General features: G+C 72.8%; 203 protein-coding genes, 2 tRNA genes and 6 pseudogenes (2 of these 211 only partly in view). 60 read left to right on the top strand and 151 right to left on the bottom strand.

What is annotated here, in order from left to right:
* The 7 genes and pseudogenes from AC1VM9_RS14985 to AC1VM9_RS14955 all read right to left on the bottom strand — a co-directional run.
* Positions 1–181 carry the start of a S24/S26 family peptidase gene (locus AC1VM9_RS14985; RefSeq protein ID WP_483123183.1) on the bottom strand. Its footprint begins 506 nt before the window's first position, so only the first 181 of its 687 coding nucleotides appear in the window; it begins with the start codon at positions 179–181; the stop codon falls past the left edge of the window.
* 325 nt (positions 182–506) lie between these two features.
* Entirely contained in the window at positions 507–1280 is a 774-nt protein-coding gene (locus AC1VM9_RS14980; RefSeq protein ID WP_483123181.1) for an FAD:protein FMN transferase, read from the bottom strand.
* A 40-nt stretch (positions 1281–1320) separates the two neighbouring features.
* Complete coding sequence (locus AC1VM9_RS14975; protein WP_483123180.1) at positions 1321–1803, bottom strand: FMN-binding protein; 483 nt, start codon at positions 1801–1803, stop codon at positions 1321–1323.
* Positions 1800–3344, bottom strand: coding sequence for a ferredoxin reductase family protein (locus tag AC1VM9_RS14970; RefSeq protein WP_483123178.1), 1545 nt, complete (start codon positions 3342–3344; stop codon positions 1800–1802). The genes AC1VM9_RS14975 and AC1VM9_RS14970 overlap by 4 nt, the downstream gene beginning before the upstream one ends.
* 143 nt (positions 3345–3487) lie before the next feature.
* Positions 3488–4270, bottom strand: a complete 783-nt coding sequence (locus AC1VM9_RS14965; RefSeq protein ID WP_481341317.1) for a TSUP family transporter — start codon at positions 4268–4270, stop codon at positions 3488–3490.
* The gene (locus tag AC1VM9_RS14960) at positions 4267–5052 is read right to left on the bottom strand and encodes an HAD family hydrolase (protein ID WP_481341316.1); all 786 of its coding nucleotides are present in this window, start codon (positions 5050–5052) and stop codon (positions 4267–4269) included. Before AC1VM9_RS14960 ends, AC1VM9_RS14965 begins: the two co-directional genes overlap by 4 nt.
* Positions 5049–6828: pseudogene (locus tag AC1VM9_RS14955) on the bottom strand (proline--tRNA ligase). The gene AC1VM9_RS14960 and the pseudogene AC1VM9_RS14955 overlap by 4 nt, the downstream one beginning before the upstream one ends.
* A 156-nt stretch (positions 6829–6984) precedes the next feature.
* Between AC1VM9_RS14955 and AC1VM9_RS14950 the strand changes: the two are divergent.
* A complete protein-coding gene (locus AC1VM9_RS14950; protein ID WP_483123177.1) occupies positions 6985–7788 on the top strand; it encodes a methyltransferase domain-containing protein in 804 nt (267 codons plus the stop codon).
* Between the two features lie 62 nt (positions 7789–7850).
* Complete coding sequence (locus AC1VM9_RS14945; RefSeq protein ID WP_483123176.1) at positions 7851–8693, top strand: GNAT family N-acetyltransferase; 843 nt, start codon at positions 7851–7853, stop codon at positions 8691–8693.
* Positions 8694–8708: 15 nt separating this feature from the next.
* Here the strand turns inward: AC1VM9_RS14945 and AC1VM9_RS14940 are convergent, their stop codons facing one another.
* From AC1VM9_RS14940 to AC1VM9_RS14870, 15 genes are all read right to left on the bottom strand, one after another.
* Entirely contained in the window at positions 8709–9554 is an 846-nt protein-coding gene (locus AC1VM9_RS14940; RefSeq protein WP_483123175.1) for a GNAT family N-acetyltransferase, read from the bottom strand.
* Positions 9555–9668: 114 nt separating this feature from the next.
* Positions 9669–10337: a nucleoside/nucleotide kinase family protein gene (locus AC1VM9_RS14935; RefSeq protein ID WP_481341311.1), complete on the bottom strand. Its 669-nt coding sequence runs from the start codon at positions 10335–10337 to the stop codon at positions 9669–9671.
* Positions 10338–10339: 2 nt separating this feature from the next.
* On the bottom strand, positions 10340–11500 hold the full coding sequence (gene ispG, locus AC1VM9_RS14930; RefSeq protein WP_483123174.1) for a flavodoxin-dependent (E)-4-hydroxy-3-methylbut-2-enyl-diphosphate synthase: 1161 nt from the start codon (positions 11498–11500) through the stop codon (positions 10340–10342).
* A 56-nt stretch (positions 11501–11556) separates the two neighbouring features.
* Positions 11557–12903: a M50 family metallopeptidase gene (locus tag AC1VM9_RS14925; RefSeq protein ID WP_483123172.1), complete on the bottom strand. Its 1347-nt coding sequence runs from the start codon at positions 12901–12903 to the stop codon at positions 11557–11559.
* A 55-nt stretch (positions 12904–12958) separates the two neighbouring features.
* Positions 12959–14164, bottom strand: a complete 1206-nt coding sequence (gene dxr / locus AC1VM9_RS14920) for a 1-deoxy-D-xylulose-5-phosphate reductoisomerase (RefSeq protein WP_481346500.1) — start codon at positions 14162–14164, stop codon at positions 12959–12961.
* Positions 14165–14228: 64 nt separating this feature from the next.
* Positions 14229–14750: a pyridoxamine 5'-phosphate oxidase family protein gene (locus AC1VM9_RS14915; protein WP_481346501.1), complete on the bottom strand. Its 522-nt coding sequence runs from the start codon at positions 14748–14750 to the stop codon at positions 14229–14231.
* 50 nt (positions 14751–14800) lie between these two features.
* Positions 14801–16144 carry a hypothetical protein gene (locus tag AC1VM9_RS14910; RefSeq protein WP_483123171.1) on the bottom strand — a complete coding sequence of 448 codons (1344 nt, stop codon included), beginning with the start codon at positions 16142–16144 and terminating at the stop codon, positions 14801–14803.
* Between the two features lie 9 nt (positions 16145–16153).
* A complete protein-coding gene (locus AC1VM9_RS14905; RefSeq protein WP_483123169.1) occupies positions 16154–17179 on the bottom strand; it encodes a DnaB-like helicase C-terminal domain-containing protein in 1026 nt (341 codons plus the stop codon).
* 118 nt (positions 17180–17297) lie between these two features.
* Positions 17298–18830: an NAD-dependent succinate-semialdehyde dehydrogenase gene (locus AC1VM9_RS14900; protein WP_483123168.1), complete on the bottom strand. Its 1533-nt coding sequence runs from the start codon at positions 18828–18830 to the stop codon at positions 17298–17300.
* Between the two features lie 66 nt (positions 18831–18896).
* Positions 18897–20144 (bottom strand): saccharopine dehydrogenase family protein, encoded by a 1248-nt coding sequence (locus AC1VM9_RS14895; protein ID WP_483123167.1) that lies wholly within the window; start codon positions 20142–20144, stop codon positions 18897–18899.
* Positions 20145–20150: 6 nt separating this feature from the next.
* A complete protein-coding gene (locus tag AC1VM9_RS14890; RefSeq protein ID WP_481341302.1) occupies positions 20151–20945 on the bottom strand; it encodes an ABC transporter permease in 795 nt (264 codons plus the stop codon).
* The gene (locus tag AC1VM9_RS14885) at positions 20945–21883 is read right to left on the bottom strand and encodes an ABC transporter permease (RefSeq protein WP_481341301.1); all 939 of its coding nucleotides are present in this window, start codon (positions 21881–21883) and stop codon (positions 20945–20947) included. Before AC1VM9_RS14885 ends, AC1VM9_RS14890 begins: the two co-directional genes overlap by 1 nt.
* A complete protein-coding gene (locus tag AC1VM9_RS14880; RefSeq protein WP_481341300.1) occupies positions 21876–22997 on the bottom strand; it encodes an ABC transporter ATP-binding protein in 1122 nt (373 codons plus the stop codon). Before AC1VM9_RS14880 ends, AC1VM9_RS14885 begins: the two co-directional genes overlap by 8 nt.
* On the bottom strand, positions 22997–24238 hold the full coding sequence (locus tag AC1VM9_RS14875; RefSeq protein ID WP_481341299.1) for a polyamine ABC transporter substrate-binding protein: 1242 nt from the start codon (positions 24236–24238) through the stop codon (positions 22997–22999). The genes AC1VM9_RS14880 and AC1VM9_RS14875 overlap by 1 nt, the downstream gene beginning before the upstream one ends.
* Before the next feature lie 82 nt (positions 24239–24320).
* Entirely contained in the window at positions 24321–25769 is a 1449-nt protein-coding gene (locus AC1VM9_RS14870; protein WP_481347345.1) for a gamma-aminobutyraldehyde dehydrogenase, read from the bottom strand.
* Between the two features lie 114 nt (positions 25770–25883).
* On the opposite strand from AC1VM9_RS14870, the gene AC1VM9_RS14865 reads away from it, so the two are divergent.
* The 3 genes from AC1VM9_RS14865 to AC1VM9_RS14855 all read left to right on the top strand — a co-directional run bounded on the left by AC1VM9_RS14865 (position 25884) and on the right by AC1VM9_RS14855 (position 28818).
* The gene (locus tag AC1VM9_RS14865) at positions 25884–26387 is read left to right on the top strand and encodes an Lrp/AsnC family transcriptional regulator (RefSeq protein ID WP_481341297.1); all 504 of its coding nucleotides are present in this window, start codon (positions 25884–25886) and stop codon (positions 26385–26387) included.
* Positions 26384–27823, top strand: a complete 1440-nt coding sequence (locus tag AC1VM9_RS14860; RefSeq protein ID WP_483123166.1) for an aspartate aminotransferase family protein — start codon at positions 26384–26386, stop codon at positions 27821–27823. The genes AC1VM9_RS14865 and AC1VM9_RS14860 overlap by 4 nt, the downstream gene beginning before the upstream one ends.
* A 236-nt stretch (positions 27824–28059) precedes the next feature.
* Positions 28060–28818, top strand: a complete 759-nt coding sequence (locus tag AC1VM9_RS14855) for a hypothetical protein (protein ID WP_483123164.1) — start codon at positions 28060–28062, stop codon at positions 28816–28818.
* A gap of 247 nt (positions 28819–29065) precedes the next feature.
* Here AC1VM9_RS14855 and AC1VM9_RS14850 read toward each other — a convergent pair whose 3' ends face one another.
* Positions 29066–30004, bottom strand: a complete 939-nt coding sequence (locus AC1VM9_RS14850; RefSeq protein WP_483123163.1) for an AEC family transporter — start codon at positions 30002–30004, stop codon at positions 29066–29068.
* A 78-nt stretch (positions 30005–30082) separates the two neighbouring features.
* Here AC1VM9_RS14850 and AC1VM9_RS14845 point away from each other — a divergent pair, with 78 nt between their 5' ends.
* A complete protein-coding gene (locus AC1VM9_RS14845) occupies positions 30083–31207 on the top strand; it encodes an LOG family protein (RefSeq protein WP_481347514.1) in 1125 nt (374 codons plus the stop codon).
* A gap of 139 nt (positions 31208–31346) precedes the next feature.
* Here the strand turns inward: AC1VM9_RS14845 and AC1VM9_RS14840 are convergent, their stop codons facing one another.
* Both AC1VM9_RS14840 and AC1VM9_RS14835 read right to left on the bottom strand, forming a co-directional pair.
* Positions 31347–33293, bottom strand: a complete 1947-nt coding sequence (locus AC1VM9_RS14840) for a propionyl-CoA synthetase (protein ID WP_483123162.1) — start codon at positions 33291–33293, stop codon at positions 31347–31349.
* Between the two features lie 117 nt (positions 33294–33410).
* Positions 33411–33881: a hypothetical protein gene (locus tag AC1VM9_RS14835; protein ID WP_481339261.1), complete on the bottom strand. Its 471-nt coding sequence runs from the start codon at positions 33879–33881 to the stop codon at positions 33411–33413.
* A gap of 208 nt (positions 33882–34089) precedes the next feature.
* Here AC1VM9_RS14835 and AC1VM9_RS14830 point away from each other — a divergent pair, with 208 nt between their 5' ends.
* From AC1VM9_RS14830 to AC1VM9_RS14820, 3 genes are read left to right on the top strand one after another with little or no spacing between them, the layout of a single operon-like run.
* Positions 34090–34323: a hypothetical protein gene (locus tag AC1VM9_RS14830; protein ID WP_483123160.1), complete on the top strand. Its 234-nt coding sequence runs from the start codon at positions 34090–34092 to the stop codon at positions 34321–34323.
* The gene (locus AC1VM9_RS14825) at positions 34320–35015 is read left to right on the top strand and encodes a sigma-70 family RNA polymerase sigma factor (RefSeq protein ID WP_483123159.1); all 696 of its coding nucleotides are present in this window, start codon (positions 34320–34322) and stop codon (positions 35013–35015) included. Before AC1VM9_RS14830 ends, AC1VM9_RS14825 begins: the two co-directional genes overlap by 4 nt.
* Positions 35012–35284 (top strand): hypothetical protein, encoded by a 273-nt coding sequence (locus AC1VM9_RS14820; RefSeq protein ID WP_481345594.1) that lies wholly within the window; start codon positions 35012–35014, stop codon positions 35282–35284. Before AC1VM9_RS14825 ends, AC1VM9_RS14820 begins: the two co-directional genes overlap by 4 nt.
* A gap of 16 nt (positions 35285–35300) precedes the next feature.
* On the opposite strand, the gene rlmN is transcribed toward AC1VM9_RS14820, so the two are convergent.
* The 9 genes from rlmN to rpsB all read right to left on the bottom strand — a co-directional run bounded on the left by rlmN (position 35301) and on the right by rpsB (position 45502).
* On the bottom strand, positions 35301–36476 hold the full coding sequence (rlmN, locus tag AC1VM9_RS14815) for a dual-specificity RNA methyltransferase RlmN (RefSeq protein WP_483123157.1): 1176 nt from the start codon (positions 36474–36476) through the stop codon (positions 35301–35303).
* Positions 36477–36520: 44 nt separating this feature from the next.
* Entirely contained in the window at positions 36521–37489 is a 969-nt protein-coding gene (locus tag AC1VM9_RS14810; RefSeq protein WP_481339248.1) for a phosphatidate cytidylyltransferase, read from the bottom strand.
* A 16-nt stretch (positions 37490–37505) separates the two neighbouring features.
* Positions 37506–38063: a ribosome recycling factor gene (gene frr / locus AC1VM9_RS14805; RefSeq protein WP_481339246.1), complete on the bottom strand. Its 558-nt coding sequence runs from the start codon at positions 38061–38063 to the stop codon at positions 37506–37508.
* A 97-nt stretch (positions 38064–38160) separates the two neighbouring features.
* The gene (gene pyrH / locus AC1VM9_RS14800; RefSeq protein ID WP_481339244.1) at positions 38161–38889 is read right to left on the bottom strand and encodes a UMP kinase; all 729 of its coding nucleotides are present in this window, start codon (positions 38887–38889) and stop codon (positions 38161–38163) included.
* A 118-nt stretch (positions 38890–39007) separates the two neighbouring features.
* Positions 39008–40135 carry an aminotransferase class V-fold PLP-dependent enzyme gene (locus tag AC1VM9_RS14795; protein ID WP_481345592.1) on the bottom strand — a complete coding sequence of 376 codons (1128 nt, stop codon included), beginning with the start codon at positions 40133–40135 and terminating at the stop codon, positions 39008–39010.
* A gap of 14 nt (positions 40136–40149) precedes the next feature.
* A complete protein-coding gene (locus tag AC1VM9_RS14790) occupies positions 40150–42846 on the bottom strand; it encodes a DUF4153 domain-containing protein (protein WP_483123156.1) in 2697 nt (898 codons plus the stop codon).
* Complete coding sequence (locus AC1VM9_RS14785; protein ID WP_483123155.1) at positions 42843–43565, bottom strand: response regulator; 723 nt, start codon at positions 43563–43565, stop codon at positions 42843–42845. The genes AC1VM9_RS14790 and AC1VM9_RS14785 overlap by 4 nt, the downstream gene beginning before the upstream one ends.
* 194 nt (positions 43566–43759) lie before the next feature.
* The gene (tsf, locus tag AC1VM9_RS14780; RefSeq protein WP_481339237.1) at positions 43760–44590 is read right to left on the bottom strand and encodes a translation elongation factor Ts; all 831 of its coding nucleotides are present in this window, start codon (positions 44588–44590) and stop codon (positions 43760–43762) included.
* A gap of 57 nt (positions 44591–44647) precedes the next feature.
* Entirely contained in the window at positions 44648–45502 is an 855-nt protein-coding gene (gene rpsB / locus AC1VM9_RS14775) for a 30S ribosomal protein S2 (RefSeq protein ID WP_483123154.1), read from the bottom strand.
* 264 nt (positions 45503–45766) lie between these two features.
* Here rpsB and AC1VM9_RS14770 point away from each other — a divergent pair, with 264 nt between their 5' ends.
* The 3 genes from AC1VM9_RS14770 to AC1VM9_RS14760 all read left to right on the top strand — a co-directional run bounded on the left by AC1VM9_RS14770 (position 45767) and on the right by AC1VM9_RS14760 (position 49575).
* Positions 45767–47713 (top strand): DUF6541 family protein, encoded by a 1947-nt coding sequence (locus AC1VM9_RS14770; RefSeq protein ID WP_483123152.1) that lies wholly within the window; start codon positions 45767–45769, stop codon positions 47711–47713.
* Positions 47714–47742: 29 nt separating this feature from the next.
* Positions 47743–48903 (top strand): pyridoxal phosphate-dependent aminotransferase, encoded by a 1161-nt coding sequence (locus AC1VM9_RS14765; RefSeq protein WP_481345589.1) that lies wholly within the window; start codon positions 47743–47745, stop codon positions 48901–48903.
* A 111-nt stretch (positions 48904–49014) separates the two neighbouring features.
* Entirely contained in the window at positions 49015–49575 is a 561-nt protein-coding gene (locus AC1VM9_RS14760) for a murein hydrolase activator EnvC family protein (protein WP_483123151.1), read from the top strand.
* Between the two features lie 19 nt (positions 49576–49594).
* Here AC1VM9_RS14760 and AC1VM9_RS14755 read toward each other — a convergent pair whose 3' ends face one another.
* From AC1VM9_RS14755 to rplS, 9 genes are all read right to left on the bottom strand, one after another.
* A complete protein-coding gene (locus AC1VM9_RS14755; protein ID WP_481339227.1) occupies positions 49595–50599 on the bottom strand; it encodes a tyrosine recombinase XerC in 1005 nt (334 codons plus the stop codon).
* Positions 50600–50653: 54 nt separating this feature from the next.
* A complete protein-coding gene (dprA, locus tag AC1VM9_RS14750) occupies positions 50654–51847 on the bottom strand; it encodes a DNA-processing protein DprA (RefSeq protein ID WP_483123150.1) in 1194 nt (397 codons plus the stop codon).
* Positions 51844–53403 carry a YifB family Mg chelatase-like AAA ATPase gene (locus tag AC1VM9_RS14745; RefSeq protein WP_483123148.1) on the bottom strand — a complete coding sequence of 520 codons (1560 nt, stop codon included), beginning with the start codon at positions 53401–53403 and terminating at the stop codon, positions 51844–51846. Before AC1VM9_RS14745 ends, dprA begins: the two co-directional genes overlap by 4 nt.
* A complete protein-coding gene (locus tag AC1VM9_RS14740; RefSeq protein ID WP_481339221.1) occupies positions 53403–53768 on the bottom strand; it encodes a YraN family protein in 366 nt (121 codons plus the stop codon). Before AC1VM9_RS14740 ends, AC1VM9_RS14745 begins: the two co-directional genes overlap by 1 nt.
* Positions 53769–53913: 145 nt before the next feature.
* The gene (locus tag AC1VM9_RS14735) at positions 53914–54234 is read right to left on the bottom strand and encodes a DUF2469 domain-containing protein (RefSeq protein WP_076259797.1); all 321 of its coding nucleotides are present in this window, start codon (positions 54232–54234) and stop codon (positions 53914–53916) included.
* Positions 54231–55046 (bottom strand): ribonuclease HII, encoded by an 816-nt coding sequence (locus AC1VM9_RS14730; protein ID WP_481339219.1) that lies wholly within the window; start codon positions 55044–55046, stop codon positions 54231–54233. Before AC1VM9_RS14730 ends, AC1VM9_RS14735 begins: the two co-directional genes overlap by 4 nt.
* A gap of 49 nt (positions 55047–55095) precedes the next feature.
* Positions 55096–55968: a signal peptidase I gene (gene lepB / locus AC1VM9_RS14725; RefSeq protein WP_483123147.1), complete on the bottom strand. Its 873-nt coding sequence runs from the start codon at positions 55966–55968 to the stop codon at positions 55096–55098.
* Positions 55968–56684, bottom strand: a complete 717-nt coding sequence (lepB, locus tag AC1VM9_RS14720) for a signal peptidase I (RefSeq protein WP_483123145.1) — start codon at positions 56682–56684, stop codon at positions 55968–55970. Before lepB (AC1VM9_RS14720) ends, lepB (AC1VM9_RS14725) begins: the two co-directional genes overlap by 1 nt.
* 58 nt (positions 56685–56742) lie before the next feature.
* Entirely contained in the window at positions 56743–57117 is a 375-nt protein-coding gene (gene rplS, locus AC1VM9_RS14715; protein ID WP_481339213.1) for a 50S ribosomal protein L19, read from the bottom strand.
* A gap of 321 nt (positions 57118–57438) precedes the next feature.
* Between rplS and AC1VM9_RS14710 the strand changes: the two genes are divergently transcribed.
* A complete protein-coding gene (locus AC1VM9_RS14710) occupies positions 57439–58197 on the top strand; it encodes an ABC transporter permease (RefSeq protein WP_481345582.1) in 759 nt (252 codons plus the stop codon).
* 11 nt (positions 58198–58208) lie between these two features.
* Here AC1VM9_RS14710 and trmD read toward each other — a convergent pair whose 3' ends face one another.
* From trmD to smc, 15 genes and pseudogenes are all read right to left on the bottom strand, one after another.
* Entirely contained in the window at positions 58209–59387 is a 1179-nt protein-coding gene (gene trmD, locus AC1VM9_RS14705) for a tRNA (guanosine(37)-N1)-methyltransferase TrmD (RefSeq protein ID WP_483124027.1), read from the bottom strand.
* A gap of 44 nt (positions 59388–59431) precedes the next feature.
* A complete protein-coding gene (gene rimM, locus AC1VM9_RS14700) occupies positions 59432–59959 on the bottom strand; it encodes a ribosome maturation factor RimM (RefSeq protein ID WP_481339207.1) in 528 nt (175 codons plus the stop codon).
* A 112-nt stretch (positions 59960–60071) separates the two neighbouring features.
* On the bottom strand, positions 60072–60314 hold the full coding sequence (locus AC1VM9_RS14695; RefSeq protein ID WP_481339269.1) for an RNA-binding protein: 243 nt from the start codon (positions 60312–60314) through the stop codon (positions 60072–60074).
* A gap of 2 nt (positions 60315–60316) precedes the next feature.
* A complete protein-coding gene (gene rpsP / locus AC1VM9_RS14690; RefSeq protein ID WP_481339205.1) occupies positions 60317–60763 on the bottom strand; it encodes a 30S ribosomal protein S16 in 447 nt (148 codons plus the stop codon).
* Positions 60764–60935: 172 nt separating this feature from the next.
* Positions 60936–61919 carry a GNAT family N-acetyltransferase gene (locus AC1VM9_RS14685; protein WP_481345581.1) on the bottom strand — a complete coding sequence of 328 codons (984 nt, stop codon included), beginning with the start codon at positions 61917–61919 and terminating at the stop codon, positions 60936–60938.
* Positions 61909–62997 (bottom strand): amidohydrolase family protein, encoded by a 1089-nt coding sequence (locus AC1VM9_RS14680; RefSeq protein WP_481345580.1) that lies wholly within the window; start codon positions 62995–62997, stop codon positions 61909–61911. Before AC1VM9_RS14680 ends, AC1VM9_RS14685 begins: the two co-directional genes overlap by 11 nt.
* 36 nt (positions 62998–63033) lie before the next feature.
* Entirely contained in the window at positions 63034–63858 is an 825-nt protein-coding gene (locus AC1VM9_RS14675) for an alpha/beta fold hydrolase (RefSeq protein WP_481339196.1), read from the bottom strand.
* A gap of 41 nt (positions 63859–63899) precedes the next feature.
* Positions 63900–64874, bottom strand: a complete 975-nt coding sequence (locus tag AC1VM9_RS14670; protein WP_481339193.1) for a S1C family serine protease — start codon at positions 64872–64874, stop codon at positions 63900–63902.
* A 204-nt stretch (positions 64875–65078) separates the two neighbouring features.
* Complete coding sequence (gene ffh / locus AC1VM9_RS14665; RefSeq protein WP_483123143.1) at positions 65079–66686, bottom strand: signal recognition particle protein; 1608 nt, start codon at positions 66684–66686, stop codon at positions 65079–65081.
* Between the two features lie 58 nt (positions 66687–66744).
* Positions 66745–69108 carry a [protein-PII] uridylyltransferase gene (locus tag AC1VM9_RS14660; protein WP_483123142.1) on the bottom strand — a complete coding sequence of 788 codons (2364 nt, stop codon included), beginning with the start codon at positions 69106–69108 and terminating at the stop codon, positions 66745–66747.
* A gap of 91 nt (positions 69109–69199) precedes the next feature.
* Complete coding sequence (locus tag AC1VM9_RS14655) at positions 69200–69538, bottom strand: P-II family nitrogen regulator (protein WP_481339184.1); 339 nt, start codon at positions 69536–69538, stop codon at positions 69200–69202.
* Complete coding sequence (locus tag AC1VM9_RS14650) at positions 69535–70953, bottom strand: ammonium transporter (RefSeq protein ID WP_481346490.1); 1419 nt, start codon at positions 70951–70953, stop codon at positions 69535–69537. Before AC1VM9_RS14650 ends, AC1VM9_RS14655 begins: the two co-directional genes overlap by 4 nt.
* Positions 70954–71097: 144 nt before the next feature.
* Positions 71098–72323, bottom strand: a pseudogene (gene ftsY / locus AC1VM9_RS14645) (signal recognition particle-docking protein FtsY).
* A 75-nt stretch (positions 72324–72398) separates the two neighbouring features.
* Positions 72399–72590 carry a hypothetical protein gene (locus AC1VM9_RS14640; RefSeq protein ID WP_481339178.1) on the bottom strand — a complete coding sequence of 64 codons (192 nt, stop codon included), beginning with the start codon at positions 72588–72590 and terminating at the stop codon, positions 72399–72401.
* A 72-nt stretch (positions 72591–72662) separates the two neighbouring features.
* Entirely contained in the window at positions 72663–76241 is a 3579-nt protein-coding gene (gene smc / locus AC1VM9_RS14635; RefSeq protein WP_483123140.1) for a chromosome segregation protein SMC, read from the bottom strand.
* Between the two features lie 139 nt (positions 76242–76380).
* Between smc and AC1VM9_RS14630 the strand changes: the two genes are divergently transcribed.
* Positions 76381–77028, top strand: a complete 648-nt coding sequence (locus AC1VM9_RS14630; RefSeq protein WP_483123139.1) for an MSMEG_1061 family FMN-dependent PPOX-type flavoprotein — start codon at positions 76381–76383, stop codon at positions 77026–77028.
* 84 nt (positions 77029–77112) lie between these two features.
* On the opposite strand, the gene AC1VM9_RS14625 is transcribed toward AC1VM9_RS14630, so the two are convergent.
* Together AC1VM9_RS14625 and AC1VM9_RS14620 are read right to left on the bottom strand one after the other, a co-directional pair.
* The gene (locus tag AC1VM9_RS14625; RefSeq protein WP_481339172.1) at positions 77113–77433 is read right to left on the bottom strand and encodes a chorismate mutase; all 321 of its coding nucleotides are present in this window, start codon (positions 77431–77433) and stop codon (positions 77113–77115) included.
* An 18-nt stretch (positions 77434–77451) separates the two neighbouring features.
* Positions 77452–77742: an acylphosphatase gene (locus tag AC1VM9_RS14620; protein ID WP_483123137.1), complete on the bottom strand. Its 291-nt coding sequence runs from the start codon at positions 77740–77742 to the stop codon at positions 77452–77454.
* A 150-nt stretch (positions 77743–77892) separates the two neighbouring features.
* Here AC1VM9_RS14620 and AC1VM9_RS14615 point away from each other — a divergent pair, with 150 nt between their 5' ends.
* On the top strand, positions 77893–79947 hold the full coding sequence (locus AC1VM9_RS14615; RefSeq protein ID WP_483123136.1) for an acyltransferase family protein: 2055 nt from the start codon (positions 77893–77895) through the stop codon (positions 79945–79947).
* 12 nt (positions 79948–79959) lie between these two features.
* On the opposite strand, the gene AC1VM9_RS14610 is transcribed toward AC1VM9_RS14615, so the two are convergent.
* The 3 genes from AC1VM9_RS14610 to AC1VM9_RS14600 all read right to left on the bottom strand — a co-directional run bounded on the left by AC1VM9_RS14610 (position 79960) and on the right by AC1VM9_RS14600 (position 84191).
* A complete protein-coding gene (locus AC1VM9_RS14610) occupies positions 79960–80793 on the bottom strand; it encodes an MOSC domain-containing protein (protein WP_483123135.1) in 834 nt (277 codons plus the stop codon).
* Between the two features lie 14 nt (positions 80794–80807).
* Entirely contained in the window at positions 80808–82766 is a 1959-nt protein-coding gene (locus AC1VM9_RS14605; RefSeq protein ID WP_481339164.1) for a M3 family metallopeptidase, read from the bottom strand.
* Positions 82767–82892: 126 nt separating this feature from the next.
* On the bottom strand, positions 82893–84191 hold the full coding sequence (locus AC1VM9_RS14600) for a hydroxyacid-oxoacid transhydrogenase (RefSeq protein ID WP_483123133.1): 1299 nt from the start codon (positions 84189–84191) through the stop codon (positions 82893–82895).
* Between the two features lie 24 nt (positions 84192–84215).
* On the opposite strand from AC1VM9_RS14600, the gene AC1VM9_RS14595 reads away from it, so the two are divergent.
* The 3 genes from AC1VM9_RS14595 to AC1VM9_RS14585 all read left to right on the top strand — a co-directional run bounded on the left by AC1VM9_RS14595 (position 84216) and on the right by AC1VM9_RS14585 (position 87701).
* Entirely contained in the window at positions 84216–85499 is a 1284-nt protein-coding gene (locus AC1VM9_RS14595; protein WP_483123131.1) for an NAD(P)/FAD-dependent oxidoreductase, read from the top strand.
* A gap of 62 nt (positions 85500–85561) precedes the next feature.
* Complete coding sequence (locus AC1VM9_RS14590; RefSeq protein ID WP_483123130.1) at positions 85562–87319, top strand: sodium:solute symporter family protein; 1758 nt, start codon at positions 85562–85564, stop codon at positions 87317–87319.
* Between the two features lie 13 nt (positions 87320–87332).
* Positions 87333–87701, top strand: a complete 369-nt coding sequence (locus AC1VM9_RS14585) for a hypothetical protein (protein ID WP_483123128.1) — start codon at positions 87333–87335, stop codon at positions 87699–87701.
* Between the two features lie 48 nt (positions 87702–87749).
* On the opposite strand, the gene mutM is transcribed toward AC1VM9_RS14585, so the two are convergent.
* From mutM to AC1VM9_RS14545, 8 genes are all read right to left on the bottom strand, one after another.
* Positions 87750–88610, bottom strand: a complete 861-nt coding sequence (gene mutM / locus AC1VM9_RS14580; RefSeq protein WP_481339155.1) for a bifunctional DNA-formamidopyrimidine glycosylase/DNA-(apurinic or apyrimidinic site) lyase — start codon at positions 88608–88610, stop codon at positions 87750–87752.
* A gap of 19 nt (positions 88611–88629) precedes the next feature.
* The gene (rnc, locus tag AC1VM9_RS14575) at positions 88630–89469 is read right to left on the bottom strand and encodes a ribonuclease III (RefSeq protein WP_483123127.1); all 840 of its coding nucleotides are present in this window, start codon (positions 89467–89469) and stop codon (positions 88630–88632) included.
* A 19-nt stretch (positions 89470–89488) separates the two neighbouring features.
* Positions 89489–89683, bottom strand: a complete 195-nt coding sequence (rpmF, locus tag AC1VM9_RS14570; protein WP_020142793.1) for a 50S ribosomal protein L32 — start codon at positions 89681–89683, stop codon at positions 89489–89491.
* Position 89684: 1 nt separating this feature from the next.
* Positions 89685–90260, bottom strand: coding sequence for a YceD family protein (locus AC1VM9_RS14565; RefSeq protein WP_483123126.1), 576 nt, complete (start codon positions 90258–90260; stop codon positions 89685–89687).
* An 89-nt stretch (positions 90261–90349) separates the two neighbouring features.
* The gene (coaD, locus tag AC1VM9_RS14560) at positions 90350–90838 is read right to left on the bottom strand and encodes a pantetheine-phosphate adenylyltransferase (RefSeq protein ID WP_483123125.1); all 489 of its coding nucleotides are present in this window, start codon (positions 90836–90838) and stop codon (positions 90350–90352) included.
* A gap of 60 nt (positions 90839–90898) precedes the next feature.
* Positions 90899–91477: a 16S rRNA (guanine(966)-N(2))-methyltransferase RsmD gene (gene rsmD / locus AC1VM9_RS14555; protein WP_481339146.1), complete on the bottom strand. Its 579-nt coding sequence runs from the start codon at positions 91475–91477 to the stop codon at positions 90899–90901.
* 1 nt (position 91478) lies between these two features.
* Positions 91479–93716 (bottom strand): ATP-dependent DNA helicase RecG, encoded by a 2238-nt coding sequence (locus AC1VM9_RS14550; RefSeq protein ID WP_483123124.1) that lies wholly within the window; start codon positions 93714–93716, stop codon positions 91479–91481.
* Positions 93717–93720: 4 nt separating this feature from the next.
* Complete coding sequence (locus tag AC1VM9_RS14545; protein ID WP_481339140.1) at positions 93721–95520, bottom strand: DAK2 domain-containing protein; 1800 nt, start codon at positions 95518–95520, stop codon at positions 93721–93723.
* Between the two features lie 98 nt (positions 95521–95618).
* Between AC1VM9_RS14545 and AC1VM9_RS14540 the strand changes: the two genes are divergently transcribed.
* Together AC1VM9_RS14540 and rpmB are read left to right on the top strand one after the other, a co-directional pair.
* A complete protein-coding gene (locus tag AC1VM9_RS14540) occupies positions 95619–96431 on the top strand; it encodes a fructosamine kinase family protein (protein ID WP_483123122.1) in 813 nt (270 codons plus the stop codon).
* A 165-nt stretch (positions 96432–96596) separates the two neighbouring features.
* Positions 96597–96785, top strand: a complete 189-nt coding sequence (rpmB, locus tag AC1VM9_RS14535) for a 50S ribosomal protein L28 (protein WP_076259851.1) — start codon at positions 96597–96599, stop codon at positions 96783–96785.
* A gap of 338 nt (positions 96786–97123) precedes the next feature.
* On the opposite strand, the gene thiL is transcribed toward rpmB, so the two are convergent.
* Positions 97124–98098 (bottom strand): thiamine-phosphate kinase, encoded by a 975-nt coding sequence (gene thiL, locus AC1VM9_RS14530; RefSeq protein WP_483124026.1) that lies wholly within the window; start codon positions 98096–98098, stop codon positions 97124–97126.
* 293 nt (positions 98099–98391) lie between these two features.
* On the opposite strand from thiL, the gene AC1VM9_RS14525 reads away from it, so the two are divergent.
* Together AC1VM9_RS14525 and AC1VM9_RS14520 are read left to right on the top strand one after the other, a co-directional pair.
* Positions 98392–98625 carry an Lrp/AsnC family transcriptional regulator gene (locus AC1VM9_RS14525; RefSeq protein WP_323096899.1) on the top strand — a complete coding sequence of 78 codons (234 nt, stop codon included), beginning with the start codon at positions 98392–98394 and terminating at the stop codon, positions 98623–98625.
* Between the two features lie 156 nt (positions 98626–98781).
* Positions 98782–99183 (top strand): DUF3515 family protein, encoded by a 402-nt coding sequence (locus AC1VM9_RS14520; RefSeq protein WP_483123121.1) that lies wholly within the window; start codon positions 98782–98784, stop codon positions 99181–99183.
* 6 nt (positions 99184–99189) lie between these two features.
* On the opposite strand, the gene AC1VM9_RS14515 is transcribed toward AC1VM9_RS14520, so the two are convergent.
* Positions 99190–100329 carry a D-alanine--D-alanine ligase family protein gene (locus AC1VM9_RS14515; protein ID WP_483123119.1) on the bottom strand — a complete coding sequence of 380 codons (1140 nt, stop codon included), beginning with the start codon at positions 100327–100329 and terminating at the stop codon, positions 99190–99192.
* 48 nt (positions 100330–100377) lie between these two features.
* On the opposite strand from AC1VM9_RS14515, the gene AC1VM9_RS14510 reads away from it, so the two are divergent.
* Positions 100378–101460 carry a trans-sulfuration enzyme family protein gene (locus tag AC1VM9_RS14510; protein ID WP_483123118.1) on the top strand — a complete coding sequence of 361 codons (1083 nt, stop codon included), beginning with the start codon at positions 100378–100380 and terminating at the stop codon, positions 101458–101460.
* A 37-nt stretch (positions 101461–101497) separates the two neighbouring features.
* Here AC1VM9_RS14510 and AC1VM9_RS14505 read toward each other — a convergent pair.
* Both AC1VM9_RS14505 and AC1VM9_RS14500 read right to left on the bottom strand, forming a co-directional pair.
* Positions 101498–102492: pseudogene (locus AC1VM9_RS14505) on the bottom strand (NAD(P)H-dependent glycerol-3-phosphate dehydrogenase).
* Positions 102489–103346, bottom strand: coding sequence for a lysophospholipid acyltransferase family protein (locus tag AC1VM9_RS14500; protein ID WP_483123116.1), 858 nt, complete (start codon positions 103344–103346; stop codon positions 102489–102491). The pseudogene AC1VM9_RS14505 and the gene AC1VM9_RS14500 overlap by 4 nt, the downstream one beginning before the upstream one ends.
* Positions 103347–103408: 62 nt before the next feature.
* On the opposite strand from AC1VM9_RS14500, the gene cofC reads away from it, so the two are divergent.
* Entirely contained in the window at positions 103409–104317 is a 909-nt protein-coding gene (gene cofC, locus AC1VM9_RS14495; RefSeq protein WP_483123115.1) for a 2-phospho-L-lactate guanylyltransferase, read from the top strand.
* Positions 104318–104438: 121 nt separating this feature from the next.
* On the opposite strand, the gene AC1VM9_RS14490 is transcribed toward cofC, so the two are convergent.
* The 3 genes from AC1VM9_RS14490 to leuC form a co-directional block, all read right to left on the bottom strand.
* Positions 104439–105194, bottom strand: a complete 756-nt coding sequence (locus AC1VM9_RS14490) for an HU family DNA-binding protein (protein WP_481342654.1) — start codon at positions 105192–105194, stop codon at positions 104439–104441.
* A gap of 285 nt (positions 105195–105479) precedes the next feature.
* Complete coding sequence (gene leuD / locus AC1VM9_RS14485; protein WP_481342653.1) at positions 105480–106073, bottom strand: 3-isopropylmalate dehydratase small subunit; 594 nt, start codon at positions 106071–106073, stop codon at positions 105480–105482.
* Between the two features lie 3 nt (positions 106074–106076).
* The gene (leuC, locus tag AC1VM9_RS14480; protein ID WP_483123113.1) at positions 106077–107528 is read right to left on the bottom strand and encodes a 3-isopropylmalate dehydratase large subunit; all 1452 of its coding nucleotides are present in this window, start codon (positions 107526–107528) and stop codon (positions 106077–106079) included.
* Between the two features lie 140 nt (positions 107529–107668).
* Between leuC and AC1VM9_RS14475 the strand changes: the two genes are divergently transcribed.
* The 4 genes from AC1VM9_RS14475 to AC1VM9_RS14460 all read left to right on the top strand — a co-directional run bounded on the left by AC1VM9_RS14475 (position 107669) and on the right by AC1VM9_RS14460 (position 112947).
* Positions 107669–108421 carry an IclR family transcriptional regulator gene (locus AC1VM9_RS14475; RefSeq protein ID WP_481345646.1) on the top strand — a complete coding sequence of 251 codons (753 nt, stop codon included), beginning with the start codon at positions 107669–107671 and terminating at the stop codon, positions 108419–108421.
* Positions 108422–108551: 130 nt separating this feature from the next.
* The gene (locus AC1VM9_RS14470) at positions 108552–109535 is read left to right on the top strand and encodes a L,D-transpeptidase family protein (protein ID WP_483123112.1); all 984 of its coding nucleotides are present in this window, start codon (positions 108552–108554) and stop codon (positions 109533–109535) included.
* Between the two features lie 81 nt (positions 109536–109616).
* Positions 109617–110624: a glucose-6-phosphate dehydrogenase (coenzyme-F420) gene (gene fgd, locus AC1VM9_RS14465; RefSeq protein ID WP_483123111.1), complete on the top strand. Its 1008-nt coding sequence runs from the start codon at positions 109617–109619 to the stop codon at positions 110622–110624.
* Between the two features lie 94 nt (positions 110625–110718).
* Positions 110719–112947: a bifunctional lysylphosphatidylglycerol flippase/synthetase MprF gene (locus AC1VM9_RS14460; RefSeq protein ID WP_483123109.1), complete on the top strand. Its 2229-nt coding sequence runs from the start codon at positions 110719–110721 to the stop codon at positions 112945–112947.
* A gap of 96 nt (positions 112948–113043) precedes the next feature.
* On the opposite strand, the gene AC1VM9_RS14455 is transcribed toward AC1VM9_RS14460, so the two are convergent.
* The 8 genes from AC1VM9_RS14455 to AC1VM9_RS14420 all read right to left on the bottom strand — a co-directional run bounded on the left by AC1VM9_RS14455 (position 113044) and on the right by AC1VM9_RS14420 (position 120428).
* A tRNA-Glu gene (locus tag AC1VM9_RS14455) sits at positions 113044–113116 on the bottom strand.
* A gap of 86 nt (positions 113117–113202) precedes the next feature.
* Positions 113203–113274 (bottom strand) — tRNA-Gln (locus AC1VM9_RS14450).
* A gap of 60 nt (positions 113275–113334) precedes the next feature.
* Complete coding sequence (locus tag AC1VM9_RS14445) at positions 113335–114129, bottom strand: HAD family hydrolase (RefSeq protein ID WP_483123108.1); 795 nt, start codon at positions 114127–114129, stop codon at positions 113335–113337.
* Positions 114126–114779, bottom strand: a complete 654-nt coding sequence (locus tag AC1VM9_RS14440; protein ID WP_483123107.1) for a GNAT family N-acetyltransferase — start codon at positions 114777–114779, stop codon at positions 114126–114128. Before AC1VM9_RS14440 ends, AC1VM9_RS14445 begins: the two co-directional genes overlap by 4 nt.
* A gap of 7 nt (positions 114780–114786) precedes the next feature.
* The gene (gltX, locus tag AC1VM9_RS14435) at positions 114787–116436 is read right to left on the bottom strand and encodes a glutamate--tRNA ligase (protein ID WP_483123106.1); all 1650 of its coding nucleotides are present in this window, start codon (positions 116434–116436) and stop codon (positions 114787–114789) included.
* An 88-nt stretch (positions 116437–116524) separates the two neighbouring features.
* Positions 116525–117304, bottom strand: a complete 780-nt coding sequence (locus tag AC1VM9_RS14430) for a fumarylacetoacetate hydrolase family protein (protein ID WP_481342644.1) — start codon at positions 117302–117304, stop codon at positions 116525–116527.
* An 82-nt stretch (positions 117305–117386) separates the two neighbouring features.
* Positions 117387–118922, bottom strand: a complete 1536-nt coding sequence (locus tag AC1VM9_RS14425) for a phospholipase D family protein (RefSeq protein ID WP_481342643.1) — start codon at positions 118920–118922, stop codon at positions 117387–117389.
* A 39-nt stretch (positions 118923–118961) separates the two neighbouring features.
* On the bottom strand, positions 118962–120428 hold the full coding sequence (locus AC1VM9_RS14420; RefSeq protein ID WP_483123105.1) for a hypothetical protein: 1467 nt from the start codon (positions 120426–120428) through the stop codon (positions 118962–118964).
* A 123-nt stretch (positions 120429–120551) separates the two neighbouring features.
* Here AC1VM9_RS14420 and AC1VM9_RS14415 point away from each other — a divergent pair, with 123 nt between their 5' ends.
* A complete protein-coding gene (locus AC1VM9_RS14415; RefSeq protein ID WP_483123104.1) occupies positions 120552–121508 on the top strand; it encodes a 3-methyladenine DNA glycosylase in 957 nt (318 codons plus the stop codon).
* Here the strand turns inward: AC1VM9_RS14415 and AC1VM9_RS14410 are convergent.
* Both AC1VM9_RS14410 and AC1VM9_RS14405 read right to left on the bottom strand, forming a co-directional pair.
* Positions 121394–121876, bottom strand: a complete 483-nt coding sequence (locus tag AC1VM9_RS14410) for a VOC family protein (protein WP_483123103.1) — start codon at positions 121874–121876, stop codon at positions 121394–121396. The two genes, AC1VM9_RS14415 and AC1VM9_RS14410, sit on opposite strands and share 115 nt — an antisense overlap.
* A gap of 160 nt (positions 121877–122036) precedes the next feature.
* The gene (locus AC1VM9_RS14405) at positions 122037–122591 is read right to left on the bottom strand and encodes a TetR/AcrR family transcriptional regulator C-terminal domain-containing protein (RefSeq protein WP_481343890.1); all 555 of its coding nucleotides are present in this window, start codon (positions 122589–122591) and stop codon (positions 122037–122039) included.
* 147 nt (positions 122592–122738) lie between these two features.
* Between AC1VM9_RS14405 and bioB the strand changes: the two genes are divergently transcribed.
* The 4 genes from bioB to bioD are packed head-to-tail and all read left to right on the top strand — an operon-like array spanning position 122739 to position 127039.
* A complete protein-coding gene (gene bioB / locus AC1VM9_RS14400) occupies positions 122739–123821 on the top strand; it encodes a biotin synthase BioB (RefSeq protein ID WP_483123102.1) in 1083 nt (360 codons plus the stop codon).
* Positions 123814–125175, top strand: a complete 1362-nt coding sequence (bioA, locus tag AC1VM9_RS14395) for an adenosylmethionine--8-amino-7-oxononanoate transaminase (RefSeq protein WP_483123101.1) — start codon at positions 123814–123816, stop codon at positions 125173–125175. Before bioB ends, bioA begins: the two co-directional genes overlap by 8 nt.
* Complete coding sequence (locus AC1VM9_RS14390) at positions 125172–126344, top strand: 8-amino-7-oxononanoate synthase (protein ID WP_483123100.1); 1173 nt, start codon at positions 125172–125174, stop codon at positions 126342–126344. Before bioA ends, AC1VM9_RS14390 begins: the two co-directional genes overlap by 4 nt.
* Positions 126341–127039 (top strand): dethiobiotin synthase, encoded by a 699-nt coding sequence (bioD, locus tag AC1VM9_RS14385; RefSeq protein WP_481347029.1) that lies wholly within the window; start codon positions 126341–126343, stop codon positions 127037–127039. Before AC1VM9_RS14390 ends, bioD begins: the two co-directional genes overlap by 4 nt.
* 61 nt (positions 127040–127100) lie before the next feature.
* On the opposite strand, the gene cimA is transcribed toward bioD, so the two are convergent.
* The 10 genes from cimA to AC1VM9_RS14335 all read right to left on the bottom strand — a co-directional run bounded on the left by cimA (position 127101) and on the right by AC1VM9_RS14335 (position 138488).
* On the bottom strand, positions 127101–128681 hold the full coding sequence (gene cimA, locus AC1VM9_RS14380; protein ID WP_483123099.1) for a citramalate synthase: 1581 nt from the start codon (positions 128679–128681) through the stop codon (positions 127101–127103).
* Between the two features lie 331 nt (positions 128682–129012).
* A complete protein-coding gene (locus AC1VM9_RS14375) occupies positions 129013–129759 on the bottom strand; it encodes a gamma-glutamyl-gamma-aminobutyrate hydrolase family protein (protein WP_483123098.1) in 747 nt (248 codons plus the stop codon).
* 27 nt (positions 129760–129786) lie between these two features.
* Positions 129787–130554 (bottom strand): 3-oxoacyl-ACP reductase, encoded by a 768-nt coding sequence (locus tag AC1VM9_RS14370; protein WP_481347031.1) that lies wholly within the window; start codon positions 130552–130554, stop codon positions 129787–129789.
* A gap of 41 nt (positions 130555–130595) precedes the next feature.
* Positions 130596–131969: an aldehyde dehydrogenase family protein gene (locus tag AC1VM9_RS14365; protein WP_483123097.1), complete on the bottom strand. Its 1374-nt coding sequence runs from the start codon at positions 131967–131969 to the stop codon at positions 130596–130598.
* 99 nt (positions 131970–132068) lie between these two features.
* Positions 132069–133436, bottom strand: coding sequence for a glutamine synthetase family protein (locus AC1VM9_RS14360; protein ID WP_483123096.1), 1368 nt, complete (start codon positions 133434–133436; stop codon positions 132069–132071).
* A gap of 9 nt (positions 133437–133445) precedes the next feature.
* Positions 133446–134207, bottom strand: coding sequence for a FadR/GntR family transcriptional regulator (locus AC1VM9_RS14355; protein ID WP_481342878.1), 762 nt, complete (start codon positions 134205–134207; stop codon positions 133446–133448).
* 1 nt (position 134208) lies between these two features.
* Positions 134209–135798 carry an amino acid permease gene (locus AC1VM9_RS14350; protein ID WP_483123095.1) on the bottom strand — a complete coding sequence of 530 codons (1590 nt, stop codon included), beginning with the start codon at positions 135796–135798 and terminating at the stop codon, positions 134209–134211.
* A gap of 177 nt (positions 135799–135975) precedes the next feature.
* Positions 135976–137073 carry a branched-chain amino acid aminotransferase gene (locus AC1VM9_RS14345; RefSeq protein ID WP_481342880.1) on the bottom strand — a complete coding sequence of 366 codons (1098 nt, stop codon included), beginning with the start codon at positions 137071–137073 and terminating at the stop codon, positions 135976–135978.
* Between the two features lie 155 nt (positions 137074–137228).
* Complete coding sequence (locus AC1VM9_RS14340) at positions 137229–138293, bottom strand: 3-isopropylmalate dehydrogenase (RefSeq protein ID WP_481342881.1); 1065 nt, start codon at positions 138291–138293, stop codon at positions 137229–137231.
* 42 nt (positions 138294–138335) lie between these two features.
* Positions 138336–138488, bottom strand: coding sequence for a hypothetical protein (locus AC1VM9_RS14335; protein ID WP_483123093.1), 153 nt, complete (start codon positions 138486–138488; stop codon positions 138336–138338).
* A gap of 329 nt (positions 138489–138817) precedes the next feature.
* Between AC1VM9_RS14335 and AC1VM9_RS14330 the strand changes: the two genes are divergently transcribed.
* A complete protein-coding gene (locus AC1VM9_RS14330; RefSeq protein ID WP_483123092.1) occupies positions 138818–140158 on the top strand; it encodes an AI-2E family transporter in 1341 nt (446 codons plus the stop codon).
* Positions 140159–140182: 24 nt separating this feature from the next.
* Here AC1VM9_RS14330 and serA read toward each other — a convergent pair.
* The 4 genes and pseudogenes from serA to AC1VM9_RS14310 all read right to left on the bottom strand — a co-directional run bounded on the left by serA (position 140183) and on the right by AC1VM9_RS14310 (position 145461).
* Positions 140183–141765, bottom strand: a pseudogene (gene serA / locus AC1VM9_RS14325) (phosphoglycerate dehydrogenase).
* 167 nt (positions 141766–141932) lie between these two features.
* Positions 141933–142961, bottom strand: coding sequence for a ketol-acid reductoisomerase (gene ilvC / locus AC1VM9_RS14320; protein WP_481342885.1), 1029 nt, complete (start codon positions 142959–142961; stop codon positions 141933–141935).
* Positions 142962–143050: 89 nt separating this feature from the next.
* A complete protein-coding gene (gene ilvN / locus AC1VM9_RS14315) occupies positions 143051–143563 on the bottom strand; it encodes an acetolactate synthase small subunit (RefSeq protein WP_076259910.1) in 513 nt (170 codons plus the stop codon).
* 8 nt (positions 143564–143571) lie between these two features.
* The gene (locus AC1VM9_RS14310) at positions 143572–145461 is read right to left on the bottom strand and encodes an acetolactate synthase large subunit (RefSeq protein WP_483123090.1); all 1890 of its coding nucleotides are present in this window, start codon (positions 145459–145461) and stop codon (positions 143572–143574) included.
* A gap of 423 nt (positions 145462–145884) precedes the next feature.
* Here AC1VM9_RS14310 and AC1VM9_RS14305 point away from each other — a divergent pair, with 423 nt between their 5' ends.
* Positions 145885–146841: a GNAT family N-acetyltransferase gene (locus AC1VM9_RS14305; RefSeq protein ID WP_483123089.1), complete on the top strand. Its 957-nt coding sequence runs from the start codon at positions 145885–145887 to the stop codon at positions 146839–146841.
* 35 nt (positions 146842–146876) lie between these two features.
* Here the strand turns inward: AC1VM9_RS14305 and ilvD are convergent, their stop codons facing one another.
* The 4 genes from ilvD to AC1VM9_RS14285 all read right to left on the bottom strand — a co-directional run bounded on the left by ilvD (position 146877) and on the right by AC1VM9_RS14285 (position 151975).
* On the bottom strand, positions 146877–148577 hold the full coding sequence (gene ilvD, locus AC1VM9_RS14300; protein WP_481342888.1) for a dihydroxy-acid dehydratase: 1701 nt from the start codon (positions 148575–148577) through the stop codon (positions 146877–146879).
* A 104-nt stretch (positions 148578–148681) separates the two neighbouring features.
* Positions 148682–149206: a SixA phosphatase family protein gene (locus tag AC1VM9_RS14295; RefSeq protein WP_481343424.1), complete on the bottom strand. Its 525-nt coding sequence runs from the start codon at positions 149204–149206 to the stop codon at positions 148682–148684.
* Positions 149207–149264: 58 nt separating this feature from the next.
* Positions 149265–151328, bottom strand: coding sequence for a YhgE/Pip family protein (locus tag AC1VM9_RS14290; protein WP_483123087.1), 2064 nt, complete (start codon positions 151326–151328; stop codon positions 149265–149267).
* Complete coding sequence (locus AC1VM9_RS14285; protein WP_483123086.1) at positions 151325–151975, bottom strand: hypothetical protein; 651 nt, start codon at positions 151973–151975, stop codon at positions 151325–151327. The genes AC1VM9_RS14290 and AC1VM9_RS14285 overlap by 4 nt, the downstream gene beginning before the upstream one ends.
* Before the next feature lie 58 nt (positions 151976–152033).
* Between AC1VM9_RS14285 and AC1VM9_RS14280 the strand changes: the two genes are divergently transcribed.
* Entirely contained in the window at positions 152034–152648 is a 615-nt protein-coding gene (locus AC1VM9_RS14280; protein WP_481343427.1) for a TetR/AcrR family transcriptional regulator, read from the top strand.
* 11 nt (positions 152649–152659) lie between these two features.
* On the opposite strand, the gene AC1VM9_RS14275 is transcribed toward AC1VM9_RS14280, so the two are convergent.
* The 3 genes from AC1VM9_RS14275 to AC1VM9_RS14265 form a co-directional block, all read right to left on the bottom strand.
* Positions 152660–152956 (bottom strand): MoaD/ThiS family protein, encoded by a 297-nt coding sequence (locus AC1VM9_RS14275; RefSeq protein ID WP_481343428.1) that lies wholly within the window; start codon positions 152954–152956, stop codon positions 152660–152662.
* Positions 152957–152973: 17 nt separating this feature from the next.
* A complete protein-coding gene (locus AC1VM9_RS14270; protein ID WP_481343429.1) occupies positions 152974–154056 on the bottom strand; it encodes a WD40/YVTN/BNR-like repeat-containing protein in 1083 nt (360 codons plus the stop codon).
* A 67-nt stretch (positions 154057–154123) separates the two neighbouring features.
* Positions 154124–155089, bottom strand: a complete 966-nt coding sequence (locus tag AC1VM9_RS14265) for a 2-hydroxyacid dehydrogenase (protein WP_483123085.1) — start codon at positions 155087–155089, stop codon at positions 154124–154126.
* A 51-nt stretch (positions 155090–155140) separates the two neighbouring features.
* Between AC1VM9_RS14265 and AC1VM9_RS14260 the strand changes: the two genes are divergently transcribed.
* Together AC1VM9_RS14260 and AC1VM9_RS14255 are read left to right on the top strand one after the other, a co-directional pair.
* Positions 155141–155842 carry an MOSC domain-containing protein gene (locus tag AC1VM9_RS14260; protein WP_483123084.1) on the top strand — a complete coding sequence of 234 codons (702 nt, stop codon included), beginning with the start codon at positions 155141–155143 and terminating at the stop codon, positions 155840–155842.
* 257 nt (positions 155843–156099) lie between these two features.
* Complete coding sequence (locus tag AC1VM9_RS14255) at positions 156100–157074, top strand: PQQ-dependent sugar dehydrogenase (RefSeq protein WP_483123083.1); 975 nt, start codon at positions 156100–156102, stop codon at positions 157072–157074.
* Between the two features lie 18 nt (positions 157075–157092).
* On the opposite strand, the gene gatB is transcribed toward AC1VM9_RS14255, so the two are convergent.
* From gatB to gatC, 3 genes are all read right to left on the bottom strand, one after another.
* Positions 157093–158643 (bottom strand): Asp-tRNA(Asn)/Glu-tRNA(Gln) amidotransferase subunit GatB, encoded by a 1551-nt coding sequence (gene gatB / locus AC1VM9_RS14250; protein ID WP_481343433.1) that lies wholly within the window; start codon positions 158641–158643, stop codon positions 157093–157095.
* A 2-nt stretch (positions 158644–158645) separates the two neighbouring features.
* Positions 158646–160175, bottom strand: coding sequence for an Asp-tRNA(Asn)/Glu-tRNA(Gln) amidotransferase subunit GatA (gatA, locus tag AC1VM9_RS14245; protein WP_483124025.1), 1530 nt, complete (start codon positions 160173–160175; stop codon positions 158646–158648).
* A gap of 111 nt (positions 160176–160286) precedes the next feature.
* A complete protein-coding gene (gene gatC / locus AC1VM9_RS14240; protein ID WP_481342929.1) occupies positions 160287–160583 on the bottom strand; it encodes an Asp-tRNA(Asn)/Glu-tRNA(Gln) amidotransferase subunit GatC in 297 nt (98 codons plus the stop codon).
* Between the two features lie 189 nt (positions 160584–160772).
* Between gatC and AC1VM9_RS14235 the strand changes: the two genes are divergently transcribed.
* On the top strand, positions 160773–161291 hold the full coding sequence (locus tag AC1VM9_RS14235; protein ID WP_483123082.1) for a hypothetical protein: 519 nt from the start codon (positions 160773–160775) through the stop codon (positions 161289–161291).
* 27 nt (positions 161292–161318) lie between these two features.
* Here AC1VM9_RS14235 and AC1VM9_RS14230 read toward each other — a convergent pair whose 3' ends face one another.
* From AC1VM9_RS14230 to ligA, 9 genes and pseudogenes are all read right to left on the bottom strand, one after another.
* Positions 161319–161771 carry a branched-chain amino acid ABC transporter permease gene (locus AC1VM9_RS14230; protein WP_483124024.1) on the bottom strand — a complete coding sequence of 151 codons (453 nt, stop codon included), beginning with the start codon at positions 161769–161771 and terminating at the stop codon, positions 161319–161321.
* Positions 161729–162337: a branched-chain amino acid ABC transporter permease gene (locus AC1VM9_RS14225; RefSeq protein WP_483123081.1), complete on the bottom strand. Its 609-nt coding sequence runs from the start codon at positions 162335–162337 to the stop codon at positions 161729–161731. The genes AC1VM9_RS14230 and AC1VM9_RS14225 overlap by 43 nt, the downstream gene beginning before the upstream one ends.
* Positions 162334–163203 (bottom strand): branched-chain amino acid ABC transporter permease, encoded by an 870-nt coding sequence (locus AC1VM9_RS14220; RefSeq protein WP_483123080.1) that lies wholly within the window; start codon positions 163201–163203, stop codon positions 162334–162336. The genes AC1VM9_RS14225 and AC1VM9_RS14220 overlap by 4 nt, the downstream gene beginning before the upstream one ends.
* 13 nt (positions 163204–163216) lie before the next feature.
* On the bottom strand, positions 163217–164458 hold the full coding sequence (locus AC1VM9_RS14215) for an ABC transporter substrate-binding protein (RefSeq protein WP_483123078.1): 1242 nt from the start codon (positions 164456–164458) through the stop codon (positions 163217–163219).
* A 97-nt stretch (positions 164459–164555) separates the two neighbouring features.
* Positions 164556–165326 carry an ABC transporter ATP-binding protein gene (locus AC1VM9_RS14210; protein ID WP_483123077.1) on the bottom strand — a complete coding sequence of 257 codons (771 nt, stop codon included), beginning with the start codon at positions 165324–165326 and terminating at the stop codon, positions 164556–164558.
* Complete coding sequence (locus AC1VM9_RS14205; RefSeq protein ID WP_483123076.1) at positions 165319–165741, bottom strand: ABC transporter ATP-binding protein C-terminal domain-containing protein; 423 nt, start codon at positions 165739–165741, stop codon at positions 165319–165321. The genes AC1VM9_RS14210 and AC1VM9_RS14205 overlap by 8 nt, the downstream gene beginning before the upstream one ends.
* Before the next feature lie 52 nt (positions 165742–165793).
* Positions 165794–166003 (bottom strand): annotated as a pseudogene (locus tag AC1VM9_RS14200) (ATP-binding cassette domain-containing protein); the annotation flags it as partial.
* 333 nt (positions 166004–166336) lie between these two features.
* A complete protein-coding gene (locus AC1VM9_RS14195; protein WP_483123075.1) occupies positions 166337–167530 on the bottom strand; it encodes an HNH endonuclease in 1194 nt (397 codons plus the stop codon).
* Positions 167531–167857: 327 nt separating this feature from the next.
* Positions 167858–170065, bottom strand: coding sequence for an NAD-dependent DNA ligase LigA (gene ligA / locus AC1VM9_RS14190; protein ID WP_483123074.1), 2208 nt, complete (start codon positions 170063–170065; stop codon positions 167858–167860).
* A gap of 153 nt (positions 170066–170218) precedes the next feature.
* Between ligA and AC1VM9_RS14185 the strand changes: the two genes are divergently transcribed.
* Complete coding sequence (locus AC1VM9_RS14185) at positions 170219–171718, top strand: long-chain-fatty-acid--CoA ligase (protein ID WP_483123073.1); 1500 nt, start codon at positions 170219–170221, stop codon at positions 171716–171718.
* A 190-nt stretch (positions 171719–171908) separates the two neighbouring features.
* Positions 171909–173141, top strand: a complete 1233-nt coding sequence (locus AC1VM9_RS14180) for a L,D-transpeptidase (protein WP_481342939.1) — start codon at positions 171909–171911, stop codon at positions 173139–173141.
* A gap of 17 nt (positions 173142–173158) precedes the next feature.
* On the opposite strand, the gene AC1VM9_RS14175 is transcribed toward AC1VM9_RS14180, so the two are convergent.
* Positions 173159–174151 carry a uroporphyrinogen decarboxylase/cobalamine-independent methonine synthase family protein gene (locus AC1VM9_RS14175; RefSeq protein WP_483123071.1) on the bottom strand — a complete coding sequence of 331 codons (993 nt, stop codon included), beginning with the start codon at positions 174149–174151 and terminating at the stop codon, positions 173159–173161.
* Positions 174152–174309: 158 nt separating this feature from the next.
* On the opposite strand from AC1VM9_RS14175, the gene AC1VM9_RS14170 reads away from it, so the two are divergent.
* Complete coding sequence (locus tag AC1VM9_RS14170) at positions 174310–175197, top strand: GNAT family N-acetyltransferase (protein WP_483124023.1); 888 nt, start codon at positions 174310–174312, stop codon at positions 175195–175197.
* Positions 175198–175210: 13 nt separating this feature from the next.
* Here the strand turns inward: AC1VM9_RS14170 and mnmA are convergent, their stop codons facing one another.
* Together mnmA and AC1VM9_RS14160 are read right to left on the bottom strand one after the other, a co-directional pair.
* A complete protein-coding gene (gene mnmA, locus AC1VM9_RS14165) occupies positions 175211–176317 on the bottom strand; it encodes a tRNA 2-thiouridine(34) synthase MnmA (protein WP_483123070.1) in 1107 nt (368 codons plus the stop codon).
* Positions 176314–177501 (bottom strand): cysteine desulfurase family protein, encoded by a 1188-nt coding sequence (locus tag AC1VM9_RS14160; protein ID WP_481344698.1) that lies wholly within the window; start codon positions 177499–177501, stop codon positions 176314–176316. The genes mnmA and AC1VM9_RS14160 overlap by 4 nt, the downstream gene beginning before the upstream one ends.
* 161 nt (positions 177502–177662) lie before the next feature.
* Here AC1VM9_RS14160 and AC1VM9_RS14155 point away from each other — a divergent pair, with 161 nt between their 5' ends.
* Both AC1VM9_RS14155 and AC1VM9_RS14150 read left to right on the top strand, forming a co-directional pair.
* Positions 177663–179186 carry a S8 family serine peptidase gene (locus AC1VM9_RS14155; RefSeq protein ID WP_483123069.1) on the top strand — a complete coding sequence of 508 codons (1524 nt, stop codon included), beginning with the start codon at positions 177663–177665 and terminating at the stop codon, positions 179184–179186.
* A gap of 176 nt (positions 179187–179362) precedes the next feature.
* Positions 179363–179851, top strand: coding sequence for a hypothetical protein (locus AC1VM9_RS14150; RefSeq protein WP_483123068.1), 489 nt, complete (start codon positions 179363–179365; stop codon positions 179849–179851).
* 91 nt (positions 179852–179942) lie between these two features.
* On the opposite strand, the gene AC1VM9_RS14145 is transcribed toward AC1VM9_RS14150, so the two are convergent.
* From AC1VM9_RS14145 to AC1VM9_RS14125, 5 genes are all read right to left on the bottom strand, one after another.
* Positions 179943–180902 carry an electron transfer flavoprotein subunit alpha/FixB family protein gene (locus AC1VM9_RS14145; protein ID WP_483123067.1) on the bottom strand — a complete coding sequence of 320 codons (960 nt, stop codon included), beginning with the start codon at positions 180900–180902 and terminating at the stop codon, positions 179943–179945.
* A 34-nt stretch (positions 180903–180936) separates the two neighbouring features.
* Positions 180937–181740 carry an electron transfer flavoprotein subunit beta/FixA family protein gene (locus AC1VM9_RS14140; protein WP_483123065.1) on the bottom strand — a complete coding sequence of 268 codons (804 nt, stop codon included), beginning with the start codon at positions 181738–181740 and terminating at the stop codon, positions 180937–180939.
* Positions 181741–181909: 169 nt separating this feature from the next.
* Complete coding sequence (locus AC1VM9_RS14135) at positions 181910–182233, bottom strand: hypothetical protein (protein WP_483123064.1); 324 nt, start codon at positions 182231–182233, stop codon at positions 181910–181912.
* Positions 182234–182240: 7 nt separating this feature from the next.
* On the bottom strand, positions 182241–183020 hold the full coding sequence (locus tag AC1VM9_RS14130) for an enoyl-CoA hydratase/isomerase family protein (RefSeq protein ID WP_483123063.1): 780 nt from the start codon (positions 183018–183020) through the stop codon (positions 182241–182243).
* Complete coding sequence (locus AC1VM9_RS14125) at positions 183020–183208, bottom strand: hypothetical protein (protein WP_483123062.1); 189 nt, start codon at positions 183206–183208, stop codon at positions 183020–183022. The genes AC1VM9_RS14130 and AC1VM9_RS14125 overlap by 1 nt, the downstream gene beginning before the upstream one ends.
* A 408-nt stretch (positions 183209–183616) precedes the next feature.
* On the opposite strand from AC1VM9_RS14125, the gene AC1VM9_RS14120 reads away from it, so the two are divergent.
* Both AC1VM9_RS14120 and glgX read left to right on the top strand, forming a co-directional pair.
* Positions 183617–184108 carry a hypothetical protein gene (locus AC1VM9_RS14120; protein ID WP_483123060.1) on the top strand — a complete coding sequence of 164 codons (492 nt, stop codon included), beginning with the start codon at positions 183617–183619 and terminating at the stop codon, positions 184106–184108.
* Positions 184105–185757, top strand: a complete 1653-nt coding sequence (gene glgX, locus AC1VM9_RS14115) for a glycogen debranching protein GlgX (protein WP_483123059.1) — start codon at positions 184105–184107, stop codon at positions 185755–185757. Before AC1VM9_RS14120 ends, glgX begins: the two co-directional genes overlap by 4 nt.
* 121 nt (positions 185758–185878) lie before the next feature.
* On the opposite strand, the gene glgP is transcribed toward glgX, so the two are convergent.
* The gene (glgP, locus tag AC1VM9_RS14110) at positions 185879–188467 is read right to left on the bottom strand and encodes an alpha-glucan family phosphorylase (RefSeq protein WP_481339395.1); all 2589 of its coding nucleotides are present in this window, start codon (positions 188465–188467) and stop codon (positions 185879–185881) included.
* A 143-nt stretch (positions 188468–188610) separates the two neighbouring features.
* Here glgP and AC1VM9_RS14105 point away from each other — a divergent pair, with 143 nt between their 5' ends.
* The 6 genes from AC1VM9_RS14105 to AC1VM9_RS14080 are packed head-to-tail and all read left to right on the top strand — an operon-like array spanning position 188611 to position 198531.
* Positions 188611–190896: an alpha-1,4-glucan--maltose-1-phosphate maltosyltransferase gene (locus AC1VM9_RS14105; RefSeq protein WP_483123058.1), complete on the top strand. Its 2286-nt coding sequence runs from the start codon at positions 188611–188613 to the stop codon at positions 190894–190896.
* Positions 190897–190900: 4 nt separating this feature from the next.
* On the top strand, positions 190901–192607 hold the full coding sequence (gene treS / locus AC1VM9_RS14100) for a maltose alpha-D-glucosyltransferase (protein WP_481339390.1): 1707 nt from the start codon (positions 190901–190903) through the stop codon (positions 192605–192607).
* Positions 192607–194034, top strand: a complete 1428-nt coding sequence (locus AC1VM9_RS14095) for a maltokinase N-terminal cap-like domain-containing protein (protein WP_483123057.1) — start codon at positions 192607–192609, stop codon at positions 194032–194034. The genes treS and AC1VM9_RS14095 overlap by 1 nt, the downstream gene beginning before the upstream one ends.
* On the top strand, positions 194031–196349 hold the full coding sequence (gene glgB, locus AC1VM9_RS14090) for a 1,4-alpha-glucan branching protein GlgB (RefSeq protein WP_483123055.1): 2319 nt from the start codon (positions 194031–194033) through the stop codon (positions 196347–196349). Before AC1VM9_RS14095 ends, glgB begins: the two co-directional genes overlap by 4 nt.
* Positions 196346–197992 carry a phosphoglucomutase (alpha-D-glucose-1,6-bisphosphate-dependent) gene (pgm, locus tag AC1VM9_RS14085; RefSeq protein WP_483123054.1) on the top strand — a complete coding sequence of 549 codons (1647 nt, stop codon included), beginning with the start codon at positions 196346–196348 and terminating at the stop codon, positions 197990–197992. Before glgB ends, pgm begins: the two co-directional genes overlap by 4 nt.
* Positions 197989–198531, top strand: a complete 543-nt coding sequence (locus tag AC1VM9_RS14080) for a hypothetical protein (RefSeq protein ID WP_481339376.1) — start codon at positions 197989–197991, stop codon at positions 198529–198531. The genes pgm and AC1VM9_RS14080 overlap by 4 nt, the downstream gene beginning before the upstream one ends.
* A 9-nt stretch (positions 198532–198540) precedes the next feature.
* On the opposite strand, the gene AC1VM9_RS14075 is transcribed toward AC1VM9_RS14080, so the two are convergent.
* The 6 genes from AC1VM9_RS14075 to AC1VM9_RS14050 form a co-directional block, all read right to left on the bottom strand.
* A complete protein-coding gene (locus AC1VM9_RS14075) occupies positions 198541–199485 on the bottom strand; it encodes a co-chaperone YbbN (RefSeq protein ID WP_481339373.1) in 945 nt (314 codons plus the stop codon).
* Between the two features lie 14 nt (positions 199486–199499).
* Positions 199500–200492: a DUF8094 domain-containing protein gene (locus AC1VM9_RS14070; RefSeq protein ID WP_483123053.1), complete on the bottom strand. Its 993-nt coding sequence runs from the start codon at positions 200490–200492 to the stop codon at positions 199500–199502.
* 231 nt (positions 200493–200723) lie between these two features.
* On the bottom strand, positions 200724–201035 hold the full coding sequence (locus AC1VM9_RS14065; RefSeq protein ID WP_481339367.1) for a thiamine-binding protein: 312 nt from the start codon (positions 201033–201035) through the stop codon (positions 200724–200726).
* 35 nt (positions 201036–201070) lie between these two features.
* Complete coding sequence (locus tag AC1VM9_RS14060) at positions 201071–202075, bottom strand: GNAT family N-acetyltransferase (protein ID WP_483123052.1); 1005 nt, start codon at positions 202073–202075, stop codon at positions 201071–201073.
* 73 nt (positions 202076–202148) lie between these two features.
* Positions 202149–203117, bottom strand: coding sequence for a methylmalonyl Co-A mutase-associated GTPase MeaB (gene meaB / locus AC1VM9_RS14055; RefSeq protein ID WP_483123051.1), 969 nt, complete (start codon positions 203115–203117; stop codon positions 202149–202151).
* 36 nt (positions 203118–203153) lie between these two features.
* The gene (locus tag AC1VM9_RS14050) at positions 203154–204359 is read right to left on the bottom strand and encodes an acetyl-CoA C-acetyltransferase (protein ID WP_483123050.1); all 1206 of its coding nucleotides are present in this window, start codon (positions 204357–204359) and stop codon (positions 203154–203156) included.
* A gap of 137 nt (positions 204360–204496) precedes the next feature.
* Between AC1VM9_RS14050 and mce the strand changes: the two genes are divergently transcribed.
* On the top strand, positions 204497–204934 hold the full coding sequence (gene mce, locus AC1VM9_RS14045; protein ID WP_481339355.1) for a methylmalonyl-CoA epimerase: 438 nt from the start codon (positions 204497–204499) through the stop codon (positions 204932–204934).
* Positions 204935–204937: 3 nt separating this feature from the next.
* Here mce and AC1VM9_RS14040 read toward each other — a convergent pair whose 3' ends face one another.
* Positions 204938–206182 (bottom strand): glycoside hydrolase family 15 protein, encoded by a 1245-nt coding sequence (locus AC1VM9_RS14040; RefSeq protein WP_481339351.1) that lies wholly within the window; start codon positions 206180–206182, stop codon positions 204938–204940.
* Between the two features lie 87 nt (positions 206183–206269).
* Here AC1VM9_RS14040 and AC1VM9_RS14035 point away from each other — a divergent pair, with 87 nt between their 5' ends.
* The 3 genes and pseudogenes from AC1VM9_RS14035 to AC1VM9_RS14025 all read left to right on the top strand — a co-directional run bounded on the left by AC1VM9_RS14035 (position 206270) and on the right by AC1VM9_RS14025 (position 209156).
* Complete coding sequence (locus tag AC1VM9_RS14035) at positions 206270–207061, top strand: polysaccharide deacetylase family protein (RefSeq protein WP_483123048.1); 792 nt, start codon at positions 206270–206272, stop codon at positions 207059–207061.
* 160 nt (positions 207062–207221) lie between these two features.
* Positions 207222–208563 (top strand): annotated as a pseudogene (gene ccrA / locus AC1VM9_RS14030) (crotonyl-CoA carboxylase/reductase).
* Between the two features lie 86 nt (positions 208564–208649).
* Positions 208650–209156 carry a DinB family protein gene (locus AC1VM9_RS14025; protein ID WP_481339343.1) on the top strand — a complete coding sequence of 169 codons (507 nt, stop codon included), beginning with the start codon at positions 208650–208652 and terminating at the stop codon, positions 209154–209156.
* A gap of 13 nt (positions 209157–209169) precedes the next feature.
* On the opposite strand, the gene AC1VM9_RS14020 is transcribed toward AC1VM9_RS14025, so the two are convergent.
* Complete coding sequence (locus tag AC1VM9_RS14020) at positions 209170–210102, bottom strand: NAD(P)-dependent oxidoreductase (protein ID WP_481344711.1); 933 nt, start codon at positions 210100–210102, stop codon at positions 209170–209172.
* An 81-nt stretch (positions 210103–210183) separates the two neighbouring features.
* On the opposite strand from AC1VM9_RS14020, the gene AC1VM9_RS14015 reads away from it, so the two are divergent.
* Positions 210184–210756, top strand: a complete 573-nt coding sequence (locus tag AC1VM9_RS14015; RefSeq protein WP_483123047.1) for a TetR/AcrR family transcriptional regulator — start codon at positions 210184–210186, stop codon at positions 210754–210756.
* A gap of 57 nt (positions 210757–210813) precedes the next feature.
* On the opposite strand, the gene AC1VM9_RS14010 is transcribed toward AC1VM9_RS14015, so the two are convergent.
* Both AC1VM9_RS14010 and AC1VM9_RS14005 read right to left on the bottom strand, forming a co-directional pair.
* Positions 210814–211122 carry a hypothetical protein gene (locus tag AC1VM9_RS14010; RefSeq protein WP_481339337.1) on the bottom strand — a complete coding sequence of 103 codons (309 nt, stop codon included), beginning with the start codon at positions 211120–211122 and terminating at the stop codon, positions 210814–210816.
* A 16-nt stretch (positions 211123–211138) separates the two neighbouring features.
* Entirely contained in the window at positions 211139–212917 is a 1779-nt protein-coding gene (locus AC1VM9_RS14005) for a 3-hydroxyacyl-CoA dehydrogenase family protein (protein WP_481344713.1), read from the bottom strand.
* A gap of 90 nt (positions 212918–213007) precedes the next feature.
* On the opposite strand from AC1VM9_RS14005, the gene nucS reads away from it, so the two are divergent.
* Positions 213008–213703, top strand: coding sequence for an endonuclease NucS (gene nucS / locus AC1VM9_RS14000; RefSeq protein ID WP_481344714.1), 696 nt, complete (start codon positions 213008–213010; stop codon positions 213701–213703).
* A gap of 59 nt (positions 213704–213762) precedes the next feature.
* Here nucS and AC1VM9_RS13995 read toward each other — a convergent pair whose 3' ends face one another.
* From AC1VM9_RS13995 to murA, 4 genes are all read right to left on the bottom strand, one after another.
* Positions 213763–214110 carry a hypothetical protein gene (locus tag AC1VM9_RS13995; RefSeq protein ID WP_481339331.1) on the bottom strand — a complete coding sequence of 116 codons (348 nt, stop codon included), beginning with the start codon at positions 214108–214110 and terminating at the stop codon, positions 213763–213765.
* 39 nt (positions 214111–214149) lie between these two features.
* Entirely contained in the window at positions 214150–216168 is a 2019-nt protein-coding gene (locus AC1VM9_RS13990; protein WP_481344721.1) for a protein meaA, read from the bottom strand.
* Between the two features lie 103 nt (positions 216169–216271).
* Positions 216272–216631, bottom strand: coding sequence for an STAS domain-containing protein (locus AC1VM9_RS13985; protein WP_481339329.1), 360 nt, complete (start codon positions 216629–216631; stop codon positions 216272–216274).
* A gap of 175 nt (positions 216632–216806) precedes the next feature.
* Positions 216807–218090: a UDP-N-acetylglucosamine 1-carboxyvinyltransferase gene (gene murA, locus AC1VM9_RS13980; RefSeq protein ID WP_481344715.1), complete on the bottom strand. Its 1284-nt coding sequence runs from the start codon at positions 218088–218090 to the stop codon at positions 216807–216809.
* Positions 218091–218141: 51 nt separating this feature from the next.
* On the opposite strand from murA, the gene AC1VM9_RS13975 reads away from it, so the two are divergent.
* Complete coding sequence (locus tag AC1VM9_RS13975; RefSeq protein ID WP_481344716.1) at positions 218142–218783, top strand: cob(I)yrinic acid a,c-diamide adenosyltransferase; 642 nt, start codon at positions 218142–218144, stop codon at positions 218781–218783.
* An 8-nt stretch (positions 218784–218791) separates the two neighbouring features.
* On the opposite strand, the gene AC1VM9_RS13970 is transcribed toward AC1VM9_RS13975, so the two are convergent.
* On the bottom strand, positions 218792–219229 hold the full coding sequence (locus tag AC1VM9_RS13970; protein ID WP_481339322.1) for a DUF2550 domain-containing protein: 438 nt from the start codon (positions 219227–219229) through the stop codon (positions 218792–218794).
* A gap of 9 nt (positions 219230–219238) precedes the next feature.
* Positions 219239–219520: a F0F1 ATP synthase subunit epsilon gene (locus tag AC1VM9_RS13965; protein WP_481339320.1), complete on the bottom strand. Its 282-nt coding sequence runs from the start codon at positions 219518–219520 to the stop codon at positions 219239–219241.
* Between the two features lie 158 nt (positions 219521–219678).
* On the opposite strand from AC1VM9_RS13965, the gene AC1VM9_RS13960 reads away from it, so the two are divergent.
* Complete coding sequence (locus tag AC1VM9_RS13960) at positions 219679–220116, top strand: DUF6918 family protein (protein ID WP_481344717.1); 438 nt, start codon at positions 219679–219681, stop codon at positions 220114–220116.
* Between the two features lie 139 nt (positions 220117–220255).
* Here AC1VM9_RS13960 and AC1VM9_RS13955 read toward each other — a convergent pair whose 3' ends face one another.
* The 5 genes from AC1VM9_RS13955 to atpA form a co-directional block, all read right to left on the bottom strand.
* Positions 220256–221665 carry an NAD(P)/FAD-dependent oxidoreductase gene (locus AC1VM9_RS13955; RefSeq protein ID WP_481339316.1) on the bottom strand — a complete coding sequence of 470 codons (1410 nt, stop codon included), beginning with the start codon at positions 221663–221665 and terminating at the stop codon, positions 220256–220258.
* Between the two features lie 101 nt (positions 221666–221766).
* Positions 221767–223416 (bottom strand): hypothetical protein, encoded by a 1650-nt coding sequence (locus tag AC1VM9_RS13950; protein ID WP_483123045.1) that lies wholly within the window; start codon positions 223414–223416, stop codon positions 221767–221769.
* A gap of 90 nt (positions 223417–223506) precedes the next feature.
* Positions 223507–224967: a F0F1 ATP synthase subunit beta gene (gene atpD, locus AC1VM9_RS13945; protein ID WP_481339310.1), complete on the bottom strand. Its 1461-nt coding sequence runs from the start codon at positions 224965–224967 to the stop codon at positions 223507–223509.
* A 25-nt stretch (positions 224968–224992) separates the two neighbouring features.
* Positions 224993–225934 carry a F0F1 ATP synthase subunit gamma gene (locus AC1VM9_RS13940; protein ID WP_483123044.1) on the bottom strand — a complete coding sequence of 314 codons (942 nt, stop codon included), beginning with the start codon at positions 225932–225934 and terminating at the stop codon, positions 224993–224995.
* A 138-nt stretch (positions 225935–226072) separates the two neighbouring features.
* Positions 226073–226626: the 3' end of a F0F1 ATP synthase subunit alpha gene (atpA, locus tag AC1VM9_RS13935; protein ID WP_481339304.1), read on the bottom strand. Its footprint extends 1078 nt past the window's final position; 554 of the gene's 1632 nt are visible here — the last part of the coding sequence; the start codon falls outside the window, past its right edge; its stop codon occupies positions 226073–226075.

Here is a 226626-nt window from a genome sequence, read left to right as displayed (position 1 = left end):
ACCGTCGAACCGCCCGACGCAGGGTCGTCCACCCGGCGCGGGCCCGGGGGGACCTCACGCGGACGGCCGTCCGTCCCACGGGGGAGGTCTGCAGCAGCGACCCGGTGGCTGCGAACGCCCGGCGCGTGCCGTGCGGCCGCAGCGGCCGCGGTGCGCGGGCCAGGCTGGTGGTGCTGCTCACGGCGCTCTCCTGTCTGTTCGGCGAAAGTCGGACCTGCTGGTCGTCCCGGTCGTGCTGGTCGTGCTTCGCGCGGTTCGGGGGCGGGTGGCGCTGCCACGTCACTGCTCCGGTCGTCGCCTTGCGTTCTGGCTGGGACCACTGTGTCGGGGCAACCACAAGACGGCGGGCTGTTGGCCGCAGGCTTTGCGCAAGAAAGCCGCAAGACCACCGGTCCGACCCGTCGGACGAGTGGCCTTGCGGCACAAGCAGATTCATCGTGACAAGCCGGGCGAATGCCGCGAATCGGACAAGAGACGGCGGCCCTCGCCAGGGGGCCGGCGGCGGCTCAGAGCACGGTCGACAGGTAGTCGCGGGCGTCGAGCGCGAACCGTTCACGGGCGGTCTGTCCCCCGACGAACAGCGCCGTCGCCCAGATGTCGGCCCACACGAGACGCGGCCCGACGACGGTCACGGAACCCGGGCGCGCGACGTGCTCGCCGCGCACCGGGTCGTAGAGGTGGGCCCCGCGAGCGGCCGTCCCCGACGTCGCGACGGCCCCGTGCGTCAGCGTCACGGTGCCCGCGACCCGGCTGCGGTCCATGGGGTCCTCGATGCCGACCCGCCACGGGATGGCGCCCGGCCCCTCGAGCGGCACGTCGGCGTGGGCCCCGATGAGGAGGTCCCCGCCGGCGTTGACGCAGAAGGAGGTGCCCGGCAGAGAGCCGAGACGCTCGGCCGCGAGGTCGACGGCCCAGCCCTTGACGAGGCCGGTCGGGTCGAAGGCGAGGTCGCCCTCCGGCGTCGGCAGCAGTGTCGTGAACACACCGCCGGTGACGCGTTCGGCCTCCTCCCCGAGCGCGAGGGCCTCGGCGACGCGTGGGCTCGCCTCGGACAGCTCGATCTCCTCACGACGCAGCCTCAGGAGGTCCGAGTCCTCGCGGTAGGTGGAGAAGATCGCGTCCATCTCGCGCAGCACGGCGTAGGCCGTCGCGACCGCGGACTCGGCCGCCGGCCCCTCCACGTCGCCACCACGCAGGTGGATGCTCACCGGCATCCCCATGACGTGCTCGACCCAGGCCCGGCGGGCCGGGGCCGTCCGTCGCACCGCGTCCACGGTCACATCGTCCTCCTCGTCTCGGCGCCTCGGCCGCCCGCGACGGTCACAGGTTGGCCTTGTCGATCGCCGACTGGAGCGACTGCGTGTAGCCCTCCCACGTGACCGTGGCACCGGAGACCACGTCGATCTGCGCCGACTGGGCCTGCACCGCCTCGCTGTCGTAGACCGGCACGGCCTGGGAGTTGATCATCTGGTCGTGCCGGTCGGTGGAGGGCACCTGCAGGACGTCGACGGCGGTGATCCGGCCGTCCTCGACGGTGATCCGGACCTGGACGTCGCCGTACCGGGTGCCGACCGCATCACCGTCGTACGTCGTCGACGCCGAGGTCGACGAGCCGCTCGAGGAGGTCGAGGACCCGCTCGAGCTCGTCGTCTGCTGATCGGCGGTCGGGGCGGTCGGGGCGGTCGAGGCAGCCTGACGGGTCTCGGCCGTGGCGACCGGCGTGGAGGACCGCGAGGTGCCGTGGCTGAAGAGCAGCACGAGCACGGTCAGCGTGCTCATGGCCCAGATGACGATGCGTCTCATGGCTGGTCTCGTTTCGTGGGGTTGCCTGCCCCCGCCCGGTGCCGTCGGCGTCGGGAGGGTCTCGGGAGCGGGGTTTCGGGAGGGCGTCGGCGGGTCAGTAGCCGAAGCGCTCGTGGTGGATGGCGTCGGCAGCGACGCCCGCGGCGCGGGCCGCGTCGACGACGAGGTCCATCCAGTGCGGGTTGCCGCAGACGTACACGTCGCGGTCCGCGACATCGGGCACGATGCTGAGCAGGGCCTCGGCGTCGGTGAGGTGGGCGGCATCCGCCGGCAGCCAGCTCGGGCGGCCCGGTGCCCGCGGGCCGATGACGGCGACGACGCGCGCTCCCCTGTCCCGGGCGAGGGCGAGCAGCTCGTCGGCCAGGACGATGTCGGACTCCCGCGACACGCGGTAGACCACCACCGTGGCATCCGGGCCGGCCGGGAAGCTCCTCGAGGAGGGCCCGCAACGGCGTGATGCCGATGCCGGCGCCGACGAGGAGCGCCTTGTCGCGGGTGCGGACGCCGGCATGGAGGCGTCCGTACGGTCCTTCGACGAGGACGCGGGTGCCCGGGCGCAGCGCGGCAAGGCGGCTGCTGCCGTCGCCGACGGCGGCCGCCGTGATGCGCAGCGAGCGCCCGTCGGGGGCGGCCGAGAGGCTGTAGGGGTTGGCGCGCGTCCAACCGGGGCCGTCGAGGAAGCGCCACTGGAAGAACTGGCCGGCGCGGACCGGCAGCCGGTGCAGGTCGCGCCCGGCGACGGTGACCGAGGTGACGGTCGGCGACTCGGCGACGACGCCGGTGACGACGAGCCGGTGGCGGCACGAGCGGAGCAGGGGCAGCCCCACGCGGAAGACGACGACGGCGACGAGCGAGGCGGCGTACAGACCCCACCAGAAGACGGTGGCCACCGGACTGGCCCGGAAGTCCTGGCCGGTCCAGAGCTGGTGCGGCAGGGCCAGGCCCGCGCCGAGGTAGGCGTAGAGGTGCAGCAGGTGCCACGACTCGTAGCGGAGGCGTCGGCGCGCCGCCCGGACGGAGGTGGCGACGACCATGACGAGCGCGACGGCCCCCGCGAGGGCGAGGAGCATCCCCGGCGAGTTGAGGACCTCGTCGAGGAACGTGCCGACGACACCGAGGCCGGTGCCCTGGTCGTAGCCGAGGATCGTCAGGCCGATGTGGGCGAGCATGAGGTTGAACGAGGTGAACCCGACGAGGCGGTGCACCCGCGCGAGCTCGTCCTGGCCCCACGCCTGCTCGACGGTCGGGATGCGTGCCATGAGGAGCACCTGGAGCAGGATGAGCACGGATGCCAGCAGCCCGCACAGCCGTCCGGCGTTCGTCAGGGCGTCCCCGAGCGTCCCGAAGGCCGTGAGCCCGCCGCCGGCGACCCAGAGGGCCACGACGAACAGCACCAGTGCCCACGCGACGGCGCCGGACGCATCGCGCCACCACCGCGGCGTCCGTCCCGTCCACGGCCGCACGGACCGGGGGCCGGCGGGCGGACCGTCCGCGGTGACGGTCCTCCGGCGCGGGGTCTCGGGGATCGTGGCTGCGCTCATGGTCGAACCTTCACGATGCGCGCTGTGCGTCGCCTGTGGCACACACAGCACCCGAGTGTGAGGTCGGCGCGCTCCCCCGGCGTCGACCGCGACGGGGCCCAGAGGTGGCCGGGAAGGCCGCCGGAGGACGGGAACGGACGCGCTCAGGCCCAGAGGCCGAGCAGGCTGCCGCCGATCCGGACGATGAACGCGACGACGATGACGACGAACACGACCCGGACGAACCCGCTTCCCCGCGCCACCGCGGTCCGGGCGCCGACATAGCCCCCGAGCAGGTTGGCCGCCGCGATGACCGCACCGACCTGGTAGAGCACCAGACCCATGGGGGCGAAGACCGTGAGCGCACCGAGGTTGGTCGCGAAGTTGGCGATCTTGGCCTTGGCGCTCGCCTCGAGGAAGTTGTACCCGAGCAGCCCGACGAGCGCGAAGACGAGGAAGCTGCCGGTGCCCGGGCCCAGGGCGCCGTCGTAGGCACCGATGACGAAGCCGGTCAGCATCGCGAGGACGGTGTGCCGCGCGCCGTGGAAGCGGCGGATGGACTCCTTGCCGAGGTCGGGCCGCAGCAGGGTGTACGCGCCGACGAGGACGAGCAGCACGAGGATGATCGGGTTGAAGGCCGACTTCGGGATGTGCAGCCCGATGAGGGCACCGCCGATGGACCCGAGGTAGGCCACCGCCGCCATGGGAAGGGCCGTGCGCAGGTCGGGCCGCACGCGTCGGTAGTAGGTCACCGAGCTCGTGGCGGTGCCGAAGATCGAGCCGAACTTGTTCGTCGCGAGCAGCTGGGCCGGGCTCGCCCCGGGAAGCCCGACGAGGAGCGCCGGCAGCTGCACGAGCCCGCCACCCCCGACGACGGCGTCGATCCAGCCCGCGGCGAAGGCCGCGAGGCCGAGGAAGACGAGGGTGGTGAGCGTCGGGTCGCTCACGCCTCGTCGCCGTCCGCGACCTGGTGGTTCCAGAGCGCGACGATGCCGGCGACGTCGAGCAGCTCGTGGGCGACGGCGTCGGGCCTGGCGTCGACCGGCATGCGCTGTCCCGCAGGGATGTCCGAGTGGGGCACGAGGATCGCCCGCATGCCGACCTGGTGGGGTCCGTGGACGTCCTCGAAGAGCCGGTCACCGACGTAGACGGCGTTCTCGGGCTCCACGTCGAGCGCCGCGCACACGGTGCGGAACGCGTCCGGGTGCGGTTTGACGACGTGGATCTCCGAGGAGTAGACGTCTGCGTCGAGCAGGTCGAGCACGCCGTCGCGGGCGAAGACCTCCCGGTGGTACTCGCGGCTCCAGATCGTGTTGGAGAGCACGCCGACGCGGATTCCCTTGCGACGCAACGACTCCCACAACGGGCGCACCTGCGCGTCGGTGTGCGTGTGCGGCTCCCAGAAGCGCTGGTACGCCGCCAGCGCGAGGTGGTGCCGGTCGTGCGCGGGGTCGACGCCCGCCTCCTCGAGGATCGCCGCGATCGACGCGCTCTCGTGGCTCTGCCGGCCGCGACGCCAGGCCCGCTCCTCGGCCTCGTGGATGCGCCGGGCGAGGGAGTCGGCCTCGGCGAGGTCCTCGACGGGCATGTCGGGGTCGTCGACGGGCAGGCCGTGCACGGTGCGGGCGAACACCCGCCACTGCTGCGGCAGGTCGACCTCGTGCCAGGGCGTCAGCGTGCCACCCCAGTCGAAGACGACAGCCTCGACCGGACGTCGGGACGGGGTCACGAGCGCTCGACCTCCGCGGTCACCTCGGCGGTCAGGGCGGCGACGACGTCTTCGACGGCCACCTCGCGGCGCTCGCCCGAGCGGCGGTCCTTGATCTCGACGACGCCGGCGGCGAGGCCCCGGCCGATGACGAGGATCGTGGGTATCCCGATGAGCTCGGAGTCCTTGAACTTCACGCCGGGGCTGACACCCCTGCGGTCGTCGACGAGCACCGACAGGCCCTGGACCTCGAGCTCGCGAGCGACCTCCTCGGCCTTGACGAACATCGCCTCGTCCTTGCCGGCGACGACGACGTGCACGTCGGCCGGGGCGAAGCTCGCGCGGCCAGATGATCCCCGCCTCGTCGTGGTTGCCCTCGACGACGCAGGCCACGGCGCGGCTCACGCCCACACCGTAGGAACCCATGACGACCGTGACGAGCTTGCCGTTCTGGTCGAGCACCTTGAGGTCCAGCGCCTCGGCGTACTTCGTCCCGAGCTGGAAGACGTGGCCCATCTCGATGCCGCGGGCCCCCTCCAGTACGTGGTCGCAGTTGGGGCAGGGGTCGCCGAAGCGCACCTCGGCCGCCTCGATCGTGCCGTCGCCGGTGAAGTCGCGGCCGACGACGAGGTCGAGGACGTGGCGGCCCGGCTCGTTGGCGCCGGTGACCCAGCGGGTGCCCTCCGACACCCGCGGGTCGAGCAGCATGCGGATGCCGGTCGTGCCCTCGAGACCGAGCGCGCCCGGACCGATGTAGCCCTTGACGAGACCGGGGTGCTCGGCGAAGTCGGCCTCGGTGAACGCGTCGAGCTCGGCCGGCTCGACCTGCGCGCCGAGGCGCTTCTCGTCGACCTCGCGGTCCCCCGGAACACCGATGGCGAGCGGCTCGCGCGTGCCGTCGGGGTGCTTGAGCATGACGACGACGTTCTTCAGCGTGTCGCCGGCCGTCCAAGGGCGGTCCTCGCGCGGGAACCGCTCGTTGAGGTGGTCGACGAGCGTCGCGATCGTCGGCGTGTCGGGGGTGTCCTCGACGTGCGCGGCCGGAACGCCCTCCCACCCGACGGGCGCGGGCGCCGGGACCTTGACGGCCTCGACGTTGGCGGCGTACCCGCAGCTCGTGCAGTGGACGTAGGTGTCCTCGCCGACCTCGGCGGTCGCGAGGAACTCCTCGCTCCTGCTGCCGCCCATCGCACCGGCCATCGCCTCGACGATGACGTAGTGGAAGCCGAGGCGGTCGAAGATGCGGACGTACGCCTCGCGGTGCGCCTGGTAGCTCTTGTCGAGCCCGGCGGTGTCGATGTCGAAGGAGTAGGAGTCCTTCATGACGAACTCGCGACCCCGGAGCACGCCGGCACGCGGGCGGGCCTCGTCGCGGTACTTCGTCTGGATCTGGTAGATCGACAGGGGCAGGTCCTTGTAGGAGCTGAAGAGGTCCTTGACCGCGAGGGTGAACATCTCCTCGTGCGTCGGGCCGAGCAGGTGGTCGGCACCCTTGCGGTCCTGCAGGCGGAAGATGTTGTCGCCGTACTCGGTCCAGCGGCCGCTCGCCTCGAAGGGCTCCTTGGGCAGCAGCGCCGGGAAGAGCAGCTCCTGCGAGCCGATCGCGTCCATCTCCTCGCGGACGATCCGCTCGACGTTGCGCAGTACGCGCAGGCCGAGCGGCAGCCACGTGTAGACACCGGGGCTGACGCGGCGCACGTAGCCGGCACGCACGAGCAGCCGGTGGCTCGGGACCTCTGCGTCCGCCGGGTCCTCGCGAAGGGTTCGCAGGAACAGGGACGACATGTGCAGGGCCACCGGGACTCCTTCGGGTGCGTCGCTCGGGGTGAGCGCGGGTGAACCCCGGAAGGATATCGGTCGCCCGGCGGACGCTTCGCCCCCGTTTCGCCACGCCCCGGCCCGGGACCGTGAGACGTGGGCGCCACCACGACCGGGCGCGGGTAGCGTCCGGTCATGGCCGACGTCTACCTGCACGGGCACCACCCGAGCGTCCTCGCATCCCACGGGGCGCGGACCGCCGCCGACTCCGCGGCCTACCTCCTCCCGCACCTGCGCGCCGGCCTGTCCCTCCTCGACGTCGGCTGCGGTCCGGGGACCATCACCCTCGACCTCGCTGCGGCCGTCGCCCCGGGCGTCGTCGTCGGCGTCGAGAACGTCGAGGGCCCGCTCGTCGAGGCCCGCCGCCAGGCCGCCGCCCGGGGCGACGTGCGGACCCGGTTCGAGCTGGCCGACGTCACCGCCCTCCCCCACCCTGACGCGGCCTTCGACGTCACGCACGCGCACCAGGTGCTCCAGCACCTGACCGACCCGGTCGGTGCCCTGCGGGAGATGGCGCGCGTCACGCGTCCGGGAGGCGTCGTCGCGGTGCGCGACGTCGACTACGCGTCCATGGTCTGGCACCCGGCCTCCCAGGGCATGACGCACTGGCTCGAGGTCTACCGGCAGCTCGCGCGGCTCAACCACGCCGAGCCCGACGCGGGCCGGCACCTCGTCGCGTGGGCGCACGCCGCCGGGCTGACCGACCTGACGCCGTCGGCCTCGTTGTGGACGTATGCCGTGCCGGAGCAGTGCGCCTGGTGGGGCGGGGTGTGGGCCCGACGCGTCGTCGACTCGACCTTCGCCACCCAGGCGCTCGAGCGCGGCCTCGCCACGCGCGCCGATCTCGAGGCCATGCGCGACGCGTGGCTGACGTGGTCGCGCCACCCCGATGCGTGGTTCGCGATGACCCATGCCGAGGTCGTGGCCCACGTCGTGTGACCCGGGCCGCCACGCCGCGAAAAGGCGGGCGGCCCCGGACCGCCGTCTGCCAGATTGGGCCCATGCCAGCGCCCATGACCGTCCACGTGACCTCCGACCCTGTTGAGGCCGGGTCGTGGTTCGCCGACCTGGTCGACCGCGAGCCGCAAGCGCTCAGCGTCGTCGCGAGCGTCATCGCGCGGGTCCTGCACGACCCGACGCTGCACCCGGGAGCGCGCTGGTGGGCAGGTCACGAGGGCACCGACGTCGTCGCCGCCTACATGCACACTCCGCCGCACCCGCTGCACGTCGCGTTCGCCACGCCGGACGGCGCGCGGGCCCTGGCGGCCGGTCTGGCCGGGCAGGGCGACCACCTGCCGGGCGTCGGCGGACTGCGCGCACCCGCCGAGGCCTTCGCCGACGAGTGGTCACGGCTGACCGGCAGCACGACCCGCACGACGATGGAGGTCGGCCGCTTCCTGCTGCCTGACCGCGCCGTCGTGCCCTTCGAGGTGCCGGGCGCCTTCCGTCGGGCCACCGCGGCCGACCTGCCGCTCGTCGACGCGTGGCACCAGGACTTCCTCGACGCCATCGAGGGTGGTGGCCGGGCCGCCCTGCCCCTCGTCGACACCGTCGCGGCGGGCCGGGTCGGACTCTGGGTGGACGGCGGCGAGCCCGTCTCGATGGCGTACGCCTCGCCGGCGAGCGGCGGGCTGACACGCATCTCCGGGGTGTGGACCCCACCCGGGCTGCGGGGCCGCGGGTACGCCAGCGGGGTCGTCGCCGCCCTGTCGAACGAGCGCCACGATGCCGGTGAGGCGTGCATGCTCTTCACCGACCTCGCCAACCTGACCTCCAACGCCATCTACCAGGCGATGGGGTACCGACGCGTCGGTGACGCCGTGAGCATCACCTTCACAGCCTGACCGTCCCGCGCGGCGTCAGAGCAGGACGGTCGTGAACGCGCCGACCTCGTGGAACCCGCACCGGTCGTAGGTGGCCCGGGCCGCGACGTTGAAGTCGTTGACGTAGAGAGAGACCTCCTCGGCGCGATGGGTGAGCACCTGCTCGACGACCGCCGCCATCGCCGGGACCGCGAGGCCGCGGCCGCGCAGCCGCGGGTGCAGCCAGACGCCCTGCACCTGCGCACAGCCGAGCGCGAGCGAGCCGACGTCGGCCTTGAAGACCACCTCGCCGTCCTCGACCTTGACGAACGTGTGACCCTGACGGACGAGCGCTGCGATGCTCGCCCGGTAGCCCCGGTCGGAACCGTGGTAGGGCGGGTAGCCGATCTCCTCGGTGAACATGTGCGCGGCCGCCGGCACGACGAGGTCGACCTCGTCGAGGGAGGCCGGACGCACCTGCTCGTCCAGGTCGAGGCCGAGGGCGGACGGGCGGGTCGAGGTGGCGAGCAGCGGCTGGTGGGTCCGGATGGCCCGCACCGGCCCCCACGTCGGACCGAGCCGGTCCCACAGGCCGACGACCTGCTCGCTCGGACCGAAGATCGAGGCGCACTGGCGACGCATCCGCATGATCCGCGCGGCGATGGCCGTGACGCCCGCCTCGTCGAGCTCGACGGGCACGACGTTGGCGCTGACCCACGCCAGCCCGGCGAGGTCGCCGGCCTCGACGTGCCCGATGAGCGAGCCCGGCGCCGCCGCGATGCTGCCCTCGAGGATGCGGGCGGCGACGAACACGTTGGCCACCCGGTCGCGCGCGCACAGCGCGAGGGCCGCGTCGCGGTCCGCGGTCGACAGCGACCGCACGGGGAGGCGTTGGCGGAGCACCTCCCAAGAGTGACGGCACGTGAGCCCGTTGTCACCTACGGCACGCGACCGGCAACGCCCTCGTGACCTGCGCCGGCGAGCACGCCCGGCAGGCGACGCCGTCAGGGGTTGTCGTCAGGGGTTGCGGTGCAGGACCGGCGCGTCGAGGTCGGTGTTGTCGAGTACCCACGTCGCACACTCGCGCGGCCGCGCCTGCGCGAGGTAGAGCCGCTGCCCTCCGACGTACCGGTGGTTCGACGGGGCCTCGGGATCCGCGTCGTGCTCGGTGCCGAGGCGGGCGTTGCCGCGCGGCACCGACACCGCGAAGGGCACGTCGACGAAGACGACGGCGTCCCACGACCCGGCGAGCTGCGGACGCTGGAGGAAGATGCCGTCGACGAGCAGCAGGGTGTCCGGGCCCACCGGCACCGGCGGGGGCGCGACGGGTTCGTCGCGGGCGACGTCGTGGACCGCCGGCGTCACCGGCTGCCCGCCCCGGAACGGCTCGAGGACGACGCGTCGGAACGCGGCGTAGTCGTAGGAGTCCTCGTAGAAGGTCTCCGGGCCGCGCCCGCGCGCGACGCGGTCGGCACGCGGACGGTGGAAGCCGTCGACCGACACCCGCAGCACGTCACGCCGAGCCCCGACGACGTCCGCGAGCTGGTCGGCGAGGACGGTCTTGCCGGCGCCGTCGACGCCGTCGACGGCCACCGCGACGCGTCGCCCGGGCCGCAGGGCGACCAGCTCATCGGCGAGCGCGCGCACGACGGCGAGGCGTCCCGACGCCGCGACGGGTGGGCGCACGGTCAGCCGACGGTGACGCTGGGGCTGCCGGCGGCATCGTCGTCGACCGGCTCCCCCATCTCCTCGGCGATGCGCATGGCCTCCTCGATGAGCGTCTCGACGATCTGGCTCTCGGGGACGGTCTTGATGACCTCGCCCTTGACGAAGATCTGGCCCTTGCCGTTGCCGCTCGCCACCCCGAGGTCGGCCTCGCGAGCCTCCCCGGGGCCGTTGACGACGCAGCCCATGACGGCCACACGCAGCGGGACCGTCATGCCCTCGAGGCCGGCGGTGACCTGGTCGGCGAGCGTGTAGACGTCGACCTGTGCCCGGCCGCACGACGGGCACGAGACGATCTCGAGCTTGCGCGGCTTGAGGTTGAGGCTCTGCAGGATCTGGTTGCCGACCTTGACCTCCTCGACCGGCGGCGCGGAGAGCGAGACCCGGATGGTGTCGCCGATTCCCTTGGACAACAGCGCCCCGAACGCCGTGGCGGACTTGATCGTGCCCTGGAACGCGGGACCCGCCTCGGTGACACCCAGGTGCAGCGGCCAGTCCCCGCGCTCGGCGAGCAGCTCGTAGGCGCGGACCATGACGACGGGGTCGTTGTGCTTGACCGAGATCTTGAAGTCGTGGAAGTCGTGCTCCTCGAAAAGGCTGGCCTCCCAGACCGCGGACTCCACGAGGGCCTCCGGTGTCGGCTTGCCGTACTTCTCGAGCAGACGCCGGTCGAGCGAGCCGGCGTTGACGCCGATGCGCAGGGAGACACCGGCGGCCTTGGCGGCGTCGGCGATCTCCTTGACCTTGTCGTCGAACTGGCGGATGTTGCCGGGGTTGACGCGCACGGCCGCGCAACCGGCGTCGATCGCGGCGAAGACGTACTTCGGCTGGAAGTGGATGTCGGCGATGACGGGGATCTGGCTCTTGCGCGCGATGGCCGGCAGCGCGTCGGCGTCGTCCTGGCTCGGGCACGCCACCCGCACGATGTCGCAGCCCGCGGCCGTGAGCTCGGCGATCTGCTGGAGCGTCGCGTTGATGTCGGTCGTCGGGGTCGTCGTCATCGACTGCACCGAGATCGGGAAGTCGGACCCGACGCCCACCTTGCCGACCTGGATCTGGCGGGTCCGGCGCCGGGGCGCGAGGACCGGCGAGGGCGCGGAGGGCATGCCGAGGGAGACGCTCATGCCGCCCATTATGTCTCGACGGGACGGCTCGCCCGCCGGCGCTCCTGCGCCCCGGTTCAGCCGAAGAGGCTGATCGGCTTGACGATGTCGGCATAGATGAGCAGGACCGACATCGTGATGAGCACGAGGCTCATGCCGTAGGCGATGGGCAGCCCCTTGGCGACGTCGACGTAGCCCGGGTCCGGCCGGTGGCGCAGCCGCGCCCAGCCCATCCTGACCGCCTCCCACAGGGCACCCGCGACGTGCCCGCCGTCGAGCGGGAGCAGCGGGATGAGGTTGAAGACGAACAGGGCCAGGTTGAGCGATGCGATGAGCAGGACGAGCTGGGCCAGCTTGACCCAGTTGCCGCCCTGGGAGTCAGGGATGTCGACGGCGGCGACCTCCCCACCGAGGCGGCTGACACCGACGACCGAGATGGGACCGTTCGGGTCGCGCTCGCCCGACCCGAACGCCGCCTGGACCACGCCGGCCATCTTCTGCGGGATCTGCACGACGATGCCAGCGGTGTCGAGGACGCGCTGCCACACGTAGCCCGGCGCCTCGACCAGCGGCGTCCGCACGAGGTCCTGGCCGGGCACGATTCCCGCGTACCCCATCGGGGCGAGGACGAGCTTGCCGTCGCGCACGACCGGCTTGTACTCGGCGTCGTAGGTGGCGCGCTCGAGCCGGGCCGGGGTGATCGTGACCTCGACGGTCCGGCCGCCTCGTTGGACGACCCACGTCATCGGCGTCCCCGCGTGGTCCCGGATCGCGGCCGACACCTGGTCCCACGACGTGACCGTCGCGCCGTCGATGGACAGCACCCGGTCGTCCGGCTGGAGGCCGGCCGTCGCCGACGGTGCCTTCGGGTCGCCGGCCGCGCACGCCGGCTGCGGGTCCTGCACCGTCGGGACCGTGGTCGGCACGCACTGCGCGACCCGCCCGACCTTCGGGGCGACCTGCGGCAGTCCGTAGAGGGTGATGACGCCCGTGATGAGGACGAACGCGATGAGCAGGTTCATGACCGGCCCGCCGAGCATGATGACGATCTTCCTGCCGGGGCTCAACCGGTAGAAGACACGGTCCTCGTCACCGGGCTGCACCTCCTCGAGCGAGTCCGCACGGGCCTGGTCGACCAGCTGGCTGAACCGGCCGGTGGAGACGCTGCGCAGCTGACCGGGCGCGTCTCCTGGACGCGGGGGCAGCATCCCGATCATCCGGACGTAGCCCCCGAGCGGGATCGCCTTGATGCCGTACTCGGTCTCACCTCGGCGCCGCGACCACACCGTGGGGCCGAACCCGACCATGTACTGGGTCACCTTGACGCCGAACCTCTTGGCCGGCACGAGGTGGCCGATCTCGTGCAGGGCGATGGACAGGGCGACGCCCACCACGACGACGAGGACCCCCAGCACGAAGAGCATGACCCATTCTCACACCCCGCGATCGATGCACACCCGCCGGCGTGGCCAGCGTGGGTCAGGGGGCGATCGACGCCTCGGCGGCCTGGCGGGCCCAGGCGTCGGCGGCGAGGACGTCGGCGAGCGTGAGATCCCAGGCGCGGGAGGCGGGCTCGTCGGCGTACGCGTCGACGACCCGGGCGACGGTGTCGACGATGTCGACGAACCCGATGCGGCCGTCGTGGAAGGCGTCCACGGCGACCTCGTTCGCGGCGTTGTAGACCGCCGGCCACGTGCCGCCGGAGGCACCGACGCGGCGCGCGAGCGCCACGGCCGGGAACGCGTCGTCGTCGAGCGGCTCGAACTCCCACGACTGGGCGCTCGACCAGTCGCACGGCACGTCGACGTCGGGGACGCGCTCGGGCCAGCTCAGGCCGAGCGCGATGGGGACGAGCATCCTCGGCGGGCCGGCCTGGGCGATCGTCGAGCCGTCGACGAACTCCACCATGGAGTGGATCATCTGCTGCGGGTGCACGACGACCTCGATCGCCTCGAACGGGACGTCGAAGAGCAGGTGCGCCTCGATGACCTCCAGTCCCTTGTTGACGAGCGTCGCCGAGTTCGTCGTGATGACCCGGCCCATGGCGAAGTTCGGGTGGGCGAGGGCCTGCTCGGGCGTCACGTCGGCCAGCTCGGCGCGGGAGCGGCCCCGGAACGGACCGCCGCTCGCGGTGACGACGAGACGTCGTACCTCGTCGGCGCGTCCCCCGCGCAGGGCCTGGGCGATGGCCGAGTGCTCGCTGTCGACGGGGACGATCTGTCCCGGGGCGGCGAGCGCCTTGACCAGAGGTCCGCCGATGATGAGCGACTCCTTGTTGGCCAGCGCGAGCGTCGTGCCCGCGCGCAGCGCGGCCAGCGTCGGCTCGAGCCCGATGGCGCCGGTGATGCCGTTGACGACGACGTCGGCCTCGCGCCCGGCGAGGACGGTGCTCGCGTCGGCGCCGACGAGCAGCTCGGGCTCGTACGCGGTGACGCCCGACCGGTCGGCCGCCGCCCTGACCGCCGCCTCGAGGTCCGCGACGCTGCCGGATGCTGCCGCGACGGCGGGCACGCGCAGCGCCACGGCCTGCTCGGCGACGAGGGCGAGGTTGGAACCCGCGGACAGACCGACGACCTCGAACCGGTCCGGGTTGCGGCGGACGATGTCGATGGCCTGGGTGCCGATCGAGCCGGTCGATCCGAGCAGGACGATCCGGCGGGGGCGGGCGGCGGCGGCGTCGGTCACCCGGGCATTGTTCCTCACCGGCCCCCGCGCCCGTGCAACCGCGGCCGGCAGCGCGCGGGGGTGGTCAGGCCGAGACGCCGCGCGAGCGCAGCAGCTCGTCGCGGTCGGACGCGTAGGCGACGGCCCACGTCATGCGCAGGCGGTACAACCGGATGTCCTCGCCCCAGGAGAAGGGACTGCTCCCGTAGTGCGCCGTCCAGTGGGCGTCGACGGCATCGAGCTCGGGCCCCGGGGCGATGAGCTCGGCGTACCCGTGGCTGAAGAGGGCGAGCTCCTCGCCGTCGACGTGGGCGACGCTGACGGCAGGACGCCGCTCGAGGTGGCGCGCCTTGGCCGACGAGCCGCTCGTGCCGAAGGTCCAGGTGCCGTGCAGGAAGTGCCCGTCGAGCGCACTGATGCGCGGCTCGCCGCGGGCGGTGACCGTGGCGACGCTGAGCACCCTCATGCCGGTGAGCAGCTGGGCGAGCTGACGGGCCGTGAGGGTGCGCTCGTCGGTGATGATGCCGCGCAGGTGGCCCGTGGCCCGCGCGTGGGAGCGGTCGAGAAGGTCCTGCAGCGCGTCGAGGTCGGCGCCGGTGTCGTCCATCCTCCGACGGTACGGGCGGGCGCCGACAGCACCCGAGCCTCCCGGCGTGCTCACCACCAGCCGAGGTCGAGGGTGTGCAGGCCCAGGTCGCCCCACCACCACGTGGGGGTCGGGACGTACGCGCGGGCCGGGGCGACGACGTGCGGCGGAGGCAGCAGGACGCTCGACGGCACGCTCGGGCGTCCGCTCGGGACGGCGTCGGGTGCGGCGCCGGGTGCCGCATGGGGTGCGACGTCGGATGCCGGGCCGGCGTCCGGCGAGGAGGGTGGCAGGAAACCGGTGCGGGGGTCCCGGGGCGCAGCCACGCCCGCCTCGACGAGCGTGCGGACCGTCTCGAGCCGGGCCTGCAGGAAGGCGGTGAGGGCCGCCGTGTCCGGCGCGCTGCCCGGGGACGTCGGCAGCCACGTCGTCAGGGTCTCGGTCAGGCGGCAACCGACGCCGGCGTCCTCGACGACGGTCTCGACGTCGCTCTCGCGGGGGGAGCCGAGGTCGCGTTCGACGACCCGGCGTCGATCCGGCGTGACGGCCAGGACCGACAGGCTCGCGGCACGGCGTCCGTCCCCGGCACGGTGCACGGCGAGGACGTGCTCGGTCCCGGGCGCATCGGCGAGCTCGAGCCGGACGACGCGTTCCACGTCGGGCCGCAGCAGCGGCTCCGAGCCCGGGTCCAGCAGGAACGACCAGACCTGGTCGGCCCCCAGCGCGAGGTCGACGGCGGCGGACGCCGTCACCGGTACCCACGCCGGCACCGCCGACGTCCGGGCGAGAGTGCCTGCGGGGGCGGCGGTTCCGCCTCCGGGCCCGAGCGCGCCGGGGACGCCCGGCACGCCGAGACCGTCGGGACCCGGACCGGCGGGGTGGTGGGCCGCCCAGGGGTCGGATGCGGTCGCTGCGGTCGCCTCCGGCACGTCGCGCGGCCGACCCTCGACGTCGGCCTTGACGCCGAGGAGGCCTCGCGCGAGCCAGCTGCGGGCGAACCCGGAGAGCGGGTCGTCCGGCGACAGCCCGGCCAGCACCTGCGACACGACGGTGCCGTGGTCGAGCGGCTCCACGGTCGTCGTCAGCTCGAACGCCACGGCCCCGTCGGCCGACCGCGCGACGACGCGACGCCCGGGCTCGAGGTCGACGACGGTCGACAGGCCCGCCCACAGGCGGCCGTCCGCTCGCCGCCAGACCCCGGCGAACTCCGGCAGACCGGTCGGCTCCGGGCGCGGGAGCGCGACGAGGCCCACGCAGTCGACGCCCCGCGCGGCGGCGGGCGCGGGGGCGACGAGCGCCTGCCACACGGCGTCGGGCGCGGCCTCGACGAACACGCGGTGGCTGACGTCGTGCAGCACGACGGTGACCGGCTCCTCCGCGTCGCCGCCGCCCAGCAGTCCGCGCAGGAAGCCCACCGCAGTGCCTCAGGAGACGAAGACGCGCTCGTCGATGAGGCGCTCGGTGACGGCCTTGCCGGCCGGGTCGAAGCGCCCGTGCTCGAAGTCCTTGGCGAACTCCAGCTCGACGCCCGAGCGACCGTGGCGGTTCTTCTCGATGCTGACGACGGTCCAGCCGCGGAACCGCTGGATGTTGCCGAGGTCGTAGACGAGGTGCTCGCGCGAGACGACGTCGACCTTGTCGTTGACGATGAGCACGACGTCGGCCTCGTAGGCCAGCGCCGAGGAGCCGCGCAGGTCGTGGGTGCGCATCCGGTGGCCGCTGCCGAGGGCCTCCTTGTCGGCGGCCGAGATGGTGACGATGGGGACGCGGGCCGCGAGGGCGAGATCCTTGAGCCCCTCGGCCGCGGCGGTGACGCGGGCGTTCTCGTCCTCGCCGTCGACGGGGACCTTCTGGATGTAGTCGAGCAGGACGAACGGCGCCTGGCCGGTGGCCTGGGTGACGCGTCCGATGACGGCGGCGACCTCCTCGAGGGAGGTCGTCGCGCCGGAGGACTCGTGGATGTGGAGCCGGTCGCCGTAGCCGGCGAGGGCCTCGTGGGCGGCCGTGCCACCGGGCAGGTCGGCCAGGACCGACGCGAGCGATGCGCCACCGGAGCCCACCTCGAGCGCACGCCGCACCTCGACGACGCCGGCGACCTCACCGGCGTAGGAGCCGACGGCCTCCACCGCCTCCATGGAGATGAGCCGCTCGAGGAGCGTGTACGACTCGTGCTCGTAGGAGAAGACGACGGCCGAACCGCCCGCGGCCACGGCGTTGCGGGCCAGCTGGAGCCCGAGCGTCGTCTTGCCGTGGCCGGCGGGACCGCCGAGGAGGACGAGCTCGCCGGCGCGGAAGCCCCCGGTCAGCGTCGCGTCGAGCACCGGGAACGCGGTGGGCCACACCTGTGCACCGGCGACGCCGCCACGGCGCAGCACCTCGTCGGTCTCGGTGAGCAGCGCGTCGAGCGAGCGCAACGAACCGGCATCACGGTGTCCAGCAGGGGTGACCATGCGCACGATTGCACCACGGGAACTCCGCCGGTGAGCGCGTTTTGGGGCAGGACGCCGGGGCACCCGCGGGTGCCCCGGCGTCGTCGCGCGCGTGGGTCGCGTGCCCCTCGTGGGCGCGTCAGAGCGCGATGCCGACGTACTTGGTCTCGAGGTACTCCTCGATGCCCTCGAAGCCGCCCTCGCGGCCGACGCCCGACTGCTTGACGCCACCGAAGGGCGCGGCCGGGTTCGACACGATGCCCTGGTTGACGCCGACCATGCCGTACTCGAGCTCCTCGCTGACCCGGATGGCCCGGGACAGGTCGCGCGTGAACAGGTAGGCGACGAGGCCGTACTCGGTGTCGTTGGCCAGGCGCACCGCCTCGTCGTCGTCGGCGAACGACGTGACCGGTGCGACCGGACCGAAGATCTCCTCGCGGGAGAGGTCGGCGTCGGTCGGCACGTCGGCGAGCACCGTCGGCTCGTAGAACCAGCCGGCACCCTCGCGCGCCGAGCCGCCGGTGAGGACGCGGGCGCCCTTGTCGACGGCGTCCTGGACGAGGGCGCCCACCTTGGTCCGAGCCTTCTCGTCGACGAGCGGGCCGACGTCGACCCCGTCGTCGGTGCCGTGACCGAGGGTCAGGGCGCCCATCCGCTCGGCGAGCCGCGTCGAGAACTCGTCGGCGAGCGACTCGTGGACGTAGAACCGGTTGGCCGCCGTGCACGCCTCGCCGATGTTGCGCATCTTGGCCAGCATCGCGCCGTCGACGGCCTTGTCGAGGTCGGCGTCGGCGAAGACGAGGAACGGTGCGTTGCCGCCGAGCTCCATCGACACGCGCAGGACGCCCTGGGCGGCCTGCTCGATGAGGGTGCGACCCACCGGCGTCGAGCCGGTGAAGGTCAGCTTGCGCAGCCGCGGGTCGCGGATGAGCGGCTCCATGACCTCGCCGGTGTGGCTCGTCGTGACGACGTTGAGGACGCCGTCGGGCACGCCGCACTGCTGCAGCAGGTCGGCCAGCGCGAGCATCGTCAGCGGCGTCTGGCTCGCGGGCTTGACGACCATGGTGCAGCCGGCCGCGATCGCCGGGCCGATCTTGCGGGTGCCCATCGCCAGCGGGAAGTTCCACGGCGTGATCATGAGCGTCGGGCCCACCGGCTGCTTCATCGTCATGAGACGAGACGCGCCGTTGGGCGCGGTCGACCAGCGACCCGAGACCCGGACCGCCTCCTCCGAGAACCAGCGGAAGAACTCGGCACCGTAGGCGACCTCGCCCCGGGACTCCGCGAGGGTCTTGCCCATCTCGAGGGTCATGAGCGCCGCGAACTCGTCGGTGCGGGCGACGATCCGCTCGTACGCGTCGCGGAGGATCTCGCCGCGGTCGCGGGGGGCGGTGCGGGCCCACTCCGCCTGCGCCGCGACGGCGGCGTCGAGCGCGGCCCGGCCGTCCTCGACCGTCGCGTCGGCCACCCGGGCGATGACCTGCCCGGTGGCCGGGTCGTCGACGGCGATGGTGGCGCCGCTGCTGCTGTCGCGCCACGACCCGCCGATGAACAGCCCCTTGGGCACCGCCTCGACCACCGACTCGAACGGAGACTCGGACGCAGACTCGGACGCCGGCGCCACCGCCGGCTCGGACGTCGTGGTCCCTGACTGCTCTGTCACGCGTGCCATGCTCCTCAGCCTAGGTCCCCGCGGGACAGGTTCTCGGTCGTGGGTTGGTCGGGGTGCGGTGGTCCCTCAGCGGTCCTCGAGACCCCAGGGGGACCCGTAGCCGACCGGCTTCGGGGCGGCCAGCAGGTCGAGGAAGGGCACGGCGTCGAACGCCTCGGGTCCGAGGACCCCGACGCCCTTCCACGTGCCTCGGGCGAGCAGCTCGAGGGCGACGACGGGGTTGACGGCCGTCTGCCACACGACGCACTGGGCGCCGTACTCGCGCATCGTCTGCTCGTTGTCGACGACGTGGTAGAGGTAGGTGCGGCGCGGCTGCCCGTCGGTGCCCGTGCCGGTGACGAGGAGGCCGGCGCACGTCCTGCCGGTCATCCGCGGCCCGATCGTCGCCGGGTCGGGCAGGACCGCGGCGACGACGTCGCGCGGCGACACCTCGACGCCCTTGACGCGGACCGGGTCGGTGCGGTCCAGCCCCAGGGTGTTCAGCACCTTGAGGATGCCGATGAGCTCGTCACCGAGGCCGTACTTGAAGGTCACCCGTCGGGCCTCGACCCACCGGGGCATGAGGAGGACCTCCTCGTGCTCGACGTTGACGCACTCGACCGGTCCGATGCCCTCGGGGAAGTCGAAGACCTCCGGCTCGCTGAACGGCTCGGTGGTGAACCAGCCGCGGTCCCGCTCCCAGACCACGGGCGGGTTGAGGCACTCCTCGATCGTCGTCCACATCGAGAAGCTCGGCGCGAAGATCTCGCGGCCCTCGTCGTCGCGGACGACGAGGTCGGCGCCGTCGCGGGTGCCGAGCTCGTCGATCTCGGAGAAGAGGTGGTCGGCGGCGTAGCGGGCGAACACGTCGGACAGGCCGGGCTCGACACCGATGCCGACGAGGGCCAGGCGCCCGTCGGCCTCCCACTCCCCCGCCTCGGCGAACTGCTCGTCGCCGAGCTTGACCCCGGTGTCCGAGAACGGCCGCTCCGGATGGCGCTGCGACAGGCTCATCGCCATGTCGAGGTAGTCGGCTCCGGCAGCCTTGGCCGCGCGGAAGATCGGCATGTCGAACTTCGGGTCGACGGCGTTGAACACGTGGGTCACCTTGTGCTCGTGGGCGAGCGCCGTGACGGCATCGGAGTCCGACGCGTCGACGCGGGCCGCGACGAAACGTGCCTCGCCCGGGTGGCGCTCGACGACGGCCGCGACGGTGCGTTCGGCACGCGTCAGGTCGTGGTCGGCGACGACCCAGCGCTCGAAGAAGCCGCGCTCGGCGGCGATGCGCGCCGCGGCGTCACCGACCCCGCCAGAGCCGATCATGAGCACTCGCATTCGGCCTCAGGCCACCTGACGGTTGCGGCGCTTGGACACGGCCTGACCGGCCACGACGACGGCGAGCGCGAGCAGGAACATCAGCGTGCCGACGACGTAGACCTGCACGGGAACCCCACGGGCCGAGGCCCCCCAGACGTACATCGGGAAGGTGATCGAGCTCGGGCTGGCGTTGAAGTTGGTGATGATGTAGTCGTCGAAGCTGAGCGAGAACGACAGCAGCGCACCGGCCGCGATGCCGGGGGCCGCGAGCGGCAGCGTCACCCGCAGGAAGGTCTGCACCGGGTTGGCCCCGAGGTCGGCGGCCGCCTCCTCCAGCCGTGGGTCGAGGGTGGCGACCCGGGCCTTGACGGCGACGACGACGAACGAGACGCAGAACATGATGTGCGCGATGAGGATGGCGCCGCGGCCCGACGGCACCCCGAGCATGAGGAAGAGCGTCAGGAGGCTCGACCCCATGACGACCTCGGGGGTGGCCATCGGCATGAAGATGAGCAGGTTCGTCGCCGAGCGGCCGCGGAAGCGGTACCGACCCAGGGCGAAGGCGATCATCGTGCCGAGGACCGTGGCGGCGAGCGAGGCGATGACCCCGATCTGCAGGCTGAGGCCGAGGGACTCGCAGATCCCCTGTGCCCCACAGGGATTCGTCCAGGCGTCGGTCGAGAACTCGTTGAACGTGTAGTTGAAGCGGCCCTTGGGCTCGTTGAACGAGAAGATCGCGACCACGAGGTTCGGCACGAGCATGTAGACGAGCACCAGCAGACCGGCGACGGCGATGAGGTGCTTCCTGATCCAGGCCATCAGAGGAGCTCCTCCGTGCCGGCGCGGCGGACGTACACCATGACCATCGTCACGATCGTGATGAGCATGATGAACGACAGGGCCGCGGCGAGCGGGTAGTCGAGGACGCGCAGGAACTGGGCGTCGATGACCGAGCCGAGCATCGTCGTCTGCGTGTTGCCGAGCAGCTTGGCGTTGACGAAGTCGCCTGCGGCGGGGATGAACGTCAGCAGCGTGCCGGCCACGACCCCGGGCAGCGACAGCGGCCAGGTGACGCGTCGGAACGTCTGCCACGGCGAGGCGTACAGGTCGCCCGCCGCCTCGAGCAGCCGTGGGTCGAGCCGCTCGAGCGAGGTGTAGAGCGGCAGGATCATGAAGGGCAGGAAGTTGTACGTCAGGCCCATGATGACGCCGAACTGCGAGTAGAGCAGGGAGTCGTTGTTCGTCAGCCCGACGGCCTTGAGCAGGTCGGTGACGTGCAGCGCGCGGGCCAGCGGCGTCACCCAACCGTCGTCGGACAGGATGGTGCGCCAGGCGAGCGTCCGGATGAGGAAGCTGGTGAAGAACGGCGCGACCACGAGGACGAGCACGAGGTTCTTCCAGCGGCCGGCCTTCTGCGCGATGAAGTAGGCGAGCGGGTAGCCCATGAGCAGCGCCAGCAGCGTGGCCGCGCCCGCGTAGAGCAGCGAGCGCAGCATCTGCGGCCAGTACTGGCCGAAGGCGTCGGCGTAGATGCCGATGTTCCCGGTGAACACGTAGCCGTCGTCGACGTTCCCCTCCTGGAGCGACTGCGACGCCAGCGTGGCCATCGGTGCGACGAAGAAGACGACGAGCCACAGCAGCCCGGGCAGCAGCAGCGCGTACGGCACCCAGTTGCGTCGGCGACGCGGCGCCTCGAGGGCTGCGGCCGGTCCGGGTGGGTGCGCCGTCGCGGACGGCAGGACGGCCTGCTCAGCCACGCTCGTCCACCAGCTCCGCGCCGGCCTCGGCATCCTGCGAGGCGTCCAGGGCGAACCCGTGCTCGGCGGCCCAGGAGATCGTGACGTTCTCCCCGAGCGTGGCCCGGGACGTGCCGTCGTTCTGCTGCACGACGGTCAGCTCCTGGCCCCAGGGCATCTGCACCGAGTACTGCGTGGCGACACCCGTGAACGACACGTCGCGCACGACGCCCCGCAGACGGTTGGGGCCGCCGGACTCACCGAGGCGCAGCTTCTCCGGACGGACGCCCAGCCACACGTCGCCCTGGCCGTCGGGCAGGTGGGCACGGGCGACCTCGAGCTCGGCCTCGTGGCTGCGGACCCGAACGGTCCCGGCGGTGGCGCCGCCCCCGACGACGGAGGCGCGCAGCAGGTTGGACTGCCCGAGGAAGTTCGCCACGAACGTCGACCGCGGCTTCTCGTACAGGGTCGCGGGGTCACCGAGCTGCTCCATGCGCCCGGCGTTCATGACGGCGATCCGGTCGGCCATCGTCATGGCCTCCTCCTGGTCGTGCGTGACGTGGATGAACGTCAGCCCGACCTCCTGCTGGATCCGCTTGAGCTCGATCTGCATCTGGCGACGCAGCTTGAGGTCGAGGGCGCCGAGCGGCTCGTCGAGGAGGAGGACGTCCGGACGGTTGACGAGGGCCCGCGCGAGTGCGACGCGCTGCTGCATGCCGCCGGAGAGCTGGGTCGGTCGCCTGCCGCCCACATGGGCCAGCTCGACGAGCTCGAGCGCCTCCTGGGCCTTGCGCCGAGCCTCCTTGTCGCCGCGTCGCTTCAGCCCGAACATGACGTTGTCGAGCACCGACATGTGCGGGAACAGTGCGTAGGACTGGAAGACCGTGTTGACGTTGCGCTGGTAGGCCTTGGTGTCGGTGATGTCGTCCGAGCCGATCCGGATGCGTCCGCCCGTCGGCGCCTCGAGGCCGGCGATCATCCGCAGGGTGGTCGTCTTGCCACAGCCCGAGGGACCCAGCAGCGCGAAGAACGAACCGGCCTCGATGGTGAGGTCGAGGGGGTGGACCGCGGTGAAGGTCCCGAACTCCTTCGTCAGCGCGACCAGCTGCAGGTCGCCCTTGCCCGTGCCCGCCATCAGCCGGCCGTGATCGAGGCGAACATGCGGGAGTACTTCGTCTCCTCGGCCTCGGACAGGCCGCGGAACACCTGGGCGCGCGACAGCACGTCGGCCGGCGGCACGATGAGCGGGTTGTCACCGAGGCTCTTGTCGATCTTGAGCAGCGCGTCCTTGGTGCCCTTGACCGGCGCGATGTAGTTGACGTAGGCCTCGACCTGGGCCATGACCTTCGGGTCGTAGTAGTAGTCGATGAGCCTCTCGGCGTTCTTCTTGTGCTTGGCCAGGGCCGGGATGACGAAGTTGTCGGACCAGAGCGTGAAGCCCTTCTGCGGAAGGGTGTACTGGATGTTGGGGTCGTCGAACTGCAGCTGGACGACGTCGCCGGTCCACGCGGCGCACGCGGCGATGTCGCCCTTGGCCAGGCCGTCGGTGTACTCGTTGCCGGTGAAGCCCTTGATCTGCCCGGCGTCCTTGGCCTGCTGGATCATGTCGATCGCGGCCTTGAAGTCCGCGTCGGTGAACTTCGAGATGTCCTTGCCCTGCTCCATCATCACGAGCCCCACGGTGTCGCGCATCTCGGTCAGCAGCGTCACCTTGCCCTTGAGCGCGGGATCGGTGAGCAGCTGGGTCATCGTCGTGATCTTCTTGCCGCCGGTGGCCTTGAGGTTGTAGCCGATGCCGGCGAAGCCGCTCTGCCACGGCAGCGAGTAGACGCGTCCGGGGTCGAACTCGACGTTGCGCAGGGAGTCCTCGAGGTTCTTGGCGTTCGGGATGTTCGCCAGGTCGAGCTTCTGGAGGTAGCCCTGGCGGATGAGCCGGGCGACCATCCAGTCCGTGCTGCACCACACGTCGCGGCCGGTGTCCTTGCCCTGCTGCAGGAGCGGGCGGACCTTCGCGTAGAACTCGTCGTTGTCGAGGTAGTCCTCGGTGTAGTTGACCTTGATGCCGGTCGCCTTCGTGAAGGCGTCGAGCGTCGGGCGGGCCTTGGTCTTCTCGTCGACGTCGATGTACTCGGTCCAGTTGGACCAGTTGACGATCTTCTCGGAGTCGGACAGGTCCTCGGCCGCTGCGGCCGTCTTGGACGCGGTCCCGGCGGGGCCGCCCCCGCCGCTCGCGGGGTTGCGCCCGGCGGAGCCGCACGCGGCCAGGAAGGCTGCTGCGCCGACGCCGGCCGCGCCCATCATGGCGCTGCGGCGCGACACCAGGCCGCGCATGAGCGCCGCGCGCAGCACCGGGTTGTCCAGGGGCTTCTCGTTCATGGCCTTCTTCTCCAGGGGTTCTCGGTGGGTGACGGGAGAGGATCGACGTCGACCCGGGTCGTGCGGGCTGCCCTGCGGGGCATCAGGACTCGATGTTGGCCATGACGTGCTTGATGCGCGTGTAGTCCTCGAGCCCGTACATGGACAGGTCCTTTCCGTAGCCGGAGTGCTTGAAGCCGCCGTGCGGCATCTCGGCGACGATCGGGATGTGGGTGTTGATCCAGACGCACCCGAAGTCGAGCTTGCGGCTCATCCGCATGGCCCGACCGAAGTCCTTGGTCCACACGCTCGAGGCCAGGCCGTACTGCACGCCGTTGGCCCAGGCGAGGGCCTCGGCCTCGTCGGTGAACTGCTGGACGGTGATGACCGGGCCGAAGATCTCGGTCTGGATCTGCTCGTCGTCCTGCCTGAGGCCGGCGAGGACGGTCGGCTCGAAGAAGAAGCCGTCGCCGAGGCCGTCCGCGCGGTGGCCACCGGCGGCGACCCGGGCGTGGTCGGGCAGACGGTCGATCATGCCGCCCACGTGGGCCACCTGGTTCGGGTTGTTGACCGGGCCGAGGAGGGCGTCCGGGTCCTCGGGAAGCCCGACCTTCGCCTCGTTCTTCGCGTACTCCGCGAGGGCCGCGACGAAGTCGTCGTGGATGCGGGGACCGGCGAGGACGCGGGTGGCCGCGGTGCAGTCCTGGCCGGCGTTGAAGTAGCCGCCGACGGCGATGCCCTCGACGGCCGCCTCGATGTCGGCGTCGTCGAAGACGACGACGGGCGCCTTGCCGCCGAGCTCGAGGTGCACGCGCTTGAGGTCGCGCGAGGCGCTCTCGGCGACCTGCATCCCGGCCCGCACCGACCCGGTGATGGCCACGAGCGCCGGCGTCGGGTGCTCGACGACCATGCGGCCGGTCTCGCGGTCGCCGGTCACGACGTTGAAGGTGCCCTCGGGGAGGAACTCCGAGGCGAGCTCGGCCAGCAGCAGCGTCGTCTCGGGCGTCGTGTCGGAGGGCTTGAGGACGATCGTGTTGCCGGCGGCGAGCGCCGGGGCGATCTTCCACATCGCCATCATCATCGGGTAGTTCCACGGCGTGACCTGCCCGACGACGCCGATCGGCTCGCGGCGGACGAAGGACGTGTGGCCCCGCATGTACTCCCCGGCCGACTTGCCCTCGAGGACTCGCGCGGCGCCGGCGAAGAAGCGCAGCTGGTCGAGCATCGGCGGGATCTCCTCGCTCGCCGTGAGGGCGTGCGGCTTGCCGGTGTTCTCACCCTCGAGCCGGACGAAGTCGTCGGCGCGGGCCTCGATGGCGTCGGCGAACTTCAGCAGCGCCGCCTGCCGCTCGCTCGGCGTCGTCTCGCCCCACGTCTCGAAGGCTTTGGACGCGGCGGCGTACGCGCGGTCGACGTCCGCCTGCGTGCTGACGGGGGCAGTGGCGACGACGGCGGCGGTGGCCGGGTTGACGATGTCGGTGGTCGCGTCGGTCTCGGGGTCCAGGTACTGACCGCCGATGAAGTTGCGGAGCTGGCGCGGCTGCGAAGTCATGGCGGCACTCTAGACAGTGACCTGCGCAATGGTGAAGAGATGGTCCGGAAAATCTTCGGAATCAGTTGCGCGGGGACTTGCCAACGTCGTGTTCCACAGGTCAGTATCGGGCCCATGACGACCATCCGTGGCGTGGCCCACAGCGGGTCGAAGCCGCCCCGCCGGGGCGGCGTCAACCTCGACGAGGTCTCCAAGACCATCATCGAGCTGCTCCAGCAGGACGGACGAAAGTCCTACGCCTCCATCGCTGCCGAGGTGGGCCTGTCCGAGGCGGCCGTGCGCCAACGCGTCCAGCGCCTGCTCGACGCCGACGTCATGCAGATCGTCGCGGTGACCGACCCCCTCCAGGTCGGTTTCCAGCGTCAGGCGATGATCGGCCTGCGGGTCTCCGGCGACATGTCGACCGTGGCCGAGGCCCTGTCGGACATGGACGAGGTGTCCTACGTCGTCACCACGGCGGGCAGCTTCGACGTGCTCGCCGAGGTCGTCTGCGAGGACGACGACCACCTCCTGGAGCTGCTGACCGAGCGGATCCGCACCCTCGAGGGCGTCATCACCACCGAGACGTTCGTCTACCTCAAACTCAACAAACAGCTCTACAACTGGGGAACACGATGAGCATCAACCCGAACGAGGTCTGGGAACCGGCCTCGGACCAGCGCACCCCTGCGGGGACCCTGCTGTCCGATGCCGCGCGCGATCACCTGTGGATGCACTTCACGCGCCACTCGGTGTTCGAGGACCCCGGAGACGGCGGGCTGGGCCACTCCGTGCCGATCATCACCCGCGGGCAGGGCTGGAAGATCTGGGACGACCGCGGCAACGAGTACATCGACGGGCTCGCGGGTCTGTTCGTCGTCCAGGTCGGCCACGGGCGTGAGGAGCTCGCCGAGGCGGCAGCCAAGCAGGCCAAGGAGCTCGCCTTCTTCCCGCTGTGGAGCTACGCGCACCCGAAGGCCATCGAGCTGGCCGAGCGGCTCGCCACGCACGCGCCCGGCGACCTCAACCGCGTCTTTTTCACGACGGGTGGGGGCGAGGCCGTCGAGACGGCGTGGAAGCTGGCCAAGCAGTACTTCAAGCTGACCGGCAAGCCGACCAAGCACAAGGTCATCTCGCGCGCGGTCGCCTACCACGGCACGCCGCAGGGGGCCCTGTCGATCACCGGCATCCCGGCCGCCAAGCAGATGTTCGAGCCGCTCGTGCCCGGCACGTTCAGGGTCCCCAACACCAACCAGTACCGGGCTCCCGAGCACCTGCGCGACGACGAGAAGGCCTTCGGCCGCTGGGCCGCCGACCGCATCGCCGAGGCCATCGAGTTCGAGGGGCCCGACACCGTGGCGGCGGTCTTCCTCGAGCCGGTGCAGAACTCGGGTGGCTGCTTCCCGCCGCCGGCCGGGTACTTCGAGCGGGTCCGCGAGATCTGCGACGAGTACGACGTGCTCCTGGTCTCCGACGAGGTCATCTGCGCCTTCGGCCGCATCGGCTCGATGTTCGCCTGCGACGACTTCGGCTACGTGCCCGACATCATCACCTGCGCCAAGGGCATGACGAGCGGCTACTCACCGATCGGCGCGATGATCGCCAGCGAGCGCCTGTTCGAGCCGTTCCGGAAGGGCACGGACTACTTCCCGCACGGTTACACCTTCGGCGGGCACCCGGTGTCGGCCGCCGTGGCGCTGGCCAACCTCGACATCTTCGAGCGCGAGGGTCTCAACGACCACGTCAAGCAGAACGCCACCGCCTTCAAGGCGACGCTCGACAAGCTGCTCGACCTGCCGCTCGTCGGCGACGTCCGCGGTGCCGGGTACTTCTACGGCATCGAGCTGGTCAAGGACAAGCAGACGCGTGAGACCTTCGACGACGCCGAGTCCGAGCGGCTGCTGCGCGGGTTCCTGTCCAAGGCGCTCTTCGACGCCGGCATCTACTGTCGAGCCGACGACCGTGGGGACCCCGTCGTCCAGCTGGCGCCGCCGCTGATCATGGGCCCGGAGCAGTTCGACGACATCGAGTCGAGACTGCGTTCCGTCCTCACGGAGGCGGAGAACCACCTCTGACGCGTCGCGCCCACCGTGCACCACGGTGCACCGCCCTGCACCGTGGTGCACCGCCCGACGCGGGCGGTCAGGACGTCCCGGGGAGGGGGCGTGGCCGGTCACCGTTCCTCGGTGACCGGCCCGGGAGCCGGTCACCGAGGAACGGTGACCGGCTTCCGGTCGTTGGCGTGGGTACGTGACCGGCGAGCGATGCCGGCACCCCGTCGCCACATGTGACGCCGACGCAAGGAGACGACATGGGATTCCTCGACCGACTGCTGGGCCGCGAGCCCGGTCGACCACAGGGCTGGGGCATGGGCCACGGCGCCCCGCCTACCGGTCCGCGGTCCGCGCCGCCCGGCGCCGACCCGTACGCGGTCCCCACGCCGCGTGGCGGAGCCTCCACCGAGGACGAGCGGGCCATCGCCCGCTACCGCTACCTGCTGCGCACGGCGCCTCCCGAGGACCTCGAGCGCGTGCACGCCGAGGCCTTCGCACAGCTCTCGCCCGAGCAGCGCCAGATGGTGCTCCAGCGCCTCACCGAGGACCTCCCCGAGTCCGAGCGACCGCGCAGCGACGAGCCGGCCGACCTCGCCCGCAGCGCCACACGCGCCGAGCTGCGTCGGCCCGGCTACCTCCAGGGCGCCTTTGCCGGTGGTACGGGCGGCCGGGCCATGGGGACCGGGATGGGGATGGGCATGGGCGGCATGATCGCCGGCTCGATGCTCGGCACCATCGCCGGTGTCGTCGTGGGCTCGGCGGTGGCCGACGCGCTGTTCGACGGGTACGACCAGTCCCCCGAGGCAGCCCAGGCCGGCGAGGGCGACGGCAGCGGCGGTGCGTCCGATGCCTCCGAGACCTCCGACACCTCCGACGGTGGTGGCGACGCGGCTGGCGACCCGGGCGGTGACGTCAACGCGGCCGGTGAGGGCTTCGGTGCCGGGGACCTCGGCGGCGACTGGGGTGGCGGCGGCGACTTCGGCGGTGACTTCGGCGGCGGCTTCGGCGACTTCTGACCGCGCACCGCGCCCGCACGGCCTGCCCTGCTCCCGCCCCCGCCCGCTCCGGCCCGCACGTCACGGCAACACACCGAGCAGTCGCCAACACCGCACGGGTATTCCCGGGGTCCCTGGCAGCTGTTCGGTGTGTTGCACCGCCGGGGCCATCCGCGAGCCGGCCGGGGCCATCCGCGAGCCGGCCGGGGTCGGCCGGGGTCGGCGGCCGGGCGGTCGGGGCGCCGGGCGGTCCCGGCACGCCTGCTGGTCAGACGCCGGCGAGGCCGTGGAAGAGGGCCGCGATCGCGAGGATGACCGGGATCGAGGCGAACGTGCTGACGAAGATGACGTCGCGGGCGAGGTTGACCTCTCGGCGGTAGCGCACCGCGTACGTGAAGATGTTCTGGGCCGTCGGCAACGCGGCCGTGACGACGACGGCGAAGAGCGCGTCGCCACGCAGGCCCAGGGCCAGGCCGACGGTGAGTGCGACCGCCGGCATCAGCAGCACCTTGATGCCGACGATGGCCCACACGTGCTCTGCCGCCCCGCCCGTCGCCGGCCGCGGACCACGCCGCAGCGAGATGCCGAACGCGACGAGCATGGACGGCACGGCCATCCGTCCGAGCAGGTCGACGGGGTCGGCGACGACCCGCGGCAGGTGCACGTCGAACACCGCGATGAGCAGCCCGGCGACGGCGCCGAGCGTGATCGGGTTGCTGAACATCCGTCGCAGGGACCGCAGCAGCCTCGGCCGCTCGCCGCGGGCGTCGCTGTCGAACAGGGCCATGTAGACCGGGGTGATCACGAGCAGCTGCATGAGCAGCGTCGGGGCGACCCACGCGACGTCGCCGAGGACGTAGAGGGCGATGGGGATGCCGAGGTTGCCGGCGTTGACGTACGCGGCGGACAGGCTGCCGACGAGCCGGGACCCGAGCGTCCCTCCGGCCCAACGGAACCGGGCGATCGTCAGGTAGAGGACGACGACGACCGCGAAGCTGATGAGCGACGTGACGAGGTTGGCCGACAGGACGGCGTCGAGCGATGTGCGCTGCATGACGGTGAGCAGCAGCGCGGGCGAGGCGACGTGGAAGGCCAGCCGCGAGAGGGTGACCTGGGCGCCTTCGTCGAGGATGCGGCGGTCGGCGAGGAGCCAGCCGACCGCGACGATGACGGCGATCGTGGCGAAACCCTCGAGGACGGCGAGCACCTCGCGATCCTCGCAAACCCGGCGCCGGTGTCGGTGCCGCGTCCACGCCCGGAGCGACGGGCACGGCAGGATGACGCCATGGAGATCGAGAGCCTCGAGGCCCTGGACGACCACCTCGACGCCGGGTCGCCGCTCGGGGGGCTGCGCCTGCAGGGGCTCGACCTCACCGGCTACGCGCAGCGGTTCGCCGAGCACGCCGACCTGACCGGCCTGGTCGTGCTCGGAGGGACGGTGCCGATCGAGGTCACCGAGGTGCTGCTGCGCCGCGGCGCCATCGTGTTCCCCGGCATCGCCGACGCGCCCGTCGACCCGTGGCGCGGCCTGTACCGGCCCGAAGACCTCTACGCGGGGCTCGAGAGCGGCTACGACGCGACGCCCGACGCGCGGGCCTACCGCTGGTTCCGTGACGCCCGCCTGCGCACCGACGCCTACTGCACGCTCGTGCGGGCGATCCACGACGACACCGTGACCGACGAGCTCGACGAGCTGGTCGCGGGACGCTCGGTCGTCGGCGTCATGGGTGGCCACCGCGTCGAGCGCGGGACCGAGGCGTACGCGGCCGCGGCCCGGCTCGGGCACCGTCTGGCCGCCGACGGGCACGTCGTGGCCACCGGGGGCGGTCCGGGAGCGATGGAGGCGGTCAACCTCGGCGCGCTGTGCCGCGACGCCGCCGACCTCGACGATGCCCTGGGCCGGCTCGCCGCCGTGCCGACGTTCCGGCCGTCGGTCACCGACTGGGCGCGCCTCGCCCTCGCGGTGCGCAGCGACCTGCTGGGCGACGAGCCGGCCCTGCCGACGGAGTCGCTCGGGCCGACGGCCCGTTCGCTCGGGATCCCGACGTGGTTCTACGGGCACGAGCCGCCGAACGTCTTCTGCGACGCCGTGGCCAAGTACTTCTCCAACGCGATCCGCGAGGAGGGGCTGCTCGCCCGCAGCACGGCCGGCGTCGTCGTGCTCGGCGGTGCCGCCGGCACGGTGCAGGAGATCTTCCAGGCCGTGACGCCGCTGTACTACGCCCTCGACGACGCGCACCTGCCGCCGCTCGTGCTCGTCGGGCGCCGGCAGTGGTCGGTCGAGGTGCCGGTCTGGCCGACGCTGCACGCGCTCGCCGCCGACCGCCGGATGGCCGGCGCCGTGCACCTCGTCGACGACATCGAGGAGGTGCCGGGGATCCTCGCCGCCGGTCCCGCCGCGGACACCTGACCGGAACCGCGCCACGGCGCGATTCTCGACCGCTCACGGCGCGATCGGCCCGCCACAACCGCGCCACGGCGCGATTCTGGACCACTCAGGGCACGATCGGCCCGCCGCAACTGCGCCATGGCGCGGTTGTGGCGGGAGGTCACTCAGGCCGTTGGGCGGGGCCCGTGAGCACCGGGGCGAGGGCGTCGAGGACCGCGGCGTCCTCGATCGTCGCCGGTACCACGGCGTCCTTGCCATCGGCCATCTCGCGCATCGTCTTGCGGAGGATCTTGCCCGAGCGGGTCTTGGGCAGCGCGGGCACGATGTCGACGCGGCGCAGCGCCGCCACCGGTCCGACCTCGGCCCGGACGCGGTCCACGAGCTCGCGCCGGATCCGCTCCCCCTCGACGTCGCCGTCGATGCCCGACTTGAGCACGACGAGGGCGCGCGGCACCTGCCCCTTGAGATCGTCGTGGACGCCGATGACGGCGCACTCCGCGACGGCCTCGTGCCCGGCGAGCGCCGCCTCGAGCGAGCCGGTGGAAAGGCGGTGCCCGGCGACGTTGAGGACGTCGTCGGTACGGCCCATGACGAACAGGTAGCCGTCCTCGTCGAGATAGCCACCGTCGCCGGTGAGGTAGTACCCGGGGTAGGCCGACAGGTAGGACGACACGTACCGGTCGTCGTCGCGCCACAGCGTGGGCAGGGTTCCGGGCGGCATGGGCAGCCTGATGCAGATGGCGCCCTCCGTCCCGGCCGGCACCTCGTGCCCCTCGCCGTCGAGGACGCGGACGTCGTAGCCGGGCACCGCGACGGTCGGCGAGCCCGGCTTGATGGGCAGCAGCGCGATCCCCGTGGGGTTGGCGGCGATGGGCCAGCCGGTCTCGGTCTGCCACCAGTTGTCGACGACCGGGACACCGAGCGCCACCGAGGCCCACTCGTACGTGTCGGGGTCGAGCCGCTCGCCGGCGAGGAAGAGGGTGCGGAACCGGCGCAGGTCGTGCTCGGAGACCTTGGCCGCCGCGGAGTCCTCCTTCTTGATCGCCCGGAAGGCCGTCGGGGCGGTGAAGAGGCACACGGCGCCGTACTCGGCGATGACGCGCCAGAAGGCGCCGGCGTCGGGCGTCCCGACGGGCTTGCCCTCGTAGAGGACGGTCGTGGCGCCGGTGAGCAGCGGACCGTAGACGATGTAGGAGTGGCCGACGACCCAGCCGACGTCGCTGGCCGTGAACATCGTCTCGCCGGGACGGACGTCGTAGACGTGCTCCATCGACCAGCGCAGCGCGACCGCGTACCCGCCGCAGTCTCGGTAGATGCCCTTGGGCCGGCCCGTCGTGCCGGACGTGTAGAGGATGTAGAGCGGGTCGGTGGCCGCGACGGTGACGCAGTCGGCCGGCTCCGCGTCGGCGACGACCTCGTCCCAGGTCATCTCCTCCCACTCGGTGTCGCGCTCCCCCACCGCCGCCGGCCGCTGCTCGCGCTGCAGGACGACGACCGACTCCGGCTTGTGGCTGCTTCGGTCGAGGGCGGCGTCGAGCATCGGCTTGTACTCGACGACGCGGGAGGGCTCGATGCCGCAGCTGGCCGAGACGACGACCTTCGGCTCGGCGTCCTCGATGCGTGCCGCGAGCTCCTGCGGGGCGAAGCCGCCGAAGACGACCGAGTGCACGGCGCCGAGGCGGGCGCAGGCGAGCATCGCGACGACCGCCTCGGGCACCATCGGCATGTAGATGACGACGCGGTCGCCCTTCTCGACCCCGAGCCCGGCCAGCGCCCCGGCGAAGCGGGCGACCCGGTCGAGGAGGTCGGCGTACGTCAGGGTCGCCTTCGTCCCGGTGACGGGTGAGTCGTAGTGCAGCGCCGGCTGGTCGGCGCGTCCTGCGGCGACGTGCCGGTCGAGGGCGTTGTGGCACACGTTGAGCTCGGCGTCCGGGTACCAGCGGTAGAAGGGCGGCCGGGAGTCGTCGAGCACGCGCGTCGGCGGCGTGACCCAGTCGACGGCCCGGGCGGCCCGGGCCCAGAACCCCTCCGGGTCGCGCAGGCTCGACGCGTGCAGCTCGCGGTAGGCCTCGAAGGCGGACGTGGCATCGATGCCGTCGGTGGTCATGGCCTCACTGTGCCGTCGGGGTCGCCTCCGCGCCAGAGCCGGTGCGCCGAGGTGACCCTTGGGACGGACGAGCGGTCGTGACGCCGGGCACATCGCCGGCGCGCGACCGCAGCGGCGTCAGGACCGGGCGTGTCCCCGCGCCCACGGCAGGGGCCGCCGGTCGTAGGCGACGGCGAGGCGGCTCAGCGCGACCGCGGCCAGGAACAGCCCGAAGTCGCGCAGCGCGACGTCGTAGTAGCCCGGGATCAGCAGCAGGTTGACGATGATGCCCGCCAGCCACGCCGCGACGACGAGCGACCCGATCCGAGGCCACACCGCCACGACGACCCCGGCGACGATCTCGACGACACCGACCACGTACATGGTCTGGTGGACGCTGAACGGCGACAGGTGCGCGATCGGTGGGGCCAGGTACCGGTCCCAGTCGACGAGCAGGTGGGCGAACTTGTCGGCGCCGAAGATGATCGGCGCGACGGTGAACGCGGTCCGGAGGACGAGGAACGCCTGGCGGGCCGGATCCCGGCGTGCGGCGGCCGCTGTGGCGTCCCCGCTGCCGGGACGCGTCGGGATGGCGTGGGTGCTGGACATGGGCACTCCTTGGTTCTCGTATGAGGTGATGCACGGGCCCACGGCGTCGATGCCGTCCCGCCCCGTACGTGGGGCTCGGGGCACCGTTCGCCGCGACACCCTGTTCGTGTCGGGCCGGGGTGCGGGCCTTACCGCCGGCCCTCCGCGACCCCGTGGTGGAGCCCGGCCGGTCCGGTAAGACGGCCGCGTCGAACGACACCAACCCGGTATGACCATCCATCCGACCCGTCGCCAGCCGGGCTGCGGACCGGTGGGCCCGCCGGTCGACGTGACGACGTGGCGCCGGTGCCGCCTGCTCGAGGCCGGTTTCGATGCCGACCTCGCCGGCCGGCTGGCCGCGGACCGACGCGTCGACGTGCACGCCGTCCTGCAGCTCGTCGACCGAGGCTGCCCGCCGGTCCTTGCCGCACGCATCCTCTCCCCGGAAGGATGGTCGTCGTGACGATCGCCGACCCGAACGGCGCCCTGCACCCGGCCGTCGACGCCGGGCGGTCACCCGGCGCGGTCCCGCGTCCGGTCCCGCGCCCGGTGTCCCGCGACTGGGTCGCCGACCTCACCGCTACCGGTCCTCGGCGTGACGAGGCCCTGCGCGAGCTGCACTCGTTCGTGCTCAAGGCCGCCCGCCACCAGGTGTGGCACCTGCGCGGCCAGCTGCCCCATGCCGGCGCGGCAACTCTCGAGGGAGTGGCGGAGTGTGCGGCAGACGACGCGCTCGTGGACGTGCTCGCCAAGCTCGACACCTTCGAGGGCCGCAGCCGTTTCACGACCTGGGCCTACAAGTTCGGCATCCTGCACGCCGCCAACGAGGTTCGCCGGCAGGCCTGGGCCACGCGCGAGGTCTGCCTGCCCGACGACGCGACGTGGGTCGATGCCGCCCCCGGTCCGGAGCACCACGCCGAGGCCGCCGACCTCGCCGCCGCCGTGGCATCGGCGCTCGCGGTCGCGCTCACGCCCTACCAGCGCCGGATCGCCGTGGCGCTGCTCGTCGAGCAGGTACCGATCGACGTCCTCGCCGAGCGGCTGGGCACGACGCGAGGCGCGCTCTACAAGACGCTGCACGTGGCCCGGTCGCGGATCCGGGACCACCTGACCGCCACCGGACACCTGACACCCGCCACCGGGGAGACACGATGACCTCCACACCACGGCGCCTCACGCCCGACGACGCCCGGGCGCTGAGCCTGGACACGGAGCCCTGGCTGTCGTGCGAGGACTGCTTCGACCTCGCCGACCGGTACGCCGAGGCTCTCGTCGAGCACCCGCAGACCCGGCAGCTGCCCGAGATGCTCGTGCACCTGCGCGGGTGCGCCGCCTGCGCCGAGGAGACCGAGTCGCTGGTCCGGCTCGTCGCGTCCGACCTCGGGGTCGACCCCGCCGCGGCGCTGGCGCGGCTGCAGGAGTGACCCGGGGCCGCCCGACTCAGGCGGTGGCGGCGGCGAGCTGCCCGCAGGCGCCGTCGATGTCCTGACCGCGGGTGTCGCGGATCGTCGTCGGGACCCCGTGGGCCCGGAGACGCTCGACGAAGTTCTGCTCGACCCCGGGGCGCGAGGCGGTCCACTTCGAGCCCGGCGTCGGGTTCAGGGGGATCGGGTTGACGTGCACCCAGCCGCGTCCCCGCGCGGCGAGCTTCTCGCCGAGCAGGTCGGCCCGCCACCCCTGGTCGTTGATGTCGCGGATCAGGGCGTACTCGATGGAGACGCGTCGGCCGGTGGTCCGGAAGTAGCGGTACGCCGCGTCGATGGCCTCGTCGACCTTCCACCGGGTGTTGATCGGCACGAGCTCGTCGCGCAGCTCGTCGTCGGGGGCGTGGAGCGAGAGCGCGAGCGTCACCGGGATGCCCTCGGCGGCGAGCTTGTCGATGCCCGGCACGAGCCCCACGGTCGACATCGTGATGCCGCGCGCCGACATGCCCAGGCCGTCCGGCGCCGGGTCGGTGAGGCGTCGGATGGCCCCGATGGCCGCCTTGTAGTTGGCGAGCGCCTCACCCATGCCCATGAAGACGACGTTGCTGACGCGCAGCGGGTGCTCGCGGTCCGCGTCGCCGCCGCCGGCCAGCTCGCCGCGGCGCAGCGCGCGGGCCGCCCACACGACCTGCTCGACGATCTCGGCCGCGGACATGTTGCGGGTCAGTCCCGCCTGGCCGGTGGCGCAGAACGGGCAGTTCATCCCGCACCCGGCCTGGCTCGAGATGCAGATGGTGACGCGCTTCGGGTAGCGCATGAGGACCGACTCGACGATGGCGCCGTCGTGCAGGCGCCAGGCGTACTTCAGGGTCTGCCCGTCGTCGGCGACGCGCTGCACGACCGGCGTCAGCAGGGTGGGCAGCAGGTCGGCGACGAGCTCGGACCGGACGCCCTTGGGCAGGTCGGTCATCTGCTCGGGGTCGTCGACGAGCCGCTCGAAGTAGTGCGTCGACAGCTGCCGGGCCCGGAACCCCTGGTGGCCGAGCGCGGCCACCGCATCCTTGCGCTCGGCCGGCGAGAGGTCGGCGAGGTGGCGCGGCGGCTTGCCGCGACGCGGGGCCCGGAAGGTCAGCTGGCCCGGCTCGGGGCGTGCGGTGGTGGGCTCGGGCAGGGGCACGGAGGTCTCGGTCATGACGACAGCCATTCTCGCAGGCCGAGTCAAAACGACCCAGCCGGTCAGGACGGCTGGGCGGCGAGCAGCGTCAGCACGGTCCACACCACGGGCGCGACGACGACGAGCGAGTCGAGGCGGTCCATGATGCCGCCGTGCCCCGGCAGGATGTTGGACATGTCCTTGATGCCGAGGTCACGCTTGATGAGCGACTCCATGAGGTCACCGACGGTCGCCGCCACGGCCACCCCCACCCCGAGCAGCACGCCGATGACCCACGCGTGGCCGAGGAAGAAGTGGACGGTCAGCGAGCCGCCGACGACGCACAGCACGACCGAGCCGGCGAAGCCCTCCCACGACTTCTTCGGGCTGATCGTCGGTGCCATGGGGTGCCGGCCGAAGAGCACCCCCGCGGCGTAGCCGCCGACGTCGCTGCACACCGTCGTGATGAGGAAGACGAACATGCGTCCGACACCGTCCTCGGGCGCGAGGAGGAGGATGGCGAAGCCGACGAGGAACGTCGGGTAGGTGGCGACGAACACGCCTCCGAGCACGTCCCGCCCGGCGCCGTCGAGACGCCCGGTGCCGCGCCACAGCACCACGGCCAGACAGGTCAGCGCCCACGCGACGGTGAGCGCCCCCGGGCCGTGGACGTACGCCGCCCACGCCATGCCCACCGCCCCGGCGAGCGCCGGCACGATCGGCGCCCGGACGCCGGCGTGCCGCAGGGCGCCGCGCATCTCCCAGATGCCGACGCCCACCGCCAGCACGACGACGACGAGGAAGGACGGCTTCCACAGCGTCAGGGACGCGACGATGACGACACCGAGGCCGAGGCCGACGCCGATCGCCGCGGGCAGGTCACGGCCCGCGCGGCTCGGGCGCTTCTCGATGACGTCGCCGGCGGGCAGGCCGGCGACGTCGTCGAGGGCGGGGTCGTAGGGCACGGGTTCGAGGAGCCCGTCGCCGCCGTCGGCCGGGTGCGCCGCGGACTGGCGGTCCGCGGGCTCCGACGGCGAGTCGGTCGTCATCATGGGTGGAGCCGCGAGGTCAGACCTCGAGCAGCTCGGCCTCCTTGGCCTTGACGAGACCGTCGACGAGGTCGGTGTGCTTCTTGGTCAGGCCGTCGAGCTCCTTCTCGGCGCGGGTGCCGTCGTCCTCGCCGACCTCGCCGTCCTTGACGAGCTTGTCGATGTCGGTCTTGGCCTTGCGGCGGATGTTGCGCACCGAGACGCGCGCGTCCTCGGCCTTGCCGTGGGCGAGCTTGATGTACTCGCGCCGGCGCTCCTCGGTCAGCTCCGGCATGACGCACCGGATCTGGTTGCCGTCGCTGCTCGGGTTGACACCCAGGTCCGAGTCGCGGATGGCCTTCTCGATCGCGTGCATGGCCGACTTGTCGAACGGGATGACGAGGATGGTGCGGGGCTCGGGGTTCTGGAACGAGGCGAGCTGCTGCAGCGGGGTCGGCGCGCCGTAGTACTCGACGGTGAGCTTGTTGAACAGGCCCGGGTTGGCCCGGCCGGTGCGGATGCCCGCGAAGTCCTCCTTGAGGACCTCGACGGCCTTGTCCATCTTCTCCTCGGCCTCGAACATCGTCTCTTCGATCATGGCGGTGTGGCTTCCTCGTCCCTCGTGAGCGGGTGGCTGGCGTGTCTGGGGATGGTCCGTGGCGTGGGCCGGCGCCGGCGGGGCGCAGCCCAGCCGGTCAGGCGTTGGTGACCAGCGTGCCGATCCTCTCACCGAGCAGGGCACGGGTGATGTTTCCGGCGCCTTCCATGCCGAAGACGACCATCGGCAGCTTGTTCTCCATGCAGAGGCTGAACGCAGCGGCGTCGACGATGCGCAGACCGTTCGCGAGGCCCTCCTCGAAGGTCAGCGTGTCGTACTTCGTCGCGGTGGGGTCGGTCTTCGGGTCGGCGGTGTAGACGCCGTCGACGCCGCTCTTGGCGATGAGGAGGGCGTCGCACTTGGTCTCGAGGGCACGCTGGGCGCTGACCGTGTCGGTGGAGAAGTACGGCATGCCGGCACCCGCGCCGAAGATGACGACACGGTTCTTCTCGAGGTGGCGGATGGCGCGCCGCGGGATGTACGGCTCGGCGACCTGCTGCATCGCGATCGCGGACTGGACGCGCGTCTCGATGCCCTCCTTCTCGAGGAAGTCCTGCAGGGCCAGGCAGTTCATGACGGTGCCGAGCATCCCCATGTAGTCGGCCCGGGTGCGGTCCATGCCGCGCTGCTGCAGCTCGGCACCGCGGAAGAAGTTCCCGCCGCCGATGACGACCGAGACCTGGACGCCGCCGCGCACGGCCTCGGCGATCTGCCTGGCGATCCCGGCGACGACGGCCGGGTCCAGACCGATGCGGCCACCCCCGAAGACCTCTCCGGAGAGCTTGAGGAGGACCCGGTGGAACGGGGTGGGGTGGGCGTCGGTCATGGGCGCGGGGCCTCCTCGGGGGATGCGTTCGCAGGGTCGGTCGATCTTTCCACATCCGATCCGCATCGACCGCATCGAGCCCTGACCCGGCCCGTCCGGACCCCTCGAAGGGGCGTCGTCAGGGCCGCACGAGGGCCGGCAGCGCCTCGGCGAGCCGCGCGTAGTCGTCCTCGTCGTTGTACGGGGCCGCGGCCAGGCGCAGGTAGCCGCGTCCGCCGAAGGCGACGGGCGGCACGACGAAACCCGCCGCGTGCAGCGCCTGCCAGAGGCTCTCGGCGTGCTCGGTGGTCGTGGCCACCCCCTCCGGGAGGGCCACGAGGCGCAGGCACGGAGCCGACGGCAGGCCGCCGTGTGGAATCGCGGTGCCGAGGGCCACGCGAACGCGCTCGGCACCACGGACGAGCAGCTGCGCGTTGCGCTCCACCTGGTCCCAGCCGCCGAAGGCGTGCCAGGCGGCGAGGCCGTCGGGCACGGCCAACCATGCCGAGTGGTCGACGGTGCCCTGCAGGTCGAACCGCTCGGGGAAGGGCAGGCCGTGGCTCCACGACGTCACGAGCGGACGCATCCGGTCGCGGTGCTCCGGCGCCACCCAGAGCGTCGCCGCGGCGCGAGGCGTGTAGGACCACTTGTGCAGGTTGCCGGCCCAGAACGCCACGCCGAGGGACTCGACGTCCGTGCCCGGGAGCGCCCCCGGGACGTGCGCGGCGTCGACGAGGACGGGGACCGGGGCGACCGCGGCCGCGACCTCGCGGACGGGCAGCACGAGCGCCGTCGGCGAGGTGATGTGGTCGATCATGACGAGCCGGGTCCGGCCGGTGACCGCGGCGGCGAAGGCCGCGACGACGTCGTCCGGCGCGGCGTCCACCGGGAAGGAGGCGGTGCGCAGACTCGCCCCCCGCGCCTGGGCGGACCATCCGGCCGTGAGGTACCCGTGGTCGCTGACGACGACCTCGTCGCCGGGGCCGACGTCGAGCCCCTGCAGGACGACGCCGACGGCCTCGGTGACGTTGCGGACGAGGGCCGTGGAGTCCGGGGTCACCCCGACGAACGCGGCCGCCTCCCGCCGCGCGGCTGCCAGGGCGTCGGGCAGCTCGTCGCGGAAGGCCCGCATCGGGGCGCCCTCGATCCTGGCCCTGGCCCGGTCCTGGGCCTCGCGGACGGCCCGCGGAACCGCACCGAACGCGCCGTGGTTGAGGTGGGTCAGGGCCGGGTCGAGCTCGAAGCGCTCGGCGATGTCGCGACGCACCCGGCCATCCTGCCTCAGTGGTGCAGGCCCCTGGCCAGCAGGGTGGCGCACCTGGCTGACTCCGCGCCCGAGGGCGCCTGGACCGCCAGGGCCGCGGCCCGGGACCGTCCGAGGTTCCATGCGAGGGCGTCGTCACGAGCCGTCGGGTCGGGCTGCACGATGCACGACGCCACGGCCCTCGGCAGGCCCGCGACGATCGTCGGTGCCGCGTCGGGCCCCAGGGTCGACAGGTAGGCGGCGTCGAGCGCGCCGGTCACCGCGTAGCGGTCGACGTTGCGCTGGGCGACCCACGCCTCCGGGTTGGCGAGGCCGCCGACGAGGACGAACGCCGCCATCGACATGAGCGCGGCGCGCGGCAGCCACCAGCCCTCGAGCCGGACACCGGCCACGACGACGAGCACGACGAGCAGCCCCAGCCACAGCTCGAACGCCACGACGAGCAGGCGCAGCACGGTGAAGCCGTAGGCCTGCTGGTAGAGGTCCAGGCGGTGCAGCGCCGACGCGACCACGACGAGCGTCAGGGCGCAGAGGGCACCGAGCACGACGCGCAGCAGGAGCCGGTCGCGAGCGCTCGCGCGGGGCGCCTTGCGCACGGCGATGGCGACGGTGACCAGCATGAGCAGCGTTGCGGCAGTGAGCTGCCCGAACCCCTGGTGGACGTAGTCGGCGTACGTCAGGCCGGTCGTGCGCTGGACGTAGTCGTGCCCGCCGAAGAGGGCCGCGGCCTGCGCCACGACGAAGGCCACGAACAGGAGGACGACGAGAGCGACCGGCACGACCCACTCCCAGACCCGCGCCACGGGACGACCGGCGGGCAGGACGACCCGCCCGACCTGCGGCGGGTTGAGGGCGACGTAGGTCGCTGCCAGCAGGGCCCCGCCCACGACGAACCCGACGAAGAACCGGACGACGAGGCCGTCCCAGGCGATCTGGGGCACCAGGTGGCCGGCCCACGACCCGAAGACGGCGTCACCGGAGGCGAACAGGCCGCCGAACACGACGAGCGCGACGAGCGAGAGGGCGGCGGTGCGCACGACGGGCCACAGGACCGTCACCCGGCTCGTGGCGGCGACGGTCCGTCCGAGGAGCGGCAGCCCTCGCAGGGCCGAGAGCGGCCACGACGCGACGCCGGCGACGATCGCCGGCAGCCCCCTGGCGGCGGTGAGTGCGGTGGCGGTCAGCACGACGCCGACGAGGACGGCCAGGACCGTGAGCCACTCGGCGGCCCGGAGGACGGCGAGCGTGGCCAGCCCGGCGCCGACGACCGTCGTCGCGATGCCCCAGGGCGTGCGGCGCCGTTCGCTCGTGTGCCACAGGAGGGCGCCGCCGAGGAGCAGGACCACGCAGAACGCGACCCCGAGGTTGCGGTACGGCAGGAGGACCGCGGCGAGGACGCCGACCCCGAGGGAGGCGAGCAGCAGCCGGGTCTGTGGCCCCAGCCCGGTCTCGGGCCACAGGTCACCGAAGAGGGTGTCGACGAGCGGCCCGGGCGGCGACGCCGGCCGCGTCGCCACCGGAGCACCCGGTGCCCCGGCCGTGGACGGGACGGGCACGGACGACGACATGACGGTCTCCTTCGGACGTGGGTCTGGTTCGGGCGCAACGACGTTCGGGTGACGAGGCAGGACGGCACGGACGCGGGCCCCGGGCCGCCCGGGGTCGGAGGGAAGCGCCGCGATCGACCCGCCGTGCAGCTCGCACACCCAGCTGGCGATGGCCAGGCCGATGCCGGTCCCGCCGCCTGCGTCCTCGCCGGAACCGAACCGGTCGAAGACGCGCTCCGCGCGCTCCGGCGGGATCCCCGGCCCATCGTCGGCCACCTCGAGCCACCAACGGTCGGCGCCCTCCTCGCCGGCGCGGACCGTGACGGTCCCGCCCTCGGGGCTGTGCCGCGCCGCGTTGTCGAGCAGGTTGGCCAGCACCTGAGCGAGCCGCGCCGGGTCAGCGGTCACCGTCAGGTCGGCCGGCTCGAGCCACACCTCGTGCCGCACGCGTCGCCCCTGCCCGAGCCCGCCCGGCGCGCCGACGCCGACCTCCCCCACCGCCCGTCGGACGAGGTCGGCGACGCGGACCGTCCCCAGGGTGAGACGGTCGGCTCCGCCGTCGAGGCGGCTGAGGTCGAGCAGGTCGCCGACGAGCGCCCCGAGCCGCTCGGCCTGGGCGAGCGCCGCGCGCAGGACGTCGTCGTCCGGTCGCACGACGCCGTCGACGAGGTTCTCCAGCAGCGCCTGCTGGGCCGCGAGCGGCGTGCGCAGCTCGTGCGACACGGTGGCGACGAGCTGCCGCCGCTGCTGGTCCGCGGACGCGAGGTCGCCGGCCATGGTGTTGAAGGCCTTGGCGAGCGTGCCGACCTCGTCGGAGGAGGACGCCGTGACGCGTCGGGAGTAGTCGCCGGTGGCCATCCGGGCGGCCGCGTCGGTCATCTCCCGCAGCGGCGAGGTCATCCCCCGCGCGAGCCACTGGGTGACGCCCAGGGCCGCGGCGACCGTGACCGGGAGCGTGAGCCAGCCGGGCACCCCCGACCGGTCACCGACCTCGGCCACGACGATGGCGGCCACGATGCTGGCCCCGACGAGCAGGCCCAGCTTGGCCTTGACCGAGCGGATGCCGTCGAGCGGCCGCTCGGGGTTCACCGGCGGGTGCCGGTGGACGTGAGGGTCGGCGGGCGGGGCGGCGGCCGGGCCGGTGGCCGGATCGGCGGGCGGCGTCACGGCTCGTCCACCCCGAGCGCGTACCCCACCCCGTGGACGGTGCGGACACGGTCCCCGCCGATCTTGGCCCGCAGGGCTTTGACGTGGCTGTCGAGCGTGCGGGTGCGGCCGGCGTCGGCCCACCCCCACACCTCCCGCATGAGCTCGTCGCGGGTGCGCACGACCCCGGGTTCGGCCCACAGCGCGAGGAGCAGGTCGAACTCGAGCGGAGTCAGGTGCACGTCGGCGCCGTCGACGGTCACGCGCCGGCTGCCGCGGTCGACCGAGAGCGCCCCGAGGAGGAGCGGCCCCGGCAGCGCCGACGCCAGCTCGCGGGCGCGCTCGACGCGCCGCAGCAGCGCCCGGACCCGGGCGACGACCTCGCGCATCCGGAACGGCTTGGTCACGTAGTCGTCGGCGCCGACGCCGAGGCCGACGAGCAGGTCCGTCTCGTCGGCACGGGCCGTCAGCATGAGGACGGGCACGGGCCGCTGGGCCTGGATGCGGCGGCACACCTCGAGCCCGTCGAAGCCCGGGAGCATGAGGTCGAGGAGCACGAGGTCGGGCCGGTGCTCCTCGTGGTGCGCGACGGCGCCGGGCCCGTCGTGGGCCTGCACGACCCGGAAGCCCTCCGCCACGAGCCGGTCGGTCAGGGCCTGGTTGATCGTCGGGTCGTCCTCGACGACGAGCAGCGTCGCCCGCGCGGTCGCGACCGGCGGCGCATCGTTCCCCTGGCTCATGCCCCTGACTCTAGGAGCGGGCCCGCGGGTGGCGTCGGTGCGACGTGTGGAGATCCTGTGAAGGTCACCGTCGCCCGTGGGCCGTGGGCCGTGGACGGAGCCACCGGACAGACCGATGCCGGCCGCCCCTCGTGGGGCGACCGGCATCGGTCGGTGCGCCGGCGCCGGGCGCCGGGCGGGTCGTCAGGCGGACGTCACTGACCCACGCGGAAGCGGGCGAAGGACGTCGCGGACGCGCCGGCCTCCTCGAGGACCTTGCCGACGGACTTCTTGGCGTCCTTGGCGAACGGCTGCTCGAGCAGGACGTTCTCCTTGAAGAAGCCGTTGACGCGACCCTCGACGATCTTCGGGAGGGCGCCCTCGGGCTTGCCCTCCTCGCGGGCCGTGGCCTCGGCGACACGGCGCTCGTTCTCGACCGTCTCGGCCGCGACCTCGTCCCGCGTGAGGACGGTCGGGCTGAAGGCCGCGACGTGCATCGCGACGTCCCGCCCGACCTGGTCGTCGCCACCCTCGATCGCGACGAGGACGCCGATCTGCGCGGGCAGGTCGGGGCTCGTCTTGTGGAGGTAGGCCGCGACGTTGGCACCCTCGATGCGGGCGACGCGCTTGATCTCGATCTTCTCGCCGATCGTCGCGTTCGCGTCGTCGAGCAGCTGCTGGACGGTGCGACCGTCGGGCGTCGTGCTCGCGAGGAGCTCCTCGGCGCTCGAGGCCTTGGCCGCGACGGCCTGCTCGAGCACCTCGTCGGCGAGGGCGATGAACTTCTCGCCCTTGGCGACGAAGTCGGTCTCGCAGAGGACCTCGACGAGGGTGCCGACGCCGTCCTCGGCCTTGGCGGTCACGAGGCCGTTGGAGGTCGTGCGACCCTCGCGCTTCGTGACGCCCTTGAGGCCCTTGACGCGCAGGATCTCGACGGCCTTGGCGCGGTCGCCCTCGGCCTCGTCGAGCGCCTTCTTGACGTCCATCATGCCGGCGCCGGTCTGCTCGCGCAGGGCCTTGATGTCAGCGGCGGTGTAGTTCGCCATGCTCTGTATCGCTCTTTTCGTCAGTGGGATTCGACTGGGTGGCGGTCCCGAGCAGGCTCAGGCCTGCTCGGCGACGGCCTCGGCCGGGACCTCGGCGGGCGCCTCGGTGGCTGCCTCGGCCGGGGCCTCGGCGGCGTCGGCCGCAGCGGCGTCCGCGTAGAGCTCGCGCTCCCACTCGGCCAGGGGCTCCTCGGCCTGGGCGTCGCCACCGGACTTGCCGGACGAGCGCTGGACCAGGCCGTCGGCGACCGCGTCGGCCACGACGCGCGTCAGCAGCGTGACGGAGCGGATCGCGTCGTCGTTGCCGGGGATCTTGTAGTCGACCTCGTCGGGGTCGCAGTTCGTGTCGAGGATCGCGATGACCGGCAGGCCGAGCTTGCGCGCCTCGTCGACGGCGAGGTGCTCCTTCTTCGTGTCGACGATCCACACGGCCGAGGGGACCTTGGACATCGAGCGGATGCCGCCGAGCGTCTTCTCGAGCTTGTCCTTCTCGCGCTTGAGGATGAGCAGCTCCTTCTTCGTGTAGCCCGAGCCGGCCACGTCGTCGAAGTTCAGCTCCTCGAGTTCCTTGAGGCGCGTGAGGCGCTTGGAGATCGTCTGGAAGTTGGTGAGCATGCCACCGAGCCAGCGGTGGTTGACGTACGGCATGCCGACGCGCGTCGCCTGCTCGGCGATCGGCTCCTGGGCCTGCTTCTTCGTGCCGACGAAGAGGATCGTGCCGCCGTGGGCCACGGTCTCCTTGACGAAGTCGTACGCGTTGTTGATGTACGTCAGCGACTGCTGCAGGTCGATGATGTAGATGCCGTTGCGCTCCGTCATGATGAAGCGCTTCATCTTGGGGTTCCAGCGACGGGTCTGGTGCCCGAAGTGGACGCCGCTCTCGAGGAGCTGGCGCATGGTGACGACGGCCATGCCGTGTCCTCCTTGTGTGGGTGTTGTCAGTTGTCAGGCGGCGACGCGTCCGACCGGGGTCTCCCCGGCCCTCCACAAACCGCACTCCTGGCGCCTTGACCCGTCCCGCCCGACGTGGTCGGGACTGCCGTGACGTGCCCCGGGCGTGAGCCCGGACGAAGACGCGCGAATTCGGTCGCGTGTGCGGGCACACGTGACCGCCGACAATCGTACGGCCTGACCCGGGTTGCGGGGAAATCGCGCGGACGGGCGAGAATGACCGCCATGGCGAACTCGACGGGTTGGGACAGCTGGTTCCAGACGATCCCGGTCCTCGTCGTCCTGACCGCCGTCCTCGTCGTGCCGGGCTGGCTCGTCGTGCGGGCCCTCGGCACCCGCGGCATGGAGGCCTTCGCGGTGGCCCCGGCCGTGTCGGTCACCGTCGTCGCCGTCGCCACCACGGTGGTCCAGCGCGTCGGCATCCGGTGGGGGCTGCTCCCCCTCCTCGCCGTCGCCGTCGTCGCGGCAGGGGCGGCGTGGGTCGTCGCAGGCGTCGCGCGCCGCGTCCTGCGCCGGGCGGGGCGACCGGAGCCCGACGTGGGGGCGGCCCGGCGCGTTCTCGGGCGGCCACACCCCGATGCCGTCGTGGCCCTCGTCATCGGTGTCGTCATCGCGCTCGTGACGATCCTGCCGGCCATCGGACGCCCGGACGAGCTCGTCGACAGCCCCGATGCCGTCTACCACCTCGACCGCATCCGGCTGTTCCTCGAGACCGGCAACTTCTCGGTCGCCAACCCGACGTTCTACCCCAACGGTTTCCACTCCTGGATCGCGACCGCGCTGCTGCCGTGGGGCGGAGCCCACGTCCTGGCCGGCACCAACGCGGCGACCGTCGTGCTGGCCGCGTTCGTGTGGCCGCTCGGCTGCGTCGCCCTCGTGCGGCATGCGCTCGGAACCTCGCGGCTCGTCACGTACGCGGCCGGCTTCGCGTCCGCCGCGTTCGTCTCCTTCCCCACGATCCTGCTCGGCTGGGGCGTGCTGTGGCCCAACCTCATGGCCAACGCCCTCACGCCCGGTGCGCTCGCCCTCATGCTCCAGGCGGCCCGGTCCCGGCGCGTCGGCCAGTGGCTCGGGTTCGCCGTGGCCCTGCCCGGGCTGGCGCTCGTGCAGCCCAACGCGCTCGTGGCGCTCGTCGTCTTCGCGCTCGTGTGGTTCGTCACGGCGCGGCTTCGCGCCGGATGGCTCGGCCATGCGTCGTGGTGGACCGTGACGCGTGACCTCGTCGTCGTCGCCGCGGTCGGCGTGGGCGGGCTCGTCGTGGCACCGACGGTGTCGGCGCGGCTGGCGTCGACGCAGTCCTACGAGTGGACGGGGCGCGTGTCGGTCTGGACGGCCCTCGTCGAGGTCGTCGGCGGACGGCTGCAGATCTCCGTGGTGCTCTGGGGGCTCCTGCTGCTCATCGTGCTCGGCATCGGGTGGATCCTGCTGCGCGCGCGTGCGGCGATCCCCGTCGTCGCCATGTGGATGGCCGCCGTCGCGCTCTACGTCATGGCGGCCTCGTCGACCGCGACGTGGACCGCGCTCATCACCGGATACTGGTACAACGACAAGGTCCGGCTCGCGTCGCTCGCGGCCGTGCCCGGCGTCGTCCTCGTCGCGGCGGCGGCACCGGCCTTGCGGGTGCTCCTGCTGCGGCTGCCGGTGGTGCGCACGCGACCGGCCCTCGCCGCCCTGGTGGCGATCGCGCTCCTGCCCCTGCTCACGGTCGTCTGGAGCGCGCACACCCGTGGGCAGATGCTCGCCGGGTTCTTCCGACCGGGCGAGGCGAGGAAGGTCATCCTGTCCTTCGAGGCTCAGGACGCGCTGCGCAGCCTCGCGGCCGACATCCCCGCAGGGCAGGGCGTCGTCGGCCGGCCGGAGAACGGCTCGCCGCTCATGTACGCCCTCTTCGGCACGAACACGCTCTACCGTTCCCTGCCCATCCCGACCACCGGCGACGAGATCGTCATCGGGACCGGCTTCGACGACCTCGAGCACCGCCCGGACGTGTGCGCCGCCCTCGCCCGGCACGACATCCGCTGGGCCATCGGCTCGCCGCACGTGTACTGGCTCGACCTGCCCGAGCGCACCTCGGGCCTCACCGACCTCGATGCCAACCCCGGCGTCGAGAAGGTGCGCACCGTCGGCGACTACACGCTGTACCGCGTCACCGCCTGCGGCCTCGGCTCCTGACCACCACGGCGCTGGGTAGGGTCGGGCGCATGGGCTCACCGCTGATCTCCCGCATGACGCCGTTCGGTACGACGATCTTCGCGGAGATGTCGGCGCTGGCCGTTCGCACCGGCGCCATCAACCTCGGGCAGGGCTTTCCCGACACCGACGGTCCCCGCGAGATGCTCGACGCGGCGAAGGCCGCGATCGACGGCGGGCGCAACCAGTACCCGCCCGGCCCGGGCGTGCCCGAGCTGCTCGATGCCGTCGCTGCCCACCAGGCGCGCTTCTACGGGCTCCGCGTCGATCCGGCCTCCGAGGTCCTCGTCACGGCCGGTGCCACCGAGGCGATCGCGGCGGTCGTGCTCGCCCTCTGCGAGCCCGGGGACGAGGTCGTCACCTTCGAGCCGTACTACGACTCGTACGCCGCCACGATCGCCCTTGCCGGCGCGACGCGTCGGACCTCGGTGCTGCGCTTCCCCGACTTCGCGGTCGACGAGGCGTCGCTGCGATCCGCGTTCTCGGCCCGCACCCGGCTCGTGCTGCTCAACACGCCGCACAACCCGACGGGAAAGGTGTTCACGCGCGCCGAGCTCGAGCTCATCGCCTCGCTCGCGCGCGAGCACGACGCCTGGGTCGTCACCGACGAGGTGTACGAGCACCTCGTCTTCGACGGCGCCGAGCACGTGCCGATGGCGACGCTGCCCGGCATGGCCGAGCGGACCATCACCATCAGCTCCGGGGGCAAGACGTTCTCGGCGACCGGCTGGAAGGTCGGCTGGCTCACCGGACCGGCCGAGGCCGTGGCGGCCGCACGCACCGTCAAGCAGTTCCTCACGTTCGTCGCGTCCGGTCCCTTCCAGCCCGCCGTCGCGGTGGCCCTCGGCCTCGGTGACGACGTCTACGCCTCGCTGCGGGAGTCGCTGCAGACCAAGCGCGACCTGCTCTGCTCTGCCCTGGCCGAGTCGGGCCTCGCAGTGGCCCGACCTGGCGGCACGTACTTCGTCATCGCGGACGCCGCTCCGCTGGGGGCTGTCGACGGACTGGAGTTCGCCCGACGCCTCCCCGACCTCGCCGGCGTCGTCGGCGTGCCGGTCTCGGTGTTTCACGACGACGCGGACGCAGCCCGGACGCTGATCCGGTTCGCCTTCTGCAAGAAGGACGAGGTGCTCCGCGAGGCCAGCCGCCGCCTCGCCGCCGCCGGTCGCTGACCGCACCACCAGCCCCGCCGGCCGTCCACACCTGCCTGCCGGGCGGGACGTCGTCCACAGCCCGGCTCTCGGCGCCTGGGCGCCGGCCGGTGCGCTGCCGAGGATGGAGGCATGGCCCTCGGTTCTGCACTGTCCGCGCTCGTGGCCGGCGTCGCCGTCGGCGCGGCCTCCCTGGGTGCGGCACCCTGGGCGGCCCCACCGCCGACCCGCTCGGCCGCCACGTCGGCCCCCGCACCGGCGGCAACCGCGCCCGTTCGCCAGGGCCCGTGGTCCTGGCCGCTGCACCCTTATCCCGTCGTCGAGGGCCGCTTCGACCCGCCCGAGGAGCCATGGGGCGCCGGTCATCGCGGCGTCGACCTCGCAGCGACGGTCGGGCAGCCCGTGCGGTCCCCCGAGGCCGGAACCGTGACGTGGGCCGGCGTGCTGGCCGGGCGGGGCGTCGTCGTCGTGTCCCACTCCGGTGGTCTGCGCAGCACCTTCGAGCCGGTCGCGGCCACGGTCGGGGTCGGAGGGGCCGTCGCTCGCGGCGAGCGGGTCGGCACGGTGACCGCCGCGCCCGGGCACTGCTCGCCACGGACGTGCCTGCACTGGGGCGTGCTGCGCGGTCGGCAGTACCTCGACCCGCTGGCCTTCGTCCGCCGGGCGCCCATCGTCCTGCTTCCCCTCGGCTGAGGGGGCGGTCGGACGCCGGTCACGCTCGGGGATGGGCCTGTTCGTAGCTGCGCCGGAGCCGGTCCACCGACACGTGCGTGTAGATCTGCGTGGTGGCCAGGCTGGCGTGGCCCAGGATCTCCTGCACCATGCGCAGATCGGCGCCACCCTCGAGCAGGTGCGTGGCAGCGCTGTGCCGCAGGCCGTGCGGGCCGAGGTCCGGGGCCTCGGGAAGGTGCGAGAGCAGCTCGTGGACGACGCTGCGCACCTGCCGAGCATCGACGCGCCGCCCGCGGCGGCCGAGGAACAGGGCCGGCCCCGAGCGCTCGCCGGCGAGCCTCGGGCGGACGGTCAGCCATGCCTCGAGGGCGCTCGCTGCGGGCGCCCCGAACGGGACGATGCGTTCCTTCGCGCCCTTGCCCAGGACCCGGACCGTTCCCTGACCGAGGTCGAGGTCGTCCACGTCCAGGGCGGCGAGCTCACCGACCCGGATCCCGCTGGCGTACAGCAGCTCCAGCACGGCACGGTCGCGGACGTGGATCGGGTCCTCGTCGTCGGCGCGGGTCGCGGCCAGGCTCAGCAGCTGGCTCGCCTCGCCCTGCTTGAGGACACCGGGCAGCGAGGACGTGCGTTTGGGAGCGACCAGCCGGACCGACGGGTCCGACGGGATCCGACCGGTGTGCTCGGCCCACCGGAGGAACGTGCGGGCGGCGGCGGCCCTGCGGGCGATCGTGGCGCGCGCGGCGCCACCGTCCGCCTGCTCGCCGAGCCAGCCACGCAGGTCACCGATCCGCAGCTCGGCGACGTCGGTGACGCCCCGAGCTGCCGCGAAGCCCAGCAGGTGGCGGACGTCGCCCAGATAGGCCCGACGGGTGTGGACCGAGCGGCCCCTCTCGGCTCCGAGGTGGCGGGAGAAGGCGTGGAGCACCTCACCGTGCAGCTCCTCGACCGAGGCCACCGACGGCGGACCCTCGTCGCCACGCGGCGCCGAAGGCGTGACGGTGCCGTCGTCGCCTGCCGCGGTCCCGGCGGTCACACCCGTCACTCCGGCACCATGACGCATCAGCGGCCGCTCCGCAAGCGACGCGTCGGGGCGCGCTCACTCGGCGGCCCGGACCCGGCGGGGCGGTGTGGGGGTCTTGCGCCACGTGCCGGCCTCACCGATGACGAGCCCGGCGTCCTCGAGCCGGGCCAGCGCAGCCCGGACCGACAGCGGTGCCCGCGCGGCCTCGCGCGAGATGACGTCGAGCGGGACCGGACGGCGGTACGGCACGGCCTCGAGCACCGCCTTGTCCTCCGGTGCGAGCCGGTCGACCTCGGTGTCGCCGGCGCGCGGCTCGTCGCACGCGTCCGCCCCGATCGTGCCGACGAGGTCGATGACCTCGTCGACGGAGGTGACGAGGACCGCTCGCCCCTTCCGGATCTCCTGGTGGCACCCGGCCGACGTCATGGAGGTGACCGGGCCCGGTACGGCACCGACGGGACGTGCGAGTCCTTCGGCGTGCGTGACGGTGTTGCGCGAGCCGGACCTCAGGTCCGCCTCGACGACGATGGTCCCCCGGGTCAACGCCGCGATCAGGCGGTTGCGGGACAGGAACCGCGACTTCATCGGTGCGGCGCCCGGCGCGGCTTCCGACACGACCAGTCCCTCGGCTGCGACCCGCCGCAGCAGCGCCGCGTTGGCCACCGGGTAGAGACGGTCCACGCCGCCGGCGACGACGGCCGCGGTGGAGCCGCCGACGGCGAGCGCTCCTCGGTGGGCGGCCGCATCGATGCCGAGGGCAGCACCCGACACGACCGTCCACCGACGACGGGCGAGCCCCGAGGCGAGGTCGGTGGTGACGTGCTCTCCGTACGCGGTGTTGGCCCGCGCCCCGACGACCGCGACGGAACGCTCGCACACGTCCACCAGGTCGAGGGGGCCGACGACCCAGAGGCACCACGGCGGGATCGGCAGCTCGTCGAGCCGCTCGGACCACTCCGGGTCACCCGGCACGACCAGGCGCGCGCCGACCTTCGAGGCCACCTCGAGGTCGCGAGAGACGTCGAGCCCGCGGACCCGGCCGGCGAACCGGGCCAGGGTGCCGGAACCCGAGCGCACCCGCTGCATCGCCTCCACGGGCCCGAGTGCGTGCACCAGCACCGCGACCTCTGCGTCACACGGTTCCACGACCCGGGACAGGGCCGCGCGTGCCCGACGTTCCTCCTCGGAGGCCGGGACACTGCCGGGCCGGACGTCGTCCGGTTCGGGGTCCGGGCCGTCCACGGGCAGCTGCGGCTGCATGGCGCTCATGCCGCGGCCACCGACTGCCGCCGCAGCGACAGTGCCAGCTCCACCTCGTCGCCACCGGGGCGTTGCAGGCCGGAGAGGTCGCCCACCGTCCACGCGCACCGCAACGTGCGGTCGTAGCCGCGGAGGCTGATGCCACCGGACTCGAGGGCGCGATCGAGGCGGGCGGTGACCGACGGGGGCAGCCGCCAGGGCCCCTCGCGCAGCACCGAGCCGGGCACGTCGGCGTTGAGCGAGCGTCCGGGCACGCGGTCGGACCAGCGGGCCCGTTGCACGTCCCTGGCCTGGGCGACGCGGGCGGCAACGGCCGTGCTTCGCTCGCCCGGCGGCTGCCCCACCATCGACAACGCCGGCGGCTGGACATGCACCTGGAGGTCGACGCGATCGAGCAGTGGCCCGCTGATCTTGCCGAAGTAGGCGCGACGGGCCATCGGGGTGCACGTGCAGTCGAGGCCCTTGCCCCAGCCGTGGCCGCACGGACACGGGTTGGCGGCCAGGACGAGCTGGAACCGGGACGGGAACACCACGTGGTCGTGGGCCCGTGCGATCGCGACGACACCGCGTTCCAGCGGTGTGCGCAGCGCCTGCAGGACGTGCTTGTCGAACTCGGGCGTCTCGTCGAGGAACAGCACGCCGTGGTGGGCCCGCGTGATGGCGCCCGGCTGGATGCGACCGCTGCCGCCGCCGATGACCGCCGCCTGCGACGCACCGTGGTGCGGCGCCACGAACGGTGGGCGCGTGATGAGCCGCGCCGCCACGGCGTCCTCGTCGTGGAAGCTACCGACGACGGAGTGGATGGCCGTGACCTCCATGGACTCTGCTGCGCCGAGGGGCGGCAGGATGCCGGGGAGCCGTTCGGCGAGCATCGTCTTGCCGGCGCCCGGAGGACCGGCGAAGAGCAGGTGGTGTCCGCCGGCAGCGGCGATCTCGAGGGCGAGCTTGGCCTCGGCCTGCCCGACGACGTCGCAGAGGTCCTTGACCTCCTCCTCGAGGGCGGGCGGCGGGTCGGGCACGGTGACCTCCTCGACCGGGCGGCCGCGCTGGAGCGCCGTGTAGCGCCGCACGAGCTCGGTGACCTCGGCGGCGGGGTGCACCCGGATGCCCGGCACGAGCCTCGCCTCGGCGGCGTTGGCGACCGGGACGACGACGTGCCGGGCCCCGGACTGCGCGGCAGCGTGCACGAGCGGGAGCACGCCCGGCACCGGGCGGACCGTACCGTCCAGACCGACCTCGCCGACGTGGACGACGGAGCGCACGACCTCGGGCGGGATCTTGCCGAGAGCCGCCGCGACCGCGACGAAGATCGCCAGGTCGAACCCGGTGCCGACCTTGCGCTCGCCCGCCGGCGAGAGGTTGACGATGACGCGTCGCTGGGTGACGGGCATGTCCTGGACGAGGGAGGCGGCGGCCTTGATGCGGTCGGCCGACTGCCCGACCGCGGAGTCGCCCAGACCGCTGATGGAGAACCCGGGCAGCCCGGGAGCGACGTGCGCCTCGACCCGGACGAGGAAGCCGCGCACGCCGCGCAGCCCGACGGCACGGGTGCGTCCCAGGCCCATCAGCACACCCCCTGCAGGTGCTGGAGCCGGGGACGGGTGTCGGAGGCCCAGAGGATCGACACGACGTCGATGCGCAGCGGCCCGGCGACCGGGTGGTCGGGGTGCGCGTCGCGCCAGAGGCCTGCCAGCTGACGGAGTCTGCGCTGCTTGCGCCAGGTCACGGCCTCGAACGGCGCCCCGAACACCTCGCTGGTGCGGGTCTTGACCTCGCACACGACGAGGCAGCCGCGGTCGGCGGCGACGATGTCGATCTCGCCGCGCACGCAGCGCCAGTTGCGGTCGAGGATGGTCAGGCCGTGCTCGGCGAGGTAGCGCGCGGCGAGCCGCTCGCCGTAGTCACCGAGGACGCGGGTCGGGAGGTCCATGCCGACCACTGTCGGGGTCGGCGCGGCAGCGGACCAGGGACCGGGACCGGCCTGTGGACGACGGGCGCCGGAGACCGGGGGATGTGGACGGCGTCCGCCCTGCGCCGGCGGGACACGGGCCCGAGCGACGTCGGGACGGGCGGCGTCAGGAGAAGTCGCCGGACTCCGGGAGCTTGATGTCGGGCTTGGGCAGCTCCTCGATGTTGACGTCCTTGAACGTCACGACGCGCACGTTCTTGACGAAGCGCGCAGGCCGGTAGATGTCCCACACCCACGCGTCGGACATCGTCACGTCGAAGAACACCTCACCGCCGTCGGTGCGCACCTTCACGTCGACGGAGTTGGCCAGGTAGAAGCGGCGCTCGGTCTCGACGACGTGGGTGAAGAGGCCGACGACGTCGCGGTACTCCTTGTAGAGCTGCAGCTCCATCTCGGTCTCGTACTTCTCGAGGTCTTCCGAGCTCACGTGATCGCCGCTCCTGTCTGCTCGTGCTGCTCGTGCAGCTGGCGCTGTCCCTGCTGGCCCTGGCCGTCGGCCACCAGCGGCGGCAGCGACGCGTCGGTCATCTCATTCAACACCTCAAGTGCGGGGTCGTCTCCCACCCCGGGCAGACGCCACGAGCGCCGGTGCAGGTCACACGGCCCCACCCTGGTCAAGGCCTCGAGGTGCTCGGGTGCCGCGTAGCCCTTGTTGAGGTTCCAGCCGTACTCGGGGTGCACGTCGGCCAGGCCGACCATCATCGTGTCGCGCTCGACCTTGGCGAGCACGCTCGCGGCCGCGACGGACGAGCACTTGAGGTCGGCCTTGACCATCGTCGTCACCGGAGGCGTCGAGGGTCCCGTGGCGTCGCCGGCGAAGGCGAGCAGGCCGACCTCGCCCGGAGCCGTGAGCCAGTCGTGGTTGCCGTCGAGGATGACGAGGTCGGGCACGACGTCGATGGCGGCGAGGGCGCGGGTGCCCGCAAGGCGCAGCGCCGCCATGATGCCGATGGCGTCGATCTCGTCGGCCGACGCGTGACCGACGGCGTAGGCGACGGCCCACCGCTGGATCCGCGGCACCAGGCCGACGCGGGCCTTCTCGGTGAGCAGCTTGGAGTCCTTGACCCCGGTGGGGGCGGTGCGGACGGTCTCGTCGATGACGACGACGCCGACGGTGACGGGCCCGGCGAGCGCGCCGCGCCCGACCTCGTCCATCCCGGCGAGGAGGCGGTGGCCGGATCGCTGCAGCGCACGCTCCACGCGGAGGGAGGGCTTCTTGGAGGGGGCGGGTCGGGGCATCTTCAGTCTGTCCGGGGGCGGAGCGCGGTGGCGGGATGACGTCTGCGCGTCAGCGGGACGCCGTCGTCGCCGTCGTCGCCTTGCTGGTGGGGGTCGGGTTCGTCGTCGCCTTGGGGGTGGCGCCGGAGGGCGCGGGTACCGACCCGAAGGTCCGCTCGGGCACGCCGAGCCACGTCACGTGGTCGATGGGCCACACGATGAACAGTGCGCGCCCGACGATCCTGTCCATGGGCACCGAGCCGGTGGCGCCCGTCCCGTCGTCGTGCCAGCGGCTGTCGGAGGAGTCCGAGCGGTGGTCGCCCATGACCCAGATCTTGCCCGGCGGCACGACGATGTCGAACGCCTTGCCCTGGCTCGGGGCGTCGCCCGGCTTGACGTAGGACTCGGTGATCTCGACGCCGTTGACCTTGATCTTGCCGGTGCCGCCGTCGGCCTGGACGTGGTCGCCGGGTAGGCCGATGACCCGCTTGATGAGGTGGTTCTCGGCGTCCTCGGGCAGCAGGCCGACGAAGACCAGCGCGTCGTGGAACGGCCCGCCGACGGTGCTGTGCGCATTCTCGACCCCGGAGAGCCAGGGCGATGGCGTGCCCGGGTCCTCGAAGACGACGACGTCGCCGCGCTTGAGGTCGAAGGGGCCGGGCGTCAGCTTGCTGACGATGACGCGGTCGTCCTTGACGAGCGTGTTCTCCATCGAGCCGGACGGGATGTAGAAGGCCTGGAACAGCCAGGTCTTGACGATGAACGACAGGGCCATCGCGAGGACGACGACGATGACGATCTCCTTGATCCCCGCGAGCAGCGTCGCCCCGAAGCCGCGACGCGGCTCCTCGTCGTAGTCACCGTCGAGATAGTCCTCGTCGTCGCTGTCGTCAGCCGAACGCCCGCGCGTCGGGTCCTCGGAGCGTCCGGTGTACTGCGACATCACTCACCATTTCGTGGGACGGAGGCAATCTGGCCCTGCTCGACCGGGCCGAGCCGACCGAGCGGCCAGTATCGCACCCAGACCTTGCCGATGACGTCCTCCCCCGGCACCATGCCGCCGCCCGGATCGCCGAGGTGTGCCCGCGAGTCCGAGGACGACCCGCGGTTGTCGCCCATCACCCAGAACCGGTCGCGCGGGACCTGCACGTCGAAGGGCACGAGGCTCGGTTTCTGGCCCGGCGCGAGGTAGGGCTCGTCGATCGCGACGCCGTTGACCTCGAGGCGTCCGTCCGCGGCGCAACAGCGGACGCGGTCACCGGGCAGCCCGATGATCCGCTTGACGTAGTCCGTCGGCTGGCCTTTGCCGACGATGCTCTCGGCGGCCTCGACGAGCGTCTGCAGGAACCCCCGGTCGGGGACCCGCAGGCCGAAGGCCTGGGAGGCGTCGAAGACGATGATGTCGCCGCGCTCGAGGTGCTCGGGGGCGGTGGTGCGCGAGACGAGGAGGCGGTCGCCGACGAGGAGGGTGTCCTCCATCGACTCGCTCGGGATGCCGAACGGCGTCACGAGGAAGGCCCGCACGACGACGACGGCGAGCAGCAGGACGGCCGGGCCGATCATCCAGCGGTGCCGGCGCAGGGCGCTGCGCGACCGCGCCACTCCCGGGGACGACGAAGGCGCGGCGGGCCCCTGCTCCGGTGGGATGCCGGCTGTCATGCCGGCACGCCCGCGTGGGGACCCACCGCGCCTCGGGTGGTCAACCTGACGCCGTGCGTCAGTTCTTCGCGTCGGCCTTGGCCGGGACCGTTTCGCGCTTCTCGCGGATCTTGGCGGCCTTGCCGCGCAGACCGCGCAGGTAGTACAGCTTCGCGCGACGGACGTCACCGCGGGTGACCAGCTCGATCTTGTCGATGATCGGCGTGTGCAGCGGGAAGGTGCGCTCGACCCCGACACCGAAGGAGATCTTGCGGACGGTGAAGGTCTCGCCGACGCCGCCGCCGTGACGACGGATGACGACACCCTGGAAGACCTGGATGCGCGAGCGGGTGCCCTCGACGACCTTGACGTGGACCTTCACGGTGTCGCCGGCGCGGAACTCCGGGACGTCGGTGCGCATCGAGGCGGCGTTGAGCTCGTCGAACGTGTGCATGGTTGGATCGCTTTCCTGGGTGCCACAGGCCACCCCTCGCAGGTCATGGTGCGCGTCGGCCGGGCCACGTGGGCCACCCGGCGGGACGGACCCGCGTGGTGGTGACCCGACTCCCCCTGTGGCAGGGGCCGTCATGTGCCGGACGCAAGGACCAAGTCTGCCAGAGCCACGCGCAGACCCGAAATCGGCGAGCGCCCCACCGGGCGGCGCGACCACGGCGGCGCCACCGGCCGCGTCACCGGCGGCGTCACCGGCCGTGTGTCCGGCGTCGTCGACGGTCACGTCCACGGTCACGTCCACGGTGCCGTCTACGGTGGCGCCGTGGACGTCTCCCCCGGCTGGTCCGTCGCCCTCGCCCTCGTCGTGCTGCTCACCGTGACCGTCGTGGCACAGCGAGCCGGCCGCATCCCCCTCGACCGCCAGGCGGTCGTCGCCGCCCTCCGCGCGGTCGTGCAGCTGTCGCTGGTCGCGCTCGTCATCACCGTCGTCGTCGGGTCGGTCTGGCTGTCGCTGCTCGCCGTCGGGGTCATGTTCGCGACCGCCGTGCTCACGACCGCCAGGCGCGTCGGCGCGTCGGCGTCCTGGCCCTGGGCCGCCGTGGCGATGGCCAGCGGGGTGCTGCCCGTCGTGTCGGTCATCGTCCTCAGCGGCACCGTGCCCTTCACGGGGATCGCGCTCATCCCGGTGGCCGGCATCGTCATCGGCAACACCATGACCGTGCACACGCTCGTGGGTCGGCGCGCCTTCGCGGCCCTGCGCGAGGAGCACGGGCAGTACGAGGCGGCGTTGTCGCTCGGCCTCACGTCCGCCCAGGCCATCGACGAGATCATCGCCCGGCGGGTGCCCGAGGGGATCGTCCCGAGCCTGGACCAGGTGCGCACGTCGGGCCTCGTCACGCTGCCGGGCGCCTTCATCGGCGTCATGCTCGGTGGCGGCAGCGCCATCCAGGCGGCCACCGCCCAGGTCCTCGTCCTCTTCGCGATCATGGCCACCCAGGCCATCACCGCGGGTGTCGAGGCCCGCTTCATCCGCGAGCGGCGCATCCTGCCCGACGACCTCCGGGGCGCCCTCGTCTCCTGAGGACGGACGCGTCAGCGACGCCGCTTGCGCAACCGCACGGCACCGGGCACGGCCGGCTGCGCCGACGTGTCGATGCGGTAGCCGGCCTTGCGATAGAGGCGCAGGTTGTCGGTGCTGCGCTCGCCCGTGTCGAGGGCGAACGTGCGGACGTCGGCCGGGGCCGTCGCCTCTGCGTGCTCGAGCAGCCGCCGGCCGAGCCCGTGGCCCTGGAGGTCCGGCGCCACGCACAGGCGGCCGACGAACCACTCGTCGCCGTGCCGCGACGTGCGCACCGAGCCGACGATGCGGCCGCCCTTGACGGCGACCCACGTGTCGTGGGCCTCGAGCGCGGCCCGGGCCTGCTCGAGGGTCTCGGTGAGCGCGGGGATCGCGAGGGTGTCGTTGGCGAGGGCCTCCTGCACCCAGCAGGCCCGGGTCAGGACGTGCAGCTCGGGGACGTCGGCCGGCGTCGCGAGCCGGATCTCGACCTCGCCCGCACCGTGCGAGGCGTGGAGCAGGTCCGGACGGCGTGCCGCAGTGCGCTCGAGCCGCTGCCGGTGGCGCCAGGCGGCGATGGCGGCGTGGTCGCCCGAGAGCAGGACGTCCGGCACGTCGCGGCCCTTCCACGTCCGGGGGCGGGTGTAGATCGGGTACTCGAGCAGGCCGTCCTCGTGGGACTCCTCGACGAGCGACTCGGCGTTGCCGATGACCCCGGGCAGGAGCCGCCCGACCGCCTCGACCATGGCGAGCACGGCGACCTCGCCGCCGTTGAGGACGTAGTCGCCGAGGCTGACGACCGAGACCTCGAGCCCGAGGTCCTCGCGAGCGTACTCGTAGACCCGTTCGTCGATGCCCTCGTAGCGCCCGCAGGCGAACGCCAGCCACGGCTCCTTCGCCAGCTCACGGGCGAGAGACTGCGAGAACGGGGTGCCGCCCGGGCCGGGGACGACGAGCCGGGGCCGTCCCGCGCTGCCGGCAGGCGCGGACGCGACGACGGCGTCGAGCGCCTCGGACCACGGCTGCGGCTTCATCACCATGCCGGCGCCGCCGCCGTACGGGGTGTCGTCGACGGTGCGGTGCCGGTCGTGCGCGTGGTCCCGCAGGTCGTGGACGCGCACGTCGAGCAGGCCGTCGGCGCGGGCCTTGCCGATGAGCGACAGGTCGAGCGCGGCGAGGTACTCGGGGAAGATCGAGACGACGTCGACGCGCAGGGTGGGGCCGGCACCGGGCGCGACGTCGGTCGGGGGCGCAGGGCTCACTCGCCCGCCTCGCGGTAGAGGTCGAAGAGGCCGGGCGGCGGGTCGACGACGACGTGGTCGGATTCGACCGTCGGCACGATGCGCCGCACGAACGGAACCCAGGCCGTGAACCCCTCGTCGAGGGCGAGGACGAGCCGGTCCTGGGCCGCGCCGATCTCCAGGCCGCTCACGGTGCCGAGGCGGGCACCGGCGGTGTCGCGCACCTCGAGCCCGACGAGATCCTCCTCGTAGAAGGCGTCCTCCTCGGCGGCCGCCTGCGGCTCGGGCAGCACGAGGCGCGTGCCGCGCAGGCCCTCGGCACCGACGCGGTCGGGCACCTCCTCGAAACGCAGCAACCAGATGCCGCGATGCACGCGGGTGCTCGCCACGGTCAGCCGGTGGGGGACGCCGGTTCCCGGCTCGGCCTCCGTCTCGATGACGGTGCCGACGGCGAACCGCGTCTCGGGGTCGTCGGTGTGCAGCTGGACGGTGACCTCTCCCCGCAGGCCGTGCGGTTTGCCGATGCGCGCGAGCACGACGTTCATGGCGCCGATCCTCTCAGGTTTGGCGGTGGCCCGGACGCCGCGAGGGGCGCCCCGGGAGGTCCCGGGACGCCCCTCGGCGTCGGTGGTGCGGCTGCGGCCGTCCTCGGACGGCTCAGCGGACGCGGTCGGTGTCGACGATGTCGACCCGGACGTTCCCGCCGCCCGCGAGCGCGCTGACGACGGTGCGCAGGGCGCTGGCGGTGCGTCCGGAGCGGCCGATGACGCGGCCGAGGTCGTCGGGGTGGACCCGGACCTCGAGCAGCTCGCCACGACGCAGCTCCTTGCGACGCACGACGACGTCCTCGTCGTGGTCGACGATGCCCTTGACGAGGTGCTCGAGCGCCTCCTCGAGCACGGTCACTCGCTCTTCTCGGCCTCGGCGGCCTCGGGAGCGGCCTCGGTGGCCTCGGTCGCCTCGGCCACCGGAGCGTCGGCCTTCTTGGCCGCCTTCTTCTTCGGGGTCGTGGCGCCGGAGGCACCCGCGTCGGAGCCCTTGCCGGCGGCGGCCACGGCGGCCTCGTAGAGGTCCTTCTTCGAGGGCTTCGGCTCGGCGGTCCGGACCTTGCCCTCCTCGACGACCTTGAGCAGGGCGGCGACGGCCTCGGTCGGCTGGGCGCCCTGGCTGAGCCAGTACTTCGCGCGCTCGGCGTCGATCTCGATGAGCGAGGGCTCCTCGGTGGGGTGGTACTTGCCGATCTCCTCGATCGCACGGCCGTCGCGCTTGGTGCGCGAGTCCATGACGACGACGCGGTAGAACGGTGCACGGATCTTGCCCATGCGCTTCAGTCGGATCTTGACTGCCACGGTCTGGTGGTCTCCTTCATCGTGAGCACGGCAAGACCGCCGCGGGATCGGCGGGGAGCCATGGCTCGGGTGTAGGCGTCCGGTCCAGCCGAGCTGCGGCCGGACGGGTACAGCCGTCCATTGTGCCAGACGCGGGACGGTGCTCCGAACCGTGTCTGCGCCCCGACCGCGCTCAGGCGAACGCGGCCCGCACGGCAAGGGCCTGCCGCACGACCTCACGACGCGGCACGTCGAAGGCCGCGTCGAGGACCGGGACGACCGACGGCGCGAAACCGCTGCGCGCCAGGCCCATCCGCACCTCCGGCCGCGTCGCGCGGCACTCGACGACACCACCGACCGGTGACGTACGCAGCAGCTCGAAGAGGATGGCGGTGGTTCGCGCGTCCTGCGTGACCGTCGCCCCCGTGGAGTCGGGCCCAGTGAGCGTCGACGCCGACAGCAGGGGCACCTCGAGCTCGGCCGCGAGGGCCGAGGCGAGGCCCTGGCCACCCTGCCCGGCGAACCCCGCGCCGCCGAGGACGACGCAGGCGAGGCGCCGCAGCCCGTGGGCCCGGTACGGCGGGGCGGGCCACTCCGAGGACAGCACGGTGTAGCGGTCGTGGTCGCGCCAGGCGCGTCGGCCGTCGACGCCGGGCAGGTGCAGGAAGTCGCGGGAGAACCCCTCGTGGACGAACCCGAGGGAGCGCACGAGCCCGGCCGAGCGGGTGTTGGCCGGCTGGATGTTGGCCTCGAGCCGGTGCAGGCCCAGGCCGTGCGGCTCGTCGGCGAAGGCGAGGCCGACGACGAGCTCGAGCCCTTCGGCGAACAGGCCCCGCCCGACGTAGGGGTCGTACGCGTCGTAGCCGACCGTGGCGCTGCGGAACGCGCCCCCGACGACGTTGGCGACGTTGACGCGTCCGACGAGCCCGTGGTCACCCCCGGGGTCGCGGGCCAGGACGAGGAACGTGCGGTAGGTCGGCGACTGGTTGTGCAGGACGATCGGGAAGTTCGTCGGGTCCGGCATCGCGAAGTCCGACAGCCGTCGCAGCGAGCGCGTCACGGCCTCGGCGTAGGCCGCCGTGTCGGACGGCCGGGGCGGGCGCACCTCGACGCGCTCGCCCGTGGCGCTCAGCGGCGGGTCGGCGGGCTCGGGCTCACGGGGCCCCTCAGCGGACAACGCGCCCCCGCAGGACGATGCCCGTCGGGTCCGCGAGCGCGCAGAGGTCCTCGCGCGGGTCACCGGCGACGACGAGCAGGTCGGCGTCGGCACCCTCCTCGAGGCCGGGCCGGCCCAGCCACCGTCGGGCCGACCACGTCCCCGCGGACAACGCCTCGACCCGGGTCAGGCCGGCCGTGGTCAGCTCGACCATCTCCTGGACCGCGAGGCCGTGGGGCAGGCTGCCACCGGCGTCGGTGCCGACGTAGATCGGCACCCCGGCCTCGTGGGCGGCGCCGACCGTGGCGTGCCGCCGCGCGTGCAGGTCGAGCATGTGCCGGTGGTAGCCGGGGAACTTCTCCCGCGCCGGCTCGGCGATCGCCGGGAAGGTCGCGATGTTGACGAGCGTCGGCACGATGGCGATGCCCTGGGCCGCGAAGGTGTCGATGGTGTCGTCCTGCAGGCCGGTGGCGTGCTCGACGCAGTCGATGCCGGCATCCGCGAGGTCGCGCAGCGACTGCTCGCCGAAGCAGTGCGCCGTGACGCGGACCCCTTCCTCGTGCGCGGTGGCGACGGCGGCGGCGGCCGCCTCCCGGGACCAGCTCGGCGCGAGGTCGCCGACGTCGCGGTCGATCCAGTCCCCGACGAGCTTGACCCAGCCGTCGCCGCGGTGGGCCTCGAGCCGGACGTAGCGCGTCAGCTCGTCCTCCTCGATCTCGTGCCCGAAGTTGCGCAGGTAGCGGCGCGTCCGCGCGATGTGTCGCCCGGCACGGATGATCTTGGGCAGGTCCGCACGGTCGTCCACCCACCGCGTGTCACCCGGCTGGCCGGCGTCGCGGATGAGGAGCGTGCCGGCGTCACGGTCGGTGATCGCCTGCTGCTCGGCGACCTCGCGGGGCACCTCGCCGTGCGGCCCGAGGCCCACGTGGCAGTGCGCGTCGACGATGCCCGGCACCACCCAGCCCTCGAGCGTCTGCACGTCCACGGTCGAGGCGGGGGCGGTGAAGGTGATGCGCCCGTCGACGACCCACAGCTGGTCGACCCTCTCCTCCGGTCCGACGAGCACGCGACCACGCACATGGAGCACCGGTGCTGTCATGGCACCGACCCTAACCGGGAAGGCCTCCGGCCGGGCTCAGCGGTGGGCGCCTCGGAGCGTCGCGAGGACGTCGGCCCAGTGGGCCACGAGGGTGGCGAGGTGGCCGGCGCCCGCACGGACGACGAGAACCGAGGTGGGCAGGTGCGCGTGGAGCCACTCGCCGTGGGCCAGCGGCACCGCCCGGTCGTGGTCTCCGTACCAGAGGTGGACGGGGGCCCGGACGGCGGACAGGTCGAGGTCCCACCCCGGCCCGAGCGCGAGGTCGTCCCGCGAGACGCCGCGGTAGGCGGGCACGCCGGGCCGTCCGGCCGGGGTCCACGGCTCGAGCAGCTCCGGCACGACGAACCTGCCGACGAGGTGGCCGCGACCGTCACGGTGCAGGCGGTCCACCCGTGCCACGGCGGACTCGACGCGTCCGGCCCGCAGGAGAGCGGTGGCCTCGGCGTCGACGGACCCCGGTTCGAGCTCGGCCAGCGGCCCGACCCCGGCGACGACGCCGACCGCGACGACGCGGCCCGGCGCGACGGCCGCTGCCGCGAGGGCGTAGGGCCCACCACCGGAGGCGCCGAGCGCTGCGAAGGACCCCATCCCGAGCCGGTCGGCGACCTCGACCGCGTCGCGCGCCACCGACGTCAGGGTCGTGGCGGCGTCGCTCGAACCGCCGTACCCCGGACGCGACGCCGACACCAGCCGCACGCCCGCGCGTCGGGCGGCGCCGTCGCCGAGGGCGCCCTGCAGGCGGCCGCCGGGGGTGCCGTGGAAGTACAGGACGGGCGAGCCCCGCGGGTCACCGCCCTCCCAGACGTCGACGCGGCGGCCGTCGCCGAGGACGAGGCGGTGCAGCCCGTTCGTCGTGACCACGGCACGAGCCTAGGCCGGTGTGCCCCGGAGTCACCGAGGAGTCACCCGCGCAGGAGCCGGGGCACCGCGAAGACGTCGACGAGCGCGGACCCGCGAAGGACGGTGATCTCCATCGACCGGTCGATGGCCTCGTCGAGCAGGATCCGCTGCAGCGACTGCGCGTCGGTCAGCGCTCGCCCGTCGGCGGCGACGACGACGTCGCCCCGCATGAGCCCCGCGCCCTCGGCAGGGCTGCCCGGCACCACCTGGACGATCCGCAGCGCGGTGCGTCGGCCGAGTCTGGCCGCGACCTCGTCGGACACGGGGACGGGCGCGGTCACCAGGCCGAGGTAGCCCCTGCGGACGTGCCCGTCGTCGACGAGCGCCTCGATGATCCTGCGGGTGGTGGCGTTGACGGGTACCGCGAGGCCCAGCCCGACACCGGCCACCGCCGTGTTGATCCCCACGACCCGCGCCCGGGAGTCGGCGAGCGCCCCACCGGAGTTGCCAGGGTTCAGGGCCGCGTCGGTCTGGATGACGTCCTCGACGAACCGGCCGGCAGTGCCGGAGCGGGTCGGCAGCGACCGCCCCAGGGCGCTGACCACGCCGGCTGTGACACTCCCCTCGAGGCCGAGGGGGTTGCCGATGGCGACGACGACGTGCCCGACCTCGAGCCGGTCGGCGTCACCGAACTCGGGCGGCGGGGCGAGCGACGACTCGGCGCGCACGACCGCGAGGTCCGAGAGCGGGTCGGTCCCGACGAGGTGCACGGTGACGGAGGTGCCGTCGACGAAGTGGGCCGTGCCCCGGTCGACGCCGTCGACGACGTGGGCGTTGGTCAGCAGCAGCCCGTCCTCGGTGAGCACGACGGCCGACCCGCCGCCCTCGACGGTCCCGCCCCGGACCGGCCGGTGGACCCGGAGGCTCGCCACGACCGGTGCGAGCCGGCGGGCGACGGAGCTCACGGTCCGTGAGTACGCGTCGAGGACCTCGTCGTCGGCCGGTTCCGGCGCCGCCGGCATCTCGAAGAGCGCCATTCCTCCTCCTGCTGCCCCACCGCGGCGAGCGCGGTGCACCTCACCCGTGCAGCGAACGGGCCGCTGGAGGCATTCCCGGGCCGGCGGGGTTTCGCCCGAGGCGAACACGCGCCAGGCGGGAGGACGGACCAGGGGGACGGGCGCCCGGCCCGGGCGTCCGTGGTTCCGGCCGGTCGACCGGACGCGTGACCCGGGAGGCCGGCGTCAGCCCTTGCCGAGGAACTTCTCGAAGCCCTTCGGCAGGCTCGACGGGTCGAGGCCGGCGAGCGGGTCGGTCGAGCCGTCGGCACCGCCGAACGAGCTGCCCGCCAGCGGACGCGGCGCTCCGGCGCGTTCGGCGGCGGCGCGCTCCTCCGCGGCCCGCTTGGCCGGGTTGCCGCTCCTGCTCTTCCTGCGCTGCGGCTGCTGCTTGCCGCGCTTGCCCTTGCCGGGGACTCCCGGCATCCCGGGCAGACCGCCACCACCGCCACGGGCCAGCGACTTCATCATCTTCTGGGCCTGGCCGAAGCGCTCGAGCAGCTGGTTGACGTCGGTGACGGTGACACCGGAGCCCTTGGCGATGCGGGCGCGTCGGGAGCCGTTGATCTGCTTGGGGTGGGTGCGCTCGAAGGGCGTCATCGAACGGACCATGGCCTCGACCCGGTCGAACTCGCGGTCGTCGAAGGCGTCGAGCTGCTCTCGCATGCCCTGCATGCCCGGCATCATCTTCAGCATCGACTTGAGCGAGCCCATCCGCTTGATGGCGTTCATCTGCTCGAGGAAGTCCTCGAACGTGAAGTCCTCCTCGGCGAGGAACTTGCGGGCCATCTCGTCGGCCTGGCGCTTGTCGAAGGCCTTCTCGGCCTGCTCGATGAGCGTCAGGACGTCGCCCATGTCCAGGATGCGGCTGGCCATGCGGTCGGGGTGGAACACCTCGATGTCGGTGACCTTCTCACCGGTCGAGGCGAACATGATCGGCTCGCCCGTGATCTCGGTGACCGACAGGGCTGCACCACCGCGGGCGTCGCCGTCGAGCTTGGACAGCACGACGCCGGTGAAGGCGACGCCGTCGTGGAAGGCCTGGGCGGTCTCGACGGCCGCCTGGCCGATCATCGCGTCGATGACGAAGAGGACCTCGTCGGGCTGCACGGCGTCACGGATGTCGGACGCCTGCTGCATGAGGTCGGCGTCGACGGCGAGGCGGCCGGCGGTGTCGACGATGACGACGTCGTACTGCTTGGCGCGCGCGTGCTCGATGCCGAGCCGTGACACGGCGACGGGGTCGCCGAACGAGCGGGTGCCCTCGCCGGTGCCGAGGACGGCGTCGTGGCCGCCCATGTTGCCCCGCTCCGGGGCGAAGACCGGGATGCCGGCGCGCTCACCGACGACCTCGAGCTGGGTGACGGCGTTGGGGCGCTGGAGGTCGGCGGCGACGAGCACCGGCGTGTGCCCCTGGTCCTTGAGGCGGCGCCCCAGCTTGCCGGCGAAGGTCGTCTTGCCCGAGCCCTGCAGGCCCGCCAGGAGGATGACCGTGGGCGGCTGCTTGGCCAGCCGCAGCGTGCGGGTCTGGCCACCGAGGATCCCGACGAGCTCCTCGTTGACGATCTTGACGACCTGCTGGGCCGGGTTGAGCGCCTGGCTGACCTCGGCGCCGAGCGCCCGCTCGCGCACCCGCGAGGTGAAACGCTTGACGACGGGCAGCGCGACGTCGGCGTCGAGCAGGGCGAGCCGGATGTCGCGGATCGTCGAGTTGACGTCGGACTCCGAGAGCCTCCCCTTGCCGCGGAGGTTCTTGAAGGTGGCGGTCAGCCGGTCAGACAGGGATGCGAACACCCGCAAAGGCTATCCGCTCCGGCGTCCTGCTCCGACCCGGCGCTCGGCCGGCGCCGGTTCAGTCGGCGTCGCAGGTGTCGATGATCATGGCGACGGCCTGGGCGGCGCGGGCCGGTGCCAGCTGGCCGCCGCCGAACTCGGTGACGTAGAACGTGTCGAGCGTCTGGCCGGCGTACGTCGCGATGTGGGCCGACCGCACCGACAGCGACGCCCTGGCCAGCGTGATGCCGATGTCCTGCAGCAGACCGGGGCGGTCCGTGGCGCGCACCTCGATGACCGTCGCGGTCTCGGACGCGCTGCTGATGACCATGGCGCGCGTGGAGTCGACCGACCCCGAGCCGGGGCTGCGCACGCTCGAGGACCGTCGACGCTGGAGCCTGCCGAGTGGTGACCGGTCCCCCGCCGCCACCCGGGTCAGGTCACGGGCGATCGCCTCGGGCAGCGGCGTCTCGCTGCTCGGCGAGTCGACCCACCACTCGTTGACGGCGAGCCGGTCGAGGGTCCGCACGATGGCAGAGCGCACGACGAAGCCGTGCGCCGCGAGCAGTCCGGCGGTGTCGGCGAAGAGGCCGGCACGGTCGCGGTCGACGATGTCGATGCGGTGTGCGCCGCCGAGCGAGGTCACGGTGACATACGGCTCGCCGGCGGCGACGCGCGCCTGTGCCTCGGGCGAGAGCGGCACGGTCTCCATCGGTTCCACCACGAGCGGCCCCTCTCCGTCGGTGCGGGCGCCAAGGGCCGACCGGCAGGCGTCGTGCAGGCGCGCCACGAGCCCGGCCCGCCAGTCGCTCCACGCCTTCGGGCCGGCAGCCGACGCGTCCGCCTCGGTGAGGGCGCGCAGCAGGTCGAGCGTCGTCGCCGACCCGGCGACGGCATCGGACAGGGCCGTGATCGTGGCCGGGTCCTCCGGGTCGCGACGGGTCGCGAGGTCGACGAGGGTGAGGTGCTCGCGCACGAGCCGCACGACGACCGCACGGTCGGCGTCGGGGACACCCATGCGGGCCAGCACACGGTCGGCGATACCCGCACCGGTGACCGAGTGGTCCTGGGCTCCGGGCACCTTGCCGATGTCGTGGAGCACCGCGGCCAGCATGAGCAGGTCGGGCCGCGACACGTCGCGGACCATGCCGCTCGCGGCCACGACGGTCTCGATGAGGTGCCGGTCCACGGTGTGGCGGTGCACGGCGTTGCGCTGTGGGCGGCTGCGGACGACGCCCCACTCGGGGATCCACCGCTCGATGACACCGGCGAGGTCGAGGCCCTCCCAGACGGTGACGAGCCCGGGACCGGTGGCCAGGAGGTCGGCGAAGAGGTTGCGCGCGACCTCGGGCCACGGTTCGAGCATCGGGGGGGCCTGTGCGGCAAGGTTCTTCAGGGTCGTCGGCGACAGCGGGATGCCGGCGCGGGCCGCGACCACGGCCGCCCGCAGCGGGATGACCGGGTCGGAGGCGAGGTCGGCGGACGGGCCGAGCACTGCCTCGCCGTCGTGCCGGTAGAGGCCGTAGCCGAGCGGGGCCAGCTGGGGCCGGCGGGGCCCGACGCGCAGCGTCCGCGCACGCTGGGACTGCATGGCCCGGCGCAACGTGCCGTCGACGGCGTAGGCGATGGTCCGGGCCGACGTCGACAGCTCGGTGAGCAGGTCGTCGGCGTCGGTGTGGCCGAGCAGCGCCGCGCACGCGTCCTGGTCGTCGCGGGTGAGGCGGTCACGCCCACGGCCGGTGACGACGTGGATGGCGTCGCGGATGTCGAGGATGCGCTCGTAGGCGGCGTCGACCTCCCCGTGCGGGCGGTCGGTGAGCCAGGCGGCCGTGAGGGCGCGCAGGACCGACATGTCGCGCAGGCCGCCGTGCGACTCCTTGAGGTCGGGCTCGATGAGGTGGGCCAGGTCGCCCTGTCGGGAGTGCCGCTGGAGCACGGACTCGTGCATCTCGCCGAGGCGCGTGCGGGCGTTGGCGCGCCAGTCGTGCGCCACCGTCGAGCGGGCCGCGTTGACGACGTCGGCGTCGCCGGCGACGTGGGTCAGGTCGAGCAGCCCGACCGCGGCCGAGAGGTCCTCCGAGGCCACCGCCCGGCAGTCGGCCACGGTGCGGACGCTGTGGTCGAGCTTCACCCCGGCGTCCCAGATCGGGTACCAGAGCCGGTCGGCGAAGGCGCCGACCTCCTTGCCCGACAGCCCCCGCGGGTGGTGGACGAGGACGAGGTCGTAGTCGCTGAGGGGTCCCCCGTCGCCACGGGCGAGCGAGCCGACCGCGGCGAGGGCCACCCCGGCATGCCGTCGCCCGGCGCAGGCCTCGCGCCAGAGCTCCTGGAGCCACCCGAACCCGAACTCCGCGAGCGCCCGGCGCCGCGTGGGTCCGGCGCCGGGCGTCGCGAAGGTCCGGGTGCCGGCGAGGTCCAGACGTCGGGTGGTCACATCCGTCATGTCAGGTTCTCGCCGTCCCCTTGTGGTGCGTGTGCACGATGCTGTGGTGCTGTACTTCTCCGGTGCTGCGTCCGCTGGAGGTGGGTCGCGCTCAGAGCGCGTCGATACCACGCTCGCCGGTGCGGACGCGGACGACCTCGTCGACCGGCACGGACCAGATCTTGCCGTCACCGATGCGACCGGTCTGGGCGGCCTTGAGGATGACGTCGAGGACGTCGGACGCGTCGACGTCGTCGACGAGCACCTCGAGCCGCACCTTCGGCACGAAGTCGACCGTGTACTCCGCGCCGCGGTAGACCTCGCTGTGGCCCCGCTGGCGGCCGTAGCCGCTGGCCTCGCTGATCGTCATGCCGGCGACCCCGAAGGCCTCGAGGGCCTCCTTCACCTCGTCGAGCTGGTGGGGCTTGATGATGGCGGTGATGAGCTTCATGCGTTGGCTCCTTCGACCTGCGAGGCGGTGACGACGGGACGGGCGGCGGCGGAGCGGCCGGTGGAGGCAGGGAAGCCGCCGAGCTCGTACCCGGTCTCCGCGTGGACGACCTGGTCGATGCCCTCGGACTCGGCGTCCTCGGCGATCCGCCAGCCGAGCGTGGCCTTGAGGGCCAGACCGATGACGTAGGTGAGGACGAACGAGAACACGACCGAGATCAGGGCGATGATGACCTGCAGGACGGTCTGCTGCCAGCCGCCGCCGAGGAACAGGCCCGTCCCGGTCGCGAGCAGGCCGGCGCCGATGGTGCCCCAGAGTCCGGCGACGAGGTGCACGCCGACGACGTCGAGCGAGTCGTCGTAGCCGAGCTTGTACTTGAGGCCGACGGCGACGGCCGACAGGCCACCGGCGACGACGCCGAGGATGATGGAGGTGACCGGCGTCAGCGCGCCACAGGCCGGGGTGATGGCGACGAGGCCGGCGACGACGCCGGACGCGGCACCGAGCGAGGTGGCGTGGCCGTCGCGGCGCTTCTCCACGAGGAGCCAGCCGGCTGCGGCGGCGCACGTGGCGACCGTCGTGTTGAGCCAGACCTTCGAGGCGACGCCGTCCGCGGCCAGCTCGGAGCCGGCGTTGAACCCGAACCAGCCGAACCACAGCAGCCCGGCGCCGATCATGACGAGCGGCAGGTTGTGCGGTCGCATCGCGACCTTGCCGAAGCCGAGCCGCTTGCCCGCGAGGATCGCGAGGGCCAGGCCGGCCGCACCGGCGTTGATGTGCACGACGGTCCCACCGGCGAAGTCGATGGGGATGACCGACGCCACGCCGTCGGCGACGCCGAACAGCTTGGCCGACAGCCCGTTCTCGGCGCTGGACAGCAGCCCACCGCCCCAGACCATGTGGGCCAGCGGGAAGTAGACGACCGTGACCCACACGACGGAGAACACGATCCACGTGCCGAACTTGACGCGGTCGGCGATGGCGCCGCTGATGAGCGCGACGGTGATGACCGCGAAGGTCAGCTGGAACCCGACGTAGACGTACTCGGGGATCCAGACGCCGACGCCGAACGGGTCGACGAGGCGCGCCGCGCCGTCGGCGTCGGCCAGGGCCCCGAGGCCGAAGAGGTGGAACGGGCTGGTGAAGATGCCACCGACGTCACCGGTCTTGTCCTGGAGGTTGCCGAAGGACATCGAGTAGCCCCAGAGCACGTAGACGATGCCGACGGCGGCCAGGGCGCCGAAGCTCATCATCATCATGTTGAGGACGGACTTTGAACGGGTCATGCCGCCGTAGAAGAAGGCGAGACCCGGCGTCATGAGCAGGACCATCGAGGAGGCGACGAGCATGAACGCGGTCGCGGCCTCGTTGATCTGTGGAGCTTGTGCCGCGAGGGGCATCAGTGCTGGTGTCATGCGAGGAGTCTGGGGACGAGCGGTTTCACCGGACGCCGCGTCGTGTTACGGCCGTGTCAACAACACGCGCCCGGTGTTAGCCCGGAGTTACGCCGAGCGGGCCCGTCCGGATCGTGGACGGGCCCGCTCGCGCACCCTCCGGCCTCAGGCGAGGATGGCGTCGACGAACGCGTCGGGGTCGAACGGCGCGAGGTCGTCGGGGCCCTCCCCAGCCCGACAAGCTTGACCGGGACCCCGAGCTGGCGCTGGACCGCGACGACGATGCCGCCCTTGGCCGTGCCGTCGAGCTTGGTCAGCACAATGCCGGTGACGTCGACGGCCTGGGAGAACACCGTGGCCTGCTGGAGCCCGTTCTGGCCGGTCGTCGCGTCGAGGACGAGGAGCACCTCGTCGATCTGGCTCTGCTTCTCGATGACACGCTTGACCTTGCCGAGCTCGTTCATGAGGTCGACCTTGTTGTGGAGGCGCCCGGCGGTGTCGATGATGACGACGTCCGCCTCCTCCTCGATGCCGGCCCGCACGGCGTCGAAGGCGACGGCGGCGGGGTCGGCGCCGTCGCGGTCCGAGCGGACGGTCGCGACGCCGACCCGGGCACCCCACGTCTCGAGCTGGTCGGCGGCCGCGGCGCGGAAGGTGTCGGCGGCGCCGAGGAGCACCTCGCGGTCCTCGGCGACGAGGACCCGGGCCAGCTTGCCGACGGTCGTCGTCTTGCCGGCGCCGTTGACGCCGACGACGAGGACGACGGCCGGCCGGTCGCCGACCCGGCTGCTCGCGATGCGGCGGTCCATGTCGGGCTGGACGAGGGCGAGGAGGTCCTCGCGGAGCCAACCGCGCACGGTGGCCTCGTCGCTCGTGCCCTCGACCTTGACCCTGGTCCGCAGGGAGTCGACGAGCTCGGTGGCGGCCTCGACGCCGAGGTCGCTGGCGATGAGGGTGTCCTCGACCTCCTCCCAGGCCTCCTCGTCGAGGCTGCCGCGCGACAGGAGCGCGAGCAGTCCCTTGCCCAGCGCGGTGTTGGAGCGGGCGAGCCGGGCGCGCAGCCGCTGGAGCCGTCCGCGGGCCGACTCGGGCCGCTCGATCAGGATCGGCGCGACCTCCGGCTGGACGGTCTCGACGGTCTCGGCCGCGGCCTCCGGGCCGACGGTCTCGACCTCGGCGGGAGCCCCCGGTCTGTCGACCGGTGGTGCCGTCGTGTCGCTCGGAGCGGGCGGCCTGCGGTCGAGGTCCTCGACGGGCAGGCCCGGTGCGGGCGGCGCCTCACGCTCGAGCGTCGCGTCGCGGCCGCGCCCTCGGGTCAGCGTGACGCCGTAGACGATGCCACCGACGAGCACGAGCGCGCCGATGATGACGTAGATCCAGACTGTGTCCACCCGGTCATCCAACCACGCAGCCGGACCACCCCCGCGAGCCGCGACCGATGCGCAGGACGCGGGCTCGCCGTCCGGTCAGTGCGTGCGGGCGCGCGTGTGTCGCGTCCCTCCCAGGGCCGACGCGCGACGACGTGCCTCGCGTGCGACCCCCTCCCCCTTGGCGGTGAGCAGGTCTCGGCCACCACGGTGCGCGGGCACCGCGACGACGCCGACGACCGCCACACCGAGAACGGTGACGACGAGCATCGAGATGACGAGGAAGACCATGTGACAAGAGTGACGCATGTTACTCGAGGGACGCAAACCAGCGGGAGTGACGATTCGGCAACGCCGGACGCGTCAGGCGGACTGCTGGTCGGCGACGTCGCGCAGCCGCTGGCTGACCACGGTCGTCACGCCGTCGCCCCGCATGCTGACGCCGTAGAGGGCGTCGGCGATCTCCATCGTCTTCTTCTGGTGGGTGATGACGATGAGCTGGGAGCTGTCGCGCAGCTCCTCGAAGAGCGTGATGAGGCGGCCGAGGTTGGCGTCGTCGAGCGCGGCCTCGACCTCGTCCATGATGTAGAAGGGCGAGGGCCGGGCCTTGAAGATCGACACGAGCAGCGCCACCGCGACGAGCGAGCGCTCGCCGCCGGACAGCAGCGACAGCCGCTTGATCTTCTTGCCGGGCGGGCGCGCCTCGACCTCGAGGCCGGTCGTCAGCATGTTCGACGGGTCCGTGAGCACGAGCCGCCCCTCGCCGCCCGGGAAGAGTCGCTGGAAGACGCGCTCGAACTGCACCGCGGTGTCCTCGAACGCCTCGGCGAAGACCCGCTCGACGCGCTCGTCGACCTCCTTGACGATGTCGAGCAGGTCCCGCTTGCTGCTCTTGAGGTCCTCGAGCTGCTCGGTGAGGAACTTGTGCCGCTCCTCGAGCGCCGAGAACTCCTCCAGCGCCAGCGGGTTGATGCGGCCGAGCGCATTCAGCTTGCGCTCGGCCTGCCGCAGCCGCTTCTCCTGGGCGTCGCGCACGAACGGCACCGGCTCCGGCTGCGGGGCGTCGGGGTCGGCGTCGGGGTCGGGCACGACCGGCACCGGCTGGTGCGGGCCGTACTCGTCGACGAGCGCATCCGGCGCGATGCCGAGCTCCTCGACCGCGCGCGTCTCGAGCTGCTCGATGCGCAGGCGCTGCTGGGCCCGCGCCACCTCGTCGCGGTGGACCGAGTCGGTCAGCTCGCGCAGCTCGGCCTGCAGCGTCGCGACGTCCTTGCGGACGACGGCGAGCTCCGCGTCGCGCTCGGTGCGCTCGGCCTCACCGGCTGCCCGGGCACGGGCCGCCTCCTCGGCCGACTCGACGAGCAGGCCGTGCGCCCACGTGGCGGCGACCCGGACGGCCTCGGCCACGGCGGCCTCGCGGCGGCGCCGCTCCTGCCGGGCGGCGAGCCGCTCGCGCGCCTCCTCCTCGTGCCGGGCGCTGCGCTCGAGGGCGTCGGCGCGGTCCTTGAGGGCGCGGGCGCGCTCCTCACGGGTGCGCAGGGCGAGGCGCAGCTCGGTCTCGGTGGCCCGGGCCTCGCGGGCGAGGTCCTCGAGGCGGTCGCGCTCCTCGGTCGAGGGCTCGTCCTCGACCTCCCCCTCGCCGCTCGCGGCCTCGAGCCGCTCGAGCAGCTCGGCGTGCTCGGCCTGGTCGGCCTCGAGGGCGGCGGTGGCGTCCGCGATGGCGCGCTCGGTGCGCTCGACCTCGGCCCGCGCGGCGCGGACCGCCTGGCCCAGGGATCCCAGCTTCTCGGCGACCGCCGCCATGCGGGCGTCGCTCTCGTTGAGTCGCTCGAGCGCCTCGTCGACGGCCTCGGCGAGCTCCGCCCGGGTGGACTCGAGGCCGGCGAGCCGGAACCGGGACTCCTCCGCCTGCCGGGTGGCGGTGGCGACGGCGGCGCGGGCCTCGTCCAGGGCCGCCTGCAGCTCGATGAGGCTGGGCGCCGCGTGGCTCCCGCCGCGCACCCAGCCCGGCCCGTAGACGTCACCCTCGCTCGTCACGGCGGTGACTCCCGGGTGCCGGCGCACCAGCACCGACGCGGCGCCGGCGTCGGCCACGAGGGCGACGCGGTCGAGCACCTGCTCGAGGGCCGGACGCAGGGTGTCGGGGCACGAGACGACGTCGCGGGCCCAGCGCTGCCCGTCGGCCAGGACCGGCCAGCCGGCGGGGTCGACGGGCGCGGCGGACTCGGCCACGAGCAGGCTCGCGCGCCCACCGTCGTCGTCGCGCAGGGAGCGCACCGCGGCTCGGGCCCCGTCGAGTGAGCCGACCGCCAGGGCCTCGGCGGCGGTGCCGAGGGCGGCGGCCACCGCGGTCTCGAGGCCGGGCTCGACGGTCAGCAGCGAGGCGACGGACCCGAGGATGTCGTGGGTGTCGTCGGCGGCCGCCAGGAGCGCTGCGGCGCCGTCCTTGCGGCTCAGGCTCATCTCCAGCGCCTCGACGCGCGCCGCGGCGCCGGTACGGGTGCGGTCGGCGGCCGCCTCGGCGTCCTTCCACCGGGCGACCTCGGCCTCGACGGCCTCGAGCCGCTCGGCCGCCTCCTCGTACGCGCTGTCGAGGCCCTGCTCGCCCTCCTCCTCCTGGGCGACGCCGGCCTCGAGGCGGGCGAACTCGCGCTCGGCCTCGGCGGCCCGGGTCGCGGCCTGCTCGATGGTGTGGCGCAGCCGCCCCAGCTCGGCCTCGCGGGCCTCGATGCGGGAGGCCTTGGCGCCCACCTGGCCGCCGAGCTTGGCCAGCCCCTCGCGGCGGTCGGCCGCGGCGCGCGAGGCACGGGCCAGCCGGGAGGTCTCCTCGGCGTGACGCCGCTCGGCGTCGTTGCGGGTGAGCACGGCCTCCTCGAGGGCCGCGCGGGCCTCCTCGATCTCGGCGAGGAGCATCTCCTCCTGCTCGCGGACCGCCGCGGCCTGGGCGCGCAGCTCGTCGGGGTCGCGCGTCGGTCCGTCGTTGCCGGCGTCGTCCTCGGAGAGCAGGCGGACCCGCTCGGCCGCGAGCGAGCGCGTCGCGGCCATCCGCTCGACGAGCCGGCCGAGTGCCACGTACTCGTCCTGGGCGCGGGTCAGCCGCGGACGCGCGGCCTCGGCCTCGGCCTCGAGCGCGGCCAGACGCGTCGCGAGGTCGGCGATGGCCTCCTCGACCTGCGTGCGGCGCTCGATGAGCGCCGACTCGTCGGCGACCTCCTGCTCGAGCGTCGACCTCAGCTGGACGAGGTCGTCGGCGAGCAGGCGCAGCCGGGCGTCGCGGGCATCGGTCTGGATGACGGCGGCCTTGCGCGCGGTCTCGGCCTGGCGCCCGAGCGGCCCGAGCTGGCGGCGGATCTCGCTCGTGAGGTCCTGGACGCGGGTGAGGTTGGCCTCCATCGTCTCGAGCTTGCGCAGCGCGCGTTCCTTGCGCTTGCGGTGCTTGAGGACGCCCGCGGCCTCCTCGATGAAGCCGCGACGCTCCTCGGGCGTGGCCCGCAGCACGGTGTCGAGCTGGCCCTGGCCGACGATGACGTGCATCTCGCGGCCGATGCCGCTGTCGGAGAGCAGCTCCTGCACGTCGAGCAGGCGACACGGCGTGCCGTTGATCGAGTAGTCGGAGCCGCCGTTGCGGAACATCGTCCGCGCGATGGTGACCTCGGTGTAGTCGATGGGCAGCGCGCCGTCGGAGTTGTCGATCGTCAGGGCGACCTCGGCGCGGCCGAGCGGCGCGCGCCCGGCAGTGCCGGCGAAGATGACGTCCTCCATCTTGCCGCCGCGCAGCGACTTGGCGCCCTGCTCGCCCATGACCCAGGCGAGCGCGTCGACGACGTTGCTCTTGCCCGAGCCGTTGGGCCCGACGATGCAGGTGATGCCGGGCTCGAGCCGCAGGTGGGTCGCCGAGGCGAAGGACTTGAAGCCCTTCAGGGTGAGGCTCTTGACGTACACGAAAGAGGCGTTCCTTTGTGGTCCGGCCGGGCGGCGATCCCGGTCAGCGTACTAGCCGCACGGCCGCCGGCCCGGGAGGTGAGCCTCCGGGCGTCCGCGGCGTCGGGGGCGTCGGGGGCCGGCGGCGTAGCGTGTGCCCGTGACCGACGCGACGACCCGCACCGACCCGCACGCCGTCACCTCGCTCGACCGGCTCCTCGAGGTCTACCCGACTGCTCCGGTCGCGAACTCGCTCGCCAAGGAGTCGACCGTCCTGCTGCCGAGCCACCAGGAGCTCATCGCGGCCTCGCCGTTCCTCGTCGTGGCGACGGTGGGCCGGGGCGGTCTCGACCAGTCGCCGCGCGGCGACGCCCCGGGGTTCGTCCGGATCCGCGACGAACGCACCCTCGTCGTCCCCGACCGTCGCGGGAACAACCGGCTCGACACTCTGCGCAACCTCGTCGCGGACCCGCGGGTCGGCCTGCTCTTCCTCGTGCCCGGGATCGGCGAGGAGCTGCGGGTACGCGGCACCGCCGTCGTGTCCACGGACCCGGACGAGCTGGCCCGGCACGAGGTGCGCGGCGTCCTGCCGGCGTCGGTCCTCGTCGTCACCGTCGAGCGCGTCTACTTCCAGTGCGCCCGGGCCGTCAGGCGCAGCCGGCTGTGGGAGCCCGACGCCCACGTCGACCGGAGCGCCGTGCCGACGGCCGGGCGGATGACCCGCGAGGCGGGCGGCTTCGCGTCGGACGCGGAGGCGGACGCGTACGACGCGGCGCTCGACGCCCGCCAGGACGCGACGCTGTACTAGCCGGACGACGAGCTCGGGACGACGAGCCCGCGGCGACGAGCACGACCGGGCACGACCGGGCGCGGCCGGGCGCGGCCGGGGACTTCAGTCGGCGCCGTTGGCGATCCGCTCGTGGTGGTGGATGACCTCGGCGATGATGAAGCCGAGGAACTTCTCGGCGAAGACGGGGTCGAGGCCGGCCTCGTCGGCCAGCACGCGCAGCCGGGCGATCTGCCGCTCCTCCCGGGCCGGGTCGGCCGGCGGCAGGTGCCGCTCGGCCTTGAGGACGCCGACCTGCTGGGTGCACTTGAAGCGCTCGGCGAGCAGGTGGATGAGCGCCGCGTCGATGTTGTCGATGCTGCCGCGCAGGCGCACGAGCTCGGCGGGTGTCGCGTCGTCGGCGGACGGGGACGGCTGCTGGCTCACCCGGTCAGCGTAGGTCGGTCACCGCTCCACGAAGCCCTCGGTCCCGTCCTTCGGGACGGTCTCCTGCACGACGACGGACACGACGTGGCCGGGTCGCCGTGTCGTGGAGGGCTCCTCGCGCAGCAGCTGCTCGAGCCGGTCGACGGCCTCGCGGGGGCCCTGGGCGACGACCTCGACGCGGCCGTCGGCGGTGTTGCGGGCGTGCCCCACGAGGCCGAGCTCGAGCGCCCGGGCCCGGGTCCACCACCGGAAGCCGACGCCCTGCACCTGCCCCCGCACGAACATCGTCACGCGCACCGTTCCGGCCATGGCGCCACGGTACGTCCCGGGTCGGTCCGGGCCGAAGGGGCAGGGAGCCGGGTCGCCCGCGTGGCGTCGCACCGGCGTCACCATCGGTCCCTATGCTCACAGCAGGCACGAGCGGTGACTCCACTCACCGCAGCCCCACGAGGAGGCGACGTGGCGACGTCGACGATGAACGAGGCGAGCGGCCGGGCCGCGGTCCGGGACGAGCCGGCGCGGACGCCGGCCGGTGCGGCCGGCGCGCCCGGCGCGGCCCGGGGGTCCTCGCGCTCCGGCCGCATCGAGGGCCTGGACGGCCTGCGCGCCCTCGCGATCGCCGGCGTCCTCGCGTACCACCTCGACCCGGCGTGGCTGCCCGGGGGCTTCCTCGGCGTCGACGTCTTCTTCGTCGTCTCCGGTTTCCTCATCACGACCCTGCTCGTGCGCGAGCACCGACGCACGGGGCGCATCGCCTTCGGCGCCTTCTGGCTGCGACGCGCCCGGCGGCTCCTGCCGGCCCTCGTGCTGTGCGTGGTGACCAGCGTGCTCATCGCACGACTCGTCAGCCAGGACCTGCTCGTCCACGTCGGCCGCCAGATCGTCGGCGCGCTGACGTTCTCGACGAACTGGGTCGAGATCACGGCCGGGTCCAGCTACTTCGACCAGACCGCCCCCCAGCTGTTCATGAACTTCTGGTCGCTGGCGGTCGAGGAGCAGTTCTACCTCGTGTGGCCCGTCCTGACCCTCGGCCTGCTCGCCCTCGGGTCCCCGCGCGTGCGCGTCGGGGCGGCCGCGGCGCTGGGCGGCACGTCGGCCCTGCTCATGGCGGCCCTCTTCACCCCCGACGGCGACCCGACCCGCGTCTACTACGGCACCGACACGCACCTCGTCGGCCTCATGGCCGGCGCCGGGCTGGCGTTCGCGTGGTCGACCCCGACGCTGGCCCTGCGCGTGGCACCCTCGCGGTGGGGCCGGCACGGCGCGTGGGCGGTCCCCGTCGCCGGGGCCGTGCTCGTCGGCGCGATGGTCCTCCTCGGCGAGCAGTCGCCGTTGACCTTCCGTGGCGGCATCGTGCTGGCCTCCCTCGCGACGGCGGTCCTCGTCATGGGGGTCCTCGACCGGCCTCCCACCGGGCCCGACCCGTTCCAGCGCCTCGTCCGCCACCGGGCCGCGACCTGGGTGGGTGCCCGGTCGTACTCGATCTACCTGTGGCACTGGCCGGTGGTGCTCCTCGTCGGCCTCGACAACCCGTCGGCCCCGGGCACGACGTGGCACGGGCTGACCCGGCTGTGGTGCGTCGTCGTCACCCTGGCGCTGGCCGACCTCACCTTCCGCTTCGTCGAGACGCCGTTCCGGACCCTCGGGTTCCTCGGCGTCGGCCGCCGGATCGGTGGTCTGCTCACCGGGCTGACGGCCCGCGGCCGACGCGTCGTCGCCGGTGTCGCCACGGTCCTGCTCATCGGCACGGCCGTCGTCGTCGCCACCGCGCCCGACATGACCGAGACCGCACGGATGCTCGCCGCCAACGAGGCGGCCGCCGACGAGGCCGCCCCGACGGCACACGCACCTGCCACCGGTCCGGCCGGCACCGGCGACGGGTCCAAGGCGTCCGGGGTGCCCGGGACCGCCTCGCCGCAGGCGTCCGCCTCCACGGGGGTGCCGTCGGGCGGGCCCTCCGGCGCGGCCTCGGCGCACAACGCCGCGTTCACGATGCCGAGCGGGCCCGAGATCGACGCCTACGGCGACTCCATCATGGTCGGCAGCCTGCAGGCGCTGCGCTACTACTTCCCCGGCATCCGCATCGACGCCAAGTCCAACCGGCGCTGGTCCGACGGGCTCGCCGAGGTGAGGGCGCGCGGCGACGCCAACCGCCGGGCGGTCGTGCTCGCCTTCGGGACGAACGCCGGCGTCGACGCCGACCGGGTCGAGGACGTGCTCTCCGTGCTCGGCCCGAACCGGATGGTCGTCCTCGTCAACGTCATGGGGCCGTTCGCACGCATCGACGGTGACAACGCGGCCCTCGCGCTCGTCGCGAGCCGCCACCCCAACGTCGTCGTCGCCGACTGGGCCGACGCGGTCCGGGCCCACCCGGACCAGGTGCAGTCCGACCGGGTGCACCCGACCCTCACGGGCGCGCACCTGTTCTCCAAGACGGTGCGGCAGGCGCTCGCCCAGCTGTCGGAGCGCAGCACCGGCCGTCCCGTCGTGCTCAAGGAGCTGCCGATCCCCTGAGGGCGCGCGCGGTCAGGACGCGACGACCTCGTCGCCGACGTGCAGGACGGCGTCGGCGGCGACGGGCAGCACCGGGGTCAACCGGATACCGAACCACGTCGCACCCTCCCACCGGCGGTGCCTGGCGAGGGTGCGGATCGGCTCCTTGGAGGTGACCAGCTCCGCGCGGTCGATCGTCGTCATGACGCAGCGGTCGCACACCATCGTCGCCCGGAACGGGACGTCGCCGATCGTCACGTGGCGCCACGCGTCCTCGGCGAACGGCTCGTCGCCGTCCACCACGACGTTGGGGCGGAACCGGTCGTGACCGAGTGGCTCGCCCGGCTGCTCGCCGCGCTCGAGGGCGGTCTCGACGAGCCAGTCGTTGAGCCGCGCCAGGGACGCGTCGGTGGTGACGTGGACGGGGGCGGCGTCGGACAGCGAGTTCCGGTCGCCGGCCCGGCCGCCGAGGTCGGGCCGCACCGGACGCACCGTGTCGTCGTCCTGCCACACGAGCCGCAGCGGCCGCCCGACGCGCTCGCTGAGCCACGCGTCGGAGGCCTCCCCCGCCGGACGCGCCAGGGTCTGACCGGAGAAGGCCACCGGGACCGGGGCGGCGTCCACGGGCGCCGGGACGTCGAGGACGCCGCCGGACGCGTCCGTGAGCCGGACGGCCCCGCCGGGCAGCGGCTCGGCGCGCAGCGCGAGGAGCGCGTGCTCCTCGCGTGCCGTGACCTTGGCACCGTCGGGGTCGACGACACCCCACCGGCGGTCGCCGCCGATCCCCCGCTCGTCGAGGCGCGCCTGCACGGGCGAGACGCCGGCCAGCGACTTGACCGGGTGGACGTGGAGGGAGACGACCCGCATCTCGCCTCGCCCCCTCACTCGGCGAGCCAGGCGGCGTACGCGTCGAACGTGTACGGCCGGCCGAGGAAGTCCTCGACGAGGTCCGCGGCGTCGCGCCGGCCACCCGGCGCGAGGACCTTGTCGCGGTAGGCACCGGCGACCTCGGGGTCGAAGAGGTCCTCGCGGTCGAAGGCCGAGAACATGTCCTTGGCGATGACGAGGGACCACATGTACGTGTAGTACCCGGAGCTGTACCCGTCCAGGTGGCCGAAGGCGCAGTGCATGTGGGTGCCCTCGAGGTACGGGAACACCGAGTACCGCCCCATGAGCTCACGCAGCCGGGCGGTGAGGTCGTCGGTCTGGCGGACGTGGAGGTCGTAGGACAGGGCGGCGTAGAACATCTGGGTCCGGGCCTGGTAGCCCTTGCCGAAGTCGTCGGCCCGGCGCATCGCCTCGACGAGGTCGGCGGGGATAGTCTCGCCGTCGGCGTTGCGGGCGAAGGTCGCGAGCACCTTTGCGTCCCAAGCCCATTCCTCGAGCATCTGACTAGGGGCCTCGACGAAGTCCCACTCGGTGGCGACGCCGGAGAACCGCACCCAGCGTTGCCGGCCGGCCACGACGTGGTGCACGAGGTGGCCGAACTCGTGGAACAGCGTGACGACCTCGTCGTGCTCCATCAGCCCCCGGTTGAAGTTGCAGACGAGGACACCCTCGGCCAGCTGCGTGTCGCAGACCCCACGGACGAGGTCGAACTGGGCGGCGTGCTTGTACTTGCCCTCGCGCGGGTGCAGGTCCAGGTGGATGCGGCCGATGCGCTCCCCTCCGGAGGACACGTCGTACGTCGCGACGTCGGCGTGCCACGTCGCGGCCTCGCCGGCGGGCACCGGCGTCCACTCGAGGCCGAAGAGACGCCCGGTGACGTCGAGCAGGCCCTGGCGCACCCGCTCGAAGGGGAAGTACGTGCGCACCCGCTGGGCGTCGACCGCGAGCTGCTCCTTGCGGACCAGCTCGGCGTAGTAGAACGTGTCGGCGCCGTCGATGTCGGTGGCCGCCGGCACGTCCTCGCGCATCCGCTCGAGGAGCACGCCCTTGTCGCGCGCGGCGCTCTCGGTGGACAGCTCGGTGATGCGGTCGACGAACTCTCCGATGGCAGAGCCCTTCCCGATCATTTTGACCTCGGCGTCGTAGTCGGCCCACGTGTCGTAGCCGAGCAGGGACGCGTGCTCGCGGCGGACGGCGAAGAGGTCCTGCAGGACGCGGTCGTTGGCCGGCCAGCCGATGGTGAGGAACTCCGTCGTGATGGCGCGCCGCGCCTCGGCGTCGCGGGCGAACGTGCGGAACGGCACGACGTCGGGATAGTCGGTCGTCACCGTGACGAGCCCGTCGTCATCGGCGGGGTGGGCCTCGACCCAGTCCTGCGGCATGCCCTCGAGCCGGTCCGGGGTCACCCGGATGCTGCGGACGTCCTCGCGGATGTTCTTGCTGAACTCCTGGCTGAGCAGGATCGCCTTCTCGCTCAGGGCGCGCAGCCGGTCACGGGTCGCCTCGTCGCGGTCGACCCCGGAACGGCGGAAGTCCCGCAGGGTGCGCTCGAGGACGCGGGCGGCGTCTGCGTCGAGGCCCGAGGCGTCGAGCCGCGCGAACACCGCGTACAGGTCGGTGTCGAGGCCGAGGTCGGTGTCGAGCTTCTGGACCTCCTGGGCCACCGACTCGGCGCGCTCGCGCACCCCCGCGTCGGGGTGCACCTCGGCGAACAGGGAGCCGACCGCCGCGGCGTTGGACAGCGCCACCTGCGCCTCGTTCCAGACCCGGAGCACCTCGAGGGCATCCGACGGGGGGTCGGCCTTGAGCCCGTCGACGAGGTCGCGCACGAGGGCCAGCTGCTGCTCACCGCGGGTGGCCACCCAGTCGAGCCAGTCGCCGCGGCCGGGCATCGGCAGGGGCGTCGGGGTGCTGTGCTGCTGCGCCACGGGCGCCGGGGTCGGTGTCGTCACGTAAGGCACCCTATGCCGGTCCTCCGACGCGGCGGCGACTGCTGTGCCGGCGTCGTGTCCGGTTCTGCGGTCGGTGATGCGGTCGGTGATGCGGTCGGTGCTGCGGTGGGTGCCGCGTCCGGGGGGTCAGGGACGGTCGGACGGGTGCAGCGAGCGGCGGATGATCCCGGCCAGGTCGTCCTCGGTGACCGGCCGCGGGCTCGTCGCGAGCAGCCGCTGCTGCTTCATCGCCCCCTCGGCGAGGGCCTCGACGTCACCCTCGCCGTAGCCCACCCCGGCCAGGCCGTCGGGCAGGTCGATGTCGCGCATGAGGCGGCGCAGGACGCCGGGCAGCACGTCGGCGGGGTCACCGACGCCGACGTCGACGCCGGGCTCGAGCAGCCTGGCGGCCTCGAGGTGGCGGCTCGGGTCGGCCGGGAAGGTCCACCGGAACGCCTCGGGCGCCGTCAGCGCGACCGCGGTGCCGTGCGGCACGAGCGGCTCGCCCCTCGGGTAGCCCTCCGGGTGGTGGTCGCGAACCCGCCCGGCCACCGGGTAGGCGTTGGCGTGCGGCACGTGCACCCCGGCGTTGCCGAAGCCGAGGCCCGCGAAGGTCGCCGCGAGGGCCATCTCGCCGCGCGCCACCTCGTCGCCGCCGTCGTGCACGGCGGTGCGGAAGGCGCCGGCGAGCAGCGTCATCGCTCGCTGGGCCCAGAGGTCCGAGATCGGGTTGGCGCCGCAGTAGGGCACGCGCTCCCCCGGCGTCCTGTGCTCGAAGGACGTGTACGGCCGCGCCGTCCAGCTCTCGAGGGCGTGGCAGAGGATGTCCATGCCGGCGCTCGCCGTGACACCGGCCGGCTGGGTCACGGTCAGTCGGGGGTCCACCACCGCGAGCACGGGCCGCAGCCGGATGTGGCTGATGCCGGTCTTCACCCGCAGGGACAGGACGTCGAGGACGCAGATCGTCGTGCTCTCGGCCCCGGTGCCGGTCGTCGTGGGCACAGCCACGAGGGGCGCGAGCGGCCGCGACGGCGCCCGGCCCGCACCGACGGGCAGGTTGACGTAGTCCATGAGGTCCCCGCCGTCGGTGAGCAGCAGGTCGACCGCCTTGGCGGTGTCGATCGCCGAGCCGCCACCGACCGCGACGAACGCGTCGAAGGGACCCTCGACCCGGGCGCGCTCGGCGGCGGCGACGAGGCTGGCGTCGGTCGGCTCGACATGGGCCGAGTCGTGGACGACGGCCTCCGCACCCGCGGCCCGGATGCCGTCGGCGACCCGGTCGGGAGCGCCCGTGGCGAGGACGCCGGGGTCGGTGACGACGAGGACCCGGCGGGCGCCGAGGGCGACGACGTCGTGCCCGACCTCGTCCGCCGACCCGGGGCCGAACTTCAGCGTCGGGGCGCCGTAGGTGAAGACGGTCTCCGGGGTCGTCGGCGTCCACGTCATGTCGTCCACCCTAGGCTGGCGGACATGGCTGCCGACCGCACGATCCTCGTCGTCGGGGCAGGGCAGGCGGGCATCTCGCTCGTCACGGCGCTGCGCGAGCTCGGGGACGACTCCCCCGTCGTCCTCGTCGGTGAGGAGCCCGAGCCACCGTACGAGCGCCCACCCCTGTCGAAGACCTACCTGCGCGGCGAGCACGACCGGGCCTCGCTGGTCTTCCGTCCCGTCTCGTGGTTCGCGGAGCACGGCGTGGAGCTGCTGACCGGCGAGCGGGTCGTGGACCTCTCCCGGAACGGGGACGAGCGGGACGGCACCGCCCGCACCGACACAGGTCGCGAGATCGTCTGGGACCGCCTGGCGCTGACGACCGGGGCCGTCAACCGGACCCTCCCGGTCGAGGGCGCCGACCTCGACCGCGTCCTGGCGCTGCGCAGCCTCGCCGATGCCGACGCGCTCGTTCCCGCGGTCCGGGCCGCCCGGTCGGTGGTCGTCGTCGGCGGCGGCTTCATCGGGCTGGAGGTGGCGGCGAGCGCCCGGGCCCTCGGCGCGGACGTCACGGTCGTCGAGGTCGCCGACCGCCTGCTGTCGCGCGCGGTGACCCCCGAGCTGTCGGCCTTCTACCTCGAGGGCCACCGACGCCGCGGCACCCGGGTCCTCCTCGGGGCACGGGCGACGCGGATCCACGGCACCGCCGGTCGCGCCGAGGCGGTCGTGCTGGCCGACGGCACCGAGCTCGAGGCGGACCTCGTCGTCGTCGGCACGGGCGTCGAGCCACGGACCGACCTCGCCCGCCGGCTCGGCCTGGAGGTCGAGCCGCGCGGCATCGTCGTCGACCGGTTCGCCCGCGCGTCCGACGGTCGCACCGTCGCCGCCGGTGACTGCACCGTCGGCCCGAACCCCTTCTCCCGCGGGCGCGCCGGCCCGACCCGGCTGGAGAGCGTGCCGCACGCGACCGACCAGGCCCGGGCCGCCGCCGCGACGCTGGCCGGCCGGCCCGAGCCCTATGACAGCGTGCCGTGGTTCTGGAGCGACCAGGCCGACCTGCGCCTCCAGATCGCGGGCCTGCCGCACGGTGCCGACACGACGGTCCTGCGCGGCGACCCTGCAGCAGAGTCGTTCTCGCTGCTCAGCTACCACGGCGGCCTGCTCGTGGCCGTCGAGGCCGTCAACGCCAGCGGCGACTACCTGGCCGTGAAGCGCGCGCTCGAGAAGGGTATGACGATCCCGGTCGAGGCGGCGGTCGATGCCACCGTGCCGCTGAAGCGCGCCATCAGCCCCGTTCCCGACCCGACCAACCAGGAGGTGTCCTGACGCGACCGGCGGGCCCGGCTGCGCTAGCGTCGAACGGGTCGCCCAACGAAGGGACTGATCGCATGCGCTCACTCGCGGGTCTACCGACAGCGGACTCCATCATCAGTGCCAACCCCGTCGACTACGTCATCATCGCGCTGTACTTCGTCTTCGTCCTCGGCATCGGGCTCATGGCCCGGCGCGCCGTGTCCGACTCCATCGACTTCTTCCTGTCGGGCCGGTCCCTGCCGGCCTGGGTCACCGGCCTCGCCTTCATCTCGGCCAACCTCGGCGCCGTCGAGATCATGGGCATGTCCGCCAACGGCGCCGAGCTCGGCATCTCCACCGTCCACTACTTCTGGGTGGGCGCCATCCCGGCGATGCTGTTCCTCGGCGTCGTCATGATGCCCTTCTACTACGGCTCCAAGGTCCGCTCGGTCCCGGAGTTCATGTACCGGCGCTTCGGCACCGGCGCCCACCTCGTCAACGCACTGAGCTTCGCCCTCGCCCAGCTGCTCATCGCCGGCGTCAACCTCTACCTGCTCGGCTCGATCGTCCACGCCCTCCTGGGCTGGCCGCTCTGGGTCGCGCTCCTCGTGGCGGCGGCGATCGTCCTGTCGTACATCACGCTCGGTGGCCTGTCGGCGGCGATCTACAACGAGGTGCTGCAGTTCTTCGTCATCGTCGCCGCCCTCCTGCCGCTGACCCTCATCGGCCTGCACCGCGCCGGCGGCTGGCAGGGGCTGCAGGACAAGATCACCCAGCTCGCGACGTCGGCCCCCGCCAAGGCGGGTGTCCCGCCCGCCGACCAGCAGCTGCACTCGTGGCCCGGCGAGGCGCTGTCCGGCTTCAGCTCGCCGTTCTGGTCCGTCGTCGGCATCGTCTTCGGCCTGGGCTTCGTGCTGTCCTTCGGCTACTGGACGACGAACTTCGTCGAGGTCCAGCGCGCCATGGCGTCCAACTCCATCTCGGCCGCCCGCAAGACGCCGATCATCGGCGCGTTCCCGAAGATGTTCGTGCCGTTCATCGTCATCCTGCCCGGCATGATCGCGGCCGTCCTCGTCCCGGAGATCGGGCAGCTGAAGAACGGTGGCTCGCCGCCCGGCGGCGCGTCGGGCGAGGGCGTCAAGTACAACGACTCGCTGCTGCTGCTCATGCGCGACGTCCTGCCGAACGGCCTGCTCGGCATCGCCATCGCCGGCCTGCTCGCGGCCTTCATGGCCGGCATGGCTGCCAACATCTCCGCTTTCAACACCGTCTTCAGCTACGACCTGTGGCAGCGGTACATCCGCAAGGACCACAGCGACGACTACTACCTGCGCATCGGACGCCTGGCCACCGTCGCAGCGACGCTCATCGCGATCGGCACCGCCGTCGTCGCAAGCTCCTTCAGCAACGTCATGGACTACCTCCAGACCCTGTTCGGGTTCTTCAACGCACCCCTGTTCGCGACGTTCATCCTCGGCATGTTCTGGAAGCGCATGACGCCGACGGCCGGCTGGGCCGGCCTGGTCAGCGGCACGCTGTCGGCGGTGGTCGTCGCGTTCCTGTCCAAGGACGCGTTCGGCTCGGTGAGCCTCGGCGTCCTGCCGCTCGAGGGGCAGGGCGCGGCGTTCGTCGCGGCGTCCACGGCGTTCGTCGTCGACATCGCCGTCAGCGTCGTCGTCAGCCTGGGCACCGTGCCCAAGCCGGCCCGCGAGCTGCGCGGGCTCGTCTACTCCGAGACGCCGCGCGAGGACCTCGTCGACCCGCACGAGTCGCGGTTGCCGTGGTACCAGCGCACGATCCCGCTCGCGGTCATCGCGCTGGTGCTCGTCGTCATCCTCAACGTGGCCTTCTGAGAGGAGTCCTGCCATGACCGACAGCAGCAGGCGGCCCGCCGATCACGCCCCCGGCGAGCACGAGGAGCCGCTGGCCCCGGAGCCCGACGACGCCCGTGTCGAGCGGCACACCGCCGGCGCCTTCGACATCCGCAACTTCATCGGCGGCCTCATCGGCATCTACGGGGTCATCCTCGTGGCCATGGGCCTGTTCGGCGACCGGGCCCTCGACAAGACCGGTGGCGTCAACGCCAACCTCTGGGCGGGCCTGGTCATGGTCGTCGTCGCAGCGGTCTTCATGACCTGGGCGCGGCTGCGACCGATCGTCGTGCCCGACCACGTCGCGCCGCCGCATGACGACCCGACGCGGCCGGCGCCGAGGCGTCGCCCGGGCGGTCACTGACCGTCGACCCGGGCCGGCGTCGAGCTGCCTCAGGCGCTCGCGCGGGCCTCAGGCGCTCGCGCGGCGCCGCGGTCGGGGCTGGCACACCGGGCAGGAGAAGGACGAGCGGTTCATGAACTGCTCGCGGCGGATCAGGGCACCGCACCGGTCGCACGGCGTGCCCTCGCGGCCGTAGGCGTGCAGCGAGCGGTCGAAGTAGCCGCTCGCCCCGTTGACGTTGACGTAGAGCGCGTCGAAGCTCGTGCCGCCCTGGCCCAGGGCCTCGGCCATGACCTCGCGGGCGTGGTCGAGGATGCGCGACAGCGTCGGCTTGGTCAGCGCGGAGCACAGCCGCTCGCCGTGCACCCGTGCACGCCACAGCGCCTCGTCGGCGTAGATGTTGCCGATGCCCGAGACGAGGGTCTGGTCGAGGAGCGCGCGCTTGACGGCGCTGTCGCGCTGCTTCATCCGCCGCACGACGGCGGCCTGGTCGTAGACCGGCTCGAACGGGTCGGGGGCGATGTGCGCGACGACCTCGGGGATGCCCCCGCGACCGAGCGGCGACAGCTGCAGGCCCCCGAAGGTGCGCTGGTCGACGAACCGCAGCTGCGGTCCGCCGTCGGCGAAGTCGAACCGTGCGTGGCAGTGCTTCTCCAGCGGCGCCTCGGCGGGCTCGACGAGCATCTGGCCGCTCATCCCGAGGTGGACGATGAGGGCGTCCTCGCCGTCGAGGGCGAGCCAGAGGTACTTGCCGCGGCGTGAGGCGGCCGTGACGGTGACGTCGTGCAGCCGCGCCGCGAGGTCCTCGGGCCCGGCGTCGTGACGCCGCGCGACCCGCACGCCGGTGATCCGGGCGCGGGTGACGTGGCGGCCGACGACGTGGTCCTCGAGGCCGCGGCGGACGACCTCGACCTCGGGCAGTTCGGGCACGTCTGAGGGCGGGTCGGGGTCAGCCGAGCGCGCGCGTGGGGCCGGACGGTCCGGACACGTCGCCGGACAGGCCGGACACACCCGGGGCCGCAGACTGGTCGGCGGCCGCCTCGGTGCTGCGGGCGTCGAGCGTGTGCCAGGCCTGCTTGGCGGCCTTCTGCTCGGCCTCCTTCTTCGAGCGGCCACGACCCTCGCCGAGGACCTCGTCGCCGACGAAGACCTGCGCGTGGAACTCCTTCTCGTGGTCCGGGCCCTGCTCGCCGACGCGGTACTCGGGAGTCCCGAGCGCGGCGCCGGCGGCCATCTCCTGCAGGCTCGTCTTCCAGTCGAGGCCGGCGCCAAGGGTCGCGGCCTCCTCGATGAGGGCGTCGAAGTGGTGGTGGACGAAGACGGCCGCCCGCTCGATGCCGACGCTGAGGAAGACGGTGCCGATGAGCGCCTCGAGGGTGTCGGCGAGGATCGAGGCCTTGTCGCGGCCGCCCGTCGCCTCCTCACCCTTGCCGAGCATGACGTAGCCGCCGAGGTCGAAGGTGCGCGCGACCTCGGCGAGGGCTCGCATGTTGACGACCGCCGCGCGCAGCTTGGCCAGCTGGCCCTCCGCGAGGTCGGGGTGCTCCCGGTAGAGCGTCTCGGTGACGACGAGGCCCAGGACGGAGTCGCCGAGGAACTCGAGGCGCTCGTTGTTCGGCAGCCCGCCGTTCTCGTACGCGTAGGACCGGTGCGTCAGGGCACGCAGGAGCAGCGGCTCGTCGACTCCCTGGCCGACCACCTCGTCGAGGTGGGCGAGCAGGGCGTCGACGGGCCGCTGCGGCTCCTGCGTCACCGCCGCCGGAACACCCCCGGCATCGAGGTCGCTCACGGGGCCGCTCACGGGCAGGTCAGGCCTGGTGCTCGGTGCGCTCGGCCGCGGCGTAGTGACGGCCCTTGTAGGTGCCGCACGACGGGCACGCGATGTGGGGCTGCGTGGCAGCACCGCACTGGGGGCACGTGGTCAGCGTGGTCGGCGTAGCCTTCCAGTTCGCGCGACGCGAACGGGTGTTGGAGCGCGACATCTTCCGCTTCGGGACAGCCACGTCAGTTCCTCTTCTCTTGCGGGTCGTCCCCCAGCAGTCCGCCGAGAGCCGACCACCTCGGGTCGATCACTTCATGGTGGTGGTCCGGGTCGTCCGCGAGCCTGGCTCCGCACTCGGAGCACAGGCCCGGGCAGTCCTCCCGGCACACCGGCTTGAACGGCAGCGTCGGTACGACCGCGTCCCGGAGCACGGGCTCCAGGTCGACGAGGTCGCCGACGAGCTCGTGCACCTCGTCCTCGTCCGAGTCGGCTCCCACCTCGTGGTGGTGCGCCGCCCGGTCGGCGTAGGCGAACAGCTCCTGGAAGGTCCCGTCGACGTCGAGCTCGACGGGGTCCAGGCACCGCACGCAGGCGCCGGTCGCCGTGCCGCCGACCGAACCAGTGACGAGGACGCCCTCGACGACCGACTCCAGCCGCACCTCGAGCTCGACCGGCGTGCCGGCCTTGATCGCGATGACGTCGGTGCCGAGGTCGTCGGGGAACGTCACCGTGCGCGTGAGCTCATGCATCGTCCCCGGTCGCCTGTTCAGGTCCCTGGTGTCGAGCACCAGCGGTGAACGGGGATCGGGGCGGCTCATATCTCCTGCGCACGGTCGTAGGTTCGGTCCGCGCCAGGACGGACGTGGACCGACGTCCAAGGCTACCGGAGGCTCCTCCGGCGCCCAAATCAGGCCAGACGGCCGCGCAGCGCCTCGAGGACGGCGTCCGGGACGAGGCCGGTGACGTCGCCGCCGTAGCGCACGACCTCCTTGACCAGCGAGCTGCTCACGTGCTGGAGGGTGGGGTCGGAGGCCAGGAAGAGCGTCTCGACGCCGGTGAGGTGGTGGTTCATGTGCGCCATCGGCAGCTCGTAGGCGAAGTCGGTCCCGCCGCGCAGCCCCTTGACCATGGCGTCGGCCCCGACCTCGCGGCAGACGTCGACGACGAGTGTGGCCGCCCAGTCACCGATGCGCACGTTCGGCAGGTGACCGACCGACGCCTCGAGCAGCCGGGTGCGCTCCGGGACCGAGAAGGTGCCCTCCTTGGAGGGGTTGTGCAGGATCGCGACGACGACCTCGTCGAAGAGGCGGCTCGCGCGGGTGACGACGTCCACGTGCCCGTTCGTCACGGGGTCGTAGGAACCGGGGCACACACAGCGACGCGTCACGGTGCTCACGCGGCAAACCTACCGGCCGGCGTCGTGACGGGGCGGGACGGGCGCCGGACGGGTGCCGGCTCAGGCCGCGCCGCCGGTGGGGGGCTCGGCGAACCAGACGGTCGTCTCCCCGTAGCGCTTCTCGCCCGACAGCTCGAGGCCGTCGGGCCACGTCGGCTGCGGCGACCGGCTCGAACGTTCGACGACGACGAACGCGTCATCGGCGAGCCAGCCGTGGTCGACGAGGGCTCGCAGGACGGCCGCGAGGGCGGGCTCGGCGACGTCGTAGGGCGGGTCGAGCAGGACGAGGTCCATCCGGACCCCGGCGGGCGGTCCGGCGGCGAGGGCCTTCTCCACGGTCGTCGGCAGCAGCCGGACCCCGGGCGCCCCGACGACCCCGATGTTGGCCCGGATGACCTTGCCGGCCGCGGCGCTGGACTCGACGAGCAGGACGACCGACGCTCCCCGGCTGGCGGCCTCGAGGCCGAGGGCACCGGAACCGGCATAGAGGTCGAGGACGCGCCTGCCCTCGAGGAGGCCACGGTGCTCGAGCCGGCTGAAGAGGGCCTCGCGGACGCGGTCGGACGTCGGACGCGTGCCCGAGCCCGCAGGTGTGCGCAGCCGCCGACCGCCGGCCGTGCCGCTGATGACGCGCGTCATGTCAGCCCCTCTCGAGCCAGGCGGCCTGCTCGTCGTCGAGTCGCAGCGCCACGGCGGCCGCGAGGGCCGGGTGCTCGCGCAGCTGCGGGTCGGCGTCGACGAGGGCGAACGCGTCCTCGCGCGCGTCGGCGATGATCTGCTCGTCCTCGACCCGGCCGAGTCGCAGGTGGCGCACCGAGCTGCCGCGCCCGCTCTGGCGCGAACCGAGCACGTCGCCCTCGCGTCGCAGCTGGAGGTCGACCCGGGCCAGCTCGAAACCGTCGCTGGTGGCCGCCACCTGCTCGAGCCGCTCGAGGGCGCGCTCGCCGGGGTCGTTCGTCATGAGGAGGCACAGCCCCGGGACGGCACCGCGGCCGACCCGCCCCCGCAGCTGGTGCAGCTGCGAGATGCCGAAGCGGTCGGCGTCGACGACGACCATGACCGACGCGTTGGGCACGTCGACGCCGACCTCGATGACGGTCGTCGCCACGAGGACGTCGACCTGGCCGTCGGTGAAGGCGCGCATCGTCGCGTCCTTGGTGTCCGCGTCGAGGCGGCCGTGGAGCAGGCCGAGCCGCACCCCCGCGAGCGCCGGGGTGGAGGCGAGCTCGTCGAGCATCTCGTGGACCCCGGTGAGCTCGCGGCGGGGGGTGTCCGCGTCCTCCCCGTCGCCCTCCCACTCGGTGTCCCAGTCGGACGCGTCCTCGGAGTCCGCGCCGGCGTCATCCCGCGACGGGGCGTCGTCTCCTCCGATGCGGGGGCACACGACGTAGGCCTGGTGGCCCCGGGCGACCTCCTCGGCGACCCGCTGCCACGTCCGCTCGACCCAGCCGGGCCGCTGGGCGTCGACGACGTGCGTGGCGATGGGCGACCGCCCCCGCGGCAGCTCGCGAAGGGTCGAGGTCTCCATGTCGCCGAAGACCGTCATCGCGACGGTGCGCGGGATCGGTGTGGCGGTCATGACGAGCACGTGCGGTGGCCGGATGCCCTTCTCGCGGAGGGCGTCCCGCTGCTCGACGCCGAAGCGGTGCTGCTCGTCGACGACGACGAGGGCGAGGTCGGCGAACTGGACGTGCTTCTGGATGAGGGCGTGGGTGCCGACGACGATGCCGGCCTCCCCCGATGCCGCGTCGAGGAGGGCCTTGCGACGGGTGGCGGCGTTCTGGCTGCCGGTGAGCAGGGCGACCGTCGTGCCGTGCTCCGCACCGCCGAGCCGGCCGCCCTCGGCGAGGTCGCCGAGCATGGCCGTGATCGAGCGGTGGTGCTGGGCCGCGAGCACCTCGGTGGGGGCCAGCAGCGCGGCCTGGCCGCCGGCGTCGATGGCCGCGAGCATCGCGCGCAGGGCCACGACGGTCTTGCCGGAGCCGACCTCGCCCTGCAGCAGCCGGTGCATCGGCCGGTCGGAGGCCAGCTCGCGCGTGAGCACCTCGCCGACGTCGCGCTGGCCCTGGGTCAGCTCGAAGGGCAGCCGCTCGTCGAAGGCGGCGAGCAGTCCGCCGGGGCGCGGCGGCCGCGGGGTGGCCAGCTCGGCCTCGGCCGCCTTGCGGCGCTGGGCGAGGATGGTCTGGAGCACGAACGCCTCGTCGTACTTGAGGCGGTCGAGCCCGCGCGAGGGCCGGTCCTCCAATGCCGGCCGGTGGACCAGCTCGAGCGCCTCCCGGCGCGACAGGAGCCCGCGGCGGTCGCGCACCTCGTCGGGCACCGGCTCGCGGACGCGGTCGACGGAGTCGAGCGCGGTGTGGACCAGCTTGCGCAGGCGCAGGGAGTTGAGCTTCCCCGTCGTGGAGTAGACCGGTACCCGGTGCGTGCGGTACCACTCCACCGCCGCCTCGCCCTGGTCCTCGTCGTCGAAGAGCTCGTACTCCGGATGCGTCAGCTGCAGGCGGCGGCCGTAGGCCCCGATCGTGCCGACGAAGAAGCCGCGGACCCCGGGCAGCAGCTTCTTCTCGTGCCCGTAGGCGCTGAAGAAGGTGACGTCGAGCTCGTTGCCGAGGTCGTCGCCGATGACGACGGTGAGCATCTTGCCCCGACGGTTGCGCATGGCCCGGGTCGAGGCCGACCTGACCTCGGCGACGACGAGGACGTCCTCCCCGACGTGCACCGACGAGAGGTCGGTGAGCTGGCCGGGACGCACGTAGCGCCGAGGCACGAACTCGAAGAGGTCGCCGACGCTGTGCAGGCCCTTGGTCCGCGCCAGCTGAGCGGCGTCCGGCTTCTGGAGCAGCTTCGTGAGCGGGGAGTCCTCGGTCAGTGCGGCCACGGCGTCACTCCACCCCGAGCAGGACGCTGTAGACGGGCTGGCCGCCGTCGATGAGGCTGACCTCGATGCCGTGGTGGGCGGCCCGGGCCTCGGCCGTGACGGCCTCGAGCAGGCCCTCGGGCGCGTCGACCCCGGCGACGACCGTGACGAGCTCGCCGCCGCTCGCGAGGAGGCGGTGCACGACCTCCCGCGCCACGCGCAGCTGGTCGGACCCGACGATGACGACGTCGCCGTCGACGACACCGAGCACGTCGCCCGGACGGCACGGTCCCCCGCTGGTCAGCGCGGCCCGGTTGGCGAGGGTGACCGCGCCGTGCCGGGTGGCCGAGGCTGCCGCCTGCATCGCCAGGACGTTCTCGGAGGCGGCCGCGTCGGGCTCGAAGACCGCGACCGCGGCGATGCCCTGGACGGCGGTGCGCACGTGGACGAGGTGGGCCTCGATGCCGTCGTCGGCGGCGGCCCGGACGGCAGCCGCGGCGGCGAGCAGCGTGTCCCCGTCGTTGGGCAGCACGACGACACCGCCGGCGCCGCGCGCGTGCTGGGAGCGGATGGCGTCGATGAGGCCCCCGGTCGAGGCACGGCGGCCCGGCCCGGAGCGCACGACCACGGCTCCGGCCCTCTCGAAGAGCGACTCCAGCCCGGAGCCCGCCGCGCACGCGACGATCCCGGACGCCGACCCGTGCGGCCCGGCGTGTGCCGGCGCGGATCCGCGCGCGCTCACGGTCTCGCCGGGGGCGGCCCCGCTGTGATGGGGGTGCGCATCGGCCAGGGACGTGATGCGCACCCGGTGCGGCCGGCCCGCCTCGATGCCGGCCTCGACGGCGGCCCCCGCGTCGTCGACGTGCGCATGGACGTTCCACTCGTCGTCACCGCCGACGACGATGACGGAGTCGCCGAGCTCGAGGAGGCGGGAACGCAGGGCGTCGACGGCCGCGTCGTCGGTGTCGCGCAACAGGTACATGACCTCGTACTGCGGGGAGCCCTCGGCGCCGTGCTGGTCGTCGGCAGCGCCGGACAGCACCGGGTGCGCGCGGCCGGGTCGCAGTCGCGAGCGCCGCTCGGACGCGTCCAGCTCCGGCCGGCCGCGCTGCCCCGCACAGACCCGCTCGAGCGCCTCGAGCAGGACGACGAGCCCGGCCCCGCCGGCGTCGACGACCCCGGCCCGCGCCAGCACCTCGAGCTGGTCGGGGGTGGCCGCGAGAGCCACGCGCGCGGCCCCGAGCGCGCCGGTCGCCACGACGTGGACCGGCACCGGATCCTCGCCGCAGCCCGCGTCGACGGCGCGTGCGGCGGCGTCCGCGGCGTCGGCCATCGCGCTGGCCACCGTGAGGATCGTGCCCTCCTTCGGGTCGGTCACCGCCTGGCGGGCCCGCTCCTCGGCGCGGCGCAGACCGGCGGCGAGCACGACACCGTCGATGCGCTCGGCCGACGCACAGCCCTCGGCGAGTCCCCGGGCCAGCTGGCTGAGGATGACGCCGGAGTTGCCGCGTGCGGTCCAGAGCAGGTGGCGCGCGAACGTGTCGAGCAGCGCCGCGGCCGTGTCGGCCTGGCCTCCGGACAGCGTGCGCTCGACGGCACCGTCGAAGGTGAGGTAGAGGTTGGTGCCGGTGTCGCCGTCGGGCACCGGGAAGACGTTGAGCGCGTCGATCTCGGCGCGTCGGGCAGCGTAGAGGGACCGGGTCAGCACGGCCCAACGGCGCACCGCGACGAGGTCGAGGAGCGTCAACGGCCCGTCGGGCTGCGGCTCGGCGCCGGACAAACGGTCCTCCTGCTCGTCCTCGTGCTGGTGCTCGTCGTGGTCCATCTCGTGGTGGTCGTCGGTGTGCTCGTGGGTGCTCGTCCGGCGGGCCCGTCCACCGTCCCACCGTGCTCGGCAGGCTAGCGGTTCACCCCGACCGTCGCATGCACCGCGCCCCCGCCTCCGGCTACCTTGGCCGTGTGTCGAGTGCCTCCGCCGCCGTCCACCGCAAGTCCTGGGACGGCGCCCCCGACGGCTTCTACGCGGTCGAGGCGGCCGGGCTGCGGTGGCTCGCGGAGGCCGAGCCCGCCGGCGGGGTCAGGGTCGTCGAGGTCCGCTCGGTCGGACCGCACCACATCGACCTCGCCCGACTGCACCCCGCCGCGCCGTCGGCGGCGGCGGCCGAGGCCCTGGGCCGGGGCCTGGCGACGACGCACGCCGCGGGAGCCCCGGCCTTCGGGGCGCCGCCAGCGGGCTGGACGGGCGACGCGTGGATCGGCCGGCAGGTGCAGTCCAACGACCCCACGCCGACCTGGGGCCTGTTCTACGCCGAGCAGCGGGTGCGGCCGTTCGTCCGCAGCGCGGTGCGGGCCGGCCACCTCGACGAGGGCGGCGCGCGCGTCGTCGAGCGACTGTGCGACCGGATCGCCGCGGGCGAGCTCGACGACGACCGGCCGCCGGCCCGCATCCACGGCGACCTCTGGTCGGGCAACGTCGTGTTCACGGTCGAGGGTCCCGTCGTCATCGACCCTGCGGCGCACGGGGGCCACGGGCTCACCGACCTCGCCATGCTGGCCCTCTTCGGCTGCCCGGGCCTGGACCGCGTCACCGCCGCGTATGCCGAGGCGGCCGGACTCGAGCGCGGCTGGCGCAACCGCATCGAGCTGCACCAGCTGCACCCGCTCGCCACCCACGCGTCCTCGCACGGACGGGCCTACGCCGCGCAGCTCGTCGAGACAGCGCGTGCCCTGTCGTGAGCGGGCGGCGGCCGCTGCCGGCGCCGTTTTGTCGTCCGCCCACGTCGTCGGCTACTCTTGACCGGTTCCCCCGTCCATCGACCGGGGTGACGCGCGCTCTCGCGCGTCCACCGCGGACGGGCCGGAGTCAGCACTTCCTCATCATCGAGCTTTCAGGAGATACCCGTGGCTGCCAACTGCGACGTCTGCGGCAAGGGGCCGGGCTTCGGTCACAACATCTCGCACTCGCACCGCCGCACGAAGCGCCGCTGGAACCCCAACATCCAGCGCGTTCGGACGCTGGTGAACGGTGTGACGCCGAAGCGCCTCAACGTGTGCACGTCCTGCCTCAAGGCGGGCAAGGTCGCGCGCTGAGCGCACGACACCCCAAACGCTGAAGGCCGGTACCCCCTCGGGTGCCGGCCTTTCGTGTACCCGACGCGTCCGCAACCCGACCCGATGCGTCCGCCACCCGACCCCGACGCGTCCACAACCCGCCCCGATGCGTCCGCCACCCGACCCGATGCGTCCGCTACCCGACGCCGCAACACACCGAGCAGCTGCCAACCGGTGCGGGGTACACCTGCCGTGGTTGGCAGCTGCTCGGTGTGTTGCCGTTCGGAGGGGGCCGCGGTCGGGCCCCTGACGCTGGGGCGCCGGGAGGTCGCGACGCGGCGGAGGGACGCGGAGGGGACGCGCGTACCCCGGACGCGTCAGGTCGGCTCGCCGCGGAAGTGGTCCCAGCCGGTGTGCGACACGGCGCGGCCGGCGACGAGGATGCCCGGCCGCTCCCCCGGCGCCGGGGTGCGGATGCCGCCGAGCCGGTGCCAGCCGTCCGGCACCCCACCGGGCGGGAACGCGGCGAGCAGCGCGTGCTCCTCGCCGCCGGCGAGGACGCAGTCGAGCGCGTCCTCCCGACCTAGGACCGCCTCGAGGAGACCGACGTGCGGCTCGAGCAACGCCGGGTCGAGATCGACGACGACGCCGCTCGCGCGGGCGACTCGGCCGCCGTCACGCAGCAGCCCGTCGGACAGGTCGAGCATCGCGGTGGCACCGGCACGCGCGGCGGCCGGACCGGCGTCGAGCGGCGGCTGCGGACGCCGCTGCCGCTCCACGGCATCCGGCAGCCGGTCGCCGGCTCCCCGACCCAGCAGGAGGAACCCGGCGCCGGCCAGGCCGAGGGAGCCGCACACGGCCAGCTCGTCGCCCGGGCGCGCGCCGGAGCGCAGCACCGGGTCGCCGTCGAGGGCGCCGAGCGCCGTCACCGACACCATGACGACCCCGGCGGGGGCCGAGGAGAGGTCTCCGCCGAGCACGTCGACGCCGGCCGCGCGGCACGCGTCGGCGATCCCCCGCGCGTGGTCGAGGACCCACTCGACGCCGACGTCGGGGTCGACGACGAGCGTCACGAGCACACCGGTGGACCGGCCCCCCATCGCCGCGACGTCGGCGAGGTTCTGGGCCACGACCTTGTGCCCCACATCGGCCCCGGACGACCACGCGTCGAGCCAGTCGCGGCCCAGGACCATGGTGTCGGTCGTGGCGATCGTCCGCGGCGCGGTGCGCAGCACGGCGGCGTCGTCGCCCGGCGCGACGTCGAGGTCGGGGCCTGCCGGGAACAGCGGCAGGATGCGCTCGAGGAGCGTGTCCTCGTCGAGCGTGCGCAATGGGGTGCCACCGGTCAGCATCGGGCCGCGAGCCGCGCGGTCGGCGGCCGGTGGCACGGAGGCGACGGTCGGCCGCCCGGGCTGCGCGCTCGCGTGCAGGTCGCTCACCCGACCCCTCCTCGTCCTCCGGCGTCGCGCCGGCGTCCCTGCGCCGTGGCGCTCGGTCTCACCGCCGGGCAGGGGCCGGCTTTCCCCGGGACGTGGGTCCCATGGCAAGGTAGCGTCTGGGCAGCGGCACCGTCACACCGAGGGTGCCCTGCACGCCGCGTGCCGCGGCACCCCGCCACAATGCGTCCAACACAGTGAGGTGACACGTGGTCCAGGCCTACATCCTGATCCAGACCGAGGTCGGCAAGGCCGCCAGCGTCGCGGAGCAGATCGCCGGCATCTCGGGGGTGACGCTCGCCGAGGACGTCACCGGTCCCTACGACGTCATCGCGCGCGTCGAGGCCCAGAACGTCGACGACCTCGGCCGGCTCGTCATCGCCAAGCTGCAGGACGTCCCCGGCATCACCCGGACGTTGACCTGCACCGTCGTGCACGTCTGAGGCCTGACGACCCTGAGCAGTCCCGTCCCGACGGCCCCGGCCACAGCGCCCACGGCGCCCACGGCGCCCACCGCGACCAGGACCGGCACCAGCACCGACCGCCCGACGGCGGCGCCTCGCGGCGCCGCCGTCGCGCTGTTCCTCGCCGGCCTGGCGGTGCTCGCGCTGACCGGGTGCAGCCGCCCGGTCGAGGTCGCACTCGCCCCCCAGGCCTCCGCACCGGTGTGCCGCAACGCGACCTGGCCGCCGACGGTCAGCGGCCACGCCCGGGTCGGCACGTCCCCCGACGACAGGTCGGTCGCCGCCTGGGGTGACCCCGCGCTCATCGCGCGCTGCGGTCTGGACCCGCTCGGGCCGACGACCGACGAGTGCGTTTCCGTGGACGGCGTCGACTGGGTCGTCCGCCGCCTGTCCGACGGCTCGATGGCCACGACCTACGGCCGCGACCCGGCACTCGAGGTGCTCGCGCCGAACGCGTACGGGCCGGTGCCGCTCCTGCTGCCCGCCTTCGACGAGCTCGCCCGCTCGCTGCCCGCGACCGGACGCCGCTGCAGCTGAGCCGATTCAGCGCAGGCCGGTGCGGCGCTCCAGGGCGAGCGAGATGAGCTCGTCGATGAGGTCCGGGTAGGCCAGCCCGGAGGCCGCCCACATCCGCGGGTACATCGAGTGCGGTGTGAACCCCGGCATCGTGTTGATCTCGTTGATGACGACGTCGCCCGAGGGCGTGTAGAAGAAGTCGACGCGGGCCAGGCCCTCGCAGCCGGCGGCCTCGAAGGCGAGCACCGACATCTCGCGGACGCGCTCGGCCACCTCTGCCGGCACGTCGGCCGGGCACTCGAGCCGCACGTCGTCCTCGGCGAGGTACTTGGCCTCGAAGTCGTAGAAGGCGTGGTTGGCCACGACGACGGCCTCGCCGAGCTCGCTCGTGCGCGGGGCGTCGGTGCCGTGCCCGTCGAGGACGCCGCACTCGATCTCGCGGCCCACGACGGCGGCCTCGATGACGACCTTGGGGTCGTGCTCGCGCGCGGCCTCGACGGCCGCCCGCAGGTCCGACGCGTCATCGACCTTGGCGATGCCCATGCTCGACCCGGCGCGGGCCGGCTTGACGAAGACCGGCCAGCCGAGCTGCTCGACGCGGGACAGCGCCGCCTCGGGGTCGCGGTTCCACTCGCGGTCGGTGATGACGACGTACGGGCCGACCTTGAGACCGGCGGCCTCGAAGACGACCTTCATCATCGCCTTGTCCATCATGACGGCCGAGGCCGTGACACCCGAGCCGACGTATCGCACGTCCGCGAGGTCGAGCAGCCCCTGGATCGTGCCGTCCTCGCCGAACGGGCCGTGCAGGAGCGGGAACACGACGTCGACGTCCCCGAGGGCGCGCGGCGGGCTGCCGGGCTCGAGCACCGTCAGCGAGCGGTCCCCGGTGCTGAGCGGCACGACGACCGACGCGCCGTGCCCGTCGACCTCGGGCGTCTGCCCCGGCAGGAGGCGCAGCGGCTCCGGGTCGTCGTCGACGAGCACCCAGTGGCCGTCGCGGGCGATGCCGACGGGCACGACCTCGTACCTGTCGCGGTCGATGGAGCGCAGGACGCTGGCCGCCGTCGAGCAGGAGACGGCGTGCTCGGAGGAGCGGCCTCCGAAGACGATGGCGACGCGCGGGCGGCGGCTGTCCTGGGCGGGCTGGGGCTGGTCCGTGGTCATCAGACGAGACTCTATCCCGACCTCCGGGACCCCCTCGTACGCTGAGGCATGGCCACCGAGGCGCATCCGGACCCCCACGTCGACACCTACCTCGTCGCCGCCGGCAGACCGCCGCGCGAGGGCGGCGCCTCGCCCAACCCGGCCGTCGAGCTGACCTCGACGTACGTCGCCGACGGGCCGGTCGGCTACGCGCGCTTCAGCAACCCGACGTGGACCGCGTTCGAGGAGGCCCTCGGCGGGCTCGAGGGCGGCCGCGCGCTCGTGCACGCGTCCGGGATGGGCGCCGTCGCCGCCGCGCTGTCGCTCGTCCCGGCCACCGGCACGGTGCTCGCGCCGGACCAGACGTACAACGGCACCGTCGACCTGCTCGACGCGTTCGAGAAGGCGGGCGGCACCGTCGTGCGCGTGCACGCCACGGACACCGCCGGTTTCCTCGACGCGCTCCCATCAGCCGACCTCCTGTGGCTCGAGTCGCCGACGAACCCGCTGCTCGACGTCACGGAGCTCGACGTCGTCCTCGGCCGGGCCCGAGAGCTCGGTGTGACGAGCGTCGTCGACAACACCTTGCCGACGCCGCTGCTGTGCCGGCCGCTCGGGCTGGGCGCGGACGTCGTCGTGCACTCGGTCACCAAGTACCTGTCCGGCCACAGCGACGTCGTCCTCGGTGCGACGGTGGTGGCCGACACCGAGCGCGGGCGTTCGATCGGCGAGCGCCTGCTGCGGCACCGTACGCTGCACGGTGCCGTCGCCGGGCCCCTCGAGGTCTTTCTCGCGCTTCGCGGCCTGCGGACCCTCGCGCTGCGCTTCGAGCGTGCCTGCACGAACGCTGCCGACCTCGCCACGCGGCTCGCGACCCACCCGTCGGTGACGCGGGTCCGCTACCCGGGTTCGGGCGCCATCGTCTCGATCGAGGTGGCCGGTGACGTCGCCGCGGCCGAGCGGGTGTGCGAGGCGACGCGGCTGTGGCTGCACTCGACGAGCCTCGGCGGCGTCGAGTCGCAGGTCGAGCGCCGCCGGCGCCACCCGTCCGAGCCGACGTCGGTCCCCGAGACCCTGCTGCGGCTCTCGGTCGGGATCGAGCACGTCGAGGACCTCTGGGCCGACCTCGACCAGGCGCTGCGCACCGCCTGACGACGCCGGCCCTGGGGCCCCGGGGCCCCCCGCGAGCTCAGTGCTTCTCGGCCTTGAGGTCGCGCGACATGAGGCGCGGGCCGACCTCGCTGGCCGGGTGGCCGTCTCGGATGACCGCGACGACCTGCTCGCAGATCGGCATGTCGACGTCGTGCTCGCGGGCGAGGGTGAGGATCGACTCGCACGACTTGACCCCCTCGGTCGTCGTGCGCATCTCGGCGGTGGCCTCCTCGACGCTCATGCCCCGTCCGAGACGGACGCCGAAGGAGTGGTTGCGCGACAGCGGCGACATGCACGTCGCGATGAGGTCGCCGACACCGGCCAGGCCCATGAAGGTCTGCGGGTGGGCGCCGAGGGCCAGGCCCAGCCGCGTGGTCTCGGCCAGCCCCCGGGTGATGATCGTGGCCTTGGTGTTGTCGCCGAAGCCCAGACCCTCGGCCATGCCGGACGCCAGGGCCACGACGTTCTTCGTCGCGCCGCAGACCTCTGCCCCGATGACGTCGGTGTCGGTGTACGGCCGGAACCACGAGGTGGCGCACGCCGACGCGACGACTCGGCGGTGCCCATGTCGCTGCACGCGACGACGCCGGCCGCCGGCTGTCGCAGGGCGATCTCGGGCGCGAGGTTGGGACCGGAGACGACGACGATGCGGTCCTCACCGACCCCGGCCTCCGCGATCACCTGGCTCATCCGCATCGTCGTGCCGAGCTCGACACCCTTCATCAGCGACACGACGGGCGCCCGGGCCGGCAGGGCGGCGCCCCACTGCGCGAGGTTGCCGCGCAACGTCTGGGAGGGCACGGCCAGCACGACGACGTCGGCGCCGTCGAGGGCCTCGGTGGCGTCGACGGTGGCGCGAACGGTCGGCGGCAGCCGCAGCTCGGGCAGGTACTCGGCGTTGCGGCCGGCGTTGATGCCGGCGACGAGCTCGGCGCGCCGCGCCCACATCCGCACCTCGCAGCCCGCGTCGGCGAGGATCGCGGCGAACGCGGTGCCCCAGTTGCCGCTGCCCATGACGGCGACGCGGGTCACGACGGTTCCTCCTCGACGCTCCCCGACCGGCCGGACGGGCTCGGGCCGCCGACGTCGTCGCCGCGGTGCGGGTCCCCGTACTCGGTGAGGCCGTGGCGGCGCGGGTCGAAGCGTTCGTGCGGCGACCGCTCACCGCGGATCTCCTCGAGCAGCTCGGTGATGCTGTCCATGAGCCGGTCGGTGGCCTCGCGCAGCGTCCGCGTGTCGAGCGGCCGGTCGTAGAGGTCGGACAGGTCGACGGGCGGCCCGGCGATGACGTGCATCGTCTTGCGCGGGAAGAGCGACGGTCGGTGGGCGTAGGGCGGCAGGATCTCCTGGGCGCCCCACTGCGCCACGGGGATCAGCGGGCAGCGGGTCTCGAGCGCCACCCGCGCGGCACCGGTCTTGCCGCGCATCGGCCACAGGTCGGGATCGCGGGTGATCGTGCCCTCGGGGAAGATGCCGAGCGCCTTGCCGGCCCGGACGCCGTCCACGGCGGCGCGGTAGGCGTCGGTGGCGGCGACGGAGTTGCGGTAGACGGGGATCTGCCCGGAACGGCGCAGGATCATGCCGACGACCGGGATGTCGAAGAGGCTGTCCTTGGCCAGGAAGTAGGTCTCGCGACCGTTGTCGAAGAGGAAGTGCGCGAACGGCAGCGGGTCGGCGTAGGAGATGTGGTTTGGGGAGACGACGAACCCGCCCTGCCGGGGGATGTTCTCGACGCCGCGCCAGTCCCGTCTCGTCAGCAGCAGCAGCGGCCGGCGCAGGAGCAGGGCGGCGAGGCGATAGGCCCACGGCAGCCGCCTCGGTCGGGCACCCGTCACGTCGTCACGTCCTCCTCGTCGTGCCCGCCCCTCGGCGTGGCTGGGCTTCATCTTGTCCACCTCGCGGCGCGGTGTCGAGCGGCCTCGCGGCGAGTGGGACGATGGGCGTCAGCATGACAACTGCCCCGGACGCCTCGACAGCCGCCCCCGCCACGGGGCCCTGGCGGGTCGTCGTCCCCGTCAAGGACCCCCGGCACGGCAAGTCCCGGCTCGCCCGCGCCGTCGGGGCCGATCGCGAGACGCTGAGCCGTGCCATCGCGGCGGACACCCTCGAGGCGGTCGTCGCCGCAGTGGGGGCCGGGTCGGTCGTGCTCGTCACCACCGACCCGGCCCTCCGCGCGACGTGGGCCCTCCGCGGCGTCCTCGTCGTCGAGGACCCGGGCAGCGGGCTCAACGACGCCGTGGCCGTGGGCGTCCGGGCCGCGAACGACCCGCGCGACGGGCAGGAGGACGACGTAGCCGCCGACGGGGCGGCCCGGGTCGGTGTGCTCCTCGGTGACCTGCCGGCGCTCGACGCCGCCTCGCTGCGGGCCGCCCTCGAGGTGGCCGCCCACCACGACGACGCGTTCGTGCCCGACGTCGACGGCACGGGCACGGTGCTGCGCACGGGCCGCCGCTTCACACCGCGGTTCGGCGTCGGCAGCGCCGCGCGGCACGAGGCCGACGGCGCCGTGCGGCTCGATCTCGACCTCCCGCGCCTGCGCACCGACGTCGACGACGCGTCGGGACTGGCCGCCGCCCGCCGGCTGGGGCCGGGGCCCGCGACACGGGCGGTGCTCGAGCACCGCGGATCTGCTTGGATCAGGACCATGCAGGCCACGGTGCACCGCTACGACCCCGAGACACGCACGGGCAGCGTGCTGCGCGACGACGGGCGCGAGCTGGTCTTCGGCGCGCCCGCCTTGGAGTCGAGCGGCCTGCGCCTGCTGCGGGTCGGCCAGCGCCTCACGGTCGACGTCGTCGACGACGTCGTCGTCGCCCTGCGCATCGTCGGCATCGGCCCGGGCGAGCGCATCCGCTGACGCCCCGCACCGCGCCCGCTTGGTCGTGGCACGCACGAGGGCCCGGCCGTCCGGCAGGGCCCTCGTCGTCCGTCACGGTCCGCACGCGACCGGGAACCACCCGGCCGGCCCGGACCACGCCTCAGCGAGCGCTCTTGCGCGCCGTCGCCTTCGCCGTCGTCTTCTTGGCCGTGGACGTCGCCTTCTTCGCGGCGGACCTGGCCGGGGTGGCCGCCTTGGTCGTCGTCTTCTTCGTCGCGGACTTGGCCGGAGCAGCCTTGCTGGCGGTGCTCTTCCTGGCCGTGGACGCCGTCTTCTTCGCTGCCGACGCGGCCGTGCCGGCGGCCTTGGTCGTGGTCTTCTTCGCCGCGGACTTGGCCGGAGCAGCCTTGCTGGCGGTGCTCTTCTTCGCCGTGGACGCCGTCTTCTTCGCTGCGGACGCGGCCGTGCCGGCGGCCTTGGTCGCCGTCTTCTTCGCCGCGGACCTGGCCGGAGCGGCCTTGCTGGCCGTGGCCTTCTTGGCCGTGGACGCCGTCTTCTTCGCCGCGCTCTTGGTCGCCGGCGCCGACACCGAGCTGCCCGCTGTGGCGCGCGCCGCCGCGGACTCGGTGCGCGAGACCTTCTTGGCGCCCGAGACGATCTCCTTGAAGTTCGTGCCCGACCGGAACTTGGGGACGCGAGTCTTCTTGATGCGCACCGTCTCACCGGTCTTGGGGTTGCGCCCCGTGCGGGCCGCGCGGTCGGCTCGCTCGAAGGTGCCGAAGCCGGTGATCCCGACCTTGTTGCCCTTGGCCACCTCGCGGATGACGACGTCGAGGAAGGCCTCGAGGGCGTCGGAGGCCTGCTTCTTGCTGCCGAGCTTCTTCTCCAGCGCGTCGACCAGTTCTGCCTTGTTCACGTCTTCCCCTCCAGAGGACTGTCGGTGTCAGGCGACCCGACGTGGGCATCCGGAACCAGTCCGGCTACGAGATGACGTTAGGCCTGTCGAGCGGGTTCGTCCATCACCCCACCCGGGCTTTTCGTTGTGTCGCAACGACTTTGACGCCCCGGGAACCGCCGCCCGGCCCGCCCGGAGCCCCGCGGCCAGCAGATGGTTGGCTGGAGAAAAGGAGACGGATCCCGCTGTGTCACAGCGGGATCCGTCACCGTCAGCAGGTCCGGTGACCTGCCTCTGGCCGGGGTCTCAGGCCGGGGTGGTGACCGGCTTGTGGCTCGGCCGGCGCTTCTCGAATTCGGACACCTCGTCCTCGTGTCGGAGCGTCAGGCCGATGTCGTCGAGCCCCTCGAGCAGCCGCCAGCGGGTGTAGTCGTCGATGTCGAAGGCGGCCACGATCTCGCCGGCCCGGACGGTCCGGGCCACGAGGTCGACCTCGACCTCGGAACCCGGGTTGTTCTCCAGGTGCTTCCAGATCAGCTCGACGTCGTCCTGGGCGACGACGGCCGTGACGAGTCCCTGCTTGCCGCTGTTCCCGCGGAAGATGTCGGCGAACCGGGAGCTGACCACGACGCGGAAGCCGTAGTCCATGAGGGCCCAGACGGCGTGCTCACGGCTCGACCCGGTGCCGAAGTCGGGCCCGGCCACGAGCACCGAACCACCCGCGTACACCGGGTTGTTGAGGACGAAGGACTCGTCCTTGCGCCACGCGGCGAAGAGGCCGTCCTCGAACCCGGTGCGCGTGACGCGCTTGAGGTACTCGGCCGGGATGATCTGGTCGGTGTCGACGTTGCTGCGCCGCAGCGGAACGCCGACGCCGGTGTGGGTCTCGAACTTCTCCATGGCTCAGGCCTCCCCGGTGGTGCTGGACGCGACGGCGGACGCGGCCACCGGCTCGCGGACCGAGCCGAGGTCGGACGGGCTCGACAGCGTCCCGCGCACGGCGGTGGCCGCCGCGACGAGCGGGCTGACGAGGTGGGTACGACCGCCCTTGCCCTGGCGTCCCTCGAAGTTGCGGTTGGACGTCGACGCGCTGCGCTCCCCCGGCGAGAGGGTGTCGGGGTTCATGCCGAGGCACATGGAGCAGCCGGGCAGGCGCCACTCGGCGCCGGCCTCGGTGAAGACGGCGTCGAGCCCCTCGGCCTCGGCCTGCAGCCGCACCTTGGCCGAGCCGGGCACGACGAGCATCCGGACGCCGTCGGCCACGCGACGACCCTTGATGACGTCGGCGGCAGCGCGCAGGTCCTCGATGCGGCCGTTGGTGCACGAGCCGACGAAGACGGTGTCGACGCGGATGTCGCGCAGTGGCGTCCCGGGCTCGAGGCCCATGTACGCGAGCGCGTTCGAGGCGGCCAGGCGGTCGCTCTCGTCGGCGAAGGACTCGGGGTCGGGCACGGACTCGCCGAGCGGCAGGCCCTGGCCGGGGTTGGTGCCCCACGTGACGAACGGCGTCAGCGTCGCGGCGTGGATGTCGACCTCGGCGTCGAAGACGGCGTCGGCGTCGGTGCGCAGCGCTGTCCACTCGGCGACCGCGGCGTCCCAGTCCGCACCCTTGGGGGCGTGCGGGCGGCCCTGGAGGTAGTCGAACGTCGTCTGGTCCGGGGCGATCATGCCGGCGCGGGCACCGGCCTCGATCGACATGTTGCACACCGTCATCCGGGCCTCCATCGACAGCGCCTCGATGGCCTCGCCGCGGTACTCGATGACGTAGCCCTGGCCACCGCCGGTGCCGATCTTGGCGATCACGGCCAGGACGATGTCCTTGGCCGTGACCCCGTCGGGCAGCGTGCCGTCGACGTTGACGGCCAGGGTGCGGAACGGCTTGAGCGGCAGCGTCTGGGTGGCGAGGACGTGCTCGACCTCGGAGGTGCCGATGCCGAAGGCGAGCGCGCCGAACGCGCCGTGCGTCGAGGTGTGGCTGTCACCGCAGACGACGGTCATGCCCGGCTGCGTCAGGCCCAGCTGCGGGCCGACGACGTGGACGATGCCCTGGTCGGCGTCACCCATCGGGTAGAGCCGGACGCCGAACTCCTCGCAGTTGCGGCGCAGCGTCTCGACCTGGACCTTGGAGACGGGGTCGGTGATGGGGCCCGGCGTCGTCGGGACGTTGTGGTCCTCGGTCGCCAGGGTGAGGTCGGGGCGCCGGACGGGACGTCCGGCGAGCCGGAGACCGTCGAAGGCCTGGGGGCTGGTGACCTCGTGGAGCAGGTGCAGATCGATGTAGAGGAGGTCGGGCTCGCCCTCGGCGCGCCTGACGACGTGTGCGTCCCAGACCTTCTCGGCCAGTGTCCCTGCCATCTCATCCCTCCGCGCGACGTCTCTTGCTCCAGCGCGCGCGCCACCGAGGACCGGCTCGCGACGTCGCTGTTGCAAAAGCGTCGCTCTTTTGTGGGCGTTGTGGATTGACGTCTCAGTGCCTGAGACGTCAATATCAGTTCATGGACAACTCTTCTGGGGTCGGCGTCCTCGACAAGGCAGCCACGGTGCTGGGCGCCCTCGAGGCCGGTCCGGCCACGCTCGCTCAGCTCGTCGGCGCCACCGGCCTGGCGCGCCCGACGGCGCACCGCCTGGCCGTCGCCCTCGAGCACCACCGGCTCGTCTCGCGCGACATGCAGGGCCGCTTCGTCCTCGGCCCGCGGCTCGGCGAGCTCGCCTCCGCGGCGGGCGAGGACCGGCTCCTCGCTGCGGCCGGCCCCGTCCTGGGAGCCCTGCGCGACCACACGAACGAGAGCGCCCAGCTGTTCCGGCGGCAGGGCGACCAGCGCATCTGCGTCGCGGCCGCCGAGCGGCCGGTCGGCCTGCGCGACTCGATCCCCGTCGGCGCCACCCTGTCGATGCTCGCCGGATCGGCCGCCCAGGTGCTCCTCGCCTGGGAGGAGCCGGACCGGCTGCACCGTGGCCTGCAGGGCGCCGCGTTCACCGCCACGACGCTGTCGGCGGTGCGCCGCCGCGGCTGGGCGCAGAGCGTCGCCGAGCGCGAGGCCGGGGTCGCGTCGGTGTCCGCCCCGGTGCGCGGGCCCTCGGGCCGTGTCGTCGCCGCGGTGTCGATCTCCGGACCCATCGAGCGCCTGTCCCGCCAGCCGGGCCGGCTGCACGCCGCGACCGTCGTCGCCGGCGCGAACAAGCTGACCGAGGTGCTGCGCCGCCACCACGCGATGCAGCAGCAGCAACAGCAGCAGCAGAACGCCTGAGACGTCCGGGACCGGACTTTTCGCAACGGATCGGTCACGATCCGCGGCGAGCCGTCGACTCGGACAACCGCGCGGGGCCGTGGCACGTCACTCTCGGTGCAACCACCCAACGTCCTGGTCAGGGGTAACCATGCCGGCTCCCACCACGTCCGTTCGCCCGACGCGTCGCCGCGGGCCCGCTCGAGGCGGGTTCCGCACCCGTGGGGTGCTCGCCGGGGCGGTCTGCGTCGCCGTCGCCGCGCTGGCCGCCTGCACGCCGGACGACGGTGCGTCCACGGCCGCGACGCGCGTCTCCGTGACCCGAACGGCGTCCGACAGCACGGGCGGGGCGACGTCCGGGCCCACGACCCCGGCCACCCCGACGCCGGCCGGGACTGCGACCGCAGCCCCGACCACTCGCCCGACCACACCCCCGGCCGCTCCCCCGACCGCGACGCCGACCGCGACGCCGGTCCCGGCCCCGGTCGTCCTGCTGCGGCGCGGCGACTCCGGCACGAGGGTGCGCGCCCTCCAGGCCCGGCTGCGCCAGATCGGCTGGTTCTCCGGCGACGTGACGGACGGCTACGGCAGCCGCACCGAGGCCGCGGTGCGTGGCTTCCAGGCCAAGCGCGGGTTCGCCGCGACGGGCAGCCTCGACGAGACGACGTGGGACCGGCTCGTGGCGATGACGCGCCGGCCGACCGCCGACGAGCTGGCCAACGTCAAGCCGAAGCCGAAGCCGAAGCCCGACGCCGGCTCCGCCGACCTCGACCCGCGCTGCATGACCGGACGCGTCATGTGCATCAGCAAGACGACCCGGCACCTGACCTGGGTCGTCGACGGGGTGCCCCAGTACGGCTTCGACGTCCGCTTCGGCAGCGACGAGCTGCCCACCCGCGAGGGCGTCTTCACCGTCTACAAGAAGAAGAAGGACGTCATCTCGAACCTCTACCACACGCCGATGCCCTACTCGATGTTCTTCTCCGGAGGGCAGGCGGTGCACTACTCGTCGAACTTCGCGCGCCTCGGCTACGCCGGCGCCTCCCACGGCTGCGTCAACGTCCGCGACTGGAACGGCATCATCCGGCTCTACGACGAGTCACGGATCGGCGACCGGGTCGTCATCCACTGGTGACCCGCTCCTGACCCGCCCCGACGGGCGCGAGCGGCTGCCGACGTAGGCTGGCACGACCCGTTCCGAGTCGCAGGAGGCACCGTGCTCAAGGTTGGTTGGAAGGCGTCCGCGGAGCAGTTCGGGCCTCGTGACCTCGTCACGCTCGCCGTCCTGGCCGAGCAGCTCGGGCTCGACTCGGCGTTCATCTCCGACCACTTCCAGCCCTGGCGCCACCACGAGGGCCATGCCCCGTTCGCGATGTCGTGGCTCGCGGCCGCCGGCGAGCGCACCGAGCGCATCACGCTCGGCACGTCGGTGATGACCCCGACGTTCCGCTACAACCCCGCCGTCGTCGCGCAGGCCTTCGGCACGCTGGGCGCTCTCAACCCGGGACGCATCGTCCTGGGCATCGGCACCGGCGAGGCCCTCAACGAGGTGGCCGTCGGGGCGGCCGGGTCGCCGTGGCCGGAGTTCAAGGAGCGCTTCGCCCGGCTGCGCGAGTCGGTGCGGCTCATGCGACGCCTCTGGACCGAGGAGCGGGTCGACTTCGAGGGTGACTACTACCGGACCCGTGCAGCCACCGTCTACGACCGGCCGGAGGAGCCCATCCCGGTCTACGTCGCGGCGGGTGGCCCGCTCGTGGCCCGGTACGCCGGGCGCTCCGGCGACGGCTTCATCTGCACGTCGGGCAAGGGCCGCGAGCTCTACGAGGACCAGCTGATGCCGGCCGTCGACGAGGGCCTGGAGAAGTCCGGCCGCACCCGCGAGGACATCGACCGGATGATCGAGATCAAGCTCTCCTACGACCGCGACCCCGACCGGGCGCTCCACAACGTCCGGTTCTGGGCGCCGCTGTCGCTGACGGCCGAGCAGAAGCACGGCGTCGACGACCCGGTGGAGATGGAGCGCCTCGCGGACGAGCTGAGCGACGAGCAGGTCGCCAGGCGGTGGATCGTCACGAGCGACCCGCACGAGGCCGTCGACGCGGTACGCCAGTACGTCGACTGGGGGTTCGACCACGTCGTGTTCCACGCACCCGGTCACGACCAGGCCCGGTTCCTCGAGCAGTTCGCCGCCGACGTCCTTCCCGGGCTGCGCGAGCTCGCCTGACCTCGGCGATCCTGCCCTCCGGCACCGCGGCCGGGGCTAGGGTCCGGGCTGAGGGCCCGGCGGGAGCCGGACCGGCCGCACACGGGGAGGACGCGTGCCCGAGCCACAGAGCGTCGCCGGGGACGCCGGGGACACCGGGGACACCGGGGACACCGAGGACCGCGGACGCGTGCGCCTGCTCGCGCCGGCCCGCCGCGCCCCGTTCACGCTCTCGGTCGTCGCCCTGATGCTCGTGCTCGGCGTCGCCACGGGGACGCTGTGGTCGCCGCTGCGGGACCGGCCGCTGCTCGAGGGCGTCGCGTACGGTCTTCCGGCGCTCGAGGCGGGCCGGTGGTGGACGCCCGTGACCGGTGCGTTCTTCGCCCTGGTCCCTGCGCAGTACCTCCCCGTCGCCGGCGGCGCCCTGCTGCTGCTCGGATGGTCCGAGCTGAGGCTCGGGACGCGGTCCGTGGCGGTGTCGGCGGTGGCCGGTCACCTGGCGGGCGTCGTCGGCGCGTCGGTCGTCCTCTGGCCGCTGACGCACACGACCTGGACGTGGGCCCGGACGACCGGCGGCGTGCTCGACGCCGGGTTCAGCGCGGGCGCGCTCGGCGCGGTGGCCGCCGCGTCGGTGACGATGCGACCACCGTGGCGCGGTCGGCTGCGGGCCCTGCTGTGCCTCTACGCCGTCCTGTCCTTCCTCTACATCGGGCTGCTGTGGGATCTCGAGCACCTGCTCGCGGTCGGCACGGGGCTGCTGCTCGGACCCGGCCTCGTCGGTCGGCGCCCAGCGGGCCCCCACGTGCGTCTCACCCGACACGAGTGGCGCGTCCTGGCCTGGACGCTGTTCGTCGTGGCCGCCGCGGTCCGGGTCCTGCTCTACCTCGTGCCCTCGGACGGGCCGCTCGGGGCGAGCACCACCGACGCCGACGTCCTCAGCGTGCTCGTCGGTGCCGGGGTCTCACTCCTGCTGGCCGACGGCCTGCGGCAGGGGTCGCGACAGGTGTGGCACCTCGCGGCGTTGCTGGCGGGACTCGGGCTGCTCGCGGGCCTGGCCGTGCTCGTCGTCGAGGTGCTCGCACCGGACCGGCTCGGGCCGGGTGACGAGGTGGTGTCGGCCGTGCCCCAGGTGGTCGTCGACGTGCTCCTGTGGTCGCTGCAGCTGTGGGTCCTCCTCGCCGGACGCTCGGCCTTCCGGGCCCCCGGCCGACGCGGCCGGCTCACCGACCGGACGGGCGCCCGCGACGGGCGCGAGACCGCCATCGCGCTGCTCGAGCGCCACGGCGGCACGACGATGTCGTGGATGGGCACGTGGCCGGACAACGCCTGGTTCCTCATGCCCGCGCCGCGACCCGACCCCGCGCACCCGGGGGTGATCGGCTACCAGGCTCACCAGCTGCACCGCGGCGTGGCCGTGGCGCTCGGTGACCCCGTCGCGGCCGATGCGCGGACGCGCGCCCGGGTTCTCGCCGCGTTCGTCGACGAGCAGGAGTCCCACGGCCGACAGGCCTGCTTCTTCTCGGTCACCGACGAGGTGCGGGCCTGGGGCGCGGCGCACGGCTACCGGCACCTCACCGTCGCGGAGGAGGCCGTCATCGACCTGCCGGCCCTGCAGTTCACGGGTCGGCGCTGGCAGGACGTGCGCACCGCGCTCAACCGCGCCGCGCGCGAGGGGATCACCTACCGGGAGGGGCGCCTCGCCGACATGCCGCGCGGAGTCCTCGCGCAGGTGCGCGCGATCTCCGAGCTGTGGGTCGGCGACAAGGGCCTGCCCGAGATGGGTTTCACGCTCGGCGGCATCGACGAGGCGATGGACCCGCACGCCCTCGTCGGGCTCGCGGTCGATGCCGAGGGCACGGTGCACGGGGTCACGTCGTGGCTGCCCGTGCACGCCGGTGGCGGGGTCGTCCGCGGCCGGACGCTCGATGTCATGCGACGCCTGCCGGACGGGTTCAGGCCCGTGACCGAGTTCCTCGTCGCCAGCGCCTGCCTGTCGTTCAAGGCGGCCGGCCTCGAGGTGGTGTCGCTGTCCGGGGCGCCGCTCGCGCACACCGGCGCTGCAGGCACCGACGCGGCAGATCCCGGCGCGGCAGGTCCCGGCGCAGCGGCCGAACCCCTCGACCGGCTCCTCGGCGCGCTCGGCGAGGCCCTCGAGCCGCTCTACGGGTTCCGCTCCCTGGAGAGCTTCAAGCGGAAGTTCTCGCCGCGGGGCCAGGCCCTCCATCTCGTCTTCCGGGACGAGGCCGCCCTGCCGCGCATCGGGCTGGCCCTGACCTCGGCGTACCTGCCCGGGACCTCGATGCGGCAGCTGGCGCTGGCGGGCATCCGGGCCCGCCGCGACTGACCCGCGCGGCCGACCCGCGCGGCCGACCCGGGGCCGGGACGCAGGAGACCCCGGTCCTGGTGGACCGGGGTCTCTGTCGCTCCTTCGAGCATCACGTAGCCCCGACGGGATTCGAACCCGCGCTACCGCCTTGAGAGGGCGGCGTGCTAGGCCGCTACACAACGGGGCCGTGAGCGGTGCCGATCGCTCGGCACAGAGAACCTTACCGGTTGGCGAGGATTTCTCCGAATCGGCTCTCTTGGGAGAGAACCGGAGCTGGGGTACCAGGACTCGAACCTAGAATGACGGAACCAGAATCCGTAGTGTTGCCAATTACACCATACCCCAAGGGGTTTCACTCCCGAGCGCGCCTTGCGGCCTTCTGCGGTGGTGAACCGAGTGGAAATGTTACCGGTCGACCACCGAACCCCCAAATCGGGTCGCACGCAGGGCCCGGGCGACGACGTCGAGCCCCTGCACCGACACGACGTCGTCGGACGTGCCGGCCGCGGCCCGGTCGAGCCACACCGCACGCAGCCCCGCCCGGCGGGCGCCGATGACGTCCCAGGCGAGGCTGTCACCGATGCACACGGCGGCCTCCGGCTCGACACCGACGAGACGGCACGCCTCCCGGTACACGCGCGGGTCGGGCTTGCCGAACCCCAGCGTGTCGGTGGTGACGACGACGTCGAACCGCGCCGCGAGCCGAAGGGCCTCGAGCTTGACCCGCGTGGGCGCCGACGCAGAGTTGGTCAGCAGGGCCACGGGGAGCCCGACCTGCTCGGCGGCGGCCAGCAGCTCGGGCACGTCGGGAAAGAGCCGCTGGGCGTCGCGGAAGGCCGGGGCGTACGCGTCCTCGAAGACACCGTGCGCGTCGTCGGCCAGGTCGGCCCGGAAGGCGCGTGCCACCTCCGCGAGCCGACCAGAGCGCATGTCCTCGAAGGCGATCGCCCCGGAGGCGTACCGCGGGAACCAGCGCTCCGGGTCCGCGTAGTACCGCTCGGCCATGGCGACGTGGTCCCCGTCGCGCCCCGGCCAGAGCGCCCGGGCGGCGTGGGTGCCGGCGACGACCATCGCCCCGCGGGTGTCGACGATGGTGTCGTCGACGTCGAGCACGAGTGCCCGGGCGCCCTCGAGGACGGCGGCGACTGGCTCGATGACGCCGTCGTCGTCGCGGGGTGCGCTCGCGTCGGAGCCGCTCACGCCTCCTCCAGTCCCGAGACCGGGCCGAAGAGCGGCAGGGCCGCCTCGATGCCCTCGACGGTGACCTCGCCACCGTGACCGCCGCGACGCCACGTGTCCCGCTCGAGGCGCACGTGCTGGAGCCGCTCCCCCGAGTGCTCGAGCACCGAGGTGTGGGTGTCGCGGTAGCCGAGGCTGTAGGAGACGCCGAGCGAGGCCGCGTTGTCGACGACCGCCGACGAGATCGCGGCCCGGGCGCCGAGGAAGGTGAAGGCCAGCTCGAGGACCGCGCCCCGCATCTGCCGCCCGAAGCCGCAGCCGCGGGCCTCGCGCACGAGCCACGACGAGGAGTCGACGGTGCGGTCGGCCCGGTAGTCGGGCCCCTCGAGCCACTGCCCGCCGATGATGCGGTCCCCGCGGCGGACGACGAAGGGCAGCGCCCAGTCGTCCGGCGACCACATGCCGAAGGCACGCCAGTACCCCTGGGCGACGACGGCCCGGCGGTTGGCGGGCAGGTCGAGGCCGGCGTACGTGGTCGCGTGCGGGTTGAGCTCGAGGTCCGGCGGCAGGACGGCGCAGACCTCGGGCAGGTCGGCCTCGGTCATGACCCGCAGGTCGAGGTCGGCCGTGCCGAGACGGATGCCGTGCAGCGGCCAGATGCGCTCGAGCACCGGGCCCTCAGAGCGCGTCGCGCAGCGCCCGGAGGCGGCCCAGGGTCGAGGTCTTGCCGAGGATCTCCATCGACTCGAACAACGGCGGCGAGATGCGCTGGCCCGACACCGCGGTGCGCAGCGGGCCGAAGGCGAACCGCGGCTTGATGCCGAGACCGTCCACGATCGCCTCGCGCAGGGCGGCCTCGATCACGGCGGCGCTCCACGCGCTGTCGGTCCCGAGGACGCCGGGGCCGTGGTCGTCGATGTCACCGAGCACCCGCAGGGCGGCGTCGAGCACCTGGGGCGCGTCGTCCTTGAGCTGGGCCCGGGCGTCCTCGGCGACCTCGAGCTGGTCGTCCGCGACGAAGAAGGGAGCGACGAGGGCCGGCGCCTCGGTGAGCAGCGCCATCCGCGGCTGGATCAGCGCGGCCACAGCCTTGAGGCGGCCCAGCTCCCCGAGGGACTGCGTCTCGCCGAGGATGCCGGCCTCCACGAGGTAGGGCAGCAGCCGCGAGGCGAAGTCACCGGTGTCCAGCTGCCGGATGTAGACACCGTTGAGCCACTCGAGCTTCTTGAGGTCGAAGATGGGCCCGATGGGGTTGACCTTGGCCCAGTCGAAGGTCCGGCTGAAGTCGTCGAAGGTGAAGACCTCAAGGTCGTTGCCGTCGGCGTCCTGCTGCGGCGGGTAGGCAAGCAGCGCAAGGAAGTTCACGAGCGCCTCGGGCAGGTAGCCCTGCTCGCGGAACCACGTGAGACGCGCCGCGGGGTTCTTGCGCTTGGAGATCTTCGACTTGTCCGTGTTGCGCAGCAGCGGCATGTGCGCGAAGGCCGGCGGCTCGAGGCCGAGCCACCGGTAGAGCAGGACGTGCTTGGGCGTCGAGGAGATCCACTCCTCACCGCGGACGACGTGCGTGATGCCCATCTCGTGGTCGTCGACGACGACGGCCAGGTGGTAGGTCGGGAAGCCGTCGGCCTTGAGGATGACCTGGTCGTCGGGACGGGGCGCCGACACCTTGCCACGGATGACGTCGTCGAAGACGAGCGGGACGTCGTCGGGGATGAGCATGCGCACCACCGGGGTCTCGGTGAAGCCGGGCAGCTCGGCGCGCTCCTCGCGCGTCTTGCCCACGCAGAGGCGGTCGTAGCCGGTGGGCTGCTTGGTCTTCTGCTGGACCTCGCGCATCTGGTCGAGCCGCTCCTTGGAGCACCAGCAGTAGTAGGCGTGCCCGTCCTCGACGAGCCTGTCGACGTAGGGGCGGTAGGTCTCGAGGCGCTCGCTCTGGCGGTACGGCGCGAACGGCCCGCCGACGTCGGGCCCCTCGTCCCAGTGCAGCCCGAGCCAGGCGAGGGTGTCGTACAGCTGGGCCTCGGAGTCCTCGCGGAAGCGGACGCGGTCGGTGTCCTCGACCCGCAGGACGAACTGGCCGCCCTGCTGGCGGGTGAAGGCGAGGTTGAACAGCGACATGTAGGCCGTGCCGACGTGCGGGTCGCCGGTCGGGCTCGGGGCGACTCGGGTGCGCACCGGTCCGCTGCCGTCGGAGGTCGACACGCGCTGCTGCGCCGGGTCCGTGGAGGGGCGCACCTCCACGGCGGGGGCGGAGGTCGCGGGGGTGGCCGACGTGGCCGACGAGGCTGGGGTGGTGGACGCGTCGGGGGTGCTGGTCGTGTCGCTCATGGTGGGGTCAGCCTAGTGGGCCCGTCACAGGGGCCCCGACGCCGCCGGAGCCGTCCCGGAGGGCCCCCGCTCCCCCGTGGACGCCCGGTCAGCGCCGGACGAAGGTGTTCGTCAGCGAGCCGATGCCCTCGATCTGCACGGTCACCTGCTGGCCGGCGTCGACCAGCCCGACGCCCGCCGGCGTGCCGGTGAGGATGACGTCGCCGGGCAGCAGGGTGAACGCCGCCGAGGCGTGCTCGATGATCGCGCCGATCCCGTGGACCATGTCGGCCGTCGTGCCGTCCTGCCTGACGTCGCCGTCCAGCGTCGTGACGATCGACAGGTCGGCCGGGTCGAGCTCGGTCTCGACCCACGGGCCGAGGGGACAGCTGGTGTCGAACCCCTTGGCGCGCGCCCACTGTCCGTCGGTGCGCTGCCAGTCACGGGCCGTGACGTCGTTGGCGATGGTGTATCCGTAGATGCAGTCGGCGGCGTTCTCCGCCTTGACGCCCTTGGTGATCGTCTTGATGACGACGGCCAGCTCGCCCTCGTAGGAGACCTCGCTGCTGCCGCTCGGCAGGACGACGGGGTCGAACGGTCCGACGACCGACGTGTTCGGCTTGAAGAACATCATCGGCTCCGCGGGCGCCTCGCCGCCCATCTCCGCGGCGTGGTCGGCGTAGTTCTTGCCGATCGCCACGATCTTCGACCGCGGGATGACCGGCGCGAGCAGCCGCACGTCCGCGAGCATGACCGGGTCATGGCCGCTCGGCTGGAGCCCGACGTAGAGCGGGTCACCGGCGAGCGGGGTGAGGACCTCCTGCCCGGGGTCGCCCTGGACGATGCCGTAGGCCGGGTCGTCCCCGGTCGTGTACCTCGCGATGCGCACGCGCCTCAGCCTACGACGAGGCCGCCCGCGGTCGTCCCCCGGTCGTCCGGCAGCCGACGCGGTCGTCCCGGCCGTCGTCGCCTCAGAAGGTGCGCCGGAGCCTGAGGTCGAGCGGTCGGCCGTCGGGGTCGTAGACGAGGCGGTACAGGGGGTCGGCCCACAACCGGGTCAGCCGCCCCTGCGCCGGGCTGTCGACCGGACGCAGCCGGCCCGCCGGCCGCGGGGCCGAGGCAGGGTCGCGGTGCCAGGACGCGAGGGCTCGGGCGCTGTCGGCGTAGGCGGCGAAGTGGTCCTCGAGGGCCAGGTCGGCGTCGGTGTCGAGGTGCTCGCGTGCGAGCTCCTGACGCAGGCCCCGGGCCAGCTCCGGGTGCACGACCGCGGCGGACAGCTCGGAGTCGTGCGTCCATGACCGCCGGTTGAGGTTGTCCGAACCGACCGCCACCCACTCGTCGTCGACGACGCAGACCTTCGCGTGGACGTACACCGGGGTGCCCTGCCTGTTCTCGACCCCGTAGGCGGCGACGCGGCCCGGCGCGGCGGCGTGCAGCGTCTCGAGCAGCCTGGCCCGGCTCACGAGGTTCGGGGCGTGGGCGAGGGTGCCGTCCTGGTCCGGCTGGTGCGGCAGGACCACGACGACACGAAGACCGGGCGCCCGCCTGAGGGCGTCGACGAGGACGCCGCACACCTGCGCGGACCACAGGTACTGGTCCTCGAGGTAGATCAGGTGCCGGGCCCGCGAGAACGCCTTCGCATAGGCCCGCGCGACGCTCCGCTCTCCGCGTGGAGCGAACGGGTAGCCGCCCAGGCGGTGGCCGTACGTGCGCAGCAGCTGGACCGGGTGCGGCCCCGTCGGCGCCGGGTCCGGTTCCTGCGGTGGGAGCGGCCGGCGGCGCGGGCGGTCACCGCGCAGTCCGTCGAAGGCCCAGCGGATCGGCGAGCGGCTCAGCGCCTGGGGGTCCTCCCAGCGCTCGCGGAAGACGGTCTCGACGTCACCGACGACGGGACCGGTGAGCGCCAGCTGGACGTCGTGCCACGGGGGCCGGGGGCCGTAGACCTTCGCCATGGTCTGGGGCTGCGGGTCGCCGGCATGGCTCGCGTCGTCGCGCCGGCTGTGGCACAGGTCGATGCCGCCGAGGAACGCGACGTCCCACTCGGGCCGGCCGGGGTGCCGCAGCACCACGAACTTCTGGTGGTGCGAGCCGCCGAGCCGGACCCGCATGTCGAGGTAGCACTCACCACCGGCCGCGTTGATGTCCTCGCCGAGGTGACGGTTCTCCTCGGCGGAGAAGGCGAGCCGGTCCCAGTGGGACCGCCAGACGAGGCCGCGGACGTCGACGCCCCTGCGGGCGGCGTCGGCGAAGACGCCGGCGACCTCGCTCCCCGGCTCGCCCGTCAGGCGCTCGTCGGGGTCCCCGCGCCAGTCGACGAAGAGCAGCAGGTCACCCCTTCGCATCCGGCACACCCGGTCGCGAAGAACCGCGAAGTACGCCGCCCCGTGGATGAGAGGTGTGACGAGGTTGCCCTCGCTCCAGGCGAGCCCGCCGGGACGGCGCCTGTCGAGCAGGGTCGAGGGGTTGCCGCGCTCCTCGGCGCTGAGGTACCAGTCGGCGACGGCCACGGGAGCGAGCCTAGGCCGACGGCGGGCTCCGCCGGTGGATCAGCGCGGCCAGACGATGGTGACGTCGGCCGGCGAGCCGGGCAGTCCGCTGGCCCGGGTGCGGTACTCGGGCACGCCGACGCACGTCCAGAGCAGCCCCGCGACGTCCGCACCGAGCAGCGCCGCGAGGTCGGAGTCGCGGAACGTCATACCCGACGCGGCCGCGCCCAGGGCGTAGGCCATGAGGTGCAGCCTGCCCTCCGCGAGACCTGCGAGCAGCTGGGCGTCGCGGTAGCCGTGGTCGTCGAGGTCCGCGAGGTCGACGCCGCTCATGGCGACGAACGACGCGTCGTGGGCCAGCCCCTGCTCGAGGGCCACCCCGTAGAGCTCGGCCCGGACGGTCTCCTCGTCCAGGGCCCGGACGGGGTGGTCGACGTCCGGCCACCGTGCGATGCCCGAGGGCACGCCGTCGACGGCGCTGACCCCGAGCCAGTGCGGCAGGTCGACACCCCGGAGCGCCACCGCCATGGCGTCGACGAGCACGTCGCGCGGCAGCGAGCGGTCGGCACGCAGCCGGCGGATCGAGCCCTTGCTCGCCACGACGGCATCGGTGCTCGGGCCGGCCTGCGCGCGCGTGGTCAGGTGGACCGGGGCACCCCTGCCGAGCTCGGCCCCGAGAGCGTCCCGCTCCCCCGCTCGCTGCGCCGCCGTGACGAGGGGGAACTCGAGGCCGTCGGCGTCGTGCCGACCCGGCATCGGGTCACCGGTCGGGTGCACGGCAGGGGCACCGGGGCCGAGCGCCACGAGGGCCACGGGCAGCTCGTGCACACGGTCGGCTCCGACGAGGGCGGCCACCTCGGCGTCGGCGAACGTCGTGAAGAGGCGGGCCGGGACGCCCGCGGAGTCGGCGAGCGCGAGCAGCTGGGCAAGCATCGTCCCGGCGTCCCAGTACACGTGCCGGAACCCGCGCTCACGGTAGCGCCAACCGGTGCGCCACGGGATGCCGGTGACGACCACGGTCGGGGCCTCACCCGTCGGCGGCGGCCCCACCGTGACGAGCGCGTGCGCCTCGGGGTCGTACCAGTGGAGTCCGGCAGGCACGTCGGCGGCGGCCTCGCCACCGCGCGGCACCGCGACGTAGAGCTCGAGCGGGAACCGGGCCCCCGCCGAGCCCGCGGCACGGAAGAGCAGGAGCCCGCCGTGCCGCCGCGTGCGACGAGTGACGCCCGAGGACAGGTAGAGCAGACGGGCGAGGGCGGCGAGGTCGAGTCGGGCCACGGGCACCTGGGCCGTGCCCGCGAGGACCGTGGTCGCCGGGGCGGTCGTGGCGGGCAGGTCCGGAGGCAGCAACGTCCGCGTCAGGTCGTCGTCGTAGTGCTTGTACCAGCGCGGGCGGTGGGCGAGGTCGTTCGGCACGAGGTCCTGGACGAGGCGGTCGTCGGGCGGCACCTCGGTCCACTCCCGGTCGGGCGAGTAGGACGTGAGGCGGTGCAGCAGGTGCGTGGGCAGCTCGACGTCGGGTCCCATGGGCCCATCCTGCCCGCCGAACAGCTCGTGGACCGCTCGTGGACCGCTCGTGGGCCGCTCGTGGGCCGCTCGGGCGCGGCTCGCGCGCGGCGGACCACCGCACCGATCACCTACCCTCGTCGCGTGCACGTGATGACCGAGCCCGAGTGGCGCGAGCGGACCCGGGCCCACGAGGCCCGGGTCGACGCGGCGACCGCGGGTCACCGCGCGCGGCGCCTCGACGGCCGCCCCCACCCGGTGGAGGACTTCCTGTTCACGTACTACTCCTTCACGCCGTCGCAGCTGCGGCGCTGGCACCCCGGTCCCGGGATCGCGTTGGACGGACCTGCGCCGCAGAGGGACTGGCGCTTCTACCGCCTCGGTGGCCCCACCGTGTCGGTCGACGTCGAGGCCTTCCTCGAACGGCGCGGCGACACGGTGCGGTTCGTGCGCGAGCTGCTCGTGCGCACCGCGGCACGACCCGGCCGCTTCGGCTGCTTCGGGCTGCACGAGTGGGCCATGGTGTACCGGCTCGACCCCTCGGACGTGCGCCACTCGGCGTGGCCGCTCCGGCTCGGACGCGAGGGGACCGACGCCGTCGTCGACACCCACCAGGTGGCCTGCTCGCACTTCGACGCCTACCGCTTCTTCACCCCGGACGCGGCGCCGCGCAACGCCCTGCGACCGACGCGGGCCGCTCAGGTCGACCTCGAGCAGCCGGCCTGCCTGCACGCCGGCATGGACCTCTACAAATGGGCCCACAAGCTCGTTCCCGTCGTGCCGGCCGACCTCGTCGCCGACTGCTTCGAGCTGGCCCGGGACATCCGTTCGCTCGACATGCGCGCCGCCCCCTACGACCTGCGCGAGCTCGGCTACGAGCCCGTGCCCATCGAGACCGCCGAGGGCAGGGCGCGGTACGTCGCGGAGCAGCGTGGTTTCGCCGGGCGCGGGCAGGCGCTGCGCGGCCGCCTCGTCGCGGCCCTCGATCAGGTCCTCCGACCCTCCGAGCCCTCCGAGCCCTCCGAGCGCTCCGAGCCCTCCGAGCCCTCGGTGCCCTCGATGCCCTCCGAGCCGTCGGCACCCTCGTCGTCGTCGACGTAGAGACAGAACGGGTGCCCGGCCGGGTCGAGCATGACCCGGACGTCCTCCTGCGGCTGGTGCTCCGCGAGCTGTGCGCCGACCTCGACGGCGTACGCGACGGCCTCGTCGAGGTCGTCGACCTCGAGATCGAGGTGCAGCATCATGAGCGGTCGGCCCGGCTCGCTGGGCCACACCGGCCGCACGTAGTTCGGCTCCTGCTGGAAGGACAGGTTGTACCCCCGGTCCGCCGACGGCGCGAGCGTCGCCCAGCCCGGCGTGTCCGTGAAGAGGGTCCACCCGAGCAGTCGCTGGTAGAAGTGCGCCAGCCCCGACGCGTCGGGGGCGTCGAGGACGACGCCGAACCAGTGGGAGCGCGTCCGTAGGGCCATTCCCCCAGTGTGAACCCGACTCCCGACCCGCCGGCGTATCAGGCGGGCCCGTCGTTGCTCTGAAGAGTGTCGGCGAAGGTTCAGGCACGCGCGCCGACGACGCTCTCCCGACAGGGGGTTGGTGCCGGACGGGGCCTGGGCCGTCCGGCACCAGCACCGGTCAGCCGTGGCGCAGGCCGGCGAGGACGACCTCGAGGCCGACCTCGAAGGCCTTGGCGACGGCCGCGGCGTCGCGTGCCCGGAAGTCGGGGTCGAGGTCGAGGGCGATGCGCTGGTTGTGCTCGGTGGTCACCGACCCGAGGACGTGGTGCAGCACGACCTCGGCGACGGCCTCGCGGTCGCGGCGTGACACCCCCGCGCGACCGACGAGCCGCACGAGGTCCTCGACGGGACGCAGCGATCGCGGGTCGACCGCGTGCGCCAGCGCCACGACGTCGGCACCGTCGGGCACGTGCCGCACCGCCTCGCGCAGGGCGTGCGCGTGCGCGGCGAGCGCCTCCTGCGGCGGTCGCTGCGGGTCGGGCTCGGGGATGGCCGCGAGCAGCCGCCCCGCGACCTCGACGAGCAGCTCCTGCTTGTTCGCGACGTGCCAGTACAGGGCACCGGGCTGCACGTCGAGCTCGCGCGCGAGGCGCCGCATCGTGAGGTCGGCCAGGCCGTACCGCCGCAGGATGTCGACGGCGGTCGATACGACCTGGTCCCGGCTCAGCGCCACGTCCGCCCCCTCCCCTGCTGCTCACCGACGGACGCGCCGCGTGACCTGGGTCGCGCGTCCACCGCGTTGACACCCGAGCGTAGCGACTCGGCATACTGAACGCCGTTCAAGTTGAACACCGTTCAGTGCCGAGCGCAAGGAGCCCGCATGACCCGCCGATTCGACGACCTGGCCGACGCCGTCCTGTCCGGCGCCCCGGCCACCGCCGAGGACGCCCTCGACGTCCTGCGGTCGAGCGACGAGGAGCTCCTCGACGTCGTCGCGGCCGCGGCCCGCCTGCGCCGCAAGCACTTCGGCAACACGGTGAAGGTCAACTACCTCGTCAACCTCAAGTCCGGGCTGTGCCCCGAGGACTGCCACTACTGCTCGCAGCGACTCGGCTCGACGGCCGACATCCTGCGCTACACGTGGCTGAAGAGCGACGAGGCGATCGAGCAGGCCCGCGCCGGCCTCCGGGGCGGCGCGACGCGCGTCTGCATGGTCAGCAGCGGGCGCGGCCCGACCGACCGCGACGTCGACCGCGTCGCCGGCATGGTCGGGGCCCTCAAGGCCGAGCACCCCGACGTCGAGGTGTGCGCCTGCCTCGGCCTGCTCAGGGACGGTCAGGCCGAGCGCCTGCGCGCCGCCGGCGTCGACGCCTACAACCACAACATCAACACGGCCGAGTCACAACACGACTCCATCGTCACGAGCCACACCTACGCCGACCGCGTCGAGACCGTCGGCCGGGCCCAGGCCGCGGGCCTGTCGGCGTGCTCGGGACTCATCGCCGGGCTCGGCGAGTCCGACGAGCAGCTCGTCGAGGCGCTGCTCGCGCTGCGCGACCTCGGCTCGGACTCGATCCCCGTCAACTTCCTCATGCCCTTCGACGGGACCCCGCTCGAGGGAACGTGGGAGCTGACGCCGGCCCGCTGCGTCCGCATCCTCGCCGCCGCCCGTTTCGTGTGCCCCGACCGCGAGGTCCGCGTCGCGGGTGGTCGCGAGATGCACCTGCGCTCCCTCCAGGCCCTCGCCCTGCACGTCGCGAACTCCATCTTCCTCGGCGACTACCTCACCTCGGAGGGACAGGCGGCCGAGGCAGACCTGGAGCTGATCCGCGACAACGGCTTCGTCGTCCTCGGTGCGGAACCCGCTGCGGGGCAGGGCGCTCCGGGCCCGGCAACCACGCCGTCACACGACCCGGCCAAGCGGCGTCGCGGCGCCGGCACGGCCGCCAGCCCCAATGCGTGAGGCCGCCGACGTGCTCGCACACGGGCCCAGCTCGGCGGACACGAGCGTCGTCGGGCGCGACCGGGGGCTCGTCTGGCATCCGTACGCGCCTCTCGACGGGGCCCCGCCCTACGCCGTGACCGCAGCCCACGGCGTGCGGCTCGACCTCACCGCGCCCGACGGCACCCGGTTCGAGGCCGTCGACGGCATGGCGTCGTGGTGGTGCGCGGTGCACGGGTACCGCCACCCCGCCCTCGACGCGGCGGCGCACGCACAGGTGGACCGGTTCAGCCATGTCATGTTCGGCGGCCTGACCCACGAGCCGGCGGTGACGCTGGCCGAGCGGCTGACCGCCCTGGCGCCGGGCCCCATGGCGCACGTGTTCTTCGCCGACTCCGGCTCGGTGTCGGTCGAGGTGGCCCTCAAGCTGTCGCTGCAGTACCAGGCCGGGTCGGGCCGGCCGGGCCGACAGCGGTTCCTCACGGTCCGCGGCGGCTACCACGGCGACACCTTCGCGGCGATGAGCGTCTGCGACCCCGTCGACGGCATGCACTCGGCCTTTCCCGGCGTCCTCGCCCGGCACGTCTTCGCCCCGCGCCCACCTGCGGCCCGCCACGACCCGGTCGCCGACGCGTGGCAGACCGATTCGGCCGCCCTCGAGGCCTGGGCGGCACGGCTGCGCGACCTGGGCCGGCGCCACGCCGACGAGCTGGCTGCCGTCGTCGTCGAGCCGGTCCTGCAGGGAGCCGGGGGCATGCACGTGTACGACCCACGGTGCCTGCGCATCCTGCGCGAGGTGGCCGACGAGCACGACCTGCTGCTCGTCGCCGACGAGATCGCGACCGGATTCGGCCGCACCGGGCGGCTGTTCGCCTCGGAGTGGGCGGGTGTCGCACCGGACGTCGTCTGCGTCGGCAAGGCCCTCACCGGCGGCTACCTCACCCTCGCGGCCGTCCTCATGACCGAAGCGGTCGGCGCCACGATCACCCGGTCGCAGTTCCGGGCCCTGCTGCACGGACCGACCTTCATGGCCAACCCCCTGGCGTGCGCCGTGGCCGCCGCCTCCCTCGACCTCGTCGAGGACACGTGGCACCGCGCCGTACCGCGCATCGAGCGTCGCCTGGCCGAGGGGCTGGACCCGGCGTCGGGCCTGGCCTCGGTCCGCGACGTGCGCACGCTCGGGGCGGTCGGCGTCGTCCAGCTCGACGAGCCGGTCGACGTGCCCGCGGTGACCCGTGCCGCGCTCGAGCGTGGGGCCTGGGTGCGCCCGTTCCGCGATCTCGTCTACACGATGCCTCCCTACGTGTGCTCGGACGAGGACGTCGACACCATCACGCGGGCCGTCGTCGGCGCCGTCGCGCAGGTGCACGGATGAGCGCCTGGGACGCGTGGCTGCACGAGCGCGCACGCGGGCGCGAGGAGCGCGGGACGGTCCGGTTCGACCCCGTGCTTCGCGTCGGCGGGCGGCACCCTGCCGAGCCCGAGCCGCTCGACCTCGCCTCCAACGACTACCTCGGCCTCTCGCGGGACGACCGCGTGGTGGCCGCCGCCCACGAGGCCATCGACCGGTACGGCGCGTCGGCCACCGCCAGCCGGCTCGTCACCGGCACCCTGCCGGTGCACCGCGAGCTGGAGGGTGCGCTCTGCCGCCTCACCGGGCAGCGGAGCGCCCTCGTCTTCTCGACCGGGTACGCCGCCAACCTCGGCGCCCTGACCGCGCTGTCCGGACGCGGCGCCGAGATCCTGCTCGACGCCCACGCCCACGCGTCGCTGCACGATGCCGCCCGCATGGCCCGCGTCCCCTACACGACCTTCGCGCACAACGACCCCGCCGACCTCGACGCCCGACTGGACGAGCGCGCCGGCCGGCGCGTCGTCGTCGCGGTGGAGTCGGTGTACTCGGTACTGGGCGACGCCGCTGCCCTGCCCGACCTGCATGCCGTGTGCCGCCGCCACGACGCCCTCCTCGTCGTCGACGAGGCCCATGGCATCGGCGTCGCGGGCGGGGGGCGCGGCCTCGTCGCGGCGCTCGGGATGGCCGGGGCCGACCACCTCGTCGTGACGCTGACCCTGTCCAAGGCGCTCGGCTCCCAGGGCGGTGCGGTGCTCGGCCCGGTCGCCCTGCGGGAGCACCTGGTCAACACCGCGCGGCCCTTCATCTTCGACACCGGCCTGGCCCCGGCCGCGGCCGGGGCCGCGCTCGCCGCCGCGGAGATCGTCACCGACGAGCCGGGGCTCGCGGCGCGGGTGCGCGAGAACGCCCGCACGATCGCGGGCCGCTGCGGCATCACGCCGGCCGCCGGCGCGGTGCAGTCCCTGGCGATGCCCTCGCCCGACGCCGCGGTCGCGGCTGCCCTCGAGCTTCGGGCCCAGGGCATCCTCGTCGGCTGCTTCCGTCCGCCGAGCGTGCCCGACGGCGTCTCGCGGCTGCGGGTCACCGCCCGCGCCGACCTGCCCGCCGACACCGTGGCCGAGGCCGCCGAGCTCGTCGCCGTCGTCGCCGCCGTGCACGCGGTACCGACCGCCCCGGCGGGGCAGCCGTGACGCTGCCGGCGGTCATCGTCGTGACCGGCACCGACACCGAGGTGGGCAAGACCGTCGCGACCGCAGCCGTGGCGGCCGTGCTGGCTGGCGCCGGCCGACGCGTCACGGTCTTCAAGCCGACGCAGACCGGCGTCGCACCCGGTGAGTCGGGCGACGTCGCGGAGGTCGAGCGCCTGTCCGGCGTTCCGGGCTTCGAGGGGGTCCGGCTGCCTGCGCCGATGGCGCCCCGGGCCGCGGCCGCGCTCGAGGGGGCGGCCCTGCCGGCGTTCGCCGACCACGTCGACGCGGTGCGTCGCCTGTCAGCCGGGCACGACCACGTGCTCGTCGAGGGCGCGGGCGGCCTGCTCGTCGAGCTCACCGACGCGGGCGAGACCCTCGCGGACCTCGCGCGCGGCCTGCCGGACGTCGGCGTGGTGCTCGTCGTCCGCAGCTCTCTCGGCACGCTCAACCACACCATGCTGACTCGGGAGGCGCTGGGGCACAGGCGTATCCGTCAGCTGGGTGTCGTCATCGGCGCCTGGCCCGAGGACCCCGACGTCGTCGAGGTCACGAACCGCGAGCACCTCGCCGGCCTCCCCGAGGGCCTGCTCGGCGCCGTCCCCGCCGGGGCAGCGACGCTCGCCCCCGACACCTTCCGGGCGAGGTCCGGCTCCTGGCTCCCCGGACTGCTCACCCTGCTGCGCGGGACGACCTGACGGCGCCCACCGCCGGCGCGGCGGCGACCCCACGGGCACCGCTCCTGCGGCGCGGGCCCCGTCAGCGCCTGGGCACGTCCTGCCGGATGAGGCCGCGGACGATGCCGTCGGTGAGTGCGCGCCACGATGCGGCGAGGATCGAGCCCGCGACGCCGATGGTGTCCCACGACGTCTCACCGTCGGAGGTCTCGATGAGCACGCGGGTCACGGCGTCGGTGCCGTGCGACGCGTCGAGGATGCGCACCTTGAAGTCGATGAGCTCGAGCTTCTCGATCTCGGGGTAGGCGCGGGACAGCGCGTCGCGCAGGGCGTGGTCGAGGGCGTTGACCGGGCCGTTGCCCTCGCCGGTCGCGATGAGGCGCGAGCCGTCGGCGCGCAGCTTGACGGTGGCCTCGGAGGTGGCGTCGCCGGTGCCCGAGGAGTCGGTGATGACGCGCCACGACTCGACCTCGAAGTAGTGCGTGCAGCCCGGCTCGAGGGCCTCGCGGATCATCAGCTCGACGGTGGCGTCGGCCGCGTCGAACGTCCAGCCGCGCAGCTCGAGGTCCTTGACCTCGGCGAGCACCGCCGCGACGACGTCCGGCCGCTCGGACAGGTCGAGCCCGGCCTCGCGGGCCTTGAGCTCGATGCTGGCCCGGCCCGCCATGTCCGACACGAGCGTGCGCATGCCGTTGCCGACCAGCTCGGGGTCCATGTGCTGGTAGAGGTCGGGGTCGACCTTGAGCGCGCTGGCGTGCAGGCCGGCCTTGTGCGCGAAGGCGCTCGCGCCCACGTAGGGCTGGCGGCTGTACGCCGGCACGTTCGTCACCTCGCTGATGGCGTGGGCGATGTGCATGGCCCGCCGGAACGCCTCGGGCGCCATGGCCTCGAGGCCGAGCTTGAACTGGAGGTTGGCGGCGACGGTGACGAGGTCGGCGTTGCCGGTGCGCTCGCCGTAGCCGTTGACGGTGCCCTGCACGTGCGTCGCCCCGGCCCGCACGGCGGCGACGGAGTTGGCGGCGGCACAGCCGGTGTCGTTGTGGCAGTGGGCGCCGATGCGGGCACCCGTCGAGGCGATGACGTCGGCGACGACCTCCTCGACCTGGTGCGGCAGCATGCCGCCGTTGGTGTCGCAGAGGACGACGACCTCGGCGCCCGCCTCGTGCGCCGTGCGCACGACGGACAGGGCGTAGTCGCGGTCGAGGAGCCAGCCGTCGAAGAAGTGCTCGCAGTCGACGAAGACGCGCCGGCCCTGCCGGGCGAGGTGCGAGACGGTGTCGCGGACCATCGCGAGGTTCTCCTCGAGCGTCGTCTTCAGGGCCCGCTCGACGTGGCCGGTGTGCGACTTCGCGACGAGGCACACGACTGCTGCGCCGGAGTCGACGAGGGCCTGCACGAGGGGGTCCTGCGCCGCGACGCCCCCAGCCCGTCGGGTCGCCCCGAAGGCCGCGAGCGTCGCGTGGCGCAGTCGCAGCTCGCCCTTGGCGCGCTCGAAGAACTCCGTGTCCTTCGGGTTCGCCCCCGGCCAGCCACCCTCGATGAAGTCGACCCCGAGGTCGTCGAGCAGCCCGGCGATGGCCAGCTTGTCCGACACCGACAGGTTGAGACCCTCCTGCTGGGCGCCGTCGCGCAGGGTGGTGTCGTAGACGTGCAGCGCTTCCATGGCCTTCATTGTCCTCGATCTCGGGGATGGCTCCGTGTGCGGTCGTCCTCGGTGCTCGTCATCGGGCCTGGGGCCGGTGCCGCCCGTGCCGGGTGTGGCCTGGGCCGCGGTCTCCCTCACGGTGGTTCGGGAAACAAAAAGACCCCCGGGGTGCGGGAGGTCTGCGCGACGAGGGTCTCTCGTCGCGCTAGTCGATAATGAGCGTGCTGGTGTGCACGAGGTGCGGCTTCACGCTCGTCAATGTAGGGGCGCGGAAACATCGCCGAAACACCTGGTCCGGATGTTGGGACCGACATCTCGTGCCGCAGCGCCCTCGCGCGGCCCGTCGTGCTCAGGTGCGGGCCGACCGGCCCCGCACCCTGGCGCGCGCCGCGTCGACGAGCGCGTCGAAGAGCCGGGCGTCCTCACCCTCCTCGGGGTGCCACTGGACGGCCAGCCGGAAGCTGGCGGCCGGGTCCTCCATCGCCTCGAGCGTGCCGTCGTCGGCCCACGCCGCCGCGACGTACCCGGGGTGCGTCAGCACCGACTGGTGGTGGTAGCTCGGGACGTCGACCGACGGGCCGAGCACGGCGGACAGGCGGGTGCCCGCCACCGTGCGCACCGGGTGGCTGCCGTACGTGGCGGGCGCCGGCGAGTGCCCCTCGTGCCCGACGCGCTCGGGAGTGTGCTGCTCGAGCCGGCCGCCCGCGGCCACGGCCATGACCTGCATGCCCCGGCAGATGCCGAGCACCGGCACGTCGAGGGCCGCCGTGGCCCGGGCGAGCGCCACCTCCGTGGCGTCACGGTCCGGGCGCGAGGCCTGGACGGCCGGATGCCGTGTCGCGTCGTACAGCTCCGGCGCGACGTCGGCCCCACCCGCGATGACGAGCCCGTCGAGCCGGCCGAGCACCGCACGCATCAGACCCTCGGAGCCGTCGGGCCGCGGCGGGATGACGAGGGCGATGCCGCCGGCCTCCTCGACCTTGCGCACGTAGCTGTGCGGCAGGAGGGCCGACGGCACGTCGACCCAGTCGCCGCGCGACGCCGGCTCGACGTACGACGTGATCCCGATGACCGGGCGGGTCACGGTGTCCGACACGGCCCCTCCTCGACGCGAGACACGGTGTCAGAGGGGCGTGACGTAGGCACCGGAGATGCCGCCGTCGACGAGGAAGGTGGAGGCCGTGATGAAGCTCGACTCGTCCGAGGCGAGGAAGAGCACGGCGTTGGCCATCTCCTCCGGCTCGCCGAACCGGCCCATCGGCACGTGCACGAGACGGCGCGCGGCCCGCTCCTCGTCCTTGGCGAAGAGCTCCTGCAGCAACGGCGTGTTGACCGGACCCGGGCACAGCGCGTTGACGCGGACGCCCTCGCGGGCGAACTGGACACCGAGCTCGCGGCTCATCGAGAGCACGCCACCCTTGCTCGCGCTGTAGGAGATCTGCGACGTCGCCGCGCCCATGACGGCCACGAACGAGGCCGTGTTGATGATCGAGCCCTTCTTCTGCTCGAGCATGTAGGGCAGGGCGGCCTTGCAGCAGAGGTAGACCGACGTCAGGTTGACCTCCTGGACCCTGCGCCACGCGTCGAGGTCGGTGTCGAGGATGGAGTCGTCCTCGGGCGGGGAGATGCCGGCGTTGTTGAAGGCGATGTCGACCGATCCGTAGGTCTCCTTGGCGGTGGCGAAGAGCGCGTCGACCTCCTCCTTGCTCACGACGTCGACCTTGACGAACGTGCCGTCCACCTCCTCGGCGACGCGCGGGCCGTTGACGGCGTCGAGGTCGCCGATGACGACCTTCGCCCCTTCCTCGGCGAACCGCCGCGCGGTGGCCAGGCCGATGCCGGAGCACCCGCCCGTGATGACTGCGACCTTGCCGTCGAGCCTGCCTGCCATGACTCCTCTTTCCTTGCTGTCCGGGGGTGTCGGTCGTGCACTCAGTCGGTGGAGATGAAGACGTTCTTGACCTCGGTGAACGCGTCGAGCGCGTCCGGGCCGAGCTCGCGCCCGATCCCGCTGCGCTTGAAGCCCCCGAACGGCGTCCAGTAGCGGACGCTGCTGTGGGAGTTGACCGACAGGTTGCCGGCCTCGATGCCACGGGCGACGCGCAGGGCCCGCCCGACGTCACGGGTCCAGATCGAACCGGAGAGCCCGTACGCGGTGTCGTTGGCCTTGGCGACGGCGTCGGCCTCGTCGTCGAAGGGCATGACGGCCACGACCGGCCCGAACACCTCCTCCTGCCAGACCCGGTCGGACGTCGAGCCGGGCAGGACCACCGTGGGCGCGTACCAGTAGCCCGAGCCGCCGGGGGCCGCACCGCGGAAGGCGACGTCGACGCGGTCGGGCGCGTCCTCGACGTACGAACGGACCCGGGCGTGCTGGTCGGCGCTGATGAGCGGCCCCATCTCCGAGGCCTCGTCGGTGGGGTCGGTGACCACGACACCGCGTACCGCCGTCTCGAAGTGCTCCATGAACCGGTCGAAGACGTTGCGCTGCACGAGGATCCGACTACGGGCGCAGCAGTCCTGACCGGCGTTGTCGAACACGCCGTAGGGGGCGCGGGCCGCGGCGAGCTCGAGGTCGGCGTCGTCGAACACGACGTTGGCGCTCTTGCCGCCGAGCTCGAGGGTGACCCGCTTGAGCTGGTCGGCGGCTCCGCGCATGATCTGCTGCCCGACCTCGGTGGAGCCGGTGAAGCACACCTTGCGCACGGCCGGGTGCGTGACGAACCGCTCGCCCACGACCGAGCCCTGGCCCGGGACGACGGTGAACACGCCTTCGGGCAGCCCCGCCTCGAGGGCGAGCTCGCCGAGGCGCATGGCCGTCAGCGGGGTCAGCTCGGCGGGCTTGAGCACGACGGTGTTGCCGGCCGCGAGCGCCGGCGCGAAGCCCCAGCCGGCGATCGGCATCGGGAAGTTCCACGGAACGATGACGCCGACGACCCCGAGGGGCTCGCGGAAGGTCACGTCGAGGCCACCGGTGACGGGGATCTGCTGGCCGAGGTTCCGCTCCGGGGCGCCCGCGTAGTAGGCCAGCACGTCGCGGACGTTCCCTGCCTCCCACCGGGCGTTGCCGATCGTGTGCCCCGCGTTCTGCACCTCGAGGAGGGCCAGCTCCTCCTGGTGCTCGCCGACGAGGTCGGAGAACCGGCGCAGGAGCAGCGCCCGGTCCCCGGGCGCGACGTCCCGCCACGCGGGGAACGCGTCCGCGGCGCGGACGATGGCGGCGTCGGCCTCCTCGAGGGAGGCGAGCTCGACCGAGCGCACCACCTGCTCGGTGGCGGGGTTGATGACGTCGTGCGTCTGGGTCATGCGTCTTCGTCCTCCCGGTCCAGGGGTGCCTCGACTCCCGGGAGTCGGGGAACACCTCGAACCAGTGTGTCGGGGTGGGTGGGCGGGGGTTCTCGTGGGTCAGAGCCGCTCGAAGCCTCGGCGTCGCTCCCAGTCGGTGACGGCGGCGTTGAACGCGGCGATCTCGACGTCGGCGGCGTTGACGTAGTGCCCCACGACGTCGGCGCCGAAGACCGTGCGGGCCAGCGTCGACCCGTCGAGCAGGTCGCGGGCCTCCTGGAGCGTCGAGGGGACGCGCAGCTTGTCCGAGGTGTAGGCGTTGCCCTCGAAGGCGTCCTCGAGGACGAGCTCCTGCTCGATGCCGTGGAGGCCGCCGGCGAGCATCGCGGCGACGCCGAGATAGGGGTTCATGTCACCACCGGGCACCCGGTTCTCGACGCGCATCCCGGCACCGTGACCGACCACCCGCAGTGCGCAGGTGCGGTTGTCGTGACCCCAGGCGACGGCCGTCGGGGCGAAGCTGCCGGGCTGGAACCGCTTGTAGGAGTTGATGTTCGGAGCATAGAAGTACGTGAACTCGCGCATCGTCGCCAGGACACCGGCGATGAACTGGTCGAAGACGGCGCTCTGCCCGTGCGGGCGCGCGTCGTCGGCGAAGACGACGCCGCCGTCGAGACCACGCAGGGACAGGTGGACGTGGCACGAGCTGCCCTCGCGCTCGTCGTACTTGGCCATGAACGTGATCGACTGGCCGCGCCGGGCCGCGATCTCCTTGGCGGCGTTGCGGTAGATGACGTGGTTGTCGCACGTGGGGACGACCTCGTCGTAGAGAAAGGCGATCTCGTGCTGGCCGAGGTTGCACTCCCCCTTGGCCCCCTCGACCGTGGCTCCCGCCGCGTACATCTCGTTTCGGATCTCGCGCAGCAGCGGCTCGACGCGGTCACCACCGAGGATCGAGTAGTCGACGTTGTACCGGTTCGCGGGCGTCAGGCCGCGGTAGCCATGGTCCCACGCCCGGTCGTAGGAGTCCTCGAAGACGATGAACTCCAGCTCGGTGCCGCAGTAGGCGCGGAAACCCATCTCGGCCGCCTTGTCGACCTGGGCCTTGAGGACCTGGCGCGGCGACTGGCGCACCGGGCCGCCACCGTCGAGCCACGCCAGGTCGCACTGGATCGTCGCCGAGTGCGGCGCTCCGGGCGTGCGGCGCAGCGTGGACAGGTCGAGGTCGAAGAGCATGTCGCCGTAGCCGCGCTCCCACGACGAGATGGCGTAGCCGTCGACCGTGTTCATGTCGACGTCGACGGCGAGCAGGTAGTTGCACCCCTCGGTGCCGGCCTCGAGCACGTGGTCGAGGAAGTAGTGCCCGTGCAGGCGCTTGCCGGCAAGGCGGCCCTGCATGTCGGTGAAGGCGACGACGACGGTGTCGATCCGGCCCGTGCCGATCTCGTCGCGCAGCTGGTCCAGGGTGAGCGTCGGGGCTGCTGCCATGTGCAGGTCCTATCCGATGAGTCCGCGCAGGAGCGCCGAGGTGGCGTCGCAGTGCTCCTCCATGACGGCCCGGGCACGCTCCGGGTCGCCCTGCAGGATCGCCGCGACGATGTCGTGGTGCTGGGTGTTCGAGTGCTCGATGTTCCGGCTCAGGACCGGGATCGCGGTCAGCATGTCGTGCAGCGCCGCCTGGGCCCGCGTCACGGCGTCGACGAGCATCGGCGAGCCGGACAGCGTCGCGATGGCCAGGTGCAGGCGCGAGTCCGCGACCCGGTGGGCCGCGTCGTCGGCCGCCTCGTCGACGGCGCGCAGGCTGTCGGCGAGCCACGCGCGCTGGTCCCCCGCGAGCGGCTGCGACGCCGCGAGCCAGGCGGCGCCCGGCTCGACGACCCGGCGGAAGGTCAGCGCGTCGACCATCGCCGCACCGCTGCGCACCGGAGCGGCCCGGCGCTCCCACGTCGCGGCGTGGACGGCGCCGTCGTAGGTCACCCACGTGCCGCCGCCGCGACCGCGCCGGGTCGTGACGAGTCCCGACTCGCGCAGCGCCGCGATGGCGTCACGCAGCGTGTTGCGCCCGATGCCCAGCCGCTCGGCCAGCTCGCGCTCCGGCGGCAGCTGCTCGCCGTCGGGGAGGACCCCGAGCCGGATCGCCCGCGCCAGCTGCTCGACGGCGTGCTCGAAGGCGTTGCCGGACGCCGGACGCAGGACCGCGTCCGGCAACGCCGTCAGGCCCAGCGGCTGGGGCGTCTGGGCTCCCCCGACGGGCTCCATGTCAGCCGAAGATCTCCGCGGCCGGCTTGGTGTCGTGCCCCGCGGGCACGTCCCGCATGAAGTGCCGGCGACCACCGGCGAACCACGCCACCGTCGAGAAGACGACGACGACGCCGACCGCGACGGGCGCGTAGTTGAACGTGTCCACCGTGACCGGGCTCGCCGGCGGGAGCATGAAGAGCACGACGATGAAGACGACCCACGCGACCGAGACCCAGCCGATGGGGGCGCTCCAGCGGCCGAGGTTCCACCGGCCCGGCCGGAAGTCGGGGTTGCGGCGGCGCAGGAACACCGGCACGACGTAGGCGATGTAGAGGCCGATGACCGCGATCGAGGTGACCGCGAGGTAGGCGGTCGTGGAGGCGAGCGCGGGCGCCGTCAGGACGACCGAGCACCCGACGCACAGCCAGATGGAGTTCGTCGGCGTCCCGGTGCGGGGGTTGACCTGCGACCACCACCGCGACCCCGGCAGCGCGTTGTCGCGCGAGAACGCGTACGACATGCGCGAGTTCGCGGTGACCGAGGCCATGCCGCAGAAGAACTGGGCGACGGCGCAGATGAAGAGCAGGAAGATGCCGAGCGAGCGACCCGCCGCGTCGATGAAGATCTGGGCGGGCGGCAGGCCGATGTCGGTGTGCAGCGCGCCGTCGTAGCTCTGGATCGCGGCCGTGACCGCGACGAGCAGCACCCAGCCGGCGAGGATCGACACCCACACGCTGCGGACGATGCCCTTGGGGGCCTCGACCGACGCGTTCTTCGTCTCCTCGGCGACGTGGGCCGACGCGTCGAAGCCGGTGTAGGTGTACTGCGCCATGAGCAGGCCGATGAGGAAGGCGTAGAACGGCGCGCCCCAGCCGGTGCGGTTCTCGAAGTGGGTGAAGGTCCACGAGAGGTCCTGGTGCTTGTCGGGCACGACGACGAGCACGCCGACGATGACGGCGACGCCGACGAGGTGCCACCACGCGCTGACGTTCGACAGCACCTTGACGAGGTCGACGCCGAACGTGTTGAGCAGCCCGTGCAGGACGATGACGACGAGGAACGCGACGAACGTCGACCCCGCCGTGACCTGCAGGTCGACGACGAGGCTGAGCAGCGCCATCCAGGTGACCGCGGCGCCGTAGTCGATGGCCGCGGTGACGGCGACCTCGCCGAGGAAGTTGAACCAGCCGACGTACCAGGCCCAGACGCGCTTGTTGCGGCGGGCGAGGCGCCCCGCCCAGAAGTAGAGGCCGCCGGCCGTCGGGTACACCGAGCAGACCTCGGCCATCGCCAGCGCGACGCAGAGGACGAAGACGCCGACGAGCGGCCAGCCGATGGAGATCGCGACGGGGCCGCCGGCGTTCATGGCGATCGCGTAGCTGGTGATGCAGCCGGCGAGGATCGAGATGATCGAGAACGAGACGGCGAAGTTCGAGAACCCCGACATGCCGCGGTGCAGCTCCTGCTTGTAGCCGAGCGACGCGAGCAGACCCTCGTCGTCGTGGTGGTCGGCGGACGCGGCGGCGGCCGGACCGGGCGGTGTGTCGAGCGGTGTGTCGAGCGGCGGGTCGAGTGGAGGACCGACGTGAGGGGACGGAGGAACGCTCATGCACTACCTCGCAAACATCAGGCGGCAGACCTTTGCCTGCCGCATCATGTGATGCGTGGCATCAAATACCCGCAGAACCGGCGACGTCAATGGTTCCGCTTCAAACCTTTTCCGCCGGCCTTCGCTGACAGGCGAGCTTCGGTGGACGGGTCCCCGCCCGTCGGCGGCGACGCGGCGTCAGACGAGGCGCGTCATCCAGCCGTGGGCGTCCTCCGCACGGCCGTACTGGATGTCGAGCAGCGCGGAGCGGATGGCCTCTGCGTAGCGGTCCTCGTGGCCCTCGCGGCGGTGGTCGACCGAGCCGCCGTCCCAGCGCAGCTCGCCCACCGGGGTGATGACGGCCGCCGTGCCGCACGCGAAGATCTCGACGATCTCGCCGCTCGCGGCGCCCTCCTTCCACTCCTCGATGGGGATGCGCCGCTCCTCCGGCTCGAGGTCGAGCTCCTTGGCGATCTCGAGGATGGAGCTGCGGGTGACGCCCTCGAGGATCGTGCCGGTGAGCTCGGGCGTGATGATGCGCCCGTCCTTCGTCACGAGGAACAGGTTCATCCCGCCCAGCTCCTCGATGTAGGTGTGCGTCGAGGAGTCGAGGAACACCGCCTGGTCGCAGCCGTGCTCGATGCCCTCGAGCTGGCCGGCGAGCGACGACGCGTAGTTGCCGCCGCACTTGGCGGCGCCGGTGCCGCCCGCACCCGCACGCGCGTACTCGGTCGAGATCCACAGCGTCACCGGCTTGAGGCCGCCGGGGAAGTACGCGCCGGCCGGCGAGGCGATGACCGAGAAGGTCACCTGCTGGGCCGGGCGGACGCCGAGGAAGGCCTCGGAGGCGAACATGAACGGGCGCAGGTAGAGGCTCTTCTCCCCCGCGTCGCCGGCCGGCACCCACTCCTGGTCGACGGTGACGAGCTGGCGCAGCGACTCGATGAAGTCGGCCTCGGGCAGGACCGGCAGGGCGAGGCGCCGGGCCGAGCGGGCGAACCGGGCCGCGTTGGCCTCGGGACGGAAGGTCCAGATCGAGCCGTCGGCGTGCCGGTAGGCCTTCATGCCCTCGAAGATCTCCTGCGCGTAGTGCAGGACGGCGGCGGCCGGGTCCATCCGGAACGGGCCGTACGGCTGGACCCGGGCGTTGCCCCACCCGGCGTCGGCGGACCAGTCGACGAGGACCATGTGGTCGGTGAAGACCTTGCCGAAGCCGGGGTTCCGGAGGATCTCCGCGACGCGCTCGGGCGGGGTGACGTCGTCGCGACGCGTGACCTCGAAGGACAGCTGGGTCATGTCAAACCTCCACGGGAGCCGGTCGGCGGTGATCCACTGCAGGCTATCGCCCACATGGTGAGACGGCGAAGCCGGGCCGGTCGACCGGCCCGGCCTCGTCCTGGAGTCGTGGGGACTCGTCGGAAGTCGTCGAGAGTCAGGAGTCGTCGACGACCTCAGAGACGGCCGGCGATGGCGTCACCGACGGCCGAGGTCGAGCGCGGCGCGTCGCCGCGCTCGGCGAGGTCCTCGGCGACGGCCGACTCGATGCGGGCCGCGTCGGCGTCCAGGCCGAGGTGCGCGAGGAGCATGCCCGCCGACAGGATCGCCGCGGTCGGGTCGGCCTTGCCCTGGCCGGCGATGTCGGGGGCCGACCCGTGCACCGGCTCGAACATGCTGGGCGTGGTGCGCGCCGGGTTGATGTTGCCCGAGGCCGCGAGGCCGATGCCGCCCGCGATGGCGGCGGCGATGTCGGTGAGGATGTCGCCGAAGAGGTTGTCGGTGACGATGACGTCGAAGCGGCCGGGGTCGGTCGCCATGAAGATCGTCGCCGCATCGACGTGCTGGTAGGCGGTCTCGACCTCGGGGAACTCGGCCCCGACCTCCTCGACGGTGCGCCGCCACAGGTGGCCGGCGTGCGTCAGGACGTTGTGCTTGTGCACGAGGGTCAGGTGCCGGCGCGGGCGGGCCTGGGCCCGGGCGAAGGCGTCGCGGACCACACGCTCGACGCCGTAGCGGGTGTTGACGCTGACCTCGGTCGCGATCTCGGCCGGGGTGCCGACGCGCAGCCCGCCACCGTTGCCGGCGTACGGGCCCTCGGTGCCCTCGCGGACGACGACGAAGTCGATCCCGTCCGGCGCGACGCGGGCGACGTCGAGGGGGCTGGCCACCCCGGGGAACAGCTTGGCGGGGCGCAGGTTGACGTAGTGGTCGAGGGCGAAGCGCAGGGGCAGCAGGACACCGCGCTCGAGGACGCCGCTCGGCACGCTCGGGTCCCCGATGGCCCCGAGCAGGATGGCGTCGTGGCCGCGCAGCTCGTCGAGGACCGAGTCGGGCAGCGTCTCGCCGGTGGCGTGCCACCGGCGGGCACCGAGGTCGTAGTCGGTCGTCGCGAACTTCGGCCCGCTCGAGCCGGTGGCGGCGTCGAGGACCTTGAGCGCCTCGCCGACCACCTCGGGACCGATGCCGTCACCTCCGATGACGGCGATCGAGTAGGCATCCTTGACCTGCGTCTCTCCCATGCTGCAAGCCTAGAGGCCGTCTTGTGATGTGGAACGCTCGTCTCATGTCCTGAGCACGACGAAGGCCCCCGCCCGGGTGTGCGGGGGCCTTCGTCGACGGACTTCGGCGGAGCTGCAGTCCTCCGTGTGGCCCTGGTCGCGCAGGTCCATCGACTCCTGCAGCGCCTGTCGGGCGGCCATGGCGTCATCGCTCATGGGGATCACATCCTTCGTGCCAGTTCATGTGTGGTCTCAGGGCTCGAGCCCGGGTGGGCGAACCGTCAGCGATGGGGAACGCGGGATCTCCGCGGCGAGGTCGCTGACTACTGGGACTCGCCGCGGCTGGCGATGAGGAGTACGAGCTGCCGCGTCATGCGTTCGACGGTACGCCTGGCTACTGGGGGGTAAAGGGGGTTTCCAGAAACTGAGACGCGACGTCCGGCATCCGTGCAGGAGGACGACGGGCGTGTGGCGCAGGCGACGCGGGGACGGCCACCCGCTCCGGCCTCCCCCGCTCGACAGGTCCCGCGCCGTACGCTCGGCGCGTGAGCGCTGACCACGAGCCGGGGCCCGCGCCCGCCGCGGACAAGACCTCGCAGCCGACCACGGAGCCGACCACGGAGCGGACCACGGAGCCGGGCCCGCACCCGTCCGCGCACCCGACCCCTGCCGGGCACGCGGTGCACCTCGCGCACGCGGTGCACCCGGAGCAGCGGTTCGAGGAGCGCGCCCGATGGGTCGCCGTGACGCCGTCGAACGCCCGACGCGTCGTCGCCACGGTGCTGGCAGCGCTCGTCCTCCTCTGGGTCGCGGTCACCGTCTTCCAGTCGGTCAGCTCCTTCCTCTTCCTCCTGCTGCTCGCCTGGCTCGTGTCCATCGGCATGGAGCCGGTGGTGCTCTGGCTCAGCCGGCGGGGGGTCAAGCGCGGGCTCGCCACCGGCCTGACGATGCTCGGCATGCTGCTCGTGCTCGGCGGGCTGGCCGAGCTGTTCGGGGCCGTGTTCGCCTCGCAGCTCTCGCAGCTCGGCACCCGGCTTCCGGACGCCGGGGCAGCGGCGCTCGACTGGGTCAACGCGACGTTCCACACGTCGTTCGACCTCGCCCAGCTGCAGAAGGCGCTGTCCCTGACACCCGACAAGTTCGGCGAGCTGGCCGGCAAGTACGGCGGCGGCATCCTCGGTGTCTTCGGGTCGGTGCTGACGTTCGTCTTCGACGCGCTGACGATCCTCGTGTTCGCCTACTACCTGTCGGCCGAGAGCCCGCGGCTGCGCCAGACCATCGGGTCCTGGCTGCCGCAGCGCTACCAGCGCGTCTTCATCACGGTCTGGACGATCTCGGTGGAGAAGACCGGCGGCTACGTCGTGTCCAAGGTGCTGCTCGCGGCCCTGTCGGCGGTGTTCCACGCCACGTTCTTCTGGTTCGTCGACGTGCCGTTCTGGTTGCCGCTCGGCCTCTTCGCCGGCATCGTCGGCCAGTTCATCCCGACCATCGGCACCTACATCGGCGTGGCCCTCCCGGCACTGTTCACCCTGCTCGGCAACCCCCTGAGCGCGCTGTGGATCGTCATCTTCGCCACGGTCTACCAGCAGGTCGAGAACTACGTCTTCACACCGCGCATCAGCCAGCGCACCATGGACGTCCATCCCGCGGTCGCCCTCGGGGCGGTCATCGCGGGTGCCGCGGTCTGGGGTCCGATCGGCGCGCTCATCGGCATCCCCATCGCCGCCGTCGCCCTCGCCATCCTCGACACCTTCAGCAAGCGCCACGAGCTGCTGCCCGAGCTCGCCGACCTGGTCGACCTGGTCGACGAGGCCGACGAGGCCGACGAGGCCGAGCGGACGCGGTCTGCCGAGGCCGACGCGGACGCGTCGGGGGCTGCCGGCTGAGGGCCGGTCGGGGAACCCGCCGCGTCAGTCGTCGAGGTCGACGGCGGTGAACGTCTTGGCGTCGACGACGTCGGACAGCTCGGCCGCGAGCGCCGCCGGCACGTCGGAGTCGACGTTGAGGACGCCGATGGCGCGGTCGTCCTGACGCGAGACCTGCATGCCGCCGATGTTGATGCCGGCATCGCCGAGGATGCGTCCGACGTTGCCGATGACTCCCGGCCGGTCGGAGTACTCGAAGACGAGCATGTGGGCCGACAGCGGGACCTCGAGGTCGTGGCCGTTGACGCCGACGAGCTTGGCGACCCTCTTCGGTCCGGTCAGCGTTCCCGAGACCGACACGACCGTGCCGTCGGCCAGGGTGCCGCGCAGGGTCGTGACGTTGCGGAAGTCGCCCGAGTCGGGGTCGGTGACGAGGCGCACGACGCAGCCGCGCTGCTCGGCGATCACCGGGGCGTTGACGTAGGTGACGGCGTCCTCGACGACGTCGGTGAACAGGCCCTTGAGGGCGACGAGCTTCCACACGCTGACGTCGTGCGCCGTGATCTCGCCGCGGACCTCGACGTCGAGCTGGGCGGGGACCGTGCCGGCGACCGCCGTGAAGATGCGACCGAGCTTCTCGACGAGCGGGATGCCCGGGCGGACCTCCTCGGCGATGAACCCGCTGCTGACGTTGACGGCGTCCGGGACGAGCTCGCCGCCGAGGGCGAGCCGGACCGACCTGGCGACGGCGATGCCCGCCTTCTCCTGGGCCTCCTCCGTCGAGGCGCCGAGGTGCGGCGTCACGACGACGGAGTCGTACGCGAACAGGGGCGACCCGGTGGTCGGCTCGGTGGCGAAGACGTCGATGCCGGCCCCGGCGACGCGGCCCTCGGCGAGGGCCCGCGCGAGGGCGGTCTCGTCGAGGATGCCACCACGGGCGGCGTTGACGATGCGGACGGTCGGCTTGACCTTGCCGAGGGCCTCCTCACCGATGAGGCCGAGCGTCTCCGGAGTCTTGGGCAGGTGGATGGTGATGAAGTCGGACTGGGCGAGCAGCTCGTCGAGCCCCACGAGGTGGGCGCCCAGCTGGCCGGCCTTGGCCGGCGAGGCGTACGGGTCGTAGGCGAGGATCCTCACGCCGAAGCCCTTGAGCCGCTCGGCGACGAGGGCGCCGATCCGGCCGAGGCCGACGATGCCGACGGTCTTGTCGAGCAGCTCGACGCCGGTGTACCTGCCCCGCTCCCAGGCGCCGCTCTTGAGGGCGGCGTTGGCCGGCGCGATGTTGCGCGCCGTCGCGAGGAGCAGGCCGACGGCGAGCTCGGCGGCCGAGGTGATGTTCGAGGTCGGCGCGTTGACGACCATGACACCGGCCTGCGTGGCGGACTGCACGTCGACGTTGTCGAGCCCGACCCCCGCTCGCGCGATCACCCGGAGCCGCTTGCCCGCCGCGATGGCTTCGGCGTCCATCCTCGTGGCGGAGCGGATGAGGACGGCGTCGACGTCGGCCAGGGCCCGCAGCAGCTCCTCGCGGTCGGCCCCGTCGGCGCGACGGACCTCGAAGTCGGGCCCGAGGGCCTCGATCGTTGCGGGCGAGAGCCTTCGGCGATGAGGACGACGGGCTTGCTCACGAGGTTGCCTTTCGGACGGACGAGGCGCCCGTCCGTGGAGGGATGCGGGCCATCGAGGGCACCACGGTGTGCCGCGAGCCACTCTAGGCGCGTCGGTCGGCCGAACGCACGGCCGGCCACCTCCGAGTGGGGGTGGCCGGCCGTCGGGTCCGGCGGTCAGGAGGCGCTCAGCGAGCGGCGCTGCCCTCGGTGTAGTCGGCGTCGGTCTGCTTGACCCACGCCATGAGCTTGCGCAGCTCGCGTCCGGTCGCCTCGATCGGGTGCTGGGCACCCTTCTCGCGCAGGGCCTTGAACTCCGGCGCGCCGGCGTCCTGGTCGTCGATGAACCGCTTGGCGAAGGTGCCGTTCTGGACGTCGGCGAGGACGGCCTTCATGTTCTCCTTGACCCGCGGGTCGATGACGCGCGGCCCCGACACGTAGTCGCCGTACTCCGCGGTGTCGGAGACCGACCAGCGCTGCTTGGCGATGCCACCCTCGATCATGAGGTCGACGATGAGCTTGAGCTCGTGGAGGCACTCGAAGTAGGCGACCTCCGGCTGGTAGCCGGCCTCGACGAGCGTCTCGAAGCCGTACATGACGAGCTGGCTCGCGCCACCACAGAGGACGGCCTGCTCGCCGAAGAGGTCGGTCTCGGTCTCCTCGGTGAACGTCGTCTTGATGCCGCCCGCGCGCAGGCCGCCGATCGCCTTGCCGTAGGCCTTGGCGAGGTCCCAGGCCGTGCCGGACGCGTCCTGCTCGACGGCGAGGAGCACGGGCACGCCACGGCCGTCGACGAACTCACGCCGGACGATGTGGCCGGGACCCTTGGGAGCGACCATGAGGACGTCGGCGTCGGCCTCGGGCTTGATGTAGCCGAAGCGGATGTTGAAGCCGTGGCCGAAGAGCAGCGCGGCGCCGTCCTTGAGGTTGGGCTTGATGTCGTCGGCGTAGACCGTCCGCTGCACCTGGTCGGGCGTGAGGATGACGACGAGGTCGGCGTCCTTGACGGCGTCCGCGACGGACGACACCGGCAGGCCCTCGGCCTCGGCCTTGGCCCGGCTCTTGCTGCCCTCGGCCAGGCCGACGCGGACGTCGACCCCCGAGTCGCGCAGGTTGAGCGCGTGGGCGTGGCCCTGGCTGCCGTAGCCGATGACGGCGACCTTCTTGCCCTGGATGACGGACAGGTCGGCGTCGTCGTCGTAGAACATCTCGGCCATGGTGGCCTTCTCCTTCGGTTCGGTGTGCGGTGGGTCTGGGTGGTGCGGGGGGTCGACGCGCCTGCGGCGCCCGGCGAGGCGTCGGCCGGTCAGGCGCTGCGCAGGCTGCGGTCGGTGATGGAGCGGCCGCCGCGTCCGACGGCGACCATCCCGGACTGGACGAGCTCCTTGATGCCGAACGGCTCGAGGACGTCGAGCAGCGCGCGCAGCTTGTCGGAGTTGCCCGTCGCCTCGACGACGACGGCGTCGGTCGTGACGTCGACGACCTTGGCCTTGAACAGGTGGATCGTGTCGACGATCTGGCTGCGGGTGGCAGCGTCCGCGCGGACCTTGACGAGGATGATCTCGCGCTGGACCGACGCGGTGGGGTCGAGCTCGACGACCTTGAGCACCTCGATGAGCTTGTTCAGCTGCTTGGTCACCTGCTCGAGGGCCGCGCCCTCGACCTCGACGACGACGGTCATCCGCGAGATCTCCGGGATCTCCGTCGGGCCGACGGCGAGCGAGTCGATGTTGAACCCGCGCCGGGAGAACAGGGCCGCGACGCGCGTCAGCACTCCGGGCTTGTTCTCGACGAGCACGGACAGGGTGTGCTTGCTCATGCCCGGCCTCAGTCCTCTCGCTCCCAGACCGGCGCCTCGTGGCGTGCGGCCTGGATCATGTCGTTGCTGACGCCCGCCGGGACCATCGGCCAGACCATGGCGTCGCGGTGGACGATGAAGTCGATGACGACGGGTCGGTCGTTGGTCTCCAGCGCCTGCCTGATGACGGCGTCGACCTCGTCGGGCGTCTCCGCGCGCAGGCCCAGGCAGCCGTACGCGTCGGCGAGCTTGACGAAGTCGGGGACGCGCTGCTCGAGGGGCTGCAGGTTGGTGTTGGAGTAGCGCTCGTCGTAGAAGAGCGTCTGCCACTGGCGCACCATGCCGAGGCTGCTGTTGTTGATGACCGCGACCTTGATCGGGATGTTGTTGATGACGCAGGTGGCCAGCTCCTGGTTGGTCATCTGGAAGCAGCCGTCACCGTCGATGGCCCAGACCGTGCGCTCCGGCTCGGCGACCTTGGCCCCCATGGCGGCCGGCACGGAGTAGCCCATCGTCCCGAGGCCGCCGGAGTTGAGCCAGGCGTTGGGGCGCTCGTACTGCACGAACTGCGCCGCCCACATCTGGTGCTGGCCGACGCCGGCGACGTAGGTGGCCTCCGGGCCGGTCAACGCGCCGATGCGCTGGATGACGTACTGCGGCGAGAGCGTGCCGTCCTCGCTGTCGGTCCACCCGAGGGGGAAGGTCGACTTCCAGCCGGCGACGCGCTCGCGCCACTCGGCGTAGTCCCACGCGCCCGAGCCGGGCTCGGCCGCCGCGCGGTCGTGGGTGATCTGGACGATGAGGTCGTCGATGACCTCGCCGACGTCACCGACGATCGGCACGTCGGCGATGCGGTTCTTGCTGATCTCGGCCGGGTCGATGTCGGCGTGGATGACCTTCGCGTCCGGCGCGAAGGTCGACAGCTGGCCGGTGACCCGGTCGTCGAAGCGGGCGCCGAGGGCGATGATGAGGTCCGACTTCTGCAGGCCCGTCACCGCGGCCACGGTGCCGTGCATGCCGGGCATCCCGAGGTTGAGCGGCTCGCTGTCGGGCACCGTGCCACGGGCCATGAGGGTCGTCGTCACCGGGATCTGCGTCAGCTCGACGAGTCGACGCAGCTGCTCGCTCGCCCGGGCGCGGACCACACCACCGCCGACGTAGAAGATCGGACGCCTGGCCGCGGCGATGAGCCGGGCGGCCTCGCGGATCTGCTTGCCGTGCGGTCGCAGGACGGGCCGGTAGCCGGGCAGGTCGATCGGTGGCGGCCAGGAGAAGGTCGTCGTGGCCTGGAGCGCGTCCTTGCTGATGTCGACGAGGACCGGCCCCGGCCTGCCGGTCGAGGCGACGTGGAAGGCCTCGGCGATCGCCTGCGGGATCCTGGCCGGGTCGGTGACGAGGTAGTTGTGCTTGGTGATCGGCATCGTGATGCCGCGGATGTCGGCCTCCTGGAACGCGTCGGTACCGATGGCACCGCTCGCGACCTGCCCGGTGATGGCGACGATCGGCACCGAGTCCATATGCGCGTCCGCGATGGGCGTCACGAGGTTGGTCGCGCCCGGCCCGGAGGTCGCCATGCAGACACCGACCTTGCCGGTGGCGGCCGCGTAGCCCTCGGCGGCGTGGCCGGCACCCTGCTCGTGACGCACGAGGATGTGGCGCACCTTCTCGGAGTCGAGCATCGGGTCGTAGGCCGGCAGGATGGCGCCGCCGGGGATGCCGAAGACGGTGTCGGCGCCGATGGCCTCGAGGGAGAGTACGAGCGCCTGGGCGCCGGTGACCTCGCGGGCCGGGGCGGCGGGCGCGACCGGCGCCGCGGCACCGGGGTCGCTGGGCCGCGCCGGGGAGGACGGCGTCGGACGGTGACGGGCCAGGGAGGCCACGTCCGCGGGCGAAGGCGCCTGCTTCGTCGTGTCGCTCACGATCTCATCCTTGTCTCGAGCACTGCACGGTGTTGCGGTCTCTGGTGGCCGGCGACCCTCGTCCGTCCCTCGTGGACCCGTCCCGGCCCACAAAAAAACCCTTCGGTCCCAAGGCGGGACGGAAGGGAGCGCGCTGACCGGTTCTGCTGGTCGGCGCGCTAGGGAAGTACGAGGAGTCGGGCCACGCGTCAACCGTCCTACGCGGCCCCAGCGGTGTCAATCGGCCGTACTGGCTGTCTCAGCATGTGGCACCGGGGTCTCACGCACTGTCGCGGCGGCCGAGGGCCCCGGCGCGACGGCGGAAAGTCGGTTGAGGGGTGGGCGTGGCGCTTGGACACTGTCGTCACGGCCCATCGGGCTCCCGCCCGGTCGGTGGGCCATCACCCCTCCCGGCACCACCGGGACACCCGCACCGGAGAGACCATGACGACACCGATGCCCGAGGCGACCCACGACGTCAACGACCTCGGCCTCGAGCACCTCGAGGGCGTCTCGTGGCGCCCGCTGCGCTGGGAGGAGGCGCGGGACGTCTACGAGCTGATGCGCGACGCCGAGCTGGCCGACGTCGGCACCGTCGTCATCGAGGAGGCCGACATCGTCGGGGACTGGCAGCGCCCCAGCTTCGACATCGACCGCCAGACGATCGGCGTCTACGACGCGGGCCGGCTCGTCGCGTACGGCGAGGTCGACCGTGGCCGGTGGGGGCACGCCCACGTCCACCCGCTGGCCCGCGGGCGCGGCATCGGCACGGCCCTGGCGCTGTGGTGCCAGCGCCTCTCGCGGCGTGACGGGACGGGGCTCGTCGGCCAGCCCGTGCCGGCCGGCTCGAGCGGCGAGCGACTGTTCGAGTCCCTGGGGTACCGGCCGCTGTGGACCTCGTGGGTCCTCGAGATGCCGCGCGGCAAGCAGATCGAGCCGCAGCCGATCCCGGCCGGGTACACGGTGCGCGCGGCCCGGGACGAGGGCGACCACCGCGTCGCGCACGAGGTCGTCGAGGACGCCTTCCTCGAGTGGTCGCAGCGTGACCGCGAGTCCTTCGAGGACTGGGCGGCAGGGACCGTGCTGCGGCCGGGGTTCGAGCCGTGGCACCTGCGCCTCATGACCGACCCGTCCGGCGCCGTCGTCGGGGTGGCGCTGCTCATGGTCAACGAGGACGTCGGCTACATCGACAAGCTCGCCGTGCGCCGCGACCACCGTGGCAGGGGCCTGGCCCGGGCGCTGCTCGTCGACGCCTTCGCCGCGGCGCGCGCGCACGGTGCCACCCGCTCGGAGCTGTCCACCGACTCGCGCACCGGCGCGCTCGGCCTCTACGAGAAGGTGGGCATGGAGGTGACGTCGACGTGGCGCCACTGGGCGATCGACACCAGCGGCACGCCCTGAGGGCGCGCGGCCGCGCCCCAGCCGCAGACCGCGCCTCAGCCGCAGACCGCGCCCCCGCTCGCCGAGCCGACGAGCTTGCGGTACTTGGCGAGGACGCCGCGGGTGTACTTCGGCTCCGGGTGGGTGACACCCTCGGCGCGGCGGCGCTGCATCTCCTCCTCGTCGACGAGCACGTCGAGCGTTCCGTTCGCGACGTCGAGACGGATCGTGTCACCGTCGCGGACGAAGGCGATCGGGCCGTCGTCGACGGCCTCCGGGGCCACGTGCCCCACGCAGAGGCCGGTCGTGCCGCCGGAGAAGCGTCCGTCGGTGAGCAGCAGGACGTCCTTGCCGAGGCCGGCGCCCTTGATGGCGCCGGTCACGGCGAGCATCTCGCGCATGCCGGGACCGCCCTTGGGCCCCTCGTAGCGGATGACGACGACGTCGTTCTTCCTCAGCGAACCGTCCTCGACGGCGTCCATCGCGGCGCGCTCGCCGTCGAAGACGCGGGCCGTGCCCTCGAACACCGACTCGTCGAAGCCGGCTGACTTGACCACCGCGCCCTCCGGCGCCAGCGACCCCTTGAGGATGGTCAGCCCGCCGGTGTGGTGGATCGGCTCGGACAGCGCCCGGACGACCTTGCCGTCGACGTCCGGCGGACGGACGTCGGCGAGGTTCTCGGCGAGCGTCTTGCCCGTCACCGTCAGGCAGTCGCCGTGGAGCAGCCCGGCGTCGAGAAGGGCCCGCATGACGACCGGCACGCCCCCCACGCGGTCGATGTCGGTCATGACGAACTGGCCGAACGGCTTGACGTCGGCCAGGTGCGGCACGGTGGCGCCGATGCGCGCGAAGTCGTCGATGGTGAGGTCGACGTCGGCCTCGTGGGCGATCGCGAGCAGGTGCAGCACGGCGTTCGTCGACCCGCCGAAGGCCATGACGACGGCGATGGCGTTCTCGAACGCCTCCTTGGTCATGATGTCGCGCGCACGGATCCCCCGGCGCAGCAGCTCGACGACGGCCTCACCCGACTTGCGGGCATAACCGTCGCGCCGGCGGTCGGTCGCCGGCGGCGCCGCCGAGCCGGGCAGCGACATGCCGATCGCCTCCGCCACGGAGGCCATCGTGTTCGCGGTGTACATGCCGCCGCAGGCACCCTCGCCCGGGCAGATGGCGCGCTCGATGGCGTCGACGTCCTCACGCGACATGCGCCCGGCAGCGCACGCACCGACGGCCTCGAACGCGTCGATGATCGTGACGACCTTCTCGGTGCCGTCGGAGAGCTTGGCGATGCCCGGGAGGATGGACCCGGCATAGAGGAACACCGACGAGAGGTTGAGCCGTGCGGCGGCCATGAGCATGCCGGGCAGCGACTTGTCGCAGCCCGCGAGCAGGACCGACCCGTCGAGGCGCTCGGCGTTCATGACGGTCTCGACCGAGTCGGCGATGATCTCGCGGGACACCAGGCTGAAGTGCATGCCCTCGTGGCCCATCGAGATGCCGTCGGACACCGAGATGGTGCCGAACTCGAGCGGGTACCCGCCGCCGGCGTGGACGCCGTCCTTGACCGCCTTGGCGAGCCGGTCGAGCGACAGGTTGCACGGGGTGATCTCGTTCCACGAGCTCGCGACGCCGATCTGTGGCTTGGCGAAGTCGTCGTCGCCGAGGCCTACGGCCCGGAGCATCCCCCGCGCGGCGGTCTTCTCCAGACCGTCCGTGACGTCGCGGCTACGGGGCTTGATGTCGGGCGTCTGCGTCATGAGGGCAGCATAGGACGCTGTCCGCTGGGTGGACACGGCATCTCAGCTCCCGACCCACAGTGGTCGGACGTGCGCCGACGCGTCGTCCCCGGGCGGCGTGGCGGTCAGCCCCGGCTGACGTGGAAGCGCAGGAGCGAGCACGACCCGGCCTCGAGGTCGGTCCACTCCCCCTGGTAGCGCAGCACGGCCAGGCCGCTCGTCGCGAAACCGGCCGCGAGGGCGTCGTGGGCCTCCCGCGAGCCGTCGCCCTCGGTGAGGAGGGTCGTCAGGTGGGCCGTCGTCGGGTTGTGCCCGACGACGAGGACGGTCGCGGTGTCGCCGGCGTCCTCGCGGACGGTCTCGAGCACCTGCTGCGGGCCACCCTCGTAGACCGTGCGCCGGTACTCGACGAACTCGGTCTGGGCGCCGCCGTGGCAGGCCTCCTCCCAGGTCTGACGCGTGCGCACCGCCGTCGAGCAGATGACGAGGTCCGGCACCAGGCCCTCCGCACGCAGCCAGGCGCCGGCGGCCTTGGCGTCGCGGCGGCCGCGGTCGGTCAGCTCCCGGTCGTGGTCCGGTTTCCCGGGCACCTGCTCGGCCTTGGAGTGGCGCATGAGGACGAGGGTCTTCTCGCGGGCGGCGGTGCTCATGCCACCGAGCATGCCGTGATCCGACGGCATTGTCAGCCCGCGCGGCGGCGCCCGTGGGTCACAGCTCGAGGACCGGCCTGATCCGCTTGGGTGTCCACATCCGCGACCGGCGGGCCGCCACCGTCGACACCGCGAGCGCGACGAGCAGGTAGAGGGCGAGGACGCCGACCGAGCCGGGCACCGGCCCGAGGTCCGCGCCGTAGAGCAGCCGGCGCAGCCCGTCGACGGCGTGGCTCATCGGCACGACGTGGTGCACCGCCTGCAAGGGCGCCGGCAGCGTCTGCCACGGGAAGGTGCCACCCGCGCTGACGAGCTGCACGACCATGAGGACGAGGCCGAGGAACTTGCCCACGGCGCCGAGGCGCGAGGCGAGCGCGTGCAGGATCGCCACGAACGTCAGGGACGTGAGGCAGAGGAAGAGGAACGCGAGCACGGGGTGCGCGATCCGGATGTCGACGCCGCGGCTGACGACGAGCACGAGCGCCGCGACCTGCGCGAGCCCGACGATCGCCGGTGCGAGCCAGCCGCCGAGCGCGGTGCGCACCGAGCGCTGGCTCGTCGCCAGCGCCCGTGGCGACAGCGGCCGCACGAAGAGGAACAGGACGTAGGCGCCGATCCAGAGGGCCAGGCTCATGAACAGGGGCGCGAGGCCGGCGCCGTACGAGCCGGCCGAGGAGAGCGACCCCGTGGAGACGCCAACGGGGTTGCCGATCGTCTCGGCCATGGCCCTGCGCTGGGCCTCACTCGGGTCGGGCACGGAGTCGCGACCCTCGACGAGGCCCGCGTGCAGGTCGGTCGCTCCGCGGGTCAGCGTGTCGAGACCGGACGCCAGCGACGCCGCGCCCGAGGCGAGGTGGTCACCGCCCGACGCGGCCTCGGCCGCGCCGGTCGACAGCCTGGTGGCCCCGGCCCCGAGGGCGTCGAGGCCACCGGCGAGCGCACCCGCGCCGTCGTGCACCCGGACCGCACCGGAGCGGGCCCGGCTGATGCCCTCCGCGAGGGCGGGGGTGGCGTTCGCGAGCGCCCGGGCGCCGGCGGCCACGCGGTCGGCGCCCGTGGACAGTCGCACGAGGTCGCCGGAGGCGCTCTGGATGGTGGCGTCGGCGTGGTCGACGTCACCCGCCATGGCACCGAGCCGCGAGTCGACGAGGGACAGCTGGGCATCGGTCAGGCCCTGGGCCCGCAACGCGGCGAGCAGGGCGGTGCGGTCGGCGCTGAGGCGCCGCTTGAGCTCGCTCGACGCGGAGGCGGCTCGGATGCCGTAGCCGGCGACGGTCCGGTTGCCGGCCGCCACCTGCTCGGCGCCGTCGGCCAGCCGGGCGGTGCGGGACGGCAGGTCCGCGGTGCGCGCCTGCAGGGTCCCGAGGCCGGAGGCCAGCTGCGCGGCGCCGGCCTGCAGGTCGTCGGCCCCGGCGGCCGCCCGGCCTATGCCGGTCGCGAGCCGCGTCGCCCCGGACGACAGGTCGTGCAGTCCGGTGGCCAGGCTCGTGGCGCCCGTCGCGAGCCGGTGGGCGCCGGCGTCGGCCTTCGCAGCCCCGGACCGCAGCCGCTCCGAGCCCTCGACCGCCTCGACGAGGTGGTCGTGGACCTGGCTGAAGCCGAGCAGCAGCCTGCTGGCGGCCGTCCGGCTGACCTCGCGGGCGACCGAGGCGGTGACCTGCTTGATGACCTGGTTGCCGATCATCGAGGTCATGTAGTTGTTGGCGTCGTTGGTCTCGAGCACCACCGTGGCCCGGCGCGGCGTGAAGGCCGCCGTCGACGCGAGGTCGGCCGAGAAGCTGCGGGGCAGGATGACGGCGAACGCGTAGCGGCCGTCGTCGACGCCACGCATCGCCTCGGCCCGCGAGACACGGTGCCAGTCGAAGGACCTGGAGTCGACGAGGTGGTCGGCCACCTGCCCGCCGACCTGGAGCGTCTCCCCCGTGCTCAGCGTCGTGCCGGCGTCGTCCGAGACGACCGCGGCCGGCACCTGGGGGAAGGCACCGTACGGGTCGTGGTTGGCGTAGAGGTAGAGGCCGCCGTAGAGGGTCGGGATGAGCACGAGCGCCGTGAGGGCGAGCCGGGCCAGGCGCGAGGAGGTGAGGCGTCGCAGCTCGGCGACGGCCAGACGGAAGGGGTTCATGCCGAGAGCTCTTTCGTGGACGGGAGGGCTGCGGCGGTCGCAGAGGTGGTCAGGACGATGACGACGAGACCGGTCGCCGCGAGGCGACGGCAGGTCTCGAACCAGACGGTGTGGTCACCGCCGTGCCGTTCGGGTCCGGCCAGGACGAGGACGCGGACGTGGGGGTGCAGGGCGCCCAGCTCGAGCAGCAGGCTGGTACGGACCCCCGCCGGCAGCCGCTCCCACGGTCGGCCGGCGCGGTCGGTGAGGTCGCGCTCGGCGAGGAACGCGGCGACCGCGGCCCGGGAGGCGGGACGTTCGGCGAGCGCCAGCTCCTCCTCGAGGACGGCCCGGACGGTGATGGCCTCCTCCGGGGCGGTGACGTCCGCGACGTCGACGAGGCGCGTCCGCAGCTGCAGGTCGGGCAGCCGTGACGCCCCGCCGAGGCTGACCCGCCCCCGGAGCAGGTCGACGCGGCCACCGATGGCGAGGGCGAGCGCGACCTGGGGGATGCCGGGGTCGGTGGCGACGACCGTGACCTCGCCGGCAGGAGCGACGAAGCTGAGGTGCTCGACGAAGGGCTCGTGGATGCCCGCGACGGTCACGTCGTCGACGACGACGGTGCGCAGGTCCGGCGCCGGGCTGGGGTCCACCTCTGAAGCAGTCACGATACGAGTATGCATCCGATACGCACTCGTATCCAATTCGAGGACGTATCCTTGCGGCATGAGCACGCCGGCTGAGCCCCGCATCACCGCCCGACGCAAGGCCACCCGCGACCGCGTCCTCGAAGCCGCGAGCGAGGTTTTCGCCGAACGCGGCTTCCACGGCGCCACCGTCGAGGACATCTGTGAGCGCGCCGGGTTCACCCGTGGCGCCTTCTACTCGAACTTCTCCTCCAAGGACGACCTCGTCCTCGAGCTGTCGCGGCGCCAGGCCGAGGACCTCGTCGAGCGCATCCGACGGGCGAGCAAGCGCGAGCACGCCGCCGCGGAGGACGTGCTGCGCGACGTGTTCGCCGCCCTCGCGGACGAGAGCCGCAGCAAGGAGCGCTGGGTCGTGCTGACGACCGAGTTCACGCTGCACGCCATCCGGGACGCCGGGGCACGGCGGGCCTGGGCCGCCCAGCAGCGCAGGGTCCGTGACGAGCTCGTGGCCGTCGTCGACGAGGCCGTGGAACGGCAGGGGTTGACCCTGCCGATGCCCACGGACCTGTTCGTCCGCGTCGCCATCGCCCTGACCCAGGGCTCGCTGACCCAGCGTCTCGTCGAGCCGAGGTCGCTCGCCGTCGGCGAGCTCGAGCGGACCGTGCTGCCGATCCTGCTCGGCATGCACGCCTGACGAGGGCTCCCTCAGCCCCCCGAGACCGCGTTGATGATGTGCACCCGCGCTCCCGCGGGCACCGGAGTCGCGACACCGTCCCCCCGCGTCGCATCCTCGCCGTTGACGAACACCTTGACGTGACGTCGGATGTGGCCGCGCTCGTCGCGGACCTTGCCGTCGAGGATGCGGTGCTCGGCGAAGGCGCGGTCGAGCAGCTCGGCGACGCTCTGGCCGCCGCCGGGCGACTCCACCTCGATCTCGGACACTCCCCCGACGAGGTCGCGGAGCATGCCGGGCAGGATGACTCGGACCGGTGCGACGCTCATGCCGACCCCCTCCGCCCTCAGCCGACCTGGGCCGCGCGCACGACGAGGACGTCGGGCAGCTGCGTGGCGATGCGCTGGAAGGACTCGCCCTCGTCCGCCGAGGCGAAGACGTCGCCGTTGCGGGTGCCGAGGTAGACCCCGACCGGGTCGGCGGTGTCGAGGGACGCGGCGTCGCGCAGCACACAGGTGTAGCTGTCCGAGGGCAGCCCCTGCGCCTGCATGCGCCAGTGGGCGCCGCCGTCGTCGGAGCGCTGGACCTGCAGCTGCGCGCCCGGCGGGATGCGCTCACCGTCGTCGGCCACCGGGACGTTCCACACGACGCCCGGACGCCGGGGGTGCGCCAGGATGGTGAAGCCGAAGTCGGTGGGCAGGCCCTCGGCGATCGACTGCCACGTGGCACCGTTGTCGTCGGAGCGGTAGACGCCCTTGTGGTTCTGCGCGTAGAGCTCGCCGTCGCCGTTGCCCCGCGCGACCTTGTGGACGCACTGGCCGAACTCGGGGTACTCGTCGTCGGGCATGAAGTACGCGCGGATACCGGGGTTCGAGGGCGCCCACGTCTGGCCGGCGTCGCTGGACCGGTAGACACCGCCGGCGCTCATCGCGACGAGGAGGTTCTCGGGGTGCCCGGCCTCCGGGACGATCGTGTGGACGGCTCCCCCACCGAAGCCCGGCTCCCACTTGGGCCGGTGCGGGTGGTCCCAGAGGCCGCGGACCAGCTCGTAGTGCTCGCCGCGGTCGGTGGAGCGGAACAGCGCGTGCGGCTCGACGCCGGCCCAGACGACGTCGTCGTCGTTCGGGTCGGGAGTCAGCTGCCAGACCCGCTCGAGCGCGGTGTCGGTGTCGGTCGGGAAGGCGAGGGCCCGGTCGGGGCTCTCGGTCCACGTTCGTCCGGCGTCGGTGCTCACCTGGACGGTCGGGCCCCAGTGCCACGACTTGACGCCGGCGAGGACGCTCGTCCGGCCGGCCCGGGTGTCGACGGCGACCGACGCGACCTCGCTCATGAGGAAGTGCGGGCCCTCGAGGGTCCACTCCGCGCGGTCGGCGCTGCGGGCGACCCACAGCCCCTTGCGCGTGCCGATGGCGACGATGGTCTCAGTCATGTTCACAGTGTCCACTACCCCACCGACAGCGACAAGGGTCGACGCGCGGTGCCACCGGCCGACGTGCTCAGTCGCCGCGGGATGCTCCCCCGACCACGACGACGTTGTCGAGCGGGCGTCCGTCACGCAGCGCCTCGGCCTGCCGGCGGACCAGCGCGACCGCCCGGGGCCGCATCGCGTCGGTCGCGCCGCCGACGTGCGGGGTGACGAGCACGCCCCGCGTCGTCCAGAGCGGGTGGTCGGCGGGCAGCGGCTCCGGGTCGGTGACGTCGAGCGCCGCGCGGAGCCGGCCCGAGGCGCACTCGGCGACGAGCGCGTCGGTGTCGACGACCGGTCCGCGGGCGACGTTGACCAGGACCGCACCGCCGGGCATGAGGGCGAGGGTCTCGGCGCCGACGAGCCCGCGCGTGGCGTCGGTGAGTGGGACGACGACGATGACGACGTCGTGGTCCGGCAGGAGACGGGGCAACTCGTCGATGCCGTGCACCTGCTCGACGAGGTCGTCACCGGCGCGGGCCCGGCTCGCGACCGCGGTCACCGACACCTCGAACGGCAGGAGCCGGCGCACGACGGCGCGGCCGATGTGGCCGTAGCCGAGCACGAGGACGCGCCGGTCGGCGAGCGACCGCCGCAGCACGAGCGGCGTCCACTCGCCCTGCGCCTGCGCGGCGGCGAACTCGGGGACCTCGCGGATCGAGGCGAGCACCAGCGCGAGGGCCAGCTCGGCGGTGCTCGCGTCGTGGACGCCGGCCGCGTTGCACAGCGCGACGCCCTCGGGCACCTCGTCGGCGAACTGCTCGTACCCCGCGCTCTGCAGCTGGAGCGCCTCGAGGCTCTCGAGCCCCGGCGTGACGTCGGCCAGCCGCAGTCGCGTCATGTACGGCACGACGGCGAGCCGGATCTCCGCGCCACGCGGGTGCGGTTCCTGCATGTCCCACACGACCAGCTCCACGCGGCCGTCGGCCGTGAGCTCGGCCAGCCGGTCGGCGTAGTCCTGCTCGGGGACGGACACGACGAGTCGCTCGGTGCTCATGCCCGAGACGCTACCCAGCACCTCGCGGCGGTCCGGACTAGGCTCCGGGCCGTGGTCCCGCCCGACGCCTCCCGCCCGCGCGTGCCGACAGGACGCGTCCTGTCGGTCAACGTGGGACGCCGCTCGGCGCGGTCCTACGCCACCGCGGACGCCACGGCCATCGACAAGAGCGCCACGGCGGCGGTCGAGGTCCGCGACCCCGGGCCGAAGCGCGGCGGCCTGGGCAGCGGCGTCGTCGGTGACGAGATCGGCGACCCGCGCCACCACGGCGGTCGGCTCCAGGCCGTGTACGCCTATCCGCGCGAGGACCAGCAGTGGTGGGCCGAGCGCATCGGGCGGCCCATAGCCGCAGGCGAGTTCGGCGAGAACCTCACGACGGAGGGCCTCGACACGACCCACGCCCTCGTCGGCGAGGTGTGGCGCGTCGGCACCGCGGTCCTGCGCGTCGAGGTGCCGCGCATCCCGTGCCGCACCTTCGCCGGCCACATGCGCGAGAGAGGGTGGGTGCGGCGCTTCACCGAGGCGGGTCGCACGGGGGCGTACCTGTCGGTGACGGTCCCCGGCCGCATCGTCACCGGTGACGCGGTCCTCGTCGAACGACCGGACCACGACGTCGACCTGCTCACCCTCTTCCGGGCGCTGACCGGCGACCTCGACGCCACGCGCCGCGTCGTCGAGGCGGCCGTCGTCGACGCCGAGGTGCAGGCCGACCTCGTCGGGACGCTGCGCCGACGCGGCGCCGAGGTGCGCTGACGTGCGCTGACGCGCGCTGACGCGTGCTGAGGTGGGCAGACGCGCGTTGACGCGGCGGCGTCGGGCGCCGGCTCGGGGACACCCTCGGGTGACAATGGCGTATGTCGCCGAGATCCCGTCCGTCCCGTCGAACCGTCGCGGGCCTCGCCGCCACGGCCCTGCTCGCAGCGGGCTGCTCCAGCCCCGCGGGCGGCGGGCCCGGCACGTCGGCGACGGGGTCGGTCACGCCGTCGGTGACAGGGCAGGTGGCACCGTCGGTGGCCCAGTCCGACGGCCCGGTCACCCTCCTCGGAGGGCTCGACATCGCGTGGTCGGTCGCCGTCCTGCCGGACGGCAGTGCCCTCGTCAGCGAGCGCAACACCGGACGCGTGCACCGGGTGCCGCCGCCGGGCACCGGCGGGGCGCCGGAGGTCGTCGGGGAGCTGCCGATCTCCCGCACGGGCGGCGAGGGCGGTCTGCTCGGGCTCGCCGTGGCCGGCGACGTCGCACGGACTCCCGTCGTCTACGCCTACTACTCGACCGAGGGCGACAACCGCGTCGCCGCCGTGCCCTGGGACGGCAGGCGGCTCGGCGAGCCCCGGGTCGTGCTGTCGGGGATCCCCCGCGGCACCAACCACAACGGTGGCCGCATCGCCTTCGGTCCCGACGGCTACCTCTACGTCTGTACGGGTGATGCCGGCGACTCCTCGCACTCGCAGGACCTCGGCTCGCTCGGCGGCAAGATCCTGCGCGTGACCCGGGACGGGCAGCCCGCCCCGGGCAACCCGTTCGGTGGTTCACCGATCTGGTCCTACGGCCACCGCAACGTCGAGGGCCTGGCCTGGGACTCTCACGGTCGGCTGTGGGCCAGCGAGTTCGGCGCCGACACGTGGGACGAGCTCAACCTCATCCGGCCGGGCGGCAACTACGGCTGGCCCGCGGTCGAGGGCCAGGCCGGCCGGCCGGGCTATGTCGACCCGGTCGCGCAGTGGCCCCCCTCGGAGATGTCGCCGAGCGGGATCGCCGTCGGTCCCGATGACGCCGTGTACCTGGCGGCGCTGCGGGGCCAGTCGGTCTGGCGCGTGCCCGTCGGCGCGGACGGCCGGGCGGGCACGCCGACCCGCTACCTCGAGGGGACGTACGGACGCGTGCGCGACGTGCACGTCGTCGACGGCCGGTTCTGGCTGGTCACGAGCAACGGCGGGGACGACCGCCTCGTGTCGTTGCCCCCGTCGGCCGTGGGGGCCGGCTGAGGCCGCCCGCCACGGTGGCTACTGGCCGAGCTTGGCCAGGATGAGGGCGCGGGCCCTGCCGGCGTCGGCCTGGCCCTTCATCTCCTTCATGACCTGGCCGATGAGCGCACCGGCAGCCTGGACCTTGCCGCCGCGGATCTTGTCGGCGACGTCGGCGTTGCCCGCGATGACCTTGTCGACGGCGGCCTCGAGGGCGCTGTCGTCCTGGACGAGCTCGAGCCCGCGCGCGTCCGCGACGGCGGTCGGTGCGCCCTCGCCGGCGAGGACCCCGTCGAGCACCTGACGGGCCATCGAGTCGTTGAGCCGACCCGAGGTCACGAGCCCGTCGAGCTCGGCGACGTGGGCCGGCGACAGGCCGATCGACGACGCGTAGGTGACGAGGTCCTGGGCCTCGGCGTTGGCCCGGCGCGACGGCTCGCCGAGCCACCACTTGCGGGCGGCCGCCGGGCTCGCCCCCGCGGCCACGGTCTGCTCGATGAGCTCGACGGCGCCGGCGTTGAGGACGTCGCGCATCTCCAGATCGCTGTAGCCCCAGTCGGACTGGAGTCGCCTGCGGCGAGCGGCGGGGTTCTCCGGCAGGGTGCCGCGCAGCTGCTCGACCCACTCCGCCGGGGGCGCGACCGGCACGAGGTCGGGCTCGGGGAAGTACCGGTAGTCCTCGGCGTCGGACTTCGTGCGGCCCGACGTCGTGACGCCGGTGTCCTCGTGCCAGTGCCGCGTCTCCTGCAGGATCGAGCCGCCGCCGGACAGGATCGCCGCGTGGCGGGAGATCTCGTACCGGACCGCCCGCTCGACCGAGCGGAGCGAGTTGACGTTCTTCGTCTCGGTGCGCGTGCCGAAGGGGACGGCGGCCTGCTCGACCGACGTCGGGTCGCCGGCCTTGGGGCGCAACGAGACGTTGGCGTCGCAGCGCATCGAGCCCTGCTCCATCTTGACGTCGCTGACGTCGAGGGCACGCAGCAGGTCACGCAGTGCCGACACGTAGGCGCGCGCGACCTCGGGGGCCCGCTCCCCCGCCCCGGTCATCGGCTTGGTGACGATCTCGATGAGCGGGATGCCGGCTCGGTTGTAGTCCACGAGGCTGTGGGTCGCGCCGTGGATGCGGCCGGTGGCGCCGCCGACGTGAAGCGACTTGCCGGTGTCCTCCTCCATGTGGGCGCGCTCGATCTCGACCCGGTAGACGGTGCCGTCCTCGAGCTCGACGTCGAGGTGCCCGTCGTAGGCGATCGGCTCGTCGTACTGCGAGGTCTGGAAGTTCTTGGGCATGTCCGGGTAGAAGTAGTTCTTCCTGGCGAACCGGCACCAGGCAGCGATCTCGCAGTTGAGCGCCAGGCCGATGCGGATCGCCGACTCGACGGCCTTCTCGTTGACGACCGGCAGTGCGCCCGGCAGGCCGAGGCAGACGGGACAGACCTGCGAGTTCGGCTCGGCGCCGAACTCGGTCGGGCAGCCGCAGAACATCTTCGTGGCCGTGTGCAGCTCGACGTGCACCTCGAGACCCATGACCGGGTCGAAGCGCTCGAGGGCCTCGTCGTAGTCGAGCACGGCGTCCGTGGCGATGGTCGTCATCGTCAGGCTCCCTTCACGGCGGGGGTGGCGTCCAGCGCGGGCGCGCGGTCGAGGATGGGGCCACCCCAACGATCGACGAGCGTCGCCTCGAGGGCCGCGCCCACGGTGTAGAGGCGCTCGTCCCGCATCGCGGGCGCGAGCACCTGGATGCCGACCGGCAGGCCGTCCTCGTCGGCCAGGCCCGCGGGCACGGACATGCCGGGCACACCGGCCAGGTTGGCCGGGATCGTCGCGATGTCGTTGAGGTACATGGCCATCGGGTCCTCGAGCTTGTCGCCGAGACGGAACGCCGTCGTCGGCGCCGTGGGGCTGACGAGGACGTCGACGGTCTCGAACGCGCGCGAGAAGTCCTGCGCGATGAGGGCGCGGACCTTCTGCGCCGAGCCGTAGTAGGCGTCGTAGTAGCCCGAGCTCAGCGCGTACGTGCCGAGGATGATCCGGCGCTTGACCTCGGGGCCGAAGCCCGCGTCGCGCGTCGCGGCCATGACCTGCTCGGCGCTCGGGTCGGCGACGCCGTCGGGGGCGACGCGCAGGCCGTAGCGCATGGCGTCGAACTTGGCCAGGTTCGAGCTCGCCTCGCTGGGGAGGATGAGGTAGTAGGCGGCGAGCGCGTAGTCGAAGTTCGGGCAGCTGACCTCCACGACCTCGGCGCCGAGCTCCTCGAGGAGCCGGACCGACTCGTCGAAGCGGGCGCGGACGCCCGGCTGGTAGCCCTCCCCGCCGAGCTCCTTGACGACGCCGACGCGCAGGCCCGTGACGTCGGCGCGCCGGGCTGCCTCGACGACGGGCGGCACGGGGGCGTCGATGGACGTGGAGTCCATCGGGTCGTGGCCGCCCATGACGGCGTGCAGCAGCGCGGTGTCGAGGACGGTGCGGCCGCACGGGCCGGCCTGGTCGAGCGAGCTCGCGAGGGCCACGAGGCCGTAGCGCGAGACGCCGCCGTAGGTCGGCTTCGTGCCGACGGTCGCCGTCACCGCGGCCGGCTGGCGGATCGAGCCGCCGGTGTCGGTGCCCGTGGCGAGGGGCGCCTGGAACGAGGCCAGGACCGAGCTGGAGCCACCACCGGAGCCGCCGGGGATGCGGTCGAGGTCCCACGGGTTGCGCGAGGGGCCGTAGGCCGAGTGCTCCGTCGAGGAGCCCATGGCGAACTCGTCCATGTTGGTCTTGCCGAGGATCGGCAGGCCGGCCCCGCGCAGCTTCGTCACCACCGTGGCGTCATACGGCGGCACCCAGCCCTCGAGGATCCTGCTGCCGCACGTCGTCGGCAGGCCCTTGGTCGTCATGACGTCCTTGACGGCGATCGGCACGCCCGCGAGCGCGCCGAGGCTCTCGCCGGCCGCGCGTCGGGCGTCCACGGCACGCGCCTGGTCGAGGGCGCCGTCGGCGTCGACGTGCAGGTAGGAGTGCACCTGCCCGTCGACGGCCGCGATGCGGTCGAGGTGAGCCCGGGTGACCTCCTCGGAGGAGATCGTCGAGGCCGCGAGGGCCTGCGCCAGCGCGGACGCGGTGGCGCGGGTCAGGTCGGATGGCAGGTCGGTCACGTCAGTGCCTTCGTCGTCGCTGCGGGTGGAGTGGTCGGGGGGCGCGGGCCGGGCGCGGGTGCCCGTCGGGCGGACTGGCCGGCGGGCCGCGCCGGGGAGGGGTCAGTCCTCGTCGAGGATCCGCGGCACGGAGAAGCGCTGCTGCTCGGCCTCCGGCGCGCCGGAGAGGGCCTCCTGCGGCGTCAGGCTCGGCCGGACGACGTCGGGACGCGTGACGTTCGTCAGCGGCATCGGGTGCGACATCGGTGCGACGCCCTCGGTCGGGGCCTGCTGGACCTTGGCCACGGAGTCGAGGATCACCGAGAGCTCGCCGACCATGCGGTCGAGCTCCGCCTCGGACAGCTCGATCCGGGCGAGGCCGGCGAGGTGGGCTACGTCGTCGCGGGACAGGGAGGACATGCGGGTCAGTCTATGGGTCGCCGGTGGTGGGCCGGGCACGCGTTCCCGGCCGCCCGGGCTGCTGCCGGGCTGATGCCGAGCAGCTGCCGGACTCCTGCGGGACTGCGGCCGGACTGCTGCCCGGGCGGCCGTGTCCTCGGGCCGTGGTGGCTCGTTGTCCCTGGCAGACCGGTACCCGAGGAGACCCCGATGACGAGTCCGACCAGCACCTCCACCCCAGACGCCGCTCCCCCCTCGGAGCCCACCCGTGTCGGGGGCGTGGCGCCCGCCGCCCCCGACGCGGTGGCTCCCCGGGCCGCCCGGAGCCGCGCGCACCTGCGTCGCCTGCGCGGGGACGGCATTGACGGTCGGGGCGTCGTCCAGGTGCTGCGCGCGGCAGCCGGCACCGGCCGCCGCGGGTTCGACCACGCCCGCACGGGCCTCGGCTCGCTCGCGTGGACCGCCGCGCTCGTGGCGGCCGGGGTGCTGCTGCTCGGGCTCGTGCTCGTCGTCGCGGAGGCGAACACCCGCAACGCGCTCGTCGAGTGGGTGCTCAAGGCCGCCGACGTGCTGGACCTCAGCGTCTTCGGGCGAGAGACCGGCGTCAAGCACTTCACCGGCGAGGGCGCGACGGTCAAGAACGCCGTCGTCAACTGGGGCCTCGGCGCGATCGCCTGGCTCGTCGTCGGCCGCGTCGTGCGCCGGCTGCTCACCCTTGGCGCGCACTGAGCCGAGGCCCCACGGTCACGCGCCGCGTCAGCTCCGGCGGCTGCGGCGTCGGTCGAGGACGTAGGTCCGCACGAGGTTGCGCCCGGTGCCCCAGACCCCGTGGCGGAACAGCAGGACGATGACGACGAAGATCGTGCCGGTGATGAGGCCGATCCCCTCGAAGCCCGAGCTCGCGAGGTAGTCCTCGAGGACGACGACGACCGCGGCGCCGACCAGCCCACCCCAGAGCGTGCCGATGCCACCGAGGACCGTGATGAGCACGACCTTGCCCGACGTCGTCCACATCAGCTCCTGGAGCGAGGCGAACTGGTGGCTGATCGCGAAGACGCCACCGGCGAGCCCGGCCAGGCCGGCCGAGAGGACGAACGCCGTGATCTTGTAGGCCTCGACGTCGTAGCCGAGGGCGCGAGCACGGGCCGGGTTGTCGCGCACGGCGGTCAGGACGCGTCCGAAGGGCGAGTTGACGACGCGCCAGGCCAGGAGCAGCCCGACGAGGATGATCGCCGCACCGGCGTAGTAGAAGTAGAACGAGTCGGTCTCGACGGGCTCGATGCCGAAGAACCGCTTCGGGATGCCCTGCAGGCCGTTCTCTCCCCCGTCAGGGACCGGGCCTGGTTGGCGATGAAGTACAGCATCTGGGCGAAGGCGAGCGTCACCATGGCGAAGTAGATGCCGGTGCGGCGCACCGACAGGTAGCCGATCGGCCAGGCGATCAGCATCGAGAACACCGCGCCGCCGAGGACGGCGACGGGGAAGGGCACGCCCCAGTGGACCGCGATGAGGCCGGTGCAGTACGCCGAGCCGCCCCAGAACGCGGCGTGCCCGAAGCTGAGCAGACCGGTGAACCCCAGGAGCAGGTCGACGCTGATGGCGAACAGGCCCCAGCACAGGATGTCCATCGCGACGGGCGGGTAGACCCAGTAGGGCAGCAGCACGAGGACCGCCAGGCCGGCCAGGAGCAGCAGGTACCGGACCGGGCTGCGGCGCGACAGGATCGAGGGCTGGGCCAGGTCGACGTCGACCTTGCCGGTCAGCTGGGTGCTCATGCGAACTCCTCCCGTCCGAAGAGCCCGGAGGGCCGGACGAGGACGACGACCGCCATGAGGACGAAGATGACGATCTGGGCGAACGCGGGGGCGTAGGCGACGCCGTAGGCCTCGACGAGCCCGACGAGGAACCCGCCGACGACGGCTCCGAGGATCGAGCCGAGGCCGCCGATGACGACGACGGCGAACAGGATGATGATGAAGGTGCTGCCCATCTCGGCGGTGATGGCCCGTGTCGGTGCGGCGAGCACGCCGGCGAGCCCGGCGAGGGCGATGCCGAACCCGAACACCGGGGTGACGAAGCGCCCGACGTTGATGCCGAGGGCGCGCGTCCGCTCGGCGTCCTCGGTGGCCGCCCGCACGATCATGCCGATGCGGGTGCGCGTCAGCAGCAGGCCGACGGCGCCGCAGACGACGACGCTGAACACGCAGGCGAAGATCGCGTAGGCCGAGAGGTTGACGCTGCCGACCGTGACCTGGCCGCCGAGGCCGGACGGGATCTCGTAGGGCAGGCCCGAGACGCCGTACCTCTGCTTGACGGCCTCGACGAGGATGAGGGTGAGGCCGAACGTGAGCAGGAAGTTGTAGAGCGGGTCGAGCGCGAGGAGCCAGCGCACGAGGAGCCGCTCCATGAGCACGCCGAAGAGGAACATCAGGACCGGGACGACGACGATCGCCACCCAGAACCCGACGTGCAGCTCGGCGAGCAGCACGGCGGAGATGACGGCCCCGAGCATGTAGCAGGCGCCGTGCGAGAAGTTGACGACGCCCAGGACGCCGAAGATGACCGCGAGACCGAGGGCCGATAGCGCGTAGAAGCCGCCCGCCGCGAGGCCTTGCAGGGTGTACTGGACGAATTCACTCATCGCGCAGGCTCATTCAGCCCATCTTGCAGTCGGCGTTGGCAGGGCCGTACGCCTCGGCGGCGGGGATCGTCTTGACGATGTCCTCGTAGTCCCACTCCTCGGGCGCCGAGGCCTTGACCTTCGCGAGGTACATGTCGTGGATGACGGCGTGGTCGGCCTTGCGCACCTCGCCGTTGCGGAGGAACACGTCGTCGATCTTCTTGCCCTCGAGCTTGGCGACGACGGCGTCCGCGTCGTCGGTGCCGGCCGCCTGGACCGCCTCGAGGTAGTTCAGTGCGGCCGAGTAGTTGGCGGCGTGGGCGAAGGACGGACGGGTGTTCGTCTTCTCCTTGAAGCGGTCGGCCCACTTCTTGTTCTGCTCGTCGAAGTTCCAGTACCACGCGTCGGTGAACTGCGTGCCGGCGAACTGGTCGACGCCGAGCGAGTGGATGTCGGTGATGAACATCAGGCCGACGGCCAGCTCGACCTTGCCCTTGAGGGGGCTCTGGTTGAACTGCTTGACGAAGTTGATGAGGTCGCCGCCCGCGTGCATCGACCCGATGACCTTGGGGTTGCCCTCGCCCGCCTTGGTGATGAACGTCGCGAAGTTGTCGCTCGGGAACGGCGAGGCGATCGACTGCCCGACCGTGCCACCCGCGGCCTGGATCTCCTTGGTGAAGGACTTGTTCATGTCCTGGCCGAAGGCGTAGTCGGGGTAGACGATGTTCCACGACGTTCCGCCGGCCTTCGTGATGGTGCCGGCCGTGCCGCGCGCCAGGGCGGCGGTGTTGTAGGCCCAGTGGAACGTGTACTTGTTGCACTGGGCACCGGTCAGGGCCGTCGTGCCGGCGCCGATGTTGATGTAGAGCTTCTTCTTGTTCTTGGCCTGCGTGGCCACGGCCAGGCCGGCTGCGGAGTTCGGAACGTCGAGGATGATGTCGGCCTTCTGGCGGTCGTACATCTCCTGCGCCTTGGAGTTGGCGACGTCCGCCTTGTTCTGGTGGTCGGCCGTGACGATCTCGACGTCCTTGGCCACGGCCTTGTCACCGTACTTGGCCTTGTAGTCGTCGATGGCCAGCTGGATGGCGACCTTCGAGTTGGGGCCGGAGAGGTCCTTGTAGACACCGGACTGGTCGTTGAGCAGGCCGATGACGACCTTGTCGTCGGTGAGCTTGCTCGAGCCGCCGGACTGGGGGCCGCCCTGCCCGCACGCGGCGAGCGCGAGCGAGGCCGAGGCCGCGACGGCCAGCGATGCGTGGGTCTTCCTGCTACGCATGTCCCCTCCTGGGGTGACGTCGGGTGTGTCTGGGTGTGCGTGAGTGCTTCGGGGGCGACGCGGTGGCGGTGGCTTCGGGGCGCGCGGACGGAGTGGGTCACATCCCGAGGTGGGTGAGCAGCTCGCTCGCCCGGGCGCGGAACTCGTCGTTGTCGAGGTGCTCGACGACCTCGCCCTGCGCGAGCAGGTAGTGCCGGTCCGCGACGGTGGAGGCGAAGGTGACGTTCTGCTCGACGAGGAGGACGCCGACGCCCTGGCCCTTGATCTCGCGGATGATCTCTCCGATGCGGTGGACGATGACCGGGGCCAGGCCCTCGCTCGGCTCGTCGAGCAGCAGCAGGCGCGACCCCATCCGCAGCACCCGGGCCATGGCGAGCATCTGCTGCTCGCCACCGGACAGCCTCGTGCCGGGGAAGTCGCGACGCTCGTGCAGGACGGGAAAGAGCTCGTAGACCTTCTCGAGGGACCACGCGTCGGGATGGACGACCGGAGGCAGGAGGAGGTTCTCGGCCACCGTGAGACCGGCGTAGATGCCGCGGTCGTCGGGCACCCAGCCGAGGCCCGCCCTGGCCCTGACGTCGGCCGGGCGCTTCGTCAGGTCGGCGCCGTCGAAGGTGACGGTCCCTTCGACGTGCCGGTGCAGGCCCATGACCGAGCGGAGCAGGGTCGTCTTGCCGGCCCCGTTGCGCCCGACGAGCGTGACGACCTCTCCCGCGCCGACGCCGACGGAGACCTCTCGCAGGACCCGGGCCTCGCCGTACCACGCCGAGAGGCCGGCGACGTCGAGCACGTGCCCCGTGGACGCCTCCGGGCCGGTCCGGGCCGGGGCGGCGGGCGTGGGCGCGGCGGCCGTGACGGGCTCACTCATGGGTTGCTCCGAGATACGCGGAGACGACGCGCTCGTCGGCACGGACCTCGTCGTAGGGGCCCTCGGCGAGCACCTGACCCGACTGGAGGACCGTGACGCGGTCGGCGAGGGACCCGACGACGTGCATGTTGTGGTCGACGAAGACGACCGTGCGCCCGACGGCCAGCGCCTTGACGAGCGCGATGGTGCGGTCGACGTCCTCGATCCCCATCCCGGCGGTCGGCTCGTCGAGCAGGAGCAGCTTCGGGTCCAGGGCGAGTGCGATCGCCAGCTCGAGCGCGCGCTTCTGTCCGTAGGCGAGCGAGGCGGCCGGGGCGCCCGCGAGGTCGGCGAGTCCGACCTGCGCGAGCAGCTCGGTGGCGCGGTCCTTGAAGACGGCCAGGCGCCTGACCGAGCGCCACCACTGCCGCCCCATCCCGGTGGGGCCGGCGAGGGCGAAGCTCGAGGTGCTCGCGCAGGGTCATCTGCTCGAAGAGGCTCGTGATCTGGAAGGACCGGGCGATGCCGAGCGGAGCGATCTGCTCGGGGGCCTTGCCGGTGACGTCCAGGCCGTCGAAGAGGACGGTGCCCGAGGTCGGGGTGAGGAACCCGGTGAGGAGGTTGAACAGCGTCGTCTTGCCCGCGCCGTTGGGCCCGACGAGCGCATGGACCGTGCCGCGCTCGACGGACAGGTCCACGCGGGACACCGCCGTGAACCCCCGGAACTCCTTGGTCAGGGCCCTGGTCTCGAGCAACGGGGTACCCGTCAAGACCTGCACCTCCTCGTGCGTCGCGCTGCGGTGGCCGGCGTCGTGCCCATGGCCGACCGCCTCCCTCTGCCTGAACGGCTGCTGACGGCAACCGGGGAGACTTCCCGAAAGCCTAGGAGGACCGTGAGGCGAAAGGACGGTGGGTACCCACACACCTGCCCCGGTTCTGTGGTGCGGGCCCACATGAGAACGCGCCTGAGCCACGCCCGAGCGTCACCCCCCGCCGGGCACCCACCCCACCCGCCTCCGGTCCTCGTCGGCTCAGGCGGCGTCGAGGAGGAGCACCTCGAGGTGACGCTCGAGGGCGCTGCGCAGATCGGGCACGTGACCCGGGACGAGCGGGGGTGCAAGGGACTCGTACGAGTGCCCGGTCGGCGTGGTGGTGAGGACCCGGTGGGGCCCGGCCCGCTGCCCCGAGACCGCACCGGCCGCGGCGCTCCAGCCCGGCAGCTGCTTGGTGTGGTTGCACCGCACGCAGAGTCCCTGGCCGTTGGCGGCACTGGTCGGGCCGCCCGACGCATGGTCCTCGACGTGGTCGAGGTGACGAACGGGGGCCTCGCACCACGGTGTCCGGCAGACGCCGCCGTCGCGGGCGAGGAGGAAGCGGCGAAGGCCACCGTCGAAGGTGCGGCGGGCGGAGTCCATGGCGACGAGCTCGGACGCGGTCGGGTCGGTGTAGAGGCGACGCACCCAGGCACGGGAGCGCGCCGCGTCGCCGTCGGCCCGATCGTCGAGCCCCGGCATCTCGAGGAGGCGACGGGCCCACGTGGCGGGCACGGAGCCGTACCCGGCGAGCTGCGCCGGCACGTCGTCACCGGCGAAAAGGGCGCGGTCCGTCATGACGAGCTGCACCTCGACCGCTACGTCAGCGGCTCGCCGCTGCCCGGTCAGCCGGACCACGAGCTCGTCGGCCATCACCTGGCCCTTGCCCCGTTCGTCACCGGCCGCCCGGGCCGTGTCGGCGGCTGTCGTCAGGGCCGCGTGCGTCGCCACCGCCTGGGCGACCGGCAGCAAGGCGGTGAGGTAGGCCATCGTGTCGGGCGCGGGGCGGAGGGTGACGCGTCGTTCGGACGCTGCCTTCGCGCTGCGGGCCAGCACCGCGGTGGGATCGGTCCGGTAGGCAGCGGCGCGCACGAGACGCATGAGCTCACGGTCACCGAGAGACCCCAGCCGATCACCGAGCCGGCCCACGACCTCGGCGTCGACGTGCCGACGCTGGACCTCGTCGAGGCCGTCGGTCTCGCGGGCGACGATCGAGGCCCGCCACTCGCCGAGGTCGCCCCGCTCCAACGCCGCGAAGGTCTCCGGCATCTCCCGGCGCAGCCGCAGGGCGAGGCGCACGTGCTGGCTCCCACGGGCCGGCAACTCACGGCGCGCCAGCGCCACCTGACCGGCCACGCTGCGCAAGGAGTCACGACGCACACCACGGCGTGCCCGGGCATCCCGTCGCGACACTGCCCCGTCGCGTCCCCCTGGCTCCTCTGCGACCGACGCCAGGCGGGCTTCGTCACGCGCAGTGCGCCATCCTTCGAAATCCCCCGTCGCAGAGCACTCCTCGGCCCGCTCGCGCCACCGCTGGGCCACGTCGGCCTGCGACTCCACGAACACCGAAGCGCGCCATCGAACATGTGTTCGATTCTACGTCAGCGGCGCCTTGCGGACCAGAGCTGTGCACATCCGAACGTCATTGAGCGACAAGTCGATTGCGCCGTCCATGGCCCCAGCCCACCCGAGCAACCCGCCTTCGAGAACCGTGCCGTGGGCAGCGAGGCCGAGGCCTGGTCAGTCGGGCGAGCCCGTCTCGAGGAGCCGTCGGAAACCGTCCTCGTCGAGGACCGGCAGGCCGAGCTCCTCGGCCTTGGCGGCCTTCGACCCGGCGTTGGCGCCGACGACGACGAAGTCGGTCTTCTTCGAGACCGAGCCGGCCGCCTTGCCGCCGCGGCTGATGATCGCCTCCTTGGTCTCGTCCCGGGAGAACCCCTCGAGCGAGCCGGTGACGACGACCGTCTTGCCCTCGAGCGTCCGCGGGGCCGAGGCGTCCACCTCGTCCCGCATGCGCACCCCTGCTGCGGCCCAGCGCTCGACGATCTCGCGGTGCCAGTCCACCGCGAACCAGTCGATGACGGCGTCCGCGATGATCCCGCCGACGCCCTCGACCTCGGCCAGCTCCTCGCGCGCAGCCGCGCGGATGGCGTCCATCGACCGGAAGTGCGAGGCGAGCGCGCGGGCGGCGGTGGGTCCGACGTGGCGGATGGACAGTGCGACGAGCACCCGCCACAGCGGCTGCGTCTTGGCCTTCTCGAGCTCGGCGAAGAGCACCTCGGTGTTGGCGCGCGGTTTCGACGGCGCCTTGGCGGTGGGCTTGGTGAAGAAGTACAGCTCCTTCTGCCACGGCCCGGGCACGCCCTTGACCTTGCGCCGTCGCCAGACGGTGACGTCGCGCAGGTCCTCGGGCCTCAGGTCGAACAGGCCCGCCTCGCCGGGCAGCACCGGCTCGGAGCGCGGGACGCCCTCGGCGTCGGCCTCGTCGGGCCGGTCGAACTCGGGGTCGGTCAGCGCGATCGAGGCCTCCCAGCCGAGGGCCTCGATGTCGAGGCCGCCACGCGAGGCCAGACCGAAGACCCGCTCGCGCAGCTGGCTCGGGCAGGCGCGGGAGTTGGGGCAGCGGATGTCCTTGTCCCCCTCCTTCTCGGGCGCGAGCACGGTGCCGCAGGAGGGGCAGTGCGTCGGCATGACGAACTCGCGCTCGGACCCGTCGCGCAGGTCGACGACGGGTCCGACGATCTCGGGGATGACGTCGCCGGCCTTGCGCAGCACGACGGTGTCTCCGATGAGGACACCCTTGCGCCTGACCTCGTGCATGTTGTGGAGGGTCGCCTGCTCGACGGTGGAGCCCGCCACGACGACCGGCTCCATGACGCCGTAGGGAGTCACCCGGCCCGTGCGCCCGACGTTGACGCGGATGTCGAGCAGCTTGGTGTTGACCTCCTCCGGCGGGTACTTGAAGGCGATGGCCCACCGTGGTGCCCGCGAGGTGGACCCGAGCTGGCGCTGGAGGGGGACCTCGTCGACCTTGACGACGATGCCGTCGATCTCGTGGAGGCCGTCGTGGCGGTGCTCGCCGTGGTAGGTGACGAACTCCTCGACGGCGTCGACGTCGGGCAGCACCCGCACCTGGTCGGACGTCGGCAGGCCCCACGAGCGCATGCGCTCGTAGGCCTCGCTCTGCCGGGACACGTCGAACCCCCGGCGTGCCCCGATGCCGTGGACGAGCATCCGCAGTGGCCGCGAGGCGGTGACCTTGGGGTCCTTCTGCCGCAGCGAGCCGGCGGCGGCGTTGCGCGGGTTGGCGAACGGCGCCTTGCCCGCCTCGACGAGGGCCGCGTTGAGGTCGGCGAAGGCGAGGACCGGGAAGAACACCTCGCCGCGCACCTCGACGAGGTCGGGGACGGCGTCGCCCGAGAGTCGCTCGGGGATCGTGGCGATGGTGCGTACGTTGTTCGTGACGTCCTCGCCGGTGCGCCCGTCACCGCGGGTCAGCGCCCGGGTCAGCCGTCCGCCCTCGTAGAGCAGGTTGACGGCCAGCCCGTCGATCTTGAGCTCGGTGAGGAAGTGGGCGCCGGTGCCGACCTCCCGCTCGACGCGCTCGGCCCAGGCCCGCAGCTCCTCGAAGGAGAACGCGTTGTCCAGGCTGAGCATCCGTTCGAGGTGGTCGACGGTCTCGAACCCCGTGGCGAACGCGGCACCGCCGACGTTCTGGGTCGGGCTCTCGGGCGTCCGCAGCGACGGGTACTCGTCCTCGATCGCGTTGAGGCGCCGCATGATCGAGTCGTACTCGCCGTCGCTGATCGTCGGCGCGTCCTTGACGTGGTAGGCGAACTGGGCGGCGGACGCCTCCTCGGCGAGCTCGGTCCACTCCTGATGGATCGTGGTGGGGACGTCGTCGGTGACCGGCGTCGAGCCGGCGGTCTTTCCGGTGGTGTCGCTCACCCGCCCATCCTGCCAGCCGGGTGCGACAGGCCAGGGGTCACGGCACGCCAGGGGGCTGCGCACGAGACGACGCCCACAGCCCAGCCGAAGCCCTGTTCAGCGACGGACCGGCGGGTAACAATGGCGGCACGCCTGCGCTGCAAAGGAGCACCGATGACGAACCTCGCCGCCGCCCTCGTCGCCACCGCCGGTCGGCTTCCCGACAAGACGGGGATCAAGCTCGACCAGCTCGAGGTGACATGGTCGGCGCTGCTCGCGGCAGCCGGTCAGGTGGCCGGGCAGCTGCGTGCCGCAGGGCTCGAACCCGGCGACCGCGTCAGCCTCATCCTGCCGAACGTGCCGGCCTACCCCGTCGCGTTCTACGGGACCCTCCTCGCCGGCGGCGTCGTCGTGCCGATGAACCCGCTCCTCAAGGCCGGCGAGATCCAGTACTACTACGAGGACAGCGGTGCCGGGCTCAGCCTCGTCTGGCCCGACTTCGCCGAGGAGGCGGGCAAGGCGGCCGCCGAGACCGGCACCCGCGTCGTCCTGTGCGGTCCGATGGGCCCGGCCGAGGGCCAGCTGGACGCAGCGCCGCCGCTGACCGACCCGGTGGACCGCGCCGACGACGACACGGCGGTGATCCTCTACACCAGCGGCACGACGGGCAAGCCGAAGGGCGCCGAGCTGACCCACTTCAACCTGCACCGCAACGCCGAGGTGTCCGCGAGCGACGTCATGCAGATGACCGAGGACGACGTCATCATGGGCTGCCTGCCCCTGTTCCACGTGTTCGGGCTGACGTGCGGGCTCAACACCGCGGTCCAGCGCGGCTGCACCCTGACCCTCATCCCCCGGTTCGACCCGGCCAAGGCGATCGAGGTCATCGGCCGCGACCGCGTGACGATCTTCCAGGGCGTGCCCACGATGTACGCCGCGATCCTCAACCACCCCGACGCCGACCGTGCGGACACCTCGAGCCTGCGCACCTGCGTGTCCGGAGGGTCCGCCATGCCGGCCGAGGTGATGCGCAGCTTCGAGAAGAGGTTCGGCTGCCGGATCCTCGAGGGCTACGGGCTGTCGGAGACCTCCCCGGTCGCCTCGTTCAACATGCCCGACAAGCCGACGAAGCCCGGCACCATCGGCCGCGCCATCCCCGGGTGCGAGATGAAGCTCGTCGACATCGAGGGCAACGACACGCCGGCAGGCCAGATCGGCGAGATCGCGATCCGCGGCGAGAACATCATGAAGGGCTACTGGAACCGGCCCGACGCGACGGCCGAGGCGATCCCCGACGGCTGGTTCCGCTCCGGTGACCTCGCGACCGTCGACGACGAGGGCTACTTCACGATCGTCGACCGCAAGAAGGACCTCATCATCCGCGGCGGCCTCAACGTCTACCCGCGCGAGGTCGAGGAGGTGCTGTACACCCACCCCGACGTGCTCGAGGCGGCCGTCGTCGGCGTACCGGACGACCTCATGGGCGAGGAGGTCGGAGCCGCCGTCGTGCTGCGTCCCGGGTCGACGGCGACGCTCGACGACGTGCAGGCGTACGTCAAGGAGCGGCTCGCGGCATACAAGTACCCGCGCCGGCTGTGGCTGCTGCCCGAGCTGCCGAAGGGGCCGACGGGCAAGATCCTCCGGCGCGAGGTGCGTCCGCAGACCCCCGCCTGAGCGGTCCTGCCGCGGAACCGCCGCGTCGCAGGAGCGGCCCTCCCGAGCCGTTCGCGACACGCGGGCGCTGGACTCGCCACACGTTTTGGAGTATCGCCCCGTTTCGGCGACACTGGTCGCGGGTCACTATCGACGTGCCGTCCCCGTTCCGCCCCGGGGACGCCGGCACCGTCTCAAGGGGTACACACGCGTGAAGTCGAACGTCCGTTCCGCCGTCGTCTCGGGCCTGGCGGTCCTCGCCATGCTCGGCGTCACCGCCTGCAACGCCTCGGCCACGGCGGACAACACCAACCCGGCTGCCTCCGGAACCTCGGCCCCGGGCCGGACGAGCGACGCCGCGCCCAGCCCGACCACCGAGGCCGTCGTCTTCACGACCACACCTGACGACGACGCCACCGACGTCGCCGTCGACACCCGCGTCAAGGCTTCCGCCCAGAAGGGCACGCTGACCGGGGCGACCCTGTCGTACAAGAGCAAGAAGGGCAACCGCATCCCCGTCGACGGCACCCTGTCGGGTGGTACGTGGACCGCGGGCGACCTGCTCGAGCCCGGCGTCAAGTACACGCTCAAGCTCGAGGCCAAGGACGCCGACGGCCAGACGACCGAGGTCACCCGCACGTTCCGCACGGCCGACCTCTCCCTGGACGACCAGGTCTACGTCGCGGTCTCCCCCCGTGACGGCGGCACGGTTGGCATCGGCATGCCCGTCGTCGTCCGCTTCGACCTGCCCGTCACAGACAAGGCCAGCTTCGAGAAGCACATGAAGGTCACGACGCAGCCGGCGCAGTCCGGCTCGTGGTACTGGCTCAGCTCGACCGAGGTGCACTGGCGGCCGAAGACGTACTGGAAGCCCGGTACGAAGGTCCATGTCGAGGCCGACCTCAACGGTGTCCCCGCGGGCAACGACCGCTTCGGCCAGATGTCGCGCACGTCCGACTTCACCATCGGTCGCGCCCTCGTGGCCAAGGTCAACCTCAAGACCGACCAGATGGACGTCTACATCAACGGCCGGTGGACCAAGCGGATCCCCGTCACCGGCGGCCGCCCCGGCTTCACGACGCGGTCGGGTGTCAAGGTCATCATGGACAAGCAGACCAACATCACGATGCGCGCCGAGACCATCGGCCTGAAGAAGGACGACCCCAACTACTACGCCGACACCCCCGTCAAGTACGCGATGCGCGTCACGAACTCCGGCGAGTTCCTCCACACCGCCCCGTGGTCGGTCGCCGACCAGGGCGAGCGCAACGTGAGCCACGGCTGCACCGGCATGAGCGACGCCAACGGCAAGTGGATGTACGAGCACACGATCATCGGTGACGTCGTCGAGACCACGGGGACCAACCGTGGCATGACGATGGGCAACGGCTACGCCGACTGGAACCTCAGCTGGAGCACCTGGCTCAAGGGCTCGGCCCTCTGAGGTCCTGACGCCTCCGGTCAGCCGGCGGCGCGTTCGGCCAGCTCGCGCGACGCCTCGACGGCGGCCCGCTGGATGCGGCGGGCCAGGTCCGGCGCTGCGCCGGCGAGCCCGCACGCGGGGCTGACGACGACGTCGGCCAGGTCGGCGACCGGTAGCCCGACGCGCCGCCACGCGGACTCGACACGGTCGGTGACCTCGGCGACCCGCAGCCGGGAGCCGTCGGTCGGGACCGCACCCGCGTGCAGCCGCACGCCGTCCTCGACCGCGACGGCGACGCCCTCCCACCCGCGCGGGCCGAGCAGGCTCGTGTCGAGCGACAGGCTCGCGGCACCCGCGGCCCGCAGGAGGGGCAGCGGCGGGTCGACGGCGCAGCAGTGGACGACGGTGCGGCCGCCGGCCACCGCCGCTGCCGCCTCGAGGACCGTGCGCAGACCGCCCTCGGCCACCTGCGGGTCGAGCGAGGGCAGCCGGCCGAAGCCCGAGACGGTGGGCAGACGCCCGGCGAGGACGGTGGGCAGGGACGGTTCGTCGACCTGGACGACGAGCTCGGCACCGGGTACGAGTCGCCGGACCGCCTCGACGTGCACCCGCAGCCCCTCGGCGAGGGACTCCACGATGTCGCGGCAGGCCCCCTCGTCGACGACGGCCCGCTCACCGCGCGGCAGCCAGAGCGACGCCGCGAGGGTCCACGGCCCGACGACCTGCACCTTGAGGGGGCCGGTGTGGCCGTCGAAGGCCTCGGCGAGCTCGTCGAGGTCCTCGCGCAGGAACGCGGCGGTGCGCCCGGCGTCGCGGCCCGGCCGGTCGACGAGGCGCCACCCTGCCGGCTGGAGGTCGACGGGAAGCTCGACCAGCATCCCGGCGGTGCGCCCGACCATGTCCGCGCCCGGGCCCCGCGCGGGCAGCTCGGGCAGGTAGGGCAGCTGGCCGTCGAGGAGCTCTCGCACCTGAAGGAGCGCGTCGCGGACCGACGTGCCGGGCCAGGAGCCGATGCCGGAAGCGAGGGTCACCGCGCCAGCCTAGGCGGACGCGTCCGCGTCACCGCACCGGCCTGCCGACCAGCGCCGCGCGCGCCACTGCCCGCCACTGCCCGCCGGTCCCCCCGCCGCTCCCCCGCCACTCCCCCGCCACTCCCCGGCCGGCGACCGGCGCTAGCGTGGCCCGGGTGATGCGACGCGACTTCGCCGGCCCGAGCGACCTGCGCGCGATGCAGGACCTGTGCTCCCGCACGTGGACGCCGACGAGCCGGTTCCACCCGGGGCAGCTGGCCTGGAACCGGTACTCCGAACCCGTCGACGTGCAGGCCCTCGGCGAGGGAGAGGCCCTGGCGGTCTGGGCCGAGGGCGAGCGCACGGTGGCCTTCGGCTGGGCCGAGAGCCCCGACTGGCTCGAGCTGCAGGTCGACCCGGCCCGTCCGGAGGTCGCCGCTGAGGTCCTCGACTGGTTCGAGGAGTGGAGCGACGCGGACGAGCAGTCGACCATGGCGGTCGAGGGCGACGCGGCGGTCGAGGCCGCGCTCGGCGACGCCGGGTTCGAGCCGCAGCCGGGCGCGCCGTTCCTCACCCACCACACGCTCGACCTCGCCGACCTGTTGCCGGTGCCCAGGGTCCGGGGGTACGCCTTCCGGGCGGTCGGCCCGGAGGAGGCGGCCGCGCGCGCGGCCGTGCACGCCGCGGCGTGGTCTGACGACGCGCCCTCCCGGGTGGACGCGCTCGCCTATGCCCAGCTCATGCGCACCTGGCCCTACCGTCCCGACCTCGACTGGGTCGCGGTCGACGCGGCGGGGGCGATGGTGGCCTCGGCCCTCGTGTGGCTGGACCCCGAGACCGGCGCCGGCCTCGTGGAGCCCGTCGGCTGCGTCCCGGCACACCGCGGCCGCGGCCTGGCCGGCGCCGTGACGCTGGCGGCCCTGCACGCCCTGCGCGACGTCGGCGGCCGCGTCGCACAGGTGACGCCGCGCGGCGACGACGACCACCCGGGGCCGCGTCGCATCTACGAGGCGATCGGGTTCGCCCCGACCGCGCGGGTGCTCACGTGGTCCCGGTCGGTGCACTGACCGGCACGCAAGGTCAGCCGACCGGCTCGCGCTCGAGGCGCGAGGAGGCGATGGTCGCCGACCCGATGACCCGGGAACCGTCGTAGAGCACGACCGACTGCCCCGGTGCGACCCCACGGATGCGCTCGTCGAGGCGCACCTCGACGGTGTCACCCTCCGCCCACGCGATGGCCCGGTGCTCCTCGCCGTGGGCGCGCACCTGCGCGCCGACGCGGACGACGCCGTGCGGCGCGGGGCCGCACCAGCGTGCGTGCCGACCGCTCATCGCGTTGACGCCGAGCAGGTCGGCCGTGCCGACGACGACCCGGTTGCTCTCCGGACGCACCTCCACGACGTAGCGGGGCTGCCCGTCGGCCGCCGGCCGCCCGAGCGCCAGGCCGCGACGCTGGCCGACGGTGTACGCGAACGCCCCCCGGTGCTCGCCGACGACGGCACCGGAGGTGTCCACGATCTCGCCGGGCGCCTCGCCGAGCTCGCGCGTCAGCCACCCACGGGTGTCGCCATCGGCGATGAAGCAGATGTCGTGGCTGTCCGGCTTGTTCGCGACGTAGAACCCCCGCTCGGCCGCCTCACGACGGATGTCCGGCTTCGTCGTGTCACCGAGCGGGAAGAAGGAGCGCGCCAGCTGGTCGGCCTCGAGCACGCCGAGGACGTAGCTCTGGTCCTTGGCCGCGTCGACGGCCCGGTGCAGCTCGCGGCGCGTCCCGCCCGCAGCGTCCGGCACCTCGACGATCCGGGCGTAGTGACCGGTCGCCACGGCGTCGAACCCGAGCGCCAGCGCCTTGTCGAGCAGTGCCGCGAACTTGATGCGCTCGTTGCAGCGCAGGCACGGGTTGGGCGTGCGCCCCGCGGCGTACTCGGCGCGGAAGTCGTCGACGACGTCGCGCCGGAACCGCTCGGCCATGTCCCACACGTAGAACGGGATGCCGAGCACGTCGGCGACCCGGCGCGCGTCACCCGCGTCCTCGATGGTGCAGCAGCCGCGCGCGGACTCCCACAGCGTCGCGGCGCTCTGGCTCAGCGCCAGGTGCACGCCGACGACCTCGTGTCCCGCATCGAGCATGCGGGCGGCGGCGACGGCCGAGTCGACGCCGCCGCTCATCGCCGCGACGACCCTCATGACGTCGCCTCGCGAGCCCTCCGGGCCCGGTCCAGCGCCGCCGGCAGGGCGGCGAGGAACGCGTCGACGTCGGCCTCGGTCGAGGTGTGTCCGAGGGTCAGGCGCAGCGCACCGCGAGCGTCGGACTCCTCGATGCCCATGGCCAGCAGGACGTGGCTCGGCTGCGGCACCCCGGCCTGGCACGCCGACCCGGTCGAGCAGGCGACGCCCGCGGCGTCGAGCAGGTAGAGCAGCGAGTCGCCGTCACAGCCGGGCACGAGCAGGTGCGCGTTCCCCGGCAGGCGCCGGGAGGAGTCACCGGGCTCCCAGAAGCCGGTCGGCCGGACGTCGGGGGCCACCTCCATGGCGCGCTCGAGGATGGCGTCGCGCAGGGCCACGAGCCGCTGCGCCTCGGCGTCCATCGACTCGACCGCGGCGGTCAGTGCCGTGGCGAAGCCGACGATGGCCGGGGCATCGAGGGTGCCCGAGCGGACCTGCCGCTCCTGCCCGCCGCCGTGCGTCAACGGCACGAGCGTGGCATCGCGCCGCACGACCAGGGCCCCGACGCCGATCGGGCCACCGAGCTTGTGCGCCGTCACCGACATGAGGTCGGCCCCGCTCGCGGCGAAGTCGACCGGCACGTGCCCCGCCGCCTGGACCGCGTCGGTGTGGAACGGGATGCCGAACTCGCGGGCGACGGCGGCCAGCGCCGGGACGTCCTGGACGGTGCCGACCTCGTTGTTGGCCCACATGACCGACACGAGCGCGACGGACCCCGGGTCCTGTTCGACGGCGCGGCGCAGCGTGGCCGGCTCGACGAACCCCTCGGGCGTGCACTCGAGCCAGGTCACCTTGGCGCCCTCGTGCGCGACGAGGAAGTCGACGCAGTCGAGGACCGCGTGGTGCTCGGTGACCCCGACGAGCAGTCGGACGCGTGCGGGGTCGGCGTCCCGCCGGGCCCAGAAGGTGCCCTTGAGCGCGAGGTTGTCCGACTCGGTGCCGCCGGAGGTGAAGACGACCTCAGAGGGCCGCGCCCCGAGCGCCCGGGCGATGCGTTCCCTGGACTCCTCGACAGCCCGCCGCGCCTCACGACCCGTGCGGTGCAGGGAGGACGGGTTGCCCACGACCGCGAGCTGGCGGGTCATCGCGTCGAGCGCCGCCGGCAGCATCGGCGTCGTCGCGGCATGGTCCAGGTACGCGGTCACCGCACGATTCTAGGGCGTGCCGCTCCCCCGCCCGCCCGCGCCCACGACGCGCCCACGACGCGCCCACGACGCGGCTACCGGCCGTAACCTGCGCCACCGACGTCTCGTTGACGGGACAGGTCGCCGCCACCGTGGGCGTCGGCCCCGGCAGAGAGGGAACCATGCTCGGCACGACCAGAACCCGCCTCCGCACCGCCGTCGCCGCAGGCGTCGGCACGCTCGCCCTCGTCGCCACCGGGCTGGCCGGCGCCGGCTCCGCGGGCGCCTCCGGCGCGTCCGACGCCACGGCAGGCCTGTCCACGCCCGGCGCCGCGACGGGCACGACGGGCCTCGCTCCGCTGTCCCCCTGGCTCGCCCGGCAGTGGCCCAGCCTCCCGAGCCTGCGACCGACGACGGTCCTCGTCCACGGTTCCGACGTCGCCACCGCCCGCCGCGCCGCGACGGCCTCCGGCCTCGTCGTCCGTGAGAGCTTCGACAAGATCGGGGTCGTCGTCGCCGCAGGCCTGCCGGCGCAGATCGCGGCCGTGCGCGCCGCGCCCGGCGTCACCTACGTCGAGGGCAACGAGCCGATCAGCCTGTACCTGTCGACGTCGAACACGGCGACGCGCGGCTCGGAGGCGCGCGCCACCCTGACCGGCGCGAACGGCAGGCCCCTCGACGGTTCGGGAGTCAGCGTCGCGGTCATCGACTCCGGCGTCGACCCCAGCCACCCGTTCCTGCGCAACCCGGACGGCAGCTCGGCCGTCGTCAAGAACCTCAAGGTGGTGTGCGACCCGCTCGAGGTCCTGCCGTGCCAGCCGGTCGACGCCGGCAGCCTCGACACCGACCTGCTCTCGGTCGGCGGCCACGGCATGCACGTCAACGGCATCGTCGCCGGCCGCGACGTCACCCTGTCGGACGGGACGAGGATGCACGGCGCGGCGCCGGGCGCGAGCCTCGTCAGCCTGAGCACCGGCGCGGTCCTGTTCATCGTCGGCGCCGACTCCGCCCTCAACTGGGTGCTGGAGCACCACACGGCCCCGTGCGGAGCGGGCGTCCCCGCGAGCACCTGCCCCCCGATCAAGGTCACCAGCAACTCGTACGGACCGTCCGGCGGCGGCGAGCTCGACCCGAACTCCGCGACGGTCAAGCTCCAGCGGGCCCTCGTCCGGGAGGGCGTGGTCACCGTCTGGGCCAACGGCAACGACGGCGGCGACGGCTCGGCCAACCTGTCCAACCCGCCCGGACAGGACCCCACCCCGGGGATCCTCTCGGTCGCCTCCTACAACGACCACGACTCCGGCACCCGTGACGGCACGGTCAGCACCTTCAGCTCCCGCGGCAAGCGCGGACAGCTGTCGAGCTACCCCGACATCTCCGCACCGGGCGAGGGGATCACGTCCTCGTGCCGGATCTACCTGCCGATCTGCACCTCCGGCGGCGACCCGCGCGACGGCGGCGACTACAACACCATCAGCGGCACGTCGATGGCCACGCCACACATCTCCGGCATCGTCGCGCAGCTGTTCCAGGCCGACCCGGCAGCCACGCCCGCCCAGGTCGAGGCCGCGCTCGAGTCGTCGGCGTACAAGTACACCGACGGTGCCGCGTACGAGCCGGACGCCGACGGCCGCGGCACGACCTCGTTCGACAAGGGCCACGGGCTCGTCGACGTCGTCGCGGCGGTGGCGGCCCTGACGCGCTGAGGCGGCTGGCCTGCCCGACCTGTGGCTGAGACGGCCCGCCCGGGCGACTCGCCCACCCCGGACGCCGCGGAGCCCCCCGACCCCACCCCGGGGGGCTCCGTGGCCCGGTGGTTCCGCGACGCCCGCCCGGGGCCGGCGCTCGGGCGCCCGCGGGCTCGCCGCCTATCATCGGCGGCATGGGTGGCTCGCACGAGGACACCGGAGGCAGCACGCTGCAGGCCCCGACCTGGCACCGCGTCGTGACGGCGCTCGCCTGCCCGGTCATCGGCTACTTCGTGGCCCGGCTGCTCGAGCGGTACCTCCCGGCGGTGCCCGCGCCGGCGGCCCTCGCCGTGTGCCTCACGTCGGCGCTGGTCCTCGCGGTGCGCGCGTGGCGGGCTCGCGTCGACCTGCGCCGGGACGAGCTGCGGGTCCACAACATGCTCTCCTCGACGACCGTCGAGCGGCGGCTCGTGCGTCGGGTGTCGAGCACCGGACGCGTCGAGTTCCGGCGCGGGTCGGAGCGGCTGACGAGGCTTCCGTGCGAGGCCCTGCAGGGCCCGTGGTGGGCGTTCGGCTCCGGCGGGCGGCGGTACGTCGCGAACCGGGAGCGGCTCTCGAGCTGGGCCCGCACGTCCTCGCGGGTGGTGCGTGACGAGCAGGGCCCCGGGGAGGCCGTCGCCTGAGCCCAGGCTCCTCCTGCCCGGCGGTATCCGCCGCGACGACGAGGGCCCCCGACCGCACGGTCGGGGGCCCTCGTCCTCGGTGCGCTGGTGGTCAGCCCTTGGCGGCCTTGATCGCCTCGGTGGCCTGGGGCAGCACGGTGAACAGGTCCCCGACGACGCCGAAGTCGACCAGCTCGAAGATCGGGGCCTCGTTGTCCTTGTTGACCGCCACGATGGTCTTGGAGGTCTGCATCCCGGCCCGGTGCTGGATCGCCCCGGAGATCCCGCACGCGACGTACAGCTGCGGGCTGACCTGCTTGCCGGTCTGCCCGACCTGGCTGGTGTGCGGGTACCAGCCGGCATCGACCGCCGCGCGGGACGCGCCGACCGCTGCGCCGAGGCTGTCGGCGAAGTCCTCGACCGGGGAGAAGTCACCGCCGGTGCCGCGGCCACCGGACACGACGATCGCGGCCTCGGTCAGCTCCGGACGGCCGGTGGCCTGCTTCGGCTTGGACTCGGTGATCCGGGCTCCCTTGGCGGCCTCGGACGGGGCGAAGTCGAGCACCTCGTCGGCCGCGGCCGCCGGGGCCTCCTCGGGCGTGGCCGAGTTCGGCTTCACCGCGACGATCGGCGTGCCCCGCGTGACCGTCGCGGTGACCGTGTACGACCCTGCGAACACCGACTGCGTCGTCACCACCCCGCCACCGTCGGCGGCCTGCACGTCGACGGCGTCGGTAACCAGGCCCGACTCGGTCCTGATCGCCACCCGGGCCGCGATCTCCTTGCCCTCCGGCGAGGAGGGCACCAGCACCGCCGCCGGGGTCAGCTTGCCGACCAGCTGCGCCAGCAGCTCGGCCTGCGGCACGACCAGGTGCTCGAGCACCTCCGGCGCCTCGACCCGGTACACCTTCTCCGCGCCGTAGCGGGCCAGGGTCTCCCGGGCCGCGTCGAAGCCGGCCCCGACGAAGACCGCCGACGGCTCACCGAGACGACGCGCGATCGTCAACAGCTCCGAGGTCGTCTTGCGAACCTTGCCCTCGACGTGGTCGACGAGCACGAGAACTTCAGCCATGGTTCGTGGGTTCCCTTCTGTGGCTGGGGGTCGGTCAGACGAACTTGCGCTCGGACAGGAACGCGGCGAGCTTGCTGCCGCCGTCGCCCTCGTCGGTGACGATCTGGCCCTGGGTACGCGGCGGCCGCGCGGCGAACGACTCGACCCGGGTCCAGGCCGCCTCCAGCCCCACCCGCGCCGGGTCGATGCCCAGGTCGGCCAGCGTCCACTGCTCGACCGGCTTCTTCTTGGCCGCCATGATCCCCTTGAACGAGGGGTAGCGGGGCTCGTTGATCTGGTCGGTCACCGACACCAACGCCGGCAGCGCGGCCGTGATCGTCTGCGTCGAGGCATCCCCGTCGCGGCGGGCCGTGACCGTGCCACCGGTGCCGCCCGTGCCGCCGCCCTCGACGCTCAGCTCGGACGCGTACGTCACCGCCGGCAGCCCGAGCCGCTCGGCCAGCATCGTCGGGACCACGCCCATCGTGCCGTCCGTGCTGGCCATCCCGGTCACGACCAGGTCGACCTCGCCGAGCTTCCTGACCGCCTCGGCCAGCACCAGCGACGTCGCCGCCGCGTCGGAGCCGTGGATCGCCGCGTCGTTGACGTGCACGCCCTTGTCGGCGCCCATCTGCAGCGCCTTCTTGACGGCGTCGGCGGCCCGGTCCGGGCCGACGGTCACCACGGTCACCTCGCCCTCACCCGCCTCGACGATCTTGAGCGCCTCCTCGACGGCGTACTCGTCCAGCTCGGACAACAGACCGTCGACGTTCTCACGGTCGGTCGTGCTGTCCGATGCGTCGAACGTGCGCTCGGCCTGCGCGTCCGGCACGTACTTGACACAGACGACGATGTTCATGGGTGAACGTCCTCTTCCGTTGCGTGGATGGGGCTGCCGGAGTCGCTCCGGCACTGGCGTCATCCTCTCACTGAGCAACCGCTTACTCACCACGCGGCGGGCGTGACACTCACCACCCGCCGGCCGACACGGCACCCCCACCGGCCTGCGCCGGACGGCGGTGCGCCGCTCAGACGGCGCCCGTCTCGACGACGTGGAAGGCCGGCTCCTCGTACGGGTGGGCGGCGCGCAACGCCGCGACGACGGCGGCCCGCCGGTCACGCGGGAAGGTGACCTCGACGCGGTGCTCGCGCAGCGTCTCGAGGTGGCCGACCGCACCGATCGCCGGTACGGCGCCGGGGCCCGGCCGGAACTGCCCCGTGCCCTCGACGTACCAGGCGCACTCCGTGTAGTCCCCCACGGCCCCCGCGCCCGCGGCGAAGACGGCCGCGAGGACGTCCTCGGTCGACCCGACGGGCGCGTAGAACACGAGGACGTCCAGCGGCTGTGGCACCGGTGGGTCACCGACCTTCGAACTGCGCCTTGCCCGGACCCTGCTCGACGAACGAGGTCATGCCGATCTCGCGGTCGCGCGTGCCGAAGAGCCCGGCGAAAAGCATCCGCTCGATCTCCAGGCCGGTCTCGAGGTCCACCTCGAGGCCCCGGTCGATGGCCTCCTTGGCCGCGCGGACGGCGTACGTCGGCCCACCGACGAAGGTGGCCGCCCACTCACGGGCGGCGGTGTACACGTCGGCCGCCGGCACCACGCGGTCGACCAGGCCGATGGCGAGGGCCTCCTGCGCGTCGACGAACCGGCCGGACAGGATGATCTCCTTCGCACGAGAGGCGCCCACGAGCCGCGAAAGTCGTTGCGTCCCACCGGCGCCCGGGATGATGCCGAGGAGGATCTCGGGTTGGCCGAGCTTCGCGTCGTCGGCCACGACGCGGAAGTCGCACGCGAGCGCGAGCTCGCAGCCGCCGCCGAGCGCGTACCCGGTGACCGCCGCGATGACGGGCTTCGGGATGCGGGCGACCGCGGTGATCGAGGACGAGAGCGGCGCGGAGCGGTCGACCATGTCGGTGTACGACATGGCCTGCATCTCCTTGATGTCGGCCCCGGCCGCGAAGACGCGCTCGCCGCCGTAGACGATGACGGCCTTGACGTCGGGGCGCTCGGCGGCCTCACCCGCGGCGGCCCGGATCTCCTCCTGGACCTGGATGTTGAGGGCGTTCATCTTCGGCCGGTCGAGGCGGATCGTGCCGATGCCGTCCTCGACCTCGAGCCGGACGAGCTCGCCCATCAGGCCTCGCCCGGCGACACGGCGTCCGTCGGCAGCCAGGACTGGAAGAAGAAGCCGACGCTCTGCAGGATGTGGTTGACCGAGAGCGGCACGAGGATGTCGAGGTCGGCGTTCGGCGTGATGACGTGCTCGGCCGAGACGACGAGGCTCTCCTGCACGAGCGAGAGCTTGACGATGTTGAGCTGCATCGTGAGGTCGTTGCACCGGGCGAGGCGCTCGTTGCGGTCGGGCGAGACGGGCTCGGCGAGCTGCCACTGGCCGAAGAAGCGGACGACGGCGAGGTCGCCCTCCGCGACGCGGGCGAACAGCGTCGTGCTCGTGCCCTCGTTGTCGACGATCGCGAACTCGATGTCGCCGTCGCCGTCGATGCTCGCCTCGATCCCGAGACCCTTGAGGACCGCGACGACGCGGTCGCGGACCGGGGTGTCGGACGCCGGGGCCCCGTTCGGGACGCCCTCCGGGGAAGCTCGGCATGAAGTTGGGCAGGGAGGTCGGGTCGGTCATGCGCCCACCGTAGACCGATCGCCTCGGCGGACGCGAGACGGCCCGTGGGCGGCCGGCACCCCGGCCCGCCGCGCCGCCATACGCTTGGCCCCATGTGCCCGCCGCCGCCCACCACGCCGGACCTGCCGCCAGAGCCGGGGGTGCACCTGACCCCCGAGGGGGCCGTCTTCTCCGTCTACGCGGGGCACGCGGGTGGCGTCGAGGTGTGCCTGTTCGACCGTGACGCGGACGGCACCGAGACCGAGCGCCGGGTCGCCCTGCGGCACCGGGCGCACGGCACGTGGTTCGACACCGTCCCCGGCGTCGGGAAGGGGCAGCGCTACGCCTTCCGCGTCGACGGCGAGTGGGACCCCGAGAGGTCGCTCCTGCACAACCCGGCCAAGCTCGTCCTCGACCCGTACGCGCGCGCGCTCGAGGGCGACCTCCGGCTCGACCCGGCGCTCTGGGGCCACCGCGTCGGGGCCGACCTGCGCGGCGACATCGCCGTCCGCGACGCCCGGGACTCGGCGCCGTTCATGCCGCGGTGCGTCGTCGTCGACGACGGGTTCGACTGGGGGACGACGAGCTTCCCCGGACGTCCTTGACCGAGTCGCTCATCTACGAGGTGCACGTCAAGGGCGCGACGCGGCTGCACCCCGGGGTGCCGGCGCACCTGCGCGGCACCTACGCGGGGCTCGCCCACCCGGCGTACGTCGAGCACCTGACCGGCCTCGGTGTGACCGCGGTCGAGCTGCTGCCGGTGCACGCCTTCACCCACGAGCCCGAGCTCGTCCTGCGCGGCCTGGCCAACCACTGGGGCTACAACACCCTCGGGTTCTTCGCGCCGCACGCGGCGTACGCATCGGTCACCGACCCGCAGGGTGTGCTCGACGAGTTCAAGGGCATGGTCCGTGCCCTGCACGCCGCCGGCATCGAGGTGCTGCTCGACGTCGTGTACAACCACACGGCGGAGAAGTCGCGCGAGGGCATGACCCTGTCGTGGCGTGGCCTGGACCAGCGGGCCTACTACCGGCTCGACAGCCGTGGCCGCGACATCGACGTCACGGGCTGCGGCAACACCCTCGACCTCGCCCACCCGGTCGTGGCGCGCATGGTCCTGGACTCCCTGCGCTACTGGGTGCAGGAGTGCCACGTCGACGGCTTCCGGTTCGACCTCGCGGTCGCGCTCGGCCGCGGCAAGGACGACACCTTCGACCGTGACCACCCGTTCCTCGTGGCGCTGCGCACCGACCCGGTCCTCTCGCGCGCCAAGCTCGTCGCGGAACCGTGGGACCTCGGCATCCACGGCTGGCGCACCGGCCAGTTCCCACCGCCGTTCTCGGAGTGGAACGACCGCTACCGCGACACCGTACGCACGTTCTGGCTGCGCGACCTCGCGGCCTCAGCGAGCGGCAGCGGCCACGGCGTCCGTGAGCTCGCGACGCGCCTGGCCGGCTCGCAGGACCTCTTCGACAGGCACGACCGCGGCACCATCGCGTCGGTCAACTTCGTCACCGCCCACGACGGCTTCACGCTGCACGACCTCACCGCCTACGACGCGAAGCACAACGGGGTCAACGGGCACGGCGGCACCGACGGGTCGGACGACAACCGGTCCTGGAACCACGGTGTGGAGGGCCGCACCGACGACGAGCACGTCCTCGAGGCCCGTCGCCGCACGATGCGCAACCTGCTCGGGACGCTCCTGCTGTCCACGGGCGTACCGATGCTCACCGCGGGCGACGAGCTGGGCCGCAGCCAGCGCGGCAACAACAACCCGTACTCGCAGGACAACGAGATCAGCTGGACCGACTGGGACCTCGAGCCGTGGCAGGAGGACCTCCTCGCCACGACGCGCCATCTCGTGCGCCTGCGGCGAGAGCACCCGGTGCTGCGGCAGCGCTCGTTCTTCACGGGGCGCCCGGTCCACACCGACGGCTCGACCGACCTGGCCTGGTTCGGCAGCGACGGCGCCCCGATGGGCCACCGCTGGGACGGTCCGGCCGTGCACGTCCTCCAGGCGCTCTACGACGGCCGGTGGCTGGACCAGCAGTCGGTCCTCGTCGTCCTCAACGGGTCGGCGTCGGGCGTCGACGTGACGCTGCCCGCCGCCCCCGGCATCGCCGCCTACGAGCTGGTCTGGGACAGCACGGACACCCGACCCGCCGACGCGTGCCCCGCCGTGGCCGCGGGCACGACCCTGCCGGTGGGGCCGGCGTCGATGCGCGTCTGGCGCGCCGTCGCCGCCCGCTGAGCCCGCTGAGCCCGCCGGTCCCGCTCGCCGCCGCTCGGACCCTGACGCGGCAGAGCCCGGGCCCCGCGCGGGGTCCGGGCTCTGCGGTCGAGCGTGGGAGGACGGCTCAGGCGGTGGCGACTCAGGCGGTCCGGGCCAGGCCCAGCTCGGCCGACGACGCGAGCGCCGGGTGCCTCGGTACGACCCGCACGCTGTAGCCGAACGAGCCGGTGCGGCGCAGCGGCTGCGACCCGGCGAACTGGGCGCGGCCGTTCTCGTAGCCCTCGACGAAGGACAGCGGTGTGGTCTCGACACCCCACAGCTCGTCGGCCTCGTTGACGTGGCCGTGCACGAGCTGGACCTCGACGTCGTCCGCGCGCAGACCGCCCAGGTCGACGTAGGCGCGCAGGTCGAGGGTGTCGCCGATCTCCGGCGAGTCGGACAGCCCCGACGTCTCGAGGTGCTCGACCTTGACGTTCGGCCAGGCCGCCCGGACCGACGCCTTGTAGGCGGCCAGCTCCTTGGCCCCGGCGAACTGGGGCCCGTTGAGGGCCCGGCCGGCACCGGCGGCGGGGCCGTAGAGGGTGGTGACGTAGTCCTCCACCATGCGGCTGGCCAGGACCTTGGGCCCGAGCGTCTTGAGCGTGTGGGTCATCATCGAGATCCAGCCGTTGGGCAGGCCGTCGGCGCCCCGGTCGTAGAACTTCGGCGCGACGTCGTGCTCGATGAGGTCGTAGAGCGCGGCCGCCTCGATGTCGTCGCGGCGGTCGGGGTCCTCGACGCCGTCGGCGGTCGGGATGGCCCAGCCGTTGCGGCCGTCGAACCACTCGTCCCACCAGCCGTCGAGGATGGACAGGTTGAGGCCGCCGTTGAGGGCCGCCTTCATGCCCGACGTGCCACAGGCCTCGAACGGCCGCAGCGGGTTGTTGAGCCAGACGTCGCAGCCCGGGTAGAGGTGCTGGGCCATGGCGATGTCGTAGTTCGGCAGGAAGACGATGCGGTGGCGCACCTCGGGGTCGTCGGCGAAGCGGACCATCTCCTGGATGAGGCGCTTGCCGGTCTCGTCGGCAGGGTGCGACTTGCCGGCGATGACGAGCTGCACCGGGCGCTCCGGGTGCAGGAGCAGTCGCTTGAGACGCTCCGGGTCACGCAGCATCAGGGTGAGGCGCTTGTACGTCGGGACGCGCCGGGCGAAGCCGATCGTCAGGACGTCGGGGTCGAGGACGTCGTCGACCCAGCCGAGCTCGAGCTCGGTGGAGCCGCGCTTGCGCCAGGAGGAGCGGACGCGGCGCCGGGCGTCGTTGACGAGCTTCTCGCGCATCTCGCGCTTCGTCGACCAGACCGCGTCGGCCGGCACCTCGTCGATGCGTTCCCACGCGTTCTCGCCGGCGATGTCGGAGGTCCCGAGGTGCTTGAGCGCGACGTCGTACACCGAGCGGTCGACCCACGTCGGTGCGTGGACGCCGTTGGTGATGCTCGTGATCGGCACCTCGTCGTCGTCGAAGCCCGGCCACAGGCCGTCGAACATCTCCCGGCTCACGACGCCGTGCAGCTGCGAGACGCCGTTGGCGCGCTGGGCGAGGCGCAGGCCCATGACGGCCATGTTGAAGATGCCGGGCTGGCCGCCCTCGTAGTCCTCGGCACCGAGGGCCAGGAGGCGCTCGACCGGCACGCCGGGAATGGCGTTGGGGCCGCCGAAGAAGAGGTTGATCTTCGCGGCGTCGAAGCGGTCGATGCCGGCCGGCACGGGCGTGTGCGTCGTGAACACCGTGGCCGAACGGACCGCCTCGAGGGCCTCGTCGAAGGTGAGGCCGTGGTCGCGGACGAGCTCGGTGATGCGCTCGACGCCGAGGAAACCGGCGTGGCCCTCGTTCGTGTGGTAGACCTCCGGGGCGGGCGCGCCCGAGAGTCGCGACCACAGGCGCAGCGCACGGACGCCGCCGATGCCGAGCAGCAGCTCCTGCTCGAGGCGGGTGTCGCCGCCCCCGCCGTAGAGCGACTCGGTGACCCGACGCGTCTGCTCGTCGTTGCCCGGCACGTCGGAGTCGAGCAGCAGCAGCGGGACCCGGCCCACCTGCGCCTTCCACACGTGGGCGTTGAGGACGCGACCGGCCGGGAGGTCGACGGTGACGACGGCCGGCGTGCCGTCGTCCTCGCGCAGCAGCGACAACGGCAGGCCGTCGGGGTCGAGCACCGGGTAGGACTCCACCTGCCAGCCCTCGCGGTCGAGGGCCTGCTTGAAGTAGCCGGTCTTGTAGAAGAGGCCGACGCCGACGATGGGGACGCCGAGGTCGGAGGCGGTCTTGAGGTGGTCGCCGGCGAGGATGCCGAGGCCACCGGAGTACTGCGGCAGCACTGCGGTGATGCCGAACTCGGGGCTGAAGTAGGCGACCGCCGCGGGGGCCGCGCGGCCGGCGGCCTCCTGCTCGCGGCTCCAGCGCTGGTACCAGCGCTCGTCGGTCAGGTAGGACTCGAGGTCGGCGTTGGCGGCGACGACGCTGCCGACGAAGTCGTCGTCGGCCGCGAGCGATGCGAGCTCGTCGGCGGACAGACGGGACAGGAGCTTGACGGGGTCCTCGCCCGCCTGGGCCCACTTGCGGGGGCTGATGCTCTCGAAGAGATCACGCGTCGGCGGGTGCCAGGACCACCGGAGGTTGCTGGCGAGAACGCCGAGCCCCTCGATCCGGGTGGGTAGGACGGTGCGGACGCTGAAGCGACGGATGGCCTTCACGAGGAGTCAGCATAGGGGTCGCACTGACGTCTTCTTGCAACGCTTGCAGCGGGGTTTCACCCAGTGGACGGGAGCAGGGCCGGTGCGCCACGCCCGCGCAGCGCCCGTGTCGGGATTGCGCCAACTTCGATACGGTCGATCCCGTGAGTGGCTCAGCGAAGAAGTCCCGTTCCAGCAGGCCCGCACGACCGCGCTCGCAGGTCTCGCCCGCGAGCCGCCCCGACCCGACGTCCGTGACCACCGTGTCCCGCGACGCCCCGGCGACCCCTCCCCAGGCGGCGGCCGCCGCCCCGGCACCTGCGCCCGACGACTCCCACCCCTCGGCGGACGCGGCCTTCGTCGACGAGACCGCAGCGGGCGCCTCCCACCTGGCGCCCGAGCACCCGGCGAGCGAGGCCCCGACCGTCGAGGGCTATCCCGGGCAGGCCCTGCCCATCGGCCGCATCCCGGTCAGCGACGTGCGTCCCCTCGTCGACGGCGGCACCCGCCCGGCCAAGTCGGTGGTCGGCGAGGAGTTCGTCGTGCGCGCGAAGGTGTTCCGCGAGGGCCACGACGCCGTCAACGCCACCGCCGTGCTCACCGACCCCGACGGTCACGACCACTACTTCGCGATGCACTGCGACAACCCCGGCACGTCCGAGTGGTCCGCGACCGTCGTGGCCGGCCGCGAGGGCTGGTGGACCTACCGCGTCGAGGGGTGGTCCGACCCGTACGCGACGTGGGTCCACGACGCCGGCATCAAGATCGCCGCCGGCGTCGACGAGGACCTCATGTGCGCCGAGGGCGTCCAGGTGCTCGAGCGCTTCGCCGAGGCGGTCCGCGGCCAGGGCGTCGACGCGTCGGACATCGACCGGGGCGCACTCGCCCTCGCCGACACCCGCCGCCCCGCGGCCCACCGCTTCGGCGCGGCCACGTCCCCGGAGATCCGGGGACTGGCGGCGATCATGCCGCTGCGCGAGCTCGTCTCCCCCTCGCCGACCTACCACCTCCACGTCGAACGCGAGCTCGCGCTCTTCGGCGCGTGGTACGAGATCTTCCCCCGCTCGGAGGGGGCACGCCGCGACCCGGAGACCGGTGAGTGGGTGTCGGGCACGTTCCGCACGGCCGCCGAGCGGCTGCCCGCGATCGCCGACATGGGCTTCGACGTCGTGTACCTGACCCCCATCCACCCCATCGGCACGACGGCGCGCAAGGGCCGCAACAACAGCCTCGCCGCCGAACCCGGCGACCCCGGATCCCCTTATGCCATCGGCTCGCCCGACGGCGGCCACGACGCCATCCATCCCGACCTCGGCACCTTCGAGGACTTCGACGCCTTCGTCGCCGAGGCCCGCCGCGTCGGCCTCGAGGTGGCGCTCGACATCGCGCTGCAGGCCTCGCCGGACCACCCGTGGGTGCAGACCCACCCCGAGCTGTTCACGACGCGGGCCGACGGCACCATCGCCTACGCCGAGAACCCGCCGAAGAAGTACCAGGACATCTACCCCCTGAACTTCGACAACGACCCCGCCTCGGCGTACGCCGAGGTGCGGCGCGTCATCCAGGTCTGGCTCGACCACGGCGTGCGGATCTTCCGCGTCGACAACCCGCACACCAAGCCGGTCCGGTTCTGGCAGTGGCTCATCGCCGACGTCGCCGAGCGGTACCCCGAGACGATCTGGCTCTCCGAGGCGTTCACGAAGCCGGCCATGATGCACGAGCTGGCCAAGGCCGGCTTCCAGCAGAGCTACACGTACTACGCGTGGCGCAACCAGCGGTGGAAGCTCGAGGAGTACGGCCGCGAGCTGGCCTCCGACGCCACGGGCGCCGCGTACATGCGCCCGTCCTTCTGGCCCACGACGCACGACATCCTCACGCCGTACATGCAGTACGGCGGGCCCACGGCATGGAAGCTGCGGGCGGCGCTCGCCGCGACGATGGTGCCGACGTACGGCATCTACGCCGGGTACGAGCTGATGGAGCACGTCGCCCGGCCCGGCGCCGAGGAGCAGATCGACAACGAGAAGTACGAGTACAAGGACCGCCAGTGGTACCTCTACGAGCCCGGCGGCCCGCTCGAGGACCGGTCCCTCGCGTGGTACCTCAAGCGTCTCAACGAGATCCGCGGCTGGCACCCCGCGCTGCGCTGGCTGCGCAACCTGCACTTCCACTCGGCCGAGGACGACAACGTCCTCGTCTTCAGCAAGACCCGGGTCGACCGCGCGACCGGCGAGCGCGACACCGTCCTCGTGGTCGCCAACCTCGACCCGCACGCCACCCGTGAGACGTGGGTGCACCTCGACCTCGAGGCGATGGGTATGGCGACGTGGTCGACCTTCGACGCGCACGACCACATCACCAACCAGACGTGGCAGTGGCGGCAGGACAACTGGGTCCGCCTCGGCCCCGACTCCGAACCCGTCCACATCATCAGCGTGAGGAGCCATTGACCGCATGCAGGGACTCAACCTCTCCCAGCCGGGGCTGAAGCACGACCCCCAGTGGTTTCGCAAAGCGGTCTTCTACGAGGTGCTCGTGCGCGCCTTCGCCGACAGCAAGGGCGTCGGCGCGGGCGACTTCACCGGCCTCATCGGCCGGCTCGACTACCTCCAGTGGCTCGGCGTGGACTGCCTGTGGCTGCCGCCGTTCTACGCCTCCCCCCTGCGCGACGGCGGCTACGACATCTCCGACTACAAGGCGGTGCTGCCCGAGTTCGGCACCCTGCCGGAGTTCACCGAGCTCGTGTCCCAGGCGCACGCCCGCGGCATCCGCATCGTCACCGACCTCGTCATGAACCACACGAGCGACCAGCACCCGTGGTTCCAGGCGAGCCGGGCCGAGCCGGACGGGCCCTACGGCGACTTCTACGTCTGGTCCGACACCGACGAGGGCTACGACGACGCCCGCATCATCTTCGTCGACACCGAGGTGTCGAACTGGACCTTCGACCCGGTGCGCCGGCAGTTCTTCTGGCACCGCTTCTTCAGCCACCAGCCGGACCTCAACTTCGAGAACGAGGCCGTCCAGGAGGCGATGTTCGACGTCGTCCGCTTCTGGATGGACCTCGGCATCGACGGCTTCCGGCTCGACGCCGTTCCCTACCTCTACGAGGAGGAGGGCACGAACTGCGAGAACCTGCCGCGGACGCACGAGTTCCTGGCCCGGCTGCGCGCGATGGTCGACACCGAGTACCCCGGGCGCATCCTCCTCGCCGAGGCCAACCAGCCGCCGGCCGAGGTCGTCGACTACTTCGGCACCGACGAGGCGCCCGAGTGCCAGATGTGCTTCCACTTCCCCGTCATGCCGCGGCTCTACTACTCGCTGCGCGAGGAGAAGGCCCAGCCGATCATCGACGTCCTCGCCGACACCCCGGCGATCCCCTCGGGCACCCAGTGGGGCACCTTCCTGCGCAACCACGACGAGCTGACGCTCGAGATGGTGACGCCCGAGGAGCGCGCGGCGATGTACGGCTGGTACGCGCCCGACCCACGGATGCGCGCCAACATCGGCATCCGGCGCCGCCTCGCGCCGCTGCTCGACAACAGCCGCCCCGAGATCGAGCTCATCCACGCCCTCGTGCTCTCGCTGCCGGGATCGCCGTGCCTCTACTACGGCGACGAGATCGGCATGGGCGACAACATCTGGCTCAACGACCGGGACGCCGTCCGCACGCCGATGCAGTGGACGCCGGACCGCAACGCCGGGTTCTCGACGGTCGACCCCGGCAAGCTCTACCTGCCGGTCATCAGCAGCCTCGTGTACCACTACAACAACGTCAACGTCGAGGCGCAGATGGCCTCGTCGTCCTCGCTGCTGCACTGGGTGCGCGGGATGCTGCAGGTGCGCAGCCGCCACCCCGTCTTCGGCCTCGGCGACTTCACCGTCGTCCCGGCCGACAACGACCACATCCTCGCCTTCACCCGCTCGATGGACGCCGAGGGCGACGACCCGGCCGAGGCCATCCTCTGCGTCAACAACCTGAGCAGCCGCCCGCAGGCCGCGACGATCCAGCTGCCCGAGCAGCTCTCGGGGCGGGCGCTCGTCGACCTCTTCGGCGGCAGCGGGTTCCCCTGGGTGGCGGCCGACGGACGCGTGACGCTGACCCTCGGCTCGCGCGACTTCTTCTGGCTCCAGCTGCGCGGACAGGAGGACTACCGCTGATGGCCGTCGTCCACAAGGGGGCCACGATCGCCCCGACCAAGACCGAGATGGTCACCGCGTGGATGCCGCGCCAGCGCTGGTACCACGGCAAGGGCCACGTGCCGCAGCTGCGCCGGGTCGGCGGCTTCCGCTTCGAGGACCCGGCGGGCGCGGTCGGCGTGGAGACGCTCCTGCTGTCCGACGACGCCGCCTCGCCGCCCGTCGTCTACCAGGTTCCGCTCACCTACCGCGGTGCGCCGTTGGAGGGCGCCGAGCACGCCCTCCTCGGCACGATGGAGCACAGCGTGCTCGGCACCCGGTGGGTGTACGACGGCCCGCACGACCCGGTGTACGTGTCCGAGCTCGTGCGCACCATCCTCCGCGCGGACGTGTCCGACGACGCGCAGGCGTCGGTCGGCAGCAACGCCCGAGCCACCGGGTCGGCGACCGGGCACGTCGCCGGCAGCGTCGAGTCGTCCAAGGTCCTCACCGGCGAGCAGTCGAACACGTCGATCATCTGCCGGATGACCGCCGACGGAGGTGGGCCGGCCGAGCCCCTCATCGTCAAGGTGTTCCGCACGGTCCAGGACGGCGACAACCCCGACGTCGTCGTCCAGTCCGCGCTGACCCGGGAGGGCTCGGACCGGGTGCCCCGCGCGTTCGGCAACCTGCACGGAGCGTGGGACGCTCCGGCGGGCGACGGCGTCGAGCACGGCCACCTCGCCTTCGCCCAGGAGTTCATCCCCGGCGTCGAGGACGCGTGGCGCGTCGCCCTCGTGGCCGCCGCGGCCGGCACCGACTTCACGGCGCGGGCCCGCGAGCTCGGGGTGGTCACCGCGCAGATCCACGCCGCGCTCGCGCACGCGCTCGGCACGACCGAGGCGACGCCCGAGGCACGCGCCGCGCTCGTCGCCTCCATGCGGCAACGCTACGCCGCGGCGGCGTCCCTCGTGCCCGACCTCTCGACCCGCGCCGATGCCGTCGAGCGGGTGGCCGAGTCGGTGCGCGACGTGGAGTGGCCTGCGCTCCAACGCATCCACGGCGACTACCACCTCGGGCAGGTGCTCGACGTCCCCGAGCGCGGCTGGGTGGCCCTCGACTTCGAGGGCGAGCCGCTGCGCCCCCTCTCCGAGCGCGTCGCGCCCGACCTCACCCAGCGTGACGTCGCCGGCATGCTGCGCTCGTTCGACTACGCCGCCGGCTCGGTGGCGCTGGCCGAGGCCCCCGTCGACGCCACGGCGTGGGCGGCCGCCTGTCGCAGCGCCTTCCTCGAGGGGTACGCGTCGGTGGCGGGCGAGCCGAGCCCCGACGCCACGACGCTCGTCCGGGCCCTCGAGCTCGACAAGGCTCTCTACGAGGTGGTCTACGAGGCGCGCAACCGCCCCTCGTGGCTGCCCATCCCGCTCGACGCCGTCGAGCGGCTCACCAGCGAGGAGGCCACTTCGTGACCGACCACCCGACCGGCACCCCGACCCTCGACCACCAGGCGATCGATGCGTTCCTCCAGGCCCGCAACGGCCAGCCGCACGACCTCCTGGGCCACCACATGGGGCCCGGGGGCCTCACCATCACGGCGTTCCGCCCCTTCGCCACCCGGGTCCGCGCCCGGCTCGACTCCGGTGACCACGTCGAGCTGCAGCACGTCCGCGACGGCATCTGGTCGATGACCTCGCCCGACTTCGGCACGACCCACGACTACCGCCTGCTCGTCGAGTACGGCGACGGCGTCGAGCACGAGCAGGACGACCCGTACCGGTTCGCCCCGACCCTCGGCGAGGTCGACCGGCACCTCGTCGGAGAGGGGCGACACGAGCAGCTGTGGAAGGTCCTCGGCGCGCACGTGCGCCGGTACTCCGGCCCGCTCGGCGAGGTCTGGGGCGTGTCGTTCGCGCTGTGGGCCCCGCGGGCCAAGGCGGTCCACGTCATCGGTGACTTCAACGGCTGGGACCGTCGCACCCACCCGATGCGCGCGCTGGGCCAGAGCGGCATCTGGGAGCTGTTCATCCCCGGCGCCCAGGAGGGCATGAACTACCAGTTCGCCGTCCGGGGACCCGACGAGCTCGTCCGGCTCAAGAGCGACCCCATGGCCCGGATGACCGAGGTGGCGCCGAAGCAGGCGGCCATCGTCACCGAGTCGCACTACAGCTGGGGCGACGGCGAGTGGATGGAGCAGCGGCGGCACCGCAACGCGCACGAGGGTCCGATGAGCGTCTACGAGGTGCACCTCGGCTCGTGGCGCCAGGGGCTGGGCTACCGCGGCCTGGCCGAGCACCTCGTCAACTACGTGCGCGACCTCGGGTTCACCCACGTCGAGTTCCTGCCCGTCATGGAGCACCCCTACGTGCCCTCGTGGGGCTACCACGTCACCGGCTACTACGCCCCCAGCTCGCGGTGGGGCACGCCCGACGAGTTCCGCCACCTCGTCGACGAGCTGCACAAGGCCGGCATCGGCGTCATCCTCGACTGGGTTCCCGGGCACTTCGCCACCGACGAGTGGGCGCTGGCCCGCTTCGACGGTCTGCCGCTCTACGAGCACCCCGACCCGCGTCGCGGCTGGCACCCGGAGTGGGGCTCGAACATCTTCGACTACGGCCGGCCCGAGGTGCGCAACTTCCTCGTCGCCAACGCCCTGTACTGGCTCGAGGAGTTCCACGCCGACGGTGTGCGCGTCGACGGCGTCGCCTCGATGCTCTACCTCGACTACGCCCGCGGCGAGGGCCAGTGGGTGCCGAACAAGGACGGCGGCCGCGAGAACCTCGAGGCCGTCGAGCTGCTCAAGGAGACCAACGCCACGGCGTACAAGCGCGAGGGCGGCATCGTCACCGTCGCCGAGGAGTCGACGACGTGGCCGGGGGTGACCCGCGCGACCGACCAGGGCGGCCTCGGTTTCGGCTTCAAGTGGAACATGGGCTGGATGAACGACTCGCTCAAGTACCTCGGTCAGGACCCGATCTACCGCAAGTACGAGCACGGCAAGCTGACGTTCTCCCTCATGTACGCCTTCGACGAGAACTTCGTCCTGCCGATCAGCCACGACGAGGTCGTGCACGGCAAGGGCTCGCTGCTGCGCAAGTCGCGCGGCACCCGCGAGGAGCAGGTGGCGACGCTGCGTGCCTTCCTCGCCTACCTCTGGTGCCACCCGGGCAAGCAGCTGCTCTTCATGGGCTGCGAGTTCGGCCAGGAGTCGGAGTGGTCGGAGGGCCGCAGCCTCGACTGGTGGCTGCTCGAGCAGCCGCTGCACTACCGCGTGCACAACCTCGTCAAGGACCTCAACGGCATCTACCGGCACCACCGCGCCCTCTGGGAGCTCGACAACGACCCGTCCGGGTTCGAGTGGCTCGAGGCCGACGACGCCGACCACAACACGTTCTCGTGGCTGCGGTTCGGCCGTGGTGACCGCGCCACCGACGCGCCCGCGATCGCGTGCGTCATGAACTTCAGCGGCGAGACGCAGCCGTACTACCGCCTCGGACTGCCGCGCGGCGGGCGCTGGGAGGTCGTCCTCGACACCGCCGGCTACCACCCCGACGCCCCGAGCAGCGCCGGCATGGTCATCGAGGCCGCGGCCGAGCCGTGGAACTCCCAGCCCTTCTCGGCGGCGATCACGGTGCCCCGGTTCTCCACCGTGTGGCTCGTGCCGGTGCAGGAACCGGCCGTCGGGGCCGCTGCGACCGGTGGCGCGGGCGAGGCGTCCGCCCAGTCCCTTCCGGCCGGCGGCCAGCCGGACGCCGACCGCCCGACGACGAACGGAGACCCCTCATGAACCACCCGCGCGCGGGCCAGCCGGCCCGCCCCGAGGACCTCGTCGACGTCGAGGCGCTCGTCGCCGCGTACTACGACGGCCACCCCGACGTCGACGACCCCGACCAGCAGGTCGCGTTCGGCACGTCCGGCCATCGCGGCTCCAGCCTGCGCACCGCCTTCAACGAGGACCACATCCTCGCCACGACGCAGGCCATCGTCGACTACCGCTCCTCGCAGGGTTTCGACGGCCCGCTCTTCATCGGCCGCGACACCCACGGCCTGTCCGAGCCGGCGTGGCGCTCGGCACTCGAGGTGCTCGTCGCCAACGGGGTGACGGTGCTCGTCGACGACCGTGACGGCTACACCCCCACCCCCGCCGTCTCCCACGCGATCCTCAGGGCCAACCGGGGAAAGGCTTCGGGCGCAAGCGGTCTCGCCGACGGCATCGTCGTCACGCCGTCGCACAACCCGCCCGCCGACGGCGGCTTCAAGTACAACCCTCCGCACGGCGGACCGGCCGACACCGACGCCACCTCGGTCATCGCACGGCGTGCCAACGACCTCATCCGCGGGGGCCTGTCCGGCGTGAAGCGCGTGTCGTTCGAGAAGGCCCGTGCCGACGCCGGCGCCTACGACTTCCTCGGCACGTACGTCGACGACCTCCCGTCGGTGCTCGACCTCGACCGCATCCGAGAGGCCGGCGTCCGCATCGGCGCCGACCCGCTCGGTGGCGCGTCGGTGGCCTACTGGGGCGAGATCGCCGAGCGGCACGGCCTCGACCTCACCGTCGTCAACCCGCGCGTCGACCCGCAGTGGGCGTTCATGACGCTCGACTGGGACGGCAAGATCCGCATGGACTGCAGCTCGCCCTCGGCGATGGCCTCGCTCATCGGCGCCAAGGACGACTACGACATCTCGACGGGCAACGACGCCGACGCCGACCGCCACGGCATCGTCACCCCGGACGCCGGGCTGATGAACCCCAACCACTACCTCGCCGTGGCGATCCGCTACCTCTACGGCGGCGCGCGGCCGGGCTGGGGCGAGGGCACCGCCATCGGCAAGACGCTCGTGTCCTCCTCGATGATCGACCGCGTGGCCGGCGAGCTCGGCCGCACCCTGCTCGAGGTGCCGGTCGGCTTCAAGTGGTTCGTGCCGGGCCTGCTCGACGGCTCCGTGGGGTTCGGCGGGGAGGAGTCGGCCGGCGCGAGCTTCCTGCGCACCGACGGCAGCGTGTGGTCCACCGACAAGGACGGCATCCTCCTGGCCCTGCTGGCCTCGGAGATCCTCGCCGTCACGGGCCGCACGCCGAGCCAGCACTACGCCGACCTGACCGAGCGCTTCGGTTCGCCGGCCTACGCCCGCATCGACGCCCCGGCCGACCGGGAGCAGAAGGCCAAGCTGGCGGCGCTGTCGCCCGACGACGTCACCGCGCAGTCCCTTGCGGGAGAGTCGATCACCGGCAAGCTCACCTCGGCGCCGGGCAACGACGCGAAGATCGGCGGGCTCAAGGTGACCACCGAGAGCGCGTGGTTCGCCGCCCGCCCGTCCGGCACCGAGGACGTCTACAAGATCTACGCCGAGTCCTTCAAGGGCGCAGAGCACCTCGCCCAGGTGCAGGCCGAGGCCCGCGACGTCGTGTCGGCGGCGCTCGGCGGATGACCGATGCCGGATCGCCCGGTGCCGGCCCCGCGGGCGGGGACGGCGCCGGTGAGGTTCACGGTCGCCTCGTCCTCGTGACCGGGGCGGACGCGTCAGGCCTCGGTCGCCTGGCCCGTGCTGTCGGGGAACGGCTCGGCGGGGCCGTCGTCGTCGAGGGCCGGGTGCTCGACGCCATGCTCGTCGGCGGGGCCTGGGCCGAACCGGTCCCGGCGGGTGGCGACCTCGCCCACGTGCGCCGCCGGCTGCTCCGGTGGTCGGCCGGGCTCGCGGTCGCCGAGACCTACCTCATCGAGGGCTACGACGTCGTCGTGGCCGACCGTGTGGAGGGCGACCTCCTCGAGGACTACCTCGACCTGGCTGCGCCGGAGCCGGTGCACCTCGTGGTCGTCGGCGCCGGCATCGACCCCGCCACGCCGGGCTGGGGCCTCTGGGTCACGACGCCGCCCGAGACCGGGGACGCCGAGGCCCTGGCCGGCACGTCGGCCGAGGTGGTCGAGCGGCTCGGTGAGTCGCTCGTCCGGACCGCTCCGACGGACTGAGCAGCCGACTCAGAACAGGGCGCTCATCAGGGCCTTGCGGGCCCGCGCGACGCGCTCGTCGGAGGTGCCGACGAGCTCGAAGAGCTCGACGAGGTGCTCGCGGACCCGGTTGCGGTCGGCGTCGGCCGTGACCCGCACCGTGTCGACGAGGCGCGCGAACGCGTCCTCGACGTGGCCGCCGAGGACGTCGAGGTCGGCAACGAGGATCTGGGCGTCGACGTCGGTCGGGGCCGCGGCCGCGGCGGCGCGCGCCTCCTGCAGGTCGGCACCCCGGGTGCGCTGGAGCAGGCCGACCTGGGCGAGGCCGATCTTGGCGTCGGTGTCGGCGGGGCTCTGCGCCAGCGCCTCGCGGTAGGCCTCGGCCGCAGTGTCAAGGTCGTCGGCCTCGATGGCGTCGAACGCCTTCTGGTGCAGGGGCGGCAGCGGTTGCTCCTCGACGGCGTCCTCCTCGACCGGGGCCTCTCCGGCGCCCGGCACCGTGCCGGTGACGCCGTGCTGCGCCGCGAGGGCGAGCACCTGGTCCACGACGGCGGTGACCTGGGCCTCGGGCTGCACACCCTCGAAGAGCGGCACGGGCTGGCCCTGGACGAACGCGAAGCTCACCGGGACGGCCTGCACCTGGAAGGCCTGCAGGATGCCGGGGTTGGCGTCGACGTCGACGGTGACGAGCTGGAAACGCCCGGCGTAGCGCCGGGCCACCGCCGCGAACGTCGCGACGAAGTCGGCCGACTCCTGCAGCCGGGGCGACCACAGGACCATGACGACGGGGAAGCGGGCGCTCGCCCCGACGATGTCGCGGACCGCCGCGTCAGTGCCCTCGACGACGACGCCGGCAGCGTCCGTCGAGGTGGCGGCCGCGGCGGAGCCGGGGCCAGCCGGCGGGGCCGGACGCTTGAGCGACGAGAGGTCGACGGCACCGCGCAGTGCTGCTGCGGTGAATGGCTGCTGGCTCATGGATCAATCCTGCCTCACCGGCCCGTGCCGTCGACGAGCTGGTCCGAGGAGGCCACGACGCGGGCCTGGCCGGAGGCGGGGATGACGAAGGCGATGATCTCGTTCGAGGTCAGGTCGGCCTCGGTGGTGATCTGCTTGATGCCGGTCAGGAGGGTGAGGTCCTTGGCCGGCTTGAGCTTCATCGGCGTGCGCATCGCGATGGCGTCGTGGCGCACGAGGTGGGCGAACACGATCGCGCCCTGGCCGTCCTTGAGGCGCAGCCCGCCGATGACCCCCTTGGGCTCGTGCTTCTGGGTGAAGGAGCCCTGGTTGTTCAGCGCCTGGGCCTGGGCCCGGGCCGACTGGCGCAGCTGCTCGGTCAGCGGGTCGTCGGCGAGCAGCTTGGAGGCCACCGGGTCCGGGAACTGCACCGAGGAGGCGAAGGCGGCGACGACGTCGTCGGGCGCGGCGACCAGGCCCTTGCCGGCGGCGACGGCCGCCGAGCCGTCGGTCGTCGGGTCGAGCGCGTCCAGCTTGGCGTCGGGCAGCATCGGGGTGACCGCCGCGGCCTTGAACGGCCCGCTCCGGCTGTCGGCGACGAGGAGGACGAGCACCGCCGCACCGGTCTTCTTCAGCGTCGTCTGGGCCAGGATCTGGACCGGCTTGTCGCCCTGCCGGGAGACGCCGAGCACCTTGGCCCCCGTCGTCGACAGCTCGGCCTCGGCCTTCTCTGCCGCGGTCCGGCCGCCGAGGGTCTTGGCGAAGGCGTTCGCCGACTCGAGGGCGGCGCCGGTCCACGCCTTCTCGCGCGCGGCCGCACCCGCGGGAGAGCCGTCGAGCATCGAGGTGGCGACGGCCGACACGGCGCTCGACACGGTCGACCCGGCGGTGTCGACCGAGACCGCGGGGGTCTCGGAGGCACCGGTCCCGTCGCTGCCGTCGTCGGCGTTTCCGGTGCACGCGGACAGCATCGCGACGGAGGCGAGGGCGGCGGCCAGGACGCGGCGACGGGTCGCGGGGCGTGGCATGGAGAGACCTTTCGGGACTCGGGAGGACCGGACGGTGACCGACACGGGCCGCCGAGGCCCCGGGCGCCGCTCGGGCAGCCACGGGACGTCGGACGGCCGACACGGGCGCGGCCACCGTCAAGTTACGCACGAGTCGGCGCGTCACCACAAATCGAGTCCGACGCGCCCGCGGACATAGCCGGACACTCGGGGCACCCCGGTCGGCACTACCGGCCGGGAGCTGCCCGTGGGTCAGCCGTCCTGGCGGTCGATGGCTTCCTCGAGCCGTTCGAGCTTGCCGTCGAGCTCACCGGTGAACCCGGGCCGGATGTCGGCCTTGAGGACGAGCCCGACGCGCGGCGAGACCTCGGCGATGACGTCGCAGCAGCGCTTGACGACGGCCATGCACTCGTCCCACTCCCCCTCGACCGTCGTGAACATCGCGTCGGTGCGGTGCGGCAGCCCGGACTCGCGGACGACGCGGACGGCCGAGGCGACGGCGTCGCTCACCGAGCCGGTGTCGTCGGCGGCGACGGTGGGTGCGACGGAGAAGGCGATCAGCATGCGCCCACCGTATGCCGCCGCGTCACGGCCTGCGCTCAGAGGTCCTTGCGCATCGAGTGGGCCTTCTCGGTGATGCGGAAGCCGAGGTCGACGTTGATCCGGACCATCCACGGGTTCTGCTCGTCGTTCATCGTCTGCACGCGCGTGCGCCGCGGGAACTGCTCGGCCAGCAGGTCGAGGTTGGCGACCTTGACCGCCGTGCCCAGCCGGTGGCCGCGGTGCTCCGGGAGCACGAGCGTGCCCCACTGGTGGACGACGTCCGGATCCGACGGCGGCACGTTGAGGTCGGTGTAGGCGGCGACGGCACCGGTGTCGCGGTGAAGGGCGACGGCGGTCAGGAGGGTGTCGCCGACACTGGCGTGGTGCTCGAGCATCGTCTGGTAGTCCTCGACCGTCTGCGACTCCGGCTCGAAGTCGACGTCGCCGGTGGGCGCGTCGAGGATGAGCCGGTTCGACGCGTCGCACACGCCCTGGCGCAGCTCCTGCGGCACGCCGCCGGTGTAGACGCGCACCTCGTACGCCTCGCCCATGGCTGTGGCGGCACGGTCGCGCTCGCGGTCCATGACCTCGGCATCGACGGGCAGCGGCAGGCACCGGACGATCTCGGTGCTCGCGACGTGGTAGCCCCGCTTCTCGGCGAAGGCGCGGTCGGGGTGGTCGTCACGGCCCTCGGGCACGAACACCTCGGCCAGGAGCATGGCGCGGTCACCGGCGCGCGCCCGCTCCTCGCTCCACGCGAGCAGCGCACCGCCGTGACCGGCGCGACGGTGCTCGGGGTCGACGCGCAGCTCGGCCCAGCACTTGTCGAGGTTCTCGCGCTCGGGGAAGTACAGCTGCGACCACCCGACGGGCGACCCGCCGACGACGGCCACCGCGCCCTCCGTGCGCTCGCCCGGGAAGTCGAAGCGCAGCCACTTGGCGAACTCCTCGGGCGTGCGCCGCACGGGGTGCACGCGCGACACGGCATCGACGCGGGAGGCGATGCCGTACAGCTCCTTGACCACGACGTCGTCGTCGCGGTCGAGCGGGATGATGTCCATGCCTCGACGGTGACACCGTGGGGCGGGCGCCCACAACGCAATTACCGCGGCGGGAAGACCGCGGAGACCGGCCTCAGTCGTCGAGGTGGGCGACGAGCCGGTCCGCCGCCGCGTAGGGGTCGAGCCGCCCGGCCACGACCTCCTGTGCCAGCGAGGCGAGGTCCGCCCGCCCACCGAGCTGGGCGAAGCGCGAACGGAGGTCGGCGAGGGCGATCGCCTGGACCTCGTCGGCCGCGCGTCGCTCGCGACGACGCGCGAGCTTCCCGTTCTCCTCGACGAAGGCGCGGTGCTTGTCGAGCGCCTCCATGACCTCGTCCACGCCGGTCCCCTGCGCGGCGACGGTCTTGACGACGGGGGGTCGCCACAGCCCGGGCTCCGTCCGGTCGCCGAGGGAGATCATGTGGCGCAGGTCGCGAACGGTCGCGTCGGCGCCCTCGCGGTCGGCCTTGTTGACGACGAAGACGTCGCCGATCTCGAGGATGCCGGCCTTCGCGGCCTGGATGCCGTCGCCCATGCCCGGTGCGAGGAGCACGACCGACGTGTCGGCCAGGCCGGCGATCTCGACCTCCGACTGGCCGACCCCGACCGTCTCGACGAGCACGACGTCGCAGCCGGCGGCGTCGAGCACGCGGATGGCCTGGGGCGTCGCCCACGACAGGCCGCCGAGGTGGCCGCGCGAGGCCATCGAGCGGATGTAGACCTCCGGGTCGAGGGCGTGGTCCTGCATCCGAACGCGGTCGCCGAGCAGGGCGCCCCCGGAGAACGGCGAGCTCGGGTCGACGGCGAGGACACCGACCCGTAGGCCGCGTTCGCGGAACGCCCCGACGAGCGCCGTCGTCGTCGTCGACTTCCCGACGCCGGGCGAACCGGTGAGGCCGATCACCCAGGCGCTGCCGGAGCGCGGCGCGAGCGCGGCCATCACCTCGCGCAGCGCCTCGTGGCGGTCCTCGACGAGCGAGATGAGGCGCGCGACGGCGCGCGGGGACCCCGCCCGGGCCGACTCGACCAGGGCGGGGACGTCGACGGTGCGGCGGGAACTCACTGGCGGCGCGGCTCGGCTCGTCGCGACGCGGACGCGTCAGGCGGTCTTCGGCACGCGGACGATGAGGGCGTCGCCCTGCCCGCCACCACCGCACAGCGCGGCCGCGCCGACCCCGCCGCCGCGGCGCCGGAGCTCGAGCGCGAGGTGCAGGGCGATGCGGGCCCCGGACATGCCGATGGGGTGGCCGAGCGCGATGGCGCCGCCGTTGACGTTGACCTTCTCGACGTCGATGCCGAGCTCCTTGGCCGAGGCCAGACCGACGGCGGCGAACGCCTCGTTGATCTCGACGAGGTCGAGGTCGGCGGGCGTGATGCCCTCCTTCTCGCAGGCCTTGGCGATGGCGCGGGCCGGCTGCTGCTGGAGCGTCGAGTCCGGGCCGGCGACGACGCCGTGGGCGCCGATCTCCGCGACCCACGACAGGCCGAGCTCCTCGGCCTTCGTGCGGCTCATGACGACGACCGCCGCGGCGCCGTCGGAGATCTGCGACGCCGAGCCCGCCGTGATGGTGCCGTCCTTGGCGAACGCCGGGCGCAGGCCGGACAGCGAGGCCGCCGTGGTGTCGGCCCGGATGCCCTCGTCGTTCTTGAACTCGACCGGGTCGCCCTTGCGCTGCGGGATCGACACGGCGACGACCTCGTCGTCGAAGACGCCGTCCTTCCAGGCCTTGGCTGCCAGCTGGTGGCTGCGCGCCGAGAACTCGTCCTGCTCCTCCCGCGTGAAGGCCTGGGCGCCGGTGTTGGCCTGCTCGGTCAGGGCTCCCATCGCCTGGTCGGTGAAGGCGTCCCACAGGCCGTCGTGGGCCATGTGGTCACGCACCGTCACGTCGCCGTACTTGTAGCCCTCGCGCGACTTCGTCATGAGGTGCGGGGCGTTCGTCATCGACTCCTGGCCGCCGGCCACGACGATGTCGAACTCTCCCGCCCGGATCAGCTGGTCGGCCATGGCGATGGCGTTGATGCCCGAGAGGCAGACCTTGTTGATCGTCAGGGCCGGCACGGTCAGCGGGATGCCCGCGGCGTGCGCGGCCTGGCGGGCCGGGATCTGGCCGGCACCGGCCTGGAGCACCTGGCCCATGATGACGTACTCGACCTGCTCGGGCGCGACGCCCGACTTCTCCAGCGCGCCCTTGATCGCGATGCCGCCGAGGTCGGCCCCGGAGAAGTCCTTGAGCGACCCGAGCAGCCGGCCCATCGGGGTCCGGGCTCCGGCGACGATCACCGAGGTGGGACGGTCAGAAGTCATGGGAAGAGCCTCTCCAACGTCATCGGGGGATGTCCTCATCACTCTAGTCTCGGCATCCGGGCACCCCCGCCGGGCATGACCAAGCGCACACGGGCCGCCGCTTCTGCCCCGTGGGACCAGGTCCTACGTTGGTCGCCATGAGCACGTTGACCGGTCCCCTGTTCACGCACATCGACCACGTCGGCATCGCGGTGCCCGACCTCGACGCCGCCATCGCGTTCTACCGCGACACGTACGGCATGACGATGCTCCACGAGGAGACGAACGAGGAGCAGGGCGTCCGCGAGGCGATGATGGGCGTCGGCGACTCCGGGTCCTGCATCCAGCTGCTGGCGCCGCTGTCGCCGGAGTCGACGATCGCGAGGTTCCTCGACCGCAGCGGCCCGGGCATCCAGCAGCTGGCCTACCGCGTCAGCGACATCGACGCCGTCTGCACGACGCTGCGCGAGCGCGGGCTGCGTCTGCTCTACGACGCCCCGAGGCGCGGCACGAGCGACAGCAGGGTGAACTTCATCCACCCCAAGGATGCCGGCGGCGTGCTCGTCGAGCTCGTCGAGCCCGCGGGCGCGCACTGACGCTCAGCCGGCGGGGAGGACGGCCTGCCGGCTCTCGAGCTCGTGCTCGGTGAGGACGACGAGCGCGGCGGTCCAGGCCAGCGGTGCCGGCCCCGCCGGCCGCCCGTCGGGGAGCACCTTCTCCGGCAGGCTGCCCCATGCGGTGCAGTGGCCCTCCAGCCAGCCCAGCCAGCGCTCGGCCAGCTCGACGCGTCCGGACGCGGCTGCCGTGTACGCGACGAGCGCGGTCTCCGGCGTCCACGACACCCCGTCGGACTTCCACCCCGCACCCGGCGCCAGCCCGCCGGCCTCGCGCAGCGCGAGGACCGGGTAGCGCTCCCAGGCGCGCACGGCGGCGGCGTCGTCGAGCGTGGCGAACGGCGGCATGAGCATCGCCACGGCGGCGTCGAGACCGCCGGAGGAGCCGTGCCGCTCGTAGGTCGGGCCGAACGTCGAGCGCACGAGCGCACGGAGCCGCGCGGCGGCCGCTGAGCACCGGGCCGCAGCCGTCGAGCTGCCTTCTGCAGCAAGGCTCCTGGCCGCGGCCTCGAGACCTGCAGCCAGCGGCGCGGCGGTACCGAGGGTGACACGCCCCTCGGGCACCTCCCAGTAGTCGGGCGTGGGCGCGGGCAGGCGGTGGCCGTCGGCTGTCTGGTCGAGGGCGAAGCGCACGGCTCGGTCCCGCAGGGCTCGCAGGTCGGCCGGCAGCACGCGGACGCCCGTGCCGGTACGGGTGGCGTCGAGGCCCCAGAGGACCCAGCCGGCACCGTCGGTCTGGGGCGGTCGGTCGTCGGGCGGTCCCGAGCCGTCGAGCCGGTAGCGCGCCTCGAAGCCTCCGTCCCGGCGCTGGGCACGGGCGAGGAAGCGCCACACCCGCCATGCGTCGTCCTCGTGCCCGGACACGGCGTACGCCGCCGCGACGAAGGCGCTGTCGCGGGGCCAGGCGTAGGCCCACGGCGCGTCGGGCCCGGCGGCCACGGCCCCGGTGTCGCGGGTCAGCCCGTGCAGGTCGGCGAGCGCACCGGCGACGAGACGGCGCCGGCTCGGCTCGAGCGGCGCCCCGCCCCGCGCCAGCCAGGCGGCGTCCTCCACGGGGCGCAGGAGGCGGCTGCCCAGCGAGGCCGGGACGAAGGGCGGCCGGTCCCGCCAGTCGGCCCCGTTGCGCAGCGTCGGCAGCGGTTCCGGGTGGACGACCTGGGGCAGCACGAGGCCGAGCGAGAGCACCGCGGCCGCCGTCGCCGCCGCAGCCGTCGTCGCGACCCGCCGCATCACCGCCCCCTCTCGTGGCGGCGTCAGTGTGCCAGAGCCGCGACGGCGCCACGCCGGGTTCGCATCCGGCCGCCGTAGCATCCGGCCATGGACATCTCGCGGCGGCGGGCGATCACCGGCGGGGCCGGCGTGGCGGTCGGCGCGGTGGGGGCGGTGTCGGCCCGGACCGTCACCGACCGGCTGGCCGAGAACACGCCCCTGCCGTTCTACGGCAGCCCCGCGAGCGGCGTCCGCCCGGACCGCGGCGCCCCGGGGGTCGCGTCCGGCAGCGTCGTGTGGAGCGGGGACCCGACCGCGCGACGCGTCGCCCTCACCTTCGACGACGGACCGCACCCCGACTGGACCCCGAAGGTGCTCGCCGCGCTCGAGGCCGCCGACGCGCCCGCGACGTTCTTCTGCCTCGGGCGCAACGTGCGCGACCACGCGGTCGTCCACCGGTCGAGCGTGGGCCGCCACGAGCTGGCCAACCACACCTACGAGCACCGGGACCTCGCCCGGCTCGGCTACGACCGGTGCCGGGACGAGATCCGCCGCACGAGCGAGGCGATGCAGGCGGCGTGGGGCGTCGCGCCGACGCTCTTCCGGCCGCCCTACGGCCACCTCGGCGGCGCAGCCGTGCTCGCGGCGGCCGAGCTCGGGCTGACGACCGTGCTGTGGTCGGCGCAGGCCCGCGAGGACCTCGTCGCCGCCCACCCCGACGGCATCGTCGAGGACCTCGCGTCCCTCGTGCGGCCCGGGAGCATCGTGCTGGCCCACGACACCGGCTCGTCCGACCGCCTCATCACCATCGAGCGGCTCCCCCGCATCGTCGAACGCCTGCGCGCGGACGGCTACGAGCTCGTCACCGTCTCGAGGCTGCTCGGCGGGGCCGAGGCGTGAGTGGCCGCGCGACCCGTGACCCAGGTCACCTGTGGTGGGCGTCTCACCCGGGACGCCGCCTTCCGGCACCGTGGCTACCGTCGGGTCACGAGCCGGCGACGGCGAGCAGGACCTTCTGCAACCAGGTGACCAATGACGCTGCGACGTAAGGACCTTTGACATGCAGGCCATCCGCGACGCCATCCTCTCCGGCGACCGCACCCGGGAGACCTACGCGGCCCTCGAGATCCCGCAGACCTATCGGGGGGCGACCGTCCACAAGGACGAGGTCGGCATGTTCGAGGGGATCGCCACCCGCGACAAGGACCCCCGCAAGTCCCTGCACATCGACGAGGTGCCGGTCCCCGAGCTTCGCCCCCGGCGAGGCCCTCGTCGCCGTCATGGCCAGCGCCATCAACTACAACACGGTGTGGACCTCGATCTTCGAGCCGGTCTCGACGTTCGGTTTCCTCGAGCGCTACGGGCGGACGTCGGAGTACGCGCGGCGGCACGACCTGCCCTACCACGTCGTCGGCTCCGACCTGGCCGGCGTCGTCCTGCGGGTCGGCCCGGGCGTCACCAAGTGGAAGCCCGGGACCGAGGTCGTGGCCCACTGCCTGTCGGTCGAGCTCGAGGACGCCGAGGGCCACGACGACACGATGATGGACCCGCAGCAGCGGATCTGGGGCTTCGAGACGAACTTCGGAGGCCTCGCCGAGCTCGCCGTCGTCAAGGCCAACCAGCTCATGCCGAAGCCGGACCACCTGACGTGGGAGGAGGCCGCCTCACCGGGGCTCGTCAACTCGACCGCCTACCGGCAGCTGATCTCCAAGCACGGCGCTGCCATGAAGCTCGGTGACCGCGTCCTCATCTGGGGCGCGTCGGGCGGGCTCGGCTCCTACGCCACGCAGATGGCCCTCGCCGGTGGCGCCACCCCGATCTGCGTCGTGTCCTCGCCGGAGAAGGCGCAGATCTGCCGCGCCATGGGCGCCGCGCTCATCATCGACCGCTCGGCCGAGGGCTACCGGTTCTGGAACGAGGACGGAACCGAGCAGAACCCGAAGGAGTGGCAGCGCCTCGGCAAGCGCATCCGCGAGCTGACCGGCGGCTACGACGTCGACATCGTCTTCGAGCACCCGGGCCGCGAGACCTTCGGCGCCAGCGTCTACGTGGCTCGCAAGGGCGGCACCATCGTCACGTGCGCCTCGACGTCGGGCTACATGCACGAGTACGACAACCGCTACCTGTGGATGAACCTCAAGCGCATCGTCTCCTCGCACTTCGCCAACTACCGCGAGGCGTGGGAGGCCAACGAGCTGGTCAACCGCGGGCTCATCCACCCGACGCTGAGCAAGACGTACGCGCTCGACGAGGTGGGGCAGGCTGCCCTCGACGTGCACCAGAACGCCCACCAGGGCAAGGTCGGTGTCCTGACGCTCGCCCCGCAGGCCGGGCTCGGCGTCACGAACCCCGACAAGCGCGCCGGCTTCGAGGAGGCCATCAACCGCTTCCGCAACCAGTAAGCCGCATCGGTCCCCGCACGAGGGGGCCGGTCCACCGCAGGGGTGGACCGGCCCCCTCGCGTGCCGTCACGTGGCAGGCTCGGGCCATGACGCTGCCCACGACGTTCGTCCGCGAGGTCATCGACGCGCCGGCCCGGGAGCAGAGCGAGCGGTTCCTCGACGAGCACCGCACGGCCCTGCGCGAGACGCTCACGGGCCTGAGCGAGCAGGAGGCGAGGCGCTCGCTCGTGCCGTCGGCCACGACGCTGCTCGGCCTCGTCAAGCACGCGACGTACGTCGAGAAGGTGTGGTTCGACCACGCCCTGACCGGACGCACCCGCGCCGAGATCGGCATCCCGGAGCGGTCGGAGGACTCCTTCCTGCTCAGCGACGACGACTCGGTGGCCTCGGTCGTGCAGGCCCACCGGAAGGCGTGCGAGGCGTCGGCGCGCGCCACGGCACACCTCGGTCTCGACGACGTCCTCACGGGCTACCGGCTCGGGCCGCTGCCGCTGCGGTGGGTCCACCTCCACGTCCTGCGCGAGCTCGCGCAGCACTGCGGGCACGCGGACATCCTGCGCGAGCAGGTGCTCGTGAGCCGGCCGCCGGGCTGAGGCACCCCCGGGATCAGGTCTCCTTCGGGCGAGAGGCGCCGCAGGCGGGGCCGATCCCGTCCCTCGCCTCGAGCGCGGTGACGACCGCTGCCATGTCCAGCGCTCCCGCGCCCGACTCCTCGGTCTCGCGGAAGAGCTCGCGGGTGACGTCGAGCAGCGGGCTCACCGCACCCACCGCACGAGCCGCCTCGGCGACGAGCCGGGTGTTGGTGTGGACGTCACGGACCGCCGCCTGGGCCTCGAAGTCCCGGTCGGCGAGCTTGGCGAGCTTGAGGGTCGACACGTCGCTCGCCATGGGGCCGAGATCGAGCGCCCGGCGGAACGCCGCGAGCTCGAGACCCATCGCCGCCGCGAGGTGGTGGGCCTCCGCGAGCCCGGCCACCATCGTGCACAGGTAGAGGTTGACGGCGAGCTTGGTGCCCAAGCCCTTCGGCACCGGGCCGCAGCGCAGAACCGCGCGGCACAGGTGGCGCAGGAGCGGCTCGACCTGCTCGACGGCGTCGTCCTTTCCGGCGACGAGCCCGACGAGCTCGCCACGCTCGGCCGGCACGCGAGAGCCCGAGACGGGCGCCTCGACGTACCGTCCTCCGGCACGCTCGACGTCCCGGGCGAGGGCCGCGGAGAACTGCGGGGAGGTGGTGCCGAGGTGCACGAGGGTGCGGTCGGCGACCGCGGCGTCGAACGCCGGGGTGCCGCGCCGCAGCACCTCGTCGACAGCCTCCTCGTTCGCGAGCATGAGCAGCACGACCTCGCTCCTGGCGAAGACCGCGGCCGGCGACTCGCACACGACGGCGCCGAGGGCGGCCAGCTCCGCTGCAGGGCGCGGCGAGCGGTTCCACACCACCAGCGGCAGGCCCGCGCGCAGGAGGTTCGTCGCCATGGGCCTGCCCATGATTCCCAGTCCGATGAACCCGATCCGCTGCATGGCGCCTCCCGGCTCGTTCATTATGACACCTGTCATAGTGGGTGCCGACATCATGACACGTGTCATAGTTGCGGCGCACGATGCCGTCTCTCAGGAGGACCCATGCACCAGCCGGCGCCACGCGAGCGGATCGTCTACGAGGCGGCACAGCACCTGCGCCGAGCCGGGGTGACGGCCACCGGGCTGCGCCAGGTCGTCGCCGACGCCGGAGCGCCGCGAGGCTCGCTCCAGCACTACTTCCCCGGCGGCAAGGACCAGCTCCTCGCGGAGGCGCTGCAGTGGTCCGGCGCCTGGGCCGCCACCCGCGTCGAGTACCACGTCGGGCGGCTGCGGCGCCCGACGCCGAGCCGCCTGTTCCGGGCCGTCGTCGACGACTGGGTCGCCGACCTCGCGGCCCGGGACTTCGAACGCGGCTGCCCGGTGGCGGGGGCGGTCGTCGACTGCGCAGACACCAACGATGGTGTCCGCCGCTCCGCCGAGGCCGCCCTGCAGACCTGGGCCGCCCCGCTGACCGCCGCCCTCGTCGACCTGGGCCGCCCTCGGCGTCGGGCCGAGGCCCTGTCGACCCTCATGCTCTGCGCGCTCGAGGGCGCGATCCTGCTGGCCCGCGCCCAGCGCGACACCGCTCCCCTGCGGGTCGTGGCCCGCGAGCTCGCCCCGGTCCTCGACGCCTGAGCCCCTTCGACTCGTCCGGTGGTCGACGGTGAGGGCCGGCCCGTCGAGCCGAGATGCTCAGCGGTAGGCGTTCCCGGAGGGCCGCGCGTCGCGACGCTGCCAGCAGCCCGTGTGCCAGTGGCGACGGTCACCGACCCCGCCGACGCCGTCGGCCGGCCACGCGACGACGTGGGGCACCCCCGGCGGGATGTCCTGCTGGCACCCCGGGCACAGGTACGGACGCGTCGCCGACGCCCCGCTCACCGACCGCACCGTCCACCGGCCACCGGCGTAGGACTCCTCCCGCGTCGACCCGCCCTGGATGCGCGTCACGTCGAGCGGCACGTGCTCGCGCGTGTGCTTGCTGGGGCGACGGCGCGAGGGCATGGACCCAGCGTAGGTCTCAGGCGTACGTGCGGAACCCGCGACCCGTCTTGCGGCCGAGGTAGCCGGCCGTGACGAGGTGCTCGAGCAGCGGCGCCGGGGCGTAGCCGCGCTCGCGGAACTCGAGGTAGAGCTCGCGCTCGATGGCGAGCGAGACGTCGAGGCCGACGACGTCGAGCAGCTCGAACGGGCCCATCGGCAGCCCGCAGCCGGTCTTCATCGCGGTGTCGATGTCGTCGGCGGTCGAGTAGTTGGCCTCGAGCATCTTCACGGCGTCGTTGAGGTAGGGGAACAGCAGCGCGTTGACGATGAAGCCGGCGCGGTCGCCGCAGGTGACGGGGTGCTTGCCGATGCTGCGGCACAGCTGCTGCACGGTCGCCACGACGTCGTCGGCCGTCGACACCGTGTGCACGACCTCGACGAGCCGCATGACCTGGGCCGGGTTGAAGAAGTGCATCCCGACGACGTCCTGCGGGCGGGTCGTCGCGGCGGCGCACTCGACGACGGGCAGCGAGCTCGTCGTCGTGGCGAGGATCGCGCCGGGGCGGCAGATCTCGTCGAGGTTCTCGAACAGGGCGCGCTTGACGGTGAGGTCCTCGACGACGGCCTCGACGACGAGGTCGACGTCGGCGAGGTCCTCCAGCCGCGTCGTGCCCCGGAGGCGCCCGAGGGCGGCGTCACGCTCGTCCTCGGTGAGCTTCCCGCGCTGCACGCCCTTCTCGAGGCTGCGCTCGACCGCGGCGCGGACGGCATCCACCTTGGCCCCGGACCGGGCGACGTAGGTCACGTCCAGGCCCGCCTTGGCGAAGACCTCGACCATGCCGGTGGCCATGGTGCCCGAGCCGACGACGCCGACCGTGCGGACCGGACGCGTCGCGGCCGTGGAGGTCTCGGCCGGCGCCGGCGTCAGGGCGTCGTCGACGACCTGCGAGCTGCCCGGCTCGGCGTAGGTGTAGAACCCGCGCCCGCTCTTGCGGCCCCTGAGCCCGGCCGTGACCATCTGCTTGATGATCGGGCTCGGCGCGTGGAGGCGGTCGCGACCCTGCTTGTACATCGTGTCGAGGATCTCGTAGGCGGTGTCGAGGCCGATGAGGTCCATGAGCGCGAGCGGGCCCATCGGGTAGCCGCAGCCGAGCTTCATCGCGGCGTCGATGTCCTCGCGCGAGGCGTACCGGCTCTCGAACATCGCCACCGCGTGGTTGAGGTAGCCGAACAGCAGCGCGTTGGCGATGAAGCCCGCCTTGTCACCGACGACGACCGGCTTCTTGCCGAGCCGCTCGGCGAGCGCCTTGACGTCGGCGAAGGTCTCGTCGCTCGTGATGACGGTCTTGATGACCTCGACGAACTGGAGCACCGGCGCCGGGTTGAAGAAGTGCATGCCGACGACGCGCTTGGGGTTGATCGTCGCCACCGCGATCTCGGTGACCGGCAGCGAGCTGGTGTTCGTCGCCAGGATGGCGTCGTCGGCGACGATCGTGTCGAGGCGGGAGAAGATCTCCTTCTTCAGCTCGAGCTTCTCGGGCACGGCCTCGACGACGAGCTGGCACTCCTTGAGGTCGGCCATGTCGGCGGAGAAGTGGACCCGGCCGACGAGGGCGGCCTGCTCGGCCTCCGTGAGCTTGCCGCGCGCCACGGCCCGGTCGGTCGAGTGCTGCAGGACGCCACGGCCCTTCTCGACCGCCTCGTCGGTGACCTCGACCGCGACGACGTCGATGCCGTTGCGGGCGAAGACCTCGACGATGCCAGCGCCCATGGTGCCGAGTCCGATGACACCCACCTTGGTGAACTCACGAGCCATGGGTCGAAGTCTCCCAGAGCCGCACGGACACCCACACCCACCGCGGGGGTGACGCTGCCCACGCCGGTCGTCCTGCCCTAGGGTGACCGGGTGCGTCTCGTCATTGCCCGCTGCAGCGTCGACTACGACGGCCGTCTGACGGCCCACCTGCCGCTCGCGACCCGGCTGCTCGTCGTCAAGGCCGACGGCTCGGTCCTCGTCCACAGCGACGGCGGGTCCTACAAGCCGCTCAACTGGATGTCGCCGCCGTGCACCATGGCTGAGGTCGAGCCCGACGAGTCACAGGCCGCCGACGGCGTCGTCGCGGTGTGGCGGGTGCAGCACGCCAGGTCCGAGGACCGCCTGACCGTGGTCATCCACGAAGTGCTCCACGACAGCGCCCACGAGCTCGGCGTCGATCCCGGGCTCGTCAAGGACGGTGTCGAGGCCCACCTGCAGCGCCTGCTCGCCGAGCACATCCACACGCTCGGCCACGGGTTCTCGCTCGTGCGCCGCGAGTACATGACCGCGATCGGCCCCGTCGACATCCTCGCCAAGGACGACCGCGGCGCCAGCGTCGCCGTGGAGATCAAGCGACGCGGCGAGATCGACGGCGTCGAGCAGCTGACCCGCTACCTCGAGCTGATGAACCGCGACCCGCACCTGGCGCCCGTCACGGGGGTCTTCGCCGCCCAGCAGATCAAGCCCCAGGCACGCACCCTCGCCGAGGACCGCGGCATCCGCTGCGTCGTCCTCGACTACGACGCCCTGAGGGGCATCGACGACGCCGAGTCACGCCTCTTCTAGGTCGCCGACCGTCGCCACGCTGCCGACGGCCGGCCCTCGCCCGCCGGCACCGAGCGGTGTCACGTCAGACCCTCGAGCCGCTGGCGAGCCACGCCGTCGGCGTCGACGAGCAGCAGGAGCGGGTCGGGGTCCGCTCCCCCGCGCACGACGACGACGGTCTCGCCGCGGTGCACGTCGACGAGCGCGTTGAAGCCCTCGGAGCCGTCGGACAGGTCGCCGTGGGCCAGGTGGGAGGGGACGCCGAGGTCGTCGGCCAGCGACTCCACCGGGCCGGTGTCGGGCACGTCGTCGGCGGCGTAGACCGCCTGGACCTTCTCGAGGTGGATCGCCGAGGCGAGCCAGCCGACGTCGGCCAGGCCGGGCGGGTTGACCACGACGATCCGGGCGGCACACTGCAGGTCGCTCATGCCCTGACGCTACGCCAGGTGGGGGCCACGGTCAGGGCGTCAGGCGGGGGCGACCTCGACGGCGGTCAGGCCGCGCGCCTCACGGATGACGCCGACCATCTCGCCCATGATGTCGTTGAGCCCGAAGTCCTTGGGAGTGAAGACCATCGCCACCCCTGCCGAGCGCAGTGCGGCGGCGTCGGCCTCGGGGATGATGCCGCCGACGACGACGGGCACGTCTCCGGCACCCGCCTCGCGCAGGCCTCGCAGCACCTCCGGCACGAGCTCCATGTGCGAGCCGGAGAGGATCGACAGGCCGACGAGGTGCACGTCCTCGGCCACCGCGGCGGCGACGATCTGCTCGGGCGTCAGTCGGATGCCCTGGTACACGACCTCGAAGCCGGCGTCGCGGGCGCGGACGGCGACCTGCTCGGCGCCGTTGCTGTGCCCGTCGAGACCCGGCTTGCCGACGAGGAGCCGCAGCCGCTCGCCGAGCTCCTCACCGGTGCGGGCCACGAGCCGCCGCACGCGCGCGAGGTCGTCACCCGGCTCGGCGCCACCGACGCCGACGGAGCCGGACACGCCCGTGGGAGCGCGGTACTCGCCGAACTCCTCGCGCAGGGCGCCGGCCCACTCACCGGTCGTCACCCCCGCGCGGGCACACTCGAGAGAGGCCGGCATGAGGTTGACGCCCGACGCTGCGTCGGCGCGAAGCCGTTCCAGCGCCGCAACCGCACGGGCTGCGGCGTCGGTGTCCGCGTCACGCTGCTCGCGCCACGTGCGCACGGCGTCGGCGGCCGCCTGCTCGACGGACGCGTCGACGGTCTGGATCGCAGTGCCCAGGTCGGCCGTGAGGGGGTTGGGCTCTGTCGTCTCGAAGCGGTTGAGGCCGACGATGACCTCCTCGCCCGCCTCGATGCGGCGACGCCGCTCGGCGTGCGACGCGACGAGGGCCGACTTCATGTAGCCGGACTCGACGGCGGCCACGGCCCCGCCCATCCCCTCGATGCGGGCCATCTCGGCCCTCGCCCCCTCGACGAGCTCGTCCACCTTGCGCTCGACGACGACGGAGCCGGTGAACAGGTCGTCGTACTCGAGCAGGTCGGACTCGAAGGCGAGGACCTGCTGCATGCGCAGGCTCCACTGCTGGTCCCACGGCCGCGGCAGGCCGAGCGCCTCGTTCCACGCCGGCAGCTGGATGGCACGGGCGCGGGCGTCCCTGCTCAGGGTCACGGCGAGCATCTCGAGGACGATCCGCTGGACGTTGTTCTCCGGCTGCACCTCGGTCAGCCCGAGGCTGTTGACCTGGACGCCGTACCGGAAGCGTCGGGCCTTCTCGTCGGCGACGCCGTACCGCTCGGTGGTCAGCTCGTCCCACAGCCGGACGAAGGCGCGCATCTTGCACATCTCCTCGACGAACCGCACGCCGGCGTTGACGAAGAAGGAGATTCGCGCGACGACCGCTGAGAACTCCTCTGCCGGAACCTGCCCCGAGTCGCGCACCGCGTCGAGCACGGCGACGGCGGTGGACATCGCGAAGGCGATCTCCTGGACGGGGGTCGCGCCGGCCTCCTGCAGGTGGTAGCTGCAGATGTTGATGGGGTTCCACTTGGGGATCTCGCGCACCGTGTACGCGACGAGGTCGGTGATGAGGCGGAGCGAGGGTCCCGGCGGGAAGACGTAGGTCCCCCGCGAGAGGTACTCCTTGATGATGTCGTTCTGCGTCGTGCCGGCGAGGGCATGGACCCACTCGGTCGGGTCCTCGTCCGCCTCCTGCGCCTGCCGCTCGGCCGCCACCTGGTAGAGCGCGAGCAGCCACATCGCCGTCGCGTTGATCGTCATCGACGTGTTCATCGCCCGCAGCGGGATGCCCTCGAAGAGGGCCGCCATGTCCCCGATGTGGCTGACCGGCACCCCGACCTTGCCGACCTCGCCGCGGGCGAGCGGGTGGTCGGGGTCGTACCCTGTCTGCGTCGGCAGGTCGAAGGCCACCGACAGGCCCGTCTGGCCCTTGTCGAGGTTGCGGCGGTAGAGCGCGTTGCTGGCGGCCGCGCTCGAGTGCCCGGCGTACGTGCGCATGACCCAGGGCCGGTCGCGCTGCGGCCGGGTGGGTGCGGGCGGGGCGCTCTCCGTCGAGGACATGGCTCGACGGTAGCGGCGGCCCCTCGCGCCGGGGAGACGCTCAGGCGGTGAGAGGCGCCACAGTGGACGAGGCGTGACGCGGCGCGAGGATGCGGTCGAGCCGGCACCCGCGCACGAGCCGCGTCGTGCGGTCGCTCGGGTCGACGAGCAGGAGTCGACGCTCGGCGCGGGTGGCCCGCCGGTGCAGGTGGACGAGGACGCCGAGGCCGGTGGCGTCGCCGATCTCGGCGTCGGCCAGGTGCAGGCGGATGTCGCCGCGCCCCTGGGGGATGATCGCGTGGATGGCGTCGCGGATGTCGGGCACGGTGTGGATGTCGAGTCGCCCCTCGATGATCACGTCGTGCCCGTCCGGCCCGTCGACTACTCGGACCGGTGCCCTCCGTTGGGTGTTCAGCGCCATCGTGACCCCTCTCAACGCGGCTGCCGTCACCATGATGACGGCCCCGGTACCGAAAACGTTGCCCTGAGGAGTCAAGAAGTGGTCAAGAAAATACGTCCGTGACGTGCAGGTGGGTACGTCCGGGTTCCTCCCCCGAGGGACGAACCCGGGCAGGTCCGGCGAACCGCCCGGGGTCTCACTCGAACGGTGCGTCGTCCGGCTCCCGGGTGACGTCGGCACCGAGGGCACGCAGGGCCACCTCGAACCGCGGGTAGCCCCGGTCGATGTGGTGGACGCCGCTGACGAGCGTGTCGCCCTCGGCGACGAGCCCGGCGATGACGAGGGCCGCACCGGACCTGATGTCGCTGCTCTCCACCGGCGCCCCCGACAGGAGCGGGACGCCGTGGGTCATGACGTGGTGGCCGTCGATCTGCGCCTCCGCGCCCAGTCGTGCGAGCTCCTGGACGGTGCGGAACCGGGCCTCGAAGAGGTTCTCGGTCACCATCGCCGAGCCGTCGGCCACGACGTTGTAGGCGAGCGCGAACGGCTGCAGGTCGGTCGGGAAGCCCGGGTAGGGCAGCGTCGCGACGTCGAAGGCCCGCGGTCGGTCCGCCTCCACGGCCACCCGGAAGCCGCGGTCGGTCGTCTCGACGAGGCATCCGGCGTCGGCGAGCGAGCCGAGCGGGACGCGCAGGTGCTCGGCCACTCCCCCGACGACCTCGACGTCACCGCGCGTCGTGGCGGCCGCGAAGGCCCACGTGCCCGCAGCGATGCGGTCGGGCACGACGGCGTGCTCGGTGGCCGCGAGCCGGTCGACGCCGTGCACGACGATGCGGGACGTGCCGGCCCCCTCGATGTGGGCCCCCATCGAGACGAGCATCTCGGCGATGTCGACGATCTCGGGCTCCTTGGCCACGTTGTCGATCGTCGTCGTGCCCCGCGCGAGGACCGACGCCGTCAGCGCGTTCTCGGTGGCGCCGACGCTCGGGAAGTCGAGGCGGATCTCCGCGCCGCGCAGGCCGTCGGGCGCCTCGGCCACGAGGTAGCCGTGCGTCACGTGGACCCGTGCGCCGAGGGACTCCAGGGCCGCCGCATGCAGGTCCAGGCCGCGCGAGCCGATGGCGTCCCCGCCCGGGACGGCCACGTCGGCCTGACCCGTGCGGGCCACGAGCGGGCCGAGCACCGAGATCGAGGCCCGCAGCGCCCGGACGAGCTCGTAGTCGGCCCGGTGGCCGATCGAGGCGGGCACGTCGAGGACGACCCGGTTCCGCTCCGGCGCGTAGTCGACCTCGACCCCGAGCCGCCGGAGCAGCTCGGCCATGATCGTCACGTCGGCGATGGCCGGGACGTTGGTCAGGGTCGTGCGTCCCTCGGCGAGCAGCGCGACCGCCATGAGCTTGAGGGCGCTGTTCTTCGCGCCCAGGACGGTGACCTCGCCGACGAGACGGGCCCCGCCGACGACACGGAAACGCTCTCTCACGCACCGCACCCTATCCGGGTGGGCCCAGCCGCCCGGTGAGAGAGTGGCCCCATGGTCAACCTGACGCGGATCTACACCCGGACGGGCGACGACGGCACGACGAGCCTCGGCGACTTCTCACGGACGAGCAAGAACGACCCTCGCCTGCACGCCTATGCCGACGCGAACGAGGCCAACGCCGCGATCGGCGTCGCCCTGGCCTGCGGCGACCTGCCGGAGGAGGTCGTCGCGACGCTGCGCCGGGTCCAGAACGAGCTGTTCGACGTCGGGGCCGACCTGTCGACGCCGCTGCGGGCGGCCTACGAGTACCCGCCGCTGCGCGTCGAGCAGCCGTGGATCGACGACCTCGAGGCCGACTGCGACCACTACCTGACCCAGGTCGAGAAGCTGCGCTCGTTCATCCTGCCGGGAGGCACACCGGGGTCGGCCCACCTGCACCTGGCCACGACCGTGACCCGGCGGGCCGAGCGTTCGGCCTGGGCGGCCGTCGAGGCGCACGGGGTGGAGCCGGGCGGCGAGGGCGAGGCCCGTGGCGTCGGCGGGGTCAACGTGCTGACCGCCACCTACCTCAACCGCCTGTCCGACCTGCTCTTCATCCTCGCCCGCGTCGCCAACAAGCCCATCGGCGGCGACGTCCTGTGGCAGCCGGGGGGCGGCCGCGTCGACAAGCCCGAGCGCCGCGGCAGACGCTGAGGCCGGGGTCAGGCGACGTTGACGTTGTAGCCCGGGGGTGCGGCCTCCTGCCACGACCGCAGGGCGGTGTAGGCGGAGGCCTGCAGGGCGAGCTCGAAGCCGGCCTGGCCGTCGGTGCAGGGCACCATGCTGGCGTCCGGCAGGAGGGGGATCGAGTCGGAGCCGGTCAGCAGCACGGGGGCCTCGATCCGCAGCCGCTGCCGCGCCCAGCGGCGCTTGGGGCGCACGGAGACGCCCCCGAGCGTGAACCACTCGAGGGCGTTGTCACCGAACCGGATGAGACCGAGGCGCCAGCTGGCCGTGCCGGGCTGGCGCAGGCCGCACAGGGTCAGCTGCAGGCCACGGGCGATGTAGCGACGGCGCAGGTAGGTCGTCGTGAGGACGACGACCGCCAGGGCGAGCAGCGTGCCGATCGCGATCTCGGTGGAGACGAGAACGGACGGCACGCGCTGACCTCAGTGGCTCGACGTCTGGAGCGAGGACGCGTCGACGTGCTCGGCGACGATGGTGACGACGTCGGAGTCGACGGACAGGAAGCCGCCGTCGACCATGACGGTGCTGCGCTCGCCGTCGAGGGAGTCGATCGACACCTCACCCTCGACGAGGACGCCGAGCAGTGGCGTGTGGCCTGGCAGGATGCCCAGCTCGCCCGAGATGGACCGGGCGCGTACGAACTTGGCCTCGCCCTCCCAGACCTTTCGGTCGGCGGCGACCATCTCAACCTTGAGCGAACTCACGTTTCCTCCGGATCGTGGGGGTGTGCCTGGCAGTTTAGTGCCTCTGCAAGGATGCTCAGTACGCGAGGTCGGCCCGTGAGAGCGCACCCGTCCCTCGCGCGGCACCACCCTCGCAGCGACACCTCCACCTCCACGACCTGCACCGAGGAGCACCCCTGATGAGCACTGCTGTGTCCGACGCCCTGCTCGACCCGACCCGCCGCCCCGTGGCGGTCGAGGCCCTCACCGACGTCATCGACGCCGAGGTCGCCGACAAGTCGGGCTTCGGCGGCGTCGCGGTCAAGACGGGCTACGCCGCGGCCAAGAAGCTCGGCGGCAGCTTCGTCCCCAGCGCCACCGACCGGCTGCTGCCCCAGTTCGCCACGGCCCTCGACCCGTTCTGGGCCACCAAGGGCGACACGCCCTTCGGCGCGCACCTGGCCGCCCAGCCGGAGGCCGTGGCCGACGCGCTCCTCGCCGTCACCGACGCCAAGGCGGCGAGCACGACGCACGCGGCCGCCGCGAAGGTCTACGGGACGCTGCGGGGCAAGGCCAAGGAGCACGTGGTCGCGGCCCTGCCCCGCCTCGGCGCGGCCGTCGAGCGCCTCGTCCCGTGACGCTCCCCTGAACGCGCCGGCTGACGCGCGGCTGACGCGCGGATGACCCGCGGCTGACGCGCCGCCGACGCGCCGCCGAGGCGCCCTGAGCGCGCTCGAGGCCCCGACCGGTCCACCGGTCGGGGCCTCGCCGCTCTGCTCAGCGGGAGCTCTCGGCTGCCTCGGCGGCCGCGACCTGCTCGTGCGGTCGGTCCTTGGCCAGGCGTGGCAGCTCGGGCCTGAAGTCGGCTCCGAGGTCGGCGATCGCCTGCCGGGCGAACACCTGCTGCTCGGTGACGGTGCGCTCGGAGCGTCCCCGGCCGAGGAAGCTGACGACCCAGTGCAGCAGGGTTGTCGTGCGGTGCTTGAACCCGATGATGTAGACGAGGTGGACGGCCAGCCACAGGACCCAGGCGATGAAGCCGCTGAACTGCGCCTTGCCGACCGAGGCCACCGCCGAGAACCGCGAGATGGTGGCCATCGAGCCCTTGTCGAAGTACTCGAACGGCCCCTTGGGCTCCTTGCCCTCGAGCCGCCGGGTGATCTGGTCGGCGGCGTAGCGCCCGCCCTGGATGGCGACCTGGGCGACGCCCGGCAGGTTGTCGAGAGCCATCATGTCGCCGACGACGAAGACCTCGGGGTGCCCGGGCAGGGTGAGGTCCGGTCGTACGGCGATCCGGCCCGCGCGGTCGAGCTCGGCACCGGTCTGGTCGGCCAGCTGCTGCCCGAGCGGCGAGGCGCTGACGCCGGCGGCCCACACCTTGCAGACCGACTCGATGCGCTCCCGAGAACCGTCCTCGTGCTCGACCTCGATGCCGGTGGAGTCGACACCGACGACCTTGGCCCCGAGACGCACCTCGACACCCATCGACGTCAGGCGCTGCACGGCCCGGTCCCCGAGCTTCTCACCGAACGAGGCGAGCACCGCGGGGGCGGCGTCGAGGAGGATGACGCGGGCCTTCGTCGGGTCGATGCGCCGGAAGTCGCGACGCAGCGTGCGGCGCGCGAGCTCGGCGATCTGTCCGGCCATCTCGACACCGGTCGGGCCGGCGCCGACGACGACGAAGGTCATGAGGCGCTCGATCTCGGCCGGCGTCGAGGCCAGCTCGGCCAGCTCGAAGGAGCCGAAGATGCGCCCGCGCAGCTCGAGCGCGTCGTCGATCGACTTCATGCCCGGCGCGTGCCGCGCGAACTCGTCCTTGCCGAACCACGACTGCCCTGCGCCGGCCGCCACGACGAGCGAGTCGTACGGCGTCACCGTCTCGCGTCCGACCGTCGTGTGGGTGACCGTGCGGGCCTCGAGGTCGATGGAGGTGACGTCGCCGAGCAGGACCGTCGCGTTGTCCTGACGCCGCAGCACCTCACGCGTCGACGGCGCGATCTCGCCCTCGGACAGGATGCCGGTCGCGACCTGGTACAGCAGGGGCTGGAAGAGGTGGTGCGTCGTGCGGGCCACGAGCGTCACGTCGACGTCGGCCCGCTTGAGGCGCTGGGTGGCGAAGAGTCCGCCGAACCCCGAACCGATGACGACGACGCGATGTCGCGGGGCCTGCGGGGTGGACGTGCTCACGGATGGGTCCTTCCGTCTCGAGGGTGGTTGAACTCGTCGGCGCTGACGGGAAATCCACTCAAGTCAACACCGCTCGTACCCGCGACATGCCCGGCGTCTCGTCAGGTGCGACGCTCGAGGACGACGATCTGCGTGGTCTGCGTCACGAGGCGGTAGTGGGCCTGCACCCACGTGCGCAGGGGGTCGGGCTCGCGCACGTAACGGCCGTGCCCGAAACCGGGCCAGTACGACCTGGCGGCGACGACGCACTGCGGCAGGCGGCCGGTCCGCTGGTACCAGGCGAGCACGTGGGTGTTGCTCTCGCCGAAGAAGTCGAGCCACGTGATCGGTGTGGCGAACCGCACGTCGCCGAGCAGGAAGGCGGCCGGGTAGATGTAGGCGAGGACGCCGTCGCCCGGCCGGGCGCAGAGACTGAGCGCGAGCTCGTTGTCCTCGATGACGGCGCGACGCTCCGGCGTCGTGCGCAGGCCCGCGTAGGCGCCGTCGGCGACGGTCGCGACGAGCGGGCCCGGGGTCCCGTCGCGGAAGCTGTTCGCGGCGTGCACCGTCGCCAGGCCCGCGACGAGCACCGCTGCGAGGGCCGCCTTGACGACGCGTCCGTGCTCCGACATCCACGCGAGCGTCGCCACGGTCACGGCGAACAGGCCGGGCGCGATGACGGCACCGGTGGCGCCCCAGAGCGGCGCCGAGGAGGTGAAGCCCGCCACGAACGGCATGCCGACCACGGTGGGGGCCAGCCCCAGCACGAGGATGCGGGCCGTCGTCCCGCGCCGGGACACCGCCGCGGCCACGGCCGGAGCCAGCAGCACGAGGAGGAGCACCGTGGCGAGCACCGCACTGAGCCAGGACACGACGGAGTACGTCGCGCCCGACGACCCGCGCAGCAGGGCCTCGACGCACGCCGCCGCCACGGCCGCCACGACGAGCACACCGCGGAGGCGTCGCAGCACCGGGACGGCCGAGAACACCACGGCCAGGACGGCCAGGACGAGAGCGGTGACCGCCAGACGATGGTCCAGCTCGCCGCCGAGGAACCCCAGCCAGCGGCCGATGCGCGTCTCCCGCGGCGCACGCGTCGCCTGGTAGTCGTCGGTGAACACGAGGGTCTCGCGGATGTTGGGCAGCCCCCAGACGCCGAGCGCCACGACGACGACGACTAGTGCGGTGCCCACCACACCGGCCCCGACCCCGAGCAGGCCCCTCCCGCGCGCGAGCAGGAGCAGCACCACGAGCAGCGCGGCCGCAGCCGTCGCGGTGACCGGGTGCGCGAGGGCGCCGAGCACGACCGCGGCCCCGGCGACGACCCCCCACGGCAGCGACCGCCGCGTCACGGCCGCCCCACCGGCGCACACGGCGAGCAGGTAGGCCATCGCCGGCGTCGTGTTGTAGGAGACGACCTGCTGGTTGTAGGCCGCGGGGATGAGCGCGACGCCGATGGCGGCCGCGGCGGTGCCACGGCCGAGATGCGGTGACACCGCCCGCCACGACGCGACGCCGCACCCGAGTCCGAGCAGGACGTAGAAGACCCGCGAGGCGAGCACGAGTCCCTCGATGCCCACCGTGTGGGTCCACAGCCAGACGAACGGCACGGCGGGCCAGGCGCCGAGGACCTGGATGTTCAGCTCGTCGCGGAAGGGCAGGTCACCCTGGGCGAGGCGCAGTGCCAGCTCGACGGCGTGCGAGCTGTCGGAGAAGTCGACCCCGTACCGGGCACGCCAGATCGCCGCCGCGGCCAGCACGACGGCGAACATGGCAGGCCCCCAACGTCGGACGGGGAGGGCCCAGTGGGCGCCTCCCCGTCCTCGGGTCGAACGAGACATGCGGTCAGACTGACACAGGAGTCAGAGATTCTTCTGGATCTCCGCCCACTGGCGCTCGACGTCGTCGAGGCCACCGCACATGAAGAACGCCTGCTCGGCGACGTGGTCGTACTCGCCGTCGGCGATCTTCGTGAAGGCCTCGATCGTGTCGGCGAGCGGCACGGTCGAGCCCTCGATGCCGGTGAACTGCTTGGCGACGTAGGTGTTCTGCGACAGGAACCGCTGGATGCGACGGGCGCGGTTGACGAGGATCTTGTCCTCCTCGGACAGCTCGTCGATACCGAGGATCGCGATGATGTCCTGCAGTTCCTTGTTGCGCTGGAGGATCGACTTGATGCGCACCGCGGTGCTGTAGTGGTCCTGCGTGATGTACCGCGGGTCCAGGATGCGCGAGGTCGAGGACAGCGGGTCGACGGCGGGGTAGATACCCATCGACGCGATGTCACGCGAGAGCTCGGTCGTCGCGTCGAGGTGCGCGAACGTCGTGGCCGGGGCCGGGTCGGTGTAGTCGTCGGCCGGCACGTAGATCGCCTGCATCGAGGTGATCGAGTGGCCACGCGTGGACGTGATGCGCTCCTGGAGCGTGCCCATCTCGTCGGCGAGGTTCGGCTGGTAGCCCACGGCGGACGGCATGCGGCCGAGGAGGGTCGAGACCTCGGAACCGGCCTGCGTGAACCGGAAGATGTTGTCGATGAACAGGAGCACGTCCTGCTTCTGGACGTCGCGGAAGTACTCCGCCATCGTCAGGGCCGACAGCGCGACGCGAAGACGCGTGCCCGGCGGCTCGTCCATCTGGCCGAAGACGAGGGCGGTCTGGCCGAGGACGCCGGCCTCCTCCATCTCGACCATGAGGTCGTTGCCCTCACGGGTGCGCTCACCGACACCGGCGAACACCGACACACCGCCGTGGTCGCGGGCGACGCGGGCGATCATCTCCTGGATGAGCACCGTCTTGCCCACACCGGCACCGCCGAAGAGGCCGATCTTGCCACCCAGCACGTACGGGGTCAGCAGGTCGATGACCTTGATGCCCGTCTCGAACATCTGGGTCTTGGACTCGAGCTGGTCGAAGGCCGGGGCCTTGCGGTGGATGCCCCAGCGCTCCTTGACATCGAGGGTCTCGCCCTCCGCGAGGTTCATGCACACGCCGGTCGTGTTGAACACCTTGCCGAGGGTCACGTCGCCCACGGGGACCGTGATCGGGCCGCCGGTGTCCTGGACCGCCGAGCCGCGGACCAGACCGTCGGTCGGCTGGAGCGAGATGGCACGGACCATGTTGTCGCCGATGTGCTGGGCGACCTCGAGGTTGATGGCCTTGGTCTCGCCGGCGAGGGTCACCTCGGTCGTGAGGAGGTTGTACTGCTCCGGCATCGCGTCGGCCGGGAACTCGACGTCGACGACCGGGCCGATGATACGAGAGATGCGACCGACGCCACCCGCGGCCGGAGCCGTCGCGGCGGTGTCGCTGACAGTTGCCGTCATTGGTCTGTTTCCTTACCTGTGGGCGTTACTTCTGTGCGTCGGCGAGGGCGTTCGCACCGCCCACGATTTCGCTGATCTCTTGAGTGATGCCGGCCTGGCGGGCCTGGTTCGCGAGCCGCTCGTACTTCTTGATGAGCTCGGACGCGTTGTCGGTCGCCGACTTCATCGCGCGCTGGCGGGCCGCCAGCTCGGACGCGGCCGAGGACAGGAGCGCGGTGAAGATGCGGTTGCGCACGTACTTGGGCAGCAGCAGGTCGAGCACCTCGGCAGCGCTCGGCTCGAAGGAGTACTCGGGCGGGATCTGCCCCTCCTCGTACCGGTTGACCGAGAAGTCGATGCCGCTGTCGTCGTCGCCCGCCTCGTCGGCACCGACGACCTCGAGCGGCAGCAGCCGCAGCACGTGCGGCTCCTGGCGGACCATCGAGCGGAAGCGGGTGAAGACGACGTGGATCTCGTCGTGGCCGCCCTCGGCGTGGTCCTTGAGGAAGTCCGCGGTGATGCGGTCGGCGATCTCCTTGGCGTTCTCGAACGTCGGGGCGTCGGAGAAGCCGGTCCACTCGGCGGCGTACTCGCGCCGACGGAACTTGAAGTAGCTGACGGCCTTGCGCCCGACGAGGTAGGGCACGACCTCCATGCCCTCGCCCTGCAGGTGGGCGATGAGCTCGGCGCTGCGCTTGATGGCGGCGACCGAGTAGGCGCCCGCGAGCCCGCGGTCGGCGGTGACGATGACCACGCCGGCACGCCGGGCGTCGGTGGCCTGCGTCGTCAGCGGGTGGTCCTCGTTCGTGTTGGTCGCGACCGCACTCACGGCGCGCGTCAGCGCGATCGTGTACGGCATCGCCTCGGTCGCCTTCTGGCGGGCCTTGACGACGCGGGCGGCCGCGATCAGCTCCATCGCGTTGGTGATCTTCTTGATGGACTGGACGGACTTGATGCGCTGGCGGTAGATCCGCATCTGCGCTCCCATGTGCTCCGCCTCTCTTGGTCTCTGGGGGTGTCGAAGGGCTCGGGGTCGGGCGCCGTCACGTGGACCGGCCCGGTTCCGGGACGCCGTCCGCGAGGCCCGCGCCCAGCGCGGCTCGACGGGACGGCGTCCCGGAGGGGGTCACCTGTTCTTGACGATCTTGGCCTGGGCGATCGCGTCGTCGTCGAGCTCCTCGACGTCCTCGGTGCCGGGCTCGAGGCCCTCACGACCGGTGCCGCGGAAGGTGAACTTGACCTCGTCGACGACCGTGCTCAGCGCCGCCTCGGTGTCCTCGTCGAGCTTGGCCGTCTCACGGATCGTCTGGAGGATCTTGCCGTCGCGCCGCAGCGTCTCGAGCAGCTCGGTCTCGAAGGCGCGGACGTCCTCGACCGCGACGTCGTCGAGCTTGCCGGTCGTACCGGCCCACACCGAGACGACCTGCTCCTCGACCGGGTACGGGTTGCTCTGCGGCTGCTTGAGCAGCTCGACGAGGCGCGCACCACGGGCGAGCTGCGCTCGCGAGGCGGGGTCGAGGTCGGAGGCGAACATCGCGAAGGCCTCCATGGCACGGAACTGCGCGAGGTCGAGCTTGAGGCGACCGGCGACCGACTTCATCGCCTTGATCTGCGCCGCACCGCCGACACGGGACACCGAGACGCCCACGTCGATGGCGGGACGCACGTTGGCGTTGAACA

The sequence above is a fragment of the Monashia sp. HAY1-11D genome (assembly GCF_056868035.1).
Note: the sequence above shows the minus strand (reverse complement) of the source record. Positions and strands in the feature narration are given on the sequence as shown.

Coding starts and splice junctions, on each gene's coding strand:
- rsmD (WP_481339146.1), bottom strand. CDS start 91,477: ATGACGCGCGTCATCAGCGGCACGGCCGGCGGTCGGCGGCTGCGCACA.
- AC1VM9_RS14915 (WP_481346501.1), bottom strand. CDS start 14,750: ATGGACGACACCGGCGCCGACCTCGACGCGCTGCAGGACCTTCTCGAC.
- AC1VM9_RS14905 (WP_483123169.1), bottom strand. CDS start 17,179: ATGGTCACCCCTGCTGGACACCGTGATGCCGGTTCGTTGCGCTCGCTC.
- AC1VM9_RS13990 (WP_481344721.1), bottom strand. CDS start 216,168: ATGCGCACGTACGCCGGGCACTCGAGCGCGGCCGCCAGCAACGCGCTC.
- AC1VM9_RS14740 (WP_481339221.1), bottom strand. CDS start 53,768: ATGGACCTCCCGACCCGCGTCCTCGGTGACTACGGCGAGCGGCTCGCC.
- frr (WP_481339246.1), bottom strand. CDS start 38,063: ATGATCGAAGAGACGATGTTCGAGGCCGAGGAGAAGATGGACAAGGCC.
- AC1VM9_RS14295 (WP_481343424.1), bottom strand. CDS start 149,206: ATGAGCACCGCCGCCCGCGAGAAGACCCTCGTCCTCATGCGCCACTCC.
- AC1VM9_RS14335 (WP_483123093.1), bottom strand. CDS start 138,488: ATGAGCGATGACGCCATGGCCGCCCGACAGGCGCTGCAGGAGTCGATG.
- AC1VM9_RS14835 (WP_481339261.1), bottom strand. CDS start 33,881: ATGTCCAGCACCCACGCCATCCCGACGCGTCCCGGCAGCGGGGACGCC.
- AC1VM9_RS14970 (WP_483123178.1), bottom strand. CDS start 3,344: ATGAGCGCAGCCACGATCCCCGAGACCCCGCGCCGGAGGACCGTCACC.
- AC1VM9_RS14925 (WP_483123172.1), bottom strand. CDS start 12,903: ATGCTCTTCGTGCTGGGGGTCCTCGTCGTCGTGGTGGGCGTCGCCCTG.
- gltX (WP_483123106.1), bottom strand. CDS start 116,436: ATGAGCGACACGACCAGCACCCCCGACGCGTCCACCACCCCAGCCTCG.
- AC1VM9_RS14065 (WP_481339367.1), bottom strand. CDS start 201,035: ATGCTGATCGCCTTCTCCGTCGCACCCACCGTCGCCGCCGACGACACC.
- AC1VM9_RS14785 (WP_483123155.1), bottom strand. CDS start 43,565: ATGAGCCAGGGGAACGATGCGCCGCCGGTCGCGACCGCGCGGGCGACG.
- rlmN (WP_483123157.1), bottom strand. CDS start 36,476: ATGACCGAGACCTCCGTGCCCCTGCCCGAGCCCACCACCGCACGCCCC.
- leuC (WP_483123113.1), bottom strand. CDS start 107,528: ATGGCAGGGACACTGGCCGAGAAGGTCTGGGACGCACACGTCGTCAGG.
- AC1VM9_RS14070 (WP_483123053.1), bottom strand. CDS start 200,492: ATGCCACGCCCCGCGACCCGTCGCCGCGTCCTGGCCGCCGCCCTCGCC.
- cofC (WP_483123115.1), top strand. CDS start 103,409: ATGACAACTGCCCCGGACGCCTCGACAGCCGCCCCCGCCACGGGGCCC.
- AC1VM9_RS14890 (WP_481341302.1), bottom strand. CDS start 20,945: ATGGCCTGGATCAGGAAGCACCTCATCGCCGTCGCCGGTCTGCTGGTG.
- AC1VM9_RS14600 (WP_483123133.1), bottom strand. CDS start 84,191: ATGACGTGGACGCCGACGACCCCGGAGACCGTCTTCACCTACGGCGCC.
- thiL (WP_483124026.1), bottom strand. CDS start 98,098: ATGCTGACCGGTGGCACCCCATTGCGCACGCTCGACGAGGACACGCTC.
- AC1VM9_RS14515 (WP_483123119.1), bottom strand. CDS start 100,329: ATGACCACGGACCAGCCCCAGCCCGCCCAGGACAGCCGCCGCCCGCGC.
- AC1VM9_RS14410 (WP_483123103.1), bottom strand. CDS start 121,876: ATGGCCCTACGGACGCGCTCCCACTGGTTCGGCGTCGTCCTCGACGCC.
- AC1VM9_RS14950 (WP_483123177.1), top strand. CDS start 6,985: ATGGCCGACGTCTACCTGCACGGGCACCACCCGAGCGTCCTCGCATCC.
- AC1VM9_RS14670 (WP_481339193.1), bottom strand. CDS start 64,874: ATGGCGCTCTTCGAGATGCCGGCGGCGCCGGAACCGGCCGACGACGAG.
- mce (WP_481339355.1), top strand. CDS start 204,497: ATGAGCACGTTGACCGGTCCCCTGTTCACGCACATCGACCACGTCGGC.
- AC1VM9_RS14220 (WP_483123080.1), bottom strand. CDS start 163,203: ATGAGTGAATTCGTCCAGTACACCCTGCAAGGCCTCGCGGCGGGCGGC.
- tsf (WP_481339237.1), bottom strand. CDS start 44,590: ATGGCGAACTACACCGCCGCTGACATCAAGGCCCTGCGCGAGCAGACC.
- AC1VM9_RS14270 (WP_481343429.1), bottom strand. CDS start 154,056: ATGACTGAGACCATCGTCGCCATCGGCACGCGCAAGGGGCTGTGGGTC.
- AC1VM9_RS14875 (WP_481341299.1), bottom strand. CDS start 24,238: ATGAACGAGAAGCCCCTGGACAACCCGGTGCTGCGCGCGGCGCTCATG.
- gatB (WP_481343433.1), bottom strand. CDS start 158,643: ATGACGACCATCGCCACGGACGCCGTGCTCGACTACGACGAGGCCCTC.
- AC1VM9_RS14140 (WP_483123065.1), bottom strand. CDS start 181,740: ATGAACATCGTCGTCTGTGTCAAGTACGTGCCGGACGCGCAGGCCGAG.
- AC1VM9_RS14545 (WP_481339140.1), bottom strand. CDS start 95,520: ATGGACCACGACGAGCACCAGCACGAGGACGAGCAGGAGGACCGTTTG.
- AC1VM9_RS13950 (WP_483123045.1), bottom strand. CDS start 223,416: ATGTTCGCCGTCGTGCTGGCCGCGGCGGCGATCTGGCGTGCCCGGTAC.
- gatC (WP_481342929.1), bottom strand. CDS start 160,583: ATGTCCTCCCTGTCCCGCGACGACGTAGCCCACCTCGCCGGCCTCGCC.
- AC1VM9_RS14895 (WP_483123167.1), bottom strand. CDS start 20,144: ATGCGAGTGCTCATGATCGGCTCTGGCGGGGTCGGTGACGCCGCGGCG.
- AC1VM9_RS14210 (WP_483123077.1), bottom strand. CDS start 165,326: ATGAGTGAGCCCGTCACGGCCGCCGCGCCCACGCCCGCCGCCCCGGCC.
- AC1VM9_RS14365 (WP_483123097.1), bottom strand. CDS start 131,969: ATGACCCAGACGCACGACGTCATCAACCCCGCCACCGAGCAGGTGGTG.
- AC1VM9_RS14860 (WP_483123166.1), top strand. CDS start 26,384: ATGAGCATCAACCCGAACGAGGTCTGGGAACCGGCCTCGGACCAGCGC.
- AC1VM9_RS14855 (WP_483123164.1), top strand. CDS start 28,060: ATGGGATTCCTCGACCGACTGCTGGGCCGCGAGCCCGGTCGACCACAG.
- AC1VM9_RS14770 (WP_483123152.1), top strand. CDS start 45,767: ATGGCGAACTCGACGGGTTGGGACAGCTGGTTCCAGACGATCCCGGTC.
- AC1VM9_RS14945 (WP_483123176.1), top strand. CDS start 7,851: ATGCCAGCGCCCATGACCGTCCACGTGACCTCCGACCCTGTTGAGGCC.
- AC1VM9_RS14900 (WP_483123168.1), bottom strand. CDS start 18,830: ATGGCACGCGTGACAGAGCAGTCAGGGACCACGACGTCCGAGCCGGCG.
- AC1VM9_RS14975 (WP_483123180.1), bottom strand. CDS start 1,803: ATGAGACGCATCGTCATCTGGGCCATGAGCACGCTGACCGTGCTCGTG.
- AC1VM9_RS14075 (WP_481339373.1), bottom strand. CDS start 199,485: ATGAGCCAGCAGCCATTCACCGCAGCAGCACTGCGCGGTGCCGTCGAC.
- ilvC (WP_481342885.1), bottom strand. CDS start 142,961: ATGGCCGAGATGTTCTACGACGACGACGCCGACCTGTCCGTCATCCAG.
- AC1VM9_RS13960 (WP_481344717.1), top strand. CDS start 219,679: ATGAGCACTGCTGTGTCCGACGCCCTGCTCGACCCGACCCGCCGCCCC.
- cimA (WP_483123099.1), bottom strand. CDS start 128,681: ATGGAAGCGCTGCACGTCTACGACACCACCCTGCGCGACGGCGCCCAG.
- AC1VM9_RS14020 (WP_481344711.1), bottom strand. CDS start 210,102: ATGAACGAGCCGGGAGGCGCCATGCAGCGGATCGGGTTCATCGGACTG.
- AC1VM9_RS14565 (WP_483123126.1), bottom strand. CDS start 90,260: ATGAGCCGCCCCGATCCCCGTTCACCGCTGGTGCTCGACACCAGGGAC.
- AC1VM9_RS14880 (WP_481341300.1), bottom strand. CDS start 22,997: ATGGCGGGCACGGGCAAGGGCGACCTGCAGCTGGTCGCGCTGACGAAG.
- treS (WP_481339390.1), top strand. CDS start 190,901: ATGCAGGGACTCAACCTCTCCCAGCCGGGGCTGAAGCACGACCCCCAG.
- AC1VM9_RS14050 (WP_483123050.1), bottom strand. CDS start 204,359: ATGACTTCTGACCGTCCCACCTCGGTGATCGTCGCCGGAGCCCGGACC.
- AC1VM9_RS14745 (WP_483123148.1), bottom strand. CDS start 53,403: ATGGGCCTGGGACGCACCCGTGCCGTCGGGCTGCGCGGCGTGCGCGGC.
- AC1VM9_RS14150 (WP_483123068.1), top strand. CDS start 179,363: ATGGGTGGCTCGCACGAGGACACCGGAGGCAGCACGCTGCAGGCCCCG.
- AC1VM9_RS14035 (WP_483123048.1), top strand. CDS start 206,270: ATGGACATCTCGCGGCGGCGGGCGATCACCGGCGGGGCCGGCGTGGCG.
- AC1VM9_RS14145 (WP_483123067.1), bottom strand. CDS start 180,902: ATGGCTGAAGTTCTCGTGCTCGTCGACCACGTCGAGGGCAAGGTTCGC.
- AC1VM9_RS14095 (WP_483123057.1), top strand. CDS start 192,607: ATGGCCGTCGTCCACAAGGGGGCCACGATCGCCCCGACCAAGACCGAG.
- AC1VM9_RS14040 (WP_481339351.1), bottom strand. CDS start 206,182: ATGCGGCGGGTCGCGACGACGGCTGCGGCGGCGACGGCGGCCGCGGTG.
- pgm (WP_483123054.1), top strand. CDS start 196,346: ATGAACCACCCGCGCGCGGGCCAGCCGGCCCGCCCCGAGGACCTCGTC.
- mnmA (WP_483123070.1), bottom strand. CDS start 176,317: ATGAGGGTCGTCGCGGCGATGAGCGGCGGCGTCGACTCGGCCGTCGCC.
- AC1VM9_RS14275 (WP_481343428.1), bottom strand. CDS start 152,956: ATGAGCGTCGCACCGGTCCGAGTCATCCTGCCCGGCATGCTCCGCGAC.
- rimM (WP_481339207.1), bottom strand. CDS start 59,959: ATGAACGTCGTGCTCGCGCGCATCGGCAAACCGCACGGCCTGCGGGGA.
- AC1VM9_RS14810 (WP_481339248.1), bottom strand. CDS start 37,489: ATGATGACGACCGACTCGCCGTCGGAGCCCGCGGACCGCCAGTCCGCG.
- AC1VM9_RS14125 (WP_483123062.1), bottom strand. CDS start 183,208: ATGCAGCTCAACATCGTCAAGCTCTCGCTCGTGCAGGAGAGCCTCGTC.
- AC1VM9_RS14350 (WP_483123095.1), bottom strand. CDS start 135,798: ATGAGCGTTCCTCCGTCCCCTCACGTCGGTCCTCCACTCGACCCGCCG.
- AC1VM9_RS14370 (WP_481347031.1), bottom strand. CDS start 130,554: ATGGCAGGCAGGCTCGACGGCAAGGTCGCAGTCATCACGGGCGGGTGC.
- AC1VM9_RS14595 (WP_483123131.1), top strand. CDS start 84,216: ATGGCTGCCGACCGCACGATCCTCGTCGTCGGGGCAGGGCAGGCGGGC.
- AC1VM9_RS14680 (WP_481345580.1), bottom strand. CDS start 62,997: ATGACAGCACCGGTGCTCCATGTGCGTGGTCGCGTGCTCGTCGGACCG.
- atpD (WP_481339310.1), bottom strand. CDS start 224,967: ATGACGGCAACTGTCAGCGACACCGCCGCGACGGCTCCGGCCGCGGGT.
- AC1VM9_RS14080 (WP_481339376.1), top strand. CDS start 197,989: ATGACCGATGCCGGATCGCCCGGTGCCGGCCCCGCGGGCGGGGACGGC.
- lepB (WP_483123147.1), bottom strand. CDS start 55,968: ATGTCGCAGTACACCGGACGCTCCGAGGACCCGACGCGCGGGCGTTCG.
- AC1VM9_RS14265 (WP_483123085.1), bottom strand. CDS start 155,089: ATGAGCACCGAGCGACTCGTCGTGTCCGTCCCCGAGCAGGACTACGCC.
- AC1VM9_RS14205 (WP_483123076.1), bottom strand. CDS start 165,741: ATGGGGCGGCAGTGGTGGCGCTCGGTCAGGCGCCTGGCCGTCTTCAAG.
- AC1VM9_RS14510 (WP_483123118.1), top strand. CDS start 100,378: ATGGCCACCGAGGCGCATCCGGACCCCCACGTCGACACCTACCTCGTC.
- AC1VM9_RS14305 (WP_483123089.1), top strand. CDS start 145,885: ATGACGACACCGATGCCCGAGGCGACCCACGACGTCAACGACCTCGGC.
- AC1VM9_RS14660 (WP_483123142.1), bottom strand. CDS start 69,108: ATGACGGATGTGACCACCCGACGTCTGGACCTCGCCGGCACCCGGACC.
- rpsB (WP_483123154.1), bottom strand. CDS start 45,502: ATGGCCGTCGTCACCATGCGCCAGCTCCTCGAGAGCGGCGTCCACTTC.
- AC1VM9_RS13985 (WP_481339329.1), bottom strand. CDS start 216,631: ATGGCGCTGAACACCCAACGGAGGGCACCGGTCCGAGTAGTCGACGGG.
- AC1VM9_RS14155 (WP_483123069.1), top strand. CDS start 177,663: ATGCTCGGCACGACCAGAACCCGCCTCCGCACCGCCGTCGCCGCAGGC.
- AC1VM9_RS14360 (WP_483123096.1), bottom strand. CDS start 133,436: ATGGCAGCAGCCCCGACGCTCACCCTGGACCAGCTGCGCGACGAGATC.
- AC1VM9_RS14005 (WP_481344713.1), bottom strand. CDS start 212,917: ATGGCTCGTGAGTTCACCAAGGTGGGTGTCATCGGACTCGGCACCATG.
- AC1VM9_RS14225 (WP_483123081.1), bottom strand. CDS start 162,337: ATGAGCACCCAGCTGACCGGCAAGGTCGACGTCGACCTGGCCCAGCCC.
- ilvN (WP_076259910.1), bottom strand. CDS start 143,563: ATGAGCAAGCACACCCTGTCCGTGCTCGTCGAGAACAAGCCCGGAGTG.
- AC1VM9_RS14355 (WP_481342878.1), bottom strand. CDS start 134,207: ATGGAGCCCGTCGGGGGAGCCCAGACGCCCCAGCCGCTGGGCCTGACG.
- AC1VM9_RS14470 (WP_483123112.1), top strand. CDS start 108,552: ATGCCGGCTCCCACCACGTCCGTTCGCCCGACGCGTCGCCGCGGGCCC.
- AC1VM9_RS14820 (WP_481345594.1), top strand. CDS start 35,012: ATGACCTCCACACCACGGCGCCTCACGCCCGACGACGCCCGGGCGCTG.
- AC1VM9_RS14640 (WP_481339178.1), bottom strand. CDS start 72,590: ATGGTCTTCCTCGTCATCTCGATGCTCGTCGTCACCGTTCTCGGTGTG.
- AC1VM9_RS14235 (WP_483123082.1), top strand. CDS start 160,773: ATGACGAGTCCGACCAGCACCTCCACCCCAGACGCCGCTCCCCCCTCG.
- AC1VM9_RS14060 (WP_483123052.1), bottom strand. CDS start 202,075: ATGGACATCATCCCGCTCGACCGCGACGACGACGTCGTGGTCAAGGAG.
- AC1VM9_RS14845 (WP_481347514.1), top strand. CDS start 30,083: ATGGAGATCGAGAGCCTCGAGGCCCTGGACGACCACCTCGACGCCGGG.
- AC1VM9_RS14290 (WP_483123087.1), bottom strand. CDS start 151,328: ATGAACCCCTTCCGTCTGGCCGTCGCCGAGCTGCGACGCCTCACCTCC.
- AC1VM9_RS14130 (WP_483123063.1), bottom strand. CDS start 183,020: ATGGGCGAGCTCGTCCGGCTCGAGGTCGAGGACGGCATCGGCACGATC.
- AC1VM9_RS14025 (WP_481339343.1), top strand. CDS start 208,650: ATGACGCTGCCCACGACGTTCGTCCGCGAGGTCATCGACGCGCCGGCC.
- AC1VM9_RS14420 (WP_483123105.1), bottom strand. CDS start 120,428: ATGGGACCCGACGTCGAGCTGCCCACGCACCTGCTGCACCGCCTCACG.
- ilvD (WP_481342888.1), bottom strand. CDS start 148,577: ATGACGCAGACGCCCGACATCAAGCCCCGTAGCCGCGACGTCACGGAC.
- AC1VM9_RS14345 (WP_481342880.1), bottom strand. CDS start 137,073: ATGACCCAGCTGTCCTTCGAGGTCACGCGTCGCGACGACGTCACCCCG.
- bioA (WP_483123101.1), top strand. CDS start 123,814: ATGCGTGAGGCCGCCGACGTGCTCGCACACGGGCCCAGCTCGGCGGAC.
- AC1VM9_RS14185 (WP_483123073.1), top strand. CDS start 170,219: ATGACGAACCTCGCCGCCGCCCTCGTCGCCACCGCCGGTCGGCTTCCC.
- AC1VM9_RS14540 (WP_483123122.1), top strand. CDS start 95,619: ATGCACCGCGCCCCCGCCTCCGGCTACCTTGGCCGTGTGTCGAGTGCC.
- AC1VM9_RS14730 (WP_481339219.1), bottom strand. CDS start 55,046: ATGCCCCGACCCGCCCCCTCCAAGAAGCCCTCCCTCCGCGTGGAGCGT.
- leuD (WP_481342653.1), bottom strand. CDS start 106,073: ATGGAGAAGTTCGAGACCCACACCGGCGTCGGCGTTCCGCTGCGGCGC.
- AC1VM9_RS13995 (WP_481339331.1), bottom strand. CDS start 214,110: ATGAGCGACCTGCAGTGTGCCGCCCGGATCGTCGTGGTCAACCCGCCC.
- AC1VM9_RS14015 (WP_483123047.1), top strand. CDS start 210,184: ATGCACCAGCCGGCGCCACGCGAGCGGATCGTCTACGAGGCGGCACAG.
- AC1VM9_RS14760 (WP_483123151.1), top strand. CDS start 49,015: ATGGCCCTCGGTTCTGCACTGTCCGCGCTCGTGGCCGGCGTCGCCGTC.
- dprA (WP_483123150.1), bottom strand. CDS start 51,847: ATGAGCGCCATGCAGCCGCAGCTGCCCGTGGACGGCCCGGACCCCGAA.
- AC1VM9_RS13975 (WP_481344716.1), top strand. CDS start 218,142: ATGGTCAACCTGACGCGGATCTACACCCGGACGGGCGACGACGGCACG.
- AC1VM9_RS14620 (WP_483123137.1), bottom strand. CDS start 77,742: ATGGCCGGAACGGTGCGCGTGACGATGTTCGTGCGGGGGCAGGTGCAG.
- AC1VM9_RS14650 (WP_481346490.1), bottom strand. CDS start 70,953: ATGACACCAGCACTGATGCCCCTCGCGGCACAAGCTCCACAGATCAAC.
- AC1VM9_RS14765 (WP_481345589.1), top strand. CDS start 47,743: ATGGGCTCACCGCTGATCTCCCGCATGACGCCGTTCGGTACGACGATC.
- AC1VM9_RS14610 (WP_483123135.1), bottom strand. CDS start 80,793: ATGCGGGTCGTCTCCCTCCACGTCCACCCGGTCAAGTCGCTGGCCGGC.
- rplS (WP_481339213.1), bottom strand. CDS start 57,117: ATGCACACGTTCGACGAGCTCAACGCCGCCTCGATGCGCACCGACGTC.
- AC1VM9_RS14840 (WP_483123162.1), bottom strand. CDS start 33,293: ATGACCACCGACGGCATCGATGCCACGTCCGCCTTCGAGGCCTACCGC.
- AC1VM9_RS14655 (WP_481339184.1), bottom strand. CDS start 69,538: ATGAAGCTCATCACCGCCATCATCAAGCCCCACCAGCTCGACGAGGTG.
- lepB (WP_483123145.1), bottom strand. CDS start 56,684: ATGACAGCCGGCATCCCACCGGAGCAGGGGCCCGCCGCGCCTTCGTCG.
- AC1VM9_RS13940 (WP_483123044.1), bottom strand. CDS start 225,934: ATGGGAGCGCAGATGCGGATCTACCGCCAGCGCATCAAGTCCGTCCAG.
- AC1VM9_RS14475 (WP_481345646.1), top strand. CDS start 107,669: ATGGACAACTCTTCTGGGGTCGGCGTCCTCGACAAGGCAGCCACGGTG.
- AC1VM9_RS14280 (WP_481343427.1), top strand. CDS start 152,034: ATGAGCACGCCGGCTGAGCCCCGCATCACCGCCCGACGCAAGGCCACC.
- bioB (WP_483123102.1), top strand. CDS start 122,739: ATGACCCGCCGATTCGACGACCTGGCCGACGCCGTCCTGTCCGGCGCC.
- AC1VM9_RS14215 (WP_483123078.1), bottom strand. CDS start 164,458: ATGCGTAGCAGGAAGACCCACGCATCGCTGGCCGTCGCGGCCTCGGCC.
- AC1VM9_RS14170 (WP_483124023.1), top strand. CDS start 174,310: ATGCGACGCGACTTCGCCGGCCCGAGCGACCTGCGCGCGATGCAGGAC.
- AC1VM9_RS14500 (WP_483123116.1), bottom strand. CDS start 103,346: ATGAAGCCCAGCCACGCCGAGGGGCGGGCACGACGAGGAGGACGTGAC.
- AC1VM9_RS14870 (WP_481347345.1), bottom strand. CDS start 25,769: ATGACTTCGCAGCCGCGCCAGCTCCGCAACTTCATCGGCGGTCAGTAC.
- AC1VM9_RS14120 (WP_483123060.1), top strand. CDS start 183,617: ATGTGCCCGCCGCCGCCCACCACGCCGGACCTGCCGCCAGAGCCGGGG.
- AC1VM9_RS14010 (WP_481339337.1), bottom strand. CDS start 211,122: ATGCCCTCGCGCCGTCGCCCCAGCAAGCACACGCGCGAGCACGTGCCG.
- pyrH (WP_481339244.1), bottom strand. CDS start 38,889: ATGACCGACGCCCACCCCACCCCGTTCCACCGGGTCCTCCTCAAGCTC.
- AC1VM9_RS14340 (WP_481342881.1), bottom strand. CDS start 138,293: ATGGGAGAGACGCAGGTCAAGGATGCCTACTCGATCGCCGTCATCGGA.
- AC1VM9_RS14590 (WP_483123130.1), top strand. CDS start 85,562: ATGCGCTCACTCGCGGGTCTACCGACAGCGGACTCCATCATCAGTGCC.
- AC1VM9_RS14865 (WP_481341297.1), top strand. CDS start 25,884: ATGACGACCATCCGTGGCGTGGCCCACAGCGGGTCGAAGCCGCCCCGC.
- AC1VM9_RS14585 (WP_483123128.1), top strand. CDS start 87,333: ATGACCGACAGCAGCAGGCGGCCCGCCGATCACGCCCCCGGCGAGCAC.
- ispG (WP_483123174.1), bottom strand. CDS start 11,500: ATGAGCGTCTCCCTCGGCATGCCCTCCGCGCCCTCGCCGGTCCTCGCG.
- AC1VM9_RS14830 (WP_483123160.1), top strand. CDS start 34,090: ATGACCATCCATCCGACCCGTCGCCAGCCGGGCTGCGGACCGGTGGGC.
- AC1VM9_RS14390 (WP_483123100.1), top strand. CDS start 125,172: ATGAGCGCCTGGGACGCGTGGCTGCACGAGCGCGCACGCGGGCGCGAG.